Raw genomic sequence first — 171,263 nt, forward strand, 5'->3', positions numbered from 1 at the left:
TCCCACCCGGTCGCCCCCGCCCGGTCGCCCCCGCCCGGTCGCCCGCCTCGCCCGGTCCCGGCGGGGGAGAGCGACACTGGATGCATGGGCGAGACACAGGGCAGGAGCAGCGGGGACATCTTCACCCCGCCGGTCGTGGTGCGCCCACCCACCCGGGGCGCCCGACCGTACCGGCGGGTGGAGATCTACGGGCGGACGGTCGGCAAGGCCTTCGCCGCGGCGGACGTGGCGGAGTTCATCCGGCGGGCCGGCGTCGAGGAGCCCGACCTGTCCGACCCCGAGCTGGTCGGGTGGCGCGGGGGCGATCAGACGGTGTGGTCCGCCGAGCACGGCCCGGCGGAGCACGGTCCCGCCGGGCACGGTCCGGCCGCGCCCGCCCCACCCGGCACCGGGCCCGGCGAGGCGGCAGAGCCCGAGGACGACAGCGCCGCCGCGAGCTGATCCCGCACCGCGAGCCGCCGGCACACCGCACACAGCACCCCGATCGCACCCCCGCCACGACGGCGCGCTCAACCATCCAGGGCAATCCGTTCCCCCCATGCGCTGACGATGCCGCGCCTGGAGTGGCCGAGCGAGGACTCCCGGGAGGTAGTGGAGAAAACGACCACCCGCCCGAGGAGCAGCGCATGCGCCTGACCCACCTGGCAGCCACCGTCTCGATGGCCGTGCTGCTGACAGCCGCCGTGGTCAGCTGCGCGAACGAGTGGCGCCCACTGCCCGCCACCGCCCCGGCCCCCACCGTCACGGCGACCGTCACCGCGACCGCCACCCCACCCCCCGCCCCGGCGGCCGCGCCCGCCGTACCTGCCGCACCCGCCACCCCGGGCGCCCCGGGCGCCCCGTCCGCCCCGTCCGCCCCGGGGGCCTCCCCCGCGAGCCCCGCAGCCACCGGCACCCCCGCCCCGGGCGCCTCCCCCGCAGACCCGGCCGCCCCCGCCGCGCCCAGCCCGGCCGCCACCCCCGCCCCGGGCACCGCTCCCACCCCCGCCCCGGGCGCCGACCCGGGCGCCGCCGTCGCCGTGGCGAGCGCCGACCCGCTCGGCCCGGTGCTGGTCGACGCCCAGGGCCGCACCCTCTACGTCTTCGAGGGCGACACCACCACCATGTCCACCTGCTACGAGGCCTGCGCCGCCGCACTCCCCCCGCTGACCACCAAGGGCGTCCCGGTGGCCGGCCAGGGCGCCGACGAGGGGCTGCTCGGCACCACCGTCCGCGCCGACGGCACCATCCAGGTGCTCTACAACGGCCGCCCGCTCTACCTCTGCGCCGAGGACACCGCGGCCGGCGAGGCGCTCGGCCACGACCTCACCCGTTTCGGGGGCCTCTGGTACGCCGCGGACGCCTCCGGCCACCCGGTCAAGACCCCGGCACAGGCCGTGGACAGCACCAACTGACAGGTTTCCCGTGCCGCCCCGCCGGATCCTGCAGGGCATCAACCATCGACCGGATCCTGTATAAATCCGTGCCGTCACCGCACGGCGCCCCGGCCGGAACCCCACCGTCGGGCCACATGGCTATGCACGACCGCGCGAACCGATACCACTTCACACGTATTCTCAAATATTCCTCAAATCTCGAGCACGACCGCGCTGACCTGCACAGATGCACGTGCAGCAACCATTTGTGCAGCACCGGTGAAATCGCCCCCTTGAATGTAACTATTCGGCTTCGCGTCTGTTGTGCGGCGACGTCGTCGCCCTAGCCTTGGGCAACTCTCAGCCTCCACCTGCCATTCACCGAGAGGTTCCCCTCCCCATGGCTTCTGTCGACCAGCTCGCCCAGTCCGCCCCTCCGACCGGTTCGCCAGGTCGCAGCCGTTCGCTGCGCCGCGAGGTCGGGCTGATCGGCCTGCTCTGGGCCTCCGTCGGCTCGATCATCGGCTCCGGCTGGCTGTACGGCGCGAAGAACGCCGTCATGGTCGCCGGCCCGGCGGCGCTCGTCTCCTGGGGCATCGGGGCGGTCGCGATCGTCCTGCTCGCGTTCGTGCACGCCGAGCTCGGCGGCATGTTCCCGGTCGCCGGCGGCACCGCCCGCTACCCGCACTACGCCTTCGGCGGCCTGGCCGGCATGTCGTTCGGCTGGTTCTCGTGGCTGCAGGCCGCGACGGTCGCGCCGATCGAGGTCGAGGCCATGATCGGCTACGCCGGTCACTGGGAGTTCGCCAAGGGCTTCCTCAACGACAACGGCACCCTCACCACCAGCGGTTTCGTGGTCGCGGTGTTCCTGATGGGCGTCTTCGTCGCGGTCAACTTCCTCGGCGTCCGGGTGCTGTCGCACACCAACAGCGCGGCCACCTGGCTGAAGATCTTCGTCCCGCTGTTCGCCATCTTCGTGCTGGCCGTGAGCAACTTCCACGGCGGCAACTTCACCTCGCACGGCTTCGCCCCGTTCGGCACCAAGGGCATCCTGGCCGCGATCAGCACCAGCGGCATCATCTTCGCCCTGCTCGGCTTCGAGCAGGCGATCCAGCTGGCCGGTGAGAGCAAGAACCCCAAGCGCGACATCCCCCGCGCGGTGCTCGGCTCGGTCGCCATCGGCACGCTGATCTACGTCCTGCTGCAGGTCGTCTTCATCGCCGCGCTGCCCGCCGCCTCCTTCGCCAACGGCTGGGAGAACCTCGACTTCCCCGGCATCAGCGGCCCGTTCGCCGGCCTCGCCACCACCGTGGGCCTGGGCTGGCTGGCCTGGGTGCTGTACTTCGACGCCATCGTCTCCCCGGGCGGCACCGGCCTGATCTACACCACCTCCACCTCCCGGATCTCCTACGGCCTCAGCAAGAACGGCTACGCCCCGCAGCTCTTCGAGCGGGTCGACCGCCGCGGCGTGCCGTGGTTCGGTCTCACCATCTCCTTCCTGACCGGCGTGATCTGCTTCCTCCCGTTCCCGAGCTGGCAGGAGCTGGTCGGCTTCATCACCTCCGCCTCGGTGCTGATGTACGCCGGCGCCCCGATGGCCTTCGGCGCGCTGCGTCGCCGCCTGCCGAACCGTGAGCGCTCGTACCGCCTGCCCGGCGGCGCCGTGATCGCCCCGCTGTCCTTCGCGGTCGCCAGCCTGATCATCTACTGGACCGGCTGGCACACCCTGGCCCGCCTCGGCATCGCGATCGTGCTCGGCTACGTGCTGCTCGGCTCCTACGCCGCCTACGCGACCCGCAAGGGCCTGCCGAACGCGCCCAAGCTGGACTGGCGCGCCGCCCAGTGGCTGCCGGTCTACCTGCTGGGCCTCGGCCTGATCTCCTGGCAGGGCAGCTTCGGCGACGGCCAGGGCAACCTGCCGATGTGGTGGGACATGGGCGTGGTCGCGGTCTTCGCTACCGGCATCTACGCCTGGGCCACCCGGGTCGCGCTCCCCGCTCACCTGATCGAGCAGATGATCGAGGACGTCGAGGTGGTCGACGAGGGCGGTCACTGACCCCTCCCCGATCCCCGAACCCAGCAGAGCCCGGCCGGTGCCCACCGGCCGGGCTCTGCGGTTGTGGGGCACGGCGGGCGGTGTTCCAGTGGGACACGGCCGCAGCGGAGCGCCCGCTGCCCGCCCGCAGGTACGCCCGGTGCCGCGGAACCGCCAGGAGGCCTCGCCGCCATGTCCGAAGCACACGTCCCGTACACCACCAACAACGCCGGTGTCCCGGTCGAGAGCGACTCGGATTCGCTCACCGCCGGCCCGGTCGGCCCGATCCTGCTGCACGACCACTACCTGATCGAGAAGATGGCCCAGTTCAACCGGGAGCGGGTCCCCGAGCGGGTGGTGCACGCCAAGGGGGGCGGCGCCTACGGCGTCTTCCAGGTCACCCAGGACGTCAGCCGGTACACCAGGGCCGACCTCTTCCAGCCGGGCAAGCGGACCGAGATGCTGGCCCGCTTCTCCACCGTCGCCGGTGAGCTCGGCACCCCCGACAGCTGGCGCGATCCGCGCGGGTTCGCGCTGAAGTTCTACACCGAACAGGGCAACTACGACCTGGTCGGCAACAACACCCCGGTCTTCTTCGTCCGGGACCCGATCAAGTTCCAGGACTTCATCCGCTCGCAGAAGCGACGCCCCGACACCCACCTGCGCGACCACGACATGCAGTGGGACTTCTGGACCCTGTCGCCCGAGTCGGCGCACATGGTCACCTGGCTGATGGGCGACCGCGGCATCCCGAGGTCCTGGCGCCACATGAACGGGTACGGCTCGCACACCTACCAGTGGGTCAACGCCGCCGGCGAGCGGTTCTGGGTGAAGTACCACTTCAAGACCGACCAGGGCATCGAGTTCCTCACCCAGGCCGAGGCCGACCGGCTGGCCGGCGAGGACCCGGACGCGCACCTGCGCGACCTGTACGACGCGATCGTCGCCGGCGACCACCCCTCCTGGACGCTGTACGTCCAGGTGATGCCCTTCGACGACGCCTGGGACTACCGCTTCAACCCGTTCGACCTGACCAAGGTGTGGCCGCACGGCGACCACCCGCTGATCGAGGTCGGCCGGATGACGCTCAACCGCAACCCGGACAACTACCACGTGCACATCGAGCAGGCGGCCTTCGAGCCGTCCAACCTGGTGCCCGGCATCGGGGTCTCGCCCGACAAGATGCTGCTCGGCCGGATCTTCTCCTACCCCGACACCCACCGGTACCGGATCGGCCCCAACTACGCCCAGCTGCCGCCCAACCGCGCGCACGTGCCGGTGCACTCGTACGCCAAGGACGGGCCGATGCGGTTCGACGCCGCCCGGGCCGAGGTGCCGTACGCACCCAACTCCTACGGCGGGCCGGCCGCCCGGCCGGAGCTGTGGGGCGCGCCGCTGGGCTGGGACGTGGCGGGGAGGATGGTCCGCGAGGCGTACCCGCTGCACCGGGAGGACGACGACTGGGGCCAGGCGGGCACCATGGTCCGGCAGGTACTGGACGACGCCGCGCGCGAGCGGCTGGTCTCCAACATCAGCGGCCACCTGCTGAAGGGGGTCTCGGCACCGGTCCTGGCCCGGGCGGTCCGGTACTGGCGCAACGTCGACCAGGCCCTGGGCGACCGGATCGCCGCCGAGGTCGACGGCGGCCGGGCGGCAGACGGACGCTAGCCGGGGGTGAGGGCGGACGGCAGCAGCCGGGGGTGAGGGCGGCGGGCGGCCGCGCGGCTCCGGTCGGCGGAGCCGGGGAGGCCGCCCTCACCGCCCCGGACGACCCCGGCTGCCGTGGCCGTTGACAGGCGGACGCCTCGCAGGGATTCTAAGCAAGCGCTTAGTCATCGAGTCCCACCCAGGCGAGGAGCCCATGAGCGACGCACCGGACGCCTCCGACGTCCCCGACGACCTGCCCGGTCTCGATCTCCCGCGCCTGCGGGAGCGGATCGACCGCGAGCTGCCCGGGCTGCTGACCGGGCCGCTGCGGGCCCGGCTGTTCGAGGGCGGCAAGTCCAACCTGACCTACCTGCTGACCGACGGCACCGGCCGCTGGGTGCTGCGGCGCCCCCCGCTCGGCCACGTGCTGGCCACCGCGCACGACATGGCCCGCGAGTTCCGGGTGCTCGGCGCGCTGCACCCGACCGGGGTGCCGGTGCCGCGGCCGCTGCTGCTGATCGAGGACGAGGCGGTGACCGGCGCCCCGTGCTACCTGATGGAGTGCGCGCCGGGCACCGTCTACCGGGACACCGAGCAGTTCGCCGGGCTCGGCGAGGAGCGGGTGCACCGGCTCGGCCTGCACCTGGTGGACACCCTGGTGGAGCTGCACGCGCTGGACCCGCAGCGCATCGGCCTGGGCGACTTCGGCCGCCCGGAGGGCTTCCTGGAGCGGCAGTTGGGCCGCTGGGGCAAGCAGCTGGCCGCCTCCCGCAGCCGGGAGGTGGCCGGGATCGACGAACTCCAGGCCCACCTGTCGGCCACCCTCCCGCCGTCACCGGCGCCCGCGCTGGTGCACGGCGACTACCGGCTGGACAACGTGCTGGTCGACGCCGCGGACGAGATCACCGCCGTGCTGGACTGGGAGATGTCCACGGTCGGCGACCCGCTGACCGACCTCGGCCTGCTGGTGATGTACGTCGAACTGGCCCGCCGCTTCGACGGCGTGCTGCCCGGCGCGGTGCTCGCCCCGGGGTTCCCCGCCACCGAGGAGCTGATCGGCCGGTACGCCGAACGCTCCGGCCGGGACGTCGGCGCCCTCGGCTGGTACGTCGGGTTCGCCTCCTTCAAGCTCGCCGTCGTACTGGAGGGCATCCACTACCGCTGGACCAAGGGCGGCACGGTCGGCCCCGGCTTCGACCGGGTCGGTGAACTGGTGCCCGCCTTCGTGCGGTTCGGCCTCGCCTCGCTCAAGCAGAAGGAGCACTGACCGTGGACTTCTCCTACGACGCCCGCACCGAGGAGCTGCGCGGTGAGCTGCTCGCCTTCATGGCGGAGCACGTGTACCCGGCCGAGCCGGTGCTGACCGCCCAACTCGCGGACCCCGCCAGGGAAGCCTGGACGGTGCCGCCCGTGGTGGCGGAGCTCCAGGCGGCGGCCAGGGCGCGCGGGCTGTGGAACCTCTTCCTCCCGGGCAGCCTCGGCGCCGGCCTCACCAACCTGCAGTACGCGCCGCTGGCCGAGATCACCGGTCGCTCGGTCCTGCTGGCCCCCACCGCGCTGAACTGCGCCGCACCGGACACCGGGAACATGGAGCTGCTCGCCGAGTTCGGCGACGAGGCGCAGCGCAAGCAGTGGCTGGAGCCGCTGCTGGCCGGCGAGATCCGGTCGGCCTTCGCGATGACCGAGCCGGAGGTGGCCTCCTCGGACGCCACCAACATCACCACCCGGATCGCCCGGGACGGCGACGACTACCTGGTGAACGGCCGCAAGTTCTACATCACCGGTGCGATGAACCCGAACTGCCGGATCTTCATCGTGATGGGCAAGACCGACCCGGGCGCGGACCCGCGCCGGCAGCAGAGCATGATCCTGGTGCCGCGGGACACCCCGGGGGTCACCGTCCGGCGCGGGATGACGGTCTTCGGGTACCGCGACGAGGACCACGGCGGGCACGCCGAGGTGCTGTTCGAGAACGTCCGGGTGCCGGCCGGCAACCTGATCGGCGCCGAGGGGTCGGGCTTCGCGATCGCCCAGGCCCGGCTCGGCCCGGGTCGGATCCACCACTGCATGCGCGCGCTCGGGATCGCCGAGCGGGCACTGGAGTTGATGTGCGACCGGGTCACCGAGCGGGTGGCGTTCGGCAAGCCGCTGGCCGAGCAGGGCGTGGTGCAGGACTGGATCGCTCAGTCCCGGGTACGGATCGAGCAGGCCAGGCTGCTGGTGCTGAAGACCGCCTGGCTGATGGACACCGTCGGCAACCGCGGCGCGCACACCGAGATCCAGGCCATCAAGATCGCCGTCCCGGCGGCGGTGGAGTGGATCCTCGACAAGGCCGTCCAGGCGCACGGCGCGGCCGGGGTCGGCCAGGACACCCCGCTCGCCCACCTGTGGGCCGGTATCCGGACGCTGCGGCTGGCCGACGGCCCGGACGAGGTGCACAAGCGGTCGCTGGCCCGGCGTGAGCTGAAGCGCCGGCAGCACGGGGAGGCCTGACATGGAGTCCGAACTGCGCGAGCGGATCCGGCGGTTGCTCACCGAGCACGACCCGGCCGCTGCCCATCCCGGAGAGTTCCTGCGGGCCCGCTTCGACGCCGGCCTGGCCTGGGTGCACTTCCCGCCCGGGCTCGGCGGCCTCGGCGCACCGCGCGCCCTGCAGTCCGTGGTGGACGCCGAGTTGGCGGCGGCCGGGGCGCCGGACAACGACCCGCGCCGGATCGGCATCGGCCTCGGCATGGCCGCGCCCACCATCCTGCGCTACGGCAGCGAGGAGCAGAAGCAGCGCTTCCTGCGGCCGCTGTGGACCGGCGAGGAGGTCTGGTGCCAGCTGTTCTCCGAGCCCGGCGCCGGCTCCGACCTGGCCGCACTGGCCACCCGGGCGGTCCGCGAGGGCGACGGCTGGCGGGTGGACGGCCAGAAGGTGTGGACCTCCAGCGCGCACACCGCCCGCTGGGCCATCCTGATCGCCCGGACCGATCCCGACCTGCCCAAGCACCGCGGGATCAGCTACTTCGTCTGCGACATGACCGACCCCGGGGTGGAGGTCCGCCCGCTGCGGCAGATCACCGGCGAGGCGGAGTTCAACGAGGTCTTCCTGACCGGTGTGCGGATCCCCGACGCGCACCGGCTCGGCGCGGTCGGCGAGGGCTGGCAGGTCGCCCGGACCACGCTGGACAACGAGCGGGTGGCGATCGGCGGCCAGGCGATGCCGCGCGAGGGCGGGATGGCCGGCGTGGTGGCCGCGACCTGGCGGGAGCGGCCCGAACTGCGCACCCACGAGCTGCACCAGCGGCTGCTGAAGGCCTGGGCCGGCGCCGAGGTTGCCCGCCTCGCCGGGGAGCGGCTGCGCCAGCAGCTCGCCGTCGGGCAGCCGGGGCCGGAGGGCGCCGCGATGAAGCTGGCCTTCGCCGGGCTCGCCCAGGAGTTGAGCGCCTTGGAGGTCGAACTGCTGGGCGAGGAGGGCCTCGGCTACGACGACTGGACACTGCGCCGCCCGGAGCTGGTCGACTTCACCGGTCGCGAGGCCGGCTACCGGTACCTGCGGGCCAAGGGCAACTCGATCGAGGGCGGCACCTCGGAGATCCTGCGCACCATCATCGCCGAGCGGGTGCTCGGCCTGCCGGCCGAGCCCCGGACCGACAAGGACACGCCCTGGAAGGAGCTGCCGCGATGAGCGCGCCCGATCTGCTCTACTCCGAGGTCGAGGAGGAACTCCGTTCCAGCGTACGGGCGTTGCTCGGCGACCGCTGCCCGCCCTCGGCCGTCCTGGCGCGCTGCGAGGGCCCGGAGCCGTACGACCCGGCGCTGTGGCGCACGCTGGCGGCGGAGCTCGGGGTCGCGGGGCTGCACGTGCCCGAGGAGTACGGCGGCGCGGGCGCGAGCCTGCGGGAGACCGCGGTGGTGCTGGAGGAGCTGGGCCGGCGGGTGGCCCCGGTGCCGTTCCTGGGCAGCGCCGTGCTGGCCGGGACGCTGCTGCTGGCGGCCTGCCCGCAGGACGCGCTGCTGGCCGAGGTGGCGGGCGGCACGCTGACCGCGACCGTCGCCGTGCCGCTGTCCGCCGCGCCGGGCGCCGCCTTCCCGGCGACCGTCCGGGCGGACGCCCGCGGCGTGCTCCGCGGCCGGGTCACCTCGGTGGCCGACGCGCTGACGGCCGGCCTGTTGCTGGTGCCGGCCGAGGGCCCGGACGGCCCGGCGCTGTACGCGGTGCGGGCCGGGGCGCCGGGTCTGGGCCTGGCCCGGCGGACCTCGCTGGACCTGACCAGGCCGCTGGCGGACGTCACGCTGGACGAGGCGCCCGGGCGGCTGCTCGCCACGGGCGGGCCGGCCGTGGCGGCGCTGCGGCAGGCGCTGCTGACCGGGGCCGGCCTGCTCGCCTCGGAGCAGCTGGGGCTGGCCGAGTGGTGCCTGGCCACGACGGTGGAGTACCTGAAGGAGCGCCGGCAGTTCGGCCGCCGGCTGGGCTCGTTCCAGGCGCTCAAGCACCGGCTGGCGGAGCTCTGGCTGGAGACGGTCGGGGCCCGGGCGGCGGCGCGGTACGCGGCGGACACGCTGGCGACCGGCGGTCCGGACGCGGCGGTCGCGGTCGCGCTCGCCCAGGCGCACTGCGGGGCGCTGGCGGTGCGGGCGGCGGAGGAGTGCGTCCAGCTGCACGGCGGGATCGGGATGACCTGGGAGCACCCGGCGCACCTGTACCTCAAGCGCGCCAAGGCGGACCAGATCGCGCTGGGCACCCCCGGGTACCACCGCAACGCGCTGGCCGCGCTGGTCGACCTGCCGGGGCCGGTGGGCTGAACGCACCACAGGAGGGGGCCACCGCCGGCGGCGGTGGCCCCCTCCCTGGTGCCCGTCAGGGCAGGACGGCGATCCGGCCGGTGCTGACGCCGTCGGCGACCTTCTGGACGCCCTCGGCGGCGCGGTCGAACGCCAGCCGCTCGCTGACCAGCGGGCGCACCACGCCCTTGGCGGCCAGCTCGGTCAGCTCCCGGTGGGCCTGCCGGACGGCCTGCGGGTCGCGGGTGTTGTAGAGCCCCCAGTGCAGGCCGAGGACGGAGTAGTTCTTGACCAGCGCGTGGTTGAGACCGGGCGCCGGGATGGTGCCGCTGGCGAAGCCGACCACCAGGATCCGCCCCTCGAAGGCCACGCACTTGGTGGAGCCGGTGTACGCCTCGCCGCCGACCGGGTCGAAGACCACGTCGGCCCCCTGCCCGCCGGTGGCCGCCCGGACGGCCGCGGCGAAGTCCTCCGCGTGCCGGTCGATCACCAGGTCGGCGCCCAACTCCCGGGCCACCGAGGCCTTCTCGGCCCCGCCGACGACCCCGATCACGCGCGCCCCGGCGGCCTTTCCGAGCTGGACGGCGGCGCTGCCGACCCCGCCCGCGGCGGCGTGCACCAGCAGCGTCTCGCCGGCTGCCAGCCGGGCCCGGCGGTGCAGGCCGAACCAGGCCGTCTGGTAGCCGATGTGCAGCGCCGCGGCCTGCGCGTCGTCCAGCGCCTCGGGGGCCGGGAAGACGCTCGCGGCGTCCATCAGGGCGTACTCGGCGAAGGCCCCGGCGGGCAGCAGCGGGGTGCCGATCACCCTGGCACCGGCCCGGTCGCCGCCGACCAGCTCGCCGCAGAGCTCCACCCCGGGGGTGAACGGCAGGGGCGGGCGCACCTGGTAGTGGCCCCGGCACATCAGCGCGTCCGGGAAGTTGACCGCGGCGGCCCGGACCCGGACCAGGACCTGCCCCTCCCCCGGTGTCGGCTCGGGCACGTCCTGCGCCAGGCGCATCACCTCGGCGGGCTCGCCGAGCGCGCCGACCTGCCAGGCCCTCATCGCGCCGCCCCTTCCTCGAGCCCCTGCTGGAGCCGGTTCATCCCGGCCAGCCAGCGGTCGGGGGTGGTGGCGCGGGCCGCGTAGTAGTCCGCCACCACGGTGTGCGGGAGGATCAGGAACTCCTCGGCCTCGATCGCCCGCAGCGCCTCCTCGGCCACCTCGGCGGGCTCGATCGCGGTGGGTGCGAGCAGGGCCTGCCCGATTTCGCCGGTGGAGGTCAGCATGTCGGTCCGCACGCCCTGCGGGCAGAGCGCGTGCACCCGCACGCCGCGGTGCCGGTACGTGGCGGACAGCCACTCGGCGAAGGCCAGCGCGCCGTGCTTGCTGACCGCGTAGGGCGCCGACCCGAGCATGGTGAGCAGGCCCGCGGCCGAGACGGTGGCCAGGAAGCGGCCCTCGCCGCGCTCCAGCCACTGCGGCAGCAGCTGCTCGGCGGCCCGGACGTGCGCCATCACATTGACCTCCCAGGCCTGCGACCAGGCCTCGGGGGCGGCGTCCGCCCCGCCTTTGGGGGCCACCCCGGCGTTGGCGCAGTACACGTCGACGCCGCCGAGCTCGCGGTCGGCGGTGGCGAGCAGGTCGGCGACGCCCTCGGCGGAGGCGGCGTCGCCGGGCGCGGCGAGGCCGCCGATCCGGGCGGCGACCGCCCGGGCCGCCCCGGCGTCGAGGTCGTTGACCACCACCCGGTCGCCGCGGGCGGCGAAGGCGGCGGCCAGCGCCTCGCCGATGCCCCGGCCGGCGCCGGTGACGACCACCCGGCGGCCGGTCACAGGCCACCGCCCAGGGTCACGCCGCCGTCGACGACCAGGGTCTGGCCGGTGATCCAGGCCGCGTCGGCGGAGAGCAGGAAGGCGACCGCCCCGGCGACGTCCTCGGGCACCCCCAGCCGGCCGAGCGGGTAGGCCCGGATCACCTTGTCCTCGCGGCCCTCGTACAGCGCCTCGGCGAACTGGGTCTTGACGATGGCGGGGGCTACCGCGTTGACCCGGATGTCGGGGCCGAGTTCGGCGGCCAGCTCGACGGTGAGCCGGATCAGGGCGGCCTTGCTGACGCCGTACATGCCGATGCCGCGCGAGGCGCGCAGGCCCGCGATCGAGGAGACGTTGACCACCGCGCCGCCGTGCTCGCCCATCCAGGCCGCGTGGGCGAGCCTGGTCCAGGCCAGCGGGGCCAGCACGTTGACGGCCATGATCTTGGCCGCGGCGACCGGGTCGGTGTCCAGCATCGGCCCGTACACCGGGTTGATGCCGGTGTTGTTCACCAGCAGGTCGAGCCGGCCGAAGGCCTCCATGGTGCGGGCCACCGCCTCCTCCTGGTGGGCCGTGTCGTCGGACTTGCCGGCCACCGCGATGGCGTGGTCGGCGCCGCCGAGGTCACGGACGGCATCGTCCAGCGGCTCGGCGTTGCGGGCCGTGATGCAGACCCGGGCGCCGCGCTGGACGAGCTCACGGGCGATGCCGAGGCCGATGCCCCGGCTGGCTCCGGTGACCACGGCCACCTGGCCCTTGAGGGAGGAGGTCATCGCCGTACCTTTCGAGAGGGTGACTAAGCGCTTGCTCAGCATCTTGGCGTGGGGCCACACTGTCAACAGGCCGAGCCGCCCGGCCCGTGATCCCTCTGCGAGGATTGAGCCCATGAGTGACCGAGCAACCGCCGACCTGTGGCCCGGCGAAGGCACCGAGGCCCCCCGGCGGCTGCTGCTGGCGGCCGTGGACTCCTTCGCCCGACGCGGCTACCACGCCACCACCACCCGCGACATCGCGACCGCCGCCGGGATGAGCCCGGCCGCGCTGTACATCCACTACCCGTCCAAGGCCGCCCTGCTCGCCGAGATCAGCCGGACCGGGCACCAGGCCACCCTCGACCTGGTCGAGCAGGCCGAGGCCGCCAGCACCGATCCGGTGCGGCAGATGCGCGTGCTGGTGGAGGAGTTCACCAGCTGGCACGCGCGCGGTCACACGGTCGGCCGGATCGTCAACAACGAGCTGCACGCGCTGCCGGAGGAGACCTTCGCGGCCGTGGCGGAGCTCCGGATCCGGATCGAGGAAACGGTTCGCCGGATCATCGAGCGCGGGGTGGCCGCGGGCGTCTTCGAGGTGCCCGACCCGCGCACCGCCGCCCGCGCCGTCACCTCGCTGGGCATCGACGTCTCCCGCTGGTACACCGAGCGCAGCAGCGAGCCGCCCGAGGAGCTGGGCCGCCGCTACGGGGTGCTGGTGCTGCGGATGCTCGGGGCCGACGCCGCGGCCTGAAGCCCCCGCCCGAACCGGGAGCCCGCCGGAGTACGGTGATCCGATGATGTTCCATGCCGTCGCCGTCGCCCCGGACGTCCAGCTCCGCCCGGTCGCCGAGGGCGACTCCCCGGCGCTGCTCCGGGCCTACCTGCGCAACCGTGAGCACCTGCGCCGCTGGGACCCACGACGGGACGAGGAGTTCTTCACCCCCGCCGGGCAGGCGGCCCGGCTGTGCGAGCAGCTGGAGCAGCGCGAGGCCGGGCGGCAGGCGCCGTACGTCCTGGTCGGCGGCGGCGAGATCGTCGGCACGGTCACGCTCTCCCACGTGGTGCGCGGCCCGCTGCACAGTGCCAACCTCGGGTACTGGATCGACGCCGGGCACGTCGGCCGGGGCCTGGCCAGCGCGGCGGTGACGCTGGTCTGCCGGGCCGCCGACCAGCAGCTCGGGCTGCACCGGCTGGAGGCCGGCGCGGCGACCGACAACCCGGGATCGCAGAAGGTGCTCCTCAAGAGCGGCTTCCAGGTGATCGGCACCGCGCCGAAGCTGCTGCTGATCGACGGGCAGTGGCGGGACCACGTGCTGTTCCAGAAGATCCTCAACGACCGCCACCCCGGCTGAGTCCGGCGCCGCCCGGCATCAACCGATCGGTTGACGGCCCTCCACCGCGGCCGCCGCAGATGTGGCCGACCGGTCGATGAGGCCGGGCGCTCCCCCGCGGGAGGCTCGTAGCACGGCAGGGAGCCGGGCGGACGAGAACAGCGGGGGGTGGTGGCCGTGGCGGTCATCGAGGTGTCCCAACTACGCAAGGCCTACCGGGGGCGCGGCGTGCTGGACGGCGTCGACCTGACGGTCGGCGAGGGCGAGATCTTCGGCCTGCTCGGCGCCAACGGCGCGGGCAAGACCACCACCGTCGAGTGCTGCGAGGGCCTGCGCCGGGCCGACTCCGGCACCGTCCGGGTGCTCGGCCTCGACCCGGTCCGCCAGGCGCACGAGCTGCGCGCCCGGATCGGGGTCCAGCTCCAGGAGACCCGGCTGCAGGACGCCCTGCGGGTCGGCGAGGCCTTGGAGCTCTACGCCTCCTTCTACCCCCGGCCACGCGATCCGGCCGACCTGGCCACGCAGTGGGGTCTGGGCGGGCTGCGCAGGACCGCCTTCGGCAAGCTCTCCGGCGGTCAGCGGCAGCGGCTGTTCATCGCACTCGCCCTGGTCGGCAACCCGCAGGTGGCGTTCCTGGACGAGCTGACCACCGGCCTCGACCCGAAGGCCCGGCGGGAGACCTGGGAGCTGGTCCGCGAGGTCCGCGACAGCGGCGTCACGGTGCTGCTGGTCTCGCACTTCATGGACGAGGTCGAGGCGCTGTGCGACCGCGCCGCGGTGCTGGACGGCGGCCGGATCGTGGCCTCGGGCACCCCGCGGGAGCTGATCGCCCGGGCCGGCGTCGCGGGCACCCTCGGCTTTCGCCCCACCGCCCCGCTGGACCTGGCCGAGCTCGGGCGGCTGCCCGGGGTGACCGGGGTGACCGAGCGGGACGGCCGGGTCGAGGTCACCGGCACCGGCGGGTACGCGGACGAGGTCACCCGGCTGCTGGCCGGCCGCGGGATCGTCGTCACCGGCCTGCGGATCCACGAGCGCAGCCTGGAGGACGCCTTCGTCACGCTGACCGGCCGCCCGGACCGCGCCGAGCAGCCCGACCGTGCCGCCCGCACCAGCCGCACCGACCGCCCGGCGGTCGCCGACCCCGACCGCACCGCCGCCCGGAGGACCCGATGAGCACCACCGCCCACGCCCTGCGCCGCCTGGCCACCGTCGAGGCCCGGCTGTTCCTGCGCGATCCGGCCACCGCCTTCTTCAGCCTGGCCTTCCCGGTCGTCCTGATGGCTGTGCTCGGCGCGATCCCGGCCCTGCGCCGCGCCTCGGCCGACCTGCACGGGCTGAGCACCGTTCAGCTGTACGCGCCGATCCTGGCCGTCTTCAGCCTGCTCACGCTGGCCATGAACGGTCTGCCGCCCGTCCTGGCGGGCTACCGCGAACGGGGGGTGCTGCGCCGGCTGTCCGCCGGGCCCGTCCGGCCGGCGCTGGTGCTCGCCGCGCTGCTGCCGCTGTACCTGGCGGTGGCGGTGGTCTCGCTGCTGTTGGTGACGGCGGTCGGGCTGGTCTGCGGGGTACCGCTGCCGCGTCAGCCGCTCGGATTCCTGCTGGCGTTCGTGCTCGCCGCCTGCGCGCTGTTCGCGATGGGGCTGCTGGTCGCGGCCGTGGCCCCGTCCGGCAAGGCCGGCAACGCCATCGGCGCGGCGCTGTTCTTCCCGATGATGTTCTTCTCCGGCATCTGGATCCCGCGCGACCTGACCCCCGAACTGCTGCGCCGGATCGGCGACCTCACCCCCAGCGGCGCGGCCGTCCAGGCCTTGCAGGACACCTGGACCGGCCACCTCCCGCACGGGGTGGACCTGGTCACACTGGCGCTGTTCGCGCTCGGCTGCGGCGCCGCCGCTGCCAAGCTGTTCCGGTGGGAATGATCAAGCGCCCGGTCGGGCCGGAGCCGACCGCGACCGACCCCTCGGGGGAGGCCGCCCTCGGCCGTCGGCAGCACCGCCTGGACCGGGCGCTCGCCCCGCTCGCCTACGTCGCGCTGCTGGTCTCGCTGGCGCTGGCGCTGGTGGTCCCGGTGCCGACGGCCCGACCGGCGGCGCTCACCATCTCGGTGGCCGGGGCCGCCGCGGCCTGGCTGCTGCTGCGCGACGGGCTCGACCGGCTCCCCGCGGCCCGCCGCCGGGCCTGGCACGGGCCGGCGCACTTCACCGTGCTGGTGGCGCTGAACCTGCTGCTGGTGCTCTGCAACCCGTACTTCGGGTTCTTCGCCTTCTCCGGCTACCTGCACGCCGTGCAGCACCTGCGGGCGGGCGCGGCCCGGGTGGCGGGGGTCGCGGTGGCCGCGCTGCCGGGGTCGCTGGCCCAGACCGGCGGGGTGCCACCGGGCAGTTGGCGGGAGCTGGGCAGCCTGCTGGCGGTGCTGGCCTTCAACCTGGTGGTGGCCGGGGTGATCGTCGCGCTGAACTCGGCCACCGACCGGCTGAGCCTGAGCCGCAAGGCCGCCAACGCCGAACTCGCCGAGGCCAACCGCCGGTTGACCGCCCTGCTGGCGGAGAACGCCGGCCTGCAGGCCCAACTGGTCGCCCAGGCCCGGGAGGCCGGGGTGACCGAGGAACGGCAGCGGCTGGCCCGGGAGATCCACGACACCGTCGCCCAGGGGCTGGCCGGCATCGTCACCCAGCTCCAGGCCGCCGAGGGGGCCCGCGAGCAGAGCTCCCCAGCCGTGGACGTCCGGCGGCACCTGGACAACGCCGCCCGGCTCGCCCGCGACAGCCTCGACCAGGCCCGGCGCGCCGTGCACGCGCTGCGCCCGCCGGAGCTGGAGCGGGCCGCGCTGCCCGGCGCGCTGGCCGAGGCGGTGGCGCAGTGGCAGGCGCTCAACCGGCCGGCCGCCCGGCTCACCGTCACCGGGGACGCCCGGCCGCTGCACCCGCAGGTGGAGGTCACCCTGCTGCGCGCGGCCCAGGAGTCCCTCACCAACGTGGCCAAGCACGCGGGCGCGTCCCGGGTCGGGGTCACCCTGTCCTACCTGCCCGACCAGGTCACCCTGGACGTGCGGGACGACGGCGCCGGGGTGGACGGGGCGCGGGCCGAGGTCTCCCGCGCCGAGGGCGGCGGCTACGGGCTCGCGGCGATGCGCCGGCGCGCCCAGGACCTCGGCGGGCACGTCGGGTTGGAGACGGAACCGGGCCTCGGCACCACCGTGTCGGTGACCGTCCCGGCGATCGGCAGGGAGAGCTGATGACGGAGCTGATGACGGACGGGGACCAGCCGATCAGGCTGCTCATCGTGGACGACCACCCGGTGGTCAGGGACGGGCTGCGCGGCATGTTCGCCACCGCCGCCGGCTTCGAGGTGGTCGGCGAGGCCGGGGACGGCGCCGAGGCGCTGGTGCTGGCCGGGGCGCTGCGCCCGGACGTGGTGCTGATGGACCTGCGGATGCCGCGGATGGACGGCGTCTCGGCGATCCGCGCGATGGCCGAACGCGGCTTGCCCGCCAAGGTGCTGGTGCTCACCACCTACGACACCGACGCCGACGTGCTGCCTGCGGTACGGGCCGGGGCCACCGGGTACCTGCTCAAGGACGCCGCCCGCGAGGAGCTGTTCCACGCGGTCCGCTCGGCCGCGCGCGGGGCCTCGGTGATCTCCCCGACGGTGGCCGCCAAGCTGCTCGGCCAGGTCCGCGCCCCGGCGCAGGAGGTGCTCAGCGCACGCGAGTTGGAGGTGCTGCAACTGATCGCCGGCGGCGCCGGCAACCGCGAGGCGGCGGCCAGGCTGTTCATCAGCGAGGCCACCGTCAAGACCCACCTGCTGCACATCTACGCCAAGCTGGCGGCCAAGGACCGCGCCTCCGCGGTCGCGGCCGGCTACGAGCTCGGCCTGCTGGTGCCGGGCGGCGACCGGCCGAGCTGACCGGCCGAGCTGACCGCCGGCGCCGGCCGGCGGAGCCGATCGCGCGGCATCTTCCCCCGCCCTCGTTTCTTAGGTTAGGCTCACCTAAGAAACGAGGAGGACGGATGCCCCACGCCGAGAACCTGCCGACCCGCGTCGCCGACCGGGTCGAGCCCCGCCGCACCGCGCCGACGGCCGCCGAGCGCGCCCGGACGATCCTGCAGTTCGCCTCCTCCGTGGTGGTCGACGTACCGGGCATCGACCTGGTGAACCGGCCCGGCATCCCGCCGCTGGTCACCTGCGCGGGCCTGCCCGACGGCGCGGTGGCCGTGCTGGTGGAGACCTCCTCCCCGCTCTACCGGGTGGTGGCGCTGTCCCGAAACGAGGAGGTGCCCGCCGAACTGGAGGCGGTGGACGTGGCACCGGTCGCCGTCCCGCAGCGGATCCGGGCCCGGGCCCACGCGCACGGCCGGCTGACCCTGCTCCCGCCCGAGGGCACCGAGCGGATCGAGCGGATCGAGCAGCTCTTTCCCCACCGGCCGGCCGCCGGGCACGGGCTGCTGCGCCTGGAGCTCGACCACCTCGCGGTCGAGGACCTCTGGGGCTCGGACTGCTGCGTCGACCTCGCCGCCTTCGCCCGCGCCGAGCCCGACCCGGTCGCCGCCGACGAGGCCTCGCTGCTCCAGCACCTGTCCGCCGCGCACCCGGAGCAGCTGGCCCTGCTCGGCGCACGGGCGCTCGACCGCCCGAGCGGCCGGCACGCCTGGCCCGGCCCCGTCGGCGCGCTCGACAGCGTCCAGCCGGTCGCCCTCGACCGCTTCGGCCTGCGGGTGCGGCTGATCGGCACCGGCTCCGAACTGCTGGACGCCCGCTTCGAGTACCACCACCCGGTGGCCGGCCCCGAGGAGCTGCCCGAGGCGATGCACCGGCTGTTCGCGGGCCTGCGCCACCCCTGACCGGCACGCCGGCCGATGCCCCGCCTGCCCTGCGACCGGGGCCGCCGACACCTAGGGTGGAAGGGCGGGCGCCGATCTGCGAAGGGGTGCCCATGGACTCCTCGACCGGGCTGACCGGACGGCAGCGCGACTCGCTGGAACGGATCCGGCGGCGCGAGGACGCGGCCTTCCACGCCCGGGTGCCGAAGTCGCTGGCGCTGGACGCTCGGGCCCGGCGGCTGATGCCCGGCGGCGTACCGATGAGCTGGATGACCGCCTTCTACCGGACCCCGACGCTGTGGGTGTCGCACGGCAGCGGGGCGTCCTTCACCGACGTCGACGGCAACAGCTACCTGGACTTCAACGTCGGCGACATGTCGACCGTCCTCGGCTACGCCCACCCCCGGCTGACCGAGGTGATCGCCGCGCAGGCCGCCCGGGGCGTGCAGATGTTCCTGCCGGTGGAGCCGGCGCTGGCGGTCTGCGAACAGCTGCGGCTGCGCTTCGGGCTCTCGCAGTGGCAGTTCACCCTCTCCGCCAGCACCGCGAACACCGAGGCCCTGCGGGTCTCCCGGGTCGCCACCGGCCGCCCGGGCCTGCTGCTCCTCGACGGGAAGTACCACGGCCAGCTCCAGGAGACCCTCTGGGCGGACGAGGGCGCCGGCGCCGTGGTCCCGGAGGCGACCGGCCTGGGCACGCCGCCGGACGACCTCGCGGTGGTGGACTTCAACGACCTCGACGCCGCCGAGCGGGTGCTGCGCGCGAGGCGGACCGCGGCCGTGCTGGTCGAGGGGGTGCTGACCAACTGCGGCACGGTGCTGCCCGACGACGGCTTCCTGCCGGGGCTGCGCGCCTTGTGCAGCAGGTACGGCACCCTGCTGGTGGTGGACGAGACCCACACCCAGTTCGACCTGTACGGCGGCGTGGTCGCCCACTACGGCATCGCCCCCGACCTGGTCACCGGTGGCAAGGGCATCGGCGGCGGGGTGCCGATCGGCGCCTGGGGCATGACCGAGGAGCTGGCCGCGCTGGTCGGCTCGCAGCTCGGCGACGAGACCGGTGCCACGGTGGGGATCGCGCTGGGCGGCACGCTGTTCGCCAACGCCCTGTCGCTCGCCTGCACCGAGGTCGTGCTGAGCGAGCTGATGACGCCGGCCGAGCACGACCGGATCGCCCGGCTGGGCGGCCGCCTGGCCGACGGTATCGAGACCGCCGCGCGCGCCCACCAACTCCCTTGGCGCGCCCACCGGTTCGGTGCCCGGTCCGGCTACTGCCCGGGCCCCGAGCTGCCGCGGAACGCGCGGGAGGCGCACCGCGACTTCGACCCGCTCTTCTCGGACACCCGCCGGGTCTACTTCGCCAACCGGGGCGTGTGGGAGGCCATCTCCTCCGCCGGTCCGCACGCGGGCTTCGCCCACGACGAGGCCGACATCGACACCTACCTCGGCCTGCTCGACGATCTCCTGGACGAGATGTGCGGGTGAGCCCCGGCACCGGTCAGTCCGGGCCGCCCCCGCGGAGCGGGCCGATCACCGAGAACAGCGCGCCCTCCGGATCGCACAGCCGGGCCACCCGCCCGTACGGGGTGTCCGACGGGTCGCCCACCACCTTGCCGCCCAGCTCGACGGCCTGCCGGACCGCCGACTCGGTGTCGGCCACCGCGAAGAACACCTCCCAGTGCGGGCCGAGGCCAGGCTCCGCCCCGCGCAGCGCGGCCACACTCCGGCCCTCCACCCGCAGCACCACCCGCTCGTGCTCGTAGCGCACCTCGAAGTGCGCCGGATCCCGGCCGTCCCACCGGAAGACCTCGCCGTAGAACAGCGCCGCCGCGAACGGGTCGGGGGTGCGCAGTTCGAGCCAGGACGGTGTCCCCGGCTTCGCCATCCAGCTCTCGGCGGCCGGCTCGCCCTCCCAGATGCCGAAGGCCGCCCCGGCGGTGTCCGAGGCCAGGATGATCCGGCCGGCGTCGAAGGCCAGCGGGCCCACCGCGACCGTGCCGCCGCGCTCCCGGACGCCGTCGGCGGCCTGGTCCGCGCTCTCGGTGCCGATGATGGTCGTCCAGGCGACCGGGACGTCCCAGTCGCCGCCGAGGGCGCCGATGCCGGCCACCTCGATGCCGTCCACCACGGCCCGCAGGTAGGGCCCCCAGCGGTCGGGGCCGGCCTCGAAACTCCAGCCGAGCAGCGGTCCGTAGAACGCCTGCGCGAGGTCGAGGTCCCTGGCCGTCAGGCTGACAAAGCACGGCGCCCCCGGGACACAGCGCACCCTGACCGTCTTCTCGCCCATCGGATCACCCATTCGGAGCTGCTCCTTCCGGTCCTGCCGAGCTCAGCCTAGGGCGTGTCCGACAATTCGGGCCGGATTGCGCGTGCGGCCCGGCCGGGTGACTCCGGCGTGGCCTTGGCGGCGGCCGGGCCCGGTCTCGGGTGTGATGGGCGGTCGGAGCAACGGGGTAGGGAGCCGAGATGGACACCTCATACGTCATCCTGGGCGCGAGCCTGGCCGGGGCGAAAGCCGCCGAAGCGCTGCGCGCGGAGGGCTTCGACGGCCCCGTCGTGCTGATCGGCGACGAGACCGAGCGGCCCTACGAGCGGCCGCCGCTCTCCAAGGGCTACCTGCTGGGCGGCACCGAGCGGGAGAAGATCTTCGTCCATCCGGCCGGCTGGTACGCCGAGCACGGGGTGGAGCTGCGGCTCGGCACCGCGGCCACCGCGATCGACCCGCAGGCCCGCACGGTGACCCTGGCCGACGGCAGCCGGCTCGGCTGGTCGAAGCTGCTGCTGGCCACCGGCTCCTCGCCGCGCCGGCTCCCGGTGCCGGGCGGCGACCGGGAGGCGGTACGGCACCTGCGCCGGGTCGGGGACAGCGACCGGCTGCGGGAGGACTTCCGCCCCGGCGCGCGGATCGCGATCATCGGTGCGGGGTGGATCGGCCTGGAGGCCGCCGCGGCCGCCCGGGCGGCCGGCGCGCAGGTGACGGTGCTGGAGGCCGCGGAGCTGCCGCTGCTGCGGGTGCTCGGGCGCGAGGTCGCCCAGGTCTTCGCCGACCTGCACCGGGCGCACGGTGTGGACCTGCGCTTCGGTGTCCAGGTCGCGGAGCTCACCGACCAGGGGGTGCGGCTGGCCGACGGCGCCCTGGTGCCGGCCGACACCGTCCTGGTCGGCGTCGGTATCAGCCCGAACACCGCGCTCGCCGAGGCGGCCGGGCTGAGCGTCGACAACGGTGTGCGCACCGACGAGCACCTGCGCACCTCGCATCCCGACATCTTCGCGGCCGGCGACGTCGCCAACGCCTTCCACCCGCTCTACGGCAAGCCGATCCGGGTCGAGCACTGGGCCAACGCGGTCAACCAGCCCAAGGTGGCGGCGCTGTCGATGCTCGGCCGGGAGGCCGTGTACGACCGGGTGCCGTACTTCTTCACCGACCAGTACGACCTCGGGATGGAGTACACCGGCTACGCCGAGCCGGGCGGCTACGACCGGGTGGTCTTCCGCGGGGACGTCGCCGCCCGTGAGTTCATCGCCTTCTGGCTGGCCGACGGCCAGGTGGTGGCCGGGATGAACGTCAACGTCTGGGACGTCACCGACCCGATCCGCGAGCTGGTCCGCTCGGGCCGCCGGATCGACCCGGAGAAGCTGACCAACGGCCGGGTCCCGCTGGCGGATCTGCTCTGAACACCCGGGCCCCACCCGGTTGTCGGTGCCGTGCCCTAGGGTGCTGTCACTGATCCTGGGAGGGGGCCCGGATGGGCAGCAGACTGATCCCGCCGGCCGGTCCGGCCCGGCGGCTGGCCGCCGCCCAGCTGACCAACGCGCTGGGGGACGGCGCGTTCCTGGTCTGCTCCGCGCTGTACTTCACCCGGGTGGTGGGGCTGACGCCGACCCGGATCGGCTTCGGGCTGACCCTCGGCTGGGCGATCGGCGCGCTGGCCGGGGTGCCGCTCGGCCACCTCGCCGACCGGCGCGGCCCGCGCGGGGTCGCCGCCCTGCTGGCGGTGGCCACGGCCGGCTCGGTCGGGGTGTTCCTGGTGGCCCGCTCGTACCCGGTCTTCCTGGCCGGCGCCGTGCTGTACGCCTGCGCGCAGTGCGGCCTCTCGGCGGCCCGGCAGGCGCTGCTGGCGGCGCTGGTGCCACCCGCGGAGCGGACCACGGCCCGGGCCCACCTCCAGTCGACGGTGAACGCCGGGCTGGCCGTCGGCGCCGCCCTCGGCGGCGTGGCCCTGCACTACGACACCCGGGCCGCCTACCTGGCGGTGCTGGCCGTGGACGCGCTCAGCTTCCTGGTCGCCGCCGCCTTGCTGCGCCGGCTGCCCGCCACCGCCCCGGCCCCGGCCGGCACCGGCGGCGGGCCCCGGCTGGCCGTGCTGCGTGACCGGCCGTACGCGGTGGTGGCGCTGGTCAACGCGGTGCTGCTGCTCTACATGCCGCTGCTCTCGCTGATCCTGCCGCTGTGGATCGTGCAGCGGACCACCGCCCCGGACTGGACGGCGGCGGCGCTGCTGGTGCTCAACACGGTGAGCGTGGTGCTGTTCCAGGTCCGGGTGGCCGGCCGGGTGGACGGGCTGGGCACCGCGGCCCGGTACGTGCGACACGCGGGCCTGGTGCTGGCCGTGTCCTGCGCCGGCTTCGCGGTGTCCGGCTCCGGCGGGGCGGCGTGGGCGGCCGCCGGGGTGCTGCTGGCCTCGGCCGCGCTCCAGGTGGTCGGCGAGATGCTGCTCGCCTCGGGCTCCTGGGAGATCGGCTTCGGGCTGGCCCCGGCCGATCGGCAGGGCCAGTACCAGGGGTTCTTCGGCAGCGGGGTGGCGGTGGCCAGGACGATCGGCCCGCTGCTGCTGACCACGGTGGTCCTCGGGTGGGGCGCGCCGGGCTGGCTGCTGCTGGGCGGGGTGTTCGCGCTGGCGGGGGCCGCGATGCGGCCCGCCGTGCGGTGGGCCGAGCGGTCCCGGGCGGTCATGGCCCCCGGCCGCCCCGTCGCGGGCACGGCGGCCGGGGGCCGGCTGGAGCAGCCTCACATCAGCGGGTAGTCCGGGGCCGTCACGTTCGACTTGAGCTCCTCGTGCGCCTTGGTGAGCAGCTGCATGGCGAGATCGTTCAGCGCGCGGGCCCCGGCCACCTCCTCACCGACCCTGAGCTGTGGAGCGTCCGCGTGGTGCCGGGTGCTGTAGCCGTGCGAGCGGACTTCGGTACCGTCCGCGAGGCGGACCATGGCCACCGCCTTGGTGCGGTCGCCCTCCTCCTGGAACTCCATCTCGATGTGCCAACCGACCAGGGTTCTCATCGCAGCACCTCCTGGGTGTGCCGTTCCGCGCTCACTGCGGCGACCGTCCGGCCCCGGCCGGGTCGCAGTCCTCCCGGCCGGTGTCCGCGTGCACCGTCTTGGCGGGCCGCTCGGGGCCACCGGGCACCACCCGCTGGGGGCGACCGCAGCGGGGACAGACCAACGGGCTCTTCGACATGGCATCCGCCCACACGACGACGGCCGCAGGCCGGCCGGGCGCGCATGGCCTCCTCCACCTCTCAGTGTGCGCCGAGGGGGCCGCCCAGGGCCCTGTTGAACACGTTCAATTCTGCGCGTAGAGTCTCCGCCGGGGCGAGTCCGGGCCCGGTGACGAAGGAGCAGCAGCGATGACCGCGAAGCCGTTCAGCTACCCCGAGGTCGGCGCGGCCACCCGCCCCGGGCCGCTCCCCGCCGGGTACCACCACCTGCGCCACCGGGTGCTGATCGGCCACGGCCGGGACGTGCTGGAGGCCGCCGGCGCCGCCGTCACCGACTGGCGGATGCACCGCGCGGCGGGCGTCCAGGTCTACTCCCCCGCCGTCCGGGCCGAGGCGGGAGCCCGGGTGCACTGCGCGATCGGCGCCGGGCCGCTGCGGATCACCGCACCGTGCCGGGTGGTGTGGGCCGCCCACGAGCCGGACCGGATCGGCTTCTCGTACGGCACCCTCGCCGGCCATCCCGAGTGCGGCGAGGAGGCCTTCGTGGTGGAGCTGGACCAGGCGCTCGGGGTCTGGTTCTCGGTCACCGCCTTCAGCCGCCCGGGCCGCTGGTACACCCGGCTCGCCGGCCCGGTGGTGCCGCTCCTGCAGCGGCGGTTCGCCCGCCACTACGGCCGGGCGCTGCGCCGCGTCCTCGCGGGGTAGTCCGGCCCGGCGGTGCCGGTGCCAGACTTGGAGGTGAGCAGCGGAGGTCGCCATGGGGATCTACACCGAGCAGGTCGTGCCACGACTGGTGAACGTCGCCTGCGGGATGAAGGAGTCCAGGCCGCTGCGGCGCCGGGTGTGCGCGGGGCTGCGCGGTGAGGTGCTGGAGATCGGCTTCGGCTCGGGGCTCAACGTCCCCTACTACCCGCCGGCCGTCACGCGGGTGGACGCGGTCGAACCCTCCGACGTGGGGTGGCGGCTGGCGGGCAAGCGGCTCGCGGCGACGCCCGTCCTGGTCCAGCGCGCGGGGCTGGACGGCCAGTCGCTGCCGTTCGCCGACGACACCTACGACGCCGCGCTCTCCACCTGGACGCTGTGCACCATCCCGGACGCCGGCGCCGCCCTGCGCGAGGTCCGGCGGGTGCTCAAGCCCGGCGGCACGCTGCACTTCGTCGAGCACGGCCTGGCCCCGGACGAGGACGTCCGCCGCTGGCAGCACCGCCTGGACCCGCTGGAGGTGCGGGTCTTCGCCGGCTGCCACCTGACCCGCCCGATCGTCGGCCTGCTGACCGACGCCGGCTTCACCATCGCCGAACTCGACGTCTTCTACGAGAAGGGCGCCCCGAAGCCGATGGGCGCCGACTCCCTCGGCATCGCGGTGGCGCCGTAGATCGGGCCGGTGGTCCCTCGCCGGTCAGATCTTGGTGGGGACGGACACCAGGAGCTGCTGGCCGTCCAGCGTCCGGACCTCGAAGTGGTCGATCTCGGAGGGCTGGAGGGCCGCGCCGCCGGAGGTCTGCAGGGCGGCGTCGCTGCCGTAGCCGGCCGGTGGGACGGACCAGCTGGTGACGGTCTGGCGCTCACCGCCGCGGGAGACGGCGATCAGGTCGCACTGCTTGGGGCCGGCCACGTTGGACAGCGCCAGGCTGACCTGGCTCCCCCACTTCTTGCCGGTCACCCCGACCGTGGCGGACACCCCGGTGGCCGGGTCGGTGGCGCTGAACTGCTGGGTGGCCACGGCGGCGGGCTTGGGGTCCTGGGCGGTGGCCGCCAGCGTCACGGCCGGTCCGCCGACCACCAGCACGGCCGCGGCCGCGACCAGCACCAGCCGCCGGGTGCGGCTGCGCCGCCGGGCCGCCGCGACCTCGTCCACCAGGCGGCCGAGCAGGTGGTCGCTCGGCTGCTCCAGGACCGGTCCGGCTTCCGCGAGTTCGGCCAGCAGCGGCTCCAGGCCGCCGAGCTCGCCGACCTCCCCGGCGCAGCGCGGGCAACCGGCCAGGTGCGCCTCGAACCGCAGCCGGTCGGCCGGGTCGAGGACGCCGAGGACGTACGCGCCGACGTCGAGGTGCTCGTCCTGATACGACGTCACGGTGTCACTCCTCGCTCCTCCAGCGCGATCTTCAGCGCGCGCAGGGCGTAGAAGATCCGGGACCGGACTGTGCCTGCCGGGATGCCGAGTTCGGCTGCCGCCTCATTGACCGTACAGCCTTTCAGATAGGTGGCGACGATGACCTCGCGATGGGCGTGGCTGAGGTCGTCGAGCGCATCGGAGATGGTCATCAATCGCAGCGCCTTTTCGAGTTCGTCCTCGGCGGGCAGCAGTTCGAGCGGTGACGGGTCCACCTCGCGCGGGCGGGCCAGACTGCTGCGGTGACCGTCGATCACGATCCGCCGGGCGACGGTCACCAGCCAGGGCCGGACCGATCCGTGGTCCACGTCCAGGCGGTGGATGTTGCGCCAGGCCCGGACCAGGGTCTCCTGCACGACGTCCTCCGCCCGCTGCCGATCGCCCGCGACCAGCCGCAGCACGAAGCCGAACAGAGGGCCGGCGTGGTCGCGGTACAGCGTCCGCATCAGCTCCTCGTCCGGCCCCGGGCCCGTCGGCGGGCCGCCGCCGGAGCGGTGTCCGGCGGCGCGGGGAAGGTCGGTCACGGTGCCATCCTTGCGCACCCGTTGCCTCCAGGTCGAGACGGGCCCCCGAGAGGGCGGATTCCGTCGGTCGCTACCGGCGGCCGCCTCAAGTCGGCGGCCGGATCTGTCGATACCCACATCGGGTGCGGCGCGGGCGCCCGCGCCGCACCCGTCCCGCCCGGTCAGTAGCCGTAGCCGCTGTCGCTGGGGCTCGGGCCGGCCGGGGTGGCGCCCGCCTTGGCGCCGGTCGGGGCGGCCGCGAACCAGGTGCCGCCGACGCCCTGGCCCTTGGTGTCGCCGGGCTTGGTGTCGGGGGCGTAGCGGTACAGCGGCCAGCCGTTCAGGGTGAGCTGCTTGCTGCCGTCGGCCCGGGTGACGGTGCCGACCAGCTTGCTGTCGATGCCCTTGAGCTGGGGGTTGTCGGTGGCGGGAGCGGGCGGCCAGGTGGTCGCGCAGCCGCCGTTGCAGTTCGACATGGGCGGCTTGGCGGTGTCCTTGTCGAAGCGGTACAGGGTGTAGCCGTTGCCGTCGGTGACGATCGTGCCGAGGGTGCCGGAGCTGGTGGTCTGCAGCGCGGGCTTGCCGTTGTCGGCGGTGGCCGGGCTCTGCGCGGCTCCGGCCTGAGCACCGGACTGGGCGCCCGACTGGGCTCCGGACTGGGCCGCCGGGGCGGACGAACCGGCCGGGTCGGTGTCGGAGTCGCAGGCGGTGACGAGCACCAGCGCGGCGACGGAGGCGGCGGCGAAAGCGGCGGCGCGGCTGAACTTGGGCATGGCGGATCCCCCACATGGCGTGTGTCGGTTGATTGTTCGGGTGGCTTCGACGGCCCCCGCGAGCGCCGTCCGGCACCCGCTCATCCAGGGATACGAGCGTTTCGGGGTGCGTGTTCAACGTGGCGGAAAGTTTTTTCGGAATAGACCGGGCAGGCTGTCCGTTGACGCGACCGAGTCACTACCGAAGGGCAGGGAGAAACCGATGAGCACGGTCGAACTGACCAAGGACAACTTCGACGAGCTGGTCCAAGGGGCCGAGGGCAAGGAGTTCGTCCTCATCGACTTCTGGGCGGGCTGGTGCGGCCCCTGCCGGATGTTCGCGCCGGTGTACGAGCGTGCGGCCGAGCGGCACTCCGACCTGACCTTCGCGAAGGTGGACACCGAGGCGCAGCAGGAGCTGGCGGCGGCCTTCGACATCCAGTCGATCCCGACCCTGGCGATCATCCGTGAGGGCGTGCTGGTGTTCTCCCAGGCCGGTGCGCTGCCGGAGCCGGCCCTGGAGGACCTGATCGCGCAGGCCCGCAAGCTGGACATGGCCGAGGTGCACGCCAACGTGGCGGAGCAGAAGGCGCAGGCCCAGGCGCAGGGCTGAGCGCTCCCCCGAGCGGTGGGGGCCGGGACGAGCCGGCCCCCACCGGCATGTCCGGGCCCGGCCGCCGTGTCAGGCCGAGCGGGCCGCCCGGGCCGCCAGGCCGTCCAGCAGCAGCCGCAGGGCCAGCTCGAAGCCGCGCTCGTCCAGCCCGGGGCCGCGGGCGGCGGAGGCCTCCAGTGCCCCCGCGAGGGCGGGGTGGCGCGGGCGGTAGGAGCCGCTGTCCCGGGTGAAGCCGGCGCTGAAGGTCTCCAGGGCCGAGCCGAGCACCAGGTAGTCCAGGGCGGCGGCGGCCTCCGCCGCGTCGGCGGGGGCGAGTCCGGCCCGGCCGAGCGCGGCCAGCAGGGAGTCGTAGGTGAGCAGCTGGCGGCCGGCCTCGACCCGGCGGCGGGCGAGCAGCGCAATGGTGTTGGGGTGCCGCAGGAAGACCGCGCGGTAGCCGCGGGCGTACCCGGCGAGGCCCTCCCAGCGGTCGGCGCGTTCCAACGGGGTGAGGTCGATCTCCTCGTTGACCAGTTCCGCCAGCGCGTCCAGCAGCTCGTCGCGGCCCGCCAGGTGGTTGTAGAGGGAGGCGGCCTTCACCCCGAGGCGGTCGGCCAGGGCCCGCATGGTGAGGCCCTCGGCACCGCTGCCGTCGATCAGCTCCAGCGCGGCCCGGGCGATGATCTCCCTGCTCAGCAGCGCCCTGCTCGGTCGCCCCACGCTCCCCCGCCCTTCCTGTCCGGCGTCGGCGGCCGCCGCCGACGCGGTCACGTTACAGCTGGTGTCGACCCCTTCCCTCCTCGGCGGCCAGGGGCTACCGTCCCCGACTAACAAAGTTAGTTTTCGTCGACGGCAAGGTGGCCCGGACATGACCGAGAACCCCCCGAGAGCACACGCCCCCGCCGCGGTGGCCGACAGCGACCAGCTCGCGGCGCTCGGCTACCGGCAGGAGCTACGGCGCAGCCTGGGCGTGCTCGGTAACATCTCGATGGGCTTCGCCGTGGTCTCCCCGGTGGTCGGCCTCTATGCGGTGGCCCAGGTCGGCATGGGGGTCTTCGGCGGTGCCTGGGTGTGGGCGCTGCCGATCTGCCTGCTCGGGCAGCTGCTGGTGGTCTGCGTCTACTCCGAGCTGGCCTCGCAGTGGCCGCTGGCCGGCGGCGCGTACCAGTGGAGCCGGCGGCTGGCCCCGCCCTCGTTCGCCTGGATGACCGGCTGGATGTGGCAGTTCGCGGTGATGTTCGCCAACACCACCGTGGCCTACCTGGCCGCGCCCTGGTTCTTCGCGCTGTTCGGCGCCACCCCCACCCCGGCCCGGCTGGTGCTGGCGGCCGCCGCCTTCCTGCTGGCCTGCACGCTGGTCAACGCCTACGGCATCAACCTGCTGCGCCGCATCGTCTCGCTCGGCATCGCCGCCGAGGCCGTCGCCTCGGTGCTGGTGGGGCTGGCGCTGCTGCTGTTCTACCGGCAGCACGGGATCGGCGTGCTGACCGACACCCTGGATGCCCCCGCCACCACCGGCACCGGCGGCCTGATGGCTTTCCTCGCCGTGGTCGCGGTCGGCGGCTGGGCCTTCATCGGCTTCGACGCCTGCGTCTCCACCGCCGAGGAGACCAAGGACGCCGCCCGCCAGGTGCCGCGGGCCATGCGGTGGGCGCTGCTCAGCGTGGGCGCGGTGGTGATCCTGAACGCCGTCTCGGTGGTGCTCGCCCACCCGGACCCGGCCGCCGTGGTCGCCGGGACCGACCTCGACCCGGTGACCACCGCCGTCACCACCGGCTTCGGCGACTGGTCCGCCAAGCCGTTCGTGCTGGTCGTGCTGGTCAGCTTCACCGCCTGCCTGATGGCCTCGCAGGGCGGCGCCGCCCGCGGCCTCTACTCGCTCGCCCGGGACGGCGTCTTCCCGTTCGCCGGCAAGGTCCGCCGGGTCAACCGGCACCGGGCCCCGATCGGCGGCCTGGTGGCGGCCACCCTGATCAGCGCCGCGGCGCTGCCGCTGGGTCTGGAGTCGACCGCGATCGGCAGCCTGATCACCTTCGGCACCGCCGCCACCTTCCTGCCGTTCTTCCTGCTCAGCCTGGCCGCGCTGATCGCCCGCCTGCGCGGCACCTGGCGCCCCGGCGGCGCGGTCTCGTACGGGCGTTGGGGCACCCCGCTGAACGCCCTCGCCGTGCTGTGGACCGGTCTGGAGGTGCTCAACATCTGCTGGCCGCGCGCCGTCCTGGCCCCACCCGGCGCGCCTTGGTACCAGGTCTGGGCCGCCCTGCTCGGCACCGGCGTGGTCACCCTGCTCGGCATCGGCTACCTGCTGCTGCGCCGCCCGCAACGCCTGATGCGCGGCCCCGTCCCGGACCGGTCGGACACCGGCGAACTCGCCCCCGCGGTGCTCTGACCGCCACCGAGCGACGGCCCGGCCCCGGAGCGACACACCGGCGGCGGGCACTGGCCACGGCACCGCCCCCCGGCAGAGGATGGGGCGGTGCCGTGTCCGACGTCGAGGGAGAACCATGTCCGAACAGGCCGATGAGTACGACGTGGTGGTCCTCGGGGGCGGGCCGACCGGCGAGAACCTCGCCGACCGGACGGCCGCGGCGGGGCTGCGCACCGTGCTGGTGGAGAGCGAACTGGTCGGCGGCGAGTGCTCGTACTGGGCCTGCATGCCGAGCAAGGCGCTGCTGCGCCCGGGCTCCGCGCTCGCGCACGCCCGCGCGCTGCCCGGGGTGCCCGCCGAAGGGCGGTTGGACCAGGCCGCGGTGCTGGCCCGCCGGGACGCGTTCACCTCGCACTGGAAGGACGACGGCCAGGTCGACTGGCTGCGCGGCGCCGGCATCGACCTGGTGCGCGGTCACGGGCGGCTGGCCGGCGAGCGCAAGGTCCGGGTCGGCGACCGGGTGCTGACCGCACGTCACGCGGTCGCGGTCTGCACCGGCAGCCGCGCCGTCCTGCCGGAGGTGCCCGGGCTGGCCGGGGCGAAGCCGTGGACCAGCCGCGACGCCACCAGCGCCGAGCGGGCGCCGGGCCGGCTCGCGGTGGTCGGCGGCGGCGTGGTGGCGGTGGAGATGGCGACCGCCTGGCGCTCGCTGGGCTCCGAGGTGGTGCTGCTGGTGCGCGGCGCGCGGCTGCTGGACCGGATGGAGCCGTTCGCCGGCGAACTGGTGGCGGACGGGCTGCGCGCGGCCGGCGTGGACGTCCGACTGGGCACCGAGGTCGGCGAGGTGCGCCGAGCGGACGGCGGCCCGGTCGAGCTGCTGCTCGCCGGCGGCGGTGCGATCACCGCCGACGAGGTGCTGTACGCCACCGGGCGCGCCCCGCGGACCGAGGACATCGGCCTGGAGACGGTCGGCCTCGCGGCCGGGAGCTGGCTCGCGGTGGACGACAGCTGCCGGGTCACCGAGGTGCCCGGCGGCTGGCTGTACGCGGCGGGGGACGTCAACCACCGCGCCCTGCTGACCCACCAGGGCAAGTACCAGGCCCGGATCAGCGGCGCCGCGATCGCCGCCCGGGCCCGCGGTGAGCAGGCGGACACCGGCCGCTGGGGCGCGCACGCCGCCAGCGCCGACACCGCCGGACCTCCGCAGGTGGTGTTCACCGAGCCGGAGGCCGCCTCGGTCGGCCTGACCGTCGCGCAGGCCCGGCAGCGCGGGCTGAACGTGCGGGCGGTCGACCACGACCTCGGCCAGGTGGCCGGCGCCTCGCTGTACGCCGACGGCTACACCGGCCGGGCCCGGGTGGTGTTCGACCAGGACCGTTCGGTGGTGGTCGGCGCCACCTTCGTCGGCCCCGCGGTCGCCGAGCTGCTGCACTCGGCGACCGTGGCCGTGGTCGGCGAGGTGCCGATCGACCGGCTCTGGCACGCCGTGCCCTCCTACCCGACCATCAGCGAGGTCTGGCTCCGGCTGCTGGAGGGCTGCCGGGACGGCCGGTAGCCGCGTCAGCCGATGGCGATCGCGGCGTCCATCTCCCACTGGAGCACCTCGGCGCCCTCGGGGCCGGCGGTCACCCGCTGGCCCTCGGCGCCGGTGATCCGCGCCGCGTCGCCCTGGGCCAGCAGCCCCGCGCCCTCCACCGAGACCTCGCCGCGCGCCACGTAGAGGTGGACGAACGGCGCGGTGGCCAGCTCCAGCGTCTCGCCGGGGCGGACCCGGGCGACGTGCAGCGCGGCGTGCTTCTGCCGGATGCCGATCGCCCGCTGCGCGGAGTGCTTGCCCATCCCGGACGCCAGCGTGGTCCAACCGCCCTGGGCGAGCTGGTCGTTGATGTCCAGCTGCTCGTAGCCGGGCACGGTGCCGGCCGCGTCCGGGATGGTCCACATCTGGATGAACCTGACCGGGTCGCGGTGCTCCGGCTGCCCGTCGATGGTCCAGGAGTCGTTCTTCTCGCTGTGCAGGATGCCGGTACCGGCGCTCATCCGCTGGGCCAGGCCCGGGTAGACGATGCCGTTGTGGCCCTCGGAGTCCTGGTGCACCAGGGCGCCGTCCAGCACCCAGGTGATGATCTCCATGTCCCGGTGCGGGTGGGTGTCGAAGCCGGTGCCCGGCGCGACCACGTCGTCGTTGGAGACCAGCAGCAGCCCGAAGTGGGTGTTGGCCGGGTCCCAGTGGTTGGAGAACGAGAAGGAGTGGTGGGAGTCCAGCCACCCCGTCCGGGTGTGGAAGCGCTCGTCGGCGCGGCGCAGGTCGATCGTGGCAGCCATGGTCGGCATCTCCTCCGGTGCGGGACCGTTCTTGTTGAATCCTAAACCACCTCGGGGTGCCGGTCCATTCCCGGCGCGGTGGCGTGCGGCCCGCCGCGGCCCGGAGCAGACTGGCGCCGGGGGTCCTCCGAGACCGGGTAGGTGGGTTCGCCATGACCGAGGTGCTGCTGGCCGTCGGCACGCAGAAGGGCCTCTTCCTGGGGCGCAGCGGCGATCGGCGGGAGTGGGCCTTCACCGGGCCGCACTTCCCGATGAACGCCGTGTACTCGCTGGCGATCGACCGGCGCGAGGAGCGGGTGCGGCTGCTCGCGGGCGCCGACTCCAGCCACTGGGGGCCCTCGGTCTGGTGGTCCGACGACCTGGGGGCGAGCTGGCAGGAGCCGCCCCGGCCCGCGGTCCGCTTCCCCGAGCACACCGGGACCTCGCTGGAGCGGGTCTGGGCCCTGGAACCGGCGGGCGCGGAGGCGCCCGGGGTGGTCTACGCGGGCACCCAGCCGGCCGCCCTGTTCCGCTCCACCGACCGCGGCGAGAGCTTCGAGCTGGTCGACGCGCTCTGGGAGCACCCGCAGCGCGCCGAGTGGGCCGCCGGCTTCGGCGGCCAGGGCCTGCACACCGTCCTCACCGACCCGCGCGACCCGGCCAGGGTCACCGTGGCGGTCTCCACCGGCGGCGTCTACCGGACCGCCGACGGCGGGCGGAGCTGGCAGCCGTCCAACACCGGGATCAGGGCCGAGTTCCTGCCCGACCCGGCGCCGGAGTTCGGCCAGTGCGTGCACAAGGTCGCCGCCGACCCCGGCGACCACGACCGCTTCTACCTGCAGAACCACGGCGGGGTCTACCGCAGCGACGACGGCGGCGGCAGCTGGCGCCCGATCGAGGACGGCCTGCCCGCCACCTTCGGCTTCGGCCTCGCCACCCACCCACGCCGCCCCGGCACCGCCTACCTCTTCCCGCTCGACGCGGATTACGCCCGGCTGCCGGCCGGCCACCGCTGCCGGGTCTACCGCACCCAGGACGGCGGCGAGAGCTGGCACCCGCTCTCCACCGGCCTGCCCGGCGGCGCACACTACGGCGTGGTGCTGCGGGACGCGCTGTGCACCGACGACGCCGAACCGGGCGGCGTCTACTTCGGCAACCGCAACGGCGAGGTGTACGGCTCGGCGGACGACGGCGAGAGCTGGCGACTGCTCACCTCGCACCTGCCGGACGTGCTCTGCGTCCGGGCCGCCGTGATCCCCTGAGCCGCCCCGGCTCCCCGCCCCCGGCGCCCTGCGGCGCGCGGTCGACGGCGCACCACACCACCCCGCCGCCCCGGGTGGTGTGCCCGAACCGGTCCGCCAGCGCCAGCAGGGGCAGCACCGCCGCCAGCCGATCCGAGTCCTGCGGCACGGGCAGCGACAGCAGGTAGCCGGCCGGCCCGGCGACCAGCCGCACCCGGGCGCCCGCCGCCAGGGCCAGCCGCCGGGCCAGCCCGTGGGCCCGGCGGGCCGCGGCGAGGCGCCGCCTCACGCCGGCTCCCGCAGGTCGGGACCGCCCGCCGGGCCGACCTGGTCCGGCTCGGTGGTCCACTCGACGCCGCCGCCCGGCGGCCGCAGGTACAGCCGCCCCCCGTGGACGTCCATCAGCACACCGACCCGATCGGACCGGTGGTCCCGGACCAGCTCACCCGGCCTCGGCCCCGACCGCTCCGGCCCGCCACTCTCGCCCACCGTCATGACTGACTCCTCTGTGTAGTCGTTCCGCTACAGAGCATGACGGTACGGCGGTAGCATCGGAGCGACTTCAACTCGACAGACCGCACTGTTGAATCGGAGGCAGGCGTGAACATCCGGGAGGTCGACCCCTCCACCTCGCCCCTGGCCGCCTTCGGCGTCCAGCTGCGCAGGTTCCGCACCGCACGGCGACTGACCCAGGACCAGCTCGGACGGCACGTCAACTACTCCGGTGCGTACGTGTCCTGCGTCGAGCGCGCGGACCGCGTGCCCTCGGCGAAGTTCGCGGCGCTGGCGGACGGCGTCCTGGAGACCGGCGGGACGCTCGCGTTGATGTGGTGGCACCTCGGGCACGAGTCACTGATCGACGGCTTCCCGGAGTTCGCCCAGCAGGAGGCGGTGGCGACCGAACTCCGCCTGTTCGAACTCGCGGTGATCCCGGGCCTGCTCCAGACCGAGCGGTACGCCACCGCGCTGGTGTCGGCCGCCATGCTGCGCGGCAGCATCAGTCAGGAGCAGGCGGCCGAGCGCATCGCCTTTCGGCTGGCGCGGCAGCGCCTGCTGACTCGAACGCCGGCTCCGCTGCTGCACGTTGTCCTGGACGAGAGCGCGCTCTGCCGGACGGTCGGCGGGCCCCAGGTCATGGCCGAGCAGCTCGGCCGGCTCGAACGCCTCGCGCAGCGACCGGGCGTCGTCATCCAGGTGGCGCCGTTCGCCCTGGGCGAGCGGGTCCCGTTCACCCTGCCGGTCACGCTGCTGACACTCCGGGACGGGACGAACATCGGCTACACCGAGACGCTGCAACGCGGCTTCCTGGATCGCGATGTCGAAACGGTCGCGGAGTGGACCAAGGGCTACGATCAGCTCCAGGTTGACGCACTGCCCCAACCCGATTCCCTGGCGATGATCCGCGCGAGACGGAAGGAACTGTGCAACATGGCCGAGACCCCTGGGACGAACGGCGCCGCCTGGCTCAAGTCCAGCTACAGCAACGGCGGCGGCCAGTGCATCGAGATCGCCCCCGGGCACCCCGGCGTCGTGCCCGTCCGCGACTCCAAGGACCCGTCCGGGCCGGTGCTCCGGATGGACCGCCGGGCCTGGGCCGCGTTCGTCGCGGCCGCCGCCGACGGCGAGTTCGGCGAGGTCTGAGCCACGCCGGCGGCCTGTCAGCGCAGCTCGCCCTCCAGCAGCCCCATCAGGTACTGGTCGTGCCACCGGCCGTCCCGGCGGAACACCTGCCGCAGGCGGCCCTCCTCCACGAAGCCGAGCTTGCGGTAGATGTGCCGGGCCGGCTCGTTCTCGGCGACGACGGTGAGCTGGATCCGGTGCAGCCGCATCTGCTCGAAGCCGTACCGGCACATGGTGCGCATCGCGTCGGTGCCGTAGCCGCCGCCCCAGTAGTCCTTCTCCCCCAGGTAGATGTCGATCTCGGCGATGCCGGTCTCCGGCTCCGCGCCGTGCAGCCGGACCAGCCCGATCAGGCGGCCGTCGGCCTTGGCCTCGACGCCGTAAAGGACGTCCCCGTACCCGTTGCGCTCGCGGCCCTCGATGGCCTTGACCACGTTCGCCAGGGTCTGCCGGTAGCCGTCCTGCATCCACCGCATCACCTCCGGGTCGCTGTTCCAGCGCCACAGCGCCTCGGCGTCCGCCGGTTCCATCGGGCGCAGTCGGATCAGCTCTCCGGGTATCACGGTCATCTCCTACGGGCTATCGGGTGGGGTGCGGCGGACCCCGGATTCCTAGCAGCCGCCGCGCCCCGCCCTCAACCCGATATCCCGCCCCCGACTACTCGCCGGACCGGCGCGCGTCCCGCTCCGCGGCCTCGGCGAGGCTCTTGATCGTCGCCAGCCGGCGGTCCCAGTCGGCCGCGAGCCCGGCCATCCAGCGGGCGGTCGAGTCCAGGGCCGCGGGCCGTACCGCGTACCGCACCTCGCGGCCGACCCGACCGCCGGTGACCAGCCCCGCGGCATCCAGCACGGCGAGGTGTTTGACCACCGCCTGCCGGGTGACGGGCAGTTGTTCGGCGAGCGCGGTCGCGGTGGCCTCGCCCCGGTCGGCGAGCAGGTCGAGCAGCTGACGCCGGGTCGGGTCGGCCAGGGCGGCCAGGACGCCGTCGACCCCCGCACCGGCGCCGGGGCGTTCGTCGGTCACGCGGCCTGCTGTTCGACGCGCTTCTTGAACGCGTCGAGCACCTGGGGCCAGCCGCCGGTGTTGTCCTCGACGGCCTTGCTCCGCAGCGCCTCGGAGCCGGCCAGCGCCGCGAAGCCGCTCTCGACCACGCGCAGCCTGGTCCCGCCGCCCTCCGCGGTCAGCGTGAACTCCACCAGGGTGCTGTTGTCCTCCCGCAGCTCCTCGCCGGGGAAGGCGCTGGCCCATCGGTACGCCAGGTACGTCGGCGGTTCGACCTTCTCCACCCGCACCGGGAACTCGCCGTACTCGGGGTTCTTCACCACCGTCGACCCGCCCTCCGTGGCCACGGTGCCGGCCACGCTCGCCGGGTCGGCCACCCAGAAGCCGGGTTCGGCCACCAGGGACCAGACCCGCTCCAGGGGCGCCTCGATCAGGGTCTCGCGCTCGATCCGGTCCTCGCTCATGGCGTGCTCCTTCGTCGCTGCGGACTTTGAGTGCAACTCCAGGGTTGCACGTCATTACCTCAGAAGCAACCGCAGAGTTGCGCGTGTCGCGGTGCGCCGGGTCGATCTCGGCCCAGGAGAACACCGCCCGGTGGCCGTCCGCGCCGGTGACGGTGAGCAGGAACCCCAGGCGCTGCTCGCGGCCGGTGAAGTCGATCCGCGGGCCGGCCGCGCGCAGCACGTCCCAGAGCTTGGGCCCCTCGAAACCGTGCCGCCGGAGGCCGCCGCCCAGGCAGTCGAAGCTGACCTCGACCCGGTGGGCGGGGAGCTCGCGCAGCTCGGCGACGGTCAGCCGCAGCGGCGCGTCCAGGCAGCCGCTCAGCTGCACCGCGGCCGCTCGGTGGGGCGCTCCGACGGGCGTGCTCATGGGCCTTCCCTCCCGGGCCGCACCGCGCGGGCGGCCCGGGAGGGGTGGTACCCGCGCCGAACCGCAGATACCCCACATGTAGGCACATCTTCACCGGTGGATGCCATGAAGAAAGTCCCTTGGTCCTCGCATTCGCGGCTCGCTCCCCGGCGATGCCCCGATTCAAGCAGGAGCACAACTGGCCGGACGACTGGGGCCGGACACCAGGTCGGGGGCCTCGCCCTGGGTGATCGAACAGGAGCTCAGCACCCGGTCTCGCCTTGCATTTACGATGCCTGTGCGCACCCGCCCCTCGCTTTCGCGATGGGACCGTGGGACGGGCCCCGCGCGGAGCACAAGGAGCGAGACATGATCGTCGGAGACCTGCTGGAGCTGGACGGCCTGCACATCGGTGTCGCCTGGGCCACCCCGGAACTGCTGGGCCGCCAGGTCACCGGGGTGACCTCCACCGACCTTCAGGACCCCGCCCGCTACCTGCAGCCCGGCGAACTGGTGCTGACCGGGCTGGTCTGGTGGCACCCCGGCGACGAGGCCGCAGCAGTCCGCTTCGCCACCTCGCTGCGCAGCGCCGAGGTGGCCGCCCTGCTCGCCGGCGAGGGCACCCACGGCACGGTGCCGAAGGCCCTGGTGAGCGCCTGCCGCACGCACGGCATCCCGCTGCTGTCGGTGCCCTCCGGGACCAGCTTCCGCGCGGTCACCGACCGGATCTACCTGCGCCTGTGGGGCGACCTCCAGGCCAGGTCGCAGGGGGTGGCCGCGGTGCCGGAGGCGGTCCGGCGGGAGCTGGTCGGGCTGATGCACTCGAACGCGCCGCTGACCGGGCTGCTCGCGCACGCGGTGGCCCGGCTCGGACTGCCCGACTGCTCGGTGCTGACCGGCGGCGGCCGGGTGCTGGCCGCCTCCGCGGAGGGCACCGGCACCCGGGGCGCCGTCCCGGTCGGCCCGCCCGGCGATTCCCCGTTCGACGGCTGGGTGCTCCAGCCGCACACCGAGCCCACCCCGGCGGCGGCCACCGTGCTGCACGGCCTGGCCGAGCTGTTGGCGCCGCTCGCCACCAGGGCCCGGGCCACCGCCGCCGCCCAGCGCCGGACCGCGGCCCGGATCCTCGACCTGCTCGACCAGGACGGGCCCGGCCTGGCCGACACCCTGCTCGCCTGCGGCCTGCCGGAGGGGCAGCCGCTGACCCCGGTCACCGCCCGGGTCGAGGGCGGCTCGACGGTCTGGGCGGCGGCGGCGCTGGCGGACGCCCTGCACCGGCTCGACGTCCCGTTCGCAGCGGCCCCCTACGGCGGGAGCGGCGCGGCCGATGCGGTGGGCACGGCGGGTGCGGTGAGCGCGGCGGGTGCGGTGAGCGCGGCGGACGGGGTCGGGCCGGGGGTCGGCGCGGTGGGGGCGGTGGGCCTGGTGGCCGCGCCGGCCGCCCAGGTCACCGCCGCGCTGCGGGCTGCCTGGCCGGGCATGCAGGCCAGACTGACGGCCCGCCGGCTGCTGCGGGCCGGGGTGGGGCCGAGCGTCCGGCCGGAGGCCGGGGCGCTGCGCGGGGCGCTGGTCCAGGCCGGGTACGCGCTGGACTCGCGGGTCGGCGGGGCGGTCGGCAGCAGCGGCGAACTCGGCTCGCTGGCGGCCCTGTTGCGGGGCATCCCGGCGGAGGTGACGGCCGCCTTCCACACCCGGCTGCTGGCCCCGCTGGCCGAGCACGACCGGCAGAACGGCGTCTCCCTGCTCGGCACCCTCGGGACCTTCCTGGACCACGACGGCTCGTGGTCGCGCACCGCCGAGGCGCTGCACATCCACGTCAACACGGTGCACTACCGGATCCGCCGGATCGAGGAGCTCACCGGCCGCAGCCTGGCCCGCCTGGAGGACCGGCTGGATCTGCGGGCGGCGCTGCTCTGCGCCCCGCAGCAGGCGGCGGCGCGCTGACCCCAGCGGCTCAGACCGGCTCCTCCAGGCCGGCCAGCAGGGCGGCGATGTCCAGCCCGACGGCGAGGTACTGCTCGAACACCGTGTTGTTGAGCGCCCAGGGTGAGCGGTGGCGCCTGATCGACTCGACCGCCGCCGCCGTGTCGAGGCCGAGCAGCCGTAAGGTCTGGGCGACCACCAGCCCGGAGCGGTTGTAGCCGGCGTGGCAGCGCACCAGCACCGTCCGCCCGTCCCGTACGGCGCGCGCGGCCAGTTCGGCCAGCTCGCAGACCCGCGCCAACTCGCGGGAGCACAGCGGCGCGTCGGGCAGCTCGGCGACGTGGTGCTCGACCCCGGGGGCGGGCCCGTGGCCCGGGCGGGTGAAGAGGCTGACCACCAGGTCGAACTCGTCGTCCACCACGACGGATTGCATCTCACCCGCGGGGTCGAACCAGTAGTGACCGCCCATCCACAGCCCGGCCCGGATCTCGCTCCACGGGGCCCGGGGCGGCTCGATGTCGTACTCGCGCTGCCGTGTCCTCATGCGCCACTCCCGTTCGCTCGGCCGCACGGTCAACGGCCGCCGCCCGGACGGGGTTCCGGTACGGCGGTGGGGGCGGGCCGGGAGGCCGGTGATCGGGGGCCGGGGTCAGCCGTCACTGCCGCGCAGGTGGTCGCTGACCGTGCCGAGGCTGTCGGCGACGGCGGCCAGCTGCTCGGGGGTGAGGATGTCGATCAGCGCCTCGCGGACGGCGGCGACGTGGCCCGGCGCGGCGGCGCGCAGCGTCCGCCAGCCCTCGTCGGTGATCTCGGCGAAGACACCCCGGACATCGCTGGCGCAGGAGCGGCGCGCGACCAGCCCGGCCTTCTCCAGCTGGGTGACCTGGTAGGTGAGGCCGCTCTTGGAGGTGACCAGCCGGTCGGCGAGGTCGGTCATCCGCAGCGCGCCGTCCGGGGCCGCGGAGAGCTGGACCAGGATCTCGTACTGGGTGTGCGAGAGCCCCGCGTCCTCCTTGAGCTGGCGCTCCACGTGGCGGGCGACCAGGTTGCTGGCCGCGACGAACCCGCGCCAGGCGGCCATCTCGCGCTCGTCCAGCCATCGGGGTTGGTCCAGGGGTCGGTCCATGGGTGCATGGTACCCCTGTTGTTCAAATTCGAACTCAGGTGTACCTTCGACAGCGTGAGGTTCAAATTTGAACCATCCTGTCGACCGGAACCCGAGGAGCCCCGGACATGAGCACCGCCGCCACCGCCGGGCGCATGCCCGCGCTCTACCTCTCGCACGGCGCCCCGCCGCTCGCCGACGACCCGGTCTGGCCCGGCCAGCTGGCCGCCTGGTCCGCCGAGCTGCCCCGGCCGCGGGCCGTCCTGATGGTGTCCGCCCACTGGGAGGAGGCACCGCTCGCACTCGGCGCCACCACCACCGTTCCGCTCGTGTACGACTTCTGGGGCTTCCCCGAGCGGTACTACCGGGTCGACTACGCCGCTCCCGGCGAGCCCGGGCTGGCCGACGACGTCCGCAAGCTGCTGCGCACCGCCGGCACCCCCGTGCAGGACATCCCGGACCGGGGCCTGGACCACGGCGCGTACGTGCCGCTGGTCGAGATGTTCCCGGCGGCCGACATCCCGGTGCTGCAGATCTCGCTGCCCACGCTGGATCCGCAGCGGCTGATGGAGATCGGCCGCCGGCTGGCCCCGCTGCGGGACCAAGGCGTCCTGATCGTCGGCAGCGGGTTCTTCACCCACAACCTGCGCGCGCTCAGCATGACCGGGGAGGTCTCCTCGGTGATGGCGGAGTTCGACGACTGGGGCCGGCGCGCGCTCGCCGCACAGGACCTGGACGCCCTGCTCGACTTCGAGCACAAGGCACCCGCCGGCCGGCTCGCCCACCCCCGGACCGAACACTTCGCCCCGCTCTTCGTCACCCTCGGCGCGGGCGAGGCCGACCTCGGCAGCCAGCGGAGCGTGATCGACGGCTTCTGGATGGGCCTCGCCAAACGCTCGATCCAGCTCGGCTGAGCCGGGCCCCGGCGACACCCAGGACCCGGCCGGGCGGGCAGGTCAGCGGGCTTGCGGCGCCACGGCTGCGGGCTCCGTGGCCACCCCGGCCTGCATCAGCCGGCGCACCAGCCGGGTGGCGGGCCGCTCGACGAAGCGGTGCACCAGCCAGGCTGCCACCAGCATCCCGACCGTGAGCGCCGCAAGCAGCGAGAAGGCGCCCACCTTGGCGTGGAACATCTGGATCAGCCTGACCCCGATGCACTGGTGGACGAGATAGAGCGGATAGGAGAGCGCGCCGGCGATCGGCAGCCAGCGCCACTGGATCCGGTCCAGCTTCCCCAGGGCGATGAGCAGCATCAGCACGTACATCATGGTCATCACGACCACCGAAATGCCGACCGTGCCGTGATTGGTGACGATGTCGTTCATCCGGCGCTGCATCAGCAGCCAGGAGAGCGCGAGAAGGCCGATCAGCTCGCCGTTCAGCCGGCCCTGCTGGCGGACCAGGTAGAAAGCGGTGCCGGCAATGAAGAACGGCGCCCACAGCGGGACGGTCAGCAATTCGAGCAGGGGAATTCCGGCCGAAGGCGCGAGCACCGAGGTGATCGCCCAGATCCAGCAGAAGCTGGCGACGCGGCGGTAGTTGGTGCCCATCCACACCACCAGCGAGAAGATGATGTAGAAGCGCAGCTCGATCCAGAGGGTCCAGTAGACGACGTCCACGCTGGCCGTGCCCAGCGGCTCCTGCAGCATGGTCAGGTTGGTCAGCATCTGGGTGAGCGTGATGTGCGGCTCCCCCGGCTGGTGCGGGGTGTAGCGCAGGAACACCGTGGAGAGCACCACCGCGAACCAGTAGAGGGGGAAGAGGCGCAGGATCCGCCCCTTCCAGAAGTCCTGGAGGGACCTCCCCCAGCTGGACATGCAGATGACGAAGCCACTGATCATGTAGAAGACCATGACCCCGAGCCAGCCGTATTCGGCGACCCGGTGCAGCCGGTGCAGCCGGCTCGCCGAATCCCCCCACAGGCTGTTGCCCGATCCACCCAGGTAGTGGAAATAGAGCACCGCGAGGGCGGCGGCGAGTCTCAGTCCGTCCAGCACGTAGATTCTCGAGGACTTCGCGGCGGCCTTCGCCGGGCGAAGCGGATTCCCGCCTTCCGGGGAACCGGGGGCGGGAATGAGACCCGTCGCGGATTCCGCCGAATTCGACGGCTCCCGCTCCAGGAGGGAAGAACTGTCTGGCATGGTGAATCCTCGGCGCACTCTGTCCCGGGCTGCCCCCGGCACGGCGGGGAAGGTCTGTGCGCACTTTAGCCGGTCGGCCGAGCGGTGCCGGCATCGGCCCGGAGCCCCGGAGATCGGCCTTGACCGGCAGCCGATCGGGGTGGAAATTCCGCAAAGATACGCTATGACCGTTTTGGTGACTGATGAGTGAAAGGTCATGGCGGATCGTCGGCGAATCGACGGTTCGGGGCGCTCCGGGCCCGGATTGGACGCGGCCGCCGGGCGGTGGATGCGGCTAGCGGGCGGGCGTTTCGGTGGCGGCGGTCGGGTGGGTCTCGCGGAGCAGCAGGCCGGCGGCGAGCAGTAGGGCGGCGACTGTCGCGGCGTGGATGCCGTAGGCGACGGCGGCACTGCCGCCGTGGCTGAGCACGATGACGGCGTCGGTCGCCGGGGTGAGGGCGGCGGCGAGCAGGGTCCAGCCGAGGGCGCGGCGCAGGCCGAGTGCGAGCGGGATGAGGACGACCAGGCCGGAGACGATGTCGCGGATGCCCTTGACGTCGAGGTAGCCGAGGGCGTCGCCGGTCGGCGGGGTGACGCCGAAGCCGGCGGCGCCGGCCTCCGGGGCGATCAGGAAGCGAAGGCCGACGGCGATGATCCCCAGGCCGCCGAGCAGCGTGATGCCGGTGGCCAGGCCGGAGGCGAAACGGTTCTTGCGCATGGCGGGGTCCCTCCCTCGTCGGCGCCGCCGATCTAGCGGCGCTAGGTTCAATAGCAACGCTAGCACTGTCGCCGCTCGGATATCTAGCACTGCTAGGATCGGGCTCATGCCGACACAGCCGACACAGCAGCGCCGCGAGCGCGAGCGCGCCGACCGCCAGTCGTTGATCGTCCGGGTGGCCAGGGAACTCGCCGAGGCCGAGGGCTGGGAGGCCGTCACCACCCGCCGCCTCGCGGAGCGGATCGAGTACAGCCAGCCCGTGCTCTACAGCCACTTCGCCAACCGGACCGCCATCGTGACGGCCGTGGCCCTGGAGGGCTTCGGGGAGCTGACCGCCACCCTGGCCGTCGCCCGCCGCAGCAGCACCGACCCCGCCACCGCCCTCGCCGCCGTGGCCCACGCCTACGTCGACTTCGCCACGGCCGGCCCCGCCCTCTACGAGGCGATGTTCACCCTGGCCACCGACCTCCCGTTCGGCCCGGAGAGCGCCCCCGCCCCGCTCCAGGCCGCCTTCGCGGAACTGGGCAACGTGCTCGGCCCGCTGGCCGCCGGCCGCGACCTGGTGCTCTTCGTCGAGGTCGGCTGGGCCGCCCTGCACGGCCTGGTCACCCTCGCCCGCGGTGGCCGCCTCGACCTGGCGCAGCAGGCCCGACGGGTCGACCTGCTGGTGGGTCAACTGCTCGCCCTGCCCGCACTCCCCCGCCCCTGACGAGCCCTGACGAGCCCCGACGGGCCCGACGAGCCCGACGAGCCCCGGGCGCAGCTTTCCCGGACGGCCGGGGCAGAAGCGCCCGGCACAGTAGGCTGACCGCAGACGAGCCGAGCCCGCATCGGAGGTAGGTCATGACCTCGGAGATGGTCGCTCCCGCCTGGATGCACGCGCAGGTCAGCGCCGAGCAGTACGACATGAGCCCCGGCACGTCGAAGCGCCACAACCGCCTCGCCAGGGTGCTGGCGAACGCGTTGGACGCCGCGGCGGGCCCGGACCGGAACGCCGACACCGACTTCGACCTCCGGCTGCACGACGTCCCGCTCACCAACCGGCTCCCGGACGTGGTGGTGTACCGCGCCGACACCATCGACGTCACGCCCACCCGCCCGGAACACGCGCTGCTGGTCGTCGAGGTGGTCTCGCCGGGTTCGGAGACCACCGACCGGGTCGTCAAGACGGATCAGTACGCCAAAGCGGGCATCCCGTTCTACTGGCGGGTCGAGCAGGCCGCGACGGCCTTCACCGAGCCGGTGTACACCTACCTGCTCGATCCGGCGAGCAGGTGCTACCGGGAGGGCGAGGTGTTCACCGGCTCGGTGAAGGCCGTGGTGCCGCTCGCCGTGGAGTGCGAGCTGAGCGTGCTCTGACCCCGGGGGGGGTCGACCGGGCCGGTGTCCGCGGCGGCGGTACTCCCTTCGGGTAACACCCCCGATCGGGGGTGTCGGGACGCTCGGCACGGCGGGCAGAGTGGGCCCATGCAGACTCCACTGTCCGTGCTGGACTTCCTCCACCGGGCCGAGCTGGTCTACGGCGACCGGGTCGGGATCATCGACGAGCCGGCCCAGCCGGCGGCCTCCTGGGGCGAGCTGACCTACCGCCGGCTGGGCGAGCTCGCCCGCGCGCAGGCCGCCGCTCTGGACCGCCTCGGGGTGGGGCCGGGCGAGCGGGTGGCGATCGTCTCGCACAACTCCGCCCGCCTGATGGCCTCGCTGTTCGGGGTGAGCGGCAGCGGCCGGGTGCTGGTGCCGATCAACTTCCGGCTGCGGGCCGAGGAGGTCGCGTACATCGTCGAGCAGAGCGGCGCCTCGGTGCTGCTGGTCGATCCGGAGCTGGACCAGGCGCTGGCCGGGGTCGCGGTCAAGCACCGGTTCGTGCTGGGTGCGCAGAGCGACGCGCTGCTGTACGACTTCGACCGGGAGCCGGTGCCGTACGAGGTGCCCGAGTCGGCGACCGCCACGATCAACTACACCAGTGGAACGACCGCGCGCCCCAAGGGCGTTCAGCTGACGCACCGCAACATCTGGCTGAACGCGGTGCTGATGGGCCTGCACTTCGGTGCGAGCGACCGCGACGTCTACCTGCACACGCTGCCGATGTTCCACGCCAACGGCTGGGGCCTGCCGTTCGCGCTGACCGGCCTCGGCGCGCAGCACGTGGTGCTGCGCAAGGTCGACGGCGCGGAGATCCTGCGGCGGGTGGAGCGGCACGGGGTGACCTTCCTGTCCGGGGCGCCGGCCGTGGCGGCGATGGTGCTGGACGCGGCGGCCGAGTGGGACGGGCCGGTGCCGGGCCGGGACCGGGTGCGGATGATCGTGGCCGGGGCTCCCCCGCCGACCTCGATGGTGCAGCGCATCGAGAGCGAGCTGGGCTGGGAGTTCATGCAGATCTACGGGCTGACCGAGACCTCGCCGCTGGTGACGGCCAACCGGACCAGGGCCGAGTGGGACGCGCTGCCGGCGGCGGAGCGGGCCGAGCGGCTGGTGCAGGCGGGCGCGCCCGCGCTGGGCAGCCAGGTGCGGGTGGACGGGCAGGGCGAGGTGCTGGTCCGCTCCAACGTGGTGCTGGAGGGCTACTGGCAGCAGCCGGAGGCGACCGCCGAGGCGGTCCGGGACGGCTGGTTCCACACCGGGGACGGCGGCACGCTGACCGACGGGTACCTCTCGATCTCGGACCGGAAGAAGGACGTGATCATCTCCGGCGGCGAGAACGTCTCCTCGATCGAGGTGGAGGACTGCCTGTACGACCACCCGGCGGTGGCCGAGGTGGCCGTGATCGGGGTGCCGGACGAGCGCTGGGGCGAGACCGTGAAGGCGCTGGTGGTGCTGCGGGAGGGCGCCGCGGCCACCGAGGCCGGGCTGATCGCGCACTGCAAGCAGCGGCTGGCCGGCTACAAGTCGCCGACCTCGGTGGAGCTCCGGGACACCCTGCCGCGCACCGCGACCGGCAAGCTGCAGAAGTTCCGGCTGCGCGAGCCCTACTGGGAGGGGCGCACCCGTCAGGTCAACTGACCGGGCCGGCCGATCAGCCCGAAGTCGCGGGCGAACAGCGCGAGTTCGACCCGGTTGCGGACGCCGATCTTGTGCATGGCGCTCTTCAGGTAGCCGGTGACGGTGTGGCAGCTGAGGCCGAGCCGGTCGGCGATCTCCGGATTGCTCCGGCCGGTCGCCGCCCAGCGGATCACCTCCCGCTCGCGCGGGGTCAGCCCGGCCGGCGGCGGCCGGTCCGGCAGCGGCCGGTCCGGCTCCTCGCACCAGGCCGCGGCCCCGGCCAGCGCCCGGGTAGCGGCGGCGGCGAGCCGGGCCACCGAGTCGATCCGGACGTCGCCGAAGGACACCACCGCCCGCAGCGAGGCGTACACCACCCCGTGCACCGCACCACCCTGCACCAGCGGGACGGTGAGCATCGCGTACAGGTCCTCGGCGTGCACCGCGTCGTCGTACTGGTGCGAGATGGTGGTCGCGGCGCGGTAGTCGGGCACCCAGGTGGGGGCCCGCTCGGCCAGGGCCCGGCCGCCGAGGCCGGTGCCGATCGGGACCTCCAGATCGTGCAGCAGGTCGGCGCGGGTGCCCGCCCAGTGCCGCAGCACCATCCGGCCGGGCCGGTCCGCCCGGTCCGGTACGCCGACCAGGCCGACGTCCGCGCCGCACTCGGCCACCACCCGGCCGGCCAGGTCGCCGAGGACGGCCTGCCGGACCAGCTCGGCGGCCCGGGCGTCGAGCCCGGCGGCCCGGGTAGGGATGTCCTCCGTCGCCCCGATCACCGGGCGATTGTCACACGGGCCGCGGGAGTTGGGGAGTCCTGCTGCCCTTCCGTCCATCGAGGAGTACACACCATGGCAGACCTGAAGCCGCTGCTGGACGACCTGCGGGCGGAGAGCGCCGAGCTGGACGCGCTGGTCGCCGGTCTCGACCGGGCCGCGCTGGCCGCCGACACCCCGGCGGCCGGCTGGACCATCGCCCACCAGCTCGCCCACCTCGCCTGGACGGACCGCTGGTCGCTGCTGGCGGCCACCGACCCGGACGGGTTCGCGGCCGCGGTGCGGCGGGAGTTCGAGGCCGGGTTCGACGCGGTCGAGCGCGGCGCCGCCGAGGGGGTCGGCGAGGCGCCGGCCGAGCTGCTGGGCCGCTGGCGGGAGGGGCGGGAGCAGCTCGCGACGGCGCTGGCGGCCGTCCCCGCGGACGTCAAGCTGCCCTGGTTCGGGCCGCCGATGAAGCCCGCCTCGATGGCGACGGCCCGGCTGATGGAGACCTGGGCGCACGGCCAGGACGTCGCGGACGCGCTCGGCGCGGTCCGGGCGCCGAGCGGCCGGCTGCGGCACGTGGCCCATCTCGGGGTGCGCACCATCGGTTTCGCGCTCACCCTGCACGGCCTGCCGGCGGATCGCCCGTTCCGGGTCGAACTGGTGGCGCCGGACGGCGGGTCGTGGACCTGGGGCGACCCCGGGGCGGCCGACCGGGTGAGCGGCCCGGCGCTCGACTTCTGCCTGCTGGTCACCCAGCGCCGTCACCGCGACGACCTGGCGCTGACCGCCACCGGCCCGACCGCGCGGGCCTGGCTCCCGATCGCGCAGACCTTCGCCGGCCCGCCGGGAGAGGGCCGTGCGCCCACGGTCTGACGGACCGTCCGCCGCCCGGGGTCGCGGGTTCGCCAGGCCCGCCCCGACTGCTCTACGCTCCGTCTCCGACTGGTCACTCGGCGGCGGCTTCGGGCGTCCGCCCGCGCGGAGGATGGGGCGGATGTCCGGGGTCGACGTGGTGCGGGAGTCGGCGCGAGCCGGCCGGGTGGTGCTGTTCGAGGAGTCGCCGCGCGACGGCGCGCAGGCCAAGACCCTGATGAGCGCGGAGTTCCGGGTGCGGCTGGCCCGGGAGCAGGGCGCGGTGTTCGGCCCGGACGGGCCCCGGCACGTGGTGTTCGCGGCCGGCTTCCCGTCGATGTGCGCGCAGGAGTACGAGGCGACCCGGCGGGTCGCGCTGGAGGCCGACGGGTGGGTGAGCCCGGCGGCGATCTGCCGGGGCACCGAGCAGGACGTCCGGCTGGCGCTGGGGGCGGTCCGGGGCGCGGCGCACGCCCGGGTGATGGTGATCGTGGCCGCCTCCGAGGCGACCGCCCGGGCGCTGGTGCACCGCGGCGCGCGCGAGGCCCTGGCCGACGGGCTCGACCTGGTCAAGTCGGCCGTGGGCCGGGCCGACGGGGTGGCCGTGGACGTCTGCCTGGTCGACGCGCCGCGGGCGGACCCCGGCCTGGTGGCCGAGTACGCGGGGGCGATGACCGCCGAGGGCGCCGGGACGGTGGTGCTGGCCGACACCGTCGGGGACCTGCTGCCCGGCCAGGCCCGCGCGCTGTTCGCCCGGGTGGCGGCCGGGGCCGGTCCGGACGCGGTGCTGGTCTCCCACCTGCACAACGACCTCGGCCTGGGGCTCGCCAACACCCTGGCCGCGCTGGAGAGCGGGGTGCGGGTCGCGGCCTGCTCCTGGCTGGGGATGGCCGAGCGCAGCGGGATGGTGGCGACCGAGCAGCTGCTCTTCCTGCTCGCCCACGACCCCGCCAAGGCCGAGCTGGTCCTCGGCCCCGGCTGCCGGCCCTGGTGGAGCGAGCCCGACCTCACCCGGCTGCCGGGCATCGCCCGGATGGTCTCGGCGGAGACCGGGGTGCCCCTCACGGTCACCACCCCGATCGTGGGCACCGGCGTGGGGACCATCTCCACCGGGACGCCCTTCACCCACCCCGGGACGTTCCAGCCGTACGACCCGGAGCGCCTGCTGGGCATCCGGGCGACGGTGGTGCTCACCCAGCTCGCCAGCGGCCGGGTGGTCCGCGCGGTGGCCGAACGCCTCGGGCACCGGCTCGACCGGGACGCGACGGCGGCCGCCCTGGCCTGGGTCAAGGACCGCGCCTACCGGGACAACCGGGCGCTGGTGCCCGACGCCGACTTCGCCGCCTACCTGGACGGCCTGGCCGCCGCCCGCCGACCTGCCGGAGCGAACCCCGATGCCCGAGCCTGACCTGCCCCGGTCCGATCTGCCCGGCACCGTCGAGGTCCGTCGCGCCCTGGCCGCCGGCCGCGCCGCCGTGCTGCCCAACCCCAGCCCGCTGACCTACGTCGTGGCCGCCACCACCCCGTACGCCGTGAACACCGCCAAGGGCCGGCCGGCCGGGCAGGAGGTCGCCGCCTGGGTGCACGCCGCGGCCGCCTGGGAGGGCCTCGCACCGGCCCTGGACCTGACACCCGCGGCGATCCGGTCGGCCACCGTGCTGCTGCGGCGCGAGCTGGTCACCCTGCTCGTCCCGCTGCGGGAGGGCGCCGCGGCGCCGGACTGGATCGCGCCGGCCGTCCGCGACGGCCACGCCCTGCTGTTCGGCGCCCGCTGGGCACCGCTGGCCGGGCTGCTCGCGGCCCACCCCCGGCTGTACGTCAGCAGCGCCAACCGCACCGGCCGGCCGCCGGCCGCCACCGCCGCCGGGGCCGCGGCGATGTTCGGGGAGCGCGCCCCGGTGCTCGACGGCGACGCGCTGCGCGAGCACGGCCGCCCCCATGCCGCCACCACCATGCTGCGGATCGCCGCCGACGGGCGTCCGGCGCTGGTGCGCCGGGGCGCGCAGGACGCGGCGCACGGCCCGGACCCGGCCCACTACCTGCGGTGGCTGGGCACCCCGAGTGCGGCCGCCGCGGCCCCGCCCGGCCCGGCCGGCCCGCGGCGGGGTGTGCCAGAGTGACCCGATGAAGACGATCGGGCTGCTCGGCGGCATGAGCTGGGAATCGACGGCGGAGTACTACCGCCTGCTGAACACGCTGACCCGGGAGCGCCTGGGCGGGCTGCACTCGGCGAAGTGCGTGCTGTACTCGGTCGACTTCGCGGAGATCGAGCGGTTGCAGGTGGCCGGGCGCTGGGCGGAGGCGGGCGAGGTGCTCGCCGCGGCCGCCAGGTCGCTGGAGGCGGCCGGCGCCGACCTGCTGCTGATCTGCACCAACACCATGCACAAGGTGGCCGACCAGGTCGCGGCCGCGGTCGACGTCCCCCTGCTGCACCTCGCGGACACCACCGCCGAGGCGGTGCTGGCGGCCGGGCTGCGGAAGGTCGGGCTGCTGGGCACGGCGTTCACCATGGAGCAGGACTTCTACCGGGACCGGCTGGCCGGCCACGGCCTCGAGGTGCTGGTCCCGGACGCGGCGGGCCGGGCCGAGGTGCACCGGGTGATCTACCAGGAGCTCTGCCTGGGCACCGTCCGGGAGGAGTCCCGGACCGCCTACCGGCAGGTGATCGCCGACCTGGTGGCGGCCGGTGCCCAGGGCATCGTGCTGGGCTGCACCGAGATCGAGCTGCTGATCGGCCCCGAGCACAGCCCCGTCCCGGTGTTCGCCACCACCAGCCTGCACGCGCGGGCCGCCGTGGAGCGGGCGCTCAAGGACTGACCGCGACGGGCTTGCCCAGCCGCTCGGTGAGCTCCTCCACCAAGGCCTGGACCAGGGCGGGCCGGGCGCCGGGCCGGGTGGCGCAGTACCAGGTGCGGGACATCGCCTCCGCCCCGATCCGGACCAGGGCCAGGCCGTGCGAGGCGACGTACGGCGCGGCGACCCAGCCGGGCAGGACGCTCGCGCCCTGGCCGCCTGCCACCATCTCGATCACCAGGTCGGTGATCACCGGCATGGTGGTGATCCGGCCCGGCCGGGCGCCGTGCGGGATCGGGAGCGGGGTGGCGGGGATCCGGCTCTGGTCGTAGAGGTCGTAGAGCACCAGGTGGGCGTCGTCGAAGTCGCGCGCGGTGAGGTACGGCAGGGCCGCCCAGGGGTGGGCGGCGGGGACCACGGCGACCATCTCGTCCTCGAACAGCCGGAGCAGGTCGACCCGGTCCATCTGCGGGTCCGGCTTGGTGATCAGCGCGACGTCCAGCCGGTCCTCCAGCAGGGCGGTGATCAGGGCGTCGCCGGGGAGCGACTCGATCCGCACCTCGCTGTCCGGGCAGCGCTCCCGGAAGCCGCGGATCACCGGGGGCAGCCACTGGAAGGTGGTGCTGCACTGGACGGCGAGCCGCACCCGGCGGCTGCGGCCGTCCCGCATCTCCCGCAGGTCCCGGGTGGCCGCGTCGAGCTCGGCGAAGACCTGACGGGCGGCCAGCAGCATCCGCCGGCCCGCCGCGTTGGGCACCAGGCGGCGCCCCTGGCGGTCGAAGAGCTGGACGCCGAGCCGGTCCTCCATCCTGGTCAGCCGCTGGCTGAGGGCGGGCTGGCTGACGTAGAGGACCTCGGCGGCGGCGGTGAGCGAGCCGGCGTCGGACACCGTGTCGAGCAGTTCCAGGTCGCGCAGATCGACATCCATAACGCCAGGTTATCTGATGCTCCAAAACATGTCGTGGAGTTATGTTCGGCGCGAACCTACGGTTTGAGACATCACACCGCGCACCGCGCACCGAATCGACGGAGGTTCCACCATGTCCGCAGCCGCACCCGCATCCCTCACCGCCATCGTCACCGGCTCGTCCAGCGGCATCGGCCTCGACGTCGCCCGCGGCTTCCTGGCCCGGGGCGCCAACGTGGTGCTCAACGGCCGCGACCCCGAGCGGCTCGCCAAGGCCGCGGCCCTGCTCGGGCAGCCGGACCGGGTCGCCGAGGTGGTCGGCGGCATCGGCTCCGCGGCGACCGGCGAGGCCCTGGTCCGCACCGCCGTGGAGCGCTTCGGCCGGGTCGACGTCCTGGTCAACAACGCCGGCACGTTCGCCGCCAAGCCCTTCACCGAGGTCACCGAGGAGGAGCTGGACGGCTTCCTGACCGGCAATCTCAAGGGCACCTACCTGACCACCCAGGCCGTGGTGCGGCAGTTGCGCCGCCAGGGCGGCGGCGGCAGCGTGGTGAACATCGGCACCGTCCTGGTGGAGCACGCGGTCGGCGGCTTCCCCGCCTCCGCCCCGCTGGTCAGCAAGGGCGGCGTGCACGCCCTGACGGTCAGTCTCGCCGCCGAGCTGGCGGCCGACCGGATCCGGGTCAACCTGGTGGCCCCGGGGATCATCCGGACCCCGCTGCACGAGGGCTCCGAGGTGGACGCCTACGGCGGCCTCGCCCTGCTCGACCGGGTCGGCGAGGTCTCCGAGATCACCGACGCGGTGCTGTACCTGGCGGGCGCGGCCTTCACCACCGGCCATGTGCTGCGGGTCGATGGCGGCTACGTCACCGGGCGGGCCTGAGGGCCCGCGCTCGCGCCCGGCGCGGGCCGGGGGTCCACGCGCCGCCCCGGCCCGGCCGCACGCCGGGCGCGGGGCCGCGGGACTGGTCCACCGGAGTGGTGGGCGGGCCATCGGTGTGTGACACGGCGTGCGGCGGTGAGAAACCCGGGGACCGACCGTACCAAGGAAGGACCGCCCATGATCGTCTCGATCTCCGCCGTCGTCTTCTTCGGTGTCCTGCTCGTCTTCCTCCTCCGTGCCCAGCGCTCCACCGTCTCCACCGCGCTGGTCGCCGCGGCGTTCGGCTTCCTGCTCGCCTCCACCGGAGTGGCCCCGACCGTCAACGGCATGCTGGTCAGCCTCGCCCAGGCGGCCCACTGGAACGCCCGCTGAGCGCCGGGAGCTCCCAGCCGGGGAGCCGCAGCGCGCGCAACTCGAAGGGACCGCCCCGGGCGAGCGGCTGCCAGCCCTCGGCCAGGGCGAGTTCGACCACCGTCCGCACCTCGCGCGGCGTCGGGTACGAGCCGTCGGTGGCCGCTCCCCAGGGGAGCGGAGGTGACGGCACGGAGACCAGGGTGACGGCCAGCAGGCTGCCCTGCCTGCCGCTGCGCACCCGCAGGTGCACGCAGCGCCGCACGCCGGCCGCGTCACGCAGGTGGCCGATCCGGCCCGTCCAGTGGAACTCGTGCCCGTCGAAGGCCAGCCTGCGCAGTCTGCGCACCGTTCTCCCCTTCCGGTCGGCGACCCGCCCGACCCTACCCACCGCCGCGGGGCGGCTCGTCGCTCACACCCCGATCCGCAGCGGGGCGAGCCGGGTGGCGACCAGGTTGGTGGCGCCGTGGTCGCGTTCGACCTGGCCGTGCACCAGCAGGCCGGCCCGGTCGAGGGCGGTGCGGCGGTGGGACTCCCAGACCGGGCGGCTGCAGATCACGTTGATCAGGCCGGTCTCGTCCTCCAGGCTGAGGAAGAGCACCCCGCCCGCCGTCGGCGGCCGCTGGCGGTGGGTCACCAGTCCGCCGACCATCACCTGGGTGCGCGGGGCGGCCCGGTGCAGCTCGGCGGCGGTGAGCGCGCCGGCCCGGCGCAGGACCTCGCGCAGGTGCTGCATCGGGTGGCTGGTGGCGGAGGAGCCGGTGGCCCACAGGTCGGCGATGGTCTCCTCGGTGGGGGTCATCACGGGCAGCGGGGGTGCGGTGGTGCCGGGCGCCGTGCCGGGGATGGTGCCGGGGTCGCCGGTGGCGTACACCCCGGCGAGCCACAGCGCCTGGCGCCGGCTCAGGCCGAAGCAGCCGAAGGCCCCGGCGGTGGCCAGCGCCTCCAGCAGCGGCGCGGACAGCGCGGTGCGCCGGGCGAAGTCCTCCAGGTCGGCGTACGGCCGGCCGGCGGCGACCGCCTCGGCCTGCGGCAGGCCGAGGCCCCGTACGGTGGCCAGGCCCAGGCGGATCGCCGGCTGCGGCTTGCCCGCGGTGAGCGGCGGTGGGGCGGACGGCTCCGCCTCGGGTTCCAGCGTCGGCCCGGCGGCGCTGGCGTTGACGTCGACCCCGCGCACCCGCACCCCGTGCCGGCGGACGTCGGCGATCAGGCTGAGCGGCGAGTAGAAGCCCATCGGCTGGTTGGCCAGCAGCGCGCAGGTGAAGGCGGCCGGGAAGTGGTACTTGAGCCAGGCGCTGATGTAGACCAGGTAGGCGAAGCTGATCGCGTGCGACTCCGGGAAGCCGTAGTTGGAGAAGGCCTCGATCTTGGTGTAGACCTCCTCGGCCACCTCGGCCGGGATCCCGCGCTCGGCCATCCCCGCCAGCAGCCGGGTGCGCAGCTCGGCGACCCGCTGGTGGGAGCGCTTGGCGCCCATCGCCTGGCGCAACCGGTCGGCCTCGGCGGGGCTGAACCCGGCGCAGTCGATGGCGAGTTGCATCATCTGCTCCTGGAACAGCGGCACCCCCAGGGTCTTGCCGAGGGACTTCTCCATCAGCGGGTGCGGGCAGTCGGGGGCCTCGACCCCGTCCCGGCGGCGCAGGTAGGGGTGGACCGAGCCGCCCTGGATCGGCCCGGGGCGGATCAGGGCGACCTCGACCACCAGGTCGTAGAACGTGCGCGGGCGCAGCCGGGGCAGGGTGGCCATCTGGGCGCGGGACTCGACCTGGAACAGGCCGACGGTGTCGGCGCGGCAGAGCATCTCGTACACCTGCGGGTCGTCGTCGGGGATGCCGGCCAGGTCGTAGCGGTCGCCGTGGTGCTCGGCGATCAGGTCGCAGGTGTCGTGCAGGGCGGAGAGCATGCCGAGGCCGAGCAGGTCGATCTTGACCAGCCCGGCGCCGGCGGTGGACTCCTTGTCCCACTGGAGCACCGAGCGGCCGGGCATCCGGGCCCACTCGACCGGGCAGACCTCGCCGATCGGGTCCCTGGTGAGCACCATGCCGCCGGAGTGGATGCCCAGGTGCCTGGGCAGGCCGTGCAGTTGCCGGCCGAGTTCGAGCACGTCGGCGGGGATGACGGCGTCCGGGCCCGGGGTGGAGTGGAAGTCGACCTGCCGGGTGAAGGCCTCGACCTGGCCCATCGGGTAGCCGAGCACCCGGGCGGCGTCGCGCAGGGCGAGCCGGGGGCGGTAGGTGATCACATTGGCGACCTGGGCGGCGTGCTCGCGCCCGTAGCGGCGGTAGACGTACTGGATGACCTCCTCGCGGCGGCGGTTCTCGATGTCCAGGTCGATGTCGGGCGGGCCGTCGCGTTCGATGCTGAGGAAGCGTTCGAAGAGCAGGCCGTAGTGGACCGGGTCGACGGAGGTGATCCCGAGGGCGTAGCAGACCGCGGAGTTGGCGGCCGAGCCGCGGCCCTGGCACCAGATGTCCTGCTGCCGGCAGAACTCGACGATGTCGTGGACGATCAGGAAGTACCCGGCCAGGTCGAGCCGTTCGATGACGTCGAGCTCGCGGGCCAGCTGGTCGAGGGCGGGGCGGTTGCCGGCGCCGAAGCGGACCGGGCCGGTCGCGACCACCAGGGCGCGCAGGTGGCCCGCCTCGCTCTCGCCGGCCGGGACGGGGAAGCCGGGAAGTTCGGGTGCCAGGCCGCCGAAGTCGAAGGCGCAGGCCCGGCCGAGGTCGACGGTGGCCTCCCGGACACCCGGGAAGCGGGCCAGCCGGGCGGCCATCTCCCGGCCGGAGCGCAGGTGGGCGGTGCCGGCGGCGAAGGTGTGGCCGGCGGCGTCCTGGAGGGTGCGGCGGTCGTGCAGGGCGGCCAGGCTCTGGGCCAGCCGGGCCTGGGCGGGGCCGGCGTGGTGGACGTTGTTGGAGGCGACGGCGGGAAGTGCGGCCCGGGCGGCGAGGGCGGCCAGCTGGTCGTTGCGCAGGTCGTCACCGGGCAGCCGCTGGTCGGTCAGCTCGACGAAGACGTTGTCCGGGCCGAACGTCTCGGCCAGCAGCCGCAGTTCGCGCTCGGCGGCGGCCGCACCCCGGCCGGCGAGCGCGGCCCGGACCCGGCCCTTGCGACAGCCGGTGAGGATCGCCCAGTGGCCGCCGTGGGCGGCGGCGAGCTCGGCGAACTCGTACGCCGGGCGGTTCTTGGCGCCGCCCCTGAGCTGGGCGGTGCTGATCGCGGCGGAGAGCCGGCGGTACCCCTCGGGGCTGCGGGCGAGGACCAGCAGGTGGTCGTCCGGGCCCAGCGAGAGCTCCGCGCCGAAGACCGTGGCCAGGCCGTGCTCCTTGGCGGCGGCGGCGAGCCGGACCACTCCGTGCAGGCCGTCGTGGTCGGTCAGGCCGAGGGTCTCGATGCCGAGCCGGGCGGCCTCCTCGGCCAGCGCCTCGGGGTCGCTGGCACCGTCCAGGAAGCTGAAGGCGGAATGGGTGTGCAGCTCGGCCCAGGGGACGGCGCCCCGGGGCGGCTCGGGCGGGCGGGGCGGCGGCCCGGGGCGGCGCAGCGGTAGGACCTTGCCGCCGGCCGATCCGGTCATCCGGCGCTGCAGTTCGCTCCAGGGGAGCGAGGAGTGGCTGGTGAAGCCCATCGCGGGTGGTGCTCCGTCGGTTGGGGGTGGTGCGGTTCTGCTCGGGCCCCCCGGCAGTGGTCCGGGTGTCAGTCGTAGGCGCCCTCCAGGTACCAGTGGCCGTCCTCCACGGTGAGCAGCAGGGCCCGGCCGTCCGCGACGGCGACCTGGAAGCGGGCCCGGCGGCGGGCCCTGGCCTGGTCCCACCAGTACTCGACGGCGGGCCAGGGGCCGGTCCAGGCGGTCACCGCGAGCGGGCGGCCGGCCAGGTCGAGCCGGGCGGGCGGGGCGGAGACCTCGGCCCGGCCGCTGACCGTGACCGGCGCCCCGGCCGCGTCCAGCACCTCGACGGGTACGGGCGCGCGCGGCACCACGGTGGGTGAGGGGTCGGTCAGCCGGCCGGGCCAGGGGGGCGGGTCGGCGGTGGTGGCCGGCGCCTCGCCCCAGGGGGTACGGGCGACCTGGTCGGCCGGCCCCCGGCCGCCGGCCGGATCGACCCGGCGCAGCCCGGCGTACCCGAGCAGGGACTGCACCCGGGCCACCGCCCGCTCCACCCGGTCCTCGGCGACGGCCTGGCCCCAGAGCGCCAGCTGCCGCCCGCGGTCGGGCACCAGCTCGTCGGGGACCAGCCGCAGGGCCGTGAACCCGGCCGTCGCGGCGTCGCCGCCGAAGGTGCCGGCGGCCTGCCAGGCGTTCAGCTGCCAGCGGACCCGCTCGGCGAGGGCGGCGGCGGACAGCCTGCCCTCGTGCCGCCAGAGCCGGGCGGCGGCGGCGCCGTCGGCGCAGCTCACCTCGACCGAGACCCGCCGGCAGGTCAGACCGGCCGAGGCGAGCCCGGTGTGCAGCTGCTCGGCGAGCGTGCGGGCGACGAAGATCAGCGGCTCGGCCAGCCGCTCCGGCGGGTCGAACAGTTGCTCGGCGGTGAGGTCGAGCCCCTCGGGGCGGGGGGCCAGTGGGCGGTCCTCCAGGCCCCTGGCCAGCCGGTGGGCGGCCGTCCCGGTCGGGCCGAAGCGGTCGGCCACGGCGCCGCCGGCCAGGGCGGCGAAGGCGCCGACGGTCTCGATCCCGAGCCTGATCAGCAGCTCGGCCAGGGCCGCGTCGCCGAGCGCGGCCACGGGATAGGGGGCCAGGAACTCGGCGGTACGGCCGGCCGGGACGAGCACTCCGGCCCGGGCGGCGAGCACGGTGGCGAACAGGCCGTCGGCGACGCCGACGTGGCTGGGGGGCGGCGGGGCGGGCTCGGGGCCGGAGCCTGGCCCGGACGCGGCCCCGGAGCCGGACGTGGGCTCGGACGCACGCTCGGCCCCGGGCGCGGACCCGGACTCGAATCCGGACGTGGACCCAGAGGCGGACCCAGGCCTGGGTCCGGGCTCGGGCCTGGACTCGGACTCGGACTCGGACTCGGACCCGAGCCTGGACCCAGACGCAGACCCGGACCTGGAGCCGGACTTGGGCTCGGAGCCGGAGCCGGGCTCGGGCCCTTGGCCGGGCTCGGGCCGTGCCTCGGGTGACGGCTCCGGTGCCCGGGCCGGCTCCTCCCAGCCGCGGGCCAGGGTGGCCGCGACCGCCGCGTGCACCTGGGCCGCCAGCGCCTCCTCCCCACCGAAGTAGCGACCCGGCCCCTTGACCGGGATCGCGCACAGGCCCGGCCGCAGCACCTCCACCCGGGGGGTGAAGGCCGCCACCGCGGCGATCACCGGCTCGAAGCGGCGGGCCTCGGCCTCCGCGTCCCGGTCCCGCAGCCGCAGGCCGGGGCAGAGTCGCTGGGCGAGCCTGAGCCGCTGCCCGCGCCGGACCCCGGCGGTGCGGGCGGCGTCCGAGCAGGCCAGCACCCGGCCGGCCTCGACCACGGCCACCGGGCCGCCGTCCGGCTCCGGGGCGGTGGCGGTCACCGGCCAGTCCGGGCACCACACCACCAGCACCCTGGGTGCGCTCAGCTCCGGCATCGGGGCCATCTCACACCGCCGCCAGGCTGCCGCGCACCGGGCCGGCGACAGCCGCTTCCGCCGCCTCGACCGGCCGGGCCGCGCCGTGCTCGTCCGGCAGCCAGAGCCTGGCCGTACGGGTGCGGTTCGCCGCGCCGCGCCCCTGGGCCGCCACCTCGACCTGGCGGCCGCGCAGCTGCCCGTACCCCTCCCCCAGGCCGAACCAGCGGCCCGAGCGCACGCTCAGCCGCAGCCCGGCGCCGGGCCAGGCGCCGGCCACCAGCAGGGCGCAGCCGCCCCGCCGCAGGACGGCGGTGAGCCGGGTGGCCAGCTGCGGGGCGACCGGGCCGCCGGGGCGCAGCAGGATCAGGCCGACGGCGCCGGCCAGCGCGGAGACCACCTCCGGCCAGTGCGGGCCGGGGTCGTCGACGAGCAGCAGCCGGCCGAGGTCGAGGCCGTAGCCGGCGGCTGCCACCAGTCCGAGGTCGGGCAGCCCGACCGCGGCCGCCCAGGCACCGTCCGAGGCCGCGCCGGCGGCCAGGGCCAGCAGCAGGCCGGTGTCGCCCTCCACCGAGACCGCCGCGCCGCGCCGCAGCCCGCCGCCGGGCAGCAGTGGGGCCAGGGCCGGCAGGGCGGGCAGCAGCTCTCCGCCACCCGGCGGGCTTTCGAACCCGGGCGGGCTCGGCGAGGTCGAATCGAACATCTGCACGTATTAAGGATCGAACAAATATTCGTAGATGTACAAGTCCGTAAATCTGATCGAGCTACAGATTCACCCCACCCGAACGCACCGCGTGACATTCACCCGCCACCCCGGGGCACCCCGCCCCACCAGCGCGGACGGCCGGGGCAGGCGCTCTCCCCGGCCGTCCGCGCGGCATTCCCGATCCGACGCCGCGTCATCTCCCCTGGCGCGCGGCACGGAACGGGAACCGGGGCCGGATCCGGCCCCGGGCGCCGATCACGGGGCGGCCTCCTCGGACGGCTTCGCGGCCGTGTACAGCCAGGCCTGGAACAGCGGGCCCAGGTCCCGGTGCGAGATCTCCTCGGCCAGCCGGAGCAGGTCGCAGGTCTGCGCGTTGCCGTAGCGGTGCCGCTCGCCCCACTCCCGCAGCAGGTGGAAGAAGTCCTGGTCACCGATGGTGCGGCGGAGCGCCTGGAGCGTCATCGCACCCCGGACGTAGACCAGGTCGTAGTCGAAGATGTGGTCGCGGCCCGGGTCGCCGGTCTCCCGCTGCCAGAACGGGTCCGCCGCGGGGGTCGCGTAGTGGCCGTCGAAGGTCTGCTGCGCGGTCGGCCCGCCGTGCTCCTCCTGCCAGAGCCACTCCACGTAGGTGGCGAACCCCTCGTTGAGCCAGATGTCCTGCCACGACCTCGGGGTCACGCTGTCGCCGAACCACTGGTGGGCGGTCTCGTGGACGATGGTGCCCTCGTCCGGCGGCGAGTCGTACACCGGGCGGCTCTGCGTCTCCAGCGAGTAGCCGGCCTCGGTGGGGTCGATGATCCCGCCCATCGAGTCGAACGGGTACCTGCCGAACCTCGCCGCGCCCCACTCCACGGCCTGCCCGGTGGTGCGGTGCAGGAAGCCGTCGTCCCCGTCGATCGCCGGGTCGTAGGCCGTGACGTTCGGGATCCCGCCCACCAGGGAGCGGTTCACCTCGAAGTTCCCGATCGCCACCATGGCGAGGTAGGCGGCCATCGGCCTCGCCATCGCCCAGGTGACGGTGGTCCGCCCGGCGGCGACCAGCGGCGGGCCCTGCCGCTCCCCGTTGGCCAGGGCCGTGACCCCGGTCGGGGTGGTGAGGTGGAAGGTGTAGGTCGCCTTGTCGCTCAGGTCGTCGTTGACCGGGTACCAACTCCTGGCGCCGTCCGGCTCGTTGAGGGCGACCGCGCCGTCGTCGGTGTTGATCCAGCCGTACAGTCCGAGCGCCGGGTCGTCGATCGCCTCCGGCCGCCCCCGGTACCGGACCTCCACGGTGAACCCCTGCCCCGGGGCGACCGCCTCGGCCGGGACGACGGTCAGCTTCCGGTCGTCCCTGCGGTAGGTCGCCGCCCGCCCGTCGACGACGATCCGCTCGATCGGCGGCCCGGAGTAGTCCAGCGCGAAGCGGGCCAGGCGCCGCTCCGCCTTCGCGCTGATGGTCGCCGCGGCCGTCAGCTCGTGGGTCTGCGGGGTGAAGTCGAGGTCGAGGTCGTAGTGCCCGACGTCGTACCCCTGGTTGCCCGACAGCGGAAAGTAGGGATCTGCGGCGGCGGCCGCCGGTCCGCCGCCCCGCAGGGGGGCGGCCGTGACCGGGGCAGCGGTGAGCAGGGCCGTCGCGCACGCGACACCCAACGCCGCGGCGACACATCCTCGTGGTCTCGTCATACCGCGCATGATCGGGTGCCGGCGCCACGGCGGCGGGCGGCAACACACCGGACCGGGGGCGGGAACCCACCGGATGGGTCACCGGCCGGCAAGCGGTTTCGGTCGCGGCCTGCGGGCGCTGTCGGTGGCGGGTGGCAGGCTGGCGGGATGACCGAGATCCCCCCGCAGCACTACGCCCAGGGCTGGGCCGACGCCGACGACCGCCGGATGCCACCGCTGGTGGGCGACGAGCGCGAGATCCTGACCTCGTTCCTGGAGTTCCACCGCGAGACCTTCGCGCTCAAGTGCGCCGGACTACCGGCCGAGCGGCTGTCCGAGCGGGGGCTGCCGCCCTCGGGGCTGAGCCTGCACGGGCTGCTGCGGCACCTGACCGGGGTGGAGCGGTGGTGGTTCCGGCAGCAGTTCGCGGGTGAGGACGTGCCGATGCTGTACTACTCCGACGAGGACCCGGACCAGGACTTCGATCGGCTGGACGGCAGCACCGAGCAGGCCTTCGCGCTCTGGCGGGCGGAGTGCGCGCGCTCCCGGGAGATCGTCGCCACCGCCGCCTCGCTGGACGAGACCGGGGTGCACCGGGCGAGCGGCGGGCCGGTCGCGCTGCGCCGCATCCTGGTGCACATGATCGCCGAGTACGCCCGGCACAACGGCCACGCCGACTTGCTGCGCGAGCGGATCGACGGCGCGACCGGCTACTGACCCGGTCACCGACCGGGGCACCCCTCGCCCCCGGCGGTCGGCTACCGGCCGGAGGCGTCCAGCAGGCCGGAGTCGGCGTAGCTGCGGGCCAGCCGGGTGAAGCCGGCCACCAGGAGGTCGTGCACCGCGGCGGCGGTCTCGTCGAGCGGGGAGCCGGCCGCCAGGTGCGTGCGCATCGCCTCGAAGGCGACCACCCCGACGGAGCCGGCGAACCCGGCGAACAGGGCGAGTTCGGCCCGGGTCACCGGGTCGGCCCCGCGCGGGCCGGCCCGCTCCACCAGCAGGTTCAGCAGCATCTCCCGGCGGGCGTCGACCGCCGCGGTGTGGCAGCGGTGCAGCGCCGGGCTGGCGAGCAGGATCCGGGCGAAGGTCCGGGAGGCGTCCTCCGCCTCGGGGTCGAGCACCTGCGCCACCTTGGCCGCGTAGTTGGCACGCAGCCCCTCGATCAGCTCCTCGGCGGTGCGGGCCGGGGCCACCGCCCCCGGGAGGGAGTCGTCGAACTCCTGCCGCCGGCTGAAGAAGATGTCCTCCTTGGACCCGTAGTGCGTGAAGACGGTGGCCGGGGCCACGTCCGCCTCGGCGGCGATCTGGCCCAGCGTGACGCCGTCGAACCCGCGCTCGGCGAACAGCCGGAAGGCCGCGTCGGCGATCGACCGGCGGGTCCGCTCACGTTTGCGCCCACGGAGCCCGGCGGCGGGCGCCGGTGCGGCGGAGGTCGTGGTCATGGACTCAGGATAGTCCACCGCCGGAGAAAAATAGAGATGCTACATTTTTGGAGACTCTCCAGAAACTCTTGCGTCCCTCTTGCGTCCCTCGCGTCCTTAAGGAGCCCGCATGGGCACCAGCCCCTCCGCCGTCCGGCCCTCGGCCGGCCCCGGCCATCCACCGACCTCCTCCGGCGCCCGCCGGTTGTCCACCACCGCCGTCCTGGTGATCGCCTGCGCCGCCCAGTTCATGGTGGTGCTGGACGTCTCGATCGTGAACGTGGCCCTGCCCGCGATGCGGGCCGACCTGCACCTCACCCCGGCCGGGCAGCAGTGGATCGTCAACGCCTACACCCTCGGCTTCGCCGGCCTGCTGCTGCTCGGCGGCCGGATCGCCGACCTGGTCGGCGCCCGGCGCGCGTTCCTGGCCGGGCTCGGCGTGTTCACCCTGGCCTCGCTGGTCGGCGGGCTGGCCGACGGCGCCGGCCCGCTGATCGCGGCCCGCGCGGCCCAGGGCGTCGGCGGCGCGGTGCTGGCCCCGGCCACCCTCACCCTGATCATGACCACCTTCACCGAGCCCCGGGCCAGGACCAGGGCGATGGGCGCCTGGAGCGCCGTGATGGCGGCCGGCGGCGCGGCGGGCGCCGTGGTCGGTGGCGTGCTGACCGAGTACGCCGGCTGGCGCTGGGTGCTGTTCGTCAACGTGCCGATGGGCCTGGCGCTGTTCGCGGCCTCGCTGCGGTACGTCCCGGCGGGCTCCGGCAGCCGGGGCGGGCTGCGCCGGATGGACCTGCCCGGCGCGGTCACCGTCACCGCCGGCCTCACCGCCCTGGTCTACGGGATCATCTCCACCGAGTCGCACGGCTGGGGCTCCCCCGCGGTCTGGGGCCCGCTGGTCGCCGCCGTCGCACTGCTGGCGGTGTTCACCCTGATCGAGTCGAGGGTCGCGCACCCGCTGGTGCCGCTGCGGATCCTGCGCCGCCGCACCCTGGTGACGGCCAACATCGTGACCATGCTGGCGGGTGCGGCGATGTTCGCGATGTGGTTCGTGCTCTCGCTCTACTTCCAGCAGGTGCTCGGCTACAGCGCCGTCCGGGCCGGGCTGGCCTTCGTCGCCGGGTCGGCGGCGATCATCGCCGGCTCGCAGATCGCCACCCGGACGATCACCCGGACCGGGCCCCGTCCGCTGCTGGTGGCCGGCACCCTGACCAGCACGGTCGGGTTCCTGTGGCTGTCGCGGTTCGGCGCGGACGGCGGCTACCTCACCGACGTGCTCGGCCCGTTCGTGCTCTGCACGCTCGGCATGGGCCTGTCGATGATGCCCGCGACGGTGACCGCGACCGGTGGCGTGCCGCGCGAGGAGGCCGGGCTGGCCTCCGGACTGGCCAACACCTTCCGCCAGGTCGGCGGCGCGGTCGGCCTGGCCGTGCTGGCCACCGTCGCCTCGCACACCACGGCCACCCGGCTGGCGGCGGGCGGCGTGAGCGCCCCGGAGGCGCTGACCGCCGGTTTCGGGCGCGCCCTGCTGGTCGGGGCGCTGTTCACCAGCTTCGCGCTGGTCGGCGCACTGACCCTGCCGACCCGGCGCGCGAGCAGCCCGGGGGCGCCGTCCTGACCTGCGCGGTGTCTTGACGAACCGTCACCGTTGACCAAGCCTGGTCAAGTGCTCCCCAGTCCAGGAGGTCGACGGTGACCGAGCAGGCGTCCCACACCCGCGGCGACACCGAGGTCGAGCTGCTCTCCGAGACCATCGGGGAGCGGCTCGACCGCACCGTCGCGGCCTTCGCCGAGCGGGAGGCCCTGGTCGACGCGGTGACCGGCCGGCGCTGGACGTACGCCGAACTGGCCTCGGACGTCGACCGGGTGGCCCGCGGCCTGCGGGCCCGGGGCGTGGCCAAGGGCGACCGGGTGGGCATCTGGGCGGCGAACTGCCCCGAGTGGGTGCTGGTCCAGTACGCCACCGCGCGGCTCGGCGCGGTGCTGGTGAACATCAACCCGGCCTACCGCACCCACGAGCTGGCGTACGCGCTGAACCGGTCCGGGATCTCGCTGCTGATCGCCCTGGCCGACGAGCGCGGCAGCGAACGAGGGAGCGAACGAGGCGGCGACCGGCGGGAGATGGTCGCCGAGGCCGGCGGGAGCTGCCCCGCGCTGCGCGGGACGCTGTGGATCGGCGAAAGCGCCTGGCAGCGACTGGACGGGCCCGACGAGGACTTCCCGGTGCTGCACTGCGACGAGCCGATCAACATCCAGTACACCTCGGGCACCACCGGCTTCCCCAAGGGCGCCACCCTCTCGCACCGCAACATCCTCAACAACGGCCACTGCGTCGGTGCGCTGCTCGGCTACACCGAGCAGGACCGGATCTGCGTCCCGGTGCCCTTCTACCACTGCTTCGGCATGGTCCTCGGCAATCTGGCGGCGCTCAGCCACGGCGCGTGCGTGGTGATCCCGGCGCGCAGCTTCGACCCGGCGGCCACCCTGCGCACGGTCGCCGCCGAGCGGGCCACCTCGCTCTACGGCGTGCCGACCATGTTCATCGCCGAGCTCGGCCTGCCGGACTTCGCCGGCTACGACCTCTCCTCGCTGCGCACCGGCCTGATGGGCGGCTCGCCCTGCCCGGTCGAGGTGATGAAGCGGGTGCAGAGCGACCTGGGGATGACCGAGGTCGCCATCGCGTACGGGATGACCGAGACCTCCCCGGTGTCCACGCTCACCCGGCGCGACGACGACCTCGCGCACCGCACCGGGACGGTCGGGCGGGTGCTGCCGCACATCGAGGTCAAGGTGGCCGACCCGGCGGACGGGCGCCCGCTGCCGCGCGGGACGGTCGGCGAGCTGTGCACCCGCGGGTACTCGGTGATGCTGGGCTACTGGGACGAGCCGGAGCGGACGGCCGAGGCGGTCGACCGGGACGGCTGGATGCACACCGGCGACCTCGCGGTGATGCACCCGGACGGCTACCTGGCCGTGGTCGGCCGGATCAAGGACATGATCATCCGGGGCGGGGAGAACATCTACCCCCGCGAGATCGAGGAGTTCCTGCACACCCACCCCGAGGTCGCCGACGTCCAGGTGGTCGGGGTGCCGGACGAGCGCTACGGCGAGGAGGTCTTCGCCTTCGTGGTGCTGCGCGACCCGGCCACCGGGCCGGCGCCCGAGGAGCTGGCGGAGTACTGCCGGGGCCGGCTGGCCCGGTTCAAGGCGCCCCGGCACGTCCGGGTGGTGGACGCGTTCCCGATGACGGTCAGCGGCAAGGTGCGCAAGAACGAGCTGCGCGAGCGGGCAGCCCGGGAGCTCGGGCGGTGAGGACGGGCGGGGCGCGCGGGGCGGGCGGAGCGCTCGGACCGTACCGTGTTCGACCGCCGCCCCGACCGTCATCTAACCTGGTGACGTGCTCATACTCGTCAGCCGTCGCCACGTGGACCTGCTCCGCGTCACGAGCATGTCCTGTCGACGCTCCGGCTGATCTCTCCCTCCCTGCCCTCGGGGGCACACACCCTCCCCCGGCCCCGCCGTACCCGCCCGACCGGGCGGGCCGGCGGCAGCGTTCCCGGACACCTCCGGGCACCGCCGGGGCCTCGACACAGCGGATGTCACCCATGACACAGCAGTCCCAGACCACCGGTCTCCCCGTGATCGACCTGTCCCTCGCCGACGGCACCGAGGAGGACCGCGCCCGCCTGCACGGCGCGCTCCGCTCGGCCGCCACCGAGGTCGGCTTCTTCCAGCTGACCGGACACGGCATAACCGCGGACGAGACCAAGGCCCTCAACACCGCCATGCGGGCGTTCTTCGACCTCCCCGAGGCCGACCGGCTGGCCGTGAGCAACCTCAACTCCCCGCACTTCCGCGGGTACACCCGCACCGGCGCCGAGCTCACCGGCGGCAGCCAGGACTGGCGCGACCAGCTGGACATCGGCGCCGAGCGCCCGCCGCACCTGCCCGGCCCCCACGAGCCGGCGTACTGGTGGCTGGAGGGGCCCAACCAGTGGCCCGAGGACCTGCCCGAGCTGCGCACCGCCGCGCTGAGCTGGATCGACCGGCTCGGCGCGGTGGCCCACCGGCTGCTGCACGAGCTGCTCGCCTCGATCGGCGCCCGGCCCGACTTCTACGACGACGCCTTCGCCGGCCACCCGCACCTGCGGCTGAAGCTGGTCCGCTACCCGGGCACCGCCCCGGACGGCGCCGGGCAGGGCGTCGGCACCCACAAGGACTACGGCTTCATCACCCTGCTGCTGCAGGACACCGTGGGCGGGCTCCAGGTCGAGCGGTCGGACGGCTCCTTCCTGGAGGTGCCGCCGATGGAGGGCGCCTTCGTGGTCAACCTGGGCGAGCTGCTGGAGGTCGCCACCGACGGCTACCTCAAGGCGACCAGCCACCGGGTGGTCAGCCCGGCCGGGGCCCGCGAGCGGTTCTCGGTGCCGTTCTTCTACAACCCCCGGCTGGACGCGCACATCGAGCCGCTGGACTTCCCGCTCGCCCACCACGCGCCGGGCGCCACCCAGGATCCGTCCAACCCGCTGTTCGCCGAGTTCGGCCGCAACGAGCTCAAGGGCTACCTGCGCGCCCACCCCGAGGTCACCCGCCGCCACCACGCCGACCTGCTCCCGCTGACCGGCGCCTGAGCCACCGCCCCGCGCCCCGGCCCCACCCGGGCGCCGGGGCGCGGTGTCGATGCGGCTGGGTGCGCTACCACTCCCGCCAGCGGTCGGTGACCTCGTGGCGGCCGAGCCCGTGGCGCCCGGTCAGCGCTTCGACGTCCACCCCCGCCCCGGTCAGCGCGGAGTCGATGTAGTCGCACAGCCGCTCACGCTCGTCCGTCTCGTAACCACCGCCGCCGTGCTCGTCGTTGACCTCGTTGAGGGCGAGCACGACGCGCTCGACCGCGCCGAGCACCTGCGCGTCCGCCGGCCCGGTGAAGGCACCGAGCTCGGCCTCGAAGGCGGCCAGCACCTCGTCGGTGCGCAGCAGCAGCGAGTCGGGGAAGAGCCGGGCCAGGTACGCCTCGCCGGGGTCGAGCTCGCCCGCGGCGAGCGCGCGGGCCTCCTCGGCGCGGCCCTGCCGCCAGTGCTGTGTGGGTCGGACTGCCATGCCGGCCACGCTAGCCGCCGGCACCGACAGGTCGGCCGGGGCCGAGGGCGGCCCGGTGTGCTGGACCGGCCGTTGCGCGCAGTGTCACACTGCTGCTGTCACAGTGCCGCTGCATCACCCTTCGAGGATCGACCATGACGGCTACACCCCCGGCCACGCCGCCGCACCTGACCGTGGACGAGCTCGCGGCCCGGGCCGGGGTGACGGTCCGTACGCTGCGGTTCTACAGCGCGAAGGGGCTGTTGCCGCCGCCGGAACTGGGGCCGCGGCGGGTCGGGCAGTACGGGCCGGAGCACCTCGGGCGGCTGGAGCTGATCGAGGAACTCCAGCGGCAGGGGCTGACCCTGGCGGCGATCGAGCGCTATCTGGCCCAGCTCCCGGAGGACATCAGCTCGCTGGACCTGGCCATCCACCGGGCCCTGGTGGCCTCCTGGACCCCGGAGGCGGCCGAGGAGGCCACCCGGGCGCAGGTGGCACGGCGGGCCGGGCGGCCGCTGACCGACGCCGACCTGGACCGGCTGACGGCGATGGGGGCGCTGCACCGCACCGCGGACCCGGAGGTGTTCAAGGTCGACCCGGGGCTGCTGCCGCTCGGGGTACGGGTGCTGGACGTGCCGATCCCGCTGGAGACGCTGGTGGCGGCCCGGGCGGTGGTGCGGCTGCACAGCCAGGCGACCGCGCACGACCTGCACCGGCTGTTCCGGGAGACGGTCTGGAAGCCGTACCGGGAGAGCGACCCGCCGGCGGAGGAGCTGGCCCGGATGAAGCTGCTCACCGACCAGATCCAGCCGATGGTGGTGCAGGCGCTGGTGACCGCCTTCCAGCGCTCGCTGGCGGACGAGCTGGCGGAGGAGCGGACGGAGGAGCGGGCGGCGGACTGAGGCACCGGTCGGCCGCCGGCGCGGGGAACCGCGCGGAGTCCGGCCCCGGCTGCGGACAGCCGGGGCCGAGGTTCGCGCGGTTCTGGGTCAGCCGGTGAAGGTGCGGCCCTCGGCGGCCATCCGGTCGAGCAGGGCCGGCGGCCGGAACCGCTCGCCGTAGGTCTCGGCCAGCTCCCGGGCGCGGGCGGTGAAGCCGGGCAGGCCGCCCCGGTAGCCGTTGACGTACTGGAGCACGCCGCCGGTCCAGGCCGGGAAGCCGATGCCGAGGATGGAGCCGATGTTGGCGTCGGCGACCGAGGTGAGGACGTTCTCCTCCAGGCAGCGCACCGAGTCCAGCGCCTCGGCGAAGAGCATCCGCTCCTTCATGTCCTCGAACGGGATCTCTGCCCCCGGCCGGGTGAAGTGCTCCCGCAGTCCGGGCCACAGCCGGGTGCGCCGGCCGTCCTGATAGTCGTAGAAGCCCGCGCCCCCGCTGCGGCCCGGGCGCTCGAACTCGTCGAGCATCCGGTCCATCACCACGTCGGCAGGGTGCGCGGTCCAGCTGCCGCCGGCCTCCTCGACCGCCCGCCGGGCCTCGTTGCGGATCTTGCGGGGCAGCGTCAGGGTGAGCTCGTCCAGCAGCGAGAGCACCTTGGCCGGGTAGCCGGCCTGGGCCGCCGCCTGCTCGATCGAGACCGGGTCGAGGCCCTCGGCGACCATCGCCACGCCCTCGTTGATGAACTGGCCGATCACCCGCGAGGTGAAGAAGCCGCGCGAGTCGTTGACCACGATCGGCGTCTTGTCGATCTGGCGGACCAGGTCGAAGGCGCGGGCGAGCGCCTCGTCCCCGGTCCCCGGACCGCGGATGATCTCCACCAGCGGCATCTTGTCGACCGGCGAGAAGAAGTGCAGGCCGATGAAGTCGGCGGTGCGGGTGACGCCTTCGGCGAGCAGGCCGATCGGCAGCGTGGAGGTGTTGGAGCAGAGCAGGGCGTCGGGGGCGACGACCTCCTGGACCTCCTGGAAGACCTTGTGCTTGAGCTCCGGGTTCTCGAAGACCGCCTCGATCACGGTGTCGCAGCCGGCCAGGTCGGCCGCGTCGGCGGTCGGGGTGATCCGGGCGAGCAGGGCCTCGCGCTGCTCGGGGGTGGTCCGGCCGCGGGCCACCGCCTTGTCCAACAGGCCCGCGGAGTAGGCCTTTCCGCGCTCGGCCGCCTCCTGCGTGACGTCCTTGAGGAGCACCTCGATGCCGGCCTTGGCGCAGGAGTACGCGATGCCCGCGCCCATCATGCCGGCGCCGAGCACGGCCACCCGCCGGGCGGTGCGGGGCTCGACGCCCTTGGGCCGACCCGCACCGGAGTTGACGGCCTGCAGGTCGAAGAAGAAGGCCTGGATCATGTTCTTGGAGATCTGCCCGCAGGCCAGCTCGGTGAAGTACCGGGCCTCGATCACCATCGCGGTGTCCACGTCGACCTGGCTGCTCTCCACCGCGGCGGCCAGGATGTTGCGCGGCGCCGGGTAGTCGGCGCCGGCCAGCTGCTTGCGCAGATTGGCCGGGAAGGCCGGCAGGTTGGCGGCGAAGGCCGGGGTGCTCGGGGTGCCGCCGGGGATCTTGTAGCCCTTGACGTCCCAGGGCTGGACGGCCTCCGGGTGGGCGTCCACGAAGGCCCGCGCCTTGGCGAGCATCTCCTCGGTGGTGGCGGCGAGTTCGTGCACCAGGCCGGCTTCCAGGGCCTGCGCGGGGCGGTACTGCCGACCCTGCAGCAGGACCTTGAGCAGGGCGTCGGTGATGCCCATCAGCCGCACGGTGCGCACCACGCCGCCGCCGCCGGGGAGCAGGCCGAGGGTGACCTCGGGCAGGCCGATCTTGCTCCCGGGGGCCTCCAGCGCGATCCGGTGGTGGCAGGCGAGGGCGATCTCCAGGCCGCCGCCGAGCGCCGCGCCGTTGATCGCGGCGACCACCGGCCGGCCCAGGGTCTCCAGGGTGCGCAGGGCGCGCTTGATCCGCATCGAGTTGGCGAACACCTGGTCGGCGTCCTCGGGGCGGGCGGCGGAGATCAGCCGCAGGTCGCCGCCGGCGAAGAAGGTCTTCTTGGCCGAGGTGACGATCACCCCGCGCAGGCCCTCGGTGGCCTTCAGCCGTTCGACCGTCGCCTCCAGGGCGTCGGTGAAGGCCGCGTTCATGGTGTTGGCGGACTGGGCCGGGTCGTCCAGGACGAGGGTGACCACGCCGTCCTGGTCCTGCTCCCAGCGGATGGCAGTCGTGTTGCTCATGAGGTGGAGGTCTCCCGGAGTCAGATGCGCTCGATGACGGTGGCGACGCCCATACCGCCGCCGACGCAGAGGGTGGCCAGGCCGTAGCGCAGGTCGCGGCGCTCCAGCTCGTCGATCAGGGTGCCGATCAGCATCGCGCCGGTCGCGCCGAGCGGGTGGCCGAGGGCGATCGCGCCGCCGTTGACGTTCACCTGGTCGTGGCGGAAGCCGAGTTCGCGGATGAAGCGGAGTGCCACGGCGGCGAAGGCCTCGTTGATCTCGACCAGGTCGATGTCGGCGGCGGTCAGACCGGCCTTGGCGAGCGCCTTGCGGGTGGCGGGGGCCGGGCCGGTCAGCATGATGGTGGGCTCGGAGCCGGAGACGGCGGCGGAGACGATCCGGGCCCGGGGGCGCAGCCCGTACCGCTCGCCGACCTCGCGGGAGCCGATCGCGACCAGGGCCGCGCCGTCCACGATGCCCGAGGAGTTGCCGGCGTGGTGGACGTGGTCGATGGCCTCCACCCAGTGGTACTTCTGCAGGGCGACGGCGTCGAAGCCGCCGGCCTCGCCGATGGTGGCGAAGGAGGGCTTGAGGCCGGCCAGGGTGTCCACCGTGGTGCCGGGGCGGATGAACTCGTCGCGGTCGAGCACCACCAGGCCGTTGCGGTCCCTGACCGGGACGACCGAGCGGTCGAACAGGCCGTCGGCCTGGGCCTTGGCGGCGCGGGCCTGGGACTCGGCGGCGAAGGCGTCCACGTCGGTGCGGGACAGTCCTTCGAGGGTGGCGATCAGGTCGGCGCCGATGCCCTGGGGCACGAAACCGGTCTCGAAGCTGGTCATCGGGTCCATCGCCCAGGCGCCGCCGTCGGAACCCATCCGGACCCGGGACATCGACTCGACGCCGCCGGCCAGCACGAGGTCCTCCCAGCCGGACCGGACCTTGGCGGCCGCCAGGTTGACGGCCTCCAGGCCGGAGGCGCAGAAGCGGTTCTCCTGGACGCCCGCGACGGTGTCCGGCAGGCCGGCCGCGATGGCGGCGATCCGGGCGATGTCGGAGCCCTGGTCGCCGATCGGGCTGACCACGCCGAGCACGATGTCATCGATCGCGGCCGGGTCCAACCCGGGGAAGCGGGCCTGGAGCTCGTGGATCAGGCCGACCACGAGGTCGATCGGCTTGGTGCCGTGCAGCGAGCCGGTGGCCTTGCCCCGGCCACGTGGGGTGCGGACAGCGTCGTAGACGTACGCTTCGGTGGTCACGGTGGGTGCCTTTCCGGGGAGGTGTCCGGCCGGGGGGTGCCCGGCCTGGGGCCGTCTGGGCCGTCTGGATGTTCGGGTGTTCGGGGCGTCCGGGGTGTCCGGTCTAGCCGAGGATCGAGCGGCCGACGATCTCTTTCATGATCTCGGTGGTGCCGCCGTAGATGGTCTGGATCCGCCCGTCGGTGAACGCGCGGGCGACCGGGAACTCGCTCATGTAGCCGTATCCCCCGTGCAGCTGGAGGCAGCGGTCGGCGGTCCGCTTCTGCAGCTCGGTGGCCCACCACTTGGCCATCGAGGCGTCCACCGGGGTGAGCGCGTAGCGGTTGTGCTCGGTGATGCAGCGGTCGACGAAGGTGCGGGTCACGGCGCACTCGGTGGCCAGCTCGGCGATCTCGAAGCGGACGTGCTGGAGCTTGCCGAGCGGCCGCCCGAAGGCGGTGCGCTGCTTGACGTACTCGGTGGTGAGCTCGACCAGGTGCTCGGCCCCGGCGATCGCGGCGACCGCGATCGCCAGCCGCTCCTGGGCGAGGTTGCGCATCAGGTGGACGAAGCCCTGGTTCTCCTCGCCGATCAGGTTCTCCTTGGGGACCTTGACGTCGGTGAAGAACAACTCGGCGGTGTCCTGGGACTTCTGGCCGATCTTGTCGAGGTTGCGGCCGCGCTCGAAGCCCGCCGTGCCCCGCTCGACCGCCAGCAGGCTGAGGCCGTGCGCGCCGCCCTCCGGGGTGGTGCGGGCGACCACGACCACCAGGTCGGAGAGGATGCCGTTGGAGATGAAGGTCTTGCTGCCGTTGAGCAGGTAGTGGTCGCCCCGGTCGACCGCCGAGGTCCGGATGGACTGGAGGTCGGAACCGGTGCCGGGCTCGGTCATCGCGATCGCGGTGATCAGCTCGCCGCTGCAGAAGCCGGGCAGCCAGCGCCGCTTCTGCTCCTCGGTGGTGAGCGAGGTGAGGTAGGGGCCGATGATGTCGTTGTGCAGTCCGAGCGCCAGACCGCTGACCCCGGCCCGGGTGAACTCCTCGGCCAGCACCGCCGGGTAGCGGAAGTCGGGGACGCCGCCGCCGCCGTACTCCACCGGGACGGCCATCCCGAGCAGGCCCTGCCGGCCGGCGGCCAACCAGGCGGCCCGGTCGACGATGCCGGCCTGCTCCCAGCGGTCGTAGTGCGGCAGCACCTCCTTGGCCAGGAAGGCCTTCACGGTCTCCCGGAACGCCTCGTGCTCCTCGGCGTACAGCTCTCGTTGCACTGGGTCGGTCCTCTCAGCCGGCGGCCTCGGGTCGGCCGGCGGTCTCGTCTCGGGTCAGCCGGCGGTCTCGGGGGCGGGCATCGGCACCTGCCAGTCCTCGGCCACCTCGGCGGTGTGCTCGCCCGGGCGGGTGGGCGGGCGGCGCAGCGAGCCGGGAGTCGCGGAGAACCGCGGGGCGGGGGCGGGCTGGGTGACGCCCTGGTGGGTGGTGTAGGTGGCCCGGGCCGCGAGGTGCGGGTGCTCGGCGGCCTGACGGAGCGTCAGGACCGGTGCCACGCAGGCGTCCGAGCCCTCGAAGACGGCGGTCCACTCGGCCTGGGTACGGGCCGCGAAGCGGTCGGCGATCGTGGCCCGCAGCTCGGGCCAGCGGGCCGGGTCGTACTGGGCGGGGGCGCCCGCACCGAGTTCCAGCAGCGCGGCGAACTCGGCGTAGAACTGCGGCTCCAGGGCCCCGACGGCCATGTAGCGGCCGTCGGCCGTGCGGTAGGTGTCGTACCAGGGCGCGCCGCCGTCCAGCAGGTTGACGCCGCGCCGGTCCTGCCACTGGCCGGCGGCCAGCAGGCCCCAGAGGATCGAGGTGAGGTGGGCGGTGCCGTCCACGATGGCGGCGTCGACCACCTGGCCCTGGCCGGTACGTTCGGCGTGGCGCAGTGCGGCGAGCAGGCCGACGACCAGGTAGAGCGAGCCGCCCGCGTAGTCGCCGAGCAGGTTGGCCGGGATGCCCGGGGGGCCGTCGGCCGGGCCGATCAGGCCGAGCGCGCCGGCGGTGGCGGTGTAGCCGATGTCGTGGCCGGCCCGGGCGGCGAGCGGGCCGCTCTGGCCCCAGCCGGTCATCCGGCCGTAGACCAGGGCGGGGTTGCGGGCGAGGCAGGCGTCCGGGCCGACGCCGAGCCGCTCGGCGACGCCGGGGCGGTAGCCCTCGATCAGCAGGTCGGCCCGCGCGGCCAGGTCGAGCACCAGGCCGGGGCCGGCCGCGCTCTTCAGGTCGACCAGCACCGAGCGCTTGTTGCGGTTGGTGAGGTCGAAGGCCGGGTCCGGTCCGATCGGCGGCGGGCCCGGGCGGTCCACCCGGACCACGTCGGCGCCCAGGTCGGCGAGCAGCATGGCGGCGAACGGCCCCGGCCCGATGCCGGCCAGCTCCAGCACCCGCAGGCCGGCCAGGGGGCCCGTGGCGGGCGGCGGCGCGGCGTGGCGCTCGGCCTGGGGCTCGGCCTGCGGCTCGGCCTGGGGCGCGGTCGTCTCAGCCACGGCTGGGCCTCCCGGATCCGGTCGCTGGTGCGCGGTGGAGCATGTTTGACAGTGAAGCTGTCACAGTCGTGATGATAGGCAGTTGACCCGCCGGTAACAAGGGTCGCACCCCGGCGCCCGGGCCCTCCTTGCGAACCGCGCCGGTCGGGCGGATTCTGGGGCTGACGCTCCGCCCACGGAGAAGGTGATCCGCATGCACAACCACTGGATCGTCGACCTGGACTTCGACGAGGACGAGGACCGCACCACCTGCACCGCCAAGCTCAGCGGCTTCAGCGCCCCCGGCGCGGTGGGGACCGGCACCGCCCGCCGCAGCCCCGCCGACACCCCGGACCAGGTGGTCGGCGAGGAACTGGCCGCCGCCCGGGCCTGCTCCGACCTCGCCCACAGCCTGATCGACCAGGCCGCCGCCGGTATCGAGCAGCAGACCCACGAGCCGTCCCGATTGACCCGCTGACCCCCGCCCCCGGACCTTCCGAGCCCCGGGGCGAGCTTTCCGCGGGCGTGCTACCGGCGGGTAGAGTGCGGGATCACCCTGATCAACGGGTGAACCCCATGACACGAACTGGTGAACGCATGTCAGTCTGGACCCGCCCCGCGCTCTGGTGGCGCCTGGCCGTCGCGCTCTCCGCCGGGCTCGGGCTGGTTCTCAGCAACAGCTCGCTGGTGTACTTCACCATCGAGAGCAATGTGATCGTGCTGGGCTACTTCGCCTCGGCGGTCTACTGGATGGTCCGGCGCGGCACCGTGGACGCCCCGGCGCCCCGGCTGCGCGGGGCCGCCACGCTGTACATCACCATCACCGGTCTGGTCGCCCACGTCCTGCTGAACCACGGCGCGAACCCACTGCCGGGCCTCGGCTCCGGTCCGGAGCAGCTGCAGAACTGGTCGAGCTTCCTGCTGCACTACACCACCCCGGTCCTGGTGCTGGCGGACTGGCTCTGCCTGAAGCCGCGGAACGCCTCGCGCTGGCGCGACCTGCCGCTGTGGCTGGCCTTCCCGCTCGGCTACGCGGTGGTCACCGAGGTACGGGCCGCGCTCTTCCCGTCGTTCCCGCTCAAGTACCCCTACTTCTTCCTCGACCCCACCACCGAGGGCCACGCCTGGGTGGCCGGCCAGATCGCCCGACTCACCGTCGAGTTCGTCCTGCTCGCCGCCCTCGTCATCGGCCTGGACCGCCTCGGCACCCTGGCCAACCGCAAGCTCCGCCCGGCCACCACCGACGCCACCACCCCGACCCCCACCCCGGCGGGCCGGCCGTAGCACGCCGAGTCACCCGAAGCGGCCGCCGTTGGGCCGGCCCTCGGCGCTCCGGCCAGCCCCTCCGGCATCTCAGCTCTCCCGCATCTCCGTGCGACGGTCCGGGGCCGCGGGCGGACTGCTGGTGCGCTCCGATCTCCGGGTGGGGCTACTCGCCCTCGGTACCGGTCTGCTCAACGGGCGCCGGTGGGGTGAGGATGCGGCGGAGGGTGTCCCGGAGGGTCGGGGTGGTGGGCGGGGACGGGGTGCGCCAGGCGATGTGGCCGTCGGGGCGGACCAGGACCACGCCGGACGAGGACGGCGCGGCCGAGGCGATCAACACCCTCCTCGACCGCTACCCGGCCCGGCCCCGGCTGGTCCGGCTCCCCGGGCGCCCCTGGTCCGTGCACACCGCGGCGCGCCCGGACGCCCCCCGCCGGATGGCTGCTGTCCACCGCCGGGCTGGCGCTCGCACTCCGGCTCGGCGACCGCGGCCGGTGCGCCTGGGGGCGGTGCGCCGCACCCGACTGCCGCCGCTACTTCATCGACACCGGCCGCCGTACCCCCCAGCGCTACTGCACCCCGCGCTGCGCGACCCGGGTCCGGGTGGCCTCGCACCGGGCCGGGCGGACGGCCGCGTAACAACTGCGACCTGCGGGGCGACCGGTCAGCCGAGGGCCGTCCAGGCCGCGAAGGCGGTGTGGAAGTCGGGGAAGGTCTTGCGGACGCAGCCCGGGTCGTCGAAGGTGATGCCCGGCGTGCGCAGCCCGGTGACCGCGAAGGACATCACGATCCGGTGGTCGCCGTGGGTCTCGATCTCCGCGGCCTTCGGGGTGCCCGGGCGGATCTCGATCCAGTCACGGCCGGTGGCCACGTCGATGCCGAGCCGACGGAGGTTCTGCGCGCAGGCCTCCAGCCGGTCGCACTCCTTGACGCGGGTGTTGTAGACGTCCTCGATCCGCACCGGGCCGTCCGCGAACGGGGCGATCGCCGCCAGCGTCGGCATGGTGTCGGAGATGTCGCGCATGGCGACCGTCAGACCGGCCAGCCGCCCGCCGGGCGCGCCGGCCACGGTGACCCGGTCGGCGCCCAGCTCGACCCGGGCGCCCATCCGCTCCAGCACCTCGACGAACCGCAGGTCGCCCTGGAGCGCCCCGGCGCCGAGGCCGGGGACGGTGACCTCGCGGCCGGTGAGCGCCGCGGCCGCGAAGAAGTAGCTGGCGGTCGAGGCGTCCGGCTCGATCGGGTACTCGGTGGCCCGGTAGCCGCCCGGCGGCACCGAGAAGACATCGCCCTCCCGCTCCACCCGCACGCCGAAGCTGCGCATCATCGCCAGGGTGATCTCGACGTACGGGGCGGACACCAGGTCGGTGACGGTGATCCGCAAGCCCTCCCCGGTCAGCGGGCCGAGCAGCAGCAGCGCGGTCAGGTACTGCGAGGACAGCCCTGCGTCCAGCGTGACCTCGCCGCCGCGCACCCCCCGGGCGGCGATCCGCAGCGGGTGGTGGCCCTCCCGCTCCTCGTGCCGCAGCTCGACGCCGAGGGCGCGCAGCGCCTCGGTGAGCGGGGCGAGCGGGCGGCGGCGCATCTGCGCGGAGGCGTCGAAGCGGAAGTCGCCGTGCCCGGCCGCGGCCAGGGTCGGCAGGAAGCGCGCGGTGGTGGCGCCGTCCCGGCAGTAGACCTCGGCATCGCGGGCGGGGCCCTGCGGGCGGCCCTCGATCCGCCAGACGCCGTCCCCCCGGTCGACCGTGTAGCCGAGCTCGGCCAGCCCCTGCGCGAACCCCTCGGTGTCGTCGGAGGCCAGCGGCCGGAGCAGGGTGGTGGTGCCCTCGGCCGCGGCGGCCAGGAACAGGGCCCGGGCCGTCACCGACTTGGAACCGGGGATCTCGACGGTGGTCACGCTCTCTCCAGGGGTCTCGGGCCGCGGGGTTCGCCCTGCTGATGATCGCCCCCATCCTGCCCGTCGGTCCCGCCCCCGTGCCCGAGAGTGTCACCTGCTGGACGCGGTCAGGCGCTGTGCCGGACCTCCTGGGCGAGCACCGGGTGGGCGAACGGGAGCCCCGCCGCGTACCGGGCCAGCTCGTCGACCGCGGCGGCGGCCATCCGGTGCAGTTCCCCGCCGAGCGAGCCGGCGATGTGCGGGGTGAGCAGCACGTTCTCCAGCTCGTACAGCGGGGAGTCGGCGGGCAGCACCTCGGGGACGGTCACGTCCAGCACCGCGTCGAGCCGCCCGGCGACCAGCTCGGCGGTCAGCGCGTCCTGGTCGACCAGCGAGCCGCGCGAGGTGTTGACCAGGGTCGCCCCGTCGCGCATCAGGCCGAGCCGGCGGCGGTCCAACAGGTGCCGGGTGGCCGGGAGTTCGGGCGCGTGCACGCTCACCACGTCGGCGGCGGCGCACAGTTCGTCCAGCGGGACGGCCCGGGCGCCGAGCCGGGTGGCCTCGGCCCGGTCCACGTACGGGTCGTGCAGCAGCAGTTCCAGGTCGTGCGGGCGCAGCAGTTCGAGCACCCGGCGGCCGATCCTGGAGGCGCCGACGATCCCGACCGTGCGCCGGTAGTTGCCGACCTGCCGGTAGGCGGCCTGCCAGTCGTACGGGGCGCGCCGGCGGCGGTAGTCGGCGCTGAGCCGCAGCAGCTGCTTGTTGGCGGCGAGCACCGCGGCGACGGTGTACTCGGCGACCGGCAGGGCGTTGGCCCAGGCGGCCGAGGTGACCTGGATGCCGCGCTGCCAGCAGGCCTCGGTGATGTGGTGCTTGACCGAGCCGGCGGCGTGCACGACTGCGCGCAGCCGGGGTGCGGTGGCCAGCACGGCCTCGTCCAGCGGCGGGCAGCCCCAGCAGCTGAGGATCACCTCGGCGCGGGCGAGCGCGGCGGCCGCGGCGGGGGCGCCGAAGTCGTCGACCACCAGGTCCGGGTCGAGGTCGGCCAGGGCGGTGAGGCGGGCCAGGGTTTCGGGGTCCAGCAGGCGGGCGGCGAGGCCCGGCTCCATGGCGAGCAGGACGCGCGGGCGGCGGGTCACGAGGGGCTCCGGATCGGCTTCCAGCGGGCGGGCGGTGGTCACTTGACGCTCCCTGCGGTCAGTCCGGCCTTCCAGTGGCGCTGCAGCACGACGAAGGCCGCCACCAGCGGCACGACGGCGAGCAGCGACCCGGTGACGACCAGCGGGTAGTACTCGGGGAAGGCGTGGGTCTGGGCGTTCCAGGCGTAGAGGCCGAGGCTGACCGGGAAGAGCCGGTTGTCGGAGAGCATCACCAGCGGCAGGAAGAAGTTGTTCCAGATCGCGGTGAACTGGAACAGGAACACCGTCACGAAGCCCGGCATCACCATCCTCAGACCGATCGACCAGAAGGTCCGCAGCTCGCCGGCCCCGTCCATCCGGGCGGCCTCCAGCACCTCGCCGGGCAGGTAGCCGGCGCAGAACACCCGGGCCAGGTAGACCCCGAAGGGGTTGACCAGGGAGGGCAGGAAGACCGACCAGAAGGTGTTGACGATGCCGAGCTGCGAGGCGAGCAGGTACATCGGCAGGGCGAGTGCGGTGCCCGGGACGAGCACCCCGACCAGCACCAGGCCGAACAGCTTCTCCTTGCCGGGGAAGTCGTACACGTGGAAGGCGTAGCCGGCGCAGACGCAGACCAGGGCGCACAGCAGGGCGCCGATCCCGGCGTACAGCAGGGAGTTGAGGTACCAGCGGAAGTAGATGCCGTCGCCGGTGGTGGCCAGGTCGTGCAGGTTGGCGCCGAGGTGCCAGCGGGACGGGGTGAGGGTGGCGCCGCCGAGCAGGTCGCCGGTGTTCTTGGCGGCGGCGGTGAGCAGCCAGCCGAGCGGGAGCAGGGTGTAGGCGGTGGCCAGCAGCAGGGCGCCGTTGACGGCGGTGCGCGACAGCGTGCGGGGGCGCCGGGCGGGCGGCGCGGCCGGGGTTGGGCGGGCGGCGCGGCGCGGTGGGGCGAGCAGGGTCATACGGGGGCCTCCGATCGGCGGGCACTCCTGGTGCGGCCGGCCCGGGCGGCCCGGGTGACGGCGTAGGAGAGCGCGGCGGCGGTGCCGGCGAGCAGGATGGAGGCGGCCGCGGCGAGGCCGTAGTCGCCGCGCTCGAAGGCGGCGGTGTAGGCGTACATGGTGGGTGTCAAGGTGGAGATCACGCCGGGGGCGACACCGTGCAGGATCATCGGCTCGGTGAACAGCTGGAGCGAGCCGATCACGGTGAACAGGCCGACCATCGCGATCGAGGCCCGGACCAGCGGGATCTTGACGCTCCAGGCGGTTCGCAGGGCGCCGGCGCCGTCCACCACGGCGGCCTCCAGCACCTCGCGCGGGACGGCCTGCAGCGCGGCGTAGAAGATCACCATATTGTAGCCGGTCCACTCCCAGAGCGCGATGTTGACCACGGCGGGCAGCGGGTGGCCGAGCAGGTCGGGCCGCACGGCGACGGAGTTCAGCGTGTCGACCACCGGGCTGATGCCCGGCGTGTACAGGTACATCCAGATGAGCGCGGCGATGATGCCGGGCACCGCGTGCGGCAGGAACAGGGCGAGCTGGAAGAACCGCCCGGCCCGGGCCAGTCCGGAGTCCAGCAGCAGGGCCAGCAGCAGCGACAGGCCGACCATCAGCGGGATGTGGAGCAGGCAGTACTCGGCGGTGGTCAGGAAGCCCGCCCGGAAGGCCTGGTCACCGAGTGCCCGGGTGTAGTTGCCGAGGCCGGTGAAGACCTGGGTGGCGCCACCGAAGCCGAGGCCCGAGCGGTGCTCGGTGAACAGGCTGAGCCGGACGGCGTAGCCGATCGGGACGAGCGTGCAGGCGGTGAACAGCAGCAGGAACGGTGCCAGCAGGACGGCCGGGGCCCGGTGGGCGCCGCGCCGGCGCCGCCGCGGGGCGGTGGCCGCCCGGCCGGCCGGCGCGTCCGGGCGGGGGCGGACGGCGTCGGCCATCAGCCGGTCACCTTGAGGCCGCGGTTCTTCAGTTCGGCGAGGGTGGCCTGCTGGGCGGCGTCCAGGCTCTGCGGGACGGAGCCGCCGCCCTGGGCGGCGAGCTTGCCGAAGGAGTCCTTGAGCGCGTTGTTGGTGGCGCCCATGACGGGGCCCCAGGTCCAGTCGGGCCTGATGGACTTCGCGGCGTCGGCGTAGACCGCGTAGACGTCCTGGCCGCCGTAGAAGTCGGTCGTGAAGGCGGCCCTGGCCACCGGGACGAGCTCGGGGGCCGCCGGGTAGACGGAGGAGGTGCCGGAGGCGATCCGGGCCTGGATGCCCTCGGGGGTGGTGGTGGCCCAGCGGGCGAACTCCACCGCGGCCTTGGCCTTCTTGCTGTCCTTGGAGACCGCGAAGGTGGTGCCGCCGAGCATGCCGCTGGCGGGGGTGCCGTCCCAGGTCGGCATCGGGGCGACCGCCCACGTGCCGGCGGCCTCGGGCAGGGTGCTCTTCAGCACGCCGCCGCCCCAGGAGGCGCCCAGGTACCCGGCGGTCTCGCCCTTCTGCAGGGAGGCGGTCCACTGCTGGCTGAAGGAGGTGTTGACCCGGACCAGGTCCTGGTCGATCAGCTGCTGCCAGTAGTCGGCGGCGCGCTTGCTGTCGGCGCCGTTGAGATCCACCTTCCAGCTGTCGCCGACGGTGCCGAACCAGTGCGCGCCGGCCTGCCAGGACATCGCCTCGAAGGTGGTCGGATCGTCGGGGAAGAAGGTGGCGATCCGGGTGGCGGGGTCGGCCTGCTTGAGCTTCCCGGCGGCGGTGCGGAACTCCTCCCAGGTCTTCGGCGGGGTGATGCCCGCCCGGTCGAAGAGGTCCTTGCGGTAGTAGAAGGCCTGCGGCGCGGCGTCCAGGGGCAGCGCCCAGGTGGCACCGCCGAGGGTGGTGAGCTGGATCGACTGCGGCAGGTACCTCGCCTTGAGGTCGGCGGGGACGAGCTTGCTGATGTCCTGCACGGCGCCCTGGCTGACGAAATCGGGCAGCTGCGGGTACTCGATGTTGAAGACGTCGGGGGCGTTGCCGGCCTTCACCGCGTTGGAGATCTTGGCGTAGCCGCCGGCGTTGCCGGAGGGGATCTCCTCGAAGGTGACCTGGATGTCCGGGTGGGCGGCGTTGAAGGCGGCGACCACGTCCTTGGTGCCCTTGGCCCAGCCCCAGAAGGTGAGGGTGACCGGACGGCCGTCCGAGGCGCGGTCGGCCGGCCTCTGGCCGCCGTCGCTGCCGCAGGCGGTGAGCAGGGTGACGCCGAGCGCGGCCGCCGCGCTGGCGGCGGCGAGGCGGAGGGCTCTGCGGCGGTGGAGGGCGGTCGAGGGCATGGCACGGCTCCAGGTGGGGATTCGCAAACGCCGGACGGATCGGATCCCTCAAGCCCGGGATGTCCTGGTCGGGCGAGGTTGACCGCTATCCTGCGACCACCTCGGATCGGAGTCAAGAGATTTGGATCGAATGATCCGACCTGATCAATCGAAGGGCGCGCCGACCGGCTCCACAGCGGGAACTTTCCCCATCTTCCGCCGATCAGGTCGATCATTCGATCGACCAACCCTTGACGGATGATCGGGGGCTCCCTAGATTCGGCCCTCGGAACCGCCCGCGGAAGGATGCCGACCGTGCCCCAGCACCCCCACTCCCTCCGACTTCCCCCGGAAGACCGCGCACTGAGTCCGTACACCGGCTGGACCAGGGCGCACTGGGAGGCGGCGGCCGACCGGCTGCTGGCCGCCGTCGACCCGTACCGCAGCCCCGGGCGGGCGCTGATCAGCCTGCCCGGCGCGCGCCCCAGCTGGTCCGGGCCGCGCTCGGACGGGCTGGAGGGCTTCGCCCGCACCTTCCTGCTCGCGGCGCTACGGGTCGCGGGCGCCGACGGCGCCGACCCGGGCGGGCTGCTGGAGCGCTACGCCGACGGGCTGCGGGCCGGCACCCGCTCCCCCACCGGCGAACGGGACCTCGCCGGCGGCGACGGCGAGGCCTGGCCGCTGATCACCGACCGGGGCCAGGCCATGGTCGAGGCCGCCTCGATCGCCAACGCCCTGCGGCTCACCCGCCCCTGGCTCTGGGACAGGCTCGCCGACCCGGTGCGCGAGCGGGTCGGCGGCTGGCTCGCCGACGCGCTGCACCGCACGCCCAACGACAACAACTGGTGGCTCTTCCCGGTCGCCGTCGGCGGCTTCCTCGCCGAGGCCGGCCTGGAGACCGAGGCGGCCCGCGCCGCCGTCGACCGCGGGCTGGCCGCGATCGACCGCTGGTACCTCGGCGACGGCTGGTACACCGACGGCCGCCCCCGGGCCTTCGACCACTACAACGGCTGGGCCCTGCACCTCTACCCCGTGCTGCACGCCCACCTGGCCGGCGACGACGCGCTGCTGGCCCGCTACGGCGACCGGCTGGCCGCCCATCTCGTCGACCAGGCGCGGTTGTTCGGCGCCGACGGGGCGCCGGTCCACCAGGGCCGCTCGCTGAGCTACCGGTTCGCCGCCGCGGCCCCGCTCTGGGCCGGCGCGCTGACCGGCCGCACCCCGCTCACCCCCGGCACCACCCGCCGCCTGGCCTCCGGCGCGCTGCGGTACTTCCTCGACCGGGGCGCGCTCGGAGCGGACGGGCTGCTCGGCCTCGGCTGGCACGGCCCGTACCCGCCGATGGTCCAGCCGTACTCCGGCCCCGCCTCCCCGTACTGGGCGGCCAGCGGCTTCCTCGGCCTGCTGCTGCCCGCCGGGCACCCGGTCTGGACCGACGTCGAACAGCCCGGCCCGGCCGAGACCGCCGATGCCGTACGGGCCGTCCCCGGGCCCGGCTGGCTGATCCAGTCCACCGCCGCCGACGGCCTGGTCCGGCTGCACAACCACGGCAGCGACGACCAGCCGGCCGACGCGGTCCGGCCCGACGACCCGCTCTACGCCCAGCTCGCCCACTCCACCGCCACCGGCCCGACCGCCACCGGGCCGGACAACCACCTCGCGCTGCTGGTCGGCGGCGCGGCGACCGAGCGCGGCCGGATCACGCCGCTGGGCACCGGCGACGGGTGGGCCGCCTCCGCCCACCGGCCCCGGGCCGCCGGCGCCGAACTGCCCGGCGCCACGGTCACCTCGGTCACCCTGGCGCACGGCGCCGAGGAGGTCCGGGCCCACCTGGTCGGCGGCGCCCCGGCCGGGACGGTGGTCCGGCACGGCGGCTGGCCGGTGGCCGGCGCCCAGGTCAGCTCCGGCACCGCCGCACCGCTCGCCTGGGCCCGGGCGGACCAGGCACTGGCCACCGAGCTCCGGGCGGAGCACGGCTTCACCGAGGTCGCGGTCGAACGGCCGCCGGGCGGCACCGCCTTCGGCCCGCGGGCGGCCGTGCCGGTGCTCACCGGCGCCGTCGGGGACGGCCCGACCCTGTTCGCCTGCGCGGTGCGACTGACCGGGCTGGTCCCGCCGCCACCGCCGTTCACCGCGCTGGCGGTCCGGGTGGAGCCCGCCGAGGACGGCTTCCTGGTCCGGGCCACCTGGCCGGACGGCACCGGGCACCGGGCCCTGCTGCGGGAGGGCGCCGTCTCGGTCACCGTGGCGGACGAGGCGCCGTGGCACCCGGCCGCCGCCCCGATGCCCGGGCCGACCGGGCCGGGGGCGGGCCTGCCGCGCGCGGTGCGCCGGGAGCCGGACCTCGGCTGAACCGGCCCCGCCCCGGGCCGAACCGACGGTGTGTGTCCCCGATCCGCACCGGAGCAAGTAGGTTGGCCCCATGGGGGAGAGCTTGGATGCGGACGAGCCGGGCGAGCCGGCCGGCGCCGGCCGCGCCGTGGGAAGCCGTCGGGCCGTGGTCGCCGCGGTCGCCCTGCTCTGCGCCGCGATGCTGACGGTCGGCGGCTACGGCGCCTACAACCTGGTCAGCGCGGTCACCGGCGGTGCCCGGGGCAGCGACCCGAACCGCCACCCGGCGCAGTCGACGGCCTCCGTGCCCCAGGCGCCGACGGACGCCCAAGCCGCTTCCACCGCACGGGAGTTCCTCGCCCGGTGGGCCGCCGGCGACCTGCCGGCGGCGGGCGCGCTCACCGACCGCCCGGAGGCGGCGACCGCGGCGCTGGCGGCCTTCCGCGACCAGGTGCGGGTGCGGTCCGTGGCGTTCGCACCGGGCGGACCGGTGCCGGCCCCCGCGGCCGGGCAGGCCGGCGTCGGGTTCCGGGCCACGGTCGGATTCACGGACGCGGGCAGCGTGTGGGAGTACGACGGGGCGCTGGCCGTGGTGCGTTCGGGCCAGGGGCAGGGCCAGGCGCTCGTGCACTGGTCGCCGGGCATCATCCACCCGCACCTCGGCCCCGGCGAGTCGATCGCGATGCAACCCCTGCCCGCACCGGCCGGACGGCCGACCGACCGCAACGGCAAGCCGCTGGACGGCTTCCCCTCGCTGCGGCAGGTGCTGGCCGGCCTCGCTCCCGCGCCCGGGGAGGCGGGCAGCGACGGCCGGGCCGTGGTGATCTCGCACGGCTCCGGGCCGGCCGACGCCGAGCCGCTGTTCACCGTCACCGCGCCCACCCTTGCCCCCGGGACGCAACTGACCCTGGACACCGACCTCCAGCGGGCGGCCGAGACGGCGCTGCGCGACGCGGCCGGCGGCCGGCCCGGGTCGCTGGTCGCGATCGACGCGAGCACCGGCGGCATCCTGGCCGTCGCCAACTCCCCCGCGGACCAGTTCGACCGGGCCTTCCTCGGGGGCGTCGCGCCCGGCTCCACCATGAAGGTGATCACGGCGGCGGCGCTGCTGGAGGCCGGGCTCACCCCCGACACCCCGGTGCCCTGCCCCTCGACCACCAACTCGCCCAAGCCGTGGCACAACGACGAGAGCGGCGACCACCCCGGCTACACCTTCGCCGACGACTTCGCGCAGTCCTGCAACACCGCCTTCATCGGCCAGGGCCTGGCGAGGCTGGCCCCGGGCACGCTGGCCGAGGTCGCCGCCGAGCAGTTCGGCGTGGGGCTGGTCTGGCACACCGGGATCGAGAGCTTCGACGCGAAGATCCCGGTACCCAAGGACTCCGACGAGCGGGCCGCCGAGTACATCGGCCAGGGCGCGATCCGGGTCAACGCGCTGACCATGGCGTCGGTCGCGGCGACCGTGCAGAGCGGCTCCTTCCACCAGCCGGTGCTGGTGCCCGGCGGGCGACCGGCCACGGCCGCCCGGCGGTTGCCCGCCCAGGTGGCCGTCGCCCTGCGCGCCATGATGGCCAGGACCGCCGCCGAGGGCACCGCCAGGACCGCGATGGCCGGCCTCGACGGCCGGGTCGGCGCCAAGACCGGCACCGCCGAGGTGGACGGCGCTCCGGCGGCCAACAGCTGGTTCATCGCCTACCGCGACAACGTCGCGGTGGCCGCCGAGATCGAGGGCGGCGGCCACGGGGCGCAGGCCGCCGGGCAGGCCGTCGCCCAGGTGCTGCGGGCGGTGCGGTGAGGCAGGTCGAAGGCGCGGGTCGGTGACCGGGCCTACGGCGCGGTGACCGGGCGTCAGCGGTAGTCGACCCGCCGGAACGGCCAGGCGGCGGCCAGCCAGTCGGCCACCGCGCGGTGCAGCGGCGCGTCCAGCTCCGCGCGGTCGGCCCGTACCCAGGAGCGGACCTGCGCGGCCGCCGGGTCGTCGGCGGCCGGGTAGATGTAGAGGCAGCCCACCACGTCCGCCTCGGTCGGGCCGTCGAGCACGCTGTAGGTGAAGCCGGTCCGCTGCTCGAAGTCCGCCGCGTGCCGTGCCAGGTCCCGCAGGTTGTCGGCAAGCGACATCCCGGCCTCGGGCGGCCAACCGCGCCCGGCGAAGCCGGGGGTGGCCCGGATGTGCTCGATGCTGGTGGTCCAGGCGGCGTGGTCGGCGTCGTTGTGCCGGGGCCCGAGCGGCTCCAGCCGGAACAGCTCGGCGTCCAGTCGGCGCGGCGGTGCGAAGTCCTCGGGCACGAAGGCGGGGTTCGGCATGGGCCGAGCGTACGCGGCCGGGCTTCCCGACCGGTCGGCATTTCCGTCAGCCGGTGCCGCCGCAGGAGGTGCGGACCTTCAGGCTCGGCAGCAGCTCGATGTGGTGCGCGGGGAGGGCGGTGCCCGCCGAGAGCCGGCGCAGCAGCAGGTCCAGGGCGGCCGCGCCGACCGCGTGCTTGGGCGGGGCGACCGCGGTGAGCGGCGGGGCGGCCAGGGCGGCGAACACGTCGTCGTAGCTGATCAGCGCCGCGTCCTCGGGCACCCGCAGGCCGCGCACCCGCAGCAGCGGGGGCAGCTGGATGGCGTCCTGGTCGTTGTGGACCAGCACCGCGCGCACCCCGGATTCGACCGCGTCGGCGATCCGGTCGGCGACCCACTCGGGGTCGGGCGCGGCCAGCGGCGCGCCGGGGCGCTGCATGTCGACCACCGGCTGCGCCTCCAGGCCGAGCAGCCGGACGGCCTCGGTGTAGCCGGTGCGGACCTGGTGCGCCGTCCAGGTGTCGCCCCGGGCGGCGAGCAGCACCGAGCGGTGCCCGAGCCCGGCCAGGTGGCGCAGCGCCAGCAGGACGCCGTGCCGGTGGTCGGAGGCCACCGCGTCGAGCTCGGCGCCGGGGCCGGCGGGGGCCGCCCGGCGCTCGACCAGGACCGCCGGCACCGGGAGGTCGTCCAGCCAGGCGTGCTCCTCGGCCCGGTGGCCGGGGTGCCAGTTGGGGGTGAGCAGCAGGCCGTCCACCGCCGACTCCAGCAGCCGCTCGACCTGCGCCCGGTCGTCGCGCGCCTCGTACGGCGCGATGCCGAGCACCAGCCGGGCGCCGGCGGTGGCGGCGGCCGAGCGGGCGCCGGCGATCACCTCGTCGAAGTAGGAGCCGACGGTGGGCACCAGCATGCCGATCACCCGGTCGCGCCCCTGGGACCTGGGGTGGCCGCCGGCGGTGTCGGGGAGCGCGACGGAGCCGTGCGAGCGGTGCAGCCGGCCGGCCTCGGCCAGGGTCGCGACATCGCGGCGCACGGTCACGGCGGGGATGCCCAGCCGGGTGGCGAGGTCGGCCACCCGGACCGTGCCGAGGTCGCGGACGACCTCGAGGATGCGGGCCTGGCGTTCCTGGGCCGAGATGGTCACGGCGCCCCCTCATGCTCCCGACTCCGCCGGCCGGGTCGCCGCGGAGGATGTCTGATCAGTTTGTATCATTCGATCGAAGTTCGATCCAAAGATCTCGCGGACGCTACTGCTGAGCCCGCAGCAGGCCCAGCACGATCTCCAGATGCCCCGGCGCGGCCGCGACCAGCACCCTGGCCCGGCCGTCCCGGCACTCGGCCACCCGCCAGTGGCCGGCGATGGCCTGCGGGTCCGACCTCAACCGGGCCCGGACCAGCACGAGTTCCAACCGCTCCAGCGGGAGCGGGTGCGGCTCGGCCGGGGCGCCGGCACGGTCGGGGCAGGTGCGCAGCTCGCCCGCGCGGGCGTGCAGGAGACCGGCCCAGGGCGCGCAGTAGGGCCGGTCGCCCAGCACCGCGCCGGCGAAGACCACCGGGCGCCCGGCCTCGAAGCTCCGGCGGGTGCGCTTGGTGTGCCAGTGCGCGCCCGGCCACAGCAACCGGCCCAGCACGCCGCTGATCGGCACATCCCGCACGGAACCCCCTCGGATCGGCCCCGGCGCCCGGCCACAGGGCCGGGCGCTCGGAGCAAGGCCTACAGTCTGCCCGACGCCCGAGGTCGCCCGCTCCGTCGTCGACAGCTGTTCACCGTAGGGGATCTGACGGCAGGCCAGCGAGTCGAGGGCGCCGCGCTCAGAGCGGGTCGACCCAGCGGCCGGTGCCGTCGGCGAGCTCCAGCCACCGGGTGATGCCGATCCCCCGGAGGAACGGCACGTCGTGGCTGGCCACGATCAGCGCGCCCCGGTAGCCGGACAGGGCCTGGGTGAGCTGGCGGACGCTGGCCAGGTCCAGGTTGTTGGTCGGCTCGTCGAGCAGCAGCAGCTGCGGCGGCGGCTCGGCCAGCAGCAGCGCCGCCAGCGTCGCCCGGAACCGCTCGCCGCCGGACAGGCCGCCCGCGAGCCGGTCGGCCCGGGCGCCCCGGAACAGGAACCGGGCCAGCCGGGCCCGCACCGTGTTCTCGTCCGCCCGGGGGGCGAACGCCCGGACGTTGCCCACCACGGAGAGTGCGTCGTCCAGCAGGTCGAGCCGCTGCGGCAGGTGGCGCAGCGGTACCGGCCTGTCGATCTCGCCCTCCAGCGGGGCGAGTTCGCCCGCGACGGTGCGCAGCAGGGTGGACTTGCCGGAGCCGTTGCCGCCGACCAGGGCGATCCGCTCCGGCCCGCGCAGCTCCAGCTGGACCCGGGCACCGTGGGCCAGGCGGACCCGGTCCAGGGTGAGCACGGTGCGCCCGGCGGGGACGGTGGTGTGCGGCAGGTCGATCCGGATCTCGGCGTCGTCCCGGACCGCCTCCTCGGCGGCCTGCAGCCGTTCCCTGGCCGCGCCGAGGCGCTCGGCGTGCATGCCCTTCAGCCGCCCGGCGGTCTCCTCGCCCTGCCGCTTGAACTTGCCGGCCATGATCTTCGGGTCGTTCCGGGTGGCCGAGAGCTTCTTGCCGTAGGCGGCGCTGCGCTCCAGCCGGGTGCGGGCCTCGACCAGGTCCCGCTGCTGGCGGCGGACGTCGGCCTCGGCGTTGCGCACCATCCGCTCGGCGGTCTCCTGCGCGGCGCTCAGCGCGGCCTGGTAGTCGTCGACGTTGCCGCCGTACCAGGTGACTTCGCCGTCCCGCAGGTCGGCGATCCGGTCCACCTGGCGGAGCAGCTCGCGGTCGTGGCTGACGATCACCATGACGCCCTGCCAGCCGGCCACCGCCTCGTACAGCCTGGCCCGGGCGGCCCGGTCCAGGTTGTTGGTGGGCTCGTCCAGCAGCAGCACGTCGGGTCGGGCCAGCAGCAGCGCGGCCAGGCGCAGCAGTACCGCCTGGCCACCGGAGAGTTCGCCGACGGTGCGGTCGAGGTCCAGGTGCAGGCCGAGCCGGTCCAGGGTGGCCCGGGCGCGCTCCTCCACGTCCCAGTCGTCGCCGACGGTGCCGAAGTGCCGCTCGTCGGTGTCGCCGGACTCGATGGCGTGCAGGGCCTCGCGGGTGGCCCGGATGCCGAGCGCCTCATCCACCCGGCGGGTGGTGTCGGTGCCCGCGTCCTGCGGCAGGTAGCCGAGCTCGCCGGCGATCCGGACGGTGCCGGCGGTGGGGGTGAGCTCGCCGGCGATCAGCCGGAGCAGGGTGGACTTGCCGGCCCCGTTGAGGCCGATCAGCCCGGTGCGGCCGGGCGGGATCGCGAGGTGGAAGCCGTCCAGCACGGGGGTGCCGTCCGGCCACTCGAAGCCGAGGTCGGAGCAGAGGACGGAGGTGACGGGTTGGTGCGACATGCAGGCCTCCTGCGTGGTTGCCGTGGGTGGTCGGAGCAACACGGGAGACACCGCGGGTGCGGCAGGGCGGGTACAGCCGGAAGCGGCCCGCGGATCGGGGGCCGGGCTCGTCGCCGAGGTCGCACGCTCACGCCGCACGCCGGGTCGTCAGGCGGGCGGGGCGGTGTCTCGTGACCTCAGACGAGCAAGGGCCTTCTCCAGACGTACGCGGTGGAAGCCGGGATGCGAACCGCACCCGGACACCGGCCACGCTAGGCGCGCGGCGGCGGGGGTCGCAACGGGATTAACGGCCGCGACCGCTCCCCGGCCGCGCGCGGGGCGGGCACGGGGCGGGCGCCGGGGCGGGCTCGGGGCCGGGGCGGCCCGCGGCGGCGACTAGGATCGGGACATCATGAGTGCCACTCTCGTCGTCAAGGATCTCAGCGCCAGCCACGGCGACCGCACCCTGTTCTCCGGGCTCGACCTCGTCGTCGCGCCGGGCGAGGTGATCGGTCTGGTCGGGGTCAACGGTGCCGGCAAGTCCACCCTGCTGCGGCTGCTGGCCGGCCTGGACACCCCCGAGGCGGGCTCGCTGCGGCTCAGCCCGGCGAGCGCCAACGTCGGCCACCTGCCGCAGGAGCCGGAGCGCCGCGAGGGCGAGTCGGTCCGCGACTTCCTGGCCCGCCGCACCGGGGTGGCCGCCGCCCAGGCCGCGCTGGACGAAGCCACCGAGGGCCTGGTGGAGGGCCGCCCGGGCGCAGACGACGCGTACGCGGAGAGCCTGGACCGCTGGCTGGAGCTCGGCGGCGCGGACCTGGACGAGCGGGCCGAGGAGGTGGCCGGGACGCTGGGCCTCAAGGTCGGCCTCGACCTGCCGATGACCGCGCTCTCCGGCGGCCAGGCGGCCCGTGCGGGCCTGGCCTCGCTGCTGCTCTCCCGCTACGACGTGTTCCTGCTCGACGAGCCGACCAACGACCTGGACCTGGACGGCCTGGAGCGGCTGGAGTCCTTCGTCAAGGGCCTGCGCGCCGGCACCGTGCTGATCAGCCACGACCGAGAGTTCCTGGCCCGCACGGTGACCCGGGTGGTCGAGCTGGACCTGCACCAGCAGCAGGTCAACGTGTACGGCGGTGGCTACGACGCGTACCTGGAGGAGCGGGACATCGCCCGCCGGCACGCGCGCGAGGAGTACGAGGACTACGCCGACACCAAGGCCTCGCTGGAGGCCCGCGGCCGGATGCAGCGCGGCTGGATGGAGAACGGCGTGCGCAACGCGCGCCGCAAGGGCCCGGACAACGACAAGATCGGGCGGGCCCACCGGCAGGAGTCGACCGAGAAGCAGGCCGCCAAGGCCCGGCAGACCCAGCGCATGATCGAGCGGCTGGACGTGGTCGACGAGCCGCGCAAGGAGTGGGAGCTGCGGATGGAGATCGCCACCGCGCCGCGCTCCGGCTCCGTGGTGGCCACCCTGCGGGGTGCGACGGTGCGGCGCGGGGAGTTCGCGCTCGGCCCGGTGGATCTGCAGATCGACTGGGCCGACCGGGTCGCGATCACCGGGGCGAACGGCGCCGGCAAGTCGACCCTGCTGGCCGCGCTGCTCGGCCGGCTCGAGCTGGACGCCGGCCACGCCGTGCTGGGCTCGGGCGTGGTGGTCGGCGAGGTGGACCAGGCGCGCGGGCTGTTCCTGGGCGGCGAGCCGCTGCTGGAGGCGTTCGCCGCGGCCGTGCCGGACACCGCGCCGGAGGAGGTCCGCACCCTGCTGGCCAAGTTCGGGCTGAAGGCCGCGCACGTGCTGCGGCCGGCCGCCACCCTCTCCCCCGGCGAGCGGACCAGGGCCGCGCTCGCCCTGCTCCAGGGGCGCGGGGTCAACCTGCTGGTGCTGGACGAGCCGACCAACCACCTCGACCTGCCCGCGATCGAGCAGCTGGAGTCGGCGCTCGCCTCGTACAACGGCACCCTGCTGCTGGTCACCCACGACCGGCGGATGCTGGAGACGGTGACGGTCAACCGGCGGCTCACGGTCGAAGGCGGTCTGGTCCACGAGGTCTGATCGGAGCGGGCGCGACTGGACCGGGCCTGATCCGACCGGGCGCGACCGGACGTCGGAGCGGGCCCCGATTGGACTGGACCGGACGTCGGGGCGGGTTCGATCGGACTGGACCTTCCCGTGATGCATCGTCATGTGCTGTGCTGGGCCCCATGGTTGACAGTGCATCGCCGACGGCACACCCGACCGTCGAGCTCCGCCCGATGACGGTGCCCGCCCACGAGGCCGAGGCCCGCGCCAGGTCCTTCCACGACGTGATGGCGCTGCGCCGGACCGTCCGCGACTACTCCACCCGCCCGATCCCGGACGGGGTGGTGGAGTGGGCGGTCCGGGTCGCGGCCACCGCCCCCAGCGGCGCCCATGTGCAGCCCTGGCGCTTCGTGGTGATCACCGATCCCGAGCGCAAGCGCCGGCTGCGCGAGGCCGCCGAGGCCGAGGAGCGCGAGTTCTACACCCATCGGGCCTCCGCGGAGTGGCTGGCGGCGCTGGCGCCGATCGGCACCGACTGGCGCAAGCCCTTCCTGGAGGACGCCCCGGCGGTGATCGTGGTCTTCGAGGTGCACAAGGGCCCCGACTCGCCGCGCCCGTACTACACCAAGGAATCGGTCGGCATCGCCGTCGGCCTGCTGCTCGCGACCCTGCACCAGGCCGGGCTGGCCACCCTCACCCATACGCCGAGCCCGATGCGCTTCCTCAACGAGGTCTGCGACCGGCCGGCCGAGGAGCGGGCCGCGTACGTGATCCCGGTCGGCTACCCGGCGGAGCACGCCCGGGTGCCGGACCTGCACCGCAAGGAGCTCGGCGATGTGCTGGTGCGGCTCTGACCCCCTCCGGGAATCCGCTGGTCAGGGTGGGTGGGGCGAGGGGATAATCCGCCCATGAGCCGCACCGCCGAAACACCCGAGCCCGGCCCCGCTCCCGCGCCCTGCTCCGCACCGCGGGCCATCACCGACGGCCGCCCGCCCGAGCTGATCCCGCTGCCCGGCGGCGTCTCGCTGCGCCGGCGGCGGGAGGCCGACGCGCCCGGTCTGAACGCGGCGGTGCGCACCAACCTGGTCCATCTGCGGCCCTGGATGCCGTGGGCCGACGAGGCGCCGACCCTCCAGCACAGCCAGGAGATGTGCCGGGCCGGCGAGCAGGTCTGGGACGAGGGCACCGACTTCATGTTCGTGGTCGGGCTGGACGCCGACCCCGGCAGCGTGGTCGGCGCGTTCGGCCTGCACGGCCGGATCGGCGCCGGCGCACTGGAGATCGGCTACTGGGTGCACATCGACCACACCGGGCGGGGCCTGGCCACCGCGGCGGCCCGCGCGCTCACCGAGGCCGCCCTCGCACTGCCCGGGATCGAGCGGGTCGAGATCCACTGCGACCAGGCCAACGCCGCCAGCGCGGCGGTGCCGCGCAAGCTCGGCTACCGCCTGGACCGGGTGCGGGACGCCGAGATCACCGCTCCGGCGGAGACCGGGCGCAACCTGGTCTGGATCATGGACCGCTGAGCCGCACGGCCCGGGCCGCGAGGCCCGGGCCGCCTGGTGGCCCGGCAAGGCCCGCACGGAGGCTCCGCACCCGCCCGCCGGGTGGCTCAGTACCGCCCGCCGATCGGGGCCGGCAGGGCGTCCAGCTCCGCCAGGTCCTCGGCGGTGAGGGCAAGGCCGGCCGCCGCCGCGTTGTCGGCCAGGTAGCGGGGGGTCTTGGTGCCGGGGATCGGCACCACGTAGCGGCCCTGGGCCAGCACCCAGGCCAGCGACACCTGGGCCGGGGTGGCGCCGAGCCGCTCCGCGATCTCCCGGACCTTGCCCAGCAGCGCCTGGTTGGCCGCCAGCGCCTCGGCCTGGAACCGCGGCAGGGTGGAGCGCCAGTCGTCGGCCGGCAGGTCGGCGGTGGAGCCGAAGCGGCCGGCCAGGAAGCCGCGGCCGAGCGGGGAGAACGGGAGGAAGCCGATCCCCTGCTGCTCGGTGTAGGGCAGCACCTCCGCCAGCGCGTCCCTGGTCCACAGCGAGAGCTCGGACTGCACCGAGGCCACCGGGTGCACCGCCTGGGCCCGCCGGATCTGCTCCACCGTCACCTCGGAGAGGCCGATCGCCTTGGCCTTGCCGGCCGCGACGGCCTCGGCCAGCGCGCCCCAGGTCTCCTCGACGGGCACCTCGGGGTCGACCCGGTGCAGCTGGTACAGGTCGACGTGGTCGGTGCCCAGGCGGCGCAGGCTGGCGTCGATCGCCTGCCGGACGTGCTCGGGGCGGCCGTTGTTCCCGACCCGGGCGCCACCGGTGCCGGGCACCAGGCCGACCTTGGTGGCCAGCACGGCCCGCTCGCGGTACCCGCCGGCCAGCGCCTTGCCGACCAACTCCTCGTTGTCGTAGGGCCCGTAGATGTCGGCCGTGTCGATCAGGGTGGCCCCGAGGTCGAGCGCGCCGCGGATCACCTCCACCGAGGTGGCGTCGTCCCGCCCGTTCGGGTCGTACGCAAAGGTCATCCCCATGCACCCGAGGCCGACCACGCCGACCTGCGGTCCGGTACTGCCGAGTGTGGTGGTGCGCATCGCTGATGCTCCTTCGGGCCGTCCATCGCTGTCGGCCCCAGCCTGCCCCTTGGAGTGCACTCCAGGTCAAGCCGACCCGCTGAACCCGGCGACCGGTCGCGGACGTCGACCTTAACGCAGCCGTAAGCCCGCGCGGAGCGCTTGACGTGCCCACTTGGTCTAGTCCACTTTTACTCAGGACAGCACCGCTCGACCCCCGCTCCGCGAACCCCTCGCCGCTTGGCCACGAGGGCAGTTCAGGATCCTCGCCCCTGTCACGCCGTCGGCCCGCGCACCCCCACACACTCCGCGCGGACGCCCGGCACCGTCCCGAAAGGCACCGTCATGCCCCGTGCCGCACTCCCCCGCCACGCCGCCGCCCGGCGGTCCAGGCTCGTCCCGCTGCTGTGCGCCGCCGCCCTGGCCGGCGGCGGCCTGGCCACCCTCGCCGGCGGCGCGGACGCCGCCGACGTCAACCTGCTCGCCAACCCCGGCCTGGAGAGCGGCGCACTGACCCCCTGGAGCTGTACGGACGGCGCCGGCGCGGTGGTCGGCTCACCGGCGCACGGCGGCACCCACGCGCTCCGCGGCACGCCGAGCAACAGCTCCACCGCGCAGTGCAGCCAGACCGTGGCGGTCAAGCCCAACACCACGTACGCGCTGAGCGCCTGGGTCCAGGGCCAGTACATCTACCTCGGCGCGACCGGCAACGGGGTGGTCGACCCCGCCGTCTGGACGCCCGGCGGCAGCAGCTGGCAGCAGCTCGCGACCAGCTTCACCACCGGCTCCGCCACCACCAGCGTCACGGTCTACCTGCACGGCTGGTACGGCCTGAGCGCCTACCTGGCGGACGACGTGGTGCTCGGCGGCCCCGGCGGCTCCACCCCGAGCCCGACCCCGACCGCCACACAGAGCCCGACCCCCACGCCGTCGCCGACCCCGACCGCCACCCCGACCGGCAGCCCCACCCAGACCCCGCCGCCCGCCGGCGCACTGCCGGTCGCGCCCTACGTGGACCTCGGCGCCTGGCCCACCCCGGTGCTGAAGGACATGGCGGCAGCCGGCAACCTCAAGTCCTTCACCCTGGCGTTCGTCACCTCGGTCGGCTGCAAGGCCAGCTGGTTCAACGCCTACGACCCCAAGTCCGGCTGGGGCAAGGACCAGATCGACGCGATCCGGGCCGGCGGCGGTGACGTCAAGCTGTCGTTCGGCGGCGCGTCCGGCACCGAACTGGCCCAGGCCTGCACCACGGTGGACTCGCTGTTCAACGAGTACGACGCGGTGGTGAAGGCCTACGGCCTGAAGTACGTCGACTTCGACATCGAGGGCGCGGCCGTGGTCGACACCGCGGCCAACGACCGGCGCTCGGCGGCACTGGCCAAGCTCCAGCAGGCCCACCCCGGCCTGAAGGTCTCGCTCACCCTGCCGGTGCTGCCGGAGGGCCTGACCGCCGACGGGGTGGCCGTGGTGCGCTCCGCCCGGGACGCCGGGGTGGCGGTGGACATGGTCAATGTGATGGCGATGGACTACGGCCGCCCGAGCACCGACTACGGCGACGACGCCGTCCAGGCCGGTCAGAGCACCCACGACCAGCTCAAGGCGCTCTACCCGGCAAGGACCGACGCCCAGCTGTGGGCGATGACGGCCGTCACCCCGATGCTGGGCGAGAACGACGACCACGGCGTCTTCAACCAGGGCGACGCCCAGCAGCTGGTCACCTTCGCCAAGCAGCACCACCTGGGGATGCTGGGCTTCTGGGAGATGACCCGGGACGCGGCCGCCTGCACCGGGCCGCTCTACAAGTGCACCAACGTCACGCAGTCGCCGTACGAGTTCTCCAAGATCTTCGCCGGCTACACCGGCTGACGGATCGACAGGCCCCGCCCGGTGGATCCCCACGCTCCACCGGGCGGCCCGGCGCCGGGGCGGGGTGGGCACGGCGCGGCCGGGTGGGCACGGCCGGCCGGGTCAGTCCACCGCGATCTTGACCGCGAAGCCGGCCAGCGCCGTGCCCATGGCGTAGCGGTGCAGCCGCTGCCAGAGCGGGCGGCGGGCGAAGAAGGTGGCGACCGAGCCCGCGGTGACCACGAAGAAGGCGTTGCCGAGCAGGCCGACCGCGATCTGGGTCAGCCCCAGCAGCAGGCTCTGCAGCGCGACGTGCCCGCGCCGAGGGTCGACGAACTGCGGCAGCAGCGAGACGTAGAGGATCGCCAGCTTGGGGTTGAGCAGGCAGGTCACCAACCCCATCAGGACCAGCTTGCGGGGCCGGTCCGGCGCCAGCTCCTTCGCCGCGAACACCGACCGCGCCGAGGGCCGGACGGCCTTCCAGGCCAGCCACAGCAGATAGCCCGCGCCGGCCACCCGCAGGGCCAGGTAGAGCTCCGGCACCAGCGCGAACAGCGCCGAGATCCCGGCGGTCGCGGCCAGCAGGTAGACCAGGAAGCCCAGTGCCACCCCGCCGAGCGAGATCATCCCGGCCCGCCGGCCCTGGGACACCGAACGGGACACCAGGTAGATCATGTTCGGCCCCGGGGTGAGCACCATCCCGGTCGCCACCGCCGCGATGCCGGCCAGCGTCGTCGCCTCCACCACTGCCACTGCCTGCCTCGCTCCTCCGGTCGGTCGCCCGCGCACCACCGTGCAGACGCTAGCACCGGCGTCGGGCGCCCGGTTTAACCGGTACCGGGCCCCGCGATCAGGGCGTTAGCATCCGTGCAGCCGTCCGGGTGAGGCACCCGGCACGGGCCGGCCCACCGGACGCGTCCGTGGGCCCCGCAGCCGATCTCGCGTCCGCCGGGGCCCGCCCGATCCCGAACGGAGGCGCCATGCAGCAGGACACCGCGGTCGACGAGGCCGAACTGGCCGCCTACACCGGCATGGTCGGACGGCTGCGCGGGCTGCCGGCCGACCACCCGGTGCGGCGGCGTGCCGAGCAGCTCGCCCGGTCGTTCGTCCGGGACGGCCGCCGCGAGCGCCGCCAGGCCGCCCGCGATGCCGGCGGCCGGCTCGACGCGGACCTGCTCGCCGCCACCGCGACCGGCGCGGGCGACCGCCGGGAGGACGCCCCGCTGGTGCCGCCCGCCCGGTCCGCGCCGATCGGCGAGCTGACCCGCCCCCGCCGCTGCTACGTCTGCAAATCGACATACCGTCAAGTGGACGGCTTCTACCACATGCTCTGCCCCGGCTGCGCGGCCGACAACGGCGCTCGCCGCGGCCTGACCACCGACCTGCGCGGCCGCCGGGCGCTGCTCACCGGCGGCCGGGTCAAGATCGGCTTCCAGCTGGCCCTGATGATGCTCCGGGACGGCGCCGAGCTGATCGTCACCAGCCGCTTCCCGCACGACACCGTCCGCCGGTTCCGCGCCGCGGAGGGCAGCGAGCTGTGGCTGGAGCGCCTCACCGTGGTCGGCATCGACCTGCGCGACCCCCGTCAGGTGCTGGGCCTGTGCGAGCGGCTGCGCGCGGCCGGCCGGCCGCTGGACATCCTGGTCAACAACGCCGCCCAGACGCTGCGCCGCCCACCCGAGTCGTACGCCCTGCTGGCCGCCGGCGAGCAGGGCGAACTCCCGCCGGGCGGGCGGGTCGAGCACGCCCCGGGCTTCCGGCCGATGCCCGCCCTGACCGCCGCCTGGCCGGTCACCGGGCTGGCACCCGAGCTGCCCTCGGGCGAGGTGCTGGCGCTGGCCGACGAGGCCGGCCTGCTCCCGGACACGGCGGCCGCCAACTCCTGGACGGCGACGCTCGGTGGCCTCGACCCGGCCGAGGTGCTGGAGACCCAGCTGGTCAACGCGCTGGCCCCGGCGCTGCTCTGCGACCGGCTGCTGCCGCTGCTGCTGGCCTCCCCGCAGGCCGCCCGCTACATCGTCAACGTGACCGCGGTGGAGGGCCGGTTCGCCGTCCGCAACAAGACCGCGGGCCACCCGCACACCAACATGGCCAAGGCCGCGCTCAACATGCTGACCCGCACCAGCGCGGCGCAACTGGCCGGGCAGGGCGTGCACATGTGCGCTGTGGACACCGGGTGGATCACCGACGAGAACCCGGCGCCCAAGAAGTCCCGGATCGCCGACCGGGGCTTTCGCACCCCGCTGGACGTGGTGGACGGCGCGGCCCGGGTCTACGACCCGATCGTGCGCGGCGAGGCGGGCGCCCCGGTCTCGGGCGTCTTCCTCAAGGACTACCAGGAGGCCGCGTGGTGAGCCCGCGCCGGGCGTGGCGGACCCGGGGCACCCGCCATCCGACATCCGGAGGACCGTTTCCGCACTCCATCGGGGCAGGTGAGGATTACGATCAGTCAATGACGGACACAACCGACAGAGCAGGGGAACTCGCGGACCTGGCGGCCCGGTTCCCGCATCTGCACGCGCCGCAGCGCTGGGCCTGGGGCGGGATCGACGCGCAGTTCTCGGTGGAGCTGCCGCCCGATCAACTGATCACCAACATCCACCTGGTGGGGTTCGCGGACGGCGGCGTGGTGCTGTGCCGGGACGTCCGGGGCCACTGGTTCCTGCCGGGCGGCACCCGCGAGGCGGCCGAGAGCATCGAGTCCTGCCTGGTCCGCGAGTTGCGCGAGGAGGCCGGTGCCCGGCTGGTCGGGCCGCCGGTGTGGATCGGCGCGCACCGGGCGGTGACCGACACCCCCGAGCCCTACCGCCCCTGGCAGCCGCACCCGGAGAAGGCCTGGCTGTGGGGCTGGGCCGAGGTCGAGGTGGACTCCTCCCCGACCAACCCGGACGACGGCGAGCAGGTGGTGGAGGTCCGCGCCGTGCCGCCGGCCGAGGCCGGCCGGCTGCTGGTGCACGGGCGGGAGCCGTGGTGGGGCGAACTGGTCGACCTCGCGGTCGAGTCCCGCACCCTGGCGCTCTGACCGCGCGGCCCGCGGGCCTGCGGGCCCGGGAGCGCCCGCGGACCGAGCCCGGACCCGCCGAGGGGCCCCGACCACCGCCGATGCGGTCAGGGCCCCTCGCGCCGCCCGGGCGGTGGGTGCTACTTGGTCAGGCCGGCGCGGCGCAGGGCGTCCGCCATGGCGCTGTTGGCGGCCGGGGGCTGGTTGCCGCCGGCGCGGCGGTCCTGGCGCGGCGGGCGCGGGCCGCGGTCGCCGCCACGGTCGCCACGCTCACCCCGGTCGCGGCGGTTGCCGCCGCCCTCACCACCGCCGGCGCCGGGCCGGGTGACCTCGTCGTCGAGCCGCAGGGTCAGCCCGATCCGCTTGCGCGGCACGTCGACCGTGGTGACCCGGACCTTGACGATGTCGCCCGGCTTGACCACCTCGCGCGGGTCCTTGACGAAGTTCTTGGACAGCGCGGAGACGTGCACCAGACCGTCCTGGTGCACACCGACGTCGACGAAGGCGCCGAAGGCCGCCACGTTGGTGACCACGCCCTCCAGCACCATGCCCACCTCGAGGTCGCCGATCTTGTCGACGCCCTCCTTGAAGACCGCGGTCTGGAAGGCGGGGCGCGGGTCGCGCCCGGGCTTGTCGAGCTCGCCGAGGATGTCGGTGACGGTCGGCACGCCGAAGGTGTCGTCGGCGAAGTCGGACGGGCGCAGCGCGCGCAGCGCGGTGCTGTTGCCGATCAGCGAGCGCAGGTCGCCGCCGGTGGCGCCGAGGATCCGGCGGATCACCGGGTAGGCCTCGGGGTGCACCGCGGAGGCGTCCAGCGGGTCGTCGCCGCCGGGGATCCGCAGGAAGCCGGCGCACTGCTCGAAGGCCTTGGGGCCCAGCCGGGCCACGTCCTTGAGCGCCTTGCGGGTGCGGAACGGCCCGTTGGCGTCGCGGTGCGCCACGATGTTGTCGGCGAGCGTGCCGGTGATGCCGGAGACCCGGGTGAGCAGCGGGGCGGAGGCGGTGTTGACGTCGACGCCGACGGCGTTGACGCAGTCCTCGACCACGGCGTCCAGCGAGCGGGAGAGCTTCAGCTCGCTGAGGTCGTGCTGGTACTGGCCGACGCCGATCGACTTGGGGTCGATCTTGACCAGTTCGGCCAGCGGGTCCTGGAGGCGGCGGGCGATGGAGACCGCGCCGCGGATGGAGACGTCCAGGCCGGGCAGCTCCTGGGAGGCGAACGCCGAGGCGGAGTACACGGAGGCGCCGGCCTCGGAGACCATGACCTTGGTGAGGCTCAGCTCGGGGTGCCGGGCGATCAGGTCGGTGGCCAGCTTGTCGGTCTCGCGGGAGGCGGTGCCGTTGCCGATCGCGACCAGGTCGACCTGGTGCTTCTTGGCGAGGGCGGCCAGCGTGGCGATGGACGCGTCCCACTTGTTGGCCGGCTGGTGCGGGTAGATCGTGTCGTGCGCGACCACCTTTCCGGTGGCGTCCACGATGGCGACCTTGACGCCGGTGCGGAAGCCCGGGTCCAGACCCATGGTGGACCGGGTGCCGGCCGGGGCGGCCAGCAGCAGGTCCCGCAGGTTGGCGGCGAAGACCCGGACCGCCTCGTCCTCGGCCTCCTGGCGCAGCCGGGTCCGCAGGTCGATGCCGAGCCGGACCAGGATCCTGGTCCGCCAGGCCCACCGCACGGTGTCGGTCAGCCACTTGTCGGCGGGGCGGCCGCGGTCGGCGACGGCGAACCGGGCGGCGATCCGCTGCTCGTAGTCGCTCTCGCCGGGCAGGTCGCCGTCCTCGGCGTCGAAGGGCGACAGCTCCAGGTCGAGGACCTCCTCCTTCTCGCCGCGCAGCATCGCCAGGATGCGGTGCGAGGGGAGCCTGGTGTACGGCTCGGCGAAGTCGAAGTAGTCGGCGAACTTGGCGCCGTCCTGCTCCTTGCCCTCGCGGACCTTGGCGACCAGCCGGCCCCTGGTCCACATCCGCTCGCGCAGCGAGCCGACCAGGTCGGCGTCCTCGCCGAACCGCTCGACCAGGATGGAGCGGGCGCCGTCGAGGGCGGCGGCGGTGTCGGCGACCGACTCGTTCAGGTAGTCGGCGGCGAGCGCCTGCGGATCCCTGGTCGGGTCGGCGAGCAGGGTGTCGGCGAGCGGCTCCAGACCGGCCTCGCGGGCGATCTGGGCCTTGGTGCGGCGCTTGGGCTTGAACGGGAGGTAGATGTCCTCCAGCCGGGCCTTGGAGTCGGCGGCCAGGATCTGGGCGCGCAGGGTGTCGTCCAACTTGCCCTGGGCCTCGATCGACTCCAGGACGGCGCTCCGGCGCTCCTCCAGCTCGCGGAGGTAGCGCAGCCGCTCCTCCAGGGTGCGCAGCTGGGCGTCGTCCAGTGCCCCGGTCGCCTCCTTGCGGTAGCGGGCGATGAAGGGGACGGTCGAGCCGCCGTCGAGCAGGTCGACGGCCGCCTTCACCTGCCCCTCGCGGACGCCCAGCTCTTCGGCGATCTTGCGTTCGACTGGCATGGTCACGAAGCCGGTCACCTTCTCCTGAGTCCCCTTGCGGGAGGTCCCTCGCGGGATTCGCCCTGCGTTCTGTTCGCCCCGCATTCTGGCAGGTGCGGGGTCGGAATCGGGCCCGCCCGGCGCCGGTCGGGCGGCGTGGCGGGTGGGCCGCGGGCCGCGGGGCCCTGCCGGGCCGGGCCGGACCGGCCGCCGAATTCCGCTCGCCCGGGCCCCCGTCGCCGGTCTACGGTCGGGCCCATGAACCGATCCGACCATGTGTCCGCCCTCCGCTCCGAGGGCGCCCGGCTGGCCGCCGCGGCCGCCGGCCCGCTCGACCGGCCGGTGCCGACCTGCCCGGGCTGGACCGTCGCCGACCTGCTCTTCCACACCGGCGAGGTGTTCGGCTTCTGGCGCCGGATCGCCGACGGCGAGCTGACCGGCCCGGAGGGGTACGCGGAGCCCGGGCGCCCCGTCGACGGTGAGCTCGCGGCCTGGTACGGCGAGGAGTTGGAGCGCCTCGCCGCCGCGCTGGAGCGGCTGGACCCGGCCGAGCCGCGCTGGAGCTGGTCGGCCCGCCGGGACGCCGGCTTCATCCAGCGCCGGATGGCCCAGGAGGCGGCCGTGCACTGCCAGGACGCCCTGCTGGCGGCCGGCCGGACCGAACCCGTGGGCCGGGCCCTGGCGGTGGACGGCATCGAGGAGTTCCTGACCCTGTTCCAGCGCGAGGACCTGCCCGGCGGGCTGCCCGAGGCCGGCGTGCACCTGCACACCACCGACGGCGAGGGCGAGTGGACGGTCCGCCCGGCGGGCGGCGGCTGGCAGGTGGCCGCGGAGCACGGCAAGGGCGCGGTCGCCGTCCGGGGCACCGCCTCCGACCTGCTGCTGTGGCTCTGGAACCGGCGCGGCCAGGAGGGCCTGGAGGTCTTCGGCGACGCCGCGGTGCTGCCGCTGTTCCGCTCCGGCTTCAGCCGCGGCTGACCCGCCGGGCCCGCCGCACTACCAGATCGGCCGCAGCCGCCCGGACGGCGCCAGGCGCAGCAGGTCGTCCCGCAGCTCGCGCAGGCGGTCCTCGCCGAGCACCGCCGCCCAGGGGCGGACCGCGTCGGCGGCGGCCTGCTCGGCCGCCCGGGTACAGGCCCAGCCCCGTTCGGTGAGCACGATCAGCCGGGCCCGGGCGTCGTCCGGGTGCGGCTGCCGCTCGACGTACCCCTTGCGGACCAGCTCCTCCACCATCTGGCTGGCCGCCTGCTTGGTCACGCCCAGGTGCTCGGCCAGCTCGCCGACCCCGGCCCCGGCCGGGGCCAGCCGGGCGAAGGCGTAGCCGTGCGCGGGCCGCAGGTCCTCGAAGCCGCGGGCCCGCACGCCCTCGTCGATGCTGCGCACGAGGTCGGCGGCGAGGCCGAGGAGCAGCGGCGGGAGGCTGAGGGCGACGGTGCGGTCCATGGCTGAAGTCTGCCAGGGCGGTTGACATATTGGTCAAGCTGCTTGACGATATAGACAAGTAGCTTGACCATTGTCCATCGCGAGGAGCCACCATGCCCGTCGTCCGATCCACCGAACCGACCGTCCACGAGCTCCACGGCGCCCGCTTCCTCTCGTACGCCGCCACCGCCACCGGCAGCACCGAACTCAGCGCCTGGCGCCTGGAGTTGCCAGCCGGATCGGTCGGCCTGGAACACACCGTCTCCAAGGAGGAGCTGTTCCACATCCTCGCCGGCAGCCCGATCGTCTCGCTCGACGGCGAGCGGATCACCCTCGCTCCCGGCGACACCGCCATCGCCCCGGCCGGCACCCGACTGAGCATCGCCACCACCGACCGGCCGGCCACCCTCTGGGTCACCACCAGCACCGGCCTCACCGCCACCCTGCCGGACGGCACCGTGATCGCCCCGCCGTGGGCCGCCTGACACGCCCGACCCACGACACCCGCCCGATCACCCCGCCCGGACGTAGCGTCGGGTCGGGCCCCTGCCGTGTCGAACTGAGCCTGGCCCTGGAGTCGTTGAAATCCCGGCGCGTGGTCGGCCGCCGGGCCGTGATCGTCGGCAACGGGTGCGAGCCGGACCACGTGCCGCCGGGGACCGGCGGTCCCGTTGCCGGAGAGCCTGGGTGTCCCGGGCGACGCCGAGGCGCTGGCCGGCACGGACCCTGTTCCACGAAGGCGTGTGGCTCTCATGGCACCTCTGGGGCCCGGCCGGATCGGCTGGTACGCGGCGGACGTCCAGGCGCGCCGCCCCGCGACGGATCCGCCCCGCCACGGGCCCTACTGCCGGATGGCGGCACGCAACCGGGTGGCCTGGCGGACGGTGTGGCGCCTGACCAGGGCCGGCCGGCCGCCGATCGTCTGAGCGGCCGGCTCCGAGGTGCCGGCCGGGGGCTGCCGGGACGGTCCGGCTACCGCGCCCGGTAGGGGAGGAGTTCGGCGCGCTTGGGCGGGCGGCCGTCGCCGGAGGACCGGCCGGTCAGGCGGCGGCCGATCCACGGGCCGAGGTGCAGCCGGAGCCAGCGCAGGTCGGTGCGCAGCTTCTCGGTGCGGCCGCGCGGGGCGGCCGGGGGCAGCGGGGCCCGCCAGTCGTGGTCGGCGGGGCGGCCGAGTGCCTCCAGGACGGCGGTGGCGACGCGGCGGTGGCCCTCCGGGGAGAGGTGGAGGCGGTCCTCGTCCCAGAGCCGGCGGTCGTCGAAGCAGGGCGCGGAGAACAGGTCGACCACCGCGACCCGGCCCGGGTGCTCGGCCGCGACCGACTCGACGAAGGCCTTCATCCGCAGGATCGCCGGGAGCAGCCGGGCCCCGCCGGCCAGCCGGCGCGCCGGGTCGGTGCTGGTGAAGAGCACCACGGTGCCGCCGCCGGCGAGCAGTTCGCGGGCGGCCCGGCCGAGCTGCCGCTCGACCTCGGCGATGTCGCAGCCGGGCCGCAGCACGTCGTTCAGCCCGCCGGCCAGGGTGACCAGCTCGGCCCCCATCGCGGCGGCCGGGCCGATCTGGTCGGCACAGATCTGGCCGATCAGCTTGCCCCGGACGGCGAGGTTGGCGTAGCGGAACTCCTCACCGGCCCGCTCCGCGGCGAGCGCGTCGGCGACCCGGTCGGCCCAGCCCCGGAAGTGGCCGTCGGGGAGCAGTTCGTCGCACATGCCCTCGGTGAAGGAGTCCCCGACGGCGACGTAGCTGCGGTACACGGTGGCGGTGGCGTAGTTCTTCTCCATGGCCCGTCGATGCTACGCGCACACCCGGCCGCACCGGCAAGCGGCCTACCGGTCGGTAGCGGCGGATGCCAAGGCACCAAGGAACCAGGACAGCGGGGCACCAGGGCGGCGCGGTGGCAGGCGGCGGGAGTCGTTAGGCTGGCCGGGACGGTCGACATGGGGGTGCGGCTATGGCGGACCAGGACGGCGGCAGCCGCGGCTACGGCATCGGTGAGCTGGCCGAGGCGGCCGGGGTGAGCGTGAAGACGGTGCGCTTCTACTCCGACTCGGGGCTGCTGCCGGAGGCCGGCCGCAGCCCGGGCGGCCACCGGCGGTACGACGCGGCGGCGCTGGAGCGGCTTCGGACGGTGCGGCGGCTGCGGGCGCTGGGGGTGGCACTGCCCGCCGTCGCCGAGGTGCTGCGCGGGGACGCCGAGGCGGGAGCGGCGCTGGCCGCGCACCGGGCCGAGGTGGAACGGCAGCTGACCGACCTGCGCTGGCGGCAGGCCGCGCTGGAAGCCGTCGCCGAGCAGCCGGGCGCGCTCGACCTGGTCGGTGACGCGCTGCGCACGCCGCCGGACACCGACGCCCTGGCCGCGTTCTGGCGCCGGGTGCTGCCGCTGCGGCTGCCGCCCCGGCTGGTCGCGGCGATCGTCGACGCGGCGGTGCCGGAGCTGCCCGGGTCGCCGACTCCGGCCCAGGCGCTGGCGTACGCCCGGCTGCACGCGGTGGCCACCGATCGCGGGGCCGCCGCGGCGATCCGCACGGCCGACGGCGGCGGCTGCGACGACGCCCAGCTGCTCTACGAAGGGCTGGGCGAGGCCTACGCGTTGGCGCGCCGCGGCGCCCCGGACGCGCTGGACTGCTTCGTCGCCGCGCACGCCCGCGCCGAGCGCACCGCCGACTCCCCCGCCTTCCGCCGGGCCCTGGTCACCCGCCTGACCCGGCCCAATCCGCACATGGCGGCGTACTGGGCCCACTCGGGCGCCCTGCGCACCGACCCCGCGCCGGACATGGGCACCACGCACGCCGCCCTGACCGCTGAGCTGGCCGGGTCGGTCCGCGCGGCGGCCCCGCTCACGCGGAGCCGGCCGGCTCCGCGGTGAACCAGTGCTCGCGGACGGCGTCGGTCGGCCGCCGCTCGCCGAGCTCCGGCAGGCCCCAGGCGGCGAGTGACTCGACCACCTGGCGCAGCGCCAGCCCGCGCTCGGTGAGCTGGTAGACCGTCGCGTTGGCGGGCCGCTCCAGCTTGCGCCGCACCGCCAGGCCCTCGCCCTCCAGCTGCTTGAGGCGGGCGGCCAGGATGTCGGTGGAGACGCCGGGCAGGTCGGCGTGCAGGTCGGTGTAGCGGCGCGGGCCGCCGAGCAGCTCGCGGACGATCAGGAGACTCCAGCGCTCGCCCACGGCATCCAGGGCGCGGGCGACGGCGCAGTACTGGTCGTAGCTTCGGCGTGACATGTGGATCAGCATAGCCAATAGGTTGGACTTTCCAAGTGCTTACTTGGTAGAACAAAGCATCCGCCGGTGTGGCGCGGTGACGGTTCGGGAGGCCGCTGATGGAGTTTCGCCAGTCCAGCAAGCTGAAGGACGTGTGCTACGAGATCCGTGGCCCGGTGGTCGACCAGGCGAACGCACTGGAGGAGGCCGGGCACTCGGTGCTGCGGCTGAACACCGGCAACCCGGCGCCGTTCGGCTTCGAGGCGCCCGAGGAGATCGTCCAGGACATCATCCGCAACCTGCGGGGCGCCCACGGCTACAGCGACTCGCGCGGCATCCTGCCGGCCCGGCGCGCGGTGGTGCAGTACTACCAGCAGCGCGGTGTCGCCGGGGTGACGGTGGACGACGTCTACCTCGGCAACGGCGCCTCCGAGCTGATCCAGATGGCGGTCCAGGCACTGGTCGACGACGGTGACGAAGTCCTCGTCCCCGCACCGGACTTCCCGCTCTGGACGGCCGTGGTGCGGCTGGCCGGCGGCAAGGCGGTGCACTACCTGTGCGACGAGGAGGCCGAGTGGTACCCGGACCTCGACGACATCGCCTCGAAGATCAACCACCGCACCAAGGCCATCGTGGTCATCAACCCCAACAACCCGACCGGGGCGGTCTACCCGAAGGAGCTCCTGGAGGGCATCCTCGAACTGGCCCGCCGGCACGGCCTGATGGTGCTGGCCGACGAGATCTACGACAAGATCCTCTACGACGGGGTCGAGCACCACTGCCTGGCGGCGCTCGCCGACGACGTGGTGACGCTGACCTTCAACGGCCTGTCCAAGGCCTACCGGGTGGCCGGCTTCCGCAGCGGCTGGCTGGTGGTGTCCGGGCCCAAGCAGCACGCCAGGGACTACCTGGAGGGGCTCACCATGCTGGCGGGCATGCGGCTGTGCCCCAACGTACCGGCCCAGTACGCCGTCCAGGCGGCGCTCGGCGGCCACCAGTCGATCCACGACCTGACCCTGCCGAACGGCCGGCTCACCGAGCAGCGCGACGTCACCTGGCGGGCCCTCAACGACCTGCCCGGCGTCAGCTGCGTCAAGCCCAAGGGCGCCCTGTACGCCTTCGCCAAGCTCGACCCGGCGGTGCACCGGATCGTCGACGACGAGCGGTTCGTGCTGGACCTGCTGCTCCGCGAGAAGATCCACATCGTCCAGGGCACCGGTTTCAACTGGCCCCGCCCGGACCACTTCCGGTTCGTCACCCTCCCCCGCGCCGACGACCTGGAGACGGCGATCAGCCGGATCGGGCGCTTCCTGGCCACCTACCGCCAGTAGCCCGGCGACGGGCCCGGCCGACCCGGGGCCCCCGCAGGCTTCGGGTCGGCCGGACGACTGCGCGGGGCCGGGCCGGACGGGGTCAGAGCCGCTGCCACAGCGCCGGGACGTTCGGCGGCTCCCAGCCGACCGCCGCGGTGTGTCCCTGCAGGCATCGGTAGGCGGCCCCGCCGTAGGTGACCTGGTCGCCCGGCCGGTACGCGGTGCCTGCCCGCCAGCTCCCACCGGCGGGGCCGCTGGGCGAGGGGGAGGGCGACGCGGGGGACGGCGACGGGGTGGACGGCGGCGTCGGCGACGGACTCTGGGCGATGTCCAGCACGAAGTCGAAGCTGCCCTCCTCGGCCGGGCCGTTCTGCCGGACGTTCATCAGCAGCGCCGGGTCGAAGATGGTGTCCGTGCTGTTGCGCGGCTCACCCGGGAAGTACAGCTGGGTGGTGAGCACCGGCCGCCCCGGGGCCTGGGCCTTGACGTGAATGTGCCGGGTGCGGCCCGGATAGAGCCCCGGCACGATGGTGGTCAGGCTGAACGCGCCCTGCGCATCGGTGAACTGGTGGCCACGGAAGGCGAATCCGGTGTTGTCGTAGGCGCCGTTGACGTCCGCCTGCCAGAAGTCCAGCAACACGCCGGCGATCGGCCGGCAGGCCCGCCCGAAGACGTAGCCGGTGACGGTGAGCCGGGTGCCGGGGGTGTTCGCGGTCACCAGCGAGGTGCGCAGCGGTGAGTTGGGCTTGAAGTACGGACCCTCGGTCTGCTCCACGGTGGGGTGGTCGCCGTCGTCGCAGCTGGGGGTGAGGGCCGGCGGGCCGTCCCCGCCGTCCCGGGCGAGCGCGGCGCCGCCGCCGATCAGCAGGGGCGTGGCACCCGCCAGCACGGCGGCCTTGAGCAGCGACTTCCGGCTCAACCTGCGCTCGCCCAGGGGCTCGTGGAAGGGGTTCATGGTCGGCTCTCCTTGCCGTGGTGGCATGGGGACCACCCTGCCGAGTACATGACATGTGGGGTGCCACGGTGGGGCCCGGCAGGGTGGCGCGGTGGGGGTTGCGGCTACGAAGCTACGGGCCCGGCCGGGCAGCCGTCGATGGACCGGATCCCGGGATCGTGGTGATTTCCTCCGGCCCCGGCCCGGAATTCCCCCGGGCTCAGGCCCACTTCGCGACGGAAGAAGCGGCAGAAGTACGACGGGTCGGTGAAGCCCGCCTCCGCGGCGACCTGGCGGATGCTCAACTCCGTCGCCACCAGCAGCCGTTTGGCCTCCAGGGTCTGCTGCTGCCGGATCAGCAGGGCCGGCGTGCGCCCGGTGGCCTCCTTGACCAGCTCGTGCAGCCGGCCGGTGGAGACCCCGAGCTCCCGGGCGAAGGAGCCGACCGAACGGTCCGCCCGGCCCGGATGGGTGATCAGCCGGCCGAACCGGGCGGCCAGCTCCGCCGCCCTCGGCGGCACCGGGCCCGGCGCTCCCGGGGTGGAGGCCCGCATCGCCCGGACCAGCAGCACATGCAGATAGGCCTGCAGCACGCCCGGATAGCCGGCCGCGCCGGCCTGGTGCTCGCGCAGCATCTCACCGAGCAGGCCGGTCAGCGCCCGCCCCTCGGCGCGGTCCGGGCGCAGCCAGGGGCGGCCGGCCAGCAGCCGCAGCAGCCCGAGGTCCTCGGGGTGCTTGAGCAGGAAGTCCTCGTTGAACAGCAGCACCCAGCCGCCCAGCCCGGAGGCCCGCGCCCAGTGGTGCACCTGGCCGGGCAGGACCACGCACAGGTGCGGCGGGTCGAGCGGCCACTCGACCAGGTCGAGCATGTGCGAGCCGCGGCCCTGGGTGACGTAGACGATCTCGTAGAAGGAGTGCCGGTGCGGAAAGGCCGCCCGGGACAGCGGCCCGATGGTGTCGAAGGAGCCCAGCGCGAAGGGCAGCACCCCGGGCGCCGGCACCTCCAGGTTGTGCAGCGGCACCTGGCTTCTGGGCGGTCGGAGGGCAGGCAGGTCGGTCACGGCAGCAGTGTCGCCGCCCGTCCGGGCACTGGTCCAGACCTCCTCCGGTCGGCGGTCCCTCTTCCGCGGGGGCTACGGGCGGGTAGCATCGCGCGGGGACAGCCCCCGACCGCCCACCGCGAAGGACGCCAGATGGCCAAGCAGCCCGAGATCGGTTCCGCCGTACCCGAGTTCACCCTGCCCGGGCTGCTGCTCGCCGGGGACACCGTCGAGCGCCGCGAGTACCGGCTGAGCGAGGCCAAGGGCTCGCCGCTGGTGCTGGTGTTCTACCCCGGCGACGACACCGCCGTGTGCACCAAGCAGCTCTGCTCGTACACCTCCGACCTGGACCGCTTCAAGGGGCTGGGCGCCACCGTCTGGGGCATCAGCCCGCAGGGGCTGGACAGCCACGAGGCGTTCGCCCGCAAGCACCGGCTGGCCTTCCCGCTGCTGGCCGACACCGACCGTGCGGTGGCCGCCGCCTTCGGCATCGCCGTGCCCGGGCTCGGGCTGCGCCGGTCGGTCTTCATCCTGGACGGCGACGGCACCCTGCGCTGGAAGCACGTCGCCCTGATGGGGCTCACCTTCCAGAACAGCGACACCCTGGCCGAGCAGCTGGCGGCCCTGGCCTGACGCCTCGCGAAAGGACCGCAGCAGCCCCGTCAGGGGACGCGGACGCCGCGAGGCCCGCGCCCCCTGGCGGAGGGGCGCGGGCCTCGGGTCGGCCGGCCGGGCCGGTGGCCCGGGGTCAGCGGCCCCAGCACTCCCCCGCCTTGCGGGCGATGGTGTAGTGGTCGACCTGGGTGCCGTCCTCCGCGAGGGCGGTGACCTTCATGGTGGCGGTGCGGCCGGGGTGGGCCGGGGCGACGTCCACCTTGATGAAGGAGTAGCCGGTGTAGCGGACCCGGGACCACTCGACCGTCTCGGGCACCTTGGTGCCGCCCTTGGCGAAGTGGTACGTGAGCACCGAGTCGACCCGGTTCTCGTGGCCCTCGTAGGTGTCGGGGGCGTCGAAGGAGTACAGGCTGCGGCCGGCCGCGCCCGCCGTCACGTAGACCACGCCGTCCTTGGCGGGCTCGACGGTGGCGCCGCTGGGCACCGCCTTGGAGACCTTGTTGCCGAGGATCGCGTCGGTCCGCTCGTAGACGTGGTTGTGACCGTTGATCACCAGGTCCACCCGGTACTTCTCGAACAGCGGCACCCAGGCCTCTCGCACGCCGCCCTCGGAGGCGTGCTGGTGGGTGGTGGAGAAGGCGCAGTGGTGGAAGAAGACGACCACGAAGTCGACCGTGTCGTCCTCGCGCAGCTCGTGCAGCTTGCGGTCCAGCCACCTGGTCTGCTTGCCCGCGGTGATGCCGAGGTTGGCCGGGATCTCGTACGAGACGTCGTTGGCGTCCAGCGAGATGACGCCGACGTTGCCGTACTTGAAGGAGTAGACGCCGGGGGCGGTGCGCGGGTCCGGGCCGTTCTCCGGGAGGAAGAAGCGGGTGGACTCGCCGCCGTACCCGTTGTGCGAGTACCAGGCCTCCATGTCGTGGTTGCCGTAGGAGACCATCCACGGGATCTTCGAGGAGACCGTCTCGGTCTGGGCCAGGAAGCGGTCCCAGGTGGTGGCGTCGTAGACCGACTTGTCCGAGTCCTGGCCGGAACCGGCCGGGTCGGCGTAGCAGATGTCGCCGGCGTGCAGGTGGAAGGCCGGCTTCTGGGCCAGGATGATGTGGTCGTTGCCGGCCGCGTGGGCGCTGACACCCTGGTCGCCGAAGGCGGTGAAGGTGAACGGCGCGAACGGGCGGCCCCAGCGCCAGGAGCGCTCGGGGGCGGTGCGGAAGGTGCTCAGGGTGGAGATCGCCTGGTGCGAGGCCGGGTCGAAGCCCTGGTGGCCGACGCCGTAGTAGTAGGTGGTGTCGGCCTGCAGGTGGTCCAGCTTGACGTGCAGGTAGTACTGGTCGACCGGCTGCCCGGTCGGCGAGAGGGCCGGCGTGTGCAGCGCCCGGACCTCGGCCTCGACCTTGTGGCTGAGGTCCCACGGGTGCTTCCCGTAGCGCAGGAAGGGCTTCTTCACCGGGGCCGGCACCTGCCAGGAGATCCGGATCTGGCTGTCCGGCTCGGCGCCGAAGGCGAGGTGACGGCCGATCGGCGCGACCAGCGAGCCGTCGATCCCGTCGGTGACACCGCGGGCCGGCGCGGCCGGGTCGGCGTACGCGGTGCCGGAGCCCAGCGCACCGCCGACGGCCAGCGCACCGACCGTCACGGCGCTGGAGCGCAGCAGCTTGCGGCGGGACAGCGTGCTGCGCAGGTACTCGTGCTGCTCGGCCATGCTCATGCGGTCGGCGAGCTTCTCGGGCACGCCCATGCGAGGGATATCCATGGCCGAGACCTTCCCAGCGCACGGTGGCGCGTGCACGGACATTCGGTGAACGAGCGACTACCGGCGGGTCTGACGGTTCGCAAGATTCCCCCATCTGTTCGCAAAGAGATCCTCCCGCGCCGCCCGCCGGATCAGCCCGCCGCCGCGGCCCCTGCCACCGCTTCGTCCGGTCCCGCCGGGTCGGTCGGATCGGCCGGCCGCAGCCGGCGGGCCGCCCAGAGACCGCCGGCGACCATGCACAGACCGCCCGCCGCGAGCAGGGTGTCGATCCGGCCGAAATGCACCCCCGCGACGCTGGCGTCCAGTCCGCGCAGCGCGGTGCTGGCCAGGAAGCCGGCCAGCGCCATGGTGGAGATCGCGGCCAGTTGCTGCACCGGCCCGATCACGGTGACCACCCGGCCCAGCAGGTGCTGCGGGGTGACGCCCAGCAGCAGCGGGCCGATCACCACGTTGACCGCGCCGACCGGCAGGCCGATCAGGGCGAGCACCACCACGGCGAGCGGCAGCGCGGTGAGCCGGGAGTAGACCAGCACGCCGGCCCCGGTGAGCACCAGGCAGAGCCAGTAGATCCGGTGGTCGCTCAGCCGGCCGGAGACCACGCCCGCCAGCAGGCCGCCGAGCAGGGTGCCGACCGCGAAGCCGGCGCCCAGGGTGCCCAGCCAGGAGGCGGCCACGTGCAGGTTGTCGGTGACGAAGAAGACGTCCAGCACGTTGAGCGCCCCGACGCCCAGGGTGTAGACGCAGACCGAGCCGAGCAGCGCCATCAGGACGCGGTTGTGCACGAAGAAGCTGATGCCCTCGCGGAAGTCGGCCCGGAAGGTGGACGGGCCCCGGCCGGCGGGCCGCTCCACCGGCGCCAGCACCAGCGACCTGATCAGCAGGAAGGAGAGCACGAACGAGAGCGCGTTGGCGACCAGCGCCCACTGCACCCCGGCGGCGAACAGCAGCGGCGCCGCCAGCGGCGGTCCGAGGATGCCCGCCGCACTGCCGGTGGCGGAGGTCAGGCTGAACGCGCGGGTGCGGTCGGCCTTCGGGATCGCCGCACCGATCACCGCCAGCCGGGCCGGGTTGAAGAACTGTCCGGCGCCCGCGCACACCGCGACGGCGAGGTACACCAGGGTGAGGGCGAGCCAGACCGGCAGCCGCTCGCCCGCGAGCGGCACCGCCAGCAGGGCCAGGATCACCACCGCCCGCAGCGCGTCGGTGGCCAGCATCAGCCGCCGCCGGTCCCAGCGGTCCACGAACACCCCGGCGACCGGCCCGACCAGCAGGGTGGGCACGGCGGCCGCCATCAGCACGCCGCTGACCGCCGCGGGCGCCCAGCTCTGGCCCTTGGCGAGCACCGTGCCGACCCAGAGCAGCACGGTGGTGTCGAAGACGAAGTCACCGACCACGGAGACCGCCTGGCCCAGCCAGAGCCGGTGCCAGTTGCGGTTGCCGCGCAGTCCGGTGGCCGGCTGCGGCGGTGCCTCGGCGGGCACGGTGTCGGTCATCTCGCCTCCCGTGGGCGGTGCGGCGCCGGCCGGGCCGGCGAGTGGGTGAGCGCGCGCAGCAGTGATCCGCCGCCGGTGGCGGCGGCCGGCTCGGCGTGGTCCGGCCGGAGCCGGGCGGCGGTCTCCTTGGCCTCGGCCGCGGCCAGTTCGGCCGCCAGCCGGTCGGTGAGCGCCGCCGCCCTGGCCGCCAGCAGCCGCTCGAACTCCACCGGTTCGAGCCGGTGGAAGCCGAACGGCAGGCACTCGCGCAACTCCTCGGCGGCCAGCGCCCGTTCCACCTGCGGGCGGAGCACCGAGGCCCAGGTGACCGGGCGCAGCGCCACCGACAGGTGCACCGAGGCCTCCTCGGTGGCGTCGCCGACGTGGACGAAGCCGCGCGGGATGTAGAGGCACTCCCCGGCCCGCAGCACCACGTCCAGGAGCTGCTCCGGCTCGGGGCCGGGCCGCCCGGGCGACCACTCACGGACCGGCCAGCGCTCGGCCGGCCGGGACACCCGCCAGCGCTTGGACCCGTGCACCTGGCGCACCAGCACGCCGGCGGTGTCGTAGTGCGGGGCGACCCCACGCGAGCCGGCCGGGGTGAGGAAGGCGGCGCAGTACGTGGCGAAGCCGGTCTCGGCCGTCAACTCCCGGCAGAACGAGGCCACCTGCGGGCAGTAGGTCTGCAGCTCCTCCAGCACCAGGGTGGCGCCGGCCGCGACCTCGCGCTCCACCGCGCGGCCGTCCACCAGCGCCTCGCGCCGTCCGGCCGTCCGCTCCCGGCCGCGGCCGACCCGGGCGGCGGGCAGTTCCTCGCCGGCCAGGAAGAGCCGGACCGAGGGCAGCGGCAGGCCGGTGGTGTGGATCAGACGCTCGGCGGTGCGGGCGTCGAAGACGTCGGAGAACGAACCCAGGGCGCGGGCCACGAACGGCTCGGCCTCCCAGTGCTCGGCGAGCCGGTCGGCGTGGCCGACCAGCCGGGCCAGGCTGCCGGCCATCCTCACACCCCCGCCCGGCTGCGCTGGGGGGCCAGCGCGGCGTGCAGCTGCCGGGTGACCTTGTCGAGGCCGGCCGGGGCCGAGGGTCGGGGCGGTGCCGGTTCGCCGAGCCGCAGCAGGACCCCGCGCACCAGCGGCGCGTCGCCGCGGGCCTCGGCGAGGGCGGCGCGCAGCAGGATCCGGCCCTGCCGCTCCCGGTCGGCGCGTTGCAGCGCGGCCCCGAGGACGGCCCACCAGCGCGGCACGGTCAGCGGGGAGGCCCACGGGCCCGGCAGGCTGCCGACCGCCTCGACCAGCGGGCCGGCGAGGTCGACCACGCGCTGCCGCTCCCCGCGCTCGGCCGCGTGCGCGGTCAGGTGCAGGGTGCGCACCACGGCCAGCCGGCGCGCCATCGGGTCGGGGTCGGTGAGCGCGGCCGGGCCCGGGGGCTCGGCCTCCTCGGTACCGAGCAGCCAGGGCGTCTCGGCGGCGTGCTGGATGCCCTGCGCCGCCAAGGCGGGCCAGCGGGCGGTGAACCGGGCGGCGGCGGGCGCCAGCAGGTCGGCGCGGGCCCGCCGGTACAGGATCTTGCAGGTGTCGCTGACCCGGACGTTGCGGGCCAGCGCGCGGATCCGGCGGGCCAGCGCCGGGTCGGCGGCGAGGTCCTGGGGCCACCAGTCGAGGTCCGCGGTCCGGGCCGGCAGGCCGTCGGCGATCCGCTCCAGGGCGGCCAGGGCGGCCAGCGCCCGGTCGAGGTCACCGGCGTACCCCTCGATCCGGACCAGGTTGACCTGGGGCTGGAGGGCGAGCGCGGCCAGCTTGGCGGGGGATCCGCCGGACGCCCGGCGGCGGCCGTGGGCGGTCTCCGCCCGGCACAGCGCCCGGGCCTGCTCCAGCTCGCCCAGCCGGAAGTGCACCAGGGCGATCAGGTTGGCCGCGACGAACAGGGGCTCGGGGTCCTCGTCGGTGGGCCGGGCCAGCAGCCCGCGGGCCCGCTCGACGGCGGCGGCCTCGTCCTGCAGGACGCGTTCCTCGTCGGAGAGGTGTCCGAGCCAGTTCGGTGCCGGTGCTGTCACTGTGCGGCCTCCTTCGCGGGTGCTGACGGGCTGGGTGCCGGCGGGCCGGGTACGGGCGGACCGGCTGCGGACGGGCCAGCTGCGGGCGGGCCGGGTACGGGCGGGCCGGGTACGGGCGGGCCGGTGGGGGTGATCGTGGCGGTGGACGTGGCGGTGGGCGTGGGCGTGATCGTGGCGGCCGAGCGGTCCAGCAGCCGGCGCCACAGGCCGAGGGCGGTGCGCTCGCCGGCCCGGTCCAGGCCCAGCCGGTTGGCGTGCAGGTGGAGCAGCGAGGCCAGGGCGTACCGGCGGCGGTCCGCGCCTTCGGGGCCCGGCCGGTGCAGGGCGAGCAGGCGTCGGTAGTCCGCGGCGGGCTCGGCCCAGTGGGCGGTGAGGGCCTCCGCCGGCCCGCCGCCGGCGGCCCGCAGCCGCCACAGCTCGCGGCCGTGCCGGCGGTGCTCCCGGGAGCCCGCCCGGGAGTCGGCCGATCCGGCCGCCAGCAGCCGGCGCTCGGCCGGATCGGGCTCCAGCAGGGCGGCGAGCCGGTCGAGGGTGAGTGCGGCCAGCACGGCCCTGGGCAGCTCGGCCCGGTGCGGACCGGTGAGCAGCTGGGCCACGGCCGCCGAGTCGGCGCAGAACAACCGCTCGGCTGCGGTGAGGAGTTCCGGCCCGCCGTAGCGGTCGCTCTCCGGGCGGTAGTCGCGCACCACCACCTCGTGCACCGGCAGCCGGCCCGCGCACGCGTGGGCCCGGTCGAGCAGTTGCTCCAGCCGCCCCGGGCGGCGGCGGACCCTGATCCGCAGGTGCTCCAGCGGATCGGCGTAGCGGACGAAGAACAGCTCGGCGGCCGGCAGGCGGGGCGTCAGCTCGGCCAGCAGGGCGTCCTGCCAGGGCCCGCGCAGGTAGAGGTGGAGCGAGATCCAGTCGGCGGAGGGGTGCCCGGGCCGGCGGGCGGCGGCCGGCGGCCCGGTCCCGGCGGGCGGCCGGGTTCCGGCGGGGGGCCCGGCGGAGTGCGGGGTCACGGCCGGCTCGGCCGGGTGCGGGGTCGCCAGGGTGACCGGCACCACGGCTTCGAGCACATGGCGCCCGCCGTCGGCCCCGGTGACCGGCTCGCCGCCGGGGGCCGGGACGGCCTCCTGGAGCAGCAGCCGGCCCTCGCCGGCCCGGCCGAGCGCCTGCCGCAGGTGGGCGAGCGAGACAGCGCTGTCCAGGTCGAGCAGCAACTGCCGCCCGGCGCGGACCAGGTGGAGGTGGCGGGGGGCCAGCCAGTGGTCGGCCCAGGCCCGGACCCGCTCGGCCGAGCAGTCGCCGAGTTCGGCGTGCCCGGCCTGCCAGCGGGCCGGCGAGAGCACCAGGCCGGCCCGCTCCAGGCGGGGCTGGAACGGGCCCCGGCCCGCCGCCCCCCAGTCGAACGGGGCGGGGTGGCGGAACTGGTTGGCGGAGGCGTCCAGCAGGAACCGGCAGACCGGTGGCGCCAGCCGTAGGTCCAGCCCGGAGGCCTGGGTGAGGTGCAGCAGCCCGCCGCTGCCGGCCTCGCGCAGCTCGAAGCGGCCGTCCCGGACGCCGACCAGCACCTCGGCGAGGGGCAGCGCGGGCGCCGCCGCACCGGCCGGTGCCAGGTCGACCGGGAGCTGCCGGCCGCGCCAGAGTTCACGGGCCGTCACATCGGCCGCGGCGGCCTGCTCGGGCCGGTAGCCGAGCTCGACGAAGCGGTGGCCCGGGGCGGCCGCCTCCTCTTCGGCGAAGGCCTCCCTCAGGGCGCCCCGGGCGGCGTCGTCCAGCAGGTCGGTCAGCCGCCCGTAGGCCACCCCGGCGGGGACGGCGCCCGGGCCGCCGAGCGCGGCCCGCACCCGGCCGTCCGGGCCGTGGCCGATCCGCAGGCAGATGTCGGCCCCGGGCAGCAGCGGGCGCGCCAGGTCGATCGGCCGCTCGGGGGTGAGCCGGGCGAGCAGGCCGTCGTCGAGTTCGCGGACCGGCGAGCGGTGCGCCAGCGCTTCGGCCACCAGGGCGGCGAGCAGCTCGTCGCGTTCGCCGAAGGGGGCCGGCCCGTCGCCGTCCAGGGCCCGCAGGTCGGTGAGGGTGTGCACGGCGGCGAGGGCCGGCACCCGGGCGTGCGCGCCGTAGTGCTCGGTGAAGGCCGCGGCCGCCCGGGCCAGGTAGCCGGGGTAGCGGCTGCCGCGGCCGATCAGGGCGAGCACCCCGGCGGCCTGCTCGGCGTACCGGGCGACCGCCCGGTCGAGCGCGAGCGGCGCCGCCGGGCGGGCGACCGCGTCCAGGTGCAGGGCGGGGCGGGGGTCGGCGCGCAGCGCGGTGCGCAGCCGGTCGAGGGCTTCGGTGGGCCCCGCCGGGGTGTTCAGCGCCGCGCACAGCTCCCGCAGCGGTGCGGGCGCCGGGTCGGGCGGTCCGGCCGGGCGCAGGTAGCCGAGCCGGCGCAGCTCGCGGACCAGCCGGCGGACGGCCTCCGGGTCGCCGGGGTACCGCTGGTCGAGTTCGGCCAGCAGGTCGGCCGGCGGGACGGGACGGGCGGCGGCCCGGAGCACCGCCAGGACCGGCGCGCTGCCGCGCAGCCAGTGGGCGGCGCCGCGGCCGGCGGGTTCCCGCCAGGGGTGACCGTCGAGGGTGTGCACCAGGTCGGAGACCACGACGGCGGCCGGGTCGGCGAGGTCCGCGCGGGCGGGTGCGGCGGCGGGGCGGGCCACCGGCCGGGGCTGGCCGGCCAGGTGCAGGCGGGCGTGGCGCTCGAAGGTGGCGGTGGCCACGGCGGCGGCCAGGCCGAACGGGGTGGGGCGGGTGCTCAGCCGGTTGAGGCAGCGGTCCAGGGCGAGGGCGGTCCGGTGGTCGGCCGGTGCGCCTCGGGCGGCCAGCGCGCGGGCCAGGTCGGGGGCCGCGTACTCGACGGCGGCGGCCGGCAGCGGGCGCCGCCAGAGCTCGGCGAGCAGCGCCCGGTGGGTGGCGGGCCAGTGCGGATCGCCGGCCGGGCAGGCCGCGAGGAGCGCGGCGTAAGAATCGGCCGGCAGCGCCGGAATGCGCAGGACGGCCACCGGGGCGGCCCGGTAGCGGGGTACGGCGGGGGCGGTCCGATCGGTCATCCGGCCCTCCCCACCCCGCCGCGGAATATCCGGCGGCCCGCGTGCTGACAATTCTTCGGAGAATTCTGCTGCGGGCGGCGGCCCGCACCTTGCCGGCGGCACCGGATCGACCGTCGGCAAGGAGGGGTCAACGGTCGGCCGGAACTCAGTTGGCCGAGCAGCCGAAGTTGATGTTGGTGAAGCCGGCCTCGTCCTCGACGTCAGCGGCGTGGCCCTCGACGTCGGCCTCGGCGAGCTCGGCCTCGCGGGCGGCGGCGGCCAGCTCCTCGGCCTCGTTCTTCTCGAATTCGTTGGACATGAGCCCTCCCAGGGGTGTTCGACGGTACCTCGGGCACGCTGCTGCGGCCTTTTCGAATTGTTCTCACCGGGCAGGTCGGAGTCAACAGCCGCGACAATATTTCGGCATTCCTTCGAATACCCCGAAAAAGGGCAGGCGGAATCAACCCTCGGAGAATTGTCGAGCAGACTTCGATGCCATTCCCGTCACCGGGCCACGCCCGGCGCGGGGCTCGTCCGCTTGGCTTCCCGGGCGGCTGCCAGGGCCCGTTCGGCCCGCTCCGCGAGGTCGGCGCAGCCGGTCGTGGAGCGGGCGATCCGCAGCGCGGCGCTCAGCGGCAGCAGCAGCGCGCCCGCGCCGCGGACCGGGTCGAGCACCGCCAGCGCCCGGCCGAGCTGCTCGCGCGCGCCGGGGTCGCCCCGGGCCGCCAGCCGTACCGCGGCCACCTGGTGGTGCAGCAGCCTGGCCTCCCAGCCCGCTCCGGGCGGCGGCGGGCCGCCGGACGGGGCGGGCCCGTGCTGGTCCAGCAGCCAGCCCGAGGCCAGGCAGCGGGCCGCGGCCGCGTCGGCGCCCGCCGCGGTGAAGCACCCGGCGGCCACCCGCTGCCAGTGCGCGGCCCCGGCCAGGTCCCCGGACCACTCGTGCACCGCGCTGCGGAACTGGTACAGCCCGGCCAGGGCGGCCCAGTGGCCGACCCCTTCGAACACCTCCCGGGCCTGCTCCAGCAGCGCCCCGGCCCGGTCGCTCGCCCCGCCGAAGGCGTGCAGCAGCGCGGCCGAGCAGCCGACCAGGGCGTGCAGCACCGGCGCCCGGTCGGTGTCGCGGCGCAGCGCCTCGCAGCGCTCCAGCGCGTCCCGGACCGGGCTGTCCCCGAAGGCCAGGCAGAGCGCGAGGTTGGCGTGGATCTCGGCGGTGCCGAGGCCCGCGTCGGCCGCGCGCACCCCGCCGTACGCACCGGTCAGCAGCCGCTCGCCCTGCCGGTAGTCGCCGGCGGCGATCGCGCCGAGCCCTTCGAGCAGCAGCAGCCGGGCCCGGGAGGCCTCGTCCCCGGCCTGCTCGGCCAGCCGGCGGGCGGCCCGGACCGCCTGCTCGCCGGCCGGGCGCAGCGCCAGCTCGTTGGCCCGGAGCTGGAAGGCCGCCGCCGGGTTGGCCGCCGCCGGCCAGCGCGCGGCCGTCCGGTCGATCAGCTCCAGCGCCTCGGCGGTCCGCCCGCAGGCCGCCAGCGCGTAGCTCTCGATGGCCGCCGCCTCCAGCACCAGGGCCTCGTCCACCTCGGCCGGGCCGAGCGCCAACTCGCCCGCCCTCGATGCCAGTTCCACCGCCCGCCGGACGTCGGAGCGGCCGACCGCGCGGCGCGCCGCCGCGACCAGGCAGCCCGCGGCCACGGCGCTCGCGGCGGCTTCGGCCACCGAGCCGGGAGCCAACTCCCGAAGGCAGCGAAGGGCCTGCTCGGCGTGCACGGCGGCCTGCTCCAGCACGCCCGGGGTGTGCGCCGCCTGCCGCCGCAGCCGGCCGGCCACCGCGGTGTGCAGCTCGGCCCGGTCGCCCAACGGCAGGTGCGCGTACGCCACCTGGGCCGGCCCCCGGCACTCGAAGCGCAGCCGTCCGTCCTCGCCGGCCCGGCCCGTCGCCAGCCCGCGCCCCTCCAACTCGGCCAGTGCGTCGGCGAGTTCGGATGGCTCCAGGCCGGCGGTGGCGGTCAGCTCCCGGGTGTCCACGGCGGTGCCCCAGGCACCGATGCAGCCGAGCACCCGGCGGGCCGGGCGGCCGAGCCGCTCGATCCGGGCCCCGAGCGCCGCGCTGGCCGAGGGCGCGACCAGGTCCTCGATCCCGTCGGCGGCCAGCGCGGCCAGCTGCTCCAGGAAGAGCGGATTGCCGCCGCTGCGCGCCACCAGCGCGGCGGCGCCCGCCTCGTAGTGCAGTTCCAGGTCGCCGCCGGCCGGGGCCGGGCGCAGCAGGGCGAGCAGCCGGTGGCTGTGCTCGGCCGACAGCGCGGGCACCGAGAAGGCGGCGGGCCGTGGGCCACTCCCGTCCGGCAGTTCCCGCCCGGCCAGCACGAACACCACCGGGCCGCAGCCGGCCGGCAGGTCGTCGATCAGCGCGAACAGTTCCTCGGGCGCCCACTGGACGTTGTCCACCAGGACCAGCACCGGCTGCCGGGAGCTCGACCGGGCCAGCAGGCGGCCGATCCGCCAGCTCAGCTCGGCGGTGGACGGGGCGATCACGCCGCCCGCCCCGGGCGGCGCGGGCGGTGCCAGCTCGGCCTCCAGCCGCAGCAGCCGGGCCCGGCCGTGCGCCCGGTCGTCGCGGGCGCACTCCAGCCGGATCACCCGGGCCCGGCCGGCCGGCTCCGAGCGGGCCAGCTGCCCCAGCAGCGCGGTCTTCCCGCTGCCCACCTCGCCGTCCACGGCCAGCACCGTGCGGCCCGGGCGGGCGAGGGCGGCCGCCAGCTGCCCGGTCAGCCCGGCCAGCAGCGGGCGCTGGTTGACGAACGGCGGCGGCGCGGCGGCGGGGCGGGCGCCCGGTTCGACCGTCCAGGCCTGCAGGGCGGTGTCGAAGCCCTTGGCCAGGACGGGTTCGACGGCGGTGCAGCGGACCTGGTCGCGGACCAGCAGCCAGGTGCGGACGTCGACCAGCGCGCCGTCCGGCGGTGCGGCGGCCTGCAGCCGGGCGGCCCGGTTCATCACCGCCCCGATGGCGAACGACGAGTCCCGGTCGGCCAGCACCACCTGGCCGGAGGCGATGCCGAACCGGGCCGACAGGGCGATCGTGCCGTCGTCCTCCTCGGCGAGCCCGCGCAGCGCCCGGTGCGCGGCGCGCACCGCCCGCAGGGCGTCGTCGTCGGCCGGGCGGTCGGCGCCGAAGACCCCGACCACGGCGTCGCCGATGAACTTCTCCACCCGGCCGCCACAGGCCTCGACCGCGCCGCGCAGCGTCCCGAAGTACCGTTCCAGCACCTGGTGCCAGCGCTCGGGGCTGAGGCTGGTGGCCAGCCGGGTCGAGCCGGAGATGTCGCAGAAGGCGACGGTGACGAAGCGCAGGCCGCTCGGTGCGGCCTGGGCCGGGCGGCCGACCGGGCTGCCGCAGGCCATGCAGAACCTGGCCACCGGCGGGTTGGCGGTGCCGCAGCCGGGGCAGCCCGGGTCGGGCGACGACGCCGGCCCGGGCGGCGGCGGGGCGGGGTCGGGCAGCGGGCCGAGCCCGGGCGGCGGCGGGGCGGGGTCGGGGCTCACCACAGCAGGGCACCCCCCTCGATCCCGTGGCCCTCGACGTCGGCGCCGGCCTCGTCCAGCCGCCGCTTGACGTCCAGCAGCAGCTGGATCTCCTCGTCGGTCAGCGCGTCGAGGACGGCCAGTTGCTCGTCGCTCGCGTAGTCGAGGTCGAAGCCGAGCTCGGTCAGCCGGTGCGGGTCGGCCATGGTTCCTCCGTGGGGTGGGGGCGCCGGCCGGCGGGCCGGAGCAGCGGGGCGAGGACGTCGGCGAGGCCGCCCGCGCTGGTGGCGGCGGCGGTGAGCAGCAGCCGGTGCTGCGGATGGGTGAGCCGGCGGGCGTCCAGGAAGGTGAGCAGCGCGTCGCCGTGCCCGGTGTCCAGGGCGGCGTGTGCGGTGAGGGTGCGGAACGCGGCGGCGGGCAGGCCGGTCCGGGCGGCCAGCCGGTCGGCGGTCCCGGCCGGCGGCGGGTACCACTCCAGCAGGGCGATGTGGCCGAGCAGCGCGAGCGGGTGGACGTGCCGGATCCAGTAGCCGGGCGCCCCGGCGAACCGGGCGACGGCCGGGGCGGGTTGGGCGGCGAGCAACTCGGCCGGGTCGGCGCCGGTGGCCGCGTAGTCGGCGAGCAGCCAGCGGTCGTGGCCGTGCTCCTCGGTCAGCTGGACGGCGAAGTACGGGGCGAGCTCGGCCGAGAGCCGGTCCTCGCGGCGCAGGCACTCGGTGACGGCCTCGGCCAGCAGCGGGGTGGTGGCCCGGACCACCTGGTGGCTGGTGCGCAGCCAGGCCCGGTACCGCTCGACGCCGGGCGGCCCGCACCAGCCGTCGCCGTGCCAGAGCCCGGCCGCCACCGCGGCCAGCCCGGGCGCGAGCCGGTCCAGCAGCAGCCGCAGCCGCCGGCCGGCCGGCAGCGGGGTCAGGTGCTCGGGCGACATCGCGTCACCTCCTCGGCGGGGACCAGCAGGTCGAGGACGGCCGCGGCCGTCGGGTCCGCCTCGGCCGCGCGGTGGGCCGACCAGCAGGCCTCGCACACCCCGGCGTGCTCCCCGGTGGCCAGCGCGCCGAAGCCGGGCAGCGCGGCCAGCGGGCCGGGGCCGGTGGTGGCGAGGATCCGCAGCAGCGGGCTCCGGGCGTAGCCGTCCAGCGCCGCGCCGAGCCCGGCCGCGTCGGTGACCCGGCGCCGGAGCGCGGCGGGGCCGCCGCCGGTGATGACGGTCTCGTTGCAGCAGCCGGTGACGGTGCCGTCGTAGCGCACGGTCGGGGCCCGGGCCGGCAGGCAGGGGCCGAACCCGGCCGCCGGCCGCGGCGCGGGGGGCGGGAACAGCCCGGCGCCCCGGCCGGCGGCCAGCGGGGCGGTGGGATACAGCTCGGCCCGGACGGACCAGTCGGCCCCGAACTCCTCGGCCAGCAGGCTACGGGCGAAGTCCAGGCGCCCGGGCTGGTCGATCACCTGGAGCACCGGGTGGCCGCCGGCCTCGGCCACCGCGCGGACCGCGCGGCGCAGCCGCTCCCGGCCGAGCCGGGCCAGGTGGTAGCCGTCCACGCCGAGGAAGACCGTGCCGGCCTTGCGGAGCAGGCCGGCGATCCAGGCCGGGGTCCGGGGGCCGGCCCAGTGACCGGCCGTGAAGAGCACCACGGTCAGCCCGGCCGCGTGCAGTTGGTCCACCGCCAGCGTCAACGCCCGCCGCTCGGCGAAGGGTTCACCTCCCGAGACGGCCACCGCCCGCAGGCCCGGCCGGGCCACCAGCCCCGCCAGCAGTTCGCCGAGCAGGGCCAGGTCCACCGGCCCGGGGCTGTCCGGGCGGGCGGAGACCGAGCAGTGCGCGCAGCCGACCGGGCAGCGGTCGGTCAGGTACAGCAGCACGCTGGCGCCCGGGGTGCGGCGCAGCGTCAGCACCTGGTCGAGCCTCATCCGGCCCACCCCAGTTCGACCAGCTCGGCGTAGCCGGGGAGCGCCCCGCGGGCGAGCGCGAGGCGGCGCGGCGAGCGGGCGGCGGTCAGGGCCAGCACGGCGCGCTCCATCCGCCGCCCGGCGGGGTCGGCCAGCCGCTCGGCGGCGCCGGCGGCGGTGGCGGCGGTCAGCCCCAGACAGCTGCGGCAGGCGTCCGGGGTGCAGCCGTCCGCCGGTCCGTGGCGCTCCCGGGTGGCGACCGGGCCGATGGTCCGTACCGAGCGCAGCAGCGGGTCGCCCAGCGCGCGGTCACTGATGGTCCGCCAGGAGTCCCGGGCGGCGTGGCCGAGGACCAGGTGGGCCGGGCCGCCGCCGCGCAGCAGGCTCTGCCGGGTGCAGGCGTACACGGTGCCGTCCTGGTCGACCAGCGGCCAGTGCGCGAACTCGCAGGGCCCGCCGCCGTCCTGCGCCGGCGCACGGACCGGCAGCAGGGCCATGGCGCGCCCGGTCGGCTGCACGGCGCTGACCAGCATCGGCAGCCGCGCGCCGTAGCGCCGCCGGACCTCGGCCACCAGGGCGTCCAGGTACGAGCGGCCGCCGGGGCCGGGCAGCGCGGTGATGTGCAGGCTGGCGGCGGGGACCAGCGCGAGGACGGCGTCGAGCGCGGCGAACACCCGGGCCCGGCCCACCTCGCGCTCGTGCTGGGCGTCCAGGCTGGCCGCGAAGTGGTCGAGGCCGGTGACGGCCCGCCGGACGGCCGGCGGCAGGCCGCCGCCGCGCGCGAAGAACATCCCGGACAGCAGCGCCGAGCGGGCCCCCGACTTCGCCGCCGAGGCGGCCAACTCGTCGACCAGGGAGGGGCGCAGCAACGGCTCGCCGCCGGACATCAGGATCAGCTCGGGCCGGCGGTCGGGCTCGAAGCTGCCGACCAGCCGCCGGAACGGGTCGCCGGGCGACTGGGCGGAGTCCATCGTGGAGTCGGTGGAGCAGTGCGCGCAGGCCAGCGGGCAGCGGTCGGTGAGCGCGAGCAGCAGCCCGGCGGCCGGCCGGGCGCCGAGGGTGAGGAGTTCCGCCAGGTGCACCGCCACCACCCCCCGGCTACCGGTCGGTCCGCAGCAGGTCGGCGACGGCCGCCAGCAGGGCCTGGACGGCTTCGCCGCGGGCCCCGCCGGCCTGCCGGGCGGCCGCCGCGATCCTGGCCAGCGGGTCCTCCTCGGGCCCGGCCGGCGGGCGGCGCCGCTCGGCCAGGCTGAGCGCGAGGACCGCGGCGCTCTGGTTGGCGAGCTCGGTGAGCAGGTCCATCGCGTCCAGGTCGCCGATCCCCTCGACCTCGGGGTCGAGCACCTCCAGGACACCGAGGATCTCCCCCCGGTGCTCCATCGGGACGGCCAGGATGACGTCGGGCACCAGCCCGGTGCTCTCGGCGAAGCCCTTGTCGAAGCGGGCGTCCTCGGCCGCCCCGCGCACCACCATCGGCTCGCCGGTGTTGGCCACCCAGCCGGCGATGCCGTGGTCGCCGGGGATGGCGATGCCGACCAGCCGGTCCTCGCCGACGCCCGAGGAGGCCTCGAAGACCAGGGTGCCGTGCTCCTCGTCGCGGACGAACACCGAGGCGGCCGCGGCCGCGAAGGACAGCCGGGCCAGCCGCACGGTGGAGCGCAGGATCTCGTCGAGCTGGTCGGAGGTCACTCCGGTCTCCTCGGGGCGATGTTGTCGGCGGTGGCCGCCAGGACGTGCCTCAACTGCGGGGTGCGAAAGCCCGGGTGGCGCTGAAGGATGCGCGCGCACAGGCCGGTGATGTGCGGGGCGGCGAAGCTGTTGCCGGAGACCCGGCGGGTGGCGCCGCCGAGCCAGGGCGCGGGGACGTCGACGCCGAGGGCGAAGAAGTCCACCGGCGGGCGCGGGTTGGACTCCACCCGCTCGGGGTCGGCGACCGCGTGCGCGCCGACCGAGATCACCGACGGGAAGCGCCAGGGGTAGCTGTCCACCGGGCTGTTGTGCGCGGCGGAGATCAGCGTCACGCCCGCGAACCAGGCCTCGTCCGCCAGGTCGTGCAGGCGCTCCTTGAAGTGCTCCCGGCGGGTGGAGAGGCTGACGTTGATCAGCGCGAAGCGCTCGGCCACCGCCCACTCCAGCGCGGTCAGCAGCGCGTCGCCGTTGCCCTGCAGGTTGCCGCCCAGCACCCGGACGCTGGTGAGTTCGCAGTCCGGGGCCAGCGAGCGGACGATCCCGGCGCAGGCGGTGCCGTGGCCGGCCACGTCGCCGCCGGTGTCCTCGGTGATCGACCAGGCCCGGGGGCCCTCGCCGGCCGGCCCGGCCGGTGCCCGGGCGGCGGCCAACTGCCGTACGCCGGAGCCGATCTGCGGGTGGTCGGCGGTGACCCCGCTGTCCACGATGCAGACCCGGACGCCGCGTCCGGTGGCGCCGCCCCAGGCCCAGGCCCGGCTGACCGGGGCCGGGGCGGCCAGTTCGGCGGGGTCGCAGCTCTCACCCACCGAGGTGTGCGCGAAGCGGATGGTCCGGCGGGCCGCCGGTGCGGCGCCGCTCACCGCGGCCGCTCCTGGGTCGACGGCGTGAAGCCGCGTCGCCGCACCGCCAGGTCCAACCGCTCGGCCCAGTTGAACTTCACGCTCGGGCACGGCAGGTGGCCCTCGCGCCAGAGCTTGGGGCAGGAGCCGCCGCAGACCGGCAGGATCGGGCAGCGGGAGCACTGCGCGTCACCGCCGCCCACCTGGTCGTACCAGTCGTCGAAGGCGCCGGCCGGCCGTCTGGCCGAGCCCGCCAGGTCGGCCACCTCGGCGACCACGCCGGCGGCGCCCGCGCCGGGCACCAGCGGGTGCTCGGAGCAGGAGTAGACCCGGCCGCCGGGGTCGATGATCTCGCCGGAGCGGGTGGTGGCGGTGCAGGTGGTGCGCACCGTCGCGACCGGCAGCGGGGCGAAGTGCAGTCCGAGTGCCTCGGCCGTCCGCAGCCACTCGGCCTCGCGCGCGGCGTAGGCGCGGGCGGCGAGTTCCACCTCGGAGACGTCGTTGCCCCAGGAGTGCACCGCGATCAGGTGCAGGGTCACCTGGGGGTGCGCCAGGCCCAGGCAGGCCAGATCGTTCAGCAGGGCGGTGACGCTGTCCTCGTTGGCGCGGTCGACGTTGACCCGGATGCCCACCCGCAGGCCGGGTGCCAGCCCCTCGGCCAGGGTCTCGGCGAGCACCGCGACGGTGCGCCGGAAGCTGCCCCGGCCGTTGCGGGTGATCCGGCGCCGGTCGTGCACCTCCTCCGGCCCGTCGATGGTCAGCTCCATCTCCTCCAGCCCGCAGTCCCGGTGCAGCGAGGCCAGCGTGCGGACGGTGAGCAGGCTGCCGTTGGTGGCCATCCGGGCGGTGTAGCGGGTGCCGTGCCGGGCGGCGGCCGCGGTGAACCGGGCGCTCAGCTCGCGGATCACCCGCAGGGCGAGCAGCGGCTCGCCGCCGAACCAGGTGACCGAGACCGCCTCCACCGAAGGGTCCGCCAGCATCGCCTCCACCCGGCGCGCGGTGCGCTCGGAGCGCTCCCGGTCGTGCGCCGCCTTGACGTGCTCCTGGCCGCAGTAGCTGCACGCCATGTTGCAGTAGGCGGTCGGCATGATGGTGACCGACCTGGTCGTGCCGCGCGCCGACCCCTGCCGCAACCCGTCGGTGACGTGGGCGAGTTCGTCCTCGCCGCGGTCGACCAGGGCGTGCAGTCCGGCGAGCCGGGCGCGCTCCTCGGGGCCGAGCCCGGCCAGCGCGGCCGGGTCGCCGGAGCGCAGCGCCTCGGCGCTCGCCCGGTCCAGCCGGATCAGCGTGGCGGTGCGGGTCGCGTAGCCGAACCAGACCTCGCCGCCGCCGGGCTCGCGGTAGGCCCGGTCGCCGATCAGCAGGTAGCGGCTGGGGACCAGGGCCGCTGCCGTTCGGACGGTCGGTGCGCTCACGGTGCCTCCCGGTGCTGGGGTTCCGGTGTCCAGGACGCGGACGCGCCCAGGGTGATACGCAGACCGGCCGAGGCCGTCGAGTACGGGTGCTCCGGGTCGACCACGAGCCGCAGCGTGACCTGGGGCGGGCCACCGACCGGGCGGCAGCGCACGGCCGCCAGCCGGTCCAGGCGGTGCACGGTGACGGCCCGCTCCAGCAGGCCGAGCAGCACCGGGTCGGCGCACCGCACCTTGCTGACCCGGCCGTCCGTCAGCTCCACCGATACCGGCCGCTCGTGCAGCGAACCACCCAGCCGGGTGGGCCGGTTGATCCGGATCAGCCCGTCCGCGTGGAACTCCCCGTCGGCCGCGCCGACCGGCCAGTGCAGATGGCCACCGGGCAGCTGCTGGACCCGGCCGGGCTCGGCCGGACCGTCCTCGACCCGGGGCGGCCGGCCGGCGGCGGGCCGCAGCACCAGTTCGGCACCGTCGCCGGTGCCCACCCGGACCGCCGACGCGGCGGCGGCGGTGGCGCACAGCTCAGCCAGCCGGGCGGCCCGCACGGCCGGCTCCTCCCAGTCGGGCAGCGGCAGTTGGACCGCCGCCAGGGAGGCCGGCAGCCGCAGTACCGCGTGGTCCAGCAGCTCGGCGCAGAGGAAGAACACCGCCTCGCGCGCCGGCCCCTGCCCGCCCCGCAGCTCCGCCAGCGCCCCGAGCACCAGCCGCCCGGTCCGCACCTGGCTCCCGGCGTCACCGGCCACCATCCGGACCGCGACCCCGCCGGCCCGGGCGGTGGCCGCCAGCCAGGCGGCCTCGGTCGCCCGGCCGCGGTCGAGCGCCACCACCAACCGGTCGCCGGCGGCGAGCCGCAGCCGGTCGAAGAGAGCGGACCGGACGGCGAGCCGCTCGGCGGGGTCGGGTGCCAGGATCTGGGCAGAGGGCATACGGGCGGCCTTCACGGGGTCGGGGGCCGTCCGCGTGTCGCGGTTCGGCCGGGCGGCGGGCGTGGCGGGGCGTGGTCGTTCCGGTCGTCCCGGGCCTTCGGCGGCCGGGTGTCCGGCGGCCCGGCCCGGCCGACCGGCCGGTCGGGATGTCCGGAATGCTGCGGTCGCTCGACCGGCCCCCTGGCCGGGCACATCGCCCTGTGGCATGTTCGGCGCAGGCCCCCGCTCCCCCCACGAGCCGGGTCAGGCCTACGATCCACTGCTGTGACGAACTGTCAGATCCATTGCGGATCAGAGCATTTGACAGTTTCCCGAGCGCTCCCTCGACCGTCCAGCGCGCGGATCTGGCAGCAACCTGCATGTCCCCAACGTGCAGCGAACCATGACCGGGGGTACTTCCTTGCCGGACACCACGGCTCCCGATCCCGTACCGCGGCTCGATCCCGCCGCCGTCCGGCTCTTCGACCTCGCGCTGGCCCACGGCCGGCTCGACCGCTCCCGGCCCGACCGGGAGGCCCCCGACCTGGACCGGGAGCAGTTCGACCGGGCCTGCGAGCTGCTGCTGCGGCTGCGGCTGCTCCGCCCGGTGCCGCAACTGCCCGAGCAACTCGTCCCGATGAGCCCCGAGCTGGCCGCCGCCGGGGTGACGGCGCCGCTGGAGGAGGGGATCGCCCGGGCGGCCGAGCAGGTGCGCGCGATCCGCGAGGAATTCGGCGCGCTGATGCCCCGCTACCGCTCCGCCCGGCAGGGCGGCACCCGACGCGATCCGGTCGAACTGCTGACCGACCCGGTGATCGCCGCGGCCGTCTTCGCCGAGGAGGCCGCACACTGCCGGGAGGAGCTGTTCACCGTCTCCCCCGGCGGCCTGCCGCCCACCGCGCGCGGCGTCCCCGGCCCGGACGGACCGGACGGACCGGACGGCCCCGGGCTCGCCGCACTGGCCCGGGGCGCCCGGCTGCGCACCCTCTGCCGGGCCGTGCCCGCCGCCCCCGGGCCGCAGCGGGCGCGGATCAGCCGGCTGATCGCGGCCGGCGCCGACTACCGGGCGCTGCCCGAACTCCCGGAGCCCGCCACGGTGATCGACCGCAGCGCCGCCTTCCTCGCCCGCCGCGAACCGGACGGCAGCCCGAGCACCGTGCTGCTCCGCGACCCCGGCGCGGTGGCCCACCTCTGCCAGGCGCTGGACCTGCTCTGGGCCATCGCCACCCCGTGCCACACCCGCCGCCCGGCAGGCGGCCGGGGACAGCCCGGGAGCGGGGTCCACCGCGCCGTGGTGCGGATGCTGGCGGAGGGCGCCAAGGACGAGGTGATCGCCCGACGGCTGGGCGTCTCGCTGCGCACCTGCCGCCGCCACATCGCGGAGATCCTGGAGAGCCTGCAGGCCGACAGCCGGTTCCAGGCCGGGGTGCTGGCCGAGCGCACCGGCCTGACCGCCACCGGGCCACCGCCGTGACCCGACCGGGCCGCCACCACGGGGTGGGAATCCCGCGCTGTGCCCCGCACGCCAGCGGCCGGCCCGGTAGCATCCGGGGAGCCGAGCCGGGAGGACCTCATGACGGTGATCGCGGTGACCGGCCACCTGGACCTCACCGGGCCGACCGTCCGACTGGTCCGCGGCGCGCTCGGCCGGCTGCTGGCCCGCCACCCGGCCGCCGAACTGACCGGCCTCTCCTGCCTGGCCCGGGGCGCCGACGCGCTGTTCGCGGACGCGGTCCTGGCCGCGGGCGGCCGGCTGGTGGCGGTGATCCCCTCCCCCGCGTACCGGGACTCGGTCGGCGACGGCTACGCGCCCGAGTTCGACCGGCTGCGGCAGGCCGCCGCCGAGGTGGTGGTGCTGCCGTTCGACACCCCGGGCACCGCGGCCTACGAGGCGGCCAACGCCGAACTGCTGCGCCGGGCCGACCTGCTGGTCGCGGTCTGGGACGGCCTGCCGGGCAACGGCCGCGGCGGCACCGCCCACATGGTCACCGCGGCCCGCCGGGCCGGCGTGCCGGTCGAGGTGGTCTGGCCGCCCGGATCCCACCGCTGCGGCGCCCCGCACGGCTCAGCGCACGGGGAGGCGGACGGAGCGGCGGACGGAGCGGCGGACGGGGCGGCGGACGGGGCGGCGGGCGGCCCGGCCTGACCACCGGCGGGGCCACCCGGGCGGACGGCTACCGCTTGGTGCCGTCCACGATCAGCGGAGCGCCGCCCGCGCCCGAACCACCGCACGGGCTGGCGTAGACCGGGTTCTTCTCGGCGGCGGCCTTGAAGGCCTCGATGCACTGGCTCATCAGGATCTTGTCGGTGAGCGAGTTGGCGATCACCGTGTTGGCCTCGGCGGTGCTCTCGGCCTCGATCTTCCGCTGCTCGGCCTGCGCCTTGGCGGTCAGCACCGCCGCCGCGGCCTGCTCGGTCGCCTGGTCCTGCTGGATCTTCTGGTCGATCGCCTTCTGCAGCACGTCGTTCGGCTTGACGTTGCGCAGGTTCACACCGTTGACGATGATCCCGCGCGGGCTGAGCCGCGCGGTGATCAGCCGCTCCATCTCGGCGCTGATCACCTCGCGCTGGCTGGCGTACCCCTCGACGCTGGTGTGCTTGGCGAACACGTTGCGGACGATCTCCCGGGTGTCCGGGTAGACCAGCCGCTGCTGGACGTTCTCCGAGCTGCCGGACAGCCGGTAGAGCGCCAGCGCGTGCTCCGGGTCGATCGCCCACTTCACCGTGAGGTCGACGTAGAGCACCCCGCCCTCGGAGGACCTGACCTCGACCGTGTCGTTCCCGGTGAGGTTGAGGTCGGTGGGCCGGGTGGAGAAGGTGGTGACGTCGGTGAGCGGCGACTTCAGGTGCAGTCCGGGCTTCCAGGTGTTGCCCACCGAGCCGAGCGAGCTGGGCACCCCCACCTCGTACGGCTGCACCACGTAGGTGAACGAGCTCAGCCCGAGCAGCAGCCCGACGGCGGCGACCAGCAGGCCGGCCGGCATCGCGAAGCGGAAGTCGACCGTCGAACGGCGCTTGAGCACCACCAGCGCTATGCCGGCGGCAAGGAGCAGGACCGAGAAGTAGAACATCGCCGCGTCTCCCGTGATCGAACGTCAGGACACCAGCAGCGTAAGGAGATCGATGCCTTGCCGACAGCTGAATATCGATCCCCGTCGTCAACTGTGATGAACGGCCCCGGTCAGCCGGCCTGCTCCGGCAGGCCCTCGCGCACCCGGCGGGACACCTCGAAGGCCTGGAGGTCTAGCACGCCCGGCGCCTCCACCACACCGGGCCCGCCGGCCCGCACCCACGCGGTGATGTCGTCCACCATGTCGTCCTGGAACACCCAGCCCAGCCAGACCGGCCGGCCGCCGGCCCGGCGGCCCTGTGCCGACGGGCCGACCACCACCACGTTGGCGTGGTCGCACACGTCCAGGCAGTCCACCACCCGGACCTTGCCCGCCGCGCCGACCCCCGCCCGCAGCCGCTCCACCTGCCCGACGTGGTCGACCCCCGGGTACTTGGCGGCGACCCCGCAGCAGCACCCCCGGCAGACCGTGACCGTCACCGGCGCGGGCGGTGCGGCGGGTTCCTTGCGGGACGAACGGGGCATCGGCTTCCTCCACCAATCTCGGGGCGCCGCCGCCATGATCGCCACGGCGGCCCCCAGGATTCTGCCCCACGCCCGCACCCGCACCGCACCCCACCCTCCCCGACCGGCGGGCAGGGCCCGGCCGGGGCTTGCCAGACCCGCGCTACGCCGTCGCGGCGGCCGCCGCCCGCCCCGCGGCCCGGCCGGAGAACAGGCAGCCGCCGAGGAAGGTGCCCTCCAGCGAGCGGTAGCCGTGCACCCCGCCTCCGCCGAAGCCCGCCGCCTCGCCGGCAGCGTAGAGCCCCTCCAGCACCGAGCCGTCGGCCCGCAGCACCCGCGAGGAGAGGTCGGTCTGCAGCCCGCCCAGCGACTTGCGGGTCAGGATGTTGAGCCGGACCGCGATCAGCGGCCCCGCCTTCGGGTCCAGCAGCCGGTGCGGCGCGGCGGTGCGGATCAGCTTGTCGCCGAGGTAGCGGCGGGCGCCGTGGACGGCCGTGACCTGGAGGTCCTTGCTGAACGGATTCGCCAACTCGCGGTCCCTGGCCTCGATCTCGCGCCGCAGCTCGGCCTCGTCGATCAGCGCCTCGGGCGTCTTGGCGTTCATCCCCCGGACCAGCTCGGGCAGCGAGTCGGCGACCACGAAGTCCACGCCGTGCTTCTTGAACGCCTCGACCGGCCCGGTGGCCCCCGGCAGCGCGCGGCCGAGCACGCCCTTGATCGACTTCCCGGTCAGGTCGGGGTTCTGCTCGGAGCCGGAGAGCGCGAACTCCTTCTCGATGATCTTCTGGGTGAGGACGAACCAGGTGTGGTCGTACCCGGTGGTCATGATGTGTTCGAGGGTGCCCAGGGTGTCGAAGCCGGGGAACAGCGGCACCGGCAGCCGGCGGCCCCGGGCGTCCAACCAGAGCGAGGAGGGGCCGGGCAGGATCCGGATGCCGTGCCGGGCCCAGATCGGGTCCCAGTTCTCGATGCCCTCGGTGTAGTGCCACATCCGGTCGCCGTTGATCAGACTGCCGCCGGCCGCGCCGGCGATGTCCAGCATCAGGCCGTCCACATGGGCGGGCACCCCGGACAGCAGCCGCTCGGGCGGGGTGCCCAGCCGGGCCGGCCAGGCCTTGCGGACCAGCTCGTGGTTGCCGCCGATGCCGCCCGAGGAGACCACCACGGCCTGCGCCCGCAGCGCGAAGGTGTCCACCACCTCACGCGAACTCGCTTCACCCCGACCGACGGTGCTCGGCACCAGCACCTCGCCGGCGACGGTGTCGACCGCCCCCGCCGTGGCGGTCAGCGCGGTGACCCGGTGCCGGAAGCGCAGCTCCACCCGCCCGGCCGCGGCCGCCGACAGCACCCGGCGGGCGAACGGCTCGACCAGCCCGGGCCCGGTGCCCCAGGTGATGTGGAAGCGCGGCACCGAGTTGCCCGGGCCGGTCGCCAGCAGCCCGCCGCGCTCGGCCCAGCCGACCACCGGGAAGAACCGCACCCCCTGGCCGTGCAGCCAGGAGCGCTTCTCGCCGGCGGCGAAGTCCACGTAGGCCTCGGCCCACCGGCGCGGCCACTCGTCCTCGGGGCGGTCGAAGCCGGCCGTGCCGAGCCAGTCCTGCCAGGCGAGTTCGTGCGAGTCACGGATCCGCATCCGGCGCTGCTCCGGGGAGTCCACCAGGAACAGGCCGCCGAAGGACCAGTGCGCCTGACCGCCGAGGTTGGCCGCCGGCTCCTGGTCGAGCAGGATCACCTTGCGCCCCGCGTCGGCGAGTTCGGCGGTGGCGACCAGGCCCGCGAGGCCGGCCCCGATCACGATGACGTCGGCGTCCAGTGCCATGCGAACGGTCCTCCAGGGCTCGGTGGGTGCCCCGATACTGCGGCCTGCGGGCCCTGTGGTCAACCGGTCGGTAACAACGCCCGCGCCGCGGCGCCCCCGAGGAACGCCGACGGCCCGGGGCGCCGGGAGACCGGCACCCCGGGCCGTCGGCCGGGCAACGTCGTCGCGCAGCGGGTTCAGCCCGCCGTACGACGCCTGCGCAGCAGGAAGGAGGCCACGGCCACGGCCGCGACCGCGACCAGGACCGCCGCCAGCGCGAGCACCCAGCTGGTGCCCGAGCCGGTCGAGGAGGCGGCCTCGGCCGCCGCCGGCGCGCTCGCCCCGGGCGCCGGTGCGGCGGGCCCGGACCCGGTGGCCGATCCGCCCGGGACCGGCGGCACGACCGCCGCACCCGCGCTGGGCGCGGTGCCCGGCACCGCGGTGACCGTGAGGTCCGCGGTGCCGCGGCCGAGCGCCGGGAAGCCGGACTCGACGGTGACCGCCCAGCGGCCGGGCGGCAGGGCCAGGCCGGTGGTGAAGGTACCGGGGGTGTCGGCCACCGGCTCCAGCTTCCACGGGCCGACCGACCGGCCGTCCTCGGCGACCGCGCTGAGCGTGGCCGCCACCTTGTCGGTGACCGGGTCGTTGTCGTTCGCCCAGGTCGCGGCCGTCCGGGTGTGCCCGTCCCCCAGCGCGGAGATCTTGAAGACGATGGTGTCGCCGTGGGCGCCGGCCTGGCCGGCACCGCCCAGCAGGGCGGCACCGGCCAGCACCGCGGCGGCGGCGAGGGTGCGGATACGCATCAGCGGTGGCTCCTAGGACGGTGGTGGGGCGGGAGGGGGTCGGTTCCCGCCCCACCACCTGTTCGGGTCGGCCTCAGGAGGCCGGCTGGATGGTCCAGTTCTGGTAGGTCTGGTTGTTCGGCTGCTGCAGCTCCAGCAGCCAGCCACCGTAGTACCAGCGCTTGCTGGCGCCGAGCACCAGCGAGGAGCCCTTGGCGGCGAGGGTGTAGCCGCTGCCGCTCGCGGTGATCTTCCACTGCTGGGAGTCGGCGCCGCTGCACGCCTGCTGCATCACGTACTGGCCGGCCGCGGCCGAACCGCCGAGCTGCAGGCACTTGTCGGAGCGCACCGAGCGGATCCGCAGGTTGCCGTCGCCCTGGTCCTCGAAGGTCCACTGCTGGTTGGCGTAGCCGGTGCGCTGGTAGCCGATCAGCACGGCGCCGTCACGGGTCGAGCCGCCCCACATGTCGGCGGCCTGGCCGGTCAGGCTGTTGGTCATCGTGTACTTGGTGCCGGGCTTGGTCGGGCCGTCCGGGCCGGCCGCCTTCGGGGTGCGGAAGGAGGCCTCGCGACCGGGCTTGCCGACCTTGCCGGCCTGGTCGCGCACCGCGACGGCCACCTTGTAGGCGGTGTCGGGGCTCAGGTTGATCAGGCTGACGGTGGTGGAGCGGACGGTGCCGAGGGTCCGGCCGTCGAGCACGAGGTCGTAGCCGGAGGCGTTGGCGACCTGGCCCCAGCTGAGCATGACCGAGTTCTGGGTGAGCTGACCGATCGCCACCTCGGGCGAGACCGGACCGCCGGTCGGGCTCGGGCTCGGGTTGGGGGTGGGGGTCGTCGAGGTCTTGGTGGGGCTCGGCGACGGGTTCGGGGTCGGGGTGCCGGTACCGGTCTTGGTCGGGCTCGGCGTGGGGGTCGGCGTCGGGTTGGGCCCGGTGCCGCCACCGGCGATCAGGAACTGGTTGTTGGCCACGTTCCAGTGGGTGGTGAGGTAGCTGCCCGAGGCCGGGTTGGTGTTGTAGTAGTCGTCGTGGTTGCAGTCCAGCCGCTCGTCACTGGCGCGGTTGGGGCACTTGGTGACCATCTTCGGGTAGTACGGCGCGTCCGAGTAGCACATGATGTCCCACTCGTCGACGCAGTGGCCGGCCTTGCTGCTGTTCGGCGCGCTGTTGTTCACGGCGCCGAGGTTGTGGCCGAGCTCGTGCGCGGCGGTCGAACCGCCCCAGCAGCCGCCGTCGGTGCGGCCGTAGGACGGGCCGAAGTTGCTCAGGTTGTCCTTGCCCGGGCGCTCGTCACCGTTGAAGGTGCCGATGCCGCAGTAGACCTGGGCGTCCGCGAAGATCATGTACTTACGATCCTTGCGGTTGAAGCCCTGCTTGGCCAGCGCGTTGTTGGTGGCGCCGAACTCCTGCAGCGAGGCGTCCGGGAGCTCCACGTTCAGCACCGCGGCCGAGCAGTCGGACTCGGTGACGAAGCGGATGTGGCGGGTGCCGCCGGTCTCCTCGGCGCTGGCGTTGTAGATGACGTCGGCGTCGGCGGCCCACTTCTTGAACGAGGGCAGGTACTGGCCGAAACGGTCCTTGCCAGGCGCGTGGACGTACAGCACCTGGACGCGGTTGCCGGTGCTGCCGTCGCCGTCGCAGACCACCCCGGTGCCCGCGGCGGCGGCCGCCGCGGCGGCGGGCGTCCCGCCGGCCGGGGCGTCGGAGGCCAGCGCGGCGCCGGACTTCACGTCGAAGACCGGCTGGCTGCCCTTCAGCAGGTCGGCCGCGGAGGGCGGCGCGTCCTGGCTGACGGCGAGCGCGGCCGGCTCGGCGGCGGCGGCCGCGGCGGGCTTGGTGTCCTGGTGGATGTCGACGCCCTTCGGCGGCTCGTCCGGGCCGTGCGTGCACAGCCCCGCCTCGGAGACCTTGAACACACCGGCACACTTGTCGCCCTTGGCCGCTGCGACCAGGCCTGTGTAGACCATGCCCTTGCCGGCGTCGCTGTCCGGCACCGAGGTGACCGGGGTCGGGGCCTCGTTGTGCAGCGGCCCGGCCGCCGGGCCTATCTCCTGCGAGAGCGCGGCGTCCGCGGAGACGACGACCGGCTTGTCACCCCCCATTGCGGTGCCGATCGTGACGGCTCCCGCGATGAGGCCTGCCGTCACGGTGGCTGCGACCAGCAGCCGACCACGGCGATTGCGGCGGCGGTGCGCGACCGCTCCCCTGCGTCCCATGTGCGTGTCTCTCCCTCATCGGCAGGTGTCGGGTGTGGATGCCGACACCTAGGAGACGGCTGGGGCGGGAGGGGATAACAGAAAATCGCACAGACTTTTTTCGGACGGATTGGCGAGCGGGTGGGCCGATCCGTGGAAGCGGCTCCAACGCTCCACCATGGAGCGTAATTCCGAAGGGAGCTGACCCGGATTCAGCACGAAATCCTTGGGGCGGACACCTGGACACCTCGTTAACGTGCCAGTAACTTACCAATCAGTAGACGCTGTGGCCCGGCTCACACTGCACCCACCCACCCCTCTCGTTTCTCTCCCCCAGGAGGAACCGTGCTCAGCCCTGCCCTGAAGCGAAAGTCCGTCCTGGCCTGCGGTGCGTCGCTGTCCGCCGCGCTCACCGTCCTCACCGCGCTCGGCGCCCCGGCCCAGGCGGCCACCGGCACCGGCAAGTACGTGGCGCTCGGCGACTCCTACGCCGCCGGAGCCGGTGTCCCCGGCCAGTCCGCCGGGCTCTGCCTGCGCTCGGACCGCAACTACGGCCATCTGGTCGCCGCCGCCCTGAAGAGCAGCGCGTACACCGACACCACCTGCTCCGCGGCCAAGATCAAGGCCATCACCTCGGCCCAGTACGACGCCTTCATCCGGGTGAACGACCCCCAGCTCGACGCGGTCACCGCCGACACCGAGCTGATCACCGTCGGCATCGGCGGCAACGACCTCGGCACCTCGGACCTGGGCATCGCGGACGTGATCGCGACCTGCATCGGCGGCGCGGTGATCAACCCGCTCGGCACGCCCTGCAAGGACCACTACGCCGACGGCCACTGGGACTGGAGCAGTTGGAGCTGGCAGTACGGCGAGGACACCCTGCAGCGCCGGATCGCCGCCGCCCGCCCGCAGCTGGCCGACGCCCTGCGGCGGATCCACGCCAAGGCGCCGCACGCCAAGGTGCTGCTGGTCGGCTACCCGTCCGTGCTGCCCGAGAACGAGTGGGACTGCGTCGGGCGCCAGCCCGTCACCGTGGGGGACGTGGCCTACCTGCGCGGCGTCCTCGGCAGCCTGAACTCCATGCTCGCCTCGACCGCGGCGGCCGACGGCGCCACCTATGTGGACACCGCCGCGCCCACCCGGGGCCATGACATCTGCTCGGACGACCGCTGGATCGAGGGCACCATCCCGCACGCGCCCGCCGTCCCGTTCCACCCCAACGCCACCGGCGAGCAGGTGATGTCCCGGGCGGTGCTGAAGGCGCTCGGACGCTGACCCGGGCGGTGCTGAAGGCGCTCGGACACCGACCCGGGCGCCCCGGCGCGCTCCGGACAGCCCGAAGGGGCGGGGCCGACCGGCCCCGCCCCTTCGCGCCGCCCTCGCGGGTCACGGCTTGACGCGGACCACCTGCGGGTCGTGGTCACTGGCCTGGTTCGCGAACTCGCTGTTGATGTGCACCACGTCGTACTTGGCGTGGGTCAGGCCGGGGCTGACCAGGATGTGGTCCAGCACCTGCGAGTTGCCCTGGTAGACGTAGGAGTAGCGCTGCTTCTCGGGCAGCTCGTTCACCAGGTCGCGCAGCACGCAGTCCTTGGTCAGCGCGGTCAGCGCCGGGGAGAACTGGTAGTCGTTGAAGTCGCCGAGCGAGACCACCTTGGCCTGCGGGTCGGCGGCCAGCAGCTTGGCGACGAAGGCCTGCTCGATGCCGGCCTGCTTGACCCGCTGCACCTCGGAGGAGCGGGTCGGCGCCTGGAAGCGGCTGTCGATGCCCTGGTCGCCGCCCTTGCTGTTGAAGTGGTTGGCGATGACGAAGACCTTCTTGCCCTTGAACGAGAACTGGCCGACCAGCGGCTTGCGGCTGGTGTTCCAGGCCTCGTTGGTGGGGTCGATCCGGCCCGGGGAGGCGGTCAGCGCGGTGCTGCGACCGGTGCCGGTGACGTCCACCGCGGTGGTGGCGGTACCGCCCGCGATGTCGGTGAAGGAGACCCGCTGCGGGTTGAACAGGAAGACCTGGCGGATGTTGCCGCCGGGCTCGCCGCCGTCCTTGCCGTCCACCGGGTTGATGGAGCGCCAGTCGTAGGCCGGGCCGCCGGCCGCCTTGATCGCGGCGACGAACTTGGCCACGGTGGCGCTCGCGTCCACCGTGCCGTCGTTGGTGGCGCCGTTGTTGTCCTGGATCTCCTCCAGGGTCACCACGTCGGGCGAACGCAGGTTGGTCACCACGCCCTTGGCCAGCTCGGCGAACTTGGTGTCCGGGTCTCCCGGGTCCAGGTTCTCCACGTTGTAGGTGGCGATGGTGAGTTCACCGGCCGCCGCCTCCTTGGTGACCTCGCGCTCCAGGCCGTTGTCCTGGAGGGTGCCCAGGGTGTCGGCCACCAGGGTGTAGCCGCCGAACTGGTTGTAGTCCAGCGGACCGCTGGTGAGGCCCTTCAGCCGGTCGCCGACGTTGGCCAGCGGGAACGGCTTCTCGGCCTCCGGGGCCAGGCCCTGGACCATCAGGCGGCCCGAGTTGGGGTTGTCGTAGCCGAGGTAGATCGCACCGCCGCGCTTGGACTTCTCGTCGTCGCGCCGGGCCTCCACCCACAGCTCGTGGTACTGGTCGGTGGCCTGCACCACGCGGACGTTCTTGACCTGGACGTTCATCCCCTCCAGGGACTCGAACAGGTCCAGCGCGTAGCTGCCGGGCTTGAGGGTGTTGGCCTCGATCGAGGCGCCGGCCGCGTCGGCGGTGTAGGCGGACGGGATGCTGTCGTCGTCCAGCACCACCGGGGCCGGCACCGGGTTGCCGGCGGAGACCACGGTGATCAGCGGGTTGGTCAGCTCGGTGACGGACTGGCTGCCGCCGGCCTGGTTCGGGTAGTACTCGCTGACCTTGGCGGTCACCAGCACCGAGTCGCCGGCCTTGACGGTCGGGGCGGCGCTGCCGGTGTAGACGAACACGCCCTCACTGGTGGCCGGGTCGGCGTCCGGGGTGGTGTCCTGGATCCAGAAGCCCTTGGAGCCGTAGGTGCGCACGCCGGTGACCACTCCGGGGATGCCGGGCACGGTCTGGCCGGCCTTGGGCGACAGCCGGGTGTTGCCCTGGATGTCGTGGATCCGCAGCGGACCGGGCTCGGTCGGGTTGGTGGGGGTGGTCGGGCCGCCGCCACCGGTGGTCTCGCCCTTGCTGTTGGTCGGCGTCGGGTCACCGGCCTTGAGGTCGGCCGCGTTGTCGTCGGTGTCGGCCAGGTTGGCCGCGCGGGCCACCGAGGCGGTGTTGCTCGCACCGGTGGCGGGGCCGCTGCCCTCGCGGACCACGGCGGTGCCGAAGCCGACCAGGTCGCGCACCCGGGGGTCGGCGGCGCAGTCGGCGGCCGTCTTGCAGGTCAGCGCGTCGGCACCCTGCACCAGCGCGACGGTGCCGGCGGTGCCGGAGAGCGCCAGGGTGCCGGTGGCGTCCGGGGTGGGCAGCGCGACGGTGCCGCCGGTGCCGGCCGCCTCGGCGACCAGGAACCGCCCACCGGGGGCTATCGAGCCGGTCAGCGGGGTGACGCTCCAGGTGGAGGTCGGGCCGGGGCTGGCCGAGATGTACTGCACGCTGAAACCGGCCAGGCCGAAGGCCGCACCGCCCTTGTTGGCGAGCTCGATGAAGTCGTTCTTCAGCGTGGCACCGGAGTTGCCGCCACCGCCGTAGACCTCGGAGATCACCGCGTCGGCGGAGGGCGCGGCCGCGGCACCCGGCAGCGGGACGAGCACGAGCGAGGCCGCGACACCGGCCGGGAGGATGGTGGCGCGCAGCAGCGCCCGGCGGGAGCGGGGGCGGGCGGCGGTGGGCTTGGACACCGGTACAGGACTCCTTAATCCACCCGGCCCGTCGAACGGGCCAGGTCCTGGGCAGCGCGGCAGCCCGGCCGACGTGGGGTCAGTCTCCGGGCGGTGAGGGTGCGTCAGGGTGCGTACTACTCGCGTAGATCCAGAGCTGTCAGCAGCTCCGGCGAAGTAAAGATACGCGCGTAGAAAATGACACGACAAGGGCTCGCGCGTTAACTCTTGGCGCAGACACGTCCAGAACGGGACCGGCGGGCGTCCACCCCTTGGAATGAGACCCGCCATAGATCAACATTATCCAACAGGCCGGGGCAAGGCTGTGGGTTTTGGTCGACTTCCCGTCAGTTCCGGCCACTGCCAAGGATAGACGGTATGTCAGCACTCTTGACGGGCTCATGAAACACCGCTGTCATATGTTGCATTCCGTTGAAACTCGTTGGCTTTGGTTGCCTTCGAGCCCCTCCCTCACCCTGCAGGAGCCCTCACGTGCCGTCCCGCAGAAATTCCTGGCGCCGCCGATCGGCGTCGGCGCTCACCTCGCTCGCGCTGCTGGCCGGTGGCGCAGCCCTCACCGCCACCGTCCAACTGGCGACCGCCCCACCCGCACTCGCCCTGGACAACGGCCTCGCCCTCACCCCGCAGATGGGCTTCAACAACTGGAACTCCACCTGGTGCGGTGCCGACTTCAACGAGGCGATGGTGGAAGGCATCGCCGACCTCTTCGTCAGCAAGGGCCTCAAGGACGCCGGCTACCGCTACGTCAACCTCGACGACTGCTGGGCCCTGCCCTCGCGCGACGCGAGCGGCAACCTGGTGCCCGACCCGGTGCGCTTCCCGCACGGCATCAAGGCGGTCGCCGACTACGTCCACGCCAAGGGCCTGAAGTTCGGCATCTACTCCAGCGCCGGCAGCAAGACCTGTGACGTCAAGGGCTTCCCCGGCGGGCTCGGCCACGAGCAGCAGGACGCCAACCTGTGGGCCTCCTGGGGCGTGGACTACCTCAAGTACGACAACTGCAACAACCAGGGCGTGGACGCCAAGCTCCGCTACACCACCATGCGGGACGCGCTGAAGGCGACCGGCCGCCCGATCCTGCTGAGCATCTGCGAGTGGGGCGCCAACCAGCCGTGGAACTGGGCCCAGCCGGTCGGCAACTCCTGGCGCACCACCGGCGACATCAGCGACTCCTGGTCCAGCATGATCACCATCGCGCACCAGAACCAGCAGCTGGCCCCGTACGCCCGCCCGGGGGCCTGGAACGACCCGGACATGCTGGAGGTCGGCAACGGCGGCATGACGGAGACCGAGTACCGCACCCACTTCAGCCTCTGGGCCCAGATGGCCGCCCCGCTGCTGATCGGCACCGACCTGCGGACCGCGGACGCCGGCACCCTCGACATCCTGACCAACAAGGACGTGATAGCCGTCGACCAGGACCCGCTGGGCCGCCAGGGCACCGTGGTCTCCTCCTCCGGCGGCAAGGTGGTGATGTCCAAGCCGCTGGCGGACGGCAGCCGTTCGGTCACCCTGACCAACGAGGGCTCGTACGCCGCCACGGTCGCGACCACCGTCCAGGCGGTGGGCATCGGCGGCGCCTCCTCGTACGCCGTCAAGGACCTGTGGAGCAAGGCGACCAGCAGCACCACCGGCGCGATCCAGGCCTCGGTGCCGGCGCACGGCACGGTGATGCTCCGGGTCACCCCGGGCAGCCCGGTGCCGCCGCCGAGCGGGATGAACCGGCTGAGCGATCTGGCCTGGACCTCCGCGATCAACGGCTGGGGCCCGGTCGAGCGGGACCGCAGCAACGGTGACACCGCCGCCGGGGACGGGCACACCCTCACCCTGCGCGGCGCCGCCTACAGCCGCGGCCTCGGCGCCCACGCCGGCAGCGAGATCACCTACCACCTGGGCGGCGGCTGCAAGAACCTGACCGTCGACGTGGGGGTGGACGACGAGACCTACGGCAACGGCTCGGTGGTCTTCCAGATCTGGAAGGACGCCACCAAGGTCGCCGACAGCGGCACGGTCACCGGCCGGGACGCGGTCAAGCGGCTCGGCGCCGACCTCACCGGCGCCACCACACTGCGGCTGGTGGTCACCGACGCCGGCGACGGGATGAGCTACGACCACGCCGACTGGGCCGACCCCAAGCTGGCCTGCGGCAGCGGCCCGGCGGCCGGCAGCTACCAGCTCAGCGATCTGGCCTGGTCCGCCTCGGTCAACGGCTGGGGCCCGGTCGAGCGGGACCGCAGCAACAACGAGGCCCCCGGCGGTGACGGCCACACCCTCACCATCGAGGGCGCGACCTACGCCAAGGGCCTGGGCACCAACGCCTACAGCGAGATCACCTACTACCTGGGCGGTTCCTGCACCGCGCTCAGCACCGACGTGGGCGTGGACGACGAGTCCGCCACCAAGGGCTCGGTGGTCTTCCAGATCTGGAAGGACGGCGCCAAGGTTGCCGACAGCGGGCTGCTCACCTACCGCGACGCGGCCAAGCACCTGACCGCCGACCTGACCGGCGCGCTGGAGCTGCGCCTGGTGGTCACCGACGGCGGCGACGGACCGGCCTCGGACCACGCCGACTGGGCGGCGCCGCAGCTGACCTGCTGACCACCCGCCCCCGGCCGGCGGGCCGCGACCGGTGCCGACGGTCGCGGCCCGCCCGGCATGACGGACAGGCACTCCTCGATGGGCGGCGAGCAGCGGGCGACCGAGACCGGCACCGGCGTGGTCCTGATGGGCGCCCGGCTGTACGACCCGGCCCTCGGCCGCCGCCCGCAGACCGACCCGGTCAACATGTACGACCTGGACGGACGCTGGAGCTGGTCGAAGACCCGCTCCTACTCCTGGGGCCACGTCTGGATCCACCTGGAGTCGCACCTGAAGTGGTACGGCCTTCGCTACACCGCGAAGCTGGTCTTCTGCCTCAACCGCGCCTGCACCCGGCTACGTCCAGCACATGGCCAGCAAGGCGTACCACCACCGCCGCATCGCCATGGGTGTGGCGGCGACCGGCGCCAACGGGCTCTCCGCGCCCGGCGTCTGGGCCTGGCAGTACTCCTGCTGACCCGCTCCCACGAACCGCGCAGGCCCGCCCGACAGCTGTCGGGCGGGCCTGCCGCGTCCGGTACGGGCCACCGGGTCAGTCGGCCTCCGCGGCCACCGGCTCCCGCATGCCGGCCGACCACTTCTGCTCCACCTTGCCGAACTTCCAGTAGGCGACCGCGCCGATCCAGGTGAGCAGGAACAGCCCGACGATCGCGTAGCCGACCATGTTGAGGTCCAGCCCGGCGATCCAGCCGAGCGGGCCGGCGGTGATGTCGAGCTTCTCGGCGAGCAGGCCGAGCAGCTCGATCATGCCGATCACCAGGGCGACCAGCACCGAGAGTCCGGTCACCGTGAGGTTGTAGTAGATCTTGCGGATCGGCTTGGAGAACGCCCACTCGTAGGCGAAGTTCATGAACGAGCCGTCGATGGTGTCCAGCAGGCTCATCCCGGCCGCGAACAGCACCGGCAGCACCAGCAGCGCGTACCAGGGCAGTTGGAAGGCGGCCGCGCCGCCGGCCAGCACCAGCAGGGAGACCTCGGTCGCGGTGTCGAAGCCGAGCCCGAACAGCAGGCCGACCGGGTACATGTGCCAGGGCTTGGTGACGGCCCGGGTGACCTTGCCGAGGATCCGGTTCATGAAGCCGCGCCGGTCGAGCTGGCGCTCCAGCTCCGCCTCGTCGTACTCGCCCACCCGCATCTTCCGGAAGACCTTCAGGATCCCGTTGAAGGCGCCCAGGTTGATCAGGCCGATCAGCACCAGGAAGGTGCCGGAGACGGACACCCCGATCAGGCCGGTGGCGTCGTGCAGCGAGGAGTCGTCCGACTCGACCTGGCCGGCCAGCGACTGGATGCCGAAGGCGAGCAGCGCGCACAGGCCGAAGACGATCGAGGAGTGGCCGAGCGAGAACCAGAAGCCCACCGAGAGCGGTCGCTTGCCCTGGCCCATCAGCTTGCGGGTGGTGTTGTCGATGGCCGCGATGTGGTCGGCGTCGAAGGCGTGCCGCATGCCCAGGGTGTAGGCGGTGAGGCCCATTCCCGCCCCGAAGACCTGCCCGCCGACGTCGTAGTGCTGGGGCGCGATGACGGCCAGCAGGGTGAACCAGCCGATCACGTGCAGCGCGAGGATGAACGCTCCCATTCCGCCGAGGCGGATCCACTCGTCCCTGGTGAGCCGGTCACGCAGACGGGTTGGCGCTGACATGGGGTGTCCTCTCGGTACGGGGGCGAGCCGGGACAGTTTTCCTCCCCGTTGTACCCATGTGCAAGTCGTTCGCAACAGCGATAGGTATTCGCCTGCCGACATTTCGCACGGCGGACTCGCGGCAGCCCCGAAAAATGTCATGTGCCGTACAGAAAAAGGTCACTCGCGACGGCTTTCCCGCGACCGGTCTACGCGCGGATACTCAATCGCACCCCACCCCGCCCATTCCTGCCCGAAAACCCCAACTTCCCTCGGAGGAACGGCAGATGATCAGCTTCCGTCATGCCCGCAGCAAGGCCGCGGCCGCCGCCCTGGCCGTCCTGGCCGCCACCCTCACCGGCCTCGCGACCCCGGCCACCCCCGCCACCGCGGCCACCGCCGCCGTGCCGCACCGGGTGCTGTTCGACAACACCAAGGCCGAGACGGCCGGCAACGCCGACTGGATCATCAGCACCAGCCAGCCCGACCCGCTCGCCCAGAACGCCAACCCCACCACCGAGAAGAGCTGGACCGGCGCCCTCTCCGCCTGGGGCGTCGCACTGCAGCGCACCGGTCAGTACAGCCTGAAGACGCTGCCGACCGGCTCCACCATCAGCTACGGCGGCGGCGGGGCGCTCGACCTCGCCAACTTCGACACCTTCGTGGTCGCCGAGCCGAACACCAGATTCAGCGCCGCCGAGAAGACCGCGATCATGCGGTTCGTGCAGAACGGCGGCGGGCTGTTCCTGATCTCCGACCACCTGAACAGCGACCGCAACAACGACGGCTGGGACTCCCCGAAGATCATCAACGACCTGCTGACCAGCAACGGCGTCGACAACACCGACCCGTTCGGCTTCTCGGTCGACCTCAGCAACATCTCCACCGACAACCCGCGTGCCGCCAACCTGCCGACCGACCCGGTGCTGCACGGCCCGTTCGGCACGGTCACCGGCTCCATCCTGCGCAGCGGCACCACCTTCACCCTCAAGCCGGCCGACAACGCCGCGGTCAAGGGCCTGGTCTACCGCACCGGCTTCAGCGGCAACACCGGCGCCTTCTTCGTCACCAGCACCTTCGGCAGCGGCCGGGTCGCCGCCTGGGGTGACAGCTCGCCGGCCGACGACGGCACCGGCCAGTCCGGGAACTCCCTCTTCAACGGCTGGGACGACCCGGCCGGCACCAACGCCGCGCTGGCCCTGAACGCCACCGCCTGGCTCAGCAAGGCCTGAGCCCGCACTCCGGCAGCCCGCATCCCCGCACCCCTGCGCCCCCTCGCCCCTGCGCCCCGCCGGTCGCACCGTCACGTCTGGTCAGGAAATAGGACGTCATGTCCACTATGGTCTGATTCGGTGGCCACCCGGCGGAGCGCAGGGGCGGTACGGCACGGAGCTCCGCGGTCACCCCGCGACGTCCGTACCGACTGCAGGGAGCAGCCACCATGCGGCACCCCACCTCGTACCCGTACCCGATCACCCGCGAGGACGTGCGCGTCCCGCTGCCCGGGGGCGAGCTGCTGTACGCGCGGATCTGGCGGCCCGTCACCGCGGAGCCGGTGCCGGCGCTGCTGGAGTACCTGCCGTTCCGGCTCGGCGACGGGACCGCGCCCCGGGACGCCGAACGGCACCCCTGGTACGCGGGCCACGGCTACGCCTCGGCGCGGGTCGACGTCCGCGGGCACGGGAACTCCGAGGGGCTGCCCGGCGACCCCGTCGGCGAGCAGGAGCTCGCCGACGGGGTCGCGGTGGTCGAGTGGCTGGCCGAGCAGCCCTGGTGCAGCGGCCGGGTCGGGATGTTCGGGATCTCCTGGGGCGGGGTGAACAGCCTGCAGATCGCCGCCCGCGCCCCGGAGCCGCTGAAGGCGGTGGTCACGGTCTGCGCCGCCGACGACCGCTACGACAACGACCGGCACTACCTCGGCGGCTCGCTGCTGGCCGTCGACCTGCCCGCCTGGTCCGCCGCCCTGCTGGCGCTCGCGGCCCGCCCGCCGGACCCGCGCTACGTCGGCGACGGCTGGCGGCGGGTGTGGCTGGAGCGGCTCGGCGCGCTGGACCCGGCCGTGCACACCTGGCTCGCGCACCAGAGCCGGGACGACTACTGGCGCCGCGACTGCGTCCGCGAGGACTACGGCGCGATCCGGGCCGCCGTGCTGGCCGTCGGCGGCTGGGCCGACCCGCACCGGGACGCGGTGCTGCGGCTGGTCGAGCACCTGACGGCGCCGGTGCGCGGGATCATCGGCCCCTGGCCGCACCAGTACCCGGACCAGGGGCTGCCGCCCGGCCCGTCGATCGGCTTCCTGCAGGAGACCCTGCGCTGGTGGGACCACTGGCTCAAGGACCGCGACACCGGGGTGATGGCCGAGCCCGCGCTGCGCAGCTGGATGAACGAGTCGGTGCCGCCCGCCACCGGGTACGCCAACCGGCCGGGGCGGTGGATCGGCGAGGAGTCCTGGCCCTCCCCCGACGTCCGGGAGGTCCACTACGACCTGGACGGCGCCCTGCGCACCGCCGGCACCACCGCCGGGGACCGCTTCGTGCGGGTCCGCTCGCCCCAGCACACCGGCGTGGACGCCGGCCGGTACCGGCCGCTCGGCGGTGCCGCCGACCTCCCGCCGGACCAGCGCGAGGAGGACGGCCGCTCGGTCTGCTTCGACTCCACCCCGCTGCCCGAGCCGGTCGAGATCCTCGGCCGGGCCGCGCTCCGGCTGCGGCTGCGCTGCGACACCCGGCGCGGGCAGGTGGCCGCCCGGCTCTGCGACGTGGCCCCGGACGGCTCCTCCGCCCTGGTCACCCGGGGGGTGCTGGCCCTGACCGCGCGCCACGGCCCGGACCGGGTGGCGGACTGGGAGCCCGGCGCGGTGGCCGAGGTGGAGGTGCAGCTGGCGGGCATCGCGCACGCCTTCCCGGCCGGCCACCGGATCCGGCTGGCGCTGTCCTCCGCGTACTGGCCGTGGGTCTGGCCGCAGCCCGAGGCGGCCGGCTTCGAGGTGGACCCCGGCCACAGCTCGCTCACCCTTCCGGTGCGCCACCTGGCCGCCGATATCGGCAGCCCGCCGATCGCCTTCGAGCCGCCCGAACAGGCCGCCGCACTCGGCGTCGAGCACGTCGAGCCGCTCACCGCCCGCCCCGAGCGGCTCGCCGTGCACGACGTGGCGAACGGCGAGTGGCGGCTGGAGGTCCGTCCCGGATCCGGCGAGGCGCTCGGCCTTCCGGACGGCCTGGTGTACGAGGAGCACGGGATGGAGGCGTACCGGATCCTGGCCGACGACCCGCTCGGCGCCGGGACGCGCTCCGACTGGACGATCCGGCTGGAGCGGCCGGACATCGGCTGGGACGTCACCGTCCGGACCCGCTCCGAGATCACCTGCGACGCCACCCACTTCACCGCCCGCGACCATCTGCGGGCGCTGGAGGGCGGCGATGTGCTGTTCGAGCGCGACTGGGAGCGGCGGATCCCCCGCACGGCCTGCTGACCCGCGGATCGGCCCGCCCCGTCGCGGCGTAGCCGTGCCCCGGGGGATCCGGTGTCTCCCCGGGGCACGGCCGTCCCTGCGGCCCGGCCCGGCCGGGCCGGGCTCAGCGGGCCCGCCGGGCCCGGTGGGCGCGGATCAGCTCGGCGTAGCGGTGGCCGCTGCTCTTGACCGTGCGCCGCTGGGTCTCGTAGTCGACCCGGATCAGCCCGAACCGCTTGTCGTAGCCGTACGCCCACTCGAAGTTGTCCAGCAGCGACCAGGCGAAGTAGCCGGCCAGCGGGGCGCCCTGCGCCGCGGCCGCCGCGCAGGCGGCCAGGTGCTGCTCCAGGTAGGCGGTGCGCTCCGGGTCGTGCACGCTGCCGTCGGCGGCCACGGTGTCCCGGTAGGCGGCGCCGTTCTCGGTGACGTACAGCTTCGGGGCGCCGTACTCCTTGGTGAGGCGCAGCAGGAGCTCCTCGATCCCCGGTGCGTGCACCTCCCAGGGCATCGCGGTGTGCTCGGGGCCGGGGCCGGGCAGCTGGCGGAAGTACGGCACCGGGCCCGCGGGGTCGTCGGCGACGATCTGGCGGAAGTAGTAGTTCAGCCCGAGCCAGTCCAGCGGGGCCGAGATCAGCTCCATGTCCCCTTCCTGGACGGGGAGTCGCACGCCGTACAGGTCGACCATGTCCTGCGGGTAGCCGCGGCCGAGCACCGGGTCGAGCCACCAGCGGTTGACGTGCCCGTCGGCCCGGCGGGCGGCGGCGAGGTCGGCCGGGCGGTCGCTGCCGGGCCGGATGGTGGAGAGGTTGTTGACGATGCCGATCTGCGCGCCGGGGACGTGCTCGCGCAGCGCCCGGACGGCCAGGCCGTGGCCGAGGTGCAGGTGGTAGGAGGCCCGGACGGCGGCGGTCAGATCCTGCCAGCCGGGCGCCATCACGCCGTCCAGATGGCCGATCCAGGCCGAGCAGAGCGGCTCGTTGAGGGTGGCCCAGTTGGTCACCCGGTCGCCGAGGCGCTCGGCGACCACGGCCGCGTACTCGCCGAAGCGCAGCGCGGTGGAGCGCTCGGGCCAGCCGCCGCGGTCCTGCTGGGCCTGCGGGAGGTCCCAGTGGTACAGGGTGGGGAAGGGGGTGATGCCCGCCTCCAGCAGCCGGTCCACCAAGCGGTCGTAGAAGTCCAGGCCGGCGCCGTTGACCCGGCCGTCGGCCTGCGGCACCACCCGGGGCCAGGCGATCGAGAACCGGTAGGCGTCCAGGCCGAGCCGGCCCATCAGGGCGAGGTCCTCGGGCCAGCGGCGGTAGTGGTCGCAGGCGGTGTCGCCGGTGTCGCCGCCCGCGACCCGCCCCGGGGTGTGGGAGAAGGTGTCCCAGATGGAGGGTGCGCGGCCGTCGGCGTCCACGGACCCCTCGATCTGGTACGCGGCGGTGGCCGCGCCCCAGACGAAGCCGTCCGGGAGAGCACTGAGGTCGTTCACAACATGCCTTTCACGGAGGGTCATTTGACGGCGCCGGCGGTGAGCCCGGCCACCAGGTAGCGCTGCAGCAGGAGGAAGCCGGCCACCACCGGCACGCTGACCACCAGCGAGGCGGCCATCACCTGGTTCCAGTACACGTCGGTCTGGGTGGCGTAGCCCTGGAGGCCGACGGCGAGGGTGCGGGTCTCGTCGTTGGTCATCACGGAGGCGAACAGCACCTCGCCCCAGGCGGTCATGAAGGCGTAGACGGCCACCGCGACGATGCCGGGGACGGCGGCGGGGATGACGATCCGGACCAGCGTGCGCAGCGGCCCGCAGCCGTCCACGGCGGCGGCCTCGTCGAGGTCGCGCGGGATGGAGTCGAAGTAGCCGACCAGCATCCAGATGGAGAAGGGCAGCGAGAAGGTCAGGTAGGTGAGGATCAGCCCGCCCCGGCTGCCGTAGAGCGCGACCCCGGTGGAGTTGCCGATGTTGACGAACAGCAGGAACAGCGGCAGCAGGAAGAGGATGCCGGGGAACATCTGGGTGGAGAGCACCGTGACCGTGAACAGCCGGCGGCCCCGGAAGCGGTAGCGGCTCACCGCGTACCCGGCGAGGATCGCGATCAGCACCGAGCAGACGGTGGCACCGCCGGCCACGATCAGCGAGTTGACGAAGTACCGGCCGAGCGGGACGGTCTTCCAGATGTCCAGGTAGGGGCGGAAGGTCACGGTGCTGGGGATCCAGCGGAACGGCCCCTGGACGTCCTGCAGCGGCTTCAGCGAGGAGCTGAGCATCACCAGCACCGGGGTGAGGGTGAAGACCAGCAGCGCGGCGAGGGCGATCCGGCGGGTCCAGCGGTAGGAGGCGGGCGGGTCAATCATCGGCGTCCTTCCGGCGCGAGGTGGCGAGCAGGTAGCCGGCCGTCACCAGCAGCAGGAAGAGCAGCAGCAGCACGGACATGGCCGAGCCCGAGCCGAAGTTCCAGGTGACGAAGGAGGACTGGTAGATGTGGATGGAGATCAGGTCGGCCGCCTCCGGCGCCGATTTGCCGAACAGCACGTACGGGGTGTTGAAGTCGTTGAAGGTCCACAGGAAGAGGACCAGCACCAGCACCAGGTTGACCGGGCGCAGCGAGGGCAGCGTGATCCGGCGGATCTGCTGCCACACGCCGGCCCCGTCCATCGCGGCGGCCTCGTAGAGCTCGCGCGGGATGTTCTGCAGTCCGGCCGTCAGGGTCAGGAAGGCGAACGGCCAGGACTTCCAGACCGAGACGGTGACCAGGGCGGTGAAGCTGTTGTCCCCGATCAGCCAGAACGGCCGGTCGGAGGTGAGGTGGAGCTGGTCGTGCAGCAGGTGGTTGACCAGGCCGGTGTCGCGCTGGAACATGAACGACCAGGTGATCACGGCCGCGTACACCGGCAGCGCGTACGGGAGCAGGAAGGCCGCGCGCAGCAGCCCCCGGCCCTTGAAGGTGTCCTGCATGAAGATCGCCGCCGCGGTGCCGATCAGCCAGGACAGGCCGACCGAGAGCACGGTGAAGGCGCAGGTCACCCAGAACGAGTGCAGCAGCGACCGGCCGACCGGAGCGCTGAAGTCCACCGCCACGCGGTAGTTCCCCAGGCCGGACCAGGGTGCGGCCGACCAGTCCCGGATGAAGAACTGGGTGAGCTGGCGGAAGCTCATCACGATGCCGACCACCATCGGGACCAGGTGGATCAGCAGCTCCAGCGCGAGGGCGGGGAGCAACAGCAGGTAGGGCAGGCCCAGGCGGCCCAGGCGGGATCGGCTCGGTCGCGCTGCCACGTCAGGACGCCGGCATCTGCTGCTGGGCCTTGGTGAGCTCGGCCTTGACGGTGTCCTCGGTGATCGGCTTGCCGGCGGCGGCCGCGGCGAGCAGATTCTTCACGGCGGTGCCGATCAGGGTCTCGAACTGGCTCTCGTTCGCGACCTGGGGCAGCGGCTGGGCACTGCTGCCGAGGACCTTGGACAGCGCCTGCAGCTCGGGGGTGGCGAAGGCCGGGTCCGCCTGGGCCGCCTTGACCGGCGGGATGGAGCCATAGGTCTTGTTGAGCTGCTTCTGCTCCTCGTCGCCGGTCATGAACTTCACGAACTGGAGCGCGCCGTCCAGGTTCCTGGTGTTCTTGAAGACCGCCAGGTTGATGCCGGCCACCATCGAGGTGGTCGCCCTGGTGCCGGTGGCGCCGGCCGGAACGGGGATCGGGGCGACCGCGAAGTCGTCCGGGTTCATGCCGTGCGACCTGAGGTTGGCGCCGGCGGACTGCCACATCAGCATCGCGGCCTTGCCGGTCGCGAAGTCGGTGACCGACTGGTTGTTGGCGTACTCGGCGTTGCCGGGCGCGGCGATCTTGTCCTGGGCGATGAAGTCGACGTACTGCTTGACGGCGCCGACCGCCTCGGGGCTGTCGAAGACGGGCTTGCCGGCGGCGTCGAACCAGCCGGTGCCGTGCTGCTGGCCGAGCGCGAAGGCGTGGTGGACGTTCTCGGAGACGTTGCCGCCCTCGATCGCCAGGCCGTACCTGCCGTCCTTGGTGAGCTTGCGGCCGTCGGCGACCAGCTCCTCCCAGGTGGCCGGCGGGCCGGCGATGCCGGCCTCGGCGAAGGCCTTCTTGTTGTAGTAGAGGCCGTAGGCCATCGAGTACAGCGGCACCGCGGCCGGGTCCTTGCCGGCCGCGCCGGCCGAGGCGATGGTGGCGGGCAGGAAGCGGTCCTTGCCGCCGATCTTGCCGAAGGCGGCGTCGTCGAAGGGCAGCAGCGCGCCGGTGGCCTGGAGCGAGGCGGACCAGGTGTTGCCGATGTTCAGCACGTCGGGGCCCTGGCCGGAGGCGGTAGCGGCGAGGATCCGGTTCAGCAGGTCGGACCAGGGCACCACCTCAAGCTTCACCTTGATCCCGGTTTGGGCCTCGAACTTTCTCAGCTCCGGCTCCAGGACCTCCTTGTCGTTCTCCAGGCTGGTGCCCTGGTTGGAGGCCCAGTACGTGAGAGTCTTGGGGCTGCTGTTGTCGCCGCTGCCGGAGCCGGTGGAGCCTCCGCCGCAGGCCGTGGCGGTGAGGACGAGCGTGGCGACAAGTGCGGTGGCGGCGGCGAGGCGGTTGATGCGCATGACCGTTGCCCCTCTCGGGCGGGGTGGCGTGGTGGGGGTGAAGTGCGGCACAGGGAGGCTTACTTCAAGCCGTGATTTAACGTGTGAGAAAAGCTGGCGTCAAGAGTTTGTGCAGCGCTAGATTCAGCACCGGAGGGAGAGTCCATGACACTTCGAGGCAAGCAGACCGTGCGTGACCTGCGGCGCGGCAGCAGATCCACCCTGCTGCGCCGGCTGTACTTCGACGGGCCGCTCAGCCGCCAGGAGTTGGGGCGGATCAGCGGCCTCAGCGCCGGCTCGATCAGCAACGTGATCGGCGAGCTGCTCGCCGACGGGCTGGTGGAGGAGTGCGGCTCGGTGGAGTCGGACGGCGGGCGGCCGCGGATCCTGCTCCAGGTGCCGCCCGGCCGGGCCCACCTGGTGGGCGTGGACGTCGGCGAGACCCAGGTCCGGGTCGCACTGTTCGACCTGGCGCTCACCGAGCTGGCCGCCAGCGACCACCCGCTCTCCGACAAGGGCCACGACGTCGACCACGTGGTGGAGCTGATCCTCACCGGGCTGGCCGAGGTGCTGCGGCGCACCGGCGTCGACCCGGACACCGTGCTCGGGGTGGGCGTCGGCGTGCCCGGCATCGTCGAGCAGGGCGATCCGGCCCGGCGGGGCGCGGGCATCGTGGTGCACAGCCAGACCGTCGACTGGGACGCGGTGCCGCTGGGCCGGCTGCTGCGGGCCGGCACCGACCTGCCGCTGCACGTGGACAACGGCGCCAAGACGCTCGGCCAGGCCGAGATGTGGTTCGGCGCCGGCCGGGGCGCGCAGCACGCGGTGGTCGCGCTGTTCGGCTCCGGGGTCGGGGCCTGCGTGATCGCCGACGGGGCCCGGTTCCGGGGCGCGACCAGCAGCGCGGGCGAGTGGGGCCACACCAAGGTGCACGTCGGCGGGCGGCTCTGCCGCTGCGGCGCCCGTGGCTGCCTGGAGGCGTACGTCGGCGCCGAGGCGCTGGTCGAGCGCTGGGGCAAGGCCCCCGACAGCTCCGCCGAGAAGGCCGGGCTGGCCGCCCTGCTGGCCGCCGCCGAGGCCGGCGAGAGCGCCGCCGTCGAGCTGCTGGCCGAGGCCGCCGAGTACCTCGGCGCGGCGATCGCCGATCTGATCAACCTGTTCAACCCGGAGCGGATCGTGATCGGCGGCTGGGCCGGCCTGCTGCTCGGCCCGCGGCTGCTGCCCGCCGTGCGGGAGGCCGCGACGGCGTACGCACTGCGCTTCCCGCGGGCCCAGACCTCGATCGAGCTCGGCCGGCTCGGCCCGGACGCCGTCACCGTCGGCGCCGCCACCCTGCCGCTGTCGCAGTTCCTCGACTCGGGCGGCGAGATTCCGGGCCGGATCGGGCCCGGCGGGCCGGCCGCGGGCTGAGCCGCCGGCACCGACCCCGACCAGCGGCGATGGGCGGTCGGCGGCCCCGACCATCCGTCAACCGGGCGCCGCGGCACGGCAGATGCTCCGGTGCGCAACTCGCCGCCGGGGCTTGACACCCACTCCCGGCGGCCCCGACACTCCTGCCGGGGAGCGCTCTCCGAGCCCTCGCCGGCCGGGCCCGGCCACCCCCGGCGCCCCTGCGCCGCGCCGGCCGGCGACGGGCCGGCCCCGCCGAGGTCTCCTCGGACCGCGCCCCACCCCCACCCCCACCCACCGCAGGAGAAGCCCGTGAGGCTCACTTCAGCACGCCCCGACGGTGCAGCCGCCCTCGGTCGCCGCGGCACGGCCGGACTACTGGGCCTGGCCCTGCTCTCCGGCGCCGCCCTGGCGCTCCCGAGCACCGTCGCCCACGCCGCCGACACCCTGATCTCCCAGGGCAAGGCGGTCACCGCCTCCTCCACCGAGAACGGCGGCACCCCCGCCGCCTCCGCGGTGGACGGGAACAACGGCACCCGCTGGTCCTCCGCCGCGAGCGACCAGCAGTGGCTCCAGGTCGACCTGGGCGCCACCGCCACCATCACCAAGGTGGTGCTCAACTGGGAGGCCGCGTACGGGAAGTCGTACCAGATCCAGACCTCCGCCGACGGCAGCAGCTGGACCACCGTCTACGCCACCAGCACCGGCACCGGCGGCACCGAGACGCTCACCGTCGCCGGCAGCGGCCGCTACGTGCGGATGAACGGCATCACCCGGGCCACCGGCTACGGCTACTCGCTCTGGGAGTTCCAGGTCTTCGGCTCGTTCACCGGCACCACCCCGGGCGGCTGCGGCACCGCGAACGCCGCGAAGGGCCGGCCCGCCACCGCCTCCTCCACCGAGAACGGCGGCACCGGCGCGGCCCTCGCGGTCGACGGCGACAACGGCACCCGCTGGTCCTCCGCCGCCAGCGACCCGCAGTGGCTCCAGGTCGACCTGGGCAGCACCCAACAGATCTGCCAGGTGGTGCTCAACTGGGAGGCCGCGTACGGGAAGTCGTACCAGCTCCAGACCTCCGACAACGGCACCACCTGGACCACCGTCTACTCGACCAGCACCGGCACCGGCGGCACCGAGACCGTCGACGTCACCGGCTCCGGCCGCTACCTGCGGATGAACGGCACCGCCCGGGGCACCGCCTACGGCTACTCGCTGTGGGAGCTCGGCGTGCACACCGGCGGCGGCGGTCCGACCGTGCCACCCGTCCAGGGCGGCGGCGACCTCGGCCCCAACGTGCTGGTCTTCGACCCCGGCACGCCGGGCATCCAGGCCACGGTGGACGAGGTCTTCGCCAAGCAGGAGTCCAACCAGTTCGGCAGCGACCGGTACGCGCTGCTGTTCAAGCCCGGCACCTACAGCAACCTCAACGCCCAGATCGGCTTCTACACCTCGATCGCGGGCCTCGGCCTGCGCCCCGACGACACCGTCTTCAACGGCGACGTCACCGTGGACGCCGGCTGGTTCGGCGGCAACGCCACCCAGAACTTCTGGCGCTCGGCCGAGAACCTCTCGCTGAAGCCGGTCAGCGGCACCGACCGCTGGGCGGTCTCGCAGGCCGCGCCGTTCCGCCGGATGCACGTCCAGGGTGGCCTCAACCTGGCCCCGAACGGCTACGGCTGGGCCAGCGGCGGGTACATCGCCGACTCGAAGATCGACGGCACCGTCGGCAACTACTCGCAGCAGCAGTGGTACACCCGCGACAGCGCGATCGGCGGCTTCACCAACGGCGTCTGGAACCAGACCTTCTCCGGCGTCCAGGGCGCCCCCGCCCAGGGCTTCCCCAACCCGCCGTACACCACGCTGGCCACCACCCCGGTCTCCCGCGAGAAGCCCTTCCTCTACCTGGACGGCGCCGACTACAAGGTGTTCGTGCCGGCCAAGCGCACCGAGGCCAGCGGGATCTCCTGGGCGAACGGCGCCGGCCCCGGCAGCTCGCTGCCGCTCAGCCAGTTCTACGTGGTCAAGGCCGGCGCCACCGCCGCCACCATCAACCAGGCGCTGGCCCAGGGCCTGAACCTGCTCTTCACCCCGGGCGTCTACCACGTCGACCGGACCATCGAGGTGACCCGGCCGGACACCGTGGTGCTGGGCCTGGGCCTGGCCACCATCGTCCCGGACAACGGCGTCACCGCGATGCGCACCGCCGACGTGAACGGCATCCGGCTGGCCGGCCTGCTGTTCGACGCGGGCACGGTCAACTCCGCCGCCCTGCTCCAGGTCGGCCCGGACGGCGCCGGCGCGGACCACGCGGCGGACCCGACCACGGTGCAGGACGTGTTCGCCCGGATCGGCGGCGCCGGCCCCGGCTCCGCCACCACCGCGATGGTGGTCAACAGCAACAGCACGATCGTCGACCACACCTGGCTCTGGCGGGCCGACCACGGCGCCGGGGTCGGCTGGAACGCCAACCCGTCCGACTACGGCATGGTCGTGCGCGGCAACGACGTGCTGGCCACCGGCCTGTTCGTGGAGCACTTCAAGAAGTACGACGTGGAGTGGTCCGGCGAACGCGGCCGGACGATCTTCTACCAGAACGAGATCGCCTACGACGCACCCGACCAGGCCGCGATCCAGAACGGCGCCACCAAGGGCTACGCCGCCTACAAGGTGGACGACAACGTCACCGTCCACGAGGGCTGGGGCCTCGGCTCCTACTGCTACTTCAACGTCGACCCGACCATCCGGATGGACCACGGCTTCGAGGCGCCGAACAGGCCGAACGTGCGCTTCCACGACATCCTGGTCAACTCCCTGGGCGGCAACGGCCAGTTCGACCACGTGATCAACAACTTCGGTGCGGCCACCTCGGGCACCGCCACCACCCCGTCGAACGTGGTCTCCTACCCGTAGCCGCCACCCGCACCCGGCACTCGTGGCCGGCGGCCGTAACCGGCGGCCCCGGTGCGGGCGCTCCCTCCGTGCAGGCACGGAGGGAGCGCTCTCCGGCATGCCCTGACGGGCCGTCGCCGAGGTGCTATAAAAACCCCTATGACTGACGCCCTCCAACCCACGGCAGCCCGTCCGGCCACCCTGGAGGACGTCGCGCGCGTGGCCGGCGTCTCCCGGTCCACCGTGTCCCGGGTGGTCAACGGCGTCCGCAACGTCGACCCGGCGATCCAGGAGACCGTCCGCCGGGCCGTCGCCGCCACCGGCTACGTCCCCAACAGCGCCGCCCGCGCCCTGGTCACCCGGCGCGCGGACACCGTCGCACTGATCGTCTCCGGCGCCGGCGAGACCGGCGGCGACGGGATGCTGTTCACCGACCCGTTCTTCGGCCGGGTGGTCAGCGGCGTGCTCTGCGGGCTGCGCCCGCCGGGCATGCACCCGGTGCTGATGCTCGCCGACGACGACGCCTCCCGCGCCCAGGTCATCGGCTACCTGCGGCGGGGCAGCGCCGACGGCGCCCTGCTGGTCTCCACCCACGGCGGCGACCCGCTGCCCGCCCTGCTCGCCGAGGCCGGCCTGCCCGCCGTCCTGTTCGGCCGCCCGGCCACCTCGCTGCCGCTCAGCTACGTCGACCTCGCCAACCACGACGGCGCCCGGCTCGCCGCCGACCACCTGGCCGCCCGCGGCTGCCGCCGGGTGGTCACCGTCACCGGCCCCGCCGACCTGCCCGCCGGCCAGGACCGGCAGGCCGGCTTCCGGGAGGCGATGGCCCGGCACGGCCGGCCCTGGTCGCCCGAGGCCGCCGGCGACTTCACGCTCCGCGGCGGGGCCGCCGCGATGACCCGGCTGCTCGCCGAACACCCCGACCTGGACGGCGTGTTCGCCGCCAACGACCTGATGGCCCAGGGCGTCCTCGCCGTGCTGCGGGAGCACGGCCGCCGGGTGCCCGAGGACGTCGCGGTGATCGGCTTCGACGACAGCAGCGCAGCCACCGCCGCCCACCCCCGGCTCACCACCGTCCGCCAGCCGGTCGAGGAGATGGCCGCCCGGATGACCGCCCTGCTCCTCGACCGGATCGCCCACCCCGGCGAACGCCCCGCCTCGGTCCTCTTCGAACCCCACCTGATCGTCCGCGACTCCGCCTGACCGCCTCGCCACCGGGCCGCCCCACCGCCGCCGGGCCCTCCGCGACCGCGCCGGCCCGCCGACCGGCGGATTCTCAGCCCCGCTTCAGGCTGCACCCAGCCCGCTCCCAGAGTGGCAAGCTCCGTCAATTACGATCAACGGGTGCCAAGCCTCACCGGACTTCCGCTCCAGATCGTCGTCGCCCTGCTGGCGATCGCCGCCTTCGTCGCGACCATGTGGCTCTGGCCCAGACTGGGCGGGCGCGGGTGGAAGGCCTGGCTCGGGCGGTTCGGGGCCTTCTTCGGGACGCAGGTCGTGGTGCTGGCCGCGCTCGGCCTGGTGGCCAACTCGTACTTCGGCTTCTACACCACCTGGAGCGACCTGCTCGGCCTCGACGGTGCACCGGGCAAGGTGGTCGACCATCAGCCGGGCGCCCGGGCCATCACGGTGACCGGCGAGCAGAAGATGTACTCCTCGCAGGGATCCGCCAAGGAGCGCGCCGGGGCGATCGAGAAGGTGGACGTGATCGGCACGGGCTCCGGCCTCACCGCCGACGGCTACGTCTACCTGCCGCCGCAGTACTTCCAGCCGGAGTACGCCGCGACCCGGTTCCCGATGGCGCTGGTGCTGTCCGGCTACCCCGGCACCCCGGAGAAGCTGATCACGCTGCTGAAGTACCCGGAGTCCGCGCTCAACGCGATCGAGGCGAAGCAGCTGCCGCCGACCGTGCTGGTGATGATGCGCCCGACCCCGGCGGGCGTCGGCAACCGGGACACCGAGTGCATGGACATCCCGAACGGCCCGCAGGTGGAGACCTTCTTCACCAGCGACCTGCCGAAGGCGATGGCCGCCGACTACCGGGTCTCCGACCGCCCCGAGGCCCGGGCGGTGATGGGCGACTCCACCGGCGGGTACTGCGCGCTGAAGTTCGCGCTGCGCAAGCCCGACTCGTACCGCTCGGCGATCTCGCTGTCCGGCTACTACGAGGCGCCCAGCGACCCCACCACCGGCGACCTGTTCGACGGCAACGCCGAGCTCAAGCGCGAGAACGACCTGCTCTGGCGGCTGGAGAACAAGCCCGCCCCGCCGGTCTCGCTGCTGCTCGCCACCAGCCTGAACGAGGAGAACTACAAGGACACCCAGAAGCTGGTGGCCGCCTTCAAGGCCCCCACCCAGCTGTCCACCATCACCCTGGACACCGGCGGCCACAACTTCCACACCTGGACCAGGGAGATCCCGCCCGCCATGGAGTGGCTCGGCCGCCGGCTGGCCCCGCCGCAGGAGGTTTCCAAGCCCGCCTGAGGCTCCTGAGGACCCGCCACCTCCGCTGCCACCCCCGCTGAACGGCAGTACCCGGACGCACCCGGCAGTCCCTCGCCACCGGCCTCACCGTCCGTCACGTGCCGCCGTTCGGCGCGCCCGGGCGGCCCCGGCGCCGGGTCGCCCCTCCGGCCGGAGAGATCACACCGCGCTCACAGAGGGTGTTCACCGGCCTCTCAGGAACGGCCGCCAGCGTAGCCCCCATGACCACGACCAGTTCCGTTCCTCCGACCAGCGAGCCGTGGCCCGAGGCTGCGGACCACCCGCCACCGGCGCCGCCGGCCCGGGCCGCGGTCGTCGCCCCGTTCCCGCCCGTCGCCCCGTTCCCGCCCGTCGCCCTGCCCGAGCCCGGCCCGAAGGGCCCGCACTCCTGGCCCGGCCGGCTGCGCACGCTGCCCGCCCGCGCCTGGCGCGGCCGCCCGGACGACCCCCGCTGGGCCCGCCCGGCCCTGCTCGGCCTGCTGGCCGCGACGGCGGCGCTGTACTTCTGGAACCTGACCGCCTCCGGCTGGGCCAACGCCTTCTACTCGGCCGCCGTGCAGGCCGGCAGCCGGAGCTGGGAGGCCTTCTTCTACGGCTCCTCCGACGCGGCCAACTTCATCACCGTCGACAAGCCCCCGATGGCGCTGTGGCCGATGGCGCTGTCGGTCCGGATCTTCGGGCTCAGCTCCTGGAGCATCCTCGCCCCGCAGGTGCTGATGGCGGTGGCGACCGTCGCCACCGTGTACGCCACCGTGCGGCGCCGGTTCTCCCCGCTCGGCGGCCTGGTGGCGGGCGCGGCGCTGGCGCTCACCCCGGTCGCGGCGCTGATGTTCCGGTTCAACAACCCGGACGCGCTGCTGGTGCTGCTGCTGACCGTGGCCGCGTACGGGCTGGTGCGGGCGACCGAGACGGCCGGCACCCGGTGGCTGCTGTTCACCGGCGTGATGTTCGGCTTCGGCTTCCTCACCAAGACCCTGCAGGCCTTCCTGGTGCTGCCCGGCTTCGCGCTGGTCTACCTGGTGGTGGCCCCGACCGCGCTGTGGCGCCGGGTGCGACAGCTGCTGCTCGCCGGGCTGGCGATGCTGGTGTCGGCCGGCTGGTGGGTGGCGATCGTCGAACTGGTGCCGGCCTCGGCCCGGCCGTACATCGGCGGCTCGCAGGACAACGACTTCCTCTCCGTCACCTTCGGTTACAACGGTTTCGGCCGGATCACCGGCGACGAGACCGGCAGCGTCGGCGGCGGCGGTGGCGGCCGGGGCGGTCAGGGCGGCGGCCAGTGGGGCAGCACCGGGATCACCCGGCTGCTCGACGGCGACATCGGCGGCCAGATCGCCTGGCTGCTGCCCGCCGCGCTGATCCTGCTGGTGGCCGGCCTCTGGGCGACCCGTCGCTACGGCCGCACGGACAGCGCCCGCACCGCCTTCCTGGTCTGGGGCAGCTGGCTGCTGGCCACCGGACTGACCTTCAGCTTCATGTCCGGGATCTTCCACCAGTACTACACCGTCGCCCTGGTGCCGGCCGTCGCCGCCCTGGTCGGCATGGGCGCGGACGGCCTGTGGCGGGCCCGGCGGCGTCTGCCGTACGCGGCGCTGCTGGCCGGCGTGGTCGCGCTGACCTCCTGGTGGGCGTACGTCCTGCTGGGCCGCAGCGCCGAGTTCCTGCCGTGGCTGCGCTGGACGGTGCTGGTCGGCGGCCTGGCGGCGGCCGCCGCCCTGCTGCTGGCGGGCCGGCTGGCCGGCCGGCTCGGCGCCCGGGTGGCGACGGTCGCCGGGCTGGCGGCGCTGGCGGCCACCCTCGGCGGGCCGGCCGCGTACGCGCTGGACACCGTCTCCACCGGCCACTCCGGCTCGATCGTCACGGCCGGGCCGCGGGTGCAGAGCGCCAACGGCTTCGGCGGTCCGGGCGGGGGCCCGGGCGGCGGTGGGCGGATGAACTTCCCGGGCGGCACCGGCGCCCCCGGCGGCGCGGCCCGGGGCGGCGCGGCTCCCGGCGCTGGGCAGACCGGTGGCTTCCCGGGCGGCGGATTCCCCGGTGGCGGCTTCCCCGGCCAGGCTCCCGGCACCGGCGGTACGACCACCCGCGGCGGGGAAGGCTTCCGTGGCGGCATGGGCGGCGGCATGGGTGGCGGCGGCGGCATGGGCGGCCTGCTCAACGGCGCCCAGGTCAGCAGCGAGCTGTCCGCCCTGCTGAAGCAGGACGCCGGCTCCTACACCTGGGTCGCCGCGGCGGTCGGCTCGCAGAACCAGGCCAGCTACCAACTCGCCACCGGGGAGCCGGTGATGGCCCTCGGCGGCTTCAACGGCACCGACCCGTCGCTGAGCCTGGCGGCCTTCCAGCAGTACGTCGCGGAAGGCAAGATCCACTACTTCATCGGCGGCGGCGGCATGGGAGGCGGCGCGGGCGGCGGCATGGGAGGCGGCGCGGGCGGCAACGGCGCCTCCGCCAACGACTCCTCCAAGATCGCCGCCTGGGTCGCGGCCACCTTCACCGCCAAGACGGTCGGCTCCGCCACCATCTACGACCTGACCCAGCAGCACAACTGACCGAACACCCGCGGGCCCGCCGAGCTCCCTCGGCGGGCCCGCTCCTTGCGCCCCGTCCGAACGAGCGACCGTCAGGTAGCCGGTCGTCCGTCTACCAGGACAACGCTGAACCCCGATCGGTCACTGGTCGGAGTAGCTGAGGTCGCCGATGGTCCAGCTGCTGATGTCCTCGATGGCGATCCGGTACATGCCGCCGGTGTGCGGCAGACCGAAGCTGCCCTGGAGGATCTTCGCGAGGTGCAGATGGAGATGGGTCGGCCGCGCCGCCCGCTCCTTCGTCCGACCCCGGCTCCCCTCCCCGGCCCCGGACGCGAACAGCGGCGAGAACGGCTTCAGGTGCTCGGACGCCTCCAGCACCTCCGCCACCCGCTCCCGCCACAGCGCCTCCGGCGCGAGCCTCCCGGTGATCACCGCCCCGGGCACGACCACGGTCAGCGGCATCTGATTGCTGTGCTCGGACTCCACCGTCGCAGCGATGTCGACGAGCAGCCCGTCAGGTTTCGACATGCGGCCAGCCTAGCCCCTCCCCTTCCCCCCACCCGGCCCACCGCCGCCGGGCTGCGCCACACCGTCCGCCATGTTCCGTGCCCTCCCCTGCAGCGCGGTCGGGCCGAGGGCGCCGGGTGGATCTGCTGCCAGCCGTCGAAGCCGGGGCCGCTTCGCCCATCGTCCACTCCGCCGACGGCATGCTTTCCAGCCCCGGACCGCCCGGCCCGCCGGCACGGGGGCTACCCGTCCGCGCCGGCCTCGGTCCCGCCGCGCCGGAGTTCCGCGGTGACCGCCCAGACCACGGAGACCGCCGGGACGGCGACCACGGCGCCGATCACCCCCGCCGCGATGCTGCCGCACAGCACCGAGGCGGCCACCACCACGGGGTGCAGGTTGACCGCCCAGCTCATCACCAGGGGGTGCAGCAGGTGCCCCTCGATCTGGCCGATCACCACGATCAGTGCCAGCACGACCAGCGCGATCACCGGCCCCCGGGAGGCGAAGGCCACCAGCGAGGCGACGACCATCGCGATCGGCGAGCCGACCAGCGGGATGAAGGAGGCGAAGAACTCCAGCAGGGTCAGCGGCAGCGCCAGCGGGACACCGAGCAGGAAGAGCGCGATGCCGACCAGGATGGCGTTGGTGCCCGCCACGATGACGATGCCGCGGGTGTAGCCGGCGAAGGTGCGCCAGGCGGTGCGGCCGGCCCGGTGGTACGGGTCCCGGGCGCCGGGCGGCAGCTGGCCCCTGGTCCAGAGCCACATCCGGTCGCCGGAGTGCAGCAGGAAGACCGTGGTGAACAGCGCCAGCGCGGCCCCGGTGGCGACCTCGACCGCCCGGCTGGCGCCGCTGATGGCGCTGCTGATAAGCGTGGAGCGGTGCTCGGTGAGGTAGGTGGTGACCTTGCTGCCCAGGTTCTCGAAGACCGAGCGGTCGACATGGAACGGCGGCCCCGCGAGGAAGCGCTGGAGCCGGTCCACGCCGTTCTGGAACTCCTTGCTGAGGGTGGTGGTCTCCACCGCCACCGTCTCCCCGACCAGCGCCAGCAGGCCGGCGATCACCACCACCGCGCCGACCAGCGCGACCAGCACGGCCAGCGACCGGGGCATCCTCCGGGCGAACAGGTCGACCACCGGCCGGAGCACGGAGGTGATCACCAGCGCCAGGAAGAAGGCCAGGGTGACCAGGTGGAAGCGGCCCACGACGATCAGCACCAGGTAGCCGGCCGCGGCGATCACCAGCAGCCGCCAGGCGTAGTCGGACAGGCCGCGCAGCGCCGCGGAGGGCCCTCGCCGGCCGGCCGCTCCTTCGGCGGCGGCCCGCCGTCGCGCCTGGTTCCGGGGGCCGCGGCCGGGCCGCGCTGGGTGCTGATAGGACATCACTCCTGCATACCCGCCCGGCCCCGGCACCGGCGGCTCCCGCGCCGGGGACGCGCCCCGGCGCCCCGCTGCTTCACACCGCTGCTTCACACCGCTGCTTCACACCGCCGCCGGCCCGCGCCATCGCGTCGGGCAGCCGTCCTTCGATCCCCGGCGCGAGCGGCTAGCCGCCGCACTGCGCCAGCATCGCCTTCTTGTCCGCCGCGGTCACCGGCAGCTGGTACTTCAGCGAGACCTGGGCGAACCGCACCGCGTAGGAGCAGCGGATCTCGGTGTTGGCGGGCAGCCAGGTGGCCGGGCCGGAGTCGCCCTTGGAGGCGTTCTGCGAGCCGTCCGCCGGGATCAGGTTGAGCGGGTCGTTGGCTATCTGCACCCGCTTGGCCTTGTCCCAGGCGGCGGCGCCCTGCTGCCAGTCGTAGGAGAGCGGCATCACGTGGTCGATCTGGATCCGGCTCGCCTGCTGCTTGGTGAACTGCACCAGCTTGCCGGTGTACGGGTCGTAGATGGTCATCCCGGTGACCACGCAGGCGGAGCCGTCCTTGTGCTCCACCTTGGTGCCGTCCCGGCCGAGCAGGTCGTCGCGGGTCGAGCAGCTGTTGTGGCCGAGCGGGACGCCGTCCACGTTGTCCGTCCACGGCGGCCCGAACTGGTCCCGGTCGTAGCCGGTCTTGGGGCCCGGCTCGGCCGTCCTGACCTGGGCTATCAGCGTGCGGGCGGCGCTGCGGTCCTGGTCCGAGGTGATCGGCGCGAGGCCCGGCCTGGTGCCGTCCGGGTTCTGCAGCGGGTTGGTGCCGCGGGCGGACGAGGACCCGGAGGAGGTACCGGACGAGGAGCCGGGAGTGCCGGTGCAGGCGGTGAGCGCCAGCGCGGGGAGGAGCAGCGCGGTGGCGGCGGACAGGGCGGTACGGCGGGCGCGCACGGAGTTCTCCCCCGGGTGGAGTGAGGCTGAGTGGAGTCAGGTGACAGCGCACCAGAACACCAGTGCTGCTCACACCGGGTCAAGTCACTCCGTCGGGGCGTATCCGGTCATCGGAGGCGAGTCGGACGGACGGGGGCGCGGTGCGGCGCGCGTTCAGCCGCCGATCGCGGACATCGGGCGCTCCGGCCGGACGAACCCGGCGGAGTCGATGGCGTGGCCCGGCCCCTTGCGGGCGATGGTGTTGCGCCAGGCCGACTCGACGGCCGCGTCGTCCGCGCCGCCCCGCAGCAGCGCCCTCAGGTCGGACTCCTCGGTGGCGAAGAGGCAGTTGCGCAGTTGGCCGTCGGCGGTCAGCCGGACCCGGTCGCAGCCGCCGCAGAACGGCCGGGTCACCGAGGCGATCACGCCGACCACGGTGTCGGTCCCGGCGATCCGCCACTCCTCCGCGGGGGCGTTGCCGTGCCGGCCGACCGGCACCAGCGCCCAGCGGCGGCCCAGGACCTCGAGCATCTCGTCGGCGGTGACCATGGTGTCGCGGTCCCAGGCGCCCTGCGCGTCCAGCGGCATGGACTCGATGAACCGCATCCGGTAGCCGTGCTCGGCGGCGAACTCGACCAGGTCGAGGATCTCGTCGTCGTTGACCCCCCGGACCGGGACGGCGTTGATCTTCACCGGGTCGAGCCCGGCCGCCCGGGCGGCGGCCAGACCGGCGAACACGTCGGCGATCCGGTCGCGCCGGGTGATCTCCGCGTACCGCTCGGGCCGCAGGGTGTCGAGGCTGACGTTGACCCGGTGCAGTCCGGCCGCCTTCAGCTCGGCCGCCGTACGGGCCAGCCCGATGCCGTTGGTGGTGAGCGACAGTTCGGTGCCGAGCCCGGTGAGCCGGGCGATCAGACCGGGCAGGCCGCGGCGCAGCAGCGGTTCGCCGCCGGTGAGGCGGATGCTGCGGATGCCGAGCCGGTCCACCGCGATCGCGACCAGCCGGACGATCTCGTCGTCGGTGAGCACCTCGGGCTTGGGCAGCCAGCTCAGACCCTCGGCCGGCATGCAGTAGGTGCAGCGCAGGTTGCAGCGGTCGGTGAGGGAGACCCGCAGATCGGTGTGGACCCGCCCGAAGCGGTCGACCAGCGGGGCCGGCGCGCCGTGCCCGTGCTCTGTACGTGGTGCCATCAGCCCAGTACAGGCGCCGCGGGGCGGAAGATCCAGCGGCGGAAGAGCCGGGCCCCGCGGCCGACCCGCACCACCACCTCGTACGATCATCCAACTGCCCCGGGCTGACCAGCGCGGACGGCGAGGACAGACTGGAGCCATGGAAGCCCGGCACACCCAGGACCGCCCACCCCCGGACCGCCCGCCCCAGGACCATCCGTCCCAGGACCGCCCGCCCCAGGACCGCCCGTCCGTGCCCGCGCTCGTCCTGGCGGCCGGCGGTGGCCGGCGGCTCGGCGGCCGGCCGAAGGCACTGATCCGCTACCGGGGGCGGCCGCTGATCGAGCACGCGCTGGCGGTGGCCCGAGCCGGCGGCTGCGACCGCACGGTGGCGGTGCTCGGTGCGGCCGGTGCCGAGGTCCGCAGCACCGCCGAGCTCGGTGACTGCCTCCCGGTCGACAACCCCGACTGGGCCACCGGCATGGGCTCCTCGCTGCGGGCCGGCCTGGCCGCCCTGCCGCCCGGCGCCTCGGCGGTCCTGGTGCTGCTGGTGGACACCCCCGGCGTCACCCCGGCCGCCGTGGCCCGGCTGCTCGCCGCGCACGCCGCCGGGGCCGAGCTGGCCGCCGCCGGGTACGGGGGCCGGCGCGGCCACCCGGTGCTGATCGGTGCGCCGTTCTTCGCCGAGGCGCTCGCCGGCGCGGTCGGCGACGCCGGCGCCCGGGCCCTGCTCGCGGCGCACCCGGCCGAGCTCCGGCTGGTCGAGTGCGGCGACGTCGCGACCCCCGAGGACCTGGACACCCCGGCCGATCTGGCCCGCTGGACCGGCGCCGCCCACTGATCGTCAGCACCTCCCGCACACCCCCCGTGGCGAGCGTACGACGGCGCGCGGCCTCCGACCACGGCGTGATCCCGCCCCTGAACTGTCCCGGAGGATTGCCGCATTCCGTGCCATCACCTGCGCGCTTGGGCGAGGATGGGGGACGTAGCCGCCCAGCCGACGGAACGGGGTGCCAGCCATGGCCGCAGTGCCGCTGCCCGACGACTTCAGCGAGCCGGCGCGGTTCGGGTCCGGGCCGCCGTCCGGGGCCAGCGCGATCCGCTGTCCCGCCTGCCGCCGCGAGCACCTGTACGAGCCGCCGAGCCTGCCCTGCCCGTGCGGCGCCCAACTGCGGGTCCCGCTGCTGCGCGGCGGGGTGCCGGTGCAGGTGCGCTTCCGCTCCTGGGAGGACTCCTGGTTGAGCATGCGCTGCCCGCACTGCGGGCGCAGCGACCAGTGGCCGCAGCCCGAGTTCACCTGCAACTGCGGTGCCACGGTGCGGCTTCCGGTCGATCGGGCGCCGCGGCTGCAGAGCACCGGGCTGCCCGGGGCCCCGGCGGCGACCGGGCCGCAGGGTGACCGGCCGCCGAGCGCCCGCCCGTACACCACGGCGGTGCCCTCCGGCCCGGTGGAGCCCACCGGTGCGCCGAGCGGGCACGGGCAGCGACTGCTGCGCCCGCCGTTCCGGCCGCAGCCGGTGCACACCTCACAGGACGCGGTGCTGACCGCGGCCCGCTACCTGCAGTGGCTGGGCTTCGACGACCTGGAGCTGACGGAGGGTCAGGATCGGGACGCGGTGACCCTGTTGGGCGGCCACCTGGTGGCCCGGGTGGACACCTGGGCCGAGCCGGCCGACGTCAAGGCGGTCGAGTGCCTGTGGCTGGAGACGCTGCACGCCGAGCAGGTGGCCGCGGCGATGTTCACCACCGCCGGGTACTCCCGGCAGGCGACCGTCCGCGGCGAGCAGCTGCTGGTGGCGCTGTTCACCCTGGACGCCGCCGGCATACCGCAGGCGGCCAACGGCGCCGCCGAGGCGCTGATGGAGACCGGCTGGACCTCCTGAGCCCGCGGCCGCCGGACCACCTGCACCCACGGCCCGACCCCCTGGGCCTGCGGCTCGACCCCGCGAGTGGCCCGCGGCCCGACCTCCCGCGCCCGCGGCCGGGCCGCAGGCGCCCCCGGCGCGGTCCGGCGCCGCCTCCGACGGACCGCCAGATTCCGGAATCAGTCGCGCTCGTGATCTGGTGCACAAGCTCACCCCCGTGTTGAATTGCCGCCACAGCAGTCCCGCTCGCTGGATGGCGCACACAAGGAGGTGGCGTTGTCGGAGCACGGAACGGCCCTGGGGGGGACGGCGGAGGCGGTCTGGCGTCTGCGGTCGCGCGGATGCTGGCAGGAGGCCGCCGAACTGCTCCGGCCCAGTGCCGCACACAGCCCCACCGCGGCCTTGAGCCGCGCCGAACTCCTCATCGAACAGTGCCTGTTCACCGCCGAGCACTGGGAGCCGGCCGAGGACGCCCTACGACTGGCGGAAGCCCGGGTGAACGGCACCGCGCAGCGCGCGGCCGCCTCCTGCGCGCGCGGCTTCCTCGCCTACGTGGCCAGCGTGCTCGGCCCGCGCGACCGGCTGGACGAGGCGCAGGCCGCGCTCGGCCGGACCTCGGCGATGCTGCCGCCCGCCGCACCCGGCCGTCCGCTGCTGGACTTCCGGCGCGGCCTGGTCGCCGAGAACCTGCTGCACGACCCGGGCGCGGCCTGGATCGCCTACCGCCGGGCGCACGACGGCGCGGCGGAGCACGGCGACCAGCTGCTGCGCTCGTACACCTGGCAGCACCTGGCCTCGCTGGCACTCACCGCCGGTGACCGCGAGCGGGCGCAGGAGGGGTTCCGGGCCTCGCTGCGCCTGCGCGAGGAACTCGGCTTCACGGTCGGGGTGGCGCCGGCGCTGGCGGCGCTGGCCGACGTCTCGACCCCGGGGGAGGCCGCTCGGCTGCGGGCCGAGGCAGCGCGGCTGGTGCAGGCGCTCGGCGGCGTACCGGTCTGGCTCGCACGCCGGTTGCGTGCGCTGCCCACGCCCGGCGCTTCCTCGGACGGACGCATCGAGGACCAGATACCCGACGGAATCAGCTAAGGTGAGCCTAACCTGGCTGGGGTGAGCAGTGCCCCGGCCGGGTCAGCCGCCTTGCCGTTCCCGGGCACCCCAGGGCGTTCCGGTCGACCCGATGGGCCACCGATGACCGTGCGCAGCGCCGCGCCCCTGCCGGCCGTCCCCGACCCCGAAGCGCCCCTGGCGGCGAGCTACCACCGGCTGGCCGACGCCCTTCCCGCCCTGCGGATCCACTGCGCGTCCACGCGCCCGGGCGATGACCCGGGCGCCGACCGGGACCACGGCCGGGGCGAGGGCCGGGGCCACGGTTGGGTGCGCGCCGCCGACCTGGCCCAACTCCCGGGTGTGCTGGCCGAGTCGGTCGCCCGGGAGAGCCGGGAGGCGGCGCGGCGCTACGGCGCCGCACCCCGGCCGGACGTCGCGGCCGGGCTGTGCCTGCACCGCTACGCCTGGCCGGTGGCGCTGGCCTTCACGCTGCCCTGGTTCCTGGAGCGCCGGGTGCCCCGGCTGCCGGTCGAGCGGGTCGCCGTGCGCCACGGCGGGAGCGAACTCTCGCTCGCCACGGACGAGTTCAGCTGCCTGCCGGACGACCCCCGGGCCGGACTCCCGGGCGCCCGGGTGGTGCCGGACGAGACCGCGCTGGAGCGGGCCCTGCTGGCCGGGCTGGTCGAGCACCTCACCCCGGTGCTGGCGGCCTTCCGGCCGCTGGTGCGGCGCGGCCCGCGCACCCTGTGGGGGCTGGCCACCGACGAGGTGGTGGAAGGGCTCTGGTACCTCGGCGGCCTGCTCGGGGAAGAGGAGCGCGCGGTCGCGGAACTGACCCGCCTGCTGCCCGGCACGCCCCGGCCGCCGTTCACCGGCGGGGCCGGGTTCGAGCTGCTGGAGCGGCCCGGCGCGGAGCCGCTGCGGACCCGGACCCGGGTGAGCTGCTGCCTGTTCTACACGATCCGTCCGGCGGAGGCCTGTTTCGGCTGCCCTCGCACCGCGAATATCTGACGCTCTTTCGATCCCGCGTTCGGGATTTCCCTCTCACCGGTGTATTGCCACCGAACCAGCAATTCCACTTGCAATTCTCCGCCATGATGGTCCCCGCTCATCACTAGGCAGGAAAGCGAGGCTGGTTCAGGTCATGAGACTGTCGGACATACCGCTGGGCTGGGCCGTCGCAGGGGTGGCCGCCCTGGTGGTCACCGCCGCGCTGGTGGCCGTCGCCCGCACCCGAGCCGCCGCCGCGGCGGCCGGCGGCTCGGATTCCTGGGAGCGCAGCGAGGAGCGCCGGCGACGCAAGGAATCGATGTACGGCGGCGCCTCGTACGTGCTGCTGTTCTGCTGCGCCGCCGTCGCGGCCGCCCTCTCCTTCCACGGCCTGGTCGGCTTCGGGGTGCAGAACCTCAACCTCTCGGGCGGCTGGGAGTACCTGGTGCCGTTCGGGCTGGACGGCGCGGCGATGTTCTGCTCGGTGCTCGCCGTCCGCGAGGCCAGCCACGGTGACGCGGCGCTCGGCTCCCGGCTGCTGGTCTGGCTGTTCGCCGGCGCCTCGGCGTGGTTCAACTGGGTGCACGCCCCTCGTGGGTTCGGCCACGCCGGAGCGCCGCAGTTCTTCGCCGGGATGTCGCTGTCGGCCGCGGTGCTCTTCGACCGGGCGCTGAAGCAGACCAGGGTGGCGGCCCTGCGTGAGCAGGGGCTGGTGCCCCGTCCGCTGCCGCAGATCCGGATCGTGCGCTGGCTGCGCGCTCCGCTGGAGACGTACGCCGCTTGGTCGTTGATGCTGCTCGAAGGCGTTCGCACGCTGGACGAGGCGGTCGAGGAGGTCCGCGACGACAAGCGCCAGGCCTCCGTCAACCGTGAGCAGCGGCGGATGGCCCAGCGGCGTGAGCGGGCCGAGATCCGCGCCATCGGCCGGACCAGCGGCGGGGTCTGGCGTCCTCGCGCGGCGCCGCCGCGGCAGCTGGAGCGTCAGCTGGAGCACCAGTTGGAGGCCGGCTCGGAGCCTGCCATAGCCGGGCCCGCCGGCCAGGAGCCGACCGGGGCCGCGGCGGCCACCGCGGCCGCCCCGGTCGAGGGGCGGCCGGTCCAGGCCGGGCTGCCCGCCCGGGCGGCCCGGCGCAGCGTCGACCTGACCCCGGAGGAGGACACCTTGGCCATCCCCCGACTGGACTCGCTGGAGCAGAAGCTCAAGGACCTGGAGCAGCAGTTCGGCTGATCCCGGGTCAGCTCCGGCACGGCGGCGCGGATGACGAACAGGGCCGCCCATCGCCATCTGTAGGGGGACTCGGTCGCGGTCATCTGGAACTCCTGGTGGCTTGGACGACTTAC

General features: G+C 74.5%; 151 protein-coding genes and 3 pseudogenes. 74 read left to right on the top strand and 80 right to left on the bottom strand.

The window, feature by feature from the left end; genetic code table 11:
• Nucleotides 1-84 precede the first annotated feature (84 nt).
• The 8 genes from AB0K43_RS08630 to AB0K43_RS08665 all read left to right on the top strand — a co-directional run bounded on the left by AB0K43_RS08630 (nucleotide 85) and on the right by AB0K43_RS08665 (nucleotide 9,825).
• A complete protein-coding gene (locus AB0K43_RS08630) occupies nucleotides 85-441 on the top strand; it encodes a hypothetical protein (RefSeq protein ID WP_363637245.1) in 357 nt (118 codons plus the stop codon).
• Nucleotides 442-626: 185 nt separating this feature from the next.
• Nucleotides 627-1,394: a hypothetical protein gene (locus AB0K43_RS08635; protein WP_363637247.1), complete on the top strand. Its 768-nt coding sequence runs from the start codon at nucleotides 627-629 to the stop codon at nucleotides 1,392-1,394.
• 361 nt (nucleotides 1,395-1,755) lie between these two features.
• Entirely contained in the window at nucleotides 1,756-3,411 is a 1,656-nt protein-coding gene (locus tag AB0K43_RS08640; RefSeq protein WP_363637249.1) for an APC family permease, read from the top strand.
• A 171-nt stretch (nucleotides 3,412-3,582) separates the two neighbouring features.
• The gene (locus tag AB0K43_RS08645; protein ID WP_363637251.1) at nucleotides 3,583-5,058 is read left to right on the top strand and encodes a catalase; all 1,476 of its coding nucleotides are present in this window, start codon (nucleotides 3,583-3,585) and stop codon (nucleotides 5,056-5,058) included.
• Nucleotides 5,059-5,251: 193 nt separating this feature from the next.
• Nucleotides 5,252-6,304: a phosphotransferase family protein gene (locus AB0K43_RS08650; protein WP_363637253.1), complete on the top strand. Its 1,053-nt coding sequence runs from the start codon at nucleotides 5,252-5,254 to the stop codon at nucleotides 6,302-6,304.
• Nucleotides 6,305-6,306: 2 nt separating this feature from the next.
• A complete protein-coding gene (locus tag AB0K43_RS08655) occupies nucleotides 6,307-7,530 on the top strand; it encodes an acyl-CoA dehydrogenase family protein (RefSeq protein WP_363637255.1) in 1,224 nt (407 codons plus the stop codon).
• A gap of 1 nt (nucleotide 7,531) precedes the next feature.
• Complete coding sequence (locus AB0K43_RS08660; protein ID WP_363637257.1) at nucleotides 7,532-8,707, top strand: acyl-CoA dehydrogenase family protein; 1,176 nt, start codon at nucleotides 7,532-7,534, stop codon at nucleotides 8,705-8,707.
• Nucleotides 8,704-9,825, top strand: a complete 1,122-nt coding sequence (locus tag AB0K43_RS08665) for an acyl-CoA dehydrogenase family protein (RefSeq protein WP_363637259.1) — start codon at nucleotides 8,704-8,706, stop codon at nucleotides 9,823-9,825. Before AB0K43_RS08660 ends, AB0K43_RS08665 begins: the two co-directional genes overlap by 4 nt.
• A 55-nt stretch (nucleotides 9,826-9,880) precedes the next feature.
• Here the strand turns inward: AB0K43_RS08665 and AB0K43_RS08670 are convergent, their stop codons facing one another.
• From AB0K43_RS08670 to AB0K43_RS08680, 3 genes are read right to left on the bottom strand one after another with little or no spacing between them, the layout of a single operon-like run.
• On the bottom strand, nucleotides 9,881-10,849 hold the full coding sequence (locus AB0K43_RS08670; protein WP_363637261.1) for an NADPH:quinone oxidoreductase family protein: 969 nt from the start codon (nucleotides 10,847-10,849) through the stop codon (nucleotides 9,881-9,883).
• Nucleotides 10,846-11,619, bottom strand: coding sequence for an SDR family oxidoreductase (locus AB0K43_RS08675; protein WP_363637263.1), 774 nt, complete (start codon nucleotides 11,617-11,619; stop codon nucleotides 10,846-10,848). The genes AB0K43_RS08670 and AB0K43_RS08675 overlap by 4 nt, the downstream gene beginning before the upstream one ends.
• Nucleotides 11,616-12,371, bottom strand: coding sequence for an SDR family oxidoreductase (locus AB0K43_RS08680; protein WP_363637265.1), 756 nt, complete (start codon nucleotides 12,369-12,371; stop codon nucleotides 11,616-11,618). The genes AB0K43_RS08675 and AB0K43_RS08680 overlap by 4 nt, the downstream gene beginning before the upstream one ends.
• A gap of 112 nt (nucleotides 12,372-12,483) precedes the next feature.
• Here AB0K43_RS08680 and AB0K43_RS08685 point away from each other — a divergent pair, with 112 nt between their 5' ends.
• The 8 genes from AB0K43_RS08685 to AB0K43_RS08720 all read left to right on the top strand — a co-directional run bounded on the left by AB0K43_RS08685 (nucleotide 12,484) and on the right by AB0K43_RS08720 (nucleotide 19,985).
• Nucleotides 12,484-13,101: a TetR/AcrR family transcriptional regulator gene (locus AB0K43_RS08685; RefSeq protein WP_363637267.1), complete on the top strand. Its 618-nt coding sequence runs from the start codon at nucleotides 12,484-12,486 to the stop codon at nucleotides 13,099-13,101.
• Nucleotides 13,102-13,144: 43 nt separating this feature from the next.
• Entirely contained in the window at nucleotides 13,145-13,702 is a 558-nt protein-coding gene (locus AB0K43_RS08690; protein ID WP_363637269.1) for a GNAT family protein, read from the top strand.
• A 156-nt stretch (nucleotides 13,703-13,858) separates the two neighbouring features.
• Nucleotides 13,859-14,854, top strand: coding sequence for an ABC transporter ATP-binding protein (locus tag AB0K43_RS08695; RefSeq protein WP_363637271.1), 996 nt, complete (start codon nucleotides 13,859-13,861; stop codon nucleotides 14,852-14,854).
• Complete coding sequence (locus AB0K43_RS08700) at nucleotides 14,851-15,600, top strand: ABC transporter permease (RefSeq protein ID WP_363637272.1); 750 nt, start codon at nucleotides 14,851-14,853, stop codon at nucleotides 15,598-15,600. Before AB0K43_RS08695 ends, AB0K43_RS08700 begins: the two co-directional genes overlap by 4 nt.
• Nucleotides 15,597-16,916, top strand: a complete 1,320-nt coding sequence (locus AB0K43_RS08705) for a sensor histidine kinase (protein WP_363637526.1) — start codon at nucleotides 15,597-15,599, stop codon at nucleotides 16,914-16,916. The genes AB0K43_RS08700 and AB0K43_RS08705 overlap by 4 nt, the downstream gene beginning before the upstream one ends.
• Entirely contained in the window at nucleotides 16,916-17,587 is a 672-nt protein-coding gene (locus AB0K43_RS08710) for a response regulator transcription factor (protein WP_363637273.1), read from the top strand. The genes AB0K43_RS08705 and AB0K43_RS08710 overlap by 1 nt, the downstream gene beginning before the upstream one ends.
• A 104-nt stretch (nucleotides 17,588-17,691) precedes the next feature.
• Nucleotides 17,692-18,522, top strand: a complete 831-nt coding sequence (locus AB0K43_RS08715; RefSeq protein ID WP_363637275.1) for a hypothetical protein — start codon at nucleotides 17,692-17,694, stop codon at nucleotides 18,520-18,522.
• A gap of 92 nt (nucleotides 18,523-18,614) precedes the next feature.
• Nucleotides 18,615-19,985: an aminotransferase class III-fold pyridoxal phosphate-dependent enzyme gene (locus AB0K43_RS08720; protein ID WP_363637277.1), complete on the top strand. Its 1,371-nt coding sequence runs from the start codon at nucleotides 18,615-18,617 to the stop codon at nucleotides 19,983-19,985.
• Between the two features lie 13 nt (nucleotides 19,986-19,998).
• Here the strand turns inward: AB0K43_RS08720 and AB0K43_RS08725 are convergent, their stop codons facing one another.
• A complete protein-coding gene (locus tag AB0K43_RS08725) occupies nucleotides 19,999-20,799 on the bottom strand; it encodes a VOC family protein (protein WP_363637279.1) in 801 nt (266 codons plus the stop codon).
• A gap of 167 nt (nucleotides 20,800-20,966) precedes the next feature.
• On the opposite strand from AB0K43_RS08725, the gene AB0K43_RS08730 reads away from it, so the two are divergent.
• Both AB0K43_RS08730 and AB0K43_RS08735 read left to right on the top strand, forming a co-directional pair.
• Nucleotides 20,967-22,175: an FAD-dependent oxidoreductase gene (locus tag AB0K43_RS08730; protein ID WP_363637281.1), complete on the top strand. Its 1,209-nt coding sequence runs from the start codon at nucleotides 20,967-20,969 to the stop codon at nucleotides 22,173-22,175.
• Nucleotides 22,176-22,246: 71 nt separating this feature from the next.
• Entirely contained in the window at nucleotides 22,247-23,524 is a 1,278-nt protein-coding gene (locus AB0K43_RS08735) for an MFS transporter (RefSeq protein ID WP_363637283.1), read from the top strand.
• On the opposite strand, the gene AB0K43_RS08740 is transcribed toward AB0K43_RS08735, so the two are convergent.
• Nucleotides 23,509-23,778, bottom strand: a complete 270-nt coding sequence (locus AB0K43_RS08740) for a DUF1876 domain-containing protein (protein ID WP_363637285.1) — start codon at nucleotides 23,776-23,778, stop codon at nucleotides 23,509-23,511. The two genes, AB0K43_RS08735 and AB0K43_RS08740, sit on opposite strands and share 16 nt — an antisense overlap.
• 347 nt (nucleotides 23,779-24,125) lie before the next feature.
• On the opposite strand from AB0K43_RS08740, the gene AB0K43_RS08745 reads away from it, so the two are divergent.
• Both AB0K43_RS08745 and AB0K43_RS08750 read left to right on the top strand, forming a co-directional pair.
• Complete coding sequence (locus AB0K43_RS08745; RefSeq protein ID WP_363637287.1) at nucleotides 24,126-24,641, top strand: DUF1990 domain-containing protein; 516 nt, start codon at nucleotides 24,126-24,128, stop codon at nucleotides 24,639-24,641.
• Between the two features lie 52 nt (nucleotides 24,642-24,693).
• Nucleotides 24,694-25,311: a methyltransferase domain-containing protein gene (locus AB0K43_RS08750; protein ID WP_363637289.1), complete on the top strand. Its 618-nt coding sequence runs from the start codon at nucleotides 24,694-24,696 to the stop codon at nucleotides 25,309-25,311.
• 24 nt (nucleotides 25,312-25,335) lie between these two features.
• Here AB0K43_RS08750 and AB0K43_RS08755 read toward each other — a convergent pair whose 3' ends face one another.
• The 3 genes from AB0K43_RS08755 to AB0K43_RS08765 form a co-directional block, all read right to left on the bottom strand.
• Nucleotides 25,336-26,010 (bottom strand): zf-HC2 domain-containing protein, encoded by a 675-nt coding sequence (locus AB0K43_RS08755; RefSeq protein WP_363637291.1) that lies wholly within the window; start codon nucleotides 26,008-26,010, stop codon nucleotides 25,336-25,338.
• On the bottom strand, nucleotides 26,007-26,591 hold the full coding sequence (locus AB0K43_RS08760; RefSeq protein ID WP_363637293.1) for a sigma-70 family RNA polymerase sigma factor: 585 nt from the start codon (nucleotides 26,589-26,591) through the stop codon (nucleotides 26,007-26,009). The genes AB0K43_RS08755 and AB0K43_RS08760 overlap by 4 nt, the downstream gene beginning before the upstream one ends.
• A 143-nt stretch (nucleotides 26,592-26,734) precedes the next feature.
• Complete coding sequence (locus AB0K43_RS08765) at nucleotides 26,735-27,325, bottom strand: hypothetical protein (protein WP_363637295.1); 591 nt, start codon at nucleotides 27,323-27,325, stop codon at nucleotides 26,735-26,737.
• Nucleotides 27,326-27,527: 202 nt separating this feature from the next.
• Here AB0K43_RS08765 and trxA point away from each other — a divergent pair, with 202 nt between their 5' ends.
• On the top strand, nucleotides 27,528-27,917 hold the full coding sequence (gene trxA / locus AB0K43_RS08770; protein WP_363637297.1) for a thioredoxin: 390 nt from the start codon (nucleotides 27,528-27,530) through the stop codon (nucleotides 27,915-27,917).
• Nucleotides 27,918-27,986: 69 nt separating this feature from the next.
• Here the strand turns inward: trxA and AB0K43_RS08775 are convergent, their stop codons facing one another.
• Entirely contained in the window at nucleotides 27,987-28,616 is a 630-nt protein-coding gene (locus tag AB0K43_RS08775; protein WP_363637299.1) for a TetR/AcrR family transcriptional regulator C-terminal domain-containing protein, read from the bottom strand.
• A gap of 148 nt (nucleotides 28,617-28,764) precedes the next feature.
• Between AB0K43_RS08775 and AB0K43_RS08780 the strand changes: the two genes are divergently transcribed.
• Together AB0K43_RS08780 and AB0K43_RS08785 are read left to right on the top strand one after the other, a co-directional pair.
• The gene (locus tag AB0K43_RS08780; RefSeq protein ID WP_363637301.1) at nucleotides 28,765-30,285 is read left to right on the top strand and encodes an APC family permease; all 1,521 of its coding nucleotides are present in this window, start codon (nucleotides 28,765-28,767) and stop codon (nucleotides 30,283-30,285) included.
• Between the two features lie 115 nt (nucleotides 30,286-30,400).
• A complete protein-coding gene (locus tag AB0K43_RS08785; protein WP_363637303.1) occupies nucleotides 30,401-31,819 on the top strand; it encodes an NAD(P)/FAD-dependent oxidoreductase in 1,419 nt (472 codons plus the stop codon).
• 5 nt (nucleotides 31,820-31,824) lie between these two features.
• On the opposite strand, the gene AB0K43_RS08790 is transcribed toward AB0K43_RS08785, so the two are convergent.
• Nucleotides 31,825-32,586, bottom strand: a complete 762-nt coding sequence (locus AB0K43_RS08790) for a pirin family protein (RefSeq protein ID WP_363637305.1) — start codon at nucleotides 32,584-32,586, stop codon at nucleotides 31,825-31,827.
• A gap of 152 nt (nucleotides 32,587-32,738) precedes the next feature.
• On the opposite strand from AB0K43_RS08790, the gene AB0K43_RS08795 reads away from it, so the two are divergent.
• Nucleotides 32,739-33,827, top strand: coding sequence for an exo-alpha-sialidase (locus tag AB0K43_RS08795; protein ID WP_363637307.1), 1,089 nt, complete (start codon nucleotides 32,739-32,741; stop codon nucleotides 33,825-33,827).
• Here AB0K43_RS08795 and AB0K43_RS08800 read toward each other — a convergent pair.
• Entirely contained in the window at nucleotides 33,775-34,095 is a 321-nt protein-coding gene (locus tag AB0K43_RS08800; protein ID WP_363637309.1) for a hypothetical protein, read from the bottom strand. The genes AB0K43_RS08795 and AB0K43_RS08800 overlap by 53 nt on opposite strands.
• Nucleotides 34,092-34,301, bottom strand: coding sequence for a hypothetical protein (locus AB0K43_RS08805; RefSeq protein ID WP_363637311.1), 210 nt, complete (start codon nucleotides 34,299-34,301; stop codon nucleotides 34,092-34,094). Before AB0K43_RS08805 ends, AB0K43_RS08800 begins: the two co-directional genes overlap by 4 nt.
• A gap of 105 nt (nucleotides 34,302-34,406) precedes the next feature.
• Between AB0K43_RS08805 and AB0K43_RS08810 the strand changes: the two genes are divergently transcribed.
• Nucleotides 34,407-35,447, top strand: coding sequence for a Scr1 family TA system antitoxin-like transcriptional regulator (locus AB0K43_RS08810; RefSeq protein WP_363637313.1), 1,041 nt, complete (start codon nucleotides 34,407-34,409; stop codon nucleotides 35,445-35,447).
• 17 nt (nucleotides 35,448-35,464) lie between these two features.
• On the opposite strand, the gene AB0K43_RS08815 is transcribed toward AB0K43_RS08810, so the two are convergent.
• From AB0K43_RS08815 to AB0K43_RS08825, 3 genes are all read right to left on the bottom strand, one after another.
• Nucleotides 35,465-35,995, bottom strand: a complete 531-nt coding sequence (locus AB0K43_RS08815) for a GNAT family N-acetyltransferase (protein WP_363637315.1) — start codon at nucleotides 35,993-35,995, stop codon at nucleotides 35,465-35,467.
• An 88-nt stretch (nucleotides 35,996-36,083) separates the two neighbouring features.
• Nucleotides 36,084-36,449: a metalloregulator ArsR/SmtB family transcription factor gene (locus AB0K43_RS08820; protein WP_363637317.1), complete on the bottom strand. Its 366-nt coding sequence runs from the start codon at nucleotides 36,447-36,449 to the stop codon at nucleotides 36,084-36,086.
• On the bottom strand, nucleotides 36,446-36,892 hold the full coding sequence (locus AB0K43_RS08825; protein WP_363637321.1) for an SRPBCC domain-containing protein: 447 nt from the start codon (nucleotides 36,890-36,892) through the stop codon (nucleotides 36,446-36,448). Before AB0K43_RS08825 ends, AB0K43_RS08820 begins: the two co-directional genes overlap by 4 nt.
• 754 nt (nucleotides 36,893-37,646) lie before the next feature.
• Between AB0K43_RS08825 and AB0K43_RS08830 the strand changes: the two genes are divergently transcribed.
• Complete coding sequence (locus tag AB0K43_RS08830) at nucleotides 37,647-39,221, top strand: PucR family transcriptional regulator (RefSeq protein ID WP_363637323.1); 1,575 nt, start codon at nucleotides 37,647-37,649, stop codon at nucleotides 39,219-39,221.
• A gap of 10 nt (nucleotides 39,222-39,231) precedes the next feature.
• Here the strand turns inward: AB0K43_RS08830 and AB0K43_RS08835 are convergent, their stop codons facing one another.
• A complete protein-coding gene (locus AB0K43_RS08835) occupies nucleotides 39,232-39,744 on the bottom strand; it encodes a protein phosphatase (protein WP_363637325.1) in 513 nt (170 codons plus the stop codon).
• Between the two features lie 105 nt (nucleotides 39,745-39,849).
• On the bottom strand, nucleotides 39,850-40,314 hold the full coding sequence (locus AB0K43_RS08840; RefSeq protein ID WP_363637528.1) for a MarR family transcriptional regulator: 465 nt from the start codon (nucleotides 40,312-40,314) through the stop codon (nucleotides 39,850-39,852).
• 119 nt (nucleotides 40,315-40,433) lie between these two features.
• On the opposite strand from AB0K43_RS08840, the gene AB0K43_RS08845 reads away from it, so the two are divergent.
• Nucleotides 40,434-41,219, top strand: a complete 786-nt coding sequence (locus tag AB0K43_RS08845; RefSeq protein WP_363637327.1) for a class III extradiol ring-cleavage dioxygenase — start codon at nucleotides 40,434-40,436, stop codon at nucleotides 41,217-41,219.
• Nucleotides 41,220-41,261: 42 nt separating this feature from the next.
• Here AB0K43_RS08845 and AB0K43_RS08850 read toward each other — a convergent pair whose 3' ends face one another.
• Together AB0K43_RS08850 and AB0K43_RS08855 are read right to left on the bottom strand one after the other, a co-directional pair.
• Nucleotides 41,262-42,446: an acyltransferase gene (locus AB0K43_RS08850; protein WP_363637329.1), complete on the bottom strand. Its 1,185-nt coding sequence runs from the start codon at nucleotides 42,444-42,446 to the stop codon at nucleotides 41,262-41,264.
• A 274-nt stretch (nucleotides 42,447-42,720) separates the two neighbouring features.
• A complete protein-coding gene (locus AB0K43_RS08855) occupies nucleotides 42,721-43,143 on the bottom strand; it encodes a DUF4267 domain-containing protein (RefSeq protein ID WP_363637331.1) in 423 nt (140 codons plus the stop codon).
• A 106-nt stretch (nucleotides 43,144-43,249) separates the two neighbouring features.
• Between AB0K43_RS08855 and AB0K43_RS08860 the strand changes: the two genes are divergently transcribed.
• The 3 genes from AB0K43_RS08860 (at nucleotide 43,250) to AB0K43_RS08870 (ending at nucleotide 46,143) form a co-directional block, all read left to right on the top strand.
• A complete protein-coding gene (locus AB0K43_RS08860; RefSeq protein ID WP_363637333.1) occupies nucleotides 43,250-43,852 on the top strand; it encodes a TetR/AcrR family transcriptional regulator in 603 nt (200 codons plus the stop codon).
• A 134-nt stretch (nucleotides 43,853-43,986) separates the two neighbouring features.
• Nucleotides 43,987-44,502 (top strand): Uma2 family endonuclease, encoded by a 516-nt coding sequence (locus AB0K43_RS08865; RefSeq protein ID WP_363637335.1) that lies wholly within the window; start codon nucleotides 43,987-43,989, stop codon nucleotides 44,500-44,502.
• A 108-nt stretch (nucleotides 44,503-44,610) separates the two neighbouring features.
• Complete coding sequence (locus AB0K43_RS08870; RefSeq protein WP_363637337.1) at nucleotides 44,611-46,143, top strand: AMP-binding protein; 1,533 nt, start codon at nucleotides 44,611-44,613, stop codon at nucleotides 46,141-46,143.
• Here AB0K43_RS08870 and AB0K43_RS08875 read toward each other — a convergent pair.
• Nucleotides 46,131-46,895: a LuxR C-terminal-related transcriptional regulator gene (locus tag AB0K43_RS08875; RefSeq protein WP_363637339.1), complete on the bottom strand. Its 765-nt coding sequence runs from the start codon at nucleotides 46,893-46,895 to the stop codon at nucleotides 46,131-46,133. The two genes, AB0K43_RS08870 and AB0K43_RS08875, sit on opposite strands and share 13 nt — an antisense overlap.
• Before the next feature lie 72 nt (nucleotides 46,896-46,967).
• Here AB0K43_RS08875 and AB0K43_RS08880 point away from each other — a divergent pair, with 72 nt between their 5' ends.
• The 4 genes from AB0K43_RS08880 to AB0K43_RS08895 all read left to right on the top strand — a co-directional run bounded on the left by AB0K43_RS08880 (nucleotide 46,968) and on the right by AB0K43_RS08895 (nucleotide 50,546).
• Nucleotides 46,968-47,750, top strand: coding sequence for a TIGR03084 family metal-binding protein (locus AB0K43_RS08880; RefSeq protein ID WP_363637341.1), 783 nt, complete (start codon nucleotides 46,968-46,970; stop codon nucleotides 47,748-47,750).
• Between the two features lie 121 nt (nucleotides 47,751-47,871).
• A complete protein-coding gene (locus AB0K43_RS08885; protein ID WP_363637343.1) occupies nucleotides 47,872-49,137 on the top strand; it encodes a 2-isopropylmalate synthase in 1,266 nt (421 codons plus the stop codon).
• Nucleotides 49,124-49,849 (top strand): hypothetical protein, encoded by a 726-nt coding sequence (locus tag AB0K43_RS08890; protein ID WP_363637345.1) that lies wholly within the window; start codon nucleotides 49,124-49,126, stop codon nucleotides 49,847-49,849. Before AB0K43_RS08885 ends, AB0K43_RS08890 begins: the two co-directional genes overlap by 14 nt.
• A gap of 4 nt (nucleotides 49,850-49,853) precedes the next feature.
• Entirely contained in the window at nucleotides 49,854-50,546 is a 693-nt protein-coding gene (locus AB0K43_RS08895; protein ID WP_363637347.1) for an aspartate/glutamate racemase family protein, read from the top strand.
• Here AB0K43_RS08895 and AB0K43_RS08900 read toward each other — a convergent pair.
• Entirely contained in the window at nucleotides 50,536-51,450 is a 915-nt protein-coding gene (locus AB0K43_RS08900; protein ID WP_363637349.1) for a LysR family transcriptional regulator, read from the bottom strand. The genes AB0K43_RS08895 and AB0K43_RS08900 overlap by 11 nt on opposite strands.
• A gap of 112 nt (nucleotides 51,451-51,562) precedes the next feature.
• Here AB0K43_RS08900 and AB0K43_RS08905 point away from each other — a divergent pair, with 112 nt between their 5' ends.
• Nucleotides 51,563-52,312 carry an SDR family oxidoreductase gene (locus AB0K43_RS08905; RefSeq protein WP_363637351.1) on the top strand — a complete coding sequence of 250 codons (750 nt, stop codon included), beginning with the start codon at nucleotides 51,563-51,565 and terminating at the stop codon, nucleotides 52,310-52,312.
• 177 nt (nucleotides 52,313-52,489) lie between these two features.
• Nucleotides 52,490-52,684, top strand: a complete 195-nt coding sequence (locus AB0K43_RS08910; RefSeq protein ID WP_350639024.1) for a hypothetical protein — start codon at nucleotides 52,490-52,492, stop codon at nucleotides 52,682-52,684.
• On the opposite strand, the gene AB0K43_RS08915 is transcribed toward AB0K43_RS08910, so the two are convergent.
• The 5 genes from AB0K43_RS08915 to AB0K43_RS08935 all read right to left on the bottom strand — a co-directional run bounded on the left by AB0K43_RS08915 (nucleotide 52,647) and on the right by AB0K43_RS08935 (nucleotide 60,557).
• On the bottom strand, nucleotides 52,647-53,012 hold the full coding sequence (locus tag AB0K43_RS08915) for a hypothetical protein (RefSeq protein WP_363637353.1): 366 nt from the start codon (nucleotides 53,010-53,012) through the stop codon (nucleotides 52,647-52,649). The two genes, AB0K43_RS08910 and AB0K43_RS08915, sit on opposite strands and share 38 nt — an antisense overlap.
• A gap of 63 nt (nucleotides 53,013-53,075) precedes the next feature.
• The gene (locus AB0K43_RS08920) at nucleotides 53,076-56,285 is read right to left on the bottom strand and encodes an error-prone DNA polymerase (RefSeq protein WP_363637355.1); all 3,210 of its coding nucleotides are present in this window, start codon (nucleotides 56,283-56,285) and stop codon (nucleotides 53,076-53,078) included.
• Between the two features lie 68 nt (nucleotides 56,286-56,353).
• The gene (locus AB0K43_RS08925) at nucleotides 56,354-58,210 is read right to left on the bottom strand and encodes a hypothetical protein (RefSeq protein WP_363637357.1); all 1,857 of its coding nucleotides are present in this window, start codon (nucleotides 58,208-58,210) and stop codon (nucleotides 56,354-56,356) included.
• Nucleotides 58,211-58,220: 10 nt separating this feature from the next.
• Nucleotides 58,221-58,892: a hypothetical protein gene (locus AB0K43_RS08930; RefSeq protein WP_363637359.1), complete on the bottom strand. Its 672-nt coding sequence runs from the start codon at nucleotides 58,890-58,892 to the stop codon at nucleotides 58,221-58,223.
• 258 nt (nucleotides 58,893-59,150) lie between these two features.
• Nucleotides 59,151-60,557 carry a M1 family metallopeptidase gene (locus AB0K43_RS08935; protein ID WP_363637361.1) on the bottom strand — a complete coding sequence of 469 codons (1,407 nt, stop codon included), beginning with the start codon at nucleotides 60,555-60,557 and terminating at the stop codon, nucleotides 59,151-59,153.
• Nucleotides 60,558-60,704: 147 nt separating this feature from the next.
• On the opposite strand from AB0K43_RS08935, the gene AB0K43_RS08940 reads away from it, so the two are divergent.
• Nucleotides 60,705-61,253, top strand: coding sequence for a DinB family protein (locus AB0K43_RS08940; protein ID WP_363637363.1), 549 nt, complete (start codon nucleotides 60,705-60,707; stop codon nucleotides 61,251-61,253).
• Between the two features lie 41 nt (nucleotides 61,254-61,294).
• Here the strand turns inward: AB0K43_RS08940 and AB0K43_RS08945 are convergent, their stop codons facing one another.
• Nucleotides 61,295-61,978 carry a helix-turn-helix domain-containing protein gene (locus AB0K43_RS08945; protein WP_363637366.1) on the bottom strand — a complete coding sequence of 228 codons (684 nt, stop codon included), beginning with the start codon at nucleotides 61,976-61,978 and terminating at the stop codon, nucleotides 61,295-61,297.
• A gap of 109 nt (nucleotides 61,979-62,087) precedes the next feature.
• On the opposite strand from AB0K43_RS08945, the gene AB0K43_RS08950 reads away from it, so the two are divergent.
• The 3 genes from AB0K43_RS08950 (at nucleotide 62,088) to AB0K43_RS08960 (ending at nucleotide 66,585) form a co-directional block, all read left to right on the top strand.
• Nucleotides 62,088-63,572: an MFS transporter gene (locus AB0K43_RS08950; RefSeq protein WP_363637368.1), complete on the top strand. Its 1,485-nt coding sequence runs from the start codon at nucleotides 62,088-62,090 to the stop codon at nucleotides 63,570-63,572.
• A 74-nt stretch (nucleotides 63,573-63,646) separates the two neighbouring features.
• A complete protein-coding gene (locus AB0K43_RS08955; RefSeq protein WP_363637370.1) occupies nucleotides 63,647-65,266 on the top strand; it encodes an AMP-binding protein in 1,620 nt (539 codons plus the stop codon).
• Between the two features lie 293 nt (nucleotides 65,267-65,559).
• On the top strand, nucleotides 65,560-66,585 hold the full coding sequence (locus AB0K43_RS08960; RefSeq protein WP_363637372.1) for a 2-oxoglutarate and iron-dependent oxygenase domain-containing protein: 1,026 nt from the start codon (nucleotides 65,560-65,562) through the stop codon (nucleotides 66,583-66,585).
• Nucleotides 66,586-66,649: 64 nt separating this feature from the next.
• Here AB0K43_RS08960 and AB0K43_RS08965 read toward each other — a convergent pair whose 3' ends face one another.
• Nucleotides 66,650-67,051 carry a hypothetical protein gene (locus tag AB0K43_RS08965; RefSeq protein WP_363637374.1) on the bottom strand — a complete coding sequence of 134 codons (402 nt, stop codon included), beginning with the start codon at nucleotides 67,049-67,051 and terminating at the stop codon, nucleotides 66,650-66,652.
• 134 nt (nucleotides 67,052-67,185) lie between these two features.
• Here AB0K43_RS08965 and AB0K43_RS08970 point away from each other — a divergent pair, with 134 nt between their 5' ends.
• Complete coding sequence (locus tag AB0K43_RS08970) at nucleotides 67,186-67,932, top strand: MerR family transcriptional regulator (RefSeq protein WP_363637376.1); 747 nt, start codon at nucleotides 67,186-67,188, stop codon at nucleotides 67,930-67,932.
• Nucleotides 67,933-68,019: 87 nt separating this feature from the next.
• Here AB0K43_RS08970 and AB0K43_RS08975 read toward each other — a convergent pair whose 3' ends face one another.
• The 4 genes from AB0K43_RS08975 to AB0K43_RS08990 form a co-directional block, all read right to left on the bottom strand.
• Entirely contained in the window at nucleotides 68,020-70,185 is a 2,166-nt protein-coding gene (locus tag AB0K43_RS08975; RefSeq protein WP_363637378.1) for a 3-hydroxyacyl-CoA dehydrogenase NAD-binding domain-containing protein, read from the bottom strand.
• A 20-nt stretch (nucleotides 70,186-70,205) separates the two neighbouring features.
• On the bottom strand, nucleotides 70,206-71,420 hold the full coding sequence (locus AB0K43_RS08980) for an acetyl-CoA C-acetyltransferase (RefSeq protein WP_363637380.1): 1,215 nt from the start codon (nucleotides 71,418-71,420) through the stop codon (nucleotides 70,206-70,208).
• A 103-nt stretch (nucleotides 71,421-71,523) separates the two neighbouring features.
• Nucleotides 71,524-72,666 (bottom strand): acyl-CoA dehydrogenase family protein, encoded by a 1,143-nt coding sequence (locus AB0K43_RS08985; protein ID WP_363637382.1) that lies wholly within the window; start codon nucleotides 72,664-72,666, stop codon nucleotides 71,524-71,526.
• Between the two features lie 54 nt (nucleotides 72,667-72,720).
• A complete protein-coding gene (locus tag AB0K43_RS08990; RefSeq protein ID WP_363637530.1) occupies nucleotides 72,721-73,827 on the bottom strand; it encodes a CaiB/BaiF CoA-transferase family protein in 1,107 nt (368 codons plus the stop codon).
• A gap of 280 nt (nucleotides 73,828-74,107) precedes the next feature.
• Between AB0K43_RS08990 and AB0K43_RS08995 the strand changes: the two genes are divergently transcribed.
• On the top strand, nucleotides 74,108-74,371 hold the full coding sequence (locus AB0K43_RS08995) for a DUF1876 domain-containing protein (protein ID WP_363637384.1): 264 nt from the start codon (nucleotides 74,108-74,110) through the stop codon (nucleotides 74,369-74,371).
• Between the two features lie 119 nt (nucleotides 74,372-74,490).
• The gene (locus AB0K43_RS09000) at nucleotides 74,491-75,177 is read left to right on the top strand and encodes a Pr6Pr family membrane protein (protein ID WP_363637386.1); all 687 of its coding nucleotides are present in this window, start codon (nucleotides 74,491-74,493) and stop codon (nucleotides 75,175-75,177) included.
• A 145-nt stretch (nucleotides 75,178-75,322) separates the two neighbouring features.
• Here the strand turns inward: AB0K43_RS09000 and AB0K43_RS09005 are convergent, their stop codons facing one another.
• Entirely contained in the window at nucleotides 75,323-75,493 is a 171-nt protein-coding gene (locus AB0K43_RS09005) for a hypothetical protein (RefSeq protein WP_363637388.1), read from the bottom strand.
• A 122-nt stretch (nucleotides 75,494-75,615) separates the two neighbouring features.
• Between AB0K43_RS09005 and AB0K43_RS09010 the strand changes: the two genes are divergently transcribed.
• Nucleotides 75,616-75,795: a CGNR zinc finger domain-containing protein gene (locus tag AB0K43_RS09010; protein WP_363637532.1), complete on the top strand. Its 180-nt coding sequence runs from the start codon at nucleotides 75,616-75,618 to the stop codon at nucleotides 75,793-75,795.
• 25 nt (nucleotides 75,796-75,820) lie between these two features.
• Here AB0K43_RS09010 and aroA read toward each other — a convergent pair whose 3' ends face one another.
• The 5 genes from aroA to AB0K43_RS09035 all read right to left on the bottom strand — a co-directional run bounded on the left by aroA (nucleotide 75,821) and on the right by AB0K43_RS09035 (nucleotide 81,423).
• Nucleotides 75,821-77,053 carry a 3-phosphoshikimate 1-carboxyvinyltransferase gene (gene aroA, locus AB0K43_RS09015; RefSeq protein ID WP_363637390.1) on the bottom strand — a complete coding sequence of 411 codons (1,233 nt, stop codon included), beginning with the start codon at nucleotides 77,051-77,053 and terminating at the stop codon, nucleotides 75,821-75,823.
• Between the two features lie 107 nt (nucleotides 77,054-77,160).
• Nucleotides 77,161-78,141 carry a hydroxyacid dehydrogenase gene (locus tag AB0K43_RS09020; protein ID WP_363637534.1) on the bottom strand — a complete coding sequence of 327 codons (981 nt, stop codon included), beginning with the start codon at nucleotides 78,139-78,141 and terminating at the stop codon, nucleotides 77,161-77,163.
• A gap of 68 nt (nucleotides 78,142-78,209) precedes the next feature.
• Entirely contained in the window at nucleotides 78,210-79,109 is a 900-nt protein-coding gene (locus AB0K43_RS09025; RefSeq protein WP_363637392.1) for a carbohydrate ABC transporter permease, read from the bottom strand.
• On the bottom strand, nucleotides 79,106-80,077 hold the full coding sequence (locus AB0K43_RS09030; protein WP_363637394.1) for a sugar ABC transporter permease: 972 nt from the start codon (nucleotides 80,075-80,077) through the stop codon (nucleotides 79,106-79,108). The genes AB0K43_RS09025 and AB0K43_RS09030 overlap by 4 nt, the downstream gene beginning before the upstream one ends.
• The gene (locus AB0K43_RS09035; RefSeq protein WP_363637396.1) at nucleotides 80,077-81,423 is read right to left on the bottom strand and encodes a sugar ABC transporter substrate-binding protein; all 1,347 of its coding nucleotides are present in this window, start codon (nucleotides 81,421-81,423) and stop codon (nucleotides 80,077-80,079) included. The genes AB0K43_RS09030 and AB0K43_RS09035 overlap by 1 nt, the downstream gene beginning before the upstream one ends.
• 294 nt (nucleotides 81,424-81,717) lie before the next feature.
• Between AB0K43_RS09035 and AB0K43_RS09040 the strand changes: the two genes are divergently transcribed.
• Together AB0K43_RS09040 and AB0K43_RS09045 are read left to right on the top strand one after the other, a co-directional pair.
• A complete protein-coding gene (locus AB0K43_RS09040) occupies nucleotides 81,718-83,754 on the top strand; it encodes a DUF2264 domain-containing protein (protein WP_363637398.1) in 2,037 nt (678 codons plus the stop codon).
• A gap of 70 nt (nucleotides 83,755-83,824) precedes the next feature.
• Nucleotides 83,825-85,528 (top strand): penicillin-binding transpeptidase domain-containing protein, encoded by a 1,704-nt coding sequence (locus AB0K43_RS09045; protein ID WP_363637400.1) that lies wholly within the window; start codon nucleotides 83,825-83,827, stop codon nucleotides 85,526-85,528.
• 53 nt (nucleotides 85,529-85,581) lie between these two features.
• Here the strand turns inward: AB0K43_RS09045 and AB0K43_RS09050 are convergent, their stop codons facing one another.
• The 4 genes from AB0K43_RS09050 to AB0K43_RS09065 form a co-directional block, all read right to left on the bottom strand.
• Entirely contained in the window at nucleotides 85,582-86,037 is a 456-nt protein-coding gene (locus tag AB0K43_RS09050) for an N-acetyltransferase (protein ID WP_363637402.1), read from the bottom strand.
• Between the two features lie 46 nt (nucleotides 86,038-86,083).
• Nucleotides 86,084-87,157, bottom strand: a complete 1,074-nt coding sequence (locus AB0K43_RS09055) for a substrate-binding domain-containing protein (protein WP_363637404.1) — start codon at nucleotides 87,155-87,157, stop codon at nucleotides 86,084-86,086.
• A 103-nt stretch (nucleotides 87,158-87,260) separates the two neighbouring features.
• Nucleotides 87,261-87,668: a hypothetical protein gene (locus AB0K43_RS09060; protein WP_363637406.1), complete on the bottom strand. Its 408-nt coding sequence runs from the start codon at nucleotides 87,666-87,668 to the stop codon at nucleotides 87,261-87,263.
• A gap of 157 nt (nucleotides 87,669-87,825) precedes the next feature.
• Nucleotides 87,826-89,436, bottom strand: coding sequence for an ATP-binding cassette domain-containing protein (locus AB0K43_RS09065; protein ID WP_363637408.1), 1,611 nt, complete (start codon nucleotides 89,434-89,436; stop codon nucleotides 87,826-87,828).
• A 391-nt stretch (nucleotides 89,437-89,827) separates the two neighbouring features.
• Between AB0K43_RS09065 and AB0K43_RS09070 the strand changes: the two genes are divergently transcribed.
• The 3 genes from AB0K43_RS09070 (at nucleotide 89,828) to AB0K43_RS09080 (ending at nucleotide 92,958) form a co-directional block, all read left to right on the top strand.
• Nucleotides 89,828-91,465 carry an ABC-F family ATP-binding cassette domain-containing protein gene (locus AB0K43_RS09070; RefSeq protein ID WP_363637410.1) on the top strand — a complete coding sequence of 546 codons (1,638 nt, stop codon included), beginning with the start codon at nucleotides 89,828-89,830 and terminating at the stop codon, nucleotides 91,463-91,465.
• A 149-nt stretch (nucleotides 91,466-91,614) separates the two neighbouring features.
• Complete coding sequence (locus AB0K43_RS09075; protein ID WP_363637412.1) at nucleotides 91,615-92,286, top strand: nitroreductase family protein; 672 nt, start codon at nucleotides 91,615-91,617, stop codon at nucleotides 92,284-92,286.
• Between the two features lie 54 nt (nucleotides 92,287-92,340).
• The gene (locus tag AB0K43_RS09080) at nucleotides 92,341-92,958 is read left to right on the top strand and encodes a GNAT family N-acetyltransferase (protein WP_363637414.1); all 618 of its coding nucleotides are present in this window, start codon (nucleotides 92,341-92,343) and stop codon (nucleotides 92,956-92,958) included.
• An 86-nt stretch (nucleotides 92,959-93,044) separates the two neighbouring features.
• Here AB0K43_RS09080 and AB0K43_RS09085 read toward each other — a convergent pair whose 3' ends face one another.
• Entirely contained in the window at nucleotides 93,045-94,001 is a 957-nt protein-coding gene (locus AB0K43_RS09085) for an aldo/keto reductase (RefSeq protein ID WP_363637416.1), read from the bottom strand.
• 324 nt (nucleotides 94,002-94,325) lie between these two features.
• On the opposite strand from AB0K43_RS09085, the gene AB0K43_RS09090 reads away from it, so the two are divergent.
• Nucleotides 94,326-95,846: a carbohydrate binding domain-containing protein gene (locus AB0K43_RS09090; RefSeq protein WP_363637418.1), complete on the top strand. Its 1,521-nt coding sequence runs from the start codon at nucleotides 94,326-94,328 to the stop codon at nucleotides 95,844-95,846.
• Nucleotides 95,847-95,948: 102 nt separating this feature from the next.
• On the opposite strand, the gene AB0K43_RS09095 is transcribed toward AB0K43_RS09090, so the two are convergent.
• Nucleotides 95,949-96,572, bottom strand: a complete 624-nt coding sequence (locus tag AB0K43_RS09095; protein WP_363637536.1) for a LysE family translocator — start codon at nucleotides 96,570-96,572, stop codon at nucleotides 95,949-95,951.
• A gap of 233 nt (nucleotides 96,573-96,805) precedes the next feature.
• Between AB0K43_RS09095 and AB0K43_RS09100 the strand changes: the two genes are divergently transcribed.
• Together AB0K43_RS09100 and AB0K43_RS09105 are read left to right on the top strand one after the other, a co-directional pair.
• Nucleotides 96,806-98,179: an SDR family NAD(P)-dependent oxidoreductase gene (locus tag AB0K43_RS09100; protein WP_363637420.1), complete on the top strand. Its 1,374-nt coding sequence runs from the start codon at nucleotides 96,806-96,808 to the stop codon at nucleotides 98,177-98,179.
• 98 nt (nucleotides 98,180-98,277) lie between these two features.
• Complete coding sequence (locus AB0K43_RS09105) at nucleotides 98,278-98,847, top strand: NUDIX hydrolase (RefSeq protein WP_363637422.1); 570 nt, start codon at nucleotides 98,278-98,280, stop codon at nucleotides 98,845-98,847.
• A 119-nt stretch (nucleotides 98,848-98,966) separates the two neighbouring features.
• On the opposite strand, the gene AB0K43_RS09110 is transcribed toward AB0K43_RS09105, so the two are convergent.
• Nucleotides 98,967-101,321 (bottom strand): Tex family protein, encoded by a 2,355-nt coding sequence (locus tag AB0K43_RS09110; RefSeq protein WP_363637538.1) that lies wholly within the window; start codon nucleotides 101,319-101,321, stop codon nucleotides 98,967-98,969.
• Nucleotides 101,322-101,558: 237 nt separating this feature from the next.
• On the opposite strand from AB0K43_RS09110, the gene AB0K43_RS09115 reads away from it, so the two are divergent.
• On the top strand, nucleotides 101,559-102,278 hold the full coding sequence (locus AB0K43_RS09115) for a maleylpyruvate isomerase family mycothiol-dependent enzyme (RefSeq protein WP_363637424.1): 720 nt from the start codon (nucleotides 101,559-101,561) through the stop codon (nucleotides 102,276-102,278).
• A gap of 18 nt (nucleotides 102,279-102,296) precedes the next feature.
• Here AB0K43_RS09115 and AB0K43_RS09120 read toward each other — a convergent pair whose 3' ends face one another.
• Nucleotides 102,297-102,743, bottom strand: a complete 447-nt coding sequence (locus AB0K43_RS09120; RefSeq protein WP_363637426.1) for a MarR family winged helix-turn-helix transcriptional regulator — start codon at nucleotides 102,741-102,743, stop codon at nucleotides 102,297-102,299.
• A gap of 92 nt (nucleotides 102,744-102,835) precedes the next feature.
• On the opposite strand from AB0K43_RS09120, the gene AB0K43_RS09125 reads away from it, so the two are divergent.
• Together AB0K43_RS09125 and AB0K43_RS09130 are read left to right on the top strand one after the other, a co-directional pair.
• Nucleotides 102,836-103,207, top strand: coding sequence for a cupin domain-containing protein (locus tag AB0K43_RS09125; protein WP_363637428.1), 372 nt, complete (start codon nucleotides 102,836-102,838; stop codon nucleotides 103,205-103,207).
• Nucleotides 103,208-103,474: 267 nt separating this feature from the next.
• Entirely contained in the window at nucleotides 103,475-103,648 is a 174-nt protein-coding gene (locus AB0K43_RS09130; RefSeq protein ID WP_363637430.1) for a hypothetical protein, read from the top strand.
• A gap of 46 nt (nucleotides 103,649-103,694) precedes the next feature.
• On the opposite strand, the gene AB0K43_RS09135 is transcribed toward AB0K43_RS09130, so the two are convergent.
• Nucleotides 103,695-104,501, bottom strand: coding sequence for an SGNH/GDSL hydrolase family protein (locus AB0K43_RS09135; RefSeq protein ID WP_363637432.1), 807 nt, complete (start codon nucleotides 104,499-104,501; stop codon nucleotides 103,695-103,697).
• A gap of 170 nt (nucleotides 104,502-104,671) precedes the next feature.
• On the opposite strand from AB0K43_RS09135, the gene AB0K43_RS09140 reads away from it, so the two are divergent.
• Nucleotides 104,672-105,586, top strand: coding sequence for a MerR family transcriptional regulator (locus tag AB0K43_RS09140; protein WP_363637434.1), 915 nt, complete (start codon nucleotides 104,672-104,674; stop codon nucleotides 105,584-105,586).
• On the opposite strand, the pseudogene AB0K43_RS09145 reads toward AB0K43_RS09140, so the two are convergent.
• Nucleotides 105,585-105,938, bottom strand: a pseudogene (locus AB0K43_RS09145) (helix-turn-helix domain-containing protein); the annotation flags it as partial. The gene AB0K43_RS09140 and the pseudogene AB0K43_RS09145 overlap by 2 nt on opposite strands.
• A gap of 98 nt (nucleotides 105,939-106,036) precedes the next feature.
• On the opposite strand from AB0K43_RS09145, the gene AB0K43_RS09150 reads away from it, so the two are divergent.
• The gene (locus AB0K43_RS09150) at nucleotides 106,037-107,248 is read left to right on the top strand and encodes a pyridoxal phosphate-dependent aminotransferase (protein ID WP_363637436.1); all 1,212 of its coding nucleotides are present in this window, start codon (nucleotides 106,037-106,039) and stop codon (nucleotides 107,246-107,248) included.
• A gap of 82 nt (nucleotides 107,249-107,330) precedes the next feature.
• On the opposite strand, the gene AB0K43_RS09155 is transcribed toward AB0K43_RS09150, so the two are convergent.
• Together AB0K43_RS09155 and AB0K43_RS09160 are read right to left on the bottom strand one after the other, a co-directional pair.
• Nucleotides 107,331-108,185: a carbohydrate-binding protein gene (locus AB0K43_RS09155; protein WP_363637438.1), complete on the bottom strand. Its 855-nt coding sequence runs from the start codon at nucleotides 108,183-108,185 to the stop codon at nucleotides 107,331-107,333.
• A gap of 104 nt (nucleotides 108,186-108,289) precedes the next feature.
• On the bottom strand, nucleotides 108,290-109,225 hold the full coding sequence (locus AB0K43_RS09160) for an AraC family transcriptional regulator (protein WP_363637440.1): 936 nt from the start codon (nucleotides 109,223-109,225) through the stop codon (nucleotides 108,290-108,292).
• A 132-nt stretch (nucleotides 109,226-109,357) separates the two neighbouring features.
• Here AB0K43_RS09160 and AB0K43_RS09165 point away from each other — a divergent pair, with 132 nt between their 5' ends.
• Nucleotides 109,358-109,837 carry a peroxiredoxin gene (locus AB0K43_RS09165; RefSeq protein WP_363637442.1) on the top strand — a complete coding sequence of 160 codons (480 nt, stop codon included), beginning with the start codon at nucleotides 109,358-109,360 and terminating at the stop codon, nucleotides 109,835-109,837.
• Nucleotides 109,838-109,952: 115 nt separating this feature from the next.
• Here AB0K43_RS09165 and AB0K43_RS09170 read toward each other — a convergent pair whose 3' ends face one another.
• From AB0K43_RS09170 to AB0K43_RS09240, 15 genes are all read right to left on the bottom strand, one after another.
• Complete coding sequence (locus AB0K43_RS09170) at nucleotides 109,953-111,572, bottom strand: metallophosphoesterase family protein (RefSeq protein ID WP_363637444.1); 1,620 nt, start codon at nucleotides 111,570-111,572, stop codon at nucleotides 109,953-109,955.
• 131 nt (nucleotides 111,573-111,703) lie between these two features.
• On the bottom strand, nucleotides 111,704-113,065 hold the full coding sequence (locus AB0K43_RS09175; protein ID WP_363637446.1) for an MFS transporter: 1,362 nt from the start codon (nucleotides 113,063-113,065) through the stop codon (nucleotides 111,704-111,706).
• Entirely contained in the window at nucleotides 113,062-114,042 is a 981-nt protein-coding gene (locus AB0K43_RS09180; RefSeq protein WP_363637448.1) for a cupin domain-containing protein, read from the bottom strand. The genes AB0K43_RS09175 and AB0K43_RS09180 overlap by 4 nt, the downstream gene beginning before the upstream one ends.
• 2 nt (nucleotides 114,043-114,044) lie before the next feature.
• On the bottom strand, nucleotides 114,045-115,097 hold the full coding sequence (locus AB0K43_RS09185) for a hypothetical protein (RefSeq protein ID WP_363637450.1): 1,053 nt from the start codon (nucleotides 115,095-115,097) through the stop codon (nucleotides 114,045-114,047).
• On the bottom strand, nucleotides 115,094-118,165 hold the full coding sequence (locus AB0K43_RS09190) for a thiopeptide-type bacteriocin biosynthesis protein (protein WP_363637452.1): 3,072 nt from the start codon (nucleotides 118,163-118,165) through the stop codon (nucleotides 115,094-115,096). The genes AB0K43_RS09185 and AB0K43_RS09190 overlap by 4 nt, the downstream gene beginning before the upstream one ends.
• 145 nt (nucleotides 118,166-118,310) lie before the next feature.
• Entirely contained in the window at nucleotides 118,311-118,463 is a 153-nt protein-coding gene (locus AB0K43_RS09195) for a hypothetical protein (RefSeq protein ID WP_363637454.1), read from the bottom strand.
• Nucleotides 118,464-118,648: 185 nt separating this feature from the next.
• Complete coding sequence (locus tag AB0K43_RS09200) at nucleotides 118,649-121,675, bottom strand: adenylate/guanylate cyclase domain-containing protein (protein WP_363637456.1); 3,027 nt, start codon at nucleotides 121,673-121,675, stop codon at nucleotides 118,649-118,651.
• Nucleotides 121,672-121,860, bottom strand: coding sequence for an aroma-sacti cluster domain-containing protein (locus tag AB0K43_RS09205; RefSeq protein WP_350638966.1), 189 nt, complete (start codon nucleotides 121,858-121,860; stop codon nucleotides 121,672-121,674). The genes AB0K43_RS09200 and AB0K43_RS09205 overlap by 4 nt, the downstream gene beginning before the upstream one ends.
• Nucleotides 121,839-122,582: an iron-containing redox enzyme family protein gene (locus tag AB0K43_RS09210; protein ID WP_363637458.1), complete on the bottom strand. Its 744-nt coding sequence runs from the start codon at nucleotides 122,580-122,582 to the stop codon at nucleotides 121,839-121,841. Before AB0K43_RS09210 ends, AB0K43_RS09205 begins: the two co-directional genes overlap by 22 nt.
• A complete protein-coding gene (locus AB0K43_RS09215; protein WP_363637460.1) occupies nucleotides 122,564-123,559 on the bottom strand; it encodes a radical SAM protein in 996 nt (331 codons plus the stop codon). The genes AB0K43_RS09210 and AB0K43_RS09215 overlap by 19 nt, the downstream gene beginning before the upstream one ends.
• On the bottom strand, nucleotides 123,556-124,626 hold the full coding sequence (locus AB0K43_RS09220) for a radical SAM protein (protein ID WP_363637462.1): 1,071 nt from the start codon (nucleotides 124,624-124,626) through the stop codon (nucleotides 123,556-123,558). Before AB0K43_RS09220 ends, AB0K43_RS09215 begins: the two co-directional genes overlap by 4 nt.
• A 10-nt stretch (nucleotides 124,627-124,636) precedes the next feature.
• On the bottom strand, nucleotides 124,637-125,227 hold the full coding sequence (locus AB0K43_RS09225) for a GAF domain-containing protein (RefSeq protein ID WP_363637464.1): 591 nt from the start codon (nucleotides 125,225-125,227) through the stop codon (nucleotides 124,637-124,639).
• A complete protein-coding gene (locus tag AB0K43_RS09230; protein ID WP_363637466.1) occupies nucleotides 125,224-126,087 on the bottom strand; it encodes a S8 family serine peptidase in 864 nt (287 codons plus the stop codon). Before AB0K43_RS09230 ends, AB0K43_RS09225 begins: the two co-directional genes overlap by 4 nt.
• The gene (locus AB0K43_RS09235) at nucleotides 126,084-127,481 is read right to left on the bottom strand and encodes a radical SAM protein (protein ID WP_363637468.1); all 1,398 of its coding nucleotides are present in this window, start codon (nucleotides 127,479-127,481) and stop codon (nucleotides 126,084-126,086) included. The genes AB0K43_RS09230 and AB0K43_RS09235 overlap by 4 nt, the downstream gene beginning before the upstream one ends.
• Nucleotides 127,478-128,404: a hypothetical protein gene (locus tag AB0K43_RS09240; protein WP_363637470.1), complete on the bottom strand. Its 927-nt coding sequence runs from the start codon at nucleotides 128,402-128,404 to the stop codon at nucleotides 127,478-127,480. Before AB0K43_RS09240 ends, AB0K43_RS09235 begins: the two co-directional genes overlap by 4 nt.
• Before the next feature lie 400 nt (nucleotides 128,405-128,804).
• Here AB0K43_RS09240 and AB0K43_RS09245 point away from each other — a divergent pair, with 400 nt between their 5' ends.
• Together AB0K43_RS09245 and AB0K43_RS09250 are read left to right on the top strand one after the other, a co-directional pair.
• A complete protein-coding gene (locus AB0K43_RS09245) occupies nucleotides 128,805-129,857 on the top strand; it encodes a helix-turn-helix transcriptional regulator (protein WP_363637472.1) in 1,053 nt (350 codons plus the stop codon).
• A gap of 99 nt (nucleotides 129,858-129,956) precedes the next feature.
• Nucleotides 129,957-130,430 (top strand): annotated as a pseudogene (locus tag AB0K43_RS09250) (hypothetical protein); the annotation flags it as partial.
• A 127-nt stretch (nucleotides 130,431-130,557) separates the two neighbouring features.
• Here AB0K43_RS09250 and AB0K43_RS09255 read toward each other — a convergent pair.
• The 5 genes from AB0K43_RS09255 to AB0K43_RS09275 all read right to left on the bottom strand — a co-directional run bounded on the left by AB0K43_RS09255 (nucleotide 130,558) and on the right by AB0K43_RS09275 (nucleotide 136,752).
• Nucleotides 130,558-131,454 (bottom strand): prohibitin family protein, encoded by an 897-nt coding sequence (locus AB0K43_RS09255; protein ID WP_363637474.1) that lies wholly within the window; start codon nucleotides 131,452-131,454, stop codon nucleotides 130,558-130,560.
• Between the two features lie 110 nt (nucleotides 131,455-131,564).
• Nucleotides 131,565-131,978, bottom strand: a complete 414-nt coding sequence (locus AB0K43_RS09260) for a (2Fe-2S) ferredoxin domain-containing protein (RefSeq protein ID WP_363637476.1) — start codon at nucleotides 131,976-131,978, stop codon at nucleotides 131,565-131,567.
• A 142-nt stretch (nucleotides 131,979-132,120) separates the two neighbouring features.
• Nucleotides 132,121-133,776: an FAD-binding dehydrogenase gene (locus AB0K43_RS09265; RefSeq protein ID WP_363637478.1), complete on the bottom strand. Its 1,656-nt coding sequence runs from the start codon at nucleotides 133,774-133,776 to the stop codon at nucleotides 132,121-132,123.
• Nucleotides 133,777-133,952: 176 nt separating this feature from the next.
• Complete coding sequence (locus tag AB0K43_RS09270) at nucleotides 133,953-134,558, bottom strand: hypothetical protein (RefSeq protein ID WP_363637480.1); 606 nt, start codon at nucleotides 134,556-134,558, stop codon at nucleotides 133,953-133,955.
• Between the two features lie 73 nt (nucleotides 134,559-134,631).
• Nucleotides 134,632-136,752: an RICIN domain-containing protein gene (locus tag AB0K43_RS09275; RefSeq protein WP_363637482.1), complete on the bottom strand. Its 2,121-nt coding sequence runs from the start codon at nucleotides 136,750-136,752 to the stop codon at nucleotides 134,632-134,634.
• Nucleotides 136,753-137,076: 324 nt separating this feature from the next.
• On the opposite strand from AB0K43_RS09275, the gene AB0K43_RS09280 reads away from it, so the two are divergent.
• Complete coding sequence (locus tag AB0K43_RS09280) at nucleotides 137,077-138,009, top strand: SGNH/GDSL hydrolase family protein (RefSeq protein WP_363637484.1); 933 nt, start codon at nucleotides 137,077-137,079, stop codon at nucleotides 138,007-138,009.
• Between the two features lie 111 nt (nucleotides 138,010-138,120).
• Here AB0K43_RS09280 and AB0K43_RS09285 read toward each other — a convergent pair whose 3' ends face one another.
• Nucleotides 138,121-140,514, bottom strand: coding sequence for a lamin tail domain-containing protein (locus AB0K43_RS09285; RefSeq protein WP_363637540.1), 2,394 nt, complete (start codon nucleotides 140,512-140,514; stop codon nucleotides 138,121-138,123).
• A gap of 669 nt (nucleotides 140,515-141,183) precedes the next feature.
• On the opposite strand from AB0K43_RS09285, the gene AB0K43_RS09290 reads away from it, so the two are divergent.
• Nucleotides 141,184-143,154 (top strand): NPCBM/NEW2 domain-containing protein, encoded by a 1,971-nt coding sequence (locus AB0K43_RS09290; RefSeq protein WP_363637542.1) that lies wholly within the window; start codon nucleotides 141,184-141,186, stop codon nucleotides 143,152-143,154.
• A 532-nt stretch (nucleotides 143,155-143,686) separates the two neighbouring features.
• Here AB0K43_RS09290 and AB0K43_RS09295 read toward each other — a convergent pair.
• Nucleotides 143,687-144,793 carry a HoxN/HupN/NixA family nickel/cobalt transporter gene (locus AB0K43_RS09295; protein ID WP_363637486.1) on the bottom strand — a complete coding sequence of 369 codons (1,107 nt, stop codon included), beginning with the start codon at nucleotides 144,791-144,793 and terminating at the stop codon, nucleotides 143,687-143,689.
• A 266-nt stretch (nucleotides 144,794-145,059) separates the two neighbouring features.
• Between AB0K43_RS09295 and AB0K43_RS09300 the strand changes: the two are divergent.
• Both AB0K43_RS09300 and AB0K43_RS09305 read left to right on the top strand, forming a co-directional pair.
• Nucleotides 145,060-146,001: pseudogene (locus tag AB0K43_RS09300) on the top strand (hydrolase); the annotation flags it as partial.
• 212 nt (nucleotides 146,002-146,213) lie between these two features.
• The gene (locus AB0K43_RS09305) at nucleotides 146,214-148,244 is read left to right on the top strand and encodes a CocE/NonD family hydrolase (protein WP_363637488.1); all 2,031 of its coding nucleotides are present in this window, start codon (nucleotides 146,214-146,216) and stop codon (nucleotides 148,242-148,244) included.
• 103 nt (nucleotides 148,245-148,347) lie between these two features.
• On the opposite strand, the gene AB0K43_RS09310 is transcribed toward AB0K43_RS09305, so the two are convergent.
• From AB0K43_RS09310 to AB0K43_RS09325, 4 genes are read right to left on the bottom strand one after another with little or no spacing between them, the layout of a single operon-like run.
• On the bottom strand, nucleotides 148,348-149,697 hold the full coding sequence (locus AB0K43_RS09310; RefSeq protein ID WP_363637490.1) for a GH1 family beta-glucosidase: 1,350 nt from the start codon (nucleotides 149,695-149,697) through the stop codon (nucleotides 148,348-148,350).
• 20 nt (nucleotides 149,698-149,717) lie between these two features.
• A complete protein-coding gene (locus AB0K43_RS09315; protein ID WP_363637492.1) occupies nucleotides 149,718-150,560 on the bottom strand; it encodes a carbohydrate ABC transporter permease in 843 nt (280 codons plus the stop codon).
• Nucleotides 150,553-151,482 carry a sugar ABC transporter permease gene (locus AB0K43_RS09320; protein WP_363637494.1) on the bottom strand — a complete coding sequence of 310 codons (930 nt, stop codon included), beginning with the start codon at nucleotides 151,480-151,482 and terminating at the stop codon, nucleotides 150,553-150,555. Before AB0K43_RS09320 ends, AB0K43_RS09315 begins: the two co-directional genes overlap by 8 nt.
• 1 nt (nucleotide 151,483) lies before the next feature.
• Nucleotides 151,484-152,800 carry a sugar ABC transporter substrate-binding protein gene (locus AB0K43_RS09325; protein ID WP_363637496.1) on the bottom strand — a complete coding sequence of 439 codons (1,317 nt, stop codon included), beginning with the start codon at nucleotides 152,798-152,800 and terminating at the stop codon, nucleotides 151,484-151,486.
• Between the two features lie 144 nt (nucleotides 152,801-152,944).
• On the opposite strand from AB0K43_RS09325, the gene AB0K43_RS09330 reads away from it, so the two are divergent.
• The 5 genes from AB0K43_RS09330 (at nucleotide 152,945) to AB0K43_RS09350 (ending at nucleotide 162,084) form a co-directional block, all read left to right on the top strand.
• Nucleotides 152,945-154,189 (top strand): ROK family transcriptional regulator, encoded by a 1,245-nt coding sequence (locus tag AB0K43_RS09330; protein ID WP_363637498.1) that lies wholly within the window; start codon nucleotides 152,945-152,947, stop codon nucleotides 154,187-154,189.
• A gap of 357 nt (nucleotides 154,190-154,546) precedes the next feature.
• Entirely contained in the window at nucleotides 154,547-157,078 is a 2,532-nt protein-coding gene (locus AB0K43_RS09335) for a discoidin domain-containing protein (protein WP_363637544.1), read from the top strand.
• Between the two features lie 138 nt (nucleotides 157,079-157,216).
• Nucleotides 157,217-158,260: a LacI family DNA-binding transcriptional regulator gene (locus tag AB0K43_RS09340; protein WP_363637500.1), complete on the top strand. Its 1,044-nt coding sequence runs from the start codon at nucleotides 157,217-157,219 to the stop codon at nucleotides 158,258-158,260.
• Nucleotides 158,261-158,401: 141 nt separating this feature from the next.
• Nucleotides 158,402-159,541, top strand: coding sequence for an alpha/beta hydrolase-fold protein (locus tag AB0K43_RS09345; RefSeq protein ID WP_363637502.1), 1,140 nt, complete (start codon nucleotides 158,402-158,404; stop codon nucleotides 159,539-159,541).
• A 221-nt stretch (nucleotides 159,542-159,762) separates the two neighbouring features.
• The gene (locus AB0K43_RS09350) at nucleotides 159,763-162,084 is read left to right on the top strand and encodes a glycosyltransferase family 39 protein (RefSeq protein ID WP_363637504.1); all 2,322 of its coding nucleotides are present in this window, start codon (nucleotides 159,763-159,765) and stop codon (nucleotides 162,082-162,084) included.
• Between the two features lie 120 nt (nucleotides 162,085-162,204).
• Here AB0K43_RS09350 and AB0K43_RS09355 read toward each other — a convergent pair whose 3' ends face one another.
• From AB0K43_RS09355 to moaA, 4 genes are all read right to left on the bottom strand, one after another.
• Nucleotides 162,205-162,591 (bottom strand): hypothetical protein, encoded by a 387-nt coding sequence (locus AB0K43_RS09355; protein WP_363637506.1) that lies wholly within the window; start codon nucleotides 162,589-162,591, stop codon nucleotides 162,205-162,207.
• Between the two features lie 221 nt (nucleotides 162,592-162,812).
• Complete coding sequence (locus AB0K43_RS09360; RefSeq protein ID WP_363637508.1) at nucleotides 162,813-163,952, bottom strand: AI-2E family transporter; 1,140 nt, start codon at nucleotides 163,950-163,952, stop codon at nucleotides 162,813-162,815.
• 163 nt (nucleotides 163,953-164,115) lie between these two features.
• Nucleotides 164,116-164,871: an HNH endonuclease family protein gene (locus AB0K43_RS09365; protein WP_363637510.1), complete on the bottom strand. Its 756-nt coding sequence runs from the start codon at nucleotides 164,869-164,871 to the stop codon at nucleotides 164,116-164,118.
• A gap of 153 nt (nucleotides 164,872-165,024) precedes the next feature.
• A complete protein-coding gene (gene moaA / locus AB0K43_RS09370) occupies nucleotides 165,025-166,041 on the bottom strand; it encodes a GTP 3',8-cyclase MoaA (RefSeq protein WP_363637512.1) in 1,017 nt (338 codons plus the stop codon).
• Between the two features lie 139 nt (nucleotides 166,042-166,180).
• Between moaA and AB0K43_RS09375 the strand changes: the two genes are divergently transcribed.
• The 5 genes from AB0K43_RS09375 to AB0K43_RS09395 all read left to right on the top strand — a co-directional run bounded on the left by AB0K43_RS09375 (nucleotide 166,181) and on the right by AB0K43_RS09395 (nucleotide 171,150).
• A complete protein-coding gene (locus AB0K43_RS09375) occupies nucleotides 166,181-166,861 on the top strand; it encodes a nucleotidyltransferase family protein (RefSeq protein ID WP_363637514.1) in 681 nt (226 codons plus the stop codon).
• Nucleotides 166,862-167,039: 178 nt separating this feature from the next.
• Nucleotides 167,040-167,903, top strand: a complete 864-nt coding sequence (locus AB0K43_RS09380; RefSeq protein WP_363637516.1) for a hypothetical protein — start codon at nucleotides 167,040-167,042, stop codon at nucleotides 167,901-167,903.
• 258 nt (nucleotides 167,904-168,161) lie between these two features.
• On the top strand, nucleotides 168,162-168,971 hold the full coding sequence (locus tag AB0K43_RS09385) for a hypothetical protein (RefSeq protein WP_363637518.1): 810 nt from the start codon (nucleotides 168,162-168,164) through the stop codon (nucleotides 168,969-168,971).
• Nucleotides 168,972-169,073: 102 nt separating this feature from the next.
• Nucleotides 169,074-169,943: a (2Fe-2S)-binding protein gene (locus AB0K43_RS09390; protein ID WP_363637520.1), complete on the top strand. Its 870-nt coding sequence runs from the start codon at nucleotides 169,074-169,076 to the stop codon at nucleotides 169,941-169,943.
• 133 nt (nucleotides 169,944-170,076) lie between these two features.
• Nucleotides 170,077-171,150, top strand: coding sequence for a DUF2637 domain-containing protein (locus AB0K43_RS09395; RefSeq protein ID WP_363637522.1), 1,074 nt, complete (start codon nucleotides 170,077-170,079; stop codon nucleotides 171,148-171,150).
• The last annotated feature ends 113 nt before the right edge of the window (nucleotides 171,151-171,263 follow it).

Origin of the sequence: Kitasatospora sp. NPDC049258, from assembly GCF_040678895.1 — a bacterium.
GTDB lineage: Bacteria > Actinomycetota > Actinomycetes > Streptomycetales > Streptomycetaceae > Kitasatospora.

Coding starts and splice junctions, on each gene's coding strand:
- AB0K43_RS08700 (WP_363637272.1), top strand. CDS start 14,851: ATGAGCACCACCGCCCACGCCCTGCGCCGCCTGGCCACCGTCGAGGCC.
- AB0K43_RS09340 (WP_363637500.1), top strand. CDS start 157,217: ATGACTGACGCCCTCCAACCCACGGCAGCCCGTCCGGCCACCCTGGAG.
- moaA (WP_363637512.1), bottom strand. CDS start 166,041: ATGGCACCACGTACAGAGCACGGGCACGGCGCGCCGGCCCCGCTGGTC.
- AB0K43_RS08780 (WP_363637301.1), top strand. CDS start 28,765: ATGACCGAGAACCCCCCGAGAGCACACGCCCCCGCCGCGGTGGCCGAC.
- AB0K43_RS09325 (WP_363637496.1), bottom strand. CDS start 152,800: ATGCGCATCAACCGCCTCGCCGCCGCCACCGCACTTGTCGCCACGCTC.
- AB0K43_RS09110 (WP_363637538.1), bottom strand. CDS start 101,321: ATGCCAGTCGAACGCAAGATCGCCGAAGAGCTGGGCGTCCGCGAGGGG.
- AB0K43_RS09075 (WP_363637412.1), top strand. CDS start 91,615: ATGGTTGACAGTGCATCGCCGACGGCACACCCGACCGTCGAGCTCCGC.
- AB0K43_RS08940 (WP_363637363.1), top strand. CDS start 60,705: ATGACCGAGATCCCCCCGCAGCACTACGCCCAGGGCTGGGCCGACGCC.
- AB0K43_RS08705 (WP_363637526.1), top strand. CDS start 15,597: ATGATCAAGCGCCCGGTCGGGCCGGAGCCGACCGCGACCGACCCCTCG.
- AB0K43_RS09080 (WP_363637414.1), top strand. CDS start 92,341: ATGAGCCGCACCGCCGAAACACCCGAGCCCGGCCCCGCTCCCGCGCCC.
- AB0K43_RS08645 (WP_363637251.1), top strand. CDS start 3,583: ATGTCCGAAGCACACGTCCCGTACACCACCAACAACGCCGGTGTCCCG.
- AB0K43_RS09350 (WP_363637504.1), top strand. CDS start 159,763: ATGACCACGACCAGTTCCGTTCCTCCGACCAGCGAGCCGTGGCCCGAG.
- AB0K43_RS08880 (WP_363637341.1), top strand. CDS start 46,968: ATGGCAGACCTGAAGCCGCTGCTGGACGACCTGCGGGCGGAGAGCGCC.
- AB0K43_RS08970 (WP_363637376.1), top strand. CDS start 67,186: ATGACGGCTACACCCCCGGCCACGCCGCCGCACCTGACCGTGGACGAG.
- AB0K43_RS08795 (WP_363637307.1), top strand. CDS start 32,739: ATGACCGAGGTGCTGCTGGCCGTCGGCACGCAGAAGGGCCTCTTCCTG.
- AB0K43_RS09260 (WP_363637476.1), bottom strand. CDS start 131,978: ATGCCCCGTTCGTCCCGCAAGGAACCCGCCGCACCGCCCGCGCCGGTG.
- AB0K43_RS08630 (WP_363637245.1), top strand. CDS start 85: ATGGGCGAGACACAGGGCAGGAGCAGCGGGGACATCTTCACCCCGCCG.
- AB0K43_RS08975 (WP_363637378.1), bottom strand. CDS start 70,185: ATGAGCAACACGACTGCCATCCGCTGGGAGCAGGACCAGGACGGCGTG.
- AB0K43_RS09215 (WP_363637460.1), bottom strand. CDS start 123,559: ATGAGGCTCGACCAGGTGCTGACGCTGCGCCGCACCCCGGGCGCCAGC.
- AB0K43_RS08945 (WP_363637366.1), bottom strand. CDS start 61,978: ATGACCACGACCTCCGCCGCACCGGCGCCCGCCGCCGGGCTCCGTGGG.
- AB0K43_RS08715 (WP_363637275.1), top strand. CDS start 17,692: ATGCCCCACGCCGAGAACCTGCCGACCCGCGTCGCCGACCGGGTCGAG.
- AB0K43_RS08690 (WP_363637269.1), top strand. CDS start 13,145: ATGATGTTCCATGCCGTCGCCGTCGCCCCGGACGTCCAGCTCCGCCCG.
- AB0K43_RS09135 (WP_363637432.1), bottom strand. CDS start 104,501: ATGGAGAAGAACTACGCCACCGCCACCGTGTACCGCAGCTACGTCGCC.
- AB0K43_RS09210 (WP_363637458.1), bottom strand. CDS start 122,582: ATGTCGCCCGAGCACCTGACCCCGCTGCCGGCCGGCCGGCGGCTGCGG.
- AB0K43_RS08665 (WP_363637259.1), top strand. CDS start 8,704: ATGAGCGCGCCCGATCTGCTCTACTCCGAGGTCGAGGAGGAACTCCGT.
- AB0K43_RS09360 (WP_363637508.1), bottom strand. CDS start 163,952: ATGTCCTATCAGCACCCAGCGCGGCCCGGCCGCGGCCCCCGGAACCAG.
- AB0K43_RS09025 (WP_363637392.1), bottom strand. CDS start 79,109: ATGACCCTGCTCGCCCCACCGCGCCGCGCCGCCCGCCCAACCCCGGCC.
- AB0K43_RS09265 (WP_363637478.1), bottom strand. CDS start 133,776: ATGGCACTGGACGCCGACGTCATCGTGATCGGGGCCGGCCTCGCGGGC.
- AB0K43_RS09305 (WP_363637488.1), top strand. CDS start 146,214: ATGCGGCACCCCACCTCGTACCCGTACCCGATCACCCGCGAGGACGTG.
- AB0K43_RS08895 (WP_363637347.1), top strand. CDS start 49,854: ATGAAGACGATCGGGCTGCTCGGCGGCATGAGCTGGGAATCGACGGCG.
- AB0K43_RS08830 (WP_363637323.1), top strand. CDS start 37,647: ATGATCGTCGGAGACCTGCTGGAGCTGGACGGCCTGCACATCGGTGTC.
- AB0K43_RS09195 (WP_363637454.1), bottom strand. CDS start 118,463: ATGTCCAACGAATTCGAGAAGAACGAGGCCGAGGAGCTGGCCGCCGCC.
- AB0K43_RS08855 (WP_363637331.1), bottom strand. CDS start 43,143: ATGCGCAAGAACCGTTTCGCCTCCGGCCTGGCCACCGGCATCACGCTG.
- AB0K43_RS09315 (WP_363637492.1), bottom strand. CDS start 150,560: ATGATTGACCCGCCCGCCTCCTACCGCTGGACCCGCCGGATCGCCCTC.
- AB0K43_RS09020 (WP_363637534.1), bottom strand. CDS start 78,141: ATGGAGCCGGGCCTCGCCGCCCGCCTGCTGGACCCCGAAACCCTGGCC.
- AB0K43_RS09270 (WP_363637480.1), bottom strand. CDS start 134,558: ATGCGTATCCGCACCCTCGCCGCCGCCGCGGTGCTGGCCGGTGCCGCC.
- AB0K43_RS08650 (WP_363637253.1), top strand. CDS start 5,252: ATGAGCGACGCACCGGACGCCTCCGACGTCCCCGACGACCTGCCCGGT.
- AB0K43_RS08860 (WP_363637333.1), top strand. CDS start 43,250: ATGCCGACACAGCCGACACAGCAGCGCCGCGAGCGCGAGCGCGCCGAC.
- AB0K43_RS09030 (WP_363637394.1), bottom strand. CDS start 80,077: ATGGCCGACGCCGTCCGCCCCCGCCCGGACGCGCCGGCCGGCCGGGCG.
- AB0K43_RS08825 (WP_363637321.1), bottom strand. CDS start 36,892: ATGAGCGAGGACCGGATCGAGCGCGAGACCCTGATCGAGGCGCCCCTG.
- AB0K43_RS09000 (WP_363637386.1), top strand. CDS start 74,491: ATGTCAGTCTGGACCCGCCCCGCGCTCTGGTGGCGCCTGGCCGTCGCG.
- AB0K43_RS08720 (WP_363637277.1), top strand. CDS start 18,615: ATGGACTCCTCGACCGGGCTGACCGGACGGCAGCGCGACTCGCTGGAA.
- AB0K43_RS09035 (WP_363637396.1), bottom strand. CDS start 81,423: ATGCCCTCGACCGCCCTCCACCGCCGCAGAGCCCTCCGCCTCGCCGCC.
- AB0K43_RS08745 (WP_363637287.1), top strand. CDS start 24,126: ATGACCGCGAAGCCGTTCAGCTACCCCGAGGTCGGCGCGGCCACCCGC.
- AB0K43_RS08850 (WP_363637329.1), bottom strand. CDS start 42,446: ATGCCAGACAGTTCTTCCCTCCTGGAGCGGGAGCCGTCGAATTCGGCG.
- AB0K43_RS08680 (WP_363637265.1), bottom strand. CDS start 12,371: ATGACCTCCTCCCTCAAGGGCCAGGTGGCCGTGGTCACCGGAGCCAGC.
- AB0K43_RS08835 (WP_363637325.1), bottom strand. CDS start 39,744: ATGAGGACACGGCAGCGCGAGTACGACATCGAGCCGCCCCGGGCCCCG.
- AB0K43_RS08930 (WP_363637359.1), bottom strand. CDS start 58,892: ATGTTCGATTCGACCTCGCCGAGCCCGCCCGGGTTCGAAAGCCCGCCG.
- AB0K43_RS08805 (WP_363637311.1), bottom strand. CDS start 34,301: ATGACGGTGGGCGAGAGTGGCGGGCCGGAGCGGTCGGGGCCGAGGCCG.
- AB0K43_RS09255 (WP_363637474.1), bottom strand. CDS start 131,454: ATGTTCTACTTCTCGGTCCTGCTCCTTGCCGCCGGCATAGCGCTGGTG.
- AB0K43_RS08750 (WP_363637289.1), top strand. CDS start 24,694: ATGGGGATCTACACCGAGCAGGTCGTGCCACGACTGGTGAACGTCGCC.
- AB0K43_RS09085 (WP_363637416.1), bottom strand. CDS start 94,001: ATGCGCACCACCACACTCGGCAGTACCGGACCGCAGGTCGGCGTGGTC.
- AB0K43_RS09175 (WP_363637446.1), bottom strand. CDS start 113,065: ATGACCGACACCGTGCCCGCCGAGGCACCGCCGCAGCCGGCCACCGGA.
- AB0K43_RS09130 (WP_363637430.1), top strand. CDS start 103,475: ATGGCACCTCTGGGGCCCGGCCGGATCGGCTGGTACGCGGCGGACGTC.
- AB0K43_RS08640 (WP_363637249.1), top strand. CDS start 1,756: ATGGCTTCTGTCGACCAGCTCGCCCAGTCCGCCCCTCCGACCGGTTCG.
- AB0K43_RS09380 (WP_363637516.1), top strand. CDS start 167,040: ATGGCCGCAGTGCCGCTGCCCGACGACTTCAGCGAGCCGGCGCGGTTC.
- AB0K43_RS09275 (WP_363637482.1), bottom strand. CDS start 136,752: ATGGGACGCAGGGGAGCGGTCGCGCACCGCCGCCGCAATCGCCGTGGT.
- AB0K43_RS09100 (WP_363637420.1), top strand. CDS start 96,806: ATGCAGCAGGACACCGCGGTCGACGAGGCCGAACTGGCCGCCTACACC.
- AB0K43_RS09240 (WP_363637470.1), bottom strand. CDS start 128,404: ATGCCCTCTGCCCAGATCCTGGCACCCGACCCCGCCGAGCGGCTCGCC.
- AB0K43_RS08885 (WP_363637343.1), top strand. CDS start 47,872: ATGTCCGGGGTCGACGTGGTGCGGGAGTCGGCGCGAGCCGGCCGGGTG.
- AB0K43_RS09390 (WP_363637520.1), top strand. CDS start 169,074: ATGACCGTGCGCAGCGCCGCGCCCCTGCCGGCCGTCCCCGACCCCGAA.
- AB0K43_RS08740 (WP_363637285.1), bottom strand. CDS start 23,778: ATGAGAACCCTGGTCGGTTGGCACATCGAGATGGAGTTCCAGGAGGAG.
- AB0K43_RS09180 (WP_363637448.1), bottom strand. CDS start 114,042: ATGGCCGGCAGCCTGGCCCGGCTGGTCGGCCACGCCGACCGGCTCGCC.
- AB0K43_RS08815 (WP_363637315.1), bottom strand. CDS start 35,995: ATGACCGTGATACCCGGAGAGCTGATCCGACTGCGCCCGATGGAACCG.
- AB0K43_RS08900 (WP_363637349.1), bottom strand. CDS start 51,450: ATGGATGTCGATCTGCGCGACCTGGAACTGCTCGACACGGTGTCCGAC.
- AB0K43_RS08965 (WP_363637374.1), bottom strand. CDS start 67,051: ATGGCAGTCCGACCCACACAGCACTGGCGGCAGGGCCGCGCCGAGGAG.
- trxA (WP_363637297.1), top strand. CDS start 27,528: ATGAGCACGGTCGAACTGACCAAGGACAACTTCGACGAGCTGGTCCAA.
- AB0K43_RS08865 (WP_363637335.1), top strand. CDS start 43,987: ATGACCTCGGAGATGGTCGCTCCCGCCTGGATGCACGCGCAGGTCAGC.
- AB0K43_RS09395 (WP_363637522.1), top strand. CDS start 170,077: ATGAGACTGTCGGACATACCGCTGGGCTGGGCCGTCGCAGGGGTGGCC.
- AB0K43_RS08950 (WP_363637368.1), top strand. CDS start 62,088: ATGGGCACCAGCCCCTCCGCCGTCCGGCCCTCGGCCGGCCCCGGCCAT.
- AB0K43_RS09045 (WP_363637400.1), top strand. CDS start 83,825: ATGGGGGAGAGCTTGGATGCGGACGAGCCGGGCGAGCCGGCCGGCGCC.
- AB0K43_RS08920 (WP_363637355.1), bottom strand. CDS start 56,285: ATGGGCTTCACCAGCCACTCCTCGCTCCCCTGGAGCGAACTGCAGCGC.
- AB0K43_RS08635 (WP_363637247.1), top strand. CDS start 627: ATGCGCCTGACCCACCTGGCAGCCACCGTCTCGATGGCCGTGCTGCTG.
- AB0K43_RS08725 (WP_363637279.1), bottom strand. CDS start 20,799: ATGGGTGATCCGATGGGCGAGAAGACGGTCAGGGTGCGCTGTGTCCCG.
- AB0K43_RS08845 (WP_363637327.1), top strand. CDS start 40,434: ATGAGCACCGCCGCCACCGCCGGGCGCATGCCCGCGCTCTACCTCTCG.
- AB0K43_RS09165 (WP_363637442.1), top strand. CDS start 109,358: ATGGCCAAGCAGCCCGAGATCGGTTCCGCCGTACCCGAGTTCACCCTG.
- AB0K43_RS08870 (WP_363637337.1), top strand. CDS start 44,611: ATGCAGACTCCACTGTCCGTGCTGGACTTCCTCCACCGGGCCGAGCTG.
- AB0K43_RS09205 (WP_350638966.1), bottom strand. CDS start 121,860: ATGGCCGACCCGCACCGGCTGACCGAGCTCGGCTTCGACCTCGACTAC.
- AB0K43_RS08910 (WP_350639024.1), top strand. CDS start 52,490: ATGATCGTCTCGATCTCCGCCGTCGTCTTCTTCGGTGTCCTGCTCGTC.
- AB0K43_RS09150 (WP_363637436.1), top strand. CDS start 106,037: ATGGAGTTTCGCCAGTCCAGCAAGCTGAAGGACGTGTGCTACGAGATC.
- AB0K43_RS09120 (WP_363637426.1), bottom strand. CDS start 102,743: ATGGACCGCACCGTCGCCCTCAGCCTCCCGCCGCTGCTCCTCGGCCTC.
- AB0K43_RS08685 (WP_363637267.1), top strand. CDS start 12,484: ATGAGTGACCGAGCAACCGCCGACCTGTGGCCCGGCGAAGGCACCGAG.
- AB0K43_RS09290 (WP_363637542.1), top strand. CDS start 141,184: ATGGGCTTCAACAACTGGAACTCCACCTGGTGCGGTGCCGACTTCAAC.
- AB0K43_RS08995 (WP_363637384.1), top strand. CDS start 74,108: ATGCACAACCACTGGATCGTCGACCTGGACTTCGACGAGGACGAGGAC.
- AB0K43_RS08765 (WP_363637295.1), bottom strand. CDS start 27,325: ATGCCCAAGTTCAGCCGCGCCGCCGCTTTCGCCGCCGCCTCCGTCGCC.
- AB0K43_RS09050 (WP_363637402.1), bottom strand. CDS start 86,037: ATGCCGAACCCCGCCTTCGTGCCCGAGGACTTCGCACCGCCGCGCCGA.
- AB0K43_RS09170 (WP_363637444.1), bottom strand. CDS start 111,572: ATGGATATCCCTCGCATGGGCGTGCCCGAGAAGCTCGCCGACCGCATG.
- AB0K43_RS09105 (WP_363637422.1), top strand. CDS start 98,278: ATGACGGACACAACCGACAGAGCAGGGGAACTCGCGGACCTGGCGGCC.
- AB0K43_RS08785 (WP_363637303.1), top strand. CDS start 30,401: ATGTCCGAACAGGCCGATGAGTACGACGTGGTGGTCCTCGGGGGCGGG.
- AB0K43_RS09330 (WP_363637498.1), top strand. CDS start 152,945: ATGACACTTCGAGGCAAGCAGACCGTGCGTGACCTGCGGCGCGGCAGC.
- AB0K43_RS08890 (WP_363637345.1), top strand. CDS start 49,124: ATGCCCGAGCCTGACCTGCCCCGGTCCGATCTGCCCGGCACCGTCGAG.
- AB0K43_RS08960 (WP_363637372.1), top strand. CDS start 65,560: ATGACACAGCAGTCCCAGACCACCGGTCTCCCCGTGATCGACCTGTCC.
- AB0K43_RS09155 (WP_363637438.1), bottom strand. CDS start 108,185: ATGAACCCCTTCCACGAGCCCCTGGGCGAGCGCAGGTTGAGCCGGAAG.
- AB0K43_RS08905 (WP_363637351.1), top strand. CDS start 51,563: ATGTCCGCAGCCGCACCCGCATCCCTCACCGCCATCGTCACCGGCTCG.
- AB0K43_RS09125 (WP_363637428.1), top strand. CDS start 102,836: ATGCCCGTCGTCCGATCCACCGAACCGACCGTCCACGAGCTCCACGGC.
- AB0K43_RS08730 (WP_363637281.1), top strand. CDS start 20,967: ATGGACACCTCATACGTCATCCTGGGCGCGAGCCTGGCCGGGGCGAAA.
- AB0K43_RS08790 (WP_363637305.1), bottom strand. CDS start 32,586: ATGGCTGCCACGATCGACCTGCGCCGCGCCGACGAGCGCTTCCACACC.
- AB0K43_RS09375 (WP_363637514.1), top strand. CDS start 166,181: ATGGAAGCCCGGCACACCCAGGACCGCCCACCCCCGGACCGCCCGCCC.
- AB0K43_RS09140 (WP_363637434.1), top strand. CDS start 104,672: ATGGCGGACCAGGACGGCGGCAGCCGCGGCTACGGCATCGGTGAGCTG.
- AB0K43_RS09070 (WP_363637410.1), top strand. CDS start 89,828: ATGAGTGCCACTCTCGTCGTCAAGGATCTCAGCGCCAGCCACGGCGAC.
- AB0K43_RS08735 (WP_363637283.1), top strand. CDS start 22,247: ATGGGCAGCAGACTGATCCCGCCGGCCGGTCCGGCCCGGCGGCTGGCC.
- AB0K43_RS09115 (WP_363637424.1), top strand. CDS start 101,559: ATGAACCGATCCGACCATGTGTCCGCCCTCCGCTCCGAGGGCGCCCGG.
- AB0K43_RS09355 (WP_363637506.1), bottom strand. CDS start 162,591: ATGTCGAAACCTGACGGGCTGCTCGTCGACATCGCTGCGACGGTGGAG.
- AB0K43_RS08670 (WP_363637261.1), bottom strand. CDS start 10,849: ATGAGGGCCTGGCAGGTCGGCGCGCTCGGCGAGCCCGCCGAGGTGATG.
- AB0K43_RS08660 (WP_363637257.1), top strand. CDS start 7,532: ATGGAGTCCGAACTGCGCGAGCGGATCCGGCGGTTGCTCACCGAGCAC.
- AB0K43_RS09090 (WP_363637418.1), top strand. CDS start 94,326: ATGCCCCGTGCCGCACTCCCCCGCCACGCCGCCGCCCGGCGGTCCAGG.
- AB0K43_RS09295 (WP_363637486.1), bottom strand. CDS start 144,793: ATGTCAGCGCCAACCCGTCTGCGTGACCGGCTCACCAGGGACGAGTGG.
- AB0K43_RS09190 (WP_363637452.1), bottom strand. CDS start 118,165: ATGACCGATCGGACCGCCCCCGCCGTACCCCGCTACCGGGCCGCCCCG.
- AB0K43_RS08710 (WP_363637273.1), top strand. CDS start 16,916: ATGACGGAGCTGATGACGGACGGGGACCAGCCGATCAGGCTGCTCATC.
- AB0K43_RS08925 (WP_363637357.1), bottom strand. CDS start 58,210: ATGCCGGAGCTGAGCGCACCCAGGGTGCTGGTGGTGTGGTGCCCGGAC.
- AB0K43_RS09065 (WP_363637408.1), bottom strand. CDS start 89,436: ATGTCGCACCAACCCGTCACCTCCGTCCTCTGCTCCGACCTCGGCTTC.
- AB0K43_RS08935 (WP_363637361.1), bottom strand. CDS start 60,557: ATGACGAGACCACGAGGATGTGTCGCCGCGGCGTTGGGTGTCGCGTGC.